Source organism: Streptomyces sp. NPDC026246 (genome assembly GCF_055567995.1).
In genome coordinates this window covers 1-226,049 of sequence record NZ_JBVHPJ010000008.1, presented here as the reverse complement: position 1 = coordinate 226,049, position 226,049 = coordinate 1, and the positions used below count along the sequence as shown (strand labels likewise).

Annotated in this window: 212 protein-coding genes, 2 tRNA genes and 1 pseudogene (1 of these 215 running past the window's edge); 125 read left to right on the top strand and 90 right to left on the bottom strand. The window is 72.7% G+C overall.

The window, feature by feature from the left end; genetic code table 11:
* Positions 1-627, bottom strand: partial view of a GntR family transcriptional regulator gene (locus tag ACZ4M5_RS21610; protein WP_467739119.1) — the 5' portion only. It extends 75 nt beyond the left edge of the window; only the first 627 of its 702 coding nucleotides appear in the window; the start codon lies at positions 625-627; its stop codon lies beyond the left edge, outside the window.
* 115 nt (positions 628-742) lie between these two features.
* Positions 743-2,098 (bottom strand): aminotransferase class III-fold pyridoxal phosphate-dependent enzyme, encoded by a 1,356-nt coding sequence (locus ACZ4M5_RS21605; protein WP_467739117.1) that lies wholly within the window; start codon positions 2,096-2,098, stop codon positions 743-745.
* A 187-nt stretch (positions 2,099-2,285) separates the two neighbouring features.
* On the opposite strand from ACZ4M5_RS21605, the gene ACZ4M5_RS21600 reads away from it, so the two are divergent.
* The 3 genes from ACZ4M5_RS21600 (at position 2,286) to ACZ4M5_RS21590 (ending at position 5,444) form a co-directional block, all read left to right on the top strand.
* Entirely contained in the window at positions 2,286-2,903 is a 618-nt protein-coding gene (locus tag ACZ4M5_RS21600; RefSeq protein WP_467739115.1) for a DJ-1/PfpI family protein, read from the top strand.
* A complete protein-coding gene (locus ACZ4M5_RS21595; RefSeq protein WP_467739113.1) occupies positions 2,900-3,373 on the top strand; it encodes a MarR family winged helix-turn-helix transcriptional regulator in 474 nt (157 codons plus the stop codon). Before ACZ4M5_RS21600 ends, ACZ4M5_RS21595 begins: the two co-directional genes overlap by 4 nt.
* A 79-nt stretch (positions 3,374-3,452) precedes the next feature.
* Positions 3,453-5,444 (top strand): serine/threonine-protein kinase, encoded by a 1,992-nt coding sequence (locus ACZ4M5_RS21590; RefSeq protein ID WP_467739111.1) that lies wholly within the window; start codon positions 3,453-3,455, stop codon positions 5,442-5,444.
* Between the two features lie 167 nt (positions 5,445-5,611).
* On the opposite strand, the gene ACZ4M5_RS21585 is transcribed toward ACZ4M5_RS21590, so the two are convergent.
* Positions 5,612-6,373, bottom strand: a complete 762-nt coding sequence (locus ACZ4M5_RS21585; protein ID WP_467739109.1) for an SLATT domain-containing protein — start codon at positions 6,371-6,373, stop codon at positions 5,612-5,614.
* A 275-nt stretch (positions 6,374-6,648) separates the two neighbouring features.
* Here ACZ4M5_RS21585 and ACZ4M5_RS21580 point away from each other — a divergent pair, with 275 nt between their 5' ends.
* The 3 genes from ACZ4M5_RS21580 (at position 6,649) to ACZ4M5_RS21570 (ending at position 8,336) form a co-directional block, all read left to right on the top strand.
* Positions 6,649-6,990, top strand: a complete 342-nt coding sequence (locus tag ACZ4M5_RS21580) for a YbaB/EbfC family nucleoid-associated protein (RefSeq protein WP_467739107.1) — start codon at positions 6,649-6,651, stop codon at positions 6,988-6,990.
* 94 nt (positions 6,991-7,084) lie between these two features.
* Positions 7,085-7,684, top strand: a complete 600-nt coding sequence (recR, locus tag ACZ4M5_RS21575; RefSeq protein WP_003991835.1) for a recombination mediator RecR — start codon at positions 7,085-7,087, stop codon at positions 7,682-7,684.
* Positions 7,677-8,336: a DUF5063 domain-containing protein gene (locus tag ACZ4M5_RS21570; RefSeq protein ID WP_369196641.1), complete on the top strand. Its 660-nt coding sequence runs from the start codon at positions 7,677-7,679 to the stop codon at positions 8,334-8,336. The genes recR and ACZ4M5_RS21570 overlap by 8 nt, the downstream gene beginning before the upstream one ends.
* 54 nt (positions 8,337-8,390) lie before the next feature.
* On the opposite strand, the gene ACZ4M5_RS21565 is transcribed toward ACZ4M5_RS21570, so the two are convergent.
* Positions 8,391-9,227, bottom strand: a complete 837-nt coding sequence (locus ACZ4M5_RS21565; RefSeq protein ID WP_467739105.1) for a PhzF family phenazine biosynthesis protein — start codon at positions 9,225-9,227, stop codon at positions 8,391-8,393.
* 259 nt (positions 9,228-9,486) lie between these two features.
* On the opposite strand from ACZ4M5_RS21565, the gene ACZ4M5_RS21560 reads away from it, so the two are divergent.
* The 4 genes from ACZ4M5_RS21560 to ACZ4M5_RS21545 all read left to right on the top strand — a co-directional run bounded on the left by ACZ4M5_RS21560 (position 9,487) and on the right by ACZ4M5_RS21545 (position 14,105).
* Positions 9,487-10,764, top strand: coding sequence for an aspartate kinase (locus ACZ4M5_RS21560; RefSeq protein WP_398108955.1), 1,278 nt, complete (start codon positions 9,487-9,489; stop codon positions 10,762-10,764).
* Positions 10,764-11,849: an aspartate-semialdehyde dehydrogenase gene (locus tag ACZ4M5_RS21555; protein WP_467739102.1), complete on the top strand. Its 1,086-nt coding sequence runs from the start codon at positions 10,764-10,766 to the stop codon at positions 11,847-11,849. Before ACZ4M5_RS21560 ends, ACZ4M5_RS21555 begins: the two co-directional genes overlap by 1 nt.
* Positions 11,850-12,372: 523 nt before the next feature.
* Complete coding sequence (locus tag ACZ4M5_RS21550) at positions 12,373-12,948, top strand: SigE family RNA polymerase sigma factor (RefSeq protein ID WP_467739462.1); 576 nt, start codon at positions 12,373-12,375, stop codon at positions 12,946-12,948.
* Positions 12,949-13,064: 116 nt separating this feature from the next.
* Positions 13,065-14,105, top strand: a complete 1,041-nt coding sequence (locus ACZ4M5_RS21545; RefSeq protein WP_467739100.1) for a hypothetical protein — start codon at positions 13,065-13,067, stop codon at positions 14,103-14,105.
* Positions 14,106-14,190: 85 nt separating this feature from the next.
* Here the strand turns inward: ACZ4M5_RS21545 and ACZ4M5_RS21540 are convergent, their stop codons facing one another.
* Complete coding sequence (locus ACZ4M5_RS21540; protein ID WP_467739098.1) at positions 14,191-14,991, bottom strand: SURF1 family protein; 801 nt, start codon at positions 14,989-14,991, stop codon at positions 14,191-14,193.
* 181 nt (positions 14,992-15,172) lie between these two features.
* Between ACZ4M5_RS21540 and ACZ4M5_RS21535 the strand changes: the two genes are divergently transcribed.
* Positions 15,173-17,038: a S9 family peptidase gene (locus ACZ4M5_RS21535; RefSeq protein ID WP_467739096.1), complete on the top strand. Its 1,866-nt coding sequence runs from the start codon at positions 15,173-15,175 to the stop codon at positions 17,036-17,038.
* Positions 17,039-17,150: 112 nt separating this feature from the next.
* Here ACZ4M5_RS21535 and ACZ4M5_RS21530 read toward each other — a convergent pair whose 3' ends face one another.
* A complete protein-coding gene (locus ACZ4M5_RS21530; RefSeq protein WP_467739460.1) occupies positions 17,151-19,055 on the bottom strand; it encodes a potassium channel family protein in 1,905 nt (634 codons plus the stop codon).
* A gap of 182 nt (positions 19,056-19,237) precedes the next feature.
* Between ACZ4M5_RS21530 and ACZ4M5_RS21525 the strand changes: the two genes are divergently transcribed.
* From ACZ4M5_RS21525 to ACZ4M5_RS21515, 3 genes are all read left to right on the top strand, one after another.
* A complete protein-coding gene (locus ACZ4M5_RS21525; RefSeq protein ID WP_467739094.1) occupies positions 19,238-20,266 on the top strand; it encodes a permease in 1,029 nt (342 codons plus the stop codon).
* On the top strand, positions 20,263-20,970 hold the full coding sequence (locus ACZ4M5_RS21520) for a TIGR03943 family putative permease subunit (protein WP_467739092.1): 708 nt from the start codon (positions 20,263-20,265) through the stop codon (positions 20,968-20,970). The genes ACZ4M5_RS21525 and ACZ4M5_RS21520 overlap by 4 nt, the downstream gene beginning before the upstream one ends.
* A 63-nt stretch (positions 20,971-21,033) precedes the next feature.
* Entirely contained in the window at positions 21,034-21,393 is a 360-nt protein-coding gene (locus ACZ4M5_RS21515; protein ID WP_467739090.1) for a hypothetical protein, read from the top strand.
* Between the two features lie 104 nt (positions 21,394-21,497).
* On the opposite strand, the gene ACZ4M5_RS21510 is transcribed toward ACZ4M5_RS21515, so the two are convergent.
* Both ACZ4M5_RS21510 and ACZ4M5_RS21505 read right to left on the bottom strand, forming a co-directional pair.
* Positions 21,498-22,256 carry a cyclase family protein gene (locus ACZ4M5_RS21510; protein WP_467739088.1) on the bottom strand — a complete coding sequence of 253 codons (759 nt, stop codon included), beginning with the start codon at positions 22,254-22,256 and terminating at the stop codon, positions 21,498-21,500.
* Positions 22,253-23,221, bottom strand: a complete 969-nt coding sequence (locus ACZ4M5_RS21505; protein WP_467739086.1) for a DMT family transporter — start codon at positions 23,219-23,221, stop codon at positions 22,253-22,255. Before ACZ4M5_RS21505 ends, ACZ4M5_RS21510 begins: the two co-directional genes overlap by 4 nt.
* 107 nt (positions 23,222-23,328) lie before the next feature.
* Between ACZ4M5_RS21505 and ACZ4M5_RS21500 the strand changes: the two genes are divergently transcribed.
* Positions 23,329-24,246: a LysR family transcriptional regulator gene (locus ACZ4M5_RS21500; protein ID WP_467739084.1), complete on the top strand. Its 918-nt coding sequence runs from the start codon at positions 23,329-23,331 to the stop codon at positions 24,244-24,246.
* 46 nt (positions 24,247-24,292) lie between these two features.
* Here ACZ4M5_RS21500 and ACZ4M5_RS21495 read toward each other — a convergent pair whose 3' ends face one another.
* The gene (locus ACZ4M5_RS21495) at positions 24,293-25,237 is read right to left on the bottom strand and encodes a ScbA/BarX family gamma-butyrolactone biosynthesis protein (RefSeq protein WP_467739082.1); all 945 of its coding nucleotides are present in this window, start codon (positions 25,235-25,237) and stop codon (positions 24,293-24,295) included.
* Positions 25,238-25,378: 141 nt separating this feature from the next.
* Between ACZ4M5_RS21495 and ACZ4M5_RS21490 the strand changes: the two genes are divergently transcribed.
* The 21 genes and pseudogenes from ACZ4M5_RS21490 to ACZ4M5_RS21390 all read left to right on the top strand — a co-directional run bounded on the left by ACZ4M5_RS21490 (position 25,379) and on the right by ACZ4M5_RS21390 (position 48,021).
* A complete protein-coding gene (locus tag ACZ4M5_RS21490) occupies positions 25,379-26,041 on the top strand; it encodes a ScbR family autoregulator-binding transcription factor (protein WP_467739080.1) in 663 nt (220 codons plus the stop codon).
* Entirely contained in the window at positions 26,038-26,991 is a 954-nt protein-coding gene (locus tag ACZ4M5_RS21485; RefSeq protein WP_467739078.1) for an NAD-dependent epimerase/dehydratase family protein, read from the top strand. The genes ACZ4M5_RS21490 and ACZ4M5_RS21485 overlap by 4 nt, the downstream gene beginning before the upstream one ends.
* 748 nt (positions 26,992-27,739) lie before the next feature.
* A complete protein-coding gene (locus ACZ4M5_RS21480; protein ID WP_467739076.1) occupies positions 27,740-28,387 on the top strand; it encodes a TetR family transcriptional regulator in 648 nt (215 codons plus the stop codon).
* A 48-nt stretch (positions 28,388-28,435) separates the two neighbouring features.
* Positions 28,436-29,197, top strand: a complete 762-nt coding sequence (locus ACZ4M5_RS21475) for an SDR family NAD(P)-dependent oxidoreductase (protein WP_467739074.1) — start codon at positions 28,436-28,438, stop codon at positions 29,195-29,197.
* A gap of 47 nt (positions 29,198-29,244) precedes the next feature.
* Positions 29,245-30,039 (top strand): nitrilase-related carbon-nitrogen hydrolase, encoded by a 795-nt coding sequence (locus ACZ4M5_RS21470; RefSeq protein WP_467739072.1) that lies wholly within the window; start codon positions 29,245-29,247, stop codon positions 30,037-30,039.
* Between the two features lie 299 nt (positions 30,040-30,338).
* The gene (locus ACZ4M5_RS21465; protein ID WP_467739070.1) at positions 30,339-31,055 is read left to right on the top strand and encodes a hypothetical protein; all 717 of its coding nucleotides are present in this window, start codon (positions 30,339-30,341) and stop codon (positions 31,053-31,055) included.
* Entirely contained in the window at positions 31,052-31,273 is a 222-nt protein-coding gene (locus ACZ4M5_RS21460; protein ID WP_467739068.1) for a hypothetical protein, read from the top strand. Before ACZ4M5_RS21465 ends, ACZ4M5_RS21460 begins: the two co-directional genes overlap by 4 nt.
* A 138-nt stretch (positions 31,274-31,411) precedes the next feature.
* Positions 31,412-33,085 carry a GH3 family acyl-acid amido synthetase gene (locus ACZ4M5_RS21455; RefSeq protein ID WP_467739066.1) on the top strand — a complete coding sequence of 558 codons (1,674 nt, stop codon included), beginning with the start codon at positions 31,412-31,414 and terminating at the stop codon, positions 33,083-33,085.
* A 51-nt stretch (positions 33,086-33,136) separates the two neighbouring features.
* A complete protein-coding gene (locus tag ACZ4M5_RS21450) occupies positions 33,137-34,018 on the top strand; it encodes an alpha/beta fold hydrolase (RefSeq protein ID WP_467739064.1) in 882 nt (293 codons plus the stop codon).
* A complete protein-coding gene (locus tag ACZ4M5_RS21445; RefSeq protein ID WP_467739062.1) occupies positions 34,008-35,141 on the top strand; it encodes an enolase C-terminal domain-like protein in 1,134 nt (377 codons plus the stop codon). The genes ACZ4M5_RS21450 and ACZ4M5_RS21445 overlap by 11 nt, the downstream gene beginning before the upstream one ends.
* Positions 35,142-35,222: 81 nt before the next feature.
* A complete protein-coding gene (locus ACZ4M5_RS21440) occupies positions 35,223-36,110 on the top strand; it encodes an FAH family protein (RefSeq protein ID WP_467739060.1) in 888 nt (295 codons plus the stop codon).
* Positions 36,107-37,336 (top strand): hypothetical protein, encoded by a 1,230-nt coding sequence (locus ACZ4M5_RS21435; protein ID WP_467739058.1) that lies wholly within the window; start codon positions 36,107-36,109, stop codon positions 37,334-37,336. The genes ACZ4M5_RS21440 and ACZ4M5_RS21435 overlap by 4 nt, the downstream gene beginning before the upstream one ends.
* A gap of 165 nt (positions 37,337-37,501) precedes the next feature.
* Positions 37,502-38,668: pseudogene (locus ACZ4M5_RS21430) on the top strand (IS701 family transposase); the annotation flags it as partial.
* A 761-nt stretch (positions 38,669-39,429) separates the two neighbouring features.
* Complete coding sequence (locus ACZ4M5_RS21425) at positions 39,430-40,737, top strand: MFS transporter (protein ID WP_467739056.1); 1,308 nt, start codon at positions 39,430-39,432, stop codon at positions 40,735-40,737.
* A gap of 5 nt (positions 40,738-40,742) precedes the next feature.
* On the top strand, positions 40,743-41,501 hold the full coding sequence (locus tag ACZ4M5_RS21420; protein ID WP_467739054.1) for an SDR family NAD(P)-dependent oxidoreductase: 759 nt from the start codon (positions 40,743-40,745) through the stop codon (positions 41,499-41,501).
* Positions 41,502-41,559: 58 nt separating this feature from the next.
* A complete protein-coding gene (locus tag ACZ4M5_RS21415) occupies positions 41,560-41,862 on the top strand; it encodes a YciI family protein (protein ID WP_467739052.1) in 303 nt (100 codons plus the stop codon).
* Positions 41,863-41,922: 60 nt separating this feature from the next.
* Positions 41,923-43,290, top strand: a complete 1,368-nt coding sequence (locus ACZ4M5_RS21410; RefSeq protein WP_467739050.1) for an aminotransferase-like domain-containing protein — start codon at positions 41,923-41,925, stop codon at positions 43,288-43,290.
* Positions 43,287-44,564: an ATP-grasp domain-containing protein gene (locus ACZ4M5_RS21405; RefSeq protein WP_467739048.1), complete on the top strand. Its 1,278-nt coding sequence runs from the start codon at positions 43,287-43,289 to the stop codon at positions 44,562-44,564. Before ACZ4M5_RS21410 ends, ACZ4M5_RS21405 begins: the two co-directional genes overlap by 4 nt.
* A gap of 63 nt (positions 44,565-44,627) precedes the next feature.
* Positions 44,628-45,737, top strand: coding sequence for an LLM class flavin-dependent oxidoreductase (locus ACZ4M5_RS21400; RefSeq protein WP_467739046.1), 1,110 nt, complete (start codon positions 44,628-44,630; stop codon positions 45,735-45,737).
* A gap of 174 nt (positions 45,738-45,911) precedes the next feature.
* Positions 45,912-46,394, top strand: coding sequence for a flavin reductase family protein (locus ACZ4M5_RS21395; protein WP_467739044.1), 483 nt, complete (start codon positions 45,912-45,914; stop codon positions 46,392-46,394).
* Positions 46,395-47,064: 670 nt separating this feature from the next.
* Positions 47,065-48,021: a ScbA/BarX family gamma-butyrolactone biosynthesis protein gene (locus tag ACZ4M5_RS21390; RefSeq protein ID WP_467739042.1), complete on the top strand. Its 957-nt coding sequence runs from the start codon at positions 47,065-47,067 to the stop codon at positions 48,019-48,021.
* An 89-nt stretch (positions 48,022-48,110) separates the two neighbouring features.
* Here ACZ4M5_RS21390 and ACZ4M5_RS21385 read toward each other — a convergent pair.
* From ACZ4M5_RS21385 to ACZ4M5_RS21375, 3 genes are all read right to left on the bottom strand, one after another.
* Positions 48,111-48,184, bottom strand: a tRNA-Pro gene (locus ACZ4M5_RS21385).
* 47 nt (positions 48,185-48,231) lie between these two features.
* Entirely contained in the window at positions 48,232-49,005 is a 774-nt protein-coding gene (locus ACZ4M5_RS21380; RefSeq protein ID WP_467739040.1) for a Pr6Pr family membrane protein, read from the bottom strand.
* A gap of 97 nt (positions 49,006-49,102) precedes the next feature.
* A complete protein-coding gene (locus ACZ4M5_RS21375; RefSeq protein ID WP_467739038.1) occupies positions 49,103-50,041 on the bottom strand; it encodes a metallophosphoesterase in 939 nt (312 codons plus the stop codon).
* Positions 50,042-50,196: 155 nt separating this feature from the next.
* Between ACZ4M5_RS21375 and ACZ4M5_RS21370 the strand changes: the two genes are divergently transcribed.
* Positions 50,197-50,661, top strand: coding sequence for a GatB/YqeY domain-containing protein (locus tag ACZ4M5_RS21370; RefSeq protein WP_467739036.1), 465 nt, complete (start codon positions 50,197-50,199; stop codon positions 50,659-50,661).
* Between the two features lie 137 nt (positions 50,662-50,798).
* Here ACZ4M5_RS21370 and ACZ4M5_RS21365 read toward each other — a convergent pair whose 3' ends face one another.
* Positions 50,799-53,117 (bottom strand): transglycosylase domain-containing protein, encoded by a 2,319-nt coding sequence (locus ACZ4M5_RS21365; protein WP_467739034.1) that lies wholly within the window; start codon positions 53,115-53,117, stop codon positions 50,799-50,801.
* A 406-nt stretch (positions 53,118-53,523) separates the two neighbouring features.
* On the opposite strand from ACZ4M5_RS21365, the gene wblA reads away from it, so the two are divergent.
* Entirely contained in the window at positions 53,524-53,862 is a 339-nt protein-coding gene (gene wblA / locus ACZ4M5_RS21360) for a transcriptional regulator WblA (protein WP_333932195.1), read from the top strand.
* A 306-nt stretch (positions 53,863-54,168) separates the two neighbouring features.
* Here the strand turns inward: wblA and bagB are convergent, their stop codons facing one another.
* A complete protein-coding gene (gene bagB / locus ACZ4M5_RS21355) occupies positions 54,169-55,620 on the bottom strand; it encodes an ATPase BagB (protein WP_467739032.1) in 1,452 nt (483 codons plus the stop codon).
* 64 nt (positions 55,621-55,684) lie between these two features.
* On the bottom strand, positions 55,685-56,662 hold the full coding sequence (gene bagA, locus ACZ4M5_RS21350; RefSeq protein WP_467739030.1) for an ATPase BagA: 978 nt from the start codon (positions 56,660-56,662) through the stop codon (positions 55,685-55,687).
* 117 nt (positions 56,663-56,779) lie between these two features.
* On the opposite strand from bagA, the gene ACZ4M5_RS21345 reads away from it, so the two are divergent.
* From ACZ4M5_RS21345 to ACZ4M5_RS21330, 4 genes are all read left to right on the top strand, one after another.
* Entirely contained in the window at positions 56,780-56,938 is a 159-nt protein-coding gene (locus ACZ4M5_RS21345; RefSeq protein WP_003991873.1) for a DUF4177 domain-containing protein, read from the top strand.
* A complete protein-coding gene (locus tag ACZ4M5_RS21340; RefSeq protein ID WP_467739028.1) occupies positions 56,938-57,399 on the top strand; it encodes a RidA family protein in 462 nt (153 codons plus the stop codon). Before ACZ4M5_RS21345 ends, ACZ4M5_RS21340 begins: the two co-directional genes overlap by 1 nt.
* Before the next feature lie 81 nt (positions 57,400-57,480).
* The gene (locus tag ACZ4M5_RS21335) at positions 57,481-58,359 is read left to right on the top strand and encodes an NUDIX hydrolase (RefSeq protein WP_467739026.1); all 879 of its coding nucleotides are present in this window, start codon (positions 57,481-57,483) and stop codon (positions 58,357-58,359) included.
* Positions 58,356-59,198 (top strand): MBL fold metallo-hydrolase, encoded by an 843-nt coding sequence (locus ACZ4M5_RS21330; protein ID WP_467739024.1) that lies wholly within the window; start codon positions 58,356-58,358, stop codon positions 59,196-59,198. Before ACZ4M5_RS21335 ends, ACZ4M5_RS21330 begins: the two co-directional genes overlap by 4 nt.
* A gap of 110 nt (positions 59,199-59,308) precedes the next feature.
* On the opposite strand, the gene ACZ4M5_RS21325 is transcribed toward ACZ4M5_RS21330, so the two are convergent.
* Complete coding sequence (locus ACZ4M5_RS21325; protein WP_369198385.1) at positions 59,309-59,983, bottom strand: Crp/Fnr family transcriptional regulator; 675 nt, start codon at positions 59,981-59,983, stop codon at positions 59,309-59,311.
* Positions 59,984-60,318: 335 nt separating this feature from the next.
* Between ACZ4M5_RS21325 and nth the strand changes: the two genes are divergently transcribed.
* The 3 genes from nth to ACZ4M5_RS21310 all read left to right on the top strand — a co-directional run bounded on the left by nth (position 60,319) and on the right by ACZ4M5_RS21310 (position 63,515).
* A complete protein-coding gene (nth, locus tag ACZ4M5_RS21320) occupies positions 60,319-61,428 on the top strand; it encodes an endonuclease III (RefSeq protein WP_467739021.1) in 1,110 nt (369 codons plus the stop codon).
* Between the two features lie 178 nt (positions 61,429-61,606).
* Positions 61,607-62,302, top strand: coding sequence for an NUDIX hydrolase (locus ACZ4M5_RS21315; protein ID WP_467739019.1), 696 nt, complete (start codon positions 61,607-61,609; stop codon positions 62,300-62,302).
* 13 nt (positions 62,303-62,315) lie between these two features.
* Positions 62,316-63,515 carry a MarP family serine protease gene (locus tag ACZ4M5_RS21310; protein ID WP_467739017.1) on the top strand — a complete coding sequence of 400 codons (1,200 nt, stop codon included), beginning with the start codon at positions 62,316-62,318 and terminating at the stop codon, positions 63,513-63,515.
* 47 nt (positions 63,516-63,562) lie between these two features.
* On the opposite strand, the gene ACZ4M5_RS21305 is transcribed toward ACZ4M5_RS21310, so the two are convergent.
* The 6 genes from ACZ4M5_RS21305 to ACZ4M5_RS21280 form a co-directional block, all read right to left on the bottom strand.
* Entirely contained in the window at positions 63,563-63,745 is a 183-nt protein-coding gene (locus ACZ4M5_RS21305) for a hypothetical protein (protein WP_333932212.1), read from the bottom strand.
* 129 nt (positions 63,746-63,874) lie between these two features.
* Positions 63,875-64,813: an alpha/beta fold hydrolase gene (locus ACZ4M5_RS21300; protein ID WP_467739014.1), complete on the bottom strand. Its 939-nt coding sequence runs from the start codon at positions 64,811-64,813 to the stop codon at positions 63,875-63,877.
* Complete coding sequence (locus ACZ4M5_RS21295; RefSeq protein ID WP_467739012.1) at positions 64,810-65,298, bottom strand: phage holin family protein; 489 nt, start codon at positions 65,296-65,298, stop codon at positions 64,810-64,812. Before ACZ4M5_RS21295 ends, ACZ4M5_RS21300 begins: the two co-directional genes overlap by 4 nt.
* A 120-nt stretch (positions 65,299-65,418) precedes the next feature.
* Positions 65,419-66,855 (bottom strand): Na+/H+ antiporter NhaA, encoded by a 1,437-nt coding sequence (nhaA, locus tag ACZ4M5_RS21290; RefSeq protein ID WP_467739010.1) that lies wholly within the window; start codon positions 66,853-66,855, stop codon positions 65,419-65,421.
* A 200-nt stretch (positions 66,856-67,055) separates the two neighbouring features.
* Positions 67,056-69,011 carry an acetate--CoA ligase gene (gene acs / locus ACZ4M5_RS21285; protein WP_467739008.1) on the bottom strand — a complete coding sequence of 652 codons (1,956 nt, stop codon included), beginning with the start codon at positions 69,009-69,011 and terminating at the stop codon, positions 67,056-67,058.
* Between the two features lie 395 nt (positions 69,012-69,406).
* Positions 69,407-71,803: a bifunctional SulP family inorganic anion transporter/carbonic anhydrase gene (locus ACZ4M5_RS21280; protein WP_467739006.1), complete on the bottom strand. Its 2,397-nt coding sequence runs from the start codon at positions 71,801-71,803 to the stop codon at positions 69,407-69,409.
* 292 nt (positions 71,804-72,095) lie between these two features.
* Between ACZ4M5_RS21280 and ACZ4M5_RS21275 the strand changes: the two genes are divergently transcribed.
* Positions 72,096-73,361 carry a polysaccharide deacetylase family protein gene (locus ACZ4M5_RS21275; protein WP_467739004.1) on the top strand — a complete coding sequence of 422 codons (1,266 nt, stop codon included), beginning with the start codon at positions 72,096-72,098 and terminating at the stop codon, positions 73,359-73,361.
* Between the two features lie 90 nt (positions 73,362-73,451).
* Positions 73,452-74,273, top strand: a complete 822-nt coding sequence (locus ACZ4M5_RS21270) for a Fic family protein (RefSeq protein WP_467739002.1) — start codon at positions 73,452-73,454, stop codon at positions 74,271-74,273.
* 369 nt (positions 74,274-74,642) lie between these two features.
* On the opposite strand, the gene ACZ4M5_RS21265 is transcribed toward ACZ4M5_RS21270, so the two are convergent.
* Positions 74,643-75,476, bottom strand: coding sequence for an HAD family hydrolase (locus tag ACZ4M5_RS21265; protein ID WP_467739000.1), 834 nt, complete (start codon positions 75,474-75,476; stop codon positions 74,643-74,645).
* A gap of 572 nt (positions 75,477-76,048) precedes the next feature.
* Here ACZ4M5_RS21265 and ssd point away from each other — a divergent pair.
* The 7 genes from ssd to ACZ4M5_RS21230 all read left to right on the top strand — a co-directional run bounded on the left by ssd (position 76,049) and on the right by ACZ4M5_RS21230 (position 81,249).
* Complete coding sequence (gene ssd / locus ACZ4M5_RS21260) at positions 76,049-77,158, top strand: septum site-determining protein Ssd (protein ID WP_467738998.1); 1,110 nt, start codon at positions 76,049-76,051, stop codon at positions 77,156-77,158.
* Positions 77,155-78,456, top strand: a complete 1,302-nt coding sequence (locus ACZ4M5_RS21255) for a TadA family conjugal transfer-associated ATPase (RefSeq protein ID WP_467738996.1) — start codon at positions 77,155-77,157, stop codon at positions 78,454-78,456. The genes ssd and ACZ4M5_RS21255 overlap by 4 nt, the downstream gene beginning before the upstream one ends.
* Before the next feature lie 25 nt (positions 78,457-78,481).
* A complete protein-coding gene (locus tag ACZ4M5_RS21250) occupies positions 78,482-79,354 on the top strand; it encodes a type II secretion system F family protein (protein ID WP_467739458.1) in 873 nt (290 codons plus the stop codon).
* The gene (locus ACZ4M5_RS21245; RefSeq protein WP_467738994.1) at positions 79,351-80,142 is read left to right on the top strand and encodes a type II secretion system F family protein; all 792 of its coding nucleotides are present in this window, start codon (positions 79,351-79,353) and stop codon (positions 80,140-80,142) included. Before ACZ4M5_RS21250 ends, ACZ4M5_RS21245 begins: the two co-directional genes overlap by 4 nt.
* Positions 80,143-80,229: 87 nt before the next feature.
* On the top strand, positions 80,230-80,439 hold the full coding sequence (locus ACZ4M5_RS21240; RefSeq protein ID WP_467739456.1) for a DUF4244 domain-containing protein: 210 nt from the start codon (positions 80,230-80,232) through the stop codon (positions 80,437-80,439).
* The gene (locus ACZ4M5_RS21235) at positions 80,426-80,785 is read left to right on the top strand and encodes a TadE family type IV pilus minor pilin (protein ID WP_467738992.1); all 360 of its coding nucleotides are present in this window, start codon (positions 80,426-80,428) and stop codon (positions 80,783-80,785) included. Before ACZ4M5_RS21240 ends, ACZ4M5_RS21235 begins: the two co-directional genes overlap by 14 nt.
* A 53-nt stretch (positions 80,786-80,838) precedes the next feature.
* Positions 80,839-81,249, top strand: coding sequence for an Rv3654c family TadE-like protein (locus ACZ4M5_RS21230; protein WP_467738990.1), 411 nt, complete (start codon positions 80,839-80,841; stop codon positions 81,247-81,249).
* A 96-nt stretch (positions 81,250-81,345) separates the two neighbouring features.
* On the opposite strand, the gene ACZ4M5_RS21225 is transcribed toward ACZ4M5_RS21230, so the two are convergent.
* Positions 81,346-83,880 (bottom strand): DEAD/DEAH box helicase, encoded by a 2,535-nt coding sequence (locus ACZ4M5_RS21225; protein WP_467738988.1) that lies wholly within the window; start codon positions 83,878-83,880, stop codon positions 81,346-81,348.
* 79 nt (positions 83,881-83,959) lie between these two features.
* On the opposite strand from ACZ4M5_RS21225, the gene bldG reads away from it, so the two are divergent.
* The 11 genes from bldG (at position 83,960) to ACZ4M5_RS21170 (ending at position 100,710) form a co-directional block, all read left to right on the top strand.
* A complete protein-coding gene (gene bldG / locus ACZ4M5_RS21220) occupies positions 83,960-84,301 on the top strand; it encodes an anti-sigma factor antagonist BldG (protein WP_003991900.1) in 342 nt (113 codons plus the stop codon).
* A gap of 122 nt (positions 84,302-84,423) precedes the next feature.
* Positions 84,424-84,846, top strand: a complete 423-nt coding sequence (locus tag ACZ4M5_RS21215) for an ATP-binding protein (protein WP_467738986.1) — start codon at positions 84,424-84,426, stop codon at positions 84,844-84,846.
* Between the two features lie 305 nt (positions 84,847-85,151).
* Complete coding sequence (locus tag ACZ4M5_RS21210; RefSeq protein WP_467738984.1) at positions 85,152-87,566, top strand: sodium-translocating pyrophosphatase; 2,415 nt, start codon at positions 85,152-85,154, stop codon at positions 87,564-87,566.
* A 192-nt stretch (positions 87,567-87,758) separates the two neighbouring features.
* Positions 87,759-88,349, top strand: coding sequence for a small secreted protein (locus tag ACZ4M5_RS21205; RefSeq protein ID WP_369198407.1), 591 nt, complete (start codon positions 87,759-87,761; stop codon positions 88,347-88,349).
* 345 nt (positions 88,350-88,694) lie between these two features.
* Positions 88,695-90,224, top strand: a complete 1,530-nt coding sequence (locus ACZ4M5_RS21200) for a DUF7059 domain-containing protein (protein ID WP_467738982.1) — start codon at positions 88,695-88,697, stop codon at positions 90,222-90,224.
* Between the two features lie 268 nt (positions 90,225-90,492).
* Positions 90,493-90,690 (top strand): hypothetical protein, encoded by a 198-nt coding sequence (locus ACZ4M5_RS21195; protein WP_467738980.1) that lies wholly within the window; start codon positions 90,493-90,495, stop codon positions 90,688-90,690.
* A gap of 247 nt (positions 90,691-90,937) precedes the next feature.
* The gene (topA, locus tag ACZ4M5_RS21190) at positions 90,938-93,796 is read left to right on the top strand and encodes a type I DNA topoisomerase (protein ID WP_467738978.1); all 2,859 of its coding nucleotides are present in this window, start codon (positions 90,938-90,940) and stop codon (positions 93,794-93,796) included.
* A gap of 176 nt (positions 93,797-93,972) precedes the next feature.
* Positions 93,973-97,194, top strand: coding sequence for a dTMP kinase (gene tmk / locus ACZ4M5_RS21185; RefSeq protein ID WP_467738976.1), 3,222 nt, complete (start codon positions 93,973-93,975; stop codon positions 97,192-97,194).
* Positions 97,195-97,525: 331 nt separating this feature from the next.
* Positions 97,526-98,731, top strand: coding sequence for a DNA polymerase III subunit delta' (locus ACZ4M5_RS21180; RefSeq protein WP_467738974.1), 1,206 nt, complete (start codon positions 97,526-97,528; stop codon positions 98,729-98,731).
* A 169-nt stretch (positions 98,732-98,900) separates the two neighbouring features.
* Positions 98,901-100,529 carry an alpha/beta hydrolase gene (locus tag ACZ4M5_RS21175; RefSeq protein WP_467738972.1) on the top strand — a complete coding sequence of 543 codons (1,629 nt, stop codon included), beginning with the start codon at positions 98,901-98,903 and terminating at the stop codon, positions 100,527-100,529.
* A gap of 107 nt (positions 100,530-100,636) precedes the next feature.
* Positions 100,637-100,710 (top strand) — tRNA-Thr (locus tag ACZ4M5_RS21170).
* A gap of 47 nt (positions 100,711-100,757) precedes the next feature.
* Here the strand turns inward: ACZ4M5_RS21170 and ACZ4M5_RS21165 are convergent.
* From ACZ4M5_RS21165 to ACZ4M5_RS21095, 15 genes are all read right to left on the bottom strand, one after another.
* Positions 100,758-102,155 (bottom strand): tyrosine-type recombinase/integrase, encoded by a 1,398-nt coding sequence (locus tag ACZ4M5_RS21165; protein ID WP_467738970.1) that lies wholly within the window; start codon positions 102,153-102,155, stop codon positions 100,758-100,760.
* Between the two features lie 63 nt (positions 102,156-102,218).
* A complete protein-coding gene (locus tag ACZ4M5_RS21160) occupies positions 102,219-102,422 on the bottom strand; it encodes a helix-turn-helix domain-containing protein (RefSeq protein WP_466980285.1) in 204 nt (67 codons plus the stop codon).
* Positions 102,423-102,883: 461 nt separating this feature from the next.
* A complete protein-coding gene (locus ACZ4M5_RS21155) occupies positions 102,884-104,359 on the bottom strand; it encodes an ATP-binding protein (RefSeq protein WP_467739454.1) in 1,476 nt (491 codons plus the stop codon).
* 2 nt (positions 104,360-104,361) lie between these two features.
* Entirely contained in the window at positions 104,362-105,210 is an 849-nt protein-coding gene (locus ACZ4M5_RS21150) for a bifunctional DNA primase/polymerase (RefSeq protein WP_467738968.1), read from the bottom strand.
* An 89-nt stretch (positions 105,211-105,299) separates the two neighbouring features.
* Positions 105,300-105,590 carry a hypothetical protein gene (locus tag ACZ4M5_RS21145; RefSeq protein WP_467738966.1) on the bottom strand — a complete coding sequence of 97 codons (291 nt, stop codon included), beginning with the start codon at positions 105,588-105,590 and terminating at the stop codon, positions 105,300-105,302.
* 17 nt (positions 105,591-105,607) lie between these two features.
* Positions 105,608-106,066: a hypothetical protein gene (locus ACZ4M5_RS21140; protein WP_467738964.1), complete on the bottom strand. Its 459-nt coding sequence runs from the start codon at positions 106,064-106,066 to the stop codon at positions 105,608-105,610.
* A gap of 174 nt (positions 106,067-106,240) precedes the next feature.
* Positions 106,241-108,385 (bottom strand): P-loop NTPase family protein, encoded by a 2,145-nt coding sequence (locus ACZ4M5_RS21135; RefSeq protein WP_467738962.1) that lies wholly within the window; start codon positions 108,383-108,385, stop codon positions 106,241-106,243.
* On the bottom strand, positions 108,385-108,936 hold the full coding sequence (locus tag ACZ4M5_RS21130) for a hypothetical protein (RefSeq protein ID WP_467738960.1): 552 nt from the start codon (positions 108,934-108,936) through the stop codon (positions 108,385-108,387). Before ACZ4M5_RS21130 ends, ACZ4M5_RS21135 begins: the two co-directional genes overlap by 1 nt.
* Positions 108,933-109,208: a hypothetical protein gene (locus tag ACZ4M5_RS21125; protein ID WP_467738958.1), complete on the bottom strand. Its 276-nt coding sequence runs from the start codon at positions 109,206-109,208 to the stop codon at positions 108,933-108,935. The genes ACZ4M5_RS21130 and ACZ4M5_RS21125 overlap by 4 nt, the downstream gene beginning before the upstream one ends.
* 12 nt (positions 109,209-109,220) lie before the next feature.
* Positions 109,221-109,724, bottom strand: coding sequence for a hypothetical protein (locus ACZ4M5_RS21120; protein WP_467738956.1), 504 nt, complete (start codon positions 109,722-109,724; stop codon positions 109,221-109,223).
* A gap of 28 nt (positions 109,725-109,752) precedes the next feature.
* Complete coding sequence (locus ACZ4M5_RS21115) at positions 109,753-110,094, bottom strand: RRQRL motif-containing zinc-binding protein (protein WP_467738954.1); 342 nt, start codon at positions 110,092-110,094, stop codon at positions 109,753-109,755.
* Entirely contained in the window at positions 110,094-111,101 is a 1,008-nt protein-coding gene (locus ACZ4M5_RS21110; protein ID WP_467738952.1) for a DUF2637 domain-containing protein, read from the bottom strand. Before ACZ4M5_RS21110 ends, ACZ4M5_RS21115 begins: the two co-directional genes overlap by 1 nt.
* Entirely contained in the window at positions 111,098-111,625 is a 528-nt protein-coding gene (locus tag ACZ4M5_RS21105; RefSeq protein WP_467738950.1) for a hypothetical protein, read from the bottom strand. The genes ACZ4M5_RS21110 and ACZ4M5_RS21105 overlap by 4 nt, the downstream gene beginning before the upstream one ends.
* Positions 111,622-111,951: a hypothetical protein gene (locus tag ACZ4M5_RS21100; RefSeq protein WP_467738948.1), complete on the bottom strand. Its 330-nt coding sequence runs from the start codon at positions 111,949-111,951 to the stop codon at positions 111,622-111,624. Before ACZ4M5_RS21100 ends, ACZ4M5_RS21105 begins: the two co-directional genes overlap by 4 nt.
* Positions 111,948-112,214: a DUF6284 family protein gene (locus tag ACZ4M5_RS21095; RefSeq protein ID WP_467738946.1), complete on the bottom strand. Its 267-nt coding sequence runs from the start codon at positions 112,212-112,214 to the stop codon at positions 111,948-111,950. The genes ACZ4M5_RS21100 and ACZ4M5_RS21095 overlap by 4 nt, the downstream gene beginning before the upstream one ends.
* A gap of 711 nt (positions 112,215-112,925) precedes the next feature.
* Here ACZ4M5_RS21095 and ACZ4M5_RS21090 point away from each other — a divergent pair.
* Entirely contained in the window at positions 112,926-113,693 is a 768-nt protein-coding gene (locus ACZ4M5_RS21090; RefSeq protein WP_467738944.1) for an XRE family transcriptional regulator, read from the top strand.
* 3 nt (positions 113,694-113,696) lie between these two features.
* Positions 113,697-114,170 (top strand): NUDIX domain-containing protein, encoded by a 474-nt coding sequence (locus ACZ4M5_RS21085; protein WP_467738942.1) that lies wholly within the window; start codon positions 113,697-113,699, stop codon positions 114,168-114,170.
* On the opposite strand, the gene ACZ4M5_RS21080 is transcribed toward ACZ4M5_RS21085, so the two are convergent.
* The 4 genes from ACZ4M5_RS21080 to ACZ4M5_RS21065 form a co-directional block, all read right to left on the bottom strand.
* Entirely contained in the window at positions 114,158-114,724 is a 567-nt protein-coding gene (locus tag ACZ4M5_RS21080) for an HD domain-containing protein (RefSeq protein WP_467738940.1), read from the bottom strand. The genes ACZ4M5_RS21085 and ACZ4M5_RS21080 overlap by 13 nt on opposite strands.
* A 1-nt stretch (position 114,725) precedes the next feature.
* Positions 114,726-115,187, bottom strand: a complete 462-nt coding sequence (locus tag ACZ4M5_RS21075; protein ID WP_467738938.1) for a GntR family transcriptional regulator — start codon at positions 115,185-115,187, stop codon at positions 114,726-114,728.
* 170 nt (positions 115,188-115,357) lie between these two features.
* Positions 115,358-116,122 carry a hypothetical protein gene (locus ACZ4M5_RS21070; protein ID WP_467738936.1) on the bottom strand — a complete coding sequence of 255 codons (765 nt, stop codon included), beginning with the start codon at positions 116,120-116,122 and terminating at the stop codon, positions 115,358-115,360.
* 194 nt (positions 116,123-116,316) lie between these two features.
* Positions 116,317-117,153 (bottom strand): DUF4231 domain-containing protein, encoded by an 837-nt coding sequence (locus ACZ4M5_RS21065; protein WP_467738934.1) that lies wholly within the window; start codon positions 117,151-117,153, stop codon positions 116,317-116,319.
* Positions 117,154-117,639: 486 nt separating this feature from the next.
* Between ACZ4M5_RS21065 and ACZ4M5_RS21060 the strand changes: the two genes are divergently transcribed.
* The 3 genes from ACZ4M5_RS21060 to ACZ4M5_RS21050 all read left to right on the top strand — a co-directional run bounded on the left by ACZ4M5_RS21060 (position 117,640) and on the right by ACZ4M5_RS21050 (position 121,946).
* Positions 117,640-118,047 (top strand): YciI family protein, encoded by a 408-nt coding sequence (locus tag ACZ4M5_RS21060; protein ID WP_467739452.1) that lies wholly within the window; start codon positions 117,640-117,642, stop codon positions 118,045-118,047.
* 8 nt (positions 118,048-118,055) lie between these two features.
* The gene (locus ACZ4M5_RS21055; protein WP_467739450.1) at positions 118,056-119,201 is read left to right on the top strand and encodes an RNA polymerase sigma factor; all 1,146 of its coding nucleotides are present in this window, start codon (positions 118,056-118,058) and stop codon (positions 119,199-119,201) included.
* A gap of 387 nt (positions 119,202-119,588) precedes the next feature.
* Positions 119,589-121,946: a BTAD domain-containing putative transcriptional regulator gene (locus tag ACZ4M5_RS21050; RefSeq protein ID WP_467739448.1), complete on the top strand. Its 2,358-nt coding sequence runs from the start codon at positions 119,589-119,591 to the stop codon at positions 121,944-121,946.
* Positions 121,947-122,031: 85 nt separating this feature from the next.
* Here the strand turns inward: ACZ4M5_RS21050 and ACZ4M5_RS21045 are convergent, their stop codons facing one another.
* Entirely contained in the window at positions 122,032-123,720 is a 1,689-nt protein-coding gene (locus ACZ4M5_RS21045) for a bifunctional 3'-5' exonuclease/DNA polymerase (RefSeq protein ID WP_467738932.1), read from the bottom strand.
* A gap of 55 nt (positions 123,721-123,775) precedes the next feature.
* Entirely contained in the window at positions 123,776-124,516 is a 741-nt protein-coding gene (locus ACZ4M5_RS21040; RefSeq protein ID WP_467738930.1) for a Clp protease N-terminal domain-containing protein, read from the bottom strand.
* 74 nt (positions 124,517-124,590) lie between these two features.
* Between ACZ4M5_RS21040 and ACZ4M5_RS21035 the strand changes: the two genes are divergently transcribed.
* Complete coding sequence (locus ACZ4M5_RS21035; RefSeq protein WP_467738928.1) at positions 124,591-125,691, top strand: DUF2786 domain-containing protein; 1,101 nt, start codon at positions 124,591-124,593, stop codon at positions 125,689-125,691.
* Between the two features lie 176 nt (positions 125,692-125,867).
* Here ACZ4M5_RS21035 and ACZ4M5_RS21030 read toward each other — a convergent pair whose 3' ends face one another.
* The 4 genes from ACZ4M5_RS21030 to rpmB form a co-directional block, all read right to left on the bottom strand.
* Positions 125,868-126,410 (bottom strand): DUF4232 domain-containing protein, encoded by a 543-nt coding sequence (locus tag ACZ4M5_RS21030; RefSeq protein WP_467738926.1) that lies wholly within the window; start codon positions 126,408-126,410, stop codon positions 125,868-125,870.
* Between the two features lie 233 nt (positions 126,411-126,643).
* A complete protein-coding gene (locus ACZ4M5_RS21025) occupies positions 126,644-127,171 on the bottom strand; it encodes a hypothetical protein (protein ID WP_467738924.1) in 528 nt (175 codons plus the stop codon).
* A 130-nt stretch (positions 127,172-127,301) separates the two neighbouring features.
* Positions 127,302-127,607 (bottom strand): 30S ribosomal protein S14, encoded by a 306-nt coding sequence (gene rpsN / locus ACZ4M5_RS21020; protein WP_467738922.1) that lies wholly within the window; start codon positions 127,605-127,607, stop codon positions 127,302-127,304.
* The gene (gene rpmB, locus ACZ4M5_RS21015) at positions 127,607-127,843 is read right to left on the bottom strand and encodes a 50S ribosomal protein L28 (RefSeq protein ID WP_467739446.1); all 237 of its coding nucleotides are present in this window, start codon (positions 127,841-127,843) and stop codon (positions 127,607-127,609) included. The genes rpsN and rpmB overlap by 1 nt, the downstream gene beginning before the upstream one ends.
* Positions 127,844-127,906: 63 nt before the next feature.
* Between rpmB and rpmG the strand changes: the two genes are divergently transcribed.
* The 5 genes from rpmG to ACZ4M5_RS20990 all read left to right on the top strand — a co-directional run bounded on the left by rpmG (position 127,907) and on the right by ACZ4M5_RS20990 (position 130,620).
* Positions 127,907-128,071 carry a 50S ribosomal protein L33 gene (gene rpmG, locus ACZ4M5_RS21010; protein ID WP_003991959.1) on the top strand — a complete coding sequence of 55 codons (165 nt, stop codon included), beginning with the start codon at positions 127,907-127,909 and terminating at the stop codon, positions 128,069-128,071.
* A gap of 2 nt (positions 128,072-128,073) precedes the next feature.
* Positions 128,074-128,322: a type B 50S ribosomal protein L31 gene (locus ACZ4M5_RS21005; RefSeq protein WP_369198432.1), complete on the top strand. Its 249-nt coding sequence runs from the start codon at positions 128,074-128,076 to the stop codon at positions 128,320-128,322.
* A 4-nt stretch (positions 128,323-128,326) separates the two neighbouring features.
* Positions 128,327-129,529 carry a CobW family GTP-binding protein gene (locus ACZ4M5_RS21000; RefSeq protein WP_467738919.1) on the top strand — a complete coding sequence of 401 codons (1,203 nt, stop codon included), beginning with the start codon at positions 128,327-128,329 and terminating at the stop codon, positions 129,527-129,529.
* Between the two features lie 6 nt (positions 129,530-129,535).
* Entirely contained in the window at positions 129,536-129,769 is a 234-nt protein-coding gene (rpsR, locus tag ACZ4M5_RS20995; RefSeq protein WP_467738917.1) for a 30S ribosomal protein S18, read from the top strand.
* 632 nt (positions 129,770-130,401) lie between these two features.
* Positions 130,402-130,620, top strand: a complete 219-nt coding sequence (locus ACZ4M5_RS20990; protein ID WP_467739444.1) for a DUF397 domain-containing protein — start codon at positions 130,402-130,404, stop codon at positions 130,618-130,620.
* Between the two features lie 98 nt (positions 130,621-130,718).
* Here ACZ4M5_RS20990 and ACZ4M5_RS20985 read toward each other — a convergent pair whose 3' ends face one another.
* Entirely contained in the window at positions 130,719-131,234 is a 516-nt protein-coding gene (locus ACZ4M5_RS20985) for an ATP-binding protein (RefSeq protein ID WP_467738915.1), read from the bottom strand.
* Positions 131,235-131,577: 343 nt separating this feature from the next.
* Here ACZ4M5_RS20985 and ACZ4M5_RS20980 point away from each other — a divergent pair, with 343 nt between their 5' ends.
* The 6 genes from ACZ4M5_RS20980 (at position 131,578) to ACZ4M5_RS20955 (ending at position 137,040) form a co-directional block, all read left to right on the top strand.
* Positions 131,578-132,402, top strand: coding sequence for a helix-turn-helix domain-containing protein (locus ACZ4M5_RS20980; RefSeq protein WP_467739442.1), 825 nt, complete (start codon positions 131,578-131,580; stop codon positions 132,400-132,402).
* A gap of 70 nt (positions 132,403-132,472) precedes the next feature.
* The gene (locus ACZ4M5_RS20975; RefSeq protein ID WP_467738913.1) at positions 132,473-133,936 is read left to right on the top strand and encodes an aldehyde dehydrogenase family protein; all 1,464 of its coding nucleotides are present in this window, start codon (positions 132,473-132,475) and stop codon (positions 133,934-133,936) included.
* Between the two features lie 107 nt (positions 133,937-134,043).
* A complete protein-coding gene (locus ACZ4M5_RS20970) occupies positions 134,044-134,592 on the top strand; it encodes a DinB family protein (protein ID WP_467738911.1) in 549 nt (182 codons plus the stop codon).
* 24 nt (positions 134,593-134,616) lie between these two features.
* Positions 134,617-135,258 (top strand): PadR family transcriptional regulator, encoded by a 642-nt coding sequence (locus ACZ4M5_RS20965; RefSeq protein WP_467738909.1) that lies wholly within the window; start codon positions 134,617-134,619, stop codon positions 135,256-135,258.
* A gap of 73 nt (positions 135,259-135,331) precedes the next feature.
* Positions 135,332-136,282 (top strand): ATP-binding cassette domain-containing protein, encoded by a 951-nt coding sequence (locus ACZ4M5_RS20960; protein ID WP_467738907.1) that lies wholly within the window; start codon positions 135,332-135,334, stop codon positions 136,280-136,282.
* Positions 136,279-137,040 carry an ABC transporter permease gene (locus ACZ4M5_RS20955; RefSeq protein ID WP_467738905.1) on the top strand — a complete coding sequence of 254 codons (762 nt, stop codon included), beginning with the start codon at positions 136,279-136,281 and terminating at the stop codon, positions 137,038-137,040. Before ACZ4M5_RS20960 ends, ACZ4M5_RS20955 begins: the two co-directional genes overlap by 4 nt.
* A 34-nt stretch (positions 137,041-137,074) precedes the next feature.
* Here the strand turns inward: ACZ4M5_RS20955 and ACZ4M5_RS20950 are convergent, their stop codons facing one another.
* Together ACZ4M5_RS20950 and ACZ4M5_RS20945 are read right to left on the bottom strand one after the other, a co-directional pair.
* Complete coding sequence (locus ACZ4M5_RS20950) at positions 137,075-138,481, bottom strand: glutamate decarboxylase (protein ID WP_467738903.1); 1,407 nt, start codon at positions 138,479-138,481, stop codon at positions 137,075-137,077.
* Positions 138,482-138,530: 49 nt separating this feature from the next.
* Positions 138,531-139,817 (bottom strand): ion channel protein, encoded by a 1,287-nt coding sequence (locus tag ACZ4M5_RS20945; RefSeq protein WP_467738901.1) that lies wholly within the window; start codon positions 139,815-139,817, stop codon positions 138,531-138,533.
* A 102-nt stretch (positions 139,818-139,919) separates the two neighbouring features.
* On the opposite strand from ACZ4M5_RS20945, the gene ACZ4M5_RS20940 reads away from it, so the two are divergent.
* Positions 139,920-140,690: a MerR family transcriptional regulator gene (locus tag ACZ4M5_RS20940; protein WP_467738899.1), complete on the top strand. Its 771-nt coding sequence runs from the start codon at positions 139,920-139,922 to the stop codon at positions 140,688-140,690.
* Positions 140,691-140,709: 19 nt separating this feature from the next.
* Here ACZ4M5_RS20940 and ACZ4M5_RS20935 read toward each other — a convergent pair whose 3' ends face one another.
* Positions 140,710-141,075, bottom strand: coding sequence for a YbjQ family protein (locus ACZ4M5_RS20935; protein ID WP_467738897.1), 366 nt, complete (start codon positions 141,073-141,075; stop codon positions 140,710-140,712).
* Positions 141,076-141,209: 134 nt separating this feature from the next.
* On the opposite strand from ACZ4M5_RS20935, the gene ACZ4M5_RS20930 reads away from it, so the two are divergent.
* On the top strand, positions 141,210-142,217 hold the full coding sequence (locus ACZ4M5_RS20930) for a DedA family protein (protein WP_467738895.1): 1,008 nt from the start codon (positions 141,210-141,212) through the stop codon (positions 142,215-142,217).
* A 62-nt stretch (positions 142,218-142,279) separates the two neighbouring features.
* Here the strand turns inward: ACZ4M5_RS20930 and ACZ4M5_RS20925 are convergent, their stop codons facing one another.
* Both ACZ4M5_RS20925 and ACZ4M5_RS20920 read right to left on the bottom strand, forming a co-directional pair.
* Positions 142,280-143,977, bottom strand: coding sequence for a threonine/serine exporter family protein (locus ACZ4M5_RS20925; RefSeq protein WP_467738893.1), 1,698 nt, complete (start codon positions 143,975-143,977; stop codon positions 142,280-142,282).
* 117 nt (positions 143,978-144,094) lie between these two features.
* The gene (locus ACZ4M5_RS20920; protein ID WP_369198837.1) at positions 144,095-144,586 is read right to left on the bottom strand and encodes an inorganic diphosphatase; all 492 of its coding nucleotides are present in this window, start codon (positions 144,584-144,586) and stop codon (positions 144,095-144,097) included.
* Between the two features lie 79 nt (positions 144,587-144,665).
* Between ACZ4M5_RS20920 and dacB the strand changes: the two genes are divergently transcribed.
* The 7 genes from dacB to ACZ4M5_RS20885 all read left to right on the top strand — a co-directional run bounded on the left by dacB (position 144,666) and on the right by ACZ4M5_RS20885 (position 152,567).
* Positions 144,666-146,243, top strand: a complete 1,578-nt coding sequence (gene dacB / locus ACZ4M5_RS20915; protein ID WP_467738891.1) for a D-alanyl-D-alanine carboxypeptidase/D-alanyl-D-alanine endopeptidase — start codon at positions 144,666-144,668, stop codon at positions 146,241-146,243.
* Between the two features lie 97 nt (positions 146,244-146,340).
* Entirely contained in the window at positions 146,341-147,465 is a 1,125-nt protein-coding gene (locus tag ACZ4M5_RS20910; RefSeq protein WP_467738889.1) for a zinc-dependent metalloprotease, read from the top strand.
* 196 nt (positions 147,466-147,661) lie between these two features.
* Positions 147,662-148,699 (top strand): tRNA lysidine(34) synthetase TilS, encoded by a 1,038-nt coding sequence (gene tilS / locus ACZ4M5_RS20905; RefSeq protein ID WP_467738887.1) that lies wholly within the window; start codon positions 147,662-147,664, stop codon positions 148,697-148,699.
* Positions 148,700-148,760: 61 nt separating this feature from the next.
* The gene (gene hpt / locus ACZ4M5_RS20900) at positions 148,761-149,321 is read left to right on the top strand and encodes a hypoxanthine phosphoribosyltransferase (protein ID WP_333932331.1); all 561 of its coding nucleotides are present in this window, start codon (positions 148,761-148,763) and stop codon (positions 149,319-149,321) included.
* A gap of 186 nt (positions 149,322-149,507) precedes the next feature.
* The gene (gene ftsH / locus ACZ4M5_RS20895) at positions 149,508-151,547 is read left to right on the top strand and encodes an ATP-dependent zinc metalloprotease FtsH (RefSeq protein ID WP_398108794.1); all 2,040 of its coding nucleotides are present in this window, start codon (positions 149,508-149,510) and stop codon (positions 151,545-151,547) included.
* A 108-nt stretch (positions 151,548-151,655) separates the two neighbouring features.
* Positions 151,656-152,261, top strand: a complete 606-nt coding sequence (folE, locus tag ACZ4M5_RS20890; RefSeq protein ID WP_383507666.1) for a GTP cyclohydrolase I FolE — start codon at positions 151,656-151,658, stop codon at positions 152,259-152,261.
* Between the two features lie 108 nt (positions 152,262-152,369).
* Positions 152,370-152,567 (top strand): hypothetical protein, encoded by a 198-nt coding sequence (locus tag ACZ4M5_RS20885; protein WP_467738884.1) that lies wholly within the window; start codon positions 152,370-152,372, stop codon positions 152,565-152,567.
* 20 nt (positions 152,568-152,587) lie between these two features.
* On the opposite strand, the gene ACZ4M5_RS20880 is transcribed toward ACZ4M5_RS20885, so the two are convergent.
* The 6 genes from ACZ4M5_RS20880 to ACZ4M5_RS20855 form a co-directional block, all read right to left on the bottom strand.
* Complete coding sequence (locus ACZ4M5_RS20880; protein WP_467738882.1) at positions 152,588-153,076, bottom strand: DUF3180 domain-containing protein; 489 nt, start codon at positions 153,074-153,076, stop codon at positions 152,588-152,590.
* A gap of 58 nt (positions 153,077-153,134) precedes the next feature.
* Positions 153,135-153,746 (bottom strand): 2-amino-4-hydroxy-6-hydroxymethyldihydropteridine diphosphokinase, encoded by a 612-nt coding sequence (gene folK / locus ACZ4M5_RS20875; RefSeq protein WP_467738880.1) that lies wholly within the window; start codon positions 153,744-153,746, stop codon positions 153,135-153,137.
* On the bottom strand, positions 153,743-154,102 hold the full coding sequence (gene folB, locus ACZ4M5_RS20870) for a dihydroneopterin aldolase (RefSeq protein WP_467738878.1): 360 nt from the start codon (positions 154,100-154,102) through the stop codon (positions 153,743-153,745). Before folB ends, folK begins: the two co-directional genes overlap by 4 nt.
* A 274-nt stretch (positions 154,103-154,376) precedes the next feature.
* Entirely contained in the window at positions 154,377-154,880 is a 504-nt protein-coding gene (locus tag ACZ4M5_RS20865; protein WP_467738876.1) for a nuclear transport factor 2 family protein, read from the bottom strand.
* Positions 154,877-155,758: a dihydropteroate synthase gene (gene folP / locus ACZ4M5_RS20860; protein ID WP_467738875.1), complete on the bottom strand. Its 882-nt coding sequence runs from the start codon at positions 155,756-155,758 to the stop codon at positions 154,877-154,879. Before folP ends, ACZ4M5_RS20865 begins: the two co-directional genes overlap by 4 nt.
* A 97-nt stretch (positions 155,759-155,855) precedes the next feature.
* Positions 155,856-157,691 (bottom strand): phosphatidylglycerol lysyltransferase domain-containing protein, encoded by a 1,836-nt coding sequence (locus ACZ4M5_RS20855; RefSeq protein ID WP_467738873.1) that lies wholly within the window; start codon positions 157,689-157,691, stop codon positions 155,856-155,858.
* A gap of 232 nt (positions 157,692-157,923) precedes the next feature.
* On the opposite strand from ACZ4M5_RS20855, the gene ACZ4M5_RS20850 reads away from it, so the two are divergent.
* A complete protein-coding gene (locus ACZ4M5_RS20850; RefSeq protein ID WP_467738871.1) occupies positions 157,924-159,045 on the top strand; it encodes an alpha/beta hydrolase in 1,122 nt (373 codons plus the stop codon).
* Between the two features lie 162 nt (positions 159,046-159,207).
* Positions 159,208-160,425, top strand: coding sequence for a hypothetical protein (locus ACZ4M5_RS20845; protein WP_467738869.1), 1,218 nt, complete (start codon positions 159,208-159,210; stop codon positions 160,423-160,425).
* A gap of 104 nt (positions 160,426-160,529) precedes the next feature.
* Here the strand turns inward: ACZ4M5_RS20845 and ACZ4M5_RS20840 are convergent, their stop codons facing one another.
* Positions 160,530-161,813 (bottom strand): PH domain-containing protein, encoded by a 1,284-nt coding sequence (locus tag ACZ4M5_RS20840; RefSeq protein WP_467739439.1) that lies wholly within the window; start codon positions 161,811-161,813, stop codon positions 160,530-160,532.
* A gap of 245 nt (positions 161,814-162,058) precedes the next feature.
* Positions 162,059-162,673, bottom strand: a complete 615-nt coding sequence (locus tag ACZ4M5_RS20835) for a PH domain-containing protein (RefSeq protein WP_467738867.1) — start codon at positions 162,671-162,673, stop codon at positions 162,059-162,061.
* Positions 162,674-162,704: 31 nt separating this feature from the next.
* Here ACZ4M5_RS20835 and ACZ4M5_RS20830 point away from each other — a divergent pair, with 31 nt between their 5' ends.
* The gene (locus ACZ4M5_RS20830; RefSeq protein WP_467738865.1) at positions 162,705-163,856 is read left to right on the top strand and encodes an NADH-quinone oxidoreductase subunit D; all 1,152 of its coding nucleotides are present in this window, start codon (positions 162,705-162,707) and stop codon (positions 163,854-163,856) included.
* Positions 163,857-163,860: 4 nt separating this feature from the next.
* Here ACZ4M5_RS20830 and ACZ4M5_RS20825 read toward each other — a convergent pair whose 3' ends face one another.
* Positions 163,861-164,856: an SAM-dependent methyltransferase gene (locus ACZ4M5_RS20825; RefSeq protein ID WP_467738863.1), complete on the bottom strand. Its 996-nt coding sequence runs from the start codon at positions 164,854-164,856 to the stop codon at positions 163,861-163,863.
* A 118-nt stretch (positions 164,857-164,974) separates the two neighbouring features.
* Here ACZ4M5_RS20825 and ACZ4M5_RS20820 point away from each other — a divergent pair, with 118 nt between their 5' ends.
* Together ACZ4M5_RS20820 and ACZ4M5_RS20815 are read left to right on the top strand one after the other, a co-directional pair.
* Positions 164,975-166,165, top strand: coding sequence for a sensor histidine kinase (locus ACZ4M5_RS20820; protein ID WP_467738861.1), 1,191 nt, complete (start codon positions 164,975-164,977; stop codon positions 166,163-166,165).
* Between the two features lie 107 nt (positions 166,166-166,272).
* Positions 166,273-166,944 (top strand): response regulator transcription factor, encoded by a 672-nt coding sequence (locus tag ACZ4M5_RS20815; protein WP_369198854.1) that lies wholly within the window; start codon positions 166,273-166,275, stop codon positions 166,942-166,944.
* 31 nt (positions 166,945-166,975) lie between these two features.
* Here the strand turns inward: ACZ4M5_RS20815 and ACZ4M5_RS20810 are convergent, their stop codons facing one another.
* Positions 166,976-168,085 (bottom strand): DUF5937 family protein, encoded by a 1,110-nt coding sequence (locus ACZ4M5_RS20810; RefSeq protein ID WP_467738859.1) that lies wholly within the window; start codon positions 168,083-168,085, stop codon positions 166,976-166,978.
* A gap of 159 nt (positions 168,086-168,244) precedes the next feature.
* Between ACZ4M5_RS20810 and ACZ4M5_RS20805 the strand changes: the two genes are divergently transcribed.
* Positions 168,245-168,457 carry a hypothetical protein gene (locus ACZ4M5_RS20805; RefSeq protein ID WP_467738857.1) on the top strand — a complete coding sequence of 71 codons (213 nt, stop codon included), beginning with the start codon at positions 168,245-168,247 and terminating at the stop codon, positions 168,455-168,457.
* 5 nt (positions 168,458-168,462) lie between these two features.
* On the opposite strand, the gene ACZ4M5_RS20800 is transcribed toward ACZ4M5_RS20805, so the two are convergent.
* A complete protein-coding gene (locus ACZ4M5_RS20800) occupies positions 168,463-169,671 on the bottom strand; it encodes a threonine aldolase family protein (protein WP_467738855.1) in 1,209 nt (402 codons plus the stop codon).
* Positions 169,672-169,870: 199 nt separating this feature from the next.
* Between ACZ4M5_RS20800 and ACZ4M5_RS20795 the strand changes: the two genes are divergently transcribed.
* The 10 genes from ACZ4M5_RS20795 to ACZ4M5_RS20750 all read left to right on the top strand — a co-directional run bounded on the left by ACZ4M5_RS20795 (position 169,871) and on the right by ACZ4M5_RS20750 (position 178,713).
* Entirely contained in the window at positions 169,871-170,800 is a 930-nt protein-coding gene (locus tag ACZ4M5_RS20795) for a Rossmann-like and DUF2520 domain-containing protein (protein ID WP_467738853.1), read from the top strand.
* Entirely contained in the window at positions 170,797-171,798 is a 1,002-nt protein-coding gene (panC, locus tag ACZ4M5_RS20790) for a pantoate--beta-alanine ligase (RefSeq protein ID WP_467738851.1), read from the top strand. Before ACZ4M5_RS20795 ends, panC begins: the two co-directional genes overlap by 4 nt.
* Entirely contained in the window at positions 171,795-173,504 is a 1,710-nt protein-coding gene (locus ACZ4M5_RS20785; protein ID WP_467738849.1) for an L-aspartate oxidase, read from the top strand. The genes panC and ACZ4M5_RS20785 overlap by 4 nt, the downstream gene beginning before the upstream one ends.
* A 5-nt stretch (positions 173,505-173,509) precedes the next feature.
* A complete protein-coding gene (gene nadC, locus ACZ4M5_RS20780; protein ID WP_467738847.1) occupies positions 173,510-174,484 on the top strand; it encodes a carboxylating nicotinate-nucleotide diphosphorylase in 975 nt (324 codons plus the stop codon).
* 16 nt (positions 174,485-174,500) lie between these two features.
* A complete protein-coding gene (locus tag ACZ4M5_RS20775; RefSeq protein WP_369198862.1) occupies positions 174,501-175,298 on the top strand; it encodes a type III pantothenate kinase in 798 nt (265 codons plus the stop codon).
* A gap of 779 nt (positions 175,299-176,077) precedes the next feature.
* Positions 176,078-176,749, top strand: coding sequence for a hypothetical protein (locus tag ACZ4M5_RS20770; protein WP_467738844.1), 672 nt, complete (start codon positions 176,078-176,080; stop codon positions 176,747-176,749).
* 16 nt (positions 176,750-176,765) lie between these two features.
* Complete coding sequence (locus ACZ4M5_RS20765) at positions 176,766-176,954, top strand: hypothetical protein (protein WP_467738842.1); 189 nt, start codon at positions 176,766-176,768, stop codon at positions 176,952-176,954.
* A 170-nt stretch (positions 176,955-177,124) separates the two neighbouring features.
* Positions 177,125-177,562, top strand: coding sequence for a BlaI/MecI/CopY family transcriptional regulator (locus ACZ4M5_RS20760; protein ID WP_467739437.1), 438 nt, complete (start codon positions 177,125-177,127; stop codon positions 177,560-177,562).
* 9 nt (positions 177,563-177,571) lie between these two features.
* The gene (locus ACZ4M5_RS20755) at positions 177,572-178,105 is read left to right on the top strand and encodes an amino-acid N-acetyltransferase (RefSeq protein ID WP_451876287.1); all 534 of its coding nucleotides are present in this window, start codon (positions 177,572-177,574) and stop codon (positions 178,103-178,105) included.
* Between the two features lie 272 nt (positions 178,106-178,377).
* Positions 178,378-178,713, top strand: coding sequence for a histone-like nucleoid-structuring protein Lsr2 (locus ACZ4M5_RS20750; protein ID WP_467738840.1), 336 nt, complete (start codon positions 178,378-178,380; stop codon positions 178,711-178,713).
* A gap of 9 nt (positions 178,714-178,722) precedes the next feature.
* Here ACZ4M5_RS20750 and ACZ4M5_RS20745 read toward each other — a convergent pair whose 3' ends face one another.
* Positions 178,723-179,421 carry an SCO3374 family protein gene (locus tag ACZ4M5_RS20745; protein ID WP_467738838.1) on the bottom strand — a complete coding sequence of 233 codons (699 nt, stop codon included), beginning with the start codon at positions 179,419-179,421 and terminating at the stop codon, positions 178,723-178,725.
* A gap of 441 nt (positions 179,422-179,862) precedes the next feature.
* Here ACZ4M5_RS20745 and ACZ4M5_RS20740 point away from each other — a divergent pair, with 441 nt between their 5' ends.
* Positions 179,863-182,388, top strand: a complete 2,526-nt coding sequence (locus ACZ4M5_RS20740) for an ATP-dependent Clp protease ATP-binding subunit (RefSeq protein WP_467738836.1) — start codon at positions 179,863-179,865, stop codon at positions 182,386-182,388.
* A gap of 66 nt (positions 182,389-182,454) precedes the next feature.
* Here the strand turns inward: ACZ4M5_RS20740 and ACZ4M5_RS20735 are convergent, their stop codons facing one another.
* On the bottom strand, positions 182,455-183,096 hold the full coding sequence (locus ACZ4M5_RS20735) for an HAD family acid phosphatase (RefSeq protein WP_467738834.1): 642 nt from the start codon (positions 183,094-183,096) through the stop codon (positions 182,455-182,457).
* Positions 183,097-183,536: 440 nt separating this feature from the next.
* Between ACZ4M5_RS20735 and ACZ4M5_RS20730 the strand changes: the two genes are divergently transcribed.
* The gene (locus ACZ4M5_RS20730; RefSeq protein ID WP_467738832.1) at positions 183,537-184,223 is read left to right on the top strand and encodes a M23 family metallopeptidase; all 687 of its coding nucleotides are present in this window, start codon (positions 183,537-183,539) and stop codon (positions 184,221-184,223) included.
* 22 nt (positions 184,224-184,245) lie between these two features.
* On the opposite strand, the gene ACZ4M5_RS20725 is transcribed toward ACZ4M5_RS20730, so the two are convergent.
* Positions 184,246-184,842 carry a TetR/AcrR family transcriptional regulator gene (locus ACZ4M5_RS20725; RefSeq protein WP_467738830.1) on the bottom strand — a complete coding sequence of 199 codons (597 nt, stop codon included), beginning with the start codon at positions 184,840-184,842 and terminating at the stop codon, positions 184,246-184,248.
* Between the two features lie 122 nt (positions 184,843-184,964).
* Here ACZ4M5_RS20725 and ACZ4M5_RS20720 point away from each other — a divergent pair, with 122 nt between their 5' ends.
* From ACZ4M5_RS20720 to ACZ4M5_RS20710, 3 genes are all read left to right on the top strand, one after another.
* Positions 184,965-186,563, top strand: coding sequence for an MDR family MFS transporter (locus tag ACZ4M5_RS20720; protein WP_467738828.1), 1,599 nt, complete (start codon positions 184,965-184,967; stop codon positions 186,561-186,563).
* Between the two features lie 209 nt (positions 186,564-186,772).
* Complete coding sequence (locus ACZ4M5_RS20715) at positions 186,773-187,219, top strand: helix-turn-helix transcriptional regulator (RefSeq protein ID WP_467738826.1); 447 nt, start codon at positions 186,773-186,775, stop codon at positions 187,217-187,219.
* 62 nt (positions 187,220-187,281) lie between these two features.
* On the top strand, positions 187,282-187,728 hold the full coding sequence (locus tag ACZ4M5_RS20710; protein WP_467739435.1) for a VOC family protein: 447 nt from the start codon (positions 187,282-187,284) through the stop codon (positions 187,726-187,728).
* A gap of 25 nt (positions 187,729-187,753) precedes the next feature.
* Here ACZ4M5_RS20710 and cseC read toward each other — a convergent pair whose 3' ends face one another.
* From cseC to ACZ4M5_RS20685, 5 genes are all read right to left on the bottom strand, one after another.
* Entirely contained in the window at positions 187,754-189,103 is a 1,350-nt protein-coding gene (cseC, locus tag ACZ4M5_RS20705; RefSeq protein ID WP_467738824.1) for a two-component system sensor histidine kinase CseC, read from the bottom strand.
* A 7-nt stretch (positions 189,104-189,110) separates the two neighbouring features.
* Complete coding sequence (gene cseB / locus ACZ4M5_RS20700) at positions 189,111-189,812, bottom strand: two-component system response regulator CseB (protein ID WP_467738822.1); 702 nt, start codon at positions 189,810-189,812, stop codon at positions 189,111-189,113.
* Between the two features lie 117 nt (positions 189,813-189,929).
* Entirely contained in the window at positions 189,930-190,583 is a 654-nt protein-coding gene (locus tag ACZ4M5_RS20695) for a hypothetical protein (RefSeq protein ID WP_467738821.1), read from the bottom strand.
* Positions 190,571-191,110: a SigE family RNA polymerase sigma factor gene (locus tag ACZ4M5_RS20690; RefSeq protein WP_311689083.1), complete on the bottom strand. Its 540-nt coding sequence runs from the start codon at positions 191,108-191,110 to the stop codon at positions 190,571-190,573. The genes ACZ4M5_RS20695 and ACZ4M5_RS20690 overlap by 13 nt, the downstream gene beginning before the upstream one ends.
* Positions 191,111-191,403: 293 nt before the next feature.
* Positions 191,404-192,348, bottom strand: a complete 945-nt coding sequence (locus ACZ4M5_RS20685) for an HhH-GPD family protein (protein WP_467738819.1) — start codon at positions 192,346-192,348, stop codon at positions 191,404-191,406.
* Positions 192,349-192,972: 624 nt separating this feature from the next.
* Between ACZ4M5_RS20685 and ACZ4M5_RS20680 the strand changes: the two genes are divergently transcribed.
* Positions 192,973-193,818 carry a hypothetical protein gene (locus ACZ4M5_RS20680; RefSeq protein WP_467738817.1) on the top strand — a complete coding sequence of 282 codons (846 nt, stop codon included), beginning with the start codon at positions 192,973-192,975 and terminating at the stop codon, positions 193,816-193,818.
* A 79-nt stretch (positions 193,819-193,897) separates the two neighbouring features.
* Here the strand turns inward: ACZ4M5_RS20680 and ACZ4M5_RS20675 are convergent, their stop codons facing one another.
* The 4 genes from ACZ4M5_RS20675 to ACZ4M5_RS20660 form a co-directional block, all read right to left on the bottom strand.
* A complete protein-coding gene (locus ACZ4M5_RS20675; protein WP_467738815.1) occupies positions 193,898-194,665 on the bottom strand; it encodes an ABC transporter permease in 768 nt (255 codons plus the stop codon).
* Positions 194,662-195,579: an ABC transporter ATP-binding protein gene (locus tag ACZ4M5_RS20670; RefSeq protein WP_467738813.1), complete on the bottom strand. Its 918-nt coding sequence runs from the start codon at positions 195,577-195,579 to the stop codon at positions 194,662-194,664. The genes ACZ4M5_RS20675 and ACZ4M5_RS20670 overlap by 4 nt, the downstream gene beginning before the upstream one ends.
* A gap of 76 nt (positions 195,580-195,655) precedes the next feature.
* Positions 195,656-195,970 carry a transcriptional regulator gene (locus tag ACZ4M5_RS20665; RefSeq protein ID WP_467738811.1) on the bottom strand — a complete coding sequence of 105 codons (315 nt, stop codon included), beginning with the start codon at positions 195,968-195,970 and terminating at the stop codon, positions 195,656-195,658.
* Positions 195,970-196,425, bottom strand: a complete 456-nt coding sequence (locus tag ACZ4M5_RS20660) for a hypothetical protein (protein WP_467738809.1) — start codon at positions 196,423-196,425, stop codon at positions 195,970-195,972. Before ACZ4M5_RS20660 ends, ACZ4M5_RS20665 begins: the two co-directional genes overlap by 1 nt.
* Positions 196,426-196,761: 336 nt before the next feature.
* On the opposite strand from ACZ4M5_RS20660, the gene ACZ4M5_RS20655 reads away from it, so the two are divergent.
* Positions 196,762-197,565 carry an AfsR/SARP family transcriptional regulator gene (locus ACZ4M5_RS20655; protein WP_467738807.1) on the top strand — a complete coding sequence of 268 codons (804 nt, stop codon included), beginning with the start codon at positions 196,762-196,764 and terminating at the stop codon, positions 197,563-197,565.
* Here ACZ4M5_RS20655 and ACZ4M5_RS20650 read toward each other — a convergent pair.
* The 9 genes from ACZ4M5_RS20650 to radA all read right to left on the bottom strand — a co-directional run bounded on the left by ACZ4M5_RS20650 (position 197,515) and on the right by radA (position 210,254).
* Positions 197,515-198,519: an LLM class flavin-dependent oxidoreductase gene (locus tag ACZ4M5_RS20650; RefSeq protein ID WP_467738805.1), complete on the bottom strand. Its 1,005-nt coding sequence runs from the start codon at positions 198,517-198,519 to the stop codon at positions 197,515-197,517. The genes ACZ4M5_RS20655 and ACZ4M5_RS20650 overlap by 51 nt on opposite strands.
* Positions 198,519-198,686 (bottom strand): hypothetical protein, encoded by a 168-nt coding sequence (locus tag ACZ4M5_RS20645; protein ID WP_398108747.1) that lies wholly within the window; start codon positions 198,684-198,686, stop codon positions 198,519-198,521. The genes ACZ4M5_RS20650 and ACZ4M5_RS20645 overlap by 1 nt, the downstream gene beginning before the upstream one ends.
* Positions 198,683-201,526 carry a DUF4135 domain-containing protein gene (locus ACZ4M5_RS20640; RefSeq protein WP_467738803.1) on the bottom strand — a complete coding sequence of 948 codons (2,844 nt, stop codon included), beginning with the start codon at positions 201,524-201,526 and terminating at the stop codon, positions 198,683-198,685. The genes ACZ4M5_RS20645 and ACZ4M5_RS20640 overlap by 4 nt, the downstream gene beginning before the upstream one ends.
* Positions 201,523-203,778 (bottom strand): peptidase domain-containing ABC transporter, encoded by a 2,256-nt coding sequence (locus ACZ4M5_RS20635; RefSeq protein WP_467738801.1) that lies wholly within the window; start codon positions 203,776-203,778, stop codon positions 201,523-201,525. Before ACZ4M5_RS20635 ends, ACZ4M5_RS20640 begins: the two co-directional genes overlap by 4 nt.
* A 2-nt stretch (positions 203,779-203,780) precedes the next feature.
* Positions 203,781-206,843, bottom strand: a complete 3,063-nt coding sequence (locus ACZ4M5_RS20630; protein WP_467738799.1) for a type 2 lanthipeptide synthetase LanM family protein — start codon at positions 206,841-206,843, stop codon at positions 203,781-203,783.
* A gap of 124 nt (positions 206,844-206,967) precedes the next feature.
* A complete protein-coding gene (locus ACZ4M5_RS20625) occupies positions 206,968-207,132 on the bottom strand; it encodes a class II lanthipeptide, LchA2/BrtA2 family (protein WP_467738797.1) in 165 nt (54 codons plus the stop codon).
* 35 nt (positions 207,133-207,167) lie between these two features.
* Positions 207,168-207,332: a plantaricin C family lantibiotic gene (locus ACZ4M5_RS20620; RefSeq protein ID WP_369198764.1), complete on the bottom strand. Its 165-nt coding sequence runs from the start codon at positions 207,330-207,332 to the stop codon at positions 207,168-207,170.
* Between the two features lie 306 nt (positions 207,333-207,638).
* Positions 207,639-208,763 carry a DNA integrity scanning diadenylate cyclase DisA gene (disA, locus tag ACZ4M5_RS20615; RefSeq protein ID WP_333937246.1) on the bottom strand — a complete coding sequence of 375 codons (1,125 nt, stop codon included), beginning with the start codon at positions 208,761-208,763 and terminating at the stop codon, positions 207,639-207,641.
* An 81-nt stretch (positions 208,764-208,844) separates the two neighbouring features.
* Entirely contained in the window at positions 208,845-210,254 is a 1,410-nt protein-coding gene (radA, locus tag ACZ4M5_RS20610) for a DNA repair protein RadA (RefSeq protein WP_467738794.1), read from the bottom strand.
* 196 nt (positions 210,255-210,450) lie between these two features.
* On the opposite strand from radA, the gene ACZ4M5_RS20605 reads away from it, so the two are divergent.
* On the top strand, positions 210,451-212,175 hold the full coding sequence (locus ACZ4M5_RS20605; RefSeq protein ID WP_467738792.1) for a BACON domain-containing protein: 1,725 nt from the start codon (positions 210,451-210,453) through the stop codon (positions 212,173-212,175).
* 42 nt (positions 212,176-212,217) lie between these two features.
* On the opposite strand, the gene ACZ4M5_RS20600 is transcribed toward ACZ4M5_RS20605, so the two are convergent.
* Entirely contained in the window at positions 212,218-213,045 is an 828-nt protein-coding gene (locus ACZ4M5_RS20600) for a DUF3109 family protein (protein WP_467738790.1), read from the bottom strand.
* 71 nt (positions 213,046-213,116) lie between these two features.
* Between ACZ4M5_RS20600 and ACZ4M5_RS20595 the strand changes: the two genes are divergently transcribed.
* From ACZ4M5_RS20595 to ilvD, 4 genes are all read left to right on the top strand, one after another.
* Positions 213,117-214,049 (top strand): Ppx/GppA family phosphatase, encoded by a 933-nt coding sequence (locus ACZ4M5_RS20595; RefSeq protein WP_467738788.1) that lies wholly within the window; start codon positions 213,117-213,119, stop codon positions 214,047-214,049.
* Between the two features lie 118 nt (positions 214,050-214,167).
* Positions 214,168-214,992, top strand: coding sequence for a sugar phosphate isomerase/epimerase family protein (locus ACZ4M5_RS20590; RefSeq protein ID WP_467738786.1), 825 nt, complete (start codon positions 214,168-214,170; stop codon positions 214,990-214,992).
* On the top strand, positions 214,989-215,618 hold the full coding sequence (locus ACZ4M5_RS20585; RefSeq protein ID WP_467738784.1) for a TetR/AcrR family transcriptional regulator: 630 nt from the start codon (positions 214,989-214,991) through the stop codon (positions 215,616-215,618). Before ACZ4M5_RS20590 ends, ACZ4M5_RS20585 begins: the two co-directional genes overlap by 4 nt.
* Before the next feature lie 141 nt (positions 215,619-215,759).
* Complete coding sequence (gene ilvD / locus ACZ4M5_RS20580) at positions 215,760-217,613, top strand: dihydroxy-acid dehydratase (protein WP_467738782.1); 1,854 nt, start codon at positions 215,760-215,762, stop codon at positions 217,611-217,613.
* 61 nt (positions 217,614-217,674) lie between these two features.
* Here the strand turns inward: ilvD and ACZ4M5_RS20575 are convergent, their stop codons facing one another.
* Complete coding sequence (locus ACZ4M5_RS20575) at positions 217,675-219,786, bottom strand: protein kinase domain-containing protein (RefSeq protein ID WP_467738780.1); 2,112 nt, start codon at positions 219,784-219,786, stop codon at positions 217,675-217,677.
* 181 nt (positions 219,787-219,967) lie between these two features.
* Between ACZ4M5_RS20575 and ACZ4M5_RS20570 the strand changes: the two genes are divergently transcribed.
* From ACZ4M5_RS20570 to proC, 6 genes are all read left to right on the top strand, one after another.
* Positions 219,968-220,309, top strand: a complete 342-nt coding sequence (locus ACZ4M5_RS20570; protein ID WP_467738778.1) for an SH3 domain-containing protein — start codon at positions 219,968-219,970, stop codon at positions 220,307-220,309.
* 82 nt (positions 220,310-220,391) lie between these two features.
* The gene (locus tag ACZ4M5_RS20565) at positions 220,392-220,886 is read left to right on the top strand and encodes an EamA/RhaT family transporter (protein WP_467738776.1); all 495 of its coding nucleotides are present in this window, start codon (positions 220,392-220,394) and stop codon (positions 220,884-220,886) included.
* A 110-nt stretch (positions 220,887-220,996) separates the two neighbouring features.
* On the top strand, positions 220,997-221,824 hold the full coding sequence (locus tag ACZ4M5_RS20560) for a class I SAM-dependent methyltransferase (RefSeq protein ID WP_467738774.1): 828 nt from the start codon (positions 220,997-220,999) through the stop codon (positions 221,822-221,824).
* Between the two features lie 64 nt (positions 221,825-221,888).
* Positions 221,889-222,713: an ABC transporter ATP-binding protein gene (locus tag ACZ4M5_RS20555; RefSeq protein WP_467738772.1), complete on the top strand. Its 825-nt coding sequence runs from the start codon at positions 221,889-221,891 to the stop codon at positions 222,711-222,713.
* Complete coding sequence (locus ACZ4M5_RS20550) at positions 222,710-223,504, top strand: ABC transporter permease (RefSeq protein WP_467738770.1); 795 nt, start codon at positions 222,710-222,712, stop codon at positions 223,502-223,504. Before ACZ4M5_RS20555 ends, ACZ4M5_RS20550 begins: the two co-directional genes overlap by 4 nt.
* Positions 223,505-223,611: 107 nt before the next feature.
* The gene (proC, locus tag ACZ4M5_RS20545) at positions 223,612-224,424 is read left to right on the top strand and encodes a pyrroline-5-carboxylate reductase (RefSeq protein WP_398108731.1); all 813 of its coding nucleotides are present in this window, start codon (positions 223,612-223,614) and stop codon (positions 224,422-224,424) included.
* A 44-nt stretch (positions 224,425-224,468) separates the two neighbouring features.
* Here proC and trpS read toward each other — a convergent pair whose 3' ends face one another.
* Complete coding sequence (gene trpS / locus ACZ4M5_RS20540; RefSeq protein ID WP_467738768.1) at positions 224,469-225,503, bottom strand: tryptophan--tRNA ligase; 1,035 nt, start codon at positions 225,501-225,503, stop codon at positions 224,469-224,471.
* Positions 225,504-226,049 lie beyond the last annotated feature (546 nt).

The following is a 226,049-nucleotide window of genomic DNA, read 5'->3' as shown; positions in this document are numbered from 1 at the left end:
GTGGTCGCCCGCGATCAGCGCGTCGACCAGCTCGGTGTGCCCCGCCCACAGGGCGCCGCGCAGGTCGGTGAGCCGGCGCAGGTGCTGCACCGCGCACACCCAGGTCTGCACGCGCAGCCGGTTCAGGAAGTCGGCCAGGTAGGGGTTGCCGAAGCAGGCGCCCAGCTCCCGCCAGAAGCGCAGGTCGTACCCGATCAGCACGGTGAGGTCCCCGGCGGCGGCGGCCCGCTGCGCCTCCTCGCCGCGCCTGCGGACCCCGGCGACGACGGAGGCGGCCCGCGGGTCGTCGGGCCGCACGGCGTTGGGGCGCCCCTCGGACAGCGCCAGGAACATCCCCTCGATCACCAGGCCGCGGGCCTCGATCATGCCGCGGAAGTCCTCGGCCGAGTACTCGTGGACCCGGAAGCCACGGTGCTGGTCGGCGTCGAGCAGCCCCTGCGCGGAGAGGTCGACGAGCGCCTCGCGGACCGGTGTCGCGGACACCCCGTACTGCTCGGCGATCTCCTTGACCGTGAACTCCTGCCCCGGCTGGAGCCGTCCGGCCAGCACCTCGTCGCGGAGAGCTTCGGCGATCTGCTGGCGCAGGGTGCTGCGCATCACGGCGCCGTTGCCGGTGCTGCCGGGCATGGTCAGGGCGTCTCCTCGTCGCGGGGGTGGCGTGCTCGTCCTTGACTACGAGCACGCCACCTTACGCGTTCGAACGACGTCCGAGGTTGTCGCCCACTGACGGGTTCGTGTCCGTCTACGCGGTGTATTCGTCCGCGACCGACAGCGCCGCGTCCAGCGCCGCGAGCCCTTCCTTCAGCTCCGCCTCGCCGATGTTGCAGGGCGGCACGACGTGCGTCCGGTTCATGTTCACGAACGGCCACAGCCCGTTGCCCTTCGCGGCGGCGGCGAAGGCGGCCATGGGCGCGTTCGCCTCCCCGGCCGCGTTGTACGGCACCAGCGGCTCGCGCGTCTCGCGGTCGCGCACCAGTTCCAGCGCCCAGAACATGCCGACGCCGCGCACCTCGCCGACGCTGGGGTGCCGCTCGGCGAGCGCCCGCAGCTCCGGCTCGACGACGGCCGCGCCGAGCCGGGCCGCGTGCTCCACGACGCCCTCCCGCGCCATCACGTCGATGGTCGCGACGGCGGCGGCGCACGCCAGGGGGTGCCCGGAGTACGTCAGACCGCCCGGGTAGGGGCGCTTGCCGAAGGTCTCCGCGACGGCACCGGAGATGGCCACACCGCCCAGCGGCACGTAACCGCTGTTCACGCCCTTGGCGAAGGTCAGCAGGTCGGGCGTGACGTCGAACAGGTCCGCCGCGAACCACTCACCGGTGCGCCCGAAACCGGCCATGACCTCGTCCAGCACGAAGACGATGCCGTACGTGTCGCACAGCTCGCGCACCCCGGCGAGGTAGCCGGGCGGCGGGACCATGATCCCGGCGGTGCCGGGGATGGTCTCCAGGATGATCGCGGCGATCGTCGAGGGGCCCTCGAAGCGGATCGTCGTCTCCAGGTGCTCCAGCGCCCGGGCACACTCCTGCTCCTCGGTCTCGGCGTAGAAGCGGGAGCGGTAGAGGTAGGGCGCCCAGAAGTGCACGACGCCGGCCGTGCCGCTGTCGGAGGCCCAGCGGCGCGGGTCACCGGTGAGGTTCACGGCCTGCTGGGTGCCGCCGTGGTACGAGCGGTACGCCGAGAGCACCTTGGGGCGGCCCGTGTGCAGCCGGGCCATCCGGATCGCGTGCTCGACGGCGTCGGCGCCGCCGTTGGTGAAGAAGATCTTGTCCAGGTCGCCCGGGGTCCGCTCGGCGATCAGCCGGGCCGCCTCCGAGCGCGCCTCCACCGCGAAGGCGGGCGCGAACGTCGTCATCCGCGCCGCCTGCTCCTGGATCGCGGCGACGACCGCGGGGTGCTGGTAGCCGATGTTGGTGTAGACGAGCCCGCTGGAGAAGTCCAGGTAGCGGCGGCCTTCGTAGTCCCAGAAGTACGACCCCTCGGCACCGGCGACGGCGAGCGGGTCGATCAGTTCCTGCGCGGACCAGGAGTGGAAGACGTGGTCACGGTCGGCGGCCTTGACGGCGGCACCGGCCTCGGGGTTCGGCTGAGGGGTCATGCGGGCGAGCGTAGGCGCCGGGGAGCGGGCGGTGACATCGGCGGCCTGTCTGCCGTCGGCGGCATTTGGCGACAGGTTGTCCAGGCGGACCCGGCCCAGCATTGACAGCGTACTGTCCTGATGGCAGCCTGCTGTCAAAGGGTAGCTGCCGCAGGGCCGCTCCCGAGGCAGGGTCCGAGGAGGAGCCATGCACGCCACCGCAGCGCACAAGCCCGTCCATCTCGCCGTCTACGACACCCTGGCCGACTGGGAGACGGGCCACGCCACGGCGCAGCTCGCCCGGGCGGGCCGGGAGATCCGCACGGTCGGTCCGGCCACCGCCCCCGTCCGCAGCACCGGCGGGCTGCGCATCCAGCCCGACCTGGCCCTCTCCGGCCTGCGGCCCGAGGACAGCGCGTTGCTGATCCTGCCGGGCGCCGACCTCTGGGACACGGGCGACGACCTGGCCCCCTTCGCGCGCACGGCCCGGTCCTTCCTCGACGCGGGCGTGCCCGTCGCCGCGATCTGCGGGGCCACCGCCGGCCTCGCCCGCGAGGGCCTGCTCGACGACCGCGCCCACACCAGCGCGGTCTCCTTCTACCTGGCCGCGACCGGTTACGCGGGCGCCGGGCGCTACGTCGAGGCGGACGCCGTCACCGACCGCGGCCTGGTCACCGCCGGACCGACCGAGCCGGTCGCGTTCGCCCGGGAGATCCTCGGGCTGCTCGGGGTCCACGAGGGCGAGGTCCTGGACGCCTGGTACCGGCTCTTCCACGACTCCGACGCCGCGGCCTACGCGGTGCTGGAGAAGGCCGGGGCGCTGTGAGCGGTGGGCGGCAGGACCTGCTCAGCCGCAGTGCCCTCGGGGTGTTCCGGCTGAACGGCCAGTTCCTCGGCGTGGCGGAGGAGCTGGCCCGGCCCGCCGGGCTCACCGCCGCCTGGTGGCAGGTGCTCGGCGCGGTCCTCGGCGAGCCGCTGCCGGTCTCCGGCATCGCCCGCGCCATGGGCATCACCCGGCAGAGCGTGCAGCGCGTCGCCGACCTGCTGGTGGAGCGGGGGCTCGCCGAGTACCGGCCCAACCCGGCGCACCGCCGCGCCAAGCTCCTCGCACCGACCGAAGAGGGCCGGGCCGCGGTGGCCCGGATCCACCCCGGGCACGCGGCCTTCGCCGACCGGCTGGCCGAGGCGTTCGGGGAGGCGGAGCTGGCCCGGGCGGTGACCCTGCTGGAGCGGCTGTCGACGGTGCTCGACCAGGTGGGGCCGCCCCTGGCCGCCGCGCCTGTTACGGAACCGTAGAGATCGCCCGGGCCACCCCGGCCCGGCCCGGCACTATTCTCGATCCGTTGCTCGCGTGTGGGGGGAAGGCGGCTGAGCGATGGAGAAGCTGGGGGGCGGGGATCCGCAGCGGATCGGCGCGTACCGGTTGCTGGCGCGGCTCGGTGCGGGCGGCATGGGGCACGTCTACCTGGCCCGCTCGGAGCGGGGCCGGACCGTCGCCGTGAAGCTCGTGCGCGAGGAACTGGCCGCGCAGGAGGAGTTCCGGGAGCGGTTCCGCCAGGAGGTCCGGTCCGCGCGGCGGGTCGGCGGGTACTGGACCGCGCCGGTGCTGGACGCGGACACCGAGGCCGCCGTGCCGTGGGTCGCCACCGGGTACGTCGCCGGGCCGAGCCTGCAGCAGGTCGTCGGCCACGACCACGGGGCCCTGCCCGAGCGGTCGGTCCGCATCCTCGCGGCCGGGCTCGCCCACGCGCTGAAGGACATCCACGCGGCCGGCATCGTCCACCGCGACCTCAAGCCGTCCAACGTGCTGGTCACCATCGACGGCCCGCGCGTCATCGACTTCGGCATCGCCCGCGCCCTGGAGACCGTCACGGACGGCGGGCTCACCCGCACCGGCGCGCTCGTCGGGTCGCCCGGTTTCATGGCGCCCGAGCAGGTGCGGGGCGACCGCATCACCCCGGCGTGCGACGTCTTCTGCCTCGGCTCGGTCCTCGCCTACGCCGCGACCGGCGCCCTGCCCTTCGGCACCGCCAACAGCGGCGTGCACGCGCTGATGTTCCGTATCGCCCAGGAGGAGCCGGACCTGGAGGGCGTCCCGGAGGGCATCGCCGACCTGGTCCGCGACTGCCTGCGCAAGGACCCCGCCGCCCGGCCCACCCTGGACCAGGTCCTGGAGCGCACCGGCGCCGACGACACCGTCGCGGACGGCCGCGCCCTGGACCCCTGGCTGCCGAGCGCACTGGTGGCCCAACTGGGCCGCCACGCTGTGCGGTTGCTGGACGCGGAGAACCCGGAGGCGGACCCGGCGGCCGGCGGAGCCGCCGCTGCCCCTCCGCAGGCGGGGCAGGGCGATCCGGTTCCGGGGGAACCTCCGGGCCGGGGCGGGCCTTCGGGGTCCGGTGCGCGGCAAGGGGCCGGTCACGAGGGGCAGTCCGGTCCCGGCGGGCATCCCGCCGCCGACGGTCGGCCCGGGCCCGGCCCGTCCCCCGAGCACGCCGCCGTGGCCGACGAGTCGTCCCGGCCCGCCCTGCCCCCGGCCCCCGCACTGCCCCCCGGGGCCGCCGTGCCGCCCCCACCGGGCCGGCCCGGTGACGGGCCGGCGGTGAACCATCTGCCGACCATGGTCGCCGGGCCGGGCACGACCACGCCGCCACACCCCGCGTACGGCTACCCGCAGCAGCACCCCCAGCCCCGCCCCCCGGCGCACCCCGGCTACGGCGGACCCGGCTCCACCCCGCCGTACGGGCCGCCGCCCCACGGCCTCGCCCCGCCGTACGGGCCGCCGCAGCCGGCGCAGCGCAGGGACGGCCGGTCCACCGCGCTGCTCGTGGTGATCGCTCTGGTCGTCGCGCTGGCCGCGGGCGGGTCGGTGTACGCCCTGATGCAGGGCGGCGACCACGACACGTCCGGCGGCGACCCGTCCCCCACCCGGAGCACCGGCGCACCCCCGACCACCCCGGGCCCCGGGCCGACGACCACCCGGCCGGACGTCTCGCCCTCCCCGCAGGACGGCACGATCCCCACCGGGTACCTCGGCACCTGGACCACGACCATCGACAACGCCGACGGGCAGCACAGCCGTTCGCTCACCATCCAGCAGGGCGAGCCGGGCGACACGGTGCTCTCCCTCGTGGCCGACGGCCCCACCCGGGGCGGCGGGTCCTACCACTGCGTGTTCGAGGGCGAACTGGTCACGGCTCCGGGATCGGGCGGCTCGCTGAGCATCGGCCCGTCCACCGTGACCGTCGGACAGCCGCGCAGCGCCTGCACCCCGGGCGCCGCCACCGAGGTGACCCTCCTGCCGAACGGCACGCTGGAGCGCCTCAACACGAGCAGCGGCGAACGCCTGACCTACACGAAGCGGTAGCCGAACACCCGCCCGCGCCACCGGGGTCGAACGTCCGGCGCACTCGCTCGCGGCCGGCTTCCCCAGCTACCTGACCTACCTGTCCCGGGGCAGCGGACAGGACATCGTGCGCACGGGAGGGCGGCGGCCACCGACCGTCGGGACGGCGACGGGCCAGGCCCCGGGCCTCACCTCGGCTCGGGCGGACGCTGCCGGGGCATGTTCGGCCGGGCGCCGCCCGCCGGCGGAACCGCGAAGCGGCCGTTCACGCTCCCCGCCTCCACCGGGCGGCCCGGCCCCGGGAACACCACCGTCTGCAGACCGGCCGCCGTGCCGCCCCCGGTGCGGAACTCGCCCATCCAGTCCGCCGTCTCCACCCGCACCAACTCGGTCACGTCCTCGGAGAACCTGCGCAGCACCCCCAGGCACCGCTCCGCGGCCTCACCGGCCGTGCCCTCCGCCGGACCCAGCACCTCCCGCACGCTCTCCGCGGCCCAGTCGAACTGCAGTGCCTGGAGCCGGCGCTGCACGGCCTGCGCGGTGGCCACGTCCCGCATCCAGCCCGACGTCACCCCGAAGTACCGGTCGACGGCCACGCACGCCACTGCCAGCAGCAGGGCCAGGCACCCCCAGGACGCGATCCCGCCCGCCACGCCCGTCAGGTCCAGCAGGGGCAGCGCCAGCCCGGTGACCGCTCCGGCCAGCGCCCCGCAGCGCAGCACCCGCGCGCAGCGCCGCTTCCAGATCCGGTCCGCCAGATACCAGGCCGCCGTCCGCAGTGCCCCCCGCTCCACCCACCGGTACAGCTCGTCCAGCCGGACCGCCGGCTCGCCCCAGTCCCCGAGCGGGAAGGCCCGCCCGGTCAGGTCGCCCGGCCGCAACCGGGCCGCCGCCCCCTCGCCCCGCCCGTCCTGAGGTGGCACCTCGGGCTGCATCTCCGGCTGACCCACCCGGCACTCCTCACCGACCCACGAATGACCACGTACGGTTCACTCACCGATCACGCTGCGCGACGGACGGCCGCGGCGTCCTGCCGCGCCCGACCCTTCCTACCCCCCAACGGGTGGCGAAGATGAAGCTTTCGCCGGTTTTCCGCCCGGAAGTATTCCTTGATCGGTTATGGGGCGCGAGAGGGACTCACTCGAAAGAGTGCTGGGGCGGTGGCAGGCCCGACCACGTAGGCTCGTGCCGAGCGGGAAAACCCGTACCGAGCAAGGAGCTGATCGTGATCCCCGGTGGTGGCCAGCCCAACATGCAGCAGCTGCTCCAGCAGGCCCAGAAGATGCAGCAGGACCTGGCGAAGGCGCAGGAGGAACTGGCGCAGACGGAGGTCGACGGGCAGGCCGGCGGCGGCCTGGTGACCGCGACCGTCACCGGCGCCGGCGAGCTGCGCGCGCTGAAGATCGACCCGAAGGCGGTGGACCCGGAGGACACCGAGACCCTCGCCGATCTGGTCGTGGCGGCCGTCCAGGCGGCCAACGAGAACGCGCAGGCGCTCCAGCAGCAGAAGCTCGGCCCCCTCGCGCAGGGCCTCGGCGGCGGCGGGATCCCCGGTCTGCCGTTCTGACCCGGCGCACCGCCTTCCTCCGGGAGGCGGCTGACAACTACGGTACGTACGGGTGGGTGCGTACCGACCCCGAAGACCCAGGAAGGGCAGTCCGTTGTACGAAGGCGTGGTCCAGGACCTGATCGACGAGCTGGGGCGGCTGCCCGGCGTCGGTCCGAAGAGCGCCCAGCGGATCGCCTTCCACATCCTCCAGGCGGAACCGACGGACGTGCGGCGCCTCGCGCAGGCGCTGATGGAGGTCAAGGCGAAGGTCCGCTTCTGCGCGACCTGCGGCAACGTCGCGCAGGAGGAACTGTGCAACATCTGCCGCGACACCCGCCGCGACCCGGCCGTCATCTGCGTGGTCGAGGAGCCCAAGGACGTCGTGGCGATCGAGCGCACCCGTGAGTTCCGGGGCCGCTACCACGTGCTGGGCGGCGCGATCAGCCCGATCGACGGGGTGGGCCCGGACGACCTGCGCATCAGGGAGCTCCTGGCCCGGCTCGCCGACGGCACGGTCACCGAGCTGATCCTCGCCACGGACCCGAATCTGGAGGGCGAGGCGACGGCGACGTACCTCGCCCGCATGATCAAGCCCATGGGCCTGAAGGTCACCCGCCTGGCCAGCGGCCTCCCGGTGGGTGGGGACCTGGAATACGCGGACGAGGTCACGCTCGGACGCGCCTTCGAGGGGAGACGACTCCTAGATGTCTGACGCCACGCTGCACGCGACCGAACAGAACCCGGACGACTTCGCGGTCCAGATCGCGGACCAGATCGAGAGCTTCCTGGTCGCCGTCACGGAGGTCGCCAAGGGCGACGAGCCGGAGTCGGCCGTGCCCTTCCTCCTCCTGGAGGTCTCCCAGCTCCTGCTCGCCGGGGGCCGGCTCGGCGCGCACGAGGACATCGTGCCCGACGAGCGCTACGAGCCCGACTCGGGCCCCGAGGCGGACGTCGACGAACTGCGCGAGAACCTGGCGCGGATGCTCGACCCCATCGACATCTACTCCGAGGTCTTCGACCCCTACGAGCCCCGCAAGGCGCCCGTCCCGGCCCGGATCTCCGACGACCTGGCCGACGTCATGGCCGACCTGCGCCACGGCATGTCCCACTACCGCGCGGGCCGCACCAGCGAGGCCCTGTGGTGGTGGCAGTTCTCCTACTTCTCCAACTGGGGCTCCACCGCGTCGGCCACCCTGCGCGCCCTGCAGTCGGTCCTCGCCCACATCCGCCTCGACCAGCCCCTCGCCGAACTCGACGGACTGGACACGGACCAGGGCATGGGCGACGACACGCTGGAGTTCGAGGCGGGCCGCGTGATGGTGGAGGAGATCGCCCGCCCCCTGGGCCTGCGGCAGACCAAGTGACGTACCGTCAGGCCCGGTCGGCCGGACCCGGAACGCCGGTCGGCTGACGCCCCGTCAGATCCGGACGGCCCTGCCCGTCACGCCGATTCCCTCTCGCGGGCCGGCCGGCACGGACACGGTGAGGGTGCTCGGCCGCCCCATGTCCTCGCCCTGGCGGATCGTCAGGGTCGCCGGGGGAGTGACGAGTCCGAGCTCGCGCAGGTAGCCGCCGAACGCGGCCGCCGCCGCGCCCGTGGCCGGGTCCTCCACGACACCCCCGGGCGGGAACGGGTTGCGGGCGTGGAAGACCGTGGGCGACTCCCGGTGGACCAGGTCGACCGTCGTCCAGTCCCTGCGGGCCATCAGGCCGGCGAGGGCGGCCATGTCGTAGTCCAGGCGGGCCAGCCGCTCCCGGCTCGCGGCGGCGAGCACGGGGTGCCAGGCCCCGGCGTAGGCGACGCGGGGCGGCAGCAGCGGGTCCAGATCCTCCGCCGACCAGCCCAGGAGCGACAGCAGCGCGTCGAGGTCGGCCTCTTCGAGCGGGACCGTGCGCGGGGCCACGCTGACCAGGGTGGCGACGAGGCCGCCGTCGGCCGCCCGGTCGGTGGTCACCGGGACCGGCCCGGCCGGCGTGCGCAGCAGCAGGCGACCGGTGCCGTGCCGCTCCGCGTGCGCCACGGCCGTGGCGATCGTCGCGTGCCCGCAGAAGGGGACCTCGGCGAGCGGGCTGAAGTAGCGCACGGCCAGGGAGCCGTCGCGGTCCTCCGTGACGAACGCGGTCTCCGAATAGCCGACCTCGGCGGCCGCCGCCAGCATCGCCGCGTCGTCGGCCCCCGCGGCGTCCAGCACCACCCCCGCGGGGTTTCCGCCCTCGGGATCCCCGCTGAACGCCACGTAACGCAGTATCTCCATGCCCGCACGGTAGCGTCCGCTTCCCGGCCGCAGGGCGGCACCGGGCGGCCCGGAAGCGGGCCGGAGCCCTTGACCAGGGGTTGTGACGCCGGGCACTTTCCGCGTGGCCCGTGCCCAGATGGGCATGAGCCACTCTGGACGGGCGCCGGGGTCTCACCATGCGATATCGCGGAGGGGATTTTCGGACGCTCGTTAGACTGAGCCGACCGCGGTACGAATGCGTATGAGCGGACAGAGACGGATTGAGCGAGGAGCGCACGTGGGCCTTGTCGTGCAGAAGTACGGAGGCTCCTCCGTAGCCGATGCCGAGGGCATCAAGCGCGTCGCCAAGCGGATCGTGGAAGCGAAGCAGAGTGGCAACCAGGTGGTTGCCGTCGTTTCCGCGATGGGCGACACGACGGACGAGCTGATCGATCTCGCCGAGCAGGTTTCCCCGATGCCTGCCGGGCGCGAGCTCGACATGCTGCTGACCGCCGGAGAGCGGATCTCCATGGCCCTGCTGGCGATGGCGATCAAGAAACTGGGCCACGAGGCGCAGTCGTTCACCGGCAGCCAGGCGGGTGTCATCACCGACTCGGTCCACAACAAGGCCCGGATCATCGACGTCACGCCGGGCCGGATCAAGACCTCGGTGGACGAGGGCAACATCGCGATCGTCGCCGGTTTCCAGGGCGTCAGCCAGGACACCAAGGACATCACCACCCTCGGCCGCGGCGGCTCCGACACCACGGCGGTGGCCCTCGCGGCCGCGCTCGACGCCGACGTCTGCGAGATCTACACCGACGTGGACGGCGTGTTCACCGCCGACCCGCGCGTGGTGAAGAAGGCGAAGAAGATCGACTGGATCTCCTTCGAGGACATGCTCGAACTGGCGGCGTCCGGGTCCAAGGTGCTCCTCCACCGTTGCGTGGAGTACGCCCGCCGGTACAACATCCCGATCCACGTCCGGTCCAGCTTCAGCGGACTGCAGGGCACGTGGGTCAGCAGCGAGCCGATCGATCAAGGGGACAAGCAGGTGGAGCAGGCTCTCATCTCCGGTGTCGCGCACGACACCTCCGAGGCCAAGGTCACGGTCGTCGGCGTGCCGGACAAGCCGGGCGAGGCGGCCTCGATCTTCCGTACGATCGCCGACGCCGAGATCAACATCGACATGGTCGTGCAGAACGTGTCCGCCGCCTCCACGGGCCTGACGGACATCTCCTTCACGCTGCCGAAGACCGAGGGCCGCAAGGCCATCGACGCGCTCGAGAAGAACAGGGCCGGCATCGGCTTCGACTCGCTGCGCTACGACGACCAGATCGGCAAGATCTCCCTCGTCGGCGCCGGCATGAAGACCAACCCGGGCGTCACGGCCGACTTCTTCACGGCCCTGTCCCGGGCGGGCGTGAACATCGAGCTGATCTCGACCTCCGAGATCCGCATCTCGGTCGTCACCCGCGCCGACGACGTACCCGAGGCCGTCCGTGCCGTGCACACGGCCTTCGGTCTCGACTCCGACAGCGACGAGGCCGTCGTCTACGGAGGCACCGGCCGCTGATGACCGGCCTTGGAGGGGCCGGCCGGACCGGCCGGTCCGGCCGGCCCACGCTCGCCGTGGTGGGAGCGACCGGCGCCGTCGGCACGGTCATGCTCCGGATCCTGTCCCAGCGCGCAGACGTCTGGGGCGAGATCCGGCTCGTCGCCTCCCCGCGCTCGGCCGGCCGCAAGCTGGCCGTGCGGGGCGAGGAGACCGAGGTCGTGGCGCTCACCGAGGAGGCCTTCGACGGGGTCGACGTCGCGCTGTTCGACGTCCCCGACGAGGTCGCCGAGCAGTGGGCGCCCGTCGCCGTCGCCAAGGGCGCGGTGGTGGTCGACAACTCCGGCGTGTTCCGGATGGACCCGGACGTGCCGCTCGTCGTGCCCGAGGTCAACCCGCACGCCGTGCGCATGCGCCGGCGCGGCATCATCGCCAACCCCAGCTGCACGACGCTCTCCATGATCGTGGCGCTGGGCGCGCTGCACGCCGAGTTCGGCCTGCGCGAGCTGGTCGCCTCCTCGTACCAGGCCGTCAGCGGCGCCGGACGCGAGGGCGTGGCGACCCTGCGCCGCCAGCTGTCCCTGGTCGCCGGCACCGAGCTGGGCACCCACCCCGGCGACGTGCGGCGGGCCCTCGGCGACCGCACCGGGCCGTTCCCGGAACCCGTCGCGCTGAACGTCGTGCCGTGGACCGGTACGGCGTGCGAGGACGGCTGGTCCTCGGAGGAGCTGAAGGTGCGGGGCGAGACCCGCAAGATCCTCGGGCTGCCCGGGCTGCCGGTCGCCGTCACCTGTGTGCGCGTCCCCGTGATCACCACGCACTCGCTGACCGTGCACGCCCGCTTCGAGGGCGAGGTCACCGTCGACAAGGCGCGCGAGATCCTCGCCACGGCGCCCGGGGTCGTGCTGTTCGACAACCCGGCCGCGGGGGAGTTCCCGACCCCCGCCGACGTCGTGGGCACCGACCCCACCTGGGTCGGGCGGGTGCGCCGGGCCCTGGACGATCCGACCGCGCTGGAACTCTTCGTGTGCGGGGACAACCTGCGCAAGGGATCGGCGCTCAACACCGCCCAGATCGCCGAGCTGGTGGCCCGGGAGCTGTCCTGAGAGCGGCCGCCACGCTCCCGTGACCGCCCGCCGGCACGGAAAACTCCGGGCCGGTGTCGGTGCCGGTTTGTAGGATCGGTGCACCCCGCATGTGATCCGGTCGATGATCCGGACCACTTGTGGCCTGGGGCTTTCGCGACGGAGGATTTAGCTCCCCGCTCTCCGCAACCACGCGGAGGGCGGGGAGCGTCTTTGCCGTCGCCCTTCGGGCCGTGGGAGCGCTTGTCAGGCGTGGGGACGCCTGGAACCGGACGTGGGGACGCCCGGTCACATCTGGACATAGGGGAAGAGCGGGACGCATGAGGGCATGTGAGGCACCATCGGTTGTGCTGCCTGACGCGGGTAGACCGTCGGCGGCGGCGGTCGGCGCGAAAGTGACGCCCGGCACGTACAACCCTCAGCGGGGTGAGCGTGTCCAACAAGCGTGGCAGAGGTACTCGACTTCAGCGCGGCACGCGGCACGGTCCTCAGACCGCCCCGTCCGGCGGCTCTCCGACCCCGCATGCCCGGCACGCCCGGTGGCATGCCGGTGATCGCGCCCGTGCCCGCAGCGCGGCCGGCCCGCATCCCCAGTCAGCGTGACGGCGCCGAGGACTCGGTCGCGGCCGGGACGACCGTCGATCACCTCACCGAGACCTACCGCGCGCACTACCGCTCGCTGCTGGGTCTCGCCGCCCTCCTCCTCGACGACACGGCCTCCTGCGAGGACGTCGTCCAGGAGGCGTTCATCCGTGTCCACTCCGCCCGCAAGCGGGTCCGCGACCCCGAGAAGACCCTGGCGTACCTGCGCCAGACCGTCGTGAACCTCTCGCGGTCGGCGCTGCGCCGCCGCATCCTGGGCCTGAAGCTGCTGTCCAAGCCCATGCCGGACATGGCCAGTGCCGAGGAAGGCGCCTACGACCAGCTGGAGCGCGACTCCCTCATCGCGGCGATGAAGGGCCTGCAGCGCCGCCAGCGCGAGGTGCTGGTGCTGCGCTACTTCGCGGACATGACCGAGGCGCAGGTCGCCGAGACGCTCGGCATATCGCTGGGCTCCGTCAAGGCGTACGGCTCGCGCGGCATCGCGGCGCTCCGGGTCGCCATGGAGGCGCCGGCATGAGCGACGGCGACGGTGCGCCCCGCGACGGGCGCGACCGGCACGAGCCCTTCGAGTGGCACGAGCCGACAAGGCTGCACGGGCAAGATCCGAAGCAATCGCACGCTGGGAACGGAACTGTGAACCACGGCCCCGACGACCAGAGCCCGGACCGGCTCGACTCGGACGAGCTGGACCTGCGCAGGATGCTGCGGCAGGCGGTGCACGAGGTGGAGCCGCGCGACGGCACCCTGGACTACCTGCGCAAGGCGGTGCCGCAGCGGCGCGCCCGCAAGCGCCAGGCCCTCGTGGGCATGGCGGCGGCCGCGCTGTTCGTGGGCACCGCCGTCCCCGCACTGGTGCACGTCTCCAACGCCACCGGCTCCGACGCCAACCCCTCCGCCATCGGCCACGCCTCCGAGACGCCCGGCGGCTCGGGCGGGAGCAAGGACCCGGACGGCGGTGAGAACTCCTCGGGCAAGCCCTCCGACAAGGTCGAGGGGAAGGAGAAGGACGGCAAGAAGGACAAGGACAAGGGCAAGGGCTCCGGCGCCTCCAAGGGCGGCTCCACCGCCGGCACCGGCCCCTCCTCCACGACCAGCGCCGGCGTCGCCGCCTGCACCGCCGCCCAGCTCGGCCCGGCCTCCGGCAGCAGCGGCGCCCCCGACTCCACCGGAGCGGTCTCCGGCTCCTTCCGCGTCGTGAACGTCTCCGGTGCGGCCTGCACGGTCACCGGCCCAGGCTCGGTGTACGCCGCGGCGCAGGGCGGGGCGGACCCCGCGAAGGTCGGCTCGCTCCGGCACGCCGCGGGCGACGCGGCGTCCGGTCTGCTGCCCGACCCGTCGCTGGAGGCGGCCGGGCTGGTGCTCCAGCCGGGCACCGGCTACGACGTGAGGTTCGCCTGGGTCCCCTCGGAGACCTGCGGCACCCCCGGCGGCGGCACCGGCGGCCCCGACCCGAGCCCCGACCCCACCGCGTCGGAGGACCCGGCGGCCACGGCGGGCACCTCCACCGGCGGCGACACGGGCACCGGCACGCAGCTCCTCCGGGAGGACGGCACGGCCGACGGCAGCGTGGCGGTGACGTACACCCCGGGCACCGGCTCGGGCGCGGGCTCGGTGACGGTGCCGAACGCGTGTGCGGGGACCGTGTACTGGACGGGAGTACTGGCGGGGGCGTGATCCCCGCCGGGGCGTGCGCGGCCCGGCGGGGCCCTGCCGGGGCGGTGCGCGGGGTGTGCCGGGGCTACCTGGTGGCGTCGCGGGGCTACTTGGCGGCGGGGGCGGTCTCCACGGTGACCGGCTCCTCGTCCGGCACCAGGCCCAGCTCCAGGTCGCGCGCGAGCTCGGTCTCGCGGCGCAGCAGCCGGAACCACATGAAGATCACGAACCCGACGAAGGCGAACCACTCGGCGGTGTACCCGAGGTTCTGGAACGCCTTCAGGTCGAGCCCGGAGTCCGGCGGCGCGGCGGCGGGCACCGCCTTCATCCCCGCGTCGCCGTCGGCCAGCGTCACCCACGCGTCGTACACGTCGTAGGGGACGAGGTTCACCAGCGACGCCGCGCTGATCGCCGCGGTCTGCCCCGCGGGCAGCCCGCCCCGCGCGCTGACCCCGTTGTCACCCGGGGTCTCCGACGCCTGGAGCACGCCGGTGACCGTGACCTCGCCGCGCGGCGGGGCGGGCGCCTTCGCCGCGTCGGCGGGGCCGGGCAGCCAGCCGCGCACCACCGGAAGCGCCTCGCCCGAGTCGGTGCGCAGCAGCGTCAGCACGTAGAAGCCCTGCCGGTCGTCGAGCTTGCGGTCCGGGACCAGCAGCTGCTTGCCGTAGCGGCCGGTCGCGGTGACCGGCTTGCCGGACGTCGCCTTGGTCACCGGCAGCATCTCGCCGAGCGGCCGCGGCGCCTCGCGTCCCGCCCGGGAGACCTGCTCGCTCGCGGTGCGGTGGTCCTGCACACGGTCCTCGAACCGGCCCAGCTGCCAGGACCCCATGAAGATGCAGAAGGGGATGGACAACAGCACGAAGACGTTGATCCCCCACCATCGGGGCGTCAGCAGAAACCGGTACACACCCCCACGGTACGGGGCCGGGAGGCGTCCCCGGCCCGCGGGGTGGGCAACGGGGGTCCCGCCACGGCCGTCTCCCGGTCGCCGCCGTGGCCGGCCGGCCACCGAGGAGGACCGCCGCGGGTTTTCCACAGGCTGGGGACCTCGTCGGCGAACAGCCGGCCTGTGCGTGCACTATGGGGCCATGACTGAGAGCAACGGGTCCGAAGCGCGGGATCAGCGGGACCAGCAGCGAGGGGCGGCGTCGGGGCAGCAGGAGCCGATGCCGGACTGGGAGAAGCGCTTCCGGGCACCCCGGGTGTCCCTGCCCGACTGGGCGCTGGACGCGCCGGACCGCTCCCTGTTCGTGTCCAACGCGACGGGGACCTACGAGCTGTACGCCTGGGACCGGGCCACGGGTGAGCAGCGCCAGGTGACCGACCGGCCCAACGGCACGACGGACGGCGTGCTGACGCCCGACGGCGCCTGGATCTGGTGGTTCGACGACAAGGACGGCGACGAGTTCGGCGTCTGGCGCCGCCAGCCCTTCGAGGGCGGCGCGGACGAACCGGCCGCCGACGGCCTGGACGCCTCCTACCCGGCGGGCCTCGCCCTCGGCCGCGATGGCCGGACGGCGATCGTGGGCCGCTCGACCGACGAGGACGGGACGACGATCCACCTCGTGCGCACCGGCGAGAGCCCCGTGGAGATCTACCGCCACCGCGAGTCGGCCGGCGTCGGCGACCTCTCCCACGACGGCTCCCTGATCGCCGTCGAGCACACCGAGCACGGCGACGCGATGCACTCCGCGCTGCGCGTGCTGCGCCCCGACGGCACGCCGGTCGCCGAGCTCGACGACACCGAGGGCGGCACCCGCGAGCTGGGCCTGGAGGTCCTCGGCTTCGCGCCCGTCGACGGTGACACGCGTCTGCTGATCGGCCACCAGCGCCGCGGCCGCTGGGAACCCCTCGTGTGGGACGTGGCCACCGGCGAGCAGACGGACCTGGCGCTGGACCTGCCGGGTGACGTCGGCGCCGAGTGGTATCCGGACGGCAGCGGCCTGCTCGTCGTGCACAGCTTCGAGGCGCGCAGCGAGCTGTTCCGCTACGACCTGGCGGGCCGCTCCCTGAACGCGATCCCGACCCCGCCCGGCACGGTGTCCGGGGCGACGGCCCGCCCCGACGGCAGCGTCGAGTTCCTGTGGTCCTCGGCCGCCGAGCCGCCGGCGGTGCGCTCCACGGCCGGCGGTGTGGTGCTCGACCCGCCCGGCATGAAGTCGCCCGGCTCGGTGCCGGTGCGGGACGTGTGGGTGGAGGGTCCCGGCGGCCGCATCCACGCCCTGGTGCAGAAGCCCGAGGGCGTCACCGGCCCGCTTCCCACGGTCTTCGACATCCACGGCGGCCCCACCTGGCACGACAGCGACTCCTTCGCCGCGGGCCCGGCCGCCTGGGTCGACCACGGCTACGCGGTGGTCCGGGTCAACTACCGCGGCTCCACGGGCTACGGCCGGGCCTGGACGGACGCCCTGAAGCACCGCGTGGGGCTCATCGAGCTGGAGGACATCGCCGCGGTACGCGACTGGGCCGTCGGATCCGGCCTCGCCGACCCCGACCAGCTGATCCTCACCGGCGGCTCCTGGGGCGGCTACCTCACGCTCCTCGGCCTCGGCGTGCAGCCCGATGTGTGGGCCCTGGGCATCGCGGCGGTCCCCGTCGCCGACTACGTCACGGCGTACCACGACGAGATGGAGGCGCTGAAGGCGATGGACCGCACCCTCCTCGGCGGCACCCCGGAGGAGGTCCCCGACCGCTTCGAGGCCTCCTCACCCCTCACGTACGTCGACAAGGTCACGGCCCCGGTGTACATCTCGGCCGGCGTGAACGACCCGCGCTGCCCGATCCGCCAGATCGAGAACTACGTCGCGCGCCTGGAGGCGCGGGGCGCGGTCCACGAGGTCTACCGCTACGACGCCGGCCACGGCTCGCTGGTCGTGGACGAGCGGATCAAGCAGGTGCGGCTGGAGCTGGAGTTCGCGGAGCGGCATCTCAAGGAGGTTCCGGGCGCCCGGTAGCACGGGAGCGGGAGTCGGGGGTGGTTCGGCGGCTGCGGGTGGGTGCCGGCCGGTCGCGCAGTTCCCCCGCGGCCCTCGGGCGTCGCGGCCTTCGGGCGTCGCGGCCCCGGCGTCACGCTCCCGCCCGCTCCCGCCGTCTGCGTCCCAGCAGCTCCGCGAGGCCCCGCCGGGTCGCCGCCAGCACCACCCGGTCCCCGGGGCCCAGCACATACGAAGGAGGCAGGTCCCACACCAGCCCCGACGTCGCCGCGCCGTCCTCCTCGGCGCCCTCCCGGTCACCCCACCGGCCCCCGGAGGGCGCCGTGTTGAGGGCCAGCACCCGCCAGGCCCCCGGCCGGAACGTCTCCCCGACCGTGCGGCCCTCCAGCTGCGGGTGCCCGCCCACCTCGATCTCCGCGAAGAGCAGCACCCGCCGCTCCACCGGGATCGCCCCGAGGATCTGCCGCCCCATCATCGCCCCGGCGAAGGCGGGCGCGGCCAGGTGGGACACGCTGCGGCTGCGGGTCAGGGCGGACGGGTGCGCGGCCCGCAGCGTCCGGTAGACGGCGGTGGCGAAGTCGTCGTCGTACAGCCGCAGGACGACCCGCAGGTCGGGCCGCAGGGACCGGGCGTACAGCGACGCCTCCAGGTTCGTGGTGTCCGCGCTGGTCAGCGCCAGCAGGGCGTGGGCCCGGTGGATCTTCGCCGCCTCCAGCACGCCCTCCTGCGTGACGTCGCCGAGCACCACCGGCACCCGCAGGCGCCGGGCGGTGGCCATGCCGCGTGCCTCCGGGTCGGACTCCACGCACACCACGGGGATGTGCAGCTCCCGCAGCCGCGTCAGCACGCGGGTCCCGATCTTCCCGAGGCCGAGCAGCACCACGTGACCGCCCAGCCCCCGCGGCGGCTTGCGCAGGGCCGACGCGCTGCGGAAGGTGCCCAGGGCCTCCAGGACCGCGGCCAGCAGCACCGGCAGCAGCAGTAACCCCACCAGCCCGGACAGCAGTTGCAGGACCTGCTGCCCCGTCGGCTGGTGGAACGCGGGGTCGTTGATGCCGAACAGGTCGAGCAGGGTGACGTAGGTGGCGTACAGCGGGTGTTCACCGGTCACCAGCGTCAGCGCGACCGCGAGGGCCAGCACGCACCCGATCAGCCCGGCCAGCGACCACCGCAGCCGCCGCGAGAACAGCGAACCCAGCGGTGGTACGCCGCCCCGCCCGTTGGCCAGGGCGGGGCCGGAGTACGACACCTGCTCCAGGACGACGGTCCCGCGCCCCGTCGCCGCCGCCACCGCGGCCTCGTCGGGCAGCAACTGCGGTCCCTGCTCCCCGCTGCCCTCCGAACCGTCGGCCCCGGCCGGGTCGTTGCTCGTCGCGGACAGCAGGGCCAGCGTGCACAGACCCGGGTCGGCCACCTCGCCCGGCCGGGGCGGCTGCCGTTCCACGGCGCGCAGGACGAGCCCTTCGGTCTGCACGACCTTGCTCGTGCCGGCCAGGGCGGTGGCGGCCAGCGCGGGCGCGGCCGTGTCGGCGTCCGACAGCACGGTCGTCGACGTGTCGAAGCCCGGTCCGCCGCCCGTGCCCGAGCCGGAGGCCAACGCGGCCGTCTGGTCGAGCAGTTCCTCGATGTGCTGCCCCAGCCGGCGGTTGTACAGCCGCAGGACCAGCCGCAGCCGGGGGTTGAGGCGGCGGGCGGTGAGCGCGGCGCGGATGTTGGTCTCGTCGTCGTCGTACACGAGCGCCAGGGCCGCCGCCCGCTCCGCCCCGGCCTCACCGAGCACCGCCTCGGTGACCTCCGCGGCCTCCACGACCTGCTCGTTCCCGGCCGGTTCGCCCCCGGGCCCGCCCGCGCCCGCCCGGTTGACGGCGGCGCTGACGCGGTCGAGCAGGGCGGCCGAGGCGGCCCGGGCCCGTCCGACCACCGGCTGCCGCACCCGGCGCCCGGAGGGCGGCACGACGAGGGTGACCTGTTCGCCGTACACACCCCGCAGTTCGGCGGCGAGGCGGTGTGCGAGACCGTCGTCGCCGCACACGATCATGTGCGTGGCCGGATCGCCTGGCTGACCTTGGTTCGGAACGCTCCCCACGGGGAGAAGACTGCCCCACCCGGGCGGCCGGTTCCACAAGGGGCCGCCGGTGCGTGAACGCACGGCCCCGCCGGCACGTACGCACGGGGAGGAAACGGGGAACGCCCCCGCGCACCACCGGAGGTACCGGGCCCGTGACCACCACGAAGAGCGCCTCCCGCGACGGCGGCGAGCGCGCGGCCACCGCACCGGACGGGGGCACCCCGCCGGCGACCCGGCGGCTCGACTCCCCGCTGCTGCTGACCCTGCTGCTGATCACCGCGGTGATGTTCCAGGACCCGGTGCGCGGGGCGCTGGCCGCGCCGGTGATGCAGAGCTGGATGACGGTGTTCGTCGCGGTCCTGGTCCAGGCACTGCCGTTCCTGGTGCTGGGGGTGCTGCTGTCCGCGGCGATCGCGGTGTTCGTGCCGCCGTCCTTCTTCGCCCGCGCCCTGCCCCGGCACCCGGTGCTGGCAGTGCCGGTGGCGGGCGCGGCCGGTGCCGTGCTTCCGGGCTGCGAGTGCGCGTCCGTGCCGGTGGCCGGCGCGCTCGTCCGCCGGGGGGTCACACCGGCGGCGGCGCTGGCGTTCCTCCTGTCGGCGCCCGCCATCAACCCGATCGTGCTGACGGCGACGGCCGTGGCGTTCCCCTCGAACCCGGAGATGGTCCTGGCCCGTTTCGTGGCGAGCCTGCTCGTGGCCTGCGCCATGGGCTGGCTCTGGCACCGGCTCGGCCGCGCGGACTGGCTGCGGCCCCCGGCCCGGGCCTCCTACGAGGGGCAGGGCAAGGGGGCGGCCTTCTGGGGTTCGGTCCGCCACGACGTGGTGCACGCGGGCGGGTTCCTCGTCGTCGGCGCGATGGCCGCGGCGACGCTGAAGGCGGTGGTCCCGGCGCACTGGCTGGGCGCGGCGGCCGGCCACCCGGTGCTGTCGGTCCTGGTCCTCGCGGCGCTGGCCGTGCTGCTGTCCATCTGCTCCGAGGCGGACGCGTTCGTCGCCGCCTCCCTCACCCAGTTCTCCCTGACGGCCCGGCTGACGTTCCTGGTCGTCGGCCCGATGATCGACCTGAAGCTCTTCGCGATGCAGGCGGGCACCTTCGGCCGCGCCTTCGCGCTGCGCTTCGCCCCCGCGACCTTCGCCCTGGCCGTGCTCGTGTCGGCCCTGACCGGAACGGTCCTGCTGTGAACCGCCTCGCCCAGTCGGCCCTGCTGTTCCTGCTCGGCGCGACGCTTCTGCACGCCGGCACGACCGACCTCTACCTCCGCTACGTCAAGGAGGGGCTGCGCCCCCTGGTACTGCTGGCGGGCGCGGTCCTGATCGCCACGGCGGCGGCGACCCTCTGGTACGACCGCCGCCGCGCCCCGGCGGACGACCACGGGCACCGCGAACCCCGCGTCTCCTGGCTGCTCGTCCTGCCGGTCTTCGCCCTGATCCTGGTCGCACCGCCGGCCCTCGGCTCCTACAGCGCGACCCACACCGGCACGGCCCTGACCGAGCCCCTCGGCTTCCCGCCCCTGCCCGCCGGCGACCCCCTGCGCCTCGCCGTGGCGGACTACGCCGGCCGGGCCGTCTACGACGACGGCCGCTCCCTGCGCGACCGCGAGGTGCGGATCACCGGTTTCGTCGCCCTCGACCGCGCGGGCACCCCGTACCTGGTCCGCATGGGCCTCAACTGCTGCGCGGCGGACGCCCAGCCGGTCAAGATCGCCCTGACCGGCGACATCCCCCCGGTGCTGCGCCCGGACACCTGGCTGGAGATCACCGGCCACTACACCCCGCGCCGCACGAAGGACCCGGTCAACGGTGGCCCGATCCCGTACGTCGACGTCACGGGCTCCCGCCCCGTCCCCGCCCCGAAGGACCCCTACGACGAGACGTCGAACGGCTGAACTCCGGTGTGGCAGGCGCCGATCGGGGTACTCGGATCTGCCGCTGATCAGCGAGGGGGGCTGATGACCACACTCGAGACCCGGCGAGCGGGGAGCGGAGTCACCGCGTCGGCGAGGCGCGAACGGGCGAAGGCCGACGACCGGGCGAACCTGGTCCTGGCGACCCTGGGCGCGGCGCTGACCGCCCTGCTCGCGGCGATCACCACGGGCGTCCTGACGCCGGCCCAGTACGCCGTAGTGCCTCAACTCCTGCTGTGGACCGGCTGCGCGGCCTGCGCCCCGTCGCTGTTCCTGCTGAACCTGGCCGCCGGCCCCGGCCCGACCGTCACGGCGAAACACCGCCGCACCCGGCACGCGATGCTCTGGGGCGCGGCGTTCCTCGCGCTCACGACGGCGGGCACGCTGACCGGGACGCTGACCTGACCGGGACGCTGACCTGACCTGACCTGACCTGACCTGACCTGACCTGACCTGACCTGACCTGACCGGACGCTGACCTGACCGCCGGATGGCCTGACCGCCGGCCGTCACACCGCCGGATGGATGGCGAACACCCGGGCCGGGAAGCCGGAACCGCCGTGCGGCCGGGGCCAGGAGGCGACGAGCAGCGAGCCCGCCTCGGGGACCCGGTCCAGCTGGGTGAGCAGCTCCAGCTGCCAGCGGTCGCGGGCGAGCACGTACTCCTCCAGGCCGTAGTCCCCCGCGGAGGCGGCGAGCCCCGGGTCGGTGTCGGCCTGCTCGTGACCGATGGCGGTCACACCCGCGTCCTCGAACAGGTACCGCAGGACCTCCCGCGACCAGCCCGGGGTGTGGCGGACACCGGCGTCGTCCCGGTTGTCCATCGCCACCGGGTCCGGCCAGCGCTTGCTCCAGCCGGTGCGCAGGGCGACGAACGAGCCGGCGGGGACGGGCCCGTTGCGGCGTTCCCAGGACGCCACGTCGTCCGGGGTGGGGGTGGCGTCGGGGTCGGCGGCGACCCGGTCCGTGATGTCGAGCACGACCAGCGGCAGGACCATCTCCCGCACCGGGATGCGGTCCAGGGTGCGGGCCCCGGCCACGAAGTGCGAGGGCGGGTCCACATGGGTGCCCCACTGGCCGGCGAGGGTGTAGCGGTGGACGGTGAAGCCGTCGCCGCGTGCCACGTCGAAGAGGGTCTCGCGCCGCTCGTCGCCGAAGCCGGGGAAGTGCGGCTGGCCCGGGCGGAAGGCGTGGGTGAGGTCGGTGAACACGGTGCCCTCGGTCAGTTCCCGGTGCAGGGCCCACAGCCGGGGCTCCGCGCCGCTCACCGTGTCCTGCCCAGCGTGTCCTGCCGTTCCGCGGTGGCGTGGGCGGAGCGCGGGGCGGTTCCCGGGCTGTCGCCTCCGGCTTTGCCGGCGCCGGCCCGGGTCATGGCGACGCCGGCCAGGACCACGGCCATGCCGAGCACCACGCGGACGCCGACCTGCTCGCCCAGGACGACGACGCCGAGGAGGACGGAGACCACCGGCAGCAGGTAGCCGACCACGGCCGCGTTGGTGGCGCCCTCGTCGTTGATGATGCGGTACGTGAGGTGGAACGTGACGGCGGTGCAGAGCACGCTGAGGGCCACGGCGGCCACCAGCACCACCGGCGAGAGGTCCACCGGCTCCAGGCCGCCCACCGGCAGGGCCACGGCGGTCAGTCCGCTCGCCGCCAGCAGCTGGGCGGACGACAGGGAGAGGGTCGGCGTGCCCCGGCGGACCAGGGTGCGGCCCATGTAGGTGAACGCCACGGCATAGCTGGCGGCCGCGCCGAGGATGGCCAGGGCGCCCCAGCCGACGGCCCCCGAGGTGTGCCAGGGGGCGAAGATGACGATCGTGCCGGCGAAGCCGAGCAGGAGCCCGCCGAGCCGGACCGGCCGGATGCCGCGCTCCGAGCCCAGGAGGAGACCGAGCACCACCGACCACAGCGGGGTCGTCGCGTTCAGGACCCCGGCGAGTCCCGAGCCCACCGTCTGCTGGCCCAGGCTGAACAGCGCGAAGGGCAGGGCGTTGCAGAAGAAGGCCGCGACGACCAGGTGACGCCAGACGGCGGCCCCTCGCGGCAGCCTCCGTCCCGTTGCCCGGGCCGCGCCGAGGAGCACGAGCGCGCCGAGGAGACAACGGACGAACGTGACCTGGAGCGGGGAGAGCCCGCGCAGCGCCAGTTCGATCCACAGGAAGGTCGAGCCCCACAGCAGGGCGAGCACGGCCACCCGCACCCCGCCCCGCAGGCCCCTTGTCCCACCGTCCACCTCGGCCCTCCTTCGCCGGGCCCCGACGGGCCCGCACTCTCGACGGTGCCTCACGGATGGATTGAGCACAAGCAAATGGTTCTGCACATTCTGTTAAGCTGGACTACATGCTCGATGTGAGGCGACTGCAGGTCCTGCGCGCGGTGGTCACCAGCGGCACCGTCACCGCCGCGGCGGCCCACCTGGGCTACACCCCGTCCGCCGTCAGCCAGCAGGTCGCGGCACTGGAGAAACAGGCCGGCACGGCACTGCTGGAGCGGGTCGGCCGGGGTGTGCGGCCCACGCCCGCCGGTCTGCTGCTCACCGAGCACGCGGCGCTGATCGGCTCGGCGGTCGCTCAGGCCGAGTCCGCCCTGGCCGACCTGCGGGCCGGCCGCACCGGACGCCTCGCGGTGCGCTACTTCGCCACCGCGGGATCCACGCTGGTCGCCCCGGCCCTGGCCCGGCTGCGGGCCGATCACCCCGGTGTCCGGGTCGACCTGCGGCTCACCGACCCGGAGGACCCGTTCCAGGACGTGGCGCGTGGCCGGGCCGACCTGGCCGTCGTCGTCCAGGCCCCGGGCCGCTCGGGCGAGGGGTTCGAGCTCGTACGCCTCCTCGACGACCCGTACGCGGCGGTGCTTCCCGCCGGTCATCCGCTCGCCGGCGAGGACGTCGTCGACCTGCACGAACTGGCCGGTGAGCACTGGGTGGGCAGCGAGCCGCCCGGGCCGTGCCTGGAGCCGGTGACCGAGGCCTGCGCGGCGGCCGGCTTCAGCCCCGACTTCGTCATCCAGAGCGAGGACTACGCCACCGCGCAGGGCTTCGTCGCGGCCGGTCTCGGTGTCGGCCTGATGCCGCGCCTGGGGCTGCGCACCCTGCATCCCGGTGTCGTCGTCCGCCCGGTCCGCAACCCCGAGCCGGTCCGGGTGATCTCGGCCGCCGTCCGGAGCACCGCGCTCGAACAACCCGCCCTGCGCGGGCTGCTGGACGCGCTGCGGGATGCGGCCACCACCGCCGATCCGCCCCTGCACGGCCGGGACTGAGCGCGCGTGCGGCGGGAGCGGGCGGCGGCGGCGGGCCGGGCCCGTCTCACGCGGCGCGGTCGGCGGTGACGGCCGGTACCGCGGCGAGGCTCACCACGCTGGAGAAGATCTCCCGGTCGTGCTGCCAGGCGCCGACGCGCACCAGCCCCTGGTCCGGCAGCCGCTCGGTCTCCAGCCGGCACGGGGCGTCCATCTCCGCGTACTTGACGAAGTCGGAGTCCATGCCGGTGACGACGGCGGAGCGCGGGTGGGCCGTGGCCAGGGCCGCCTGCCGGGCGGCTTCGAGCAGCAGCATCCCCGGGGCGTGGTCCACGACATGGTCGAAGAAGAAGGGGTGAGTGGTGTCGACGCGCAGCTGCCAGCGGTCGGGCAGGTCCGTCGCGGCCAGCACCACGTCCTCGAACCGGTCGCGGCCGAACGCCGTGAGGCCGGCCGGGGGCGGCAGCGGAACGGCCCGCGCGGTGGCCGCGGCGGCATCGGCGTAGGCACCGCGCAGCCGGTTGTAGACGGTGCGGTCCTGGATGGTGAACCGGGAGCGCGCGGTGGCCAGCCGGCGGCCGTCGCGCGTCACTTCGGCGCGCAGCGAGATGCCGGCCGCCCGTTCCCGGCGGTAGGTCACCTCGTCGCAGGTGATGTGCAGTTCGAGCTCCGCCGGATCGCCGTCGGCGTACGCGGCGGAAGGGTCGAGCGTCCAGTCGAAGTCCTTCCACAGCAACTGGTGCCCGAACGGCACCTGGTAGGCGCCGTGGGACAGCAGCGGCAGCGTCTGGCGGACCGTCTCGCAGAGCAGGAGCGGATCGTGCAGACCCAGGCGGTTGCCGTAGAACGGGTGCGCGGCGGGCCAGACGGCGGTGACCGTGAAGGAGTCGGACGCGGTCCGCCGCCAGGTGCGCAGCAGCACTTCACTCTCGTTCGTCTTGTGGGTGAAAGACGGAGATATCACGTTAAAACGGCTGTCTTCGAGGCAGTGCTGGGCGATGTCGATGGACACGAGGTCCCCCCTGGATGCGGTGGCTCTGCGAATGGGCACGCGCAACTGAAGCGGCGTCGTTGGTCGTGACAGGCCGACGCCGACGTGAATAAAATAGAGGTCGTTCTTTTTGTTTGTCTACGGGTACTAGGGAGACTGCCGATGGCACGGCAACGGCAGGAACGCGCGGAACGCACTCGCGCCACACTCATCCGCGCGGCGGCCGAGGTCTTCGACCAGGCCGGATACCGCGGTGCGGGGCTGAACACGATCCTGCAGCGGGCCGGCATGACCACCGGCGCCATGTACTTCCACTTCAAGTCGAAGGAGGAACTGGCGCGCGCGGTCATCGTCGAGCAGGCCGCCGGGCTGCGCTGGCCCACCGGAACGCAGGGTCTGCAGCAGCTGATCGACGTCTGCGGGTACCTGGCCGTGCAGATGCGCTCCGACGTGCTGTTCCGGGCCGGTGTCCGCCTCGCCGTCGAGCAGAGCGAGGTGAACCTCCTCGACTACTCGATCTACGACTGGTGGGCCGAGCGGTTCGGGATCTACCTGGCCGAGGCCCGCGAACTCGGCCAGCTGCACCCGCAGGTCGACGTGGCCGCCTTCGCTCAGGTCCTGGTCGCCTCCTACACCGGCACGCAGATCATGTCCCGCCTGGCCAACAACCGGGACGACCTGCCCGGCCGCATAAACGAGATGCTGCGCTGCCTGCTCCCGGCCATCGCACCGCCGGACGTCGTCGCCGCGCTGCGGTTCCCCGCCGACGGCGGCCGCCTGCCGGAGACGGCCGCCGCCGACGCCGCGGACGGTGCCGCTTCATGAGACCGGTCCGGGTGCTGCTGACGGGCTCGACCGGCTTCGTCGGCCGGGCCGTGCTCGACCGGCTGAGGAAGGAGCGGGCCCTGGGCCGGGACCTCGAGGTGCGGGCCCTCGCCCGGGCCGTGCCGGAGGGGCCGCGGGAGCCGGGCGTGGAGTGGCTGCGCGCGGACCTGTCCGACCCGGCCTCGGTGGCCGGGGCGGCGAGCGGCGCGGACGTCCTCGTCCACCTGGCCTGCCGGGTGGACGGCAGCGCCGAGCAGTGCGAGCGGACGAACGTCGGCGGCACCCGCGCGATCGTCCGGGAGGCCCGTCGCGCCGGCGTGGAGCGCATCGTCCAGCTCTCCACGGCGGCGGTGTACGGCCCCGGGCCGCACAGCGGCATCCCCGTGGACGGGGTCGCGCCCGCACCCGTCTCGGCGGCCAGCAGGACCCGGCTGGCGGCCGAGGGGATCGCGCTGGAGGCGGGCGCCGTCGTCCTGCGTCCCGGGCTCGTCCTCGGCGCGGGGGACCGCTGGGTCGTGCCCGCGCTCGGCGAACTGCTGCGGCGGGTTCCGGCCCGCTGGGACGGCGGGCGCGCGCAGCTGTCCCTCGTGGCCGTCGAGGACCTGGCCCGGCTCGTCGCGGCCCTGGCCACCGGACCGGAGCCGGCCGGCCCGGGTGTCTTCCACGCGTCCCACCCGGTGCCGGTGCGCAACGGCGAGCTCATGACGCGGCTCGCGGAGCTGGACGTGCTGCCCGCGGCCGGGCCCGACTGGTCCTGGGAGCGGTGCCTGGAACGGCTGCGGCAGTCGCCGGGCCGCATCAGCGAGCGGCAGTTCGCCCTGCTTGCCCGGGACCACTGGTACGCCGGCGAGGAGATCTGGCGACTGACCGGCTGCGCCCCGGGCCCCGGGCCGCTCTACCGCCTGGCGGCGGCGGCCCCCTGGTACCGACGACAAGCGCCGGCGGCCTGAGGCAGCCGCCGGTCCCGGGCGTGGCCCGGCGGGGCTTTCGGTGACGCGGGGGCTCGACGCCCGGCAACCGGCGGCATCCGAGGCCGAATCGGCTGCGGCGCGGCAGCCGGTGGCGGTTTCGCTGGGGCGTGGCAGCCGGTGGCAGGCGGCGTGGTGTCCCGGTGGCGGGGGCGCTCGGCGCGGCGCCCCGGGTATCGGCGGGGGAGTTCGTGCGTCCTGGGTGGCGGCGCTCGTCCCGACGCCCCGTGACCGGCGGCCCCGGCGGTGAATCGGCTGCGGCGCGGCAGCCGGTGGCGGCTTTGCCGGGGTGCGGCAGTCGATGGCAGGCGTCGTGGTGTCCCGGTGGCGGGAGCCCTCGGCGCGGCGCTCGTCCCGACGACGTCCAGCAACCGGCGGCACCTGACGCCGAATTGGCTGCGGCGCGGCAGCCGGTGGCGGCTTCGCTGGGGCGCGGCAGCCGGCCGTCGTTGTCGGCGTGGTGCGGTGTCGTGAGCGGGGCCGGTGTGCCTCGGTGAGTGTGAAGGGCCGGCAAGGAAGTCGGGGAGTTCGCAGGCGACTTGGCCAAGCCGTTTCGGGTTCGTGCGCGGTGGGAGCCCTCCGCGGCGCCCGGCGGTACGTTCGCAGGACCGGGCCCGTGGGGCTTCCGTCGCCCCGCCGTGCGGGCGGGCCGGAGCCCTCGCCGGGCCCTCCCCGGGCACGTGGAGCGCGCACCCGCCGTCCGGGCGGCCCGTGGGATTCAGTCCCCGCGATGGATACCGAGGTCAAGCCCATGGTGAAGCAGGTGAGAGCGGAACGCACCCGTCAGGCGCTGATCGCGGCGGCGGCCGAGGAGTTCGACCGGCAGGGATACGCCGGTACCTCGCTGTCCGCCGTGCACCGGGCCTGCGGCGTGACGATGGGGGCACTCACCTTCCACTTCCACGCCAAGGCCGACCTGGCGACCGCCGTCTGCCGCGAGGCCGAGGACCTCACCCGGCGGGCCCTGGCGTGCCTCAAGCCCACCGAAGCGCTGCCACCGGTCGCGGAGTTCACCTTCGTCGTCGCCCGGCTGCTGGAGGAGGAGGTCACCGTGCGCGCGGCGGCCCGGCTCGCCCGGGAACAGGCCGTCACGCCGTGCTGGCAGACCGCCTGGCGCGACGCCCTCCGTGAACTGGTGGCTCCGACGCGGCGGATGGCCGCGAGCGGCGGCGATGCGCTCGCCGACCGGCTGGAGCTGCTGGCGGTCTACCTCACGGCGGGGGCCGAGGCGGCGCTGCGGGCGGGCCGCCCCGGCCGGGACGTGCAGACCGAACTGGTCCGCCTGTGGGCCCTGGTGCTCGTGCCCGGACCGCTCCCCGGCATGGACCGGCGCCCGGCCGGCGTCACGACCCGCCCCGAGCCCTCCCGGTCCCCGTAGGGGCCGCCCACGCACTGCCGTTCATCCCCTCACGAAAGAGCTCACTCCATGACTCGACGCTGCGCGCTCGTCACTGGTGCCTCCCGGGGCATCGGAGCCGCCATCGCCTCCGAACTCGCCACCGCCGGACACCGCGTGGCGGTGCACTGCCGGGCCGACACGGCCGCCGCCGAGGCCGTGCTCGACTCCCTGCCCGGGACCGGCCACGTCCTCGTCACCGGCGACGTCGGCGCCCCCGGCGCGGCCCGGGAGGTCATCGGCTCCGCGGTCGAGCAACTGGGCACGGTCGACGTGCTCGTCAACAACGCCGGGCTGTACGCCGAACAACCCGTGGCGACGACGTCCTACGAGGACTGGCAGGCCGCCTGGCGGCGCCTGGTCGACGTCAACCTGCTCGGCCCGGCCGACCTGATCTGGTGCCTGGTCGACCACCTGCGCCACCGGATCCAGGGGCCCCAGGGCGCCTGCGTGGTCAACGTCGGCTCCCGCGGCGCCTACCGCGGGGAGCCCGACGCCCCCGCCTACGGCGCGACCAAGGCCGCCCTGCACGCCCTGACCCAGTCGCTCGCCCAGTCCCTCGGCCCGCTGGGCATCGCGGTGTCCGCCGTGGCCCCGGGCGTCGTCCGCACCGATCTGACCGAGCCCATGCTCGCCGGTGACGCCGAGGAGGCGATCCGCCGGCAGAGCCCGCTCGGCAGGATCGCCGTCCCGTCCGACGTCGCGGCCGCGGTGGCCTGGCTGAGCAGCGCCCCCGCCGAGTGGTGCAGCGGCGCCGTCCTCGACGTCAACGGCGCTTCCCACCTGCGCTGACCACCCGGCCCACCCGACCACGCACCCCCTGAGGAAACGGAGACACCGTGCGCGCCGCACTCCTGCAGATCGCCGTACGACCCGGGGAGCCGGCCGAGGAGCGGCGGCTCCGGGCGGCCGCCCTCGTGCGCGAACAGCGCACCGCCGACCTGGTGATGCTGCCCGAGCTCTGGACGGTCGGCGCCTTCGCCTTCGAGGCGTTCGCCGCGCACGCCGAGCCACTGGACGGCCCGACGGCCCGGGCGATGGGCGCCGCGGCCGCCGACGCGGAGGTCTGGCTGCACGCCGGCTCGATCGTCGAACGCGACCCGACGGGCGGCCTGTTCAACACCTCCCTGGTCTTCGCACCCGACGGCCGGCTGCACCGCACCTACCGCAAGATCCACCGCTTCGGCTTCGACCGGGGCGAGGCCGCCCTGCTGGGCCGGGGTGAGGAGACCGTCACGACCCCGCTCGGCGCGGGCCCGACGGCTGGTCTCGCCACCTGCTACGACCTGCGCTTCCCCGAGCAGTTCCGGCTGCTGGTGGACGCGGGCGCCGAACTGCTCCTCGTCCCCGCCGGGTGGCCCGCCGCCCGCCGGGCCCACTGGTCGCTGCTGGCGCGGGCCCGGGCCGTGGAGTCCCAGGCGTACGTCCTGGCCTGCGGCACGGCGGGGGCGCACGCCGGGGTGGCGCAGGCCGGCCACAGCGTCGTCGTCGATCCCTGGGGCGAGGTCGTGGCCGAGGCGGGCGCGGGGGAGGAGGCGCTCGTCGCCGAGCTCGATCTCGCGCTCGTGGCCAGGACGCGCGCCGAGTTCCCGGCTCTCGGCGATCGAGTGCTCGGTGTGCCGACGCCCCGCTGACCGGCGCCCGGCGCCCGGTGCCGTCCACCCCGCACACCGCGGGGAGGGCGGCATCTGCCGTCTGTGCAAGTGGAGTTGGTGTTTCTCCGGCAACCTCTTGCGGCTGATGCGGCAGACGTGTAACACTCTTTCGCGAAGGAGTGTGTCCGCTTCCGGCCCCCTTCGCATCGTCACCGCGTCGCCCTCGGGCGGCGCTTTTTTGTTGCCCGCGCGAGCTTTCGCCGCGGTGCCCGTCCCCGCGCACGGTGCCCCTTCCCGCACCCTGCCCGACCCTCTCCCCGGTGAGGCGACCAGTGACCATGGCAGACCCGACCACCTCCGACTCCCCTTCCGGGGCGTGCACGTCACGTCGATGCCGCCGTACGGCCGGCTCCGGCGCGCTGCGACGCAGGCCCGCCCTGCCCGGCGCCCGGCTCTGCGGCTCCTGTGCACGCGCCCTGCGCGCCGACCTGGCCGCCCTGCCGGAGCTCCACCAGGACAGCGAGGAGCACCTGATCCTGCCCGCCCGGCAGGCCGGACTGCCCCGGGTGACCGGCCACCGGCCGCAGGCGCCGCCCGTGAGCGAGGAGGCGCTGCAGGCCCGGCACGACACCGTCGTGCGCCTGGCCTTCTGGGCCCGGCTGGTCCTGGAGGAGGCCGCGCCCGCCCCGGCTCCGCCGGACCGGACGGCGCCCGCCCCGGCTCCGCCGGACCGGACCGTGGCCGCGCTGGCCGCCTTCCTCGGCCGGCACGCCGACGTCCTGGCCGCCCTTCCCGCGGCCGGCACGGCGGCCGACGAGATCGCGCACGCGGCCACGGCCCTGCGCCGGATCGTCGCGCCGCCCCGGCCCGCCCTGGTGCCGCTCGGCCGGTGCGTCGAGCCGGGCTGCGAGGCCGAGGTGTCGCTGCCCGGGCGCGGCGGTGACGGTCTGGTCCTGCGCGGACCGATGTGCGGGGCCGGCCACGTACTGACCCCGCGCCAGTGGCTCCTGCTGAGCCGCCGACAGCACACCTCCCCCGACAAGGAGACGGCATGACCGGCGACCGGACCACCCGCGGCGCACGTGTCCCCACCTCGCTCGCGGCGCTCGCCCTCGGCGTCCGTGAGGGCACCATCCGCCAGTGGGCGCGCCGCGGCAGGATCACCCGCTACGGCACCCGACGCCAGGCGCTGTACGACCTGAACGAGCTGGCCGCACTGGCGGCCGGGGAGGACGCGCCCGCCACCGGCGTCACCAAGGCCCGCGCCGCCTGACCGGGCGGCGCCACCCCCGGCAGCACCCGCACCTCATCCCACCCCACCCCATCCCACCGTCCGGCGCATGCGCCGCGCGGCGCCGACGCATGCCCGGACACGGGCCGCCGGCCCCCTTCTTCGAGGAGTGAAGCAGCAGTGGAGACCTCGCACACGACACCGTGGCAGCAGAACTGGCAGGCGCGGCGCGACCCCTTCGCCGAGGAGTGCTTCGCAGCACGCGACAGCCTGCTCGCCGACCTGAAGGACCCGGCCGCCGCACAGGCCCGCGTCCTGGACGACCTCATCGACATCGGCGTGAGCGCGCTGCACTGGAAGGAGCGCGGCTACGACGTGGTCGCCGCCGACCCGTCCCGCTTCCGGTCGGTCCTGCCGGTCATGCGCTACGACGACTTCGCCGAGCAGATCGACCGGGAGACCCGGACCAAGGGCGGCATCCTCTCGTGCAGCCCGGTCCTGCGCTGGCTCAAGACCAGCGGCACCACCGGCGACCCCAAGCGGGTCCCCTACACGCTGCACTGGCTGCTGACGTACCGCATCCCCGCCATGAAGGCCATGTGGGGCACCTACCTCCAGCACCACCCCGAGATCCTCGCCCATCCCTGGGCCACCCTGGACACGCAGACCGTCCGCGAGGACGTCTACGACTTCGTGCACGGGGTCGAGCACCAGGCGATCAGCAACCGGCACCCGCAGATCAACAGCCGCGACTGGAACCCGCCGTGGTACGACTCGCCCTGGTTCGGCCCCGGCACGCCCGCCGGCCACGCCGAACGGATGTACCACCGCGTCCGGCACCTCGTCGGCAAGGACCTGCACTACATCTCGGCGATCAACCCCAGCACCCTCGTGTCGCTGCGCGACCTCATCGCCGAGCACGGCGACCGGCTGGTGCGCGATCTGCGCGACGGCACCCTGGACGGCCGGCCCTGCGCCGAGCCCGACGAGGACGCGGCCCGTCACCTGGAACGGGTCCTGGCCGAGGACGAGTTCAGCCTGGTCGACATCTGGCCGTCGCTGACGCTGTACAGCTGCTGGCTGTCGGCGTCGGCCGAGCTGTACCGGCCGCGTCTGGACGCCGTGCTGCCCGGCGTGGCCAAGCTGCCGTTCATGAGCTGCGGGACGGAGGGCGTCACCACCATCCCCGTGGACGACACCCTGGACAGCCAGCCGCTCGCCGTCGGCCAGGCGTACTTCGAGTTCGTCCCCGCCGACGTACCGCTCGGCACCCTGCTCGACGCCGGTGAGGAGATCGAGACGCTGCTCCACGACGAGGTGGAGGCGGGGCGCGACTACCACCTGATCATGTCGCAGGGCAACGGCCTGTACCGCCTGTGGACCGGCGACATCTACCGGGTCGACCGCGTCGTGGACGGCACGCCCTGGATCCACTTCACCCACCGGGACGGCGTCTTCCACTCCTTCACCGGCGAGAAGATCACCGAAAGCCAGGTCACCCAGGCCATCCGGCAGGGCCTCGCGCACAGCGGCCTGGACACCGGGCTGTACATGTGCGGTCCGCGCTGGGACGAACTGCCCTCCTACACCGTCGTGGTGGAGGTGCCGGCCCCGAGTGCCGCGCTGGACGGCGCGCTGTCCGCGGCGATCGACCGCGAACTGTCCGTCATCAACATCGAGTACGCGTCCAAGCGGGACAGCGGCCGCCTCGCCGGGCTGAACGTGCGGACCGTGGCGCAGGGCGCCATCGCCGGGTACGTCGAGTCGCGGCGCCAGCAGGGCAACGCCACCCAGTACAAGTACAAGCCCTTCCAGAAGGACACGGACTTCGCCGACGCGATCCTCGCCGGCTGACACCGCGGGGCACGGCCCCACCGACCACCCCTCACCTCAGGAGAACCCGTCATGATCGAGACCCTCAGGCCCCCGCAGAACACCCGCCGGGAGATCGTCGACCTGCCGTGCGGCGACACCCGCCTCGCCCTGCACGTGTGGCGGCCGGAACGGATCAAGGGAGCCGTCTTCTACTTCCACGGACTGCAGAGCCACGCCGGGTGGCTGTGGGAGGTGGGGCCCCGGTTCGCCGACAACGACATCGCCTTCTTCGTCCTCGACCGGCGCGGCAGCGGCATCAGCCCCGGCCCGCGCAACGAGATACCGGACGCGGACACCCTCCTCGGCGACTACGCGCAGGCCGTCGCCCACGTACGGGAGATGATCGGCGAGAGCGTGCCGCTGTCCCTGTTCGGGCACTGCCTCGGCGGCTCCTTCCTGGCCGCCCTGCTGTGCCACGAGGAGTTCACCACCTCCTACGACGCGGCCGTCTTCTGCTCCTCCTGGCTCGGCCGCATGCACGCCACCCTCGACGCGGACGCCCGCGCGGCCGTCGCCGAGGACACGAGCGAGGAACCCTGGGACGCGGGCCTGCAGTCCGCCGACTTCACCGACGAGGTGAAGTACCAGCACTTCATCGACCACGACGACCTGGCCGTACGGCAGTTGACGCGCCGCTCGCGGGCCGTCCTGCTCGACCTGGAGCGGCGCTACCTGAGCCGGGGCCGCGCGCACCCGAACGTCCCCGCGGCGACCTTCGTCTCCGGCATGACCGACCCGATCGTCGACCTCGACGCCGCCCACCGCGTCTTCCAGGACCTCGTGTCCGGGCGCGGCGCGATCGTCAAGTTCCCCACCGACCGGCACTACCTCTTCTACACCGACGTCAGCGGCGACCTGGTCGACTGGACCTCGACGTACACCCTGCTCCGGGGCGTGAACCGTGGCGCCTGAGGGCGGCCGGGCCCGGCTGTACCACGTACGGCTGCCGATGCGGACGCCGTTCGACCACCCCGCCGCCCGGCGCCGCAGCTCCGACAGCCTGGTGCTGAGACTGTCGGCGGACGGCACGGACGGCATCGGTGAGTGCGCGCCCCGGTCGTACGTCACCGGCGAGACCACCGCGAGCGTGCGCACCGCGCTGGGCCAGGTGGACCTCGGGGCCCTGTCCCGGCTGCTGACGGGCCGGCCGCCCGAGGAGACGCTGGGTGCGCTGCACCGGGACGGGTTCGCGCGGACCTTCGGTGTCGACGGCGGGAACAACCTGCTGTGCCTGCTGGAGACGGCCGTCCTCGACTGGCTGGGCCGCCGCACCGGCACCGGCGCCCGCGCGCTGCTGCCCGGGACGTCACCCGGGCCCGCGACCCTGCCCGTGTCGCAGGTGCTCGATCTCAGCCTGGACGCCGAGGAGTTCCTCGCCGGCCGCGGTCCCTTCCACTTCGTGAAGATCAAGGCGTCGGACGACATCGAGCGCGACGCCCGCACGGTCCGCACGATCCGCGACAAGCTCGGCGACGGCGTACCGGTCATGGTCGACGCCAACATGAGCTGGAGCCCCGGCGACTGCGTCGGCCACGCCCGCCGGCTGGGCGAGGCCGGCGCCGACTGGGTCGAGGAACCGCTGCCCCGCAAGTCCTGGCAGGCGTTGCGCAGGCTGCGCCGCGAGGGAGGGGTGCGCATCATGCTGGACGAGTCGGTGTGCACGGCCCGCGACGCCAGGGTGGCGATCGAGTCCGGGGCCTGCGACGCGTTCAACATCCGTGTGTCGAAGAACGGGGGACCGCTGCCCGCCGCCCGGCTCGTCGCCCAAGCCCGGCAGCACGGTCTCGGCTTCCAGTTCGGCGTCCAGGTGGCCGAGGTGGGCCCGCTGATCAACGCGGGCCGGGCCCTGGCCTTCGGCCACCCGGACGCCCTCACCGTCGAGGCCGGCCAGTCCGACCGGTTCTTCCCGGAGATGATCGTGGTCCCGCCCCCGGCCGTCGACCGGCACACCAACACCCTGTCGCCCGCGGGCGGCACCGGCTGGGGCATGGACCTCGCCCCGTACGCGGAACGCTGGGCCGTCGCCGACCTCTGAGACCGGCCACCTCCCGCACCCCTGCGCTGCTCCTCTGCGCCACGCCACGCCCCTCACCCGTGCCCGAAAGGCTGGACACCCATGACCGTACTGTTCGAATGCACCTATCAGGGCCGCCGCCTCGTCGGCCTCGGCCTGCCCCGGGCCGGTGAGCCCCTGCGCCTCGCCGCACTGCCGGCCGGGGAGCCGGCGCGGGCCCTGGCCGAGGGCCGCGACCTCACGGCCCTGCTCGCCGGCGCGCCGGAGGTGACCGTCCCCGCGGAGGCGCTCGACCAGGTGTCCTTCCGGCCGCCGCTGCTGCCGGAGCACCCCGGGGACGCCATGGTCGGCGGGTTCATGCAGACCCACAACGTCAAGGTGGACGCGGACACCCCGTCCCAGCCGAACTGGTTCCTCAAGGGCCTCGGCGACGTGCTGAGGACCTCCGGGGAGGACCTGCGGGCCCCCGCCGGTGCGGTGGCGCTCACCGAGGAGGCCGAGATCGTCCTCGTCTACGTCACGGCCGCGGACGGCACGCCCCGGTACGTCGGCCACACCTTCGGCAACGACCTCACCGACATCGGCCGCTTCCGGCGCCACCGGGGCCATCTCTCCTACGCCAAGCTGTGCGACGCCGCCGTCGCGCCGTGGCTGTTCCTCGGCGAACCGCCGCGCCACGTCACCGGCCGCGTGACCGTGGAGCGGGACGGCGAGACCCGCTACCGGGGCGAGTTCACCACCGGAACGAAGGCCCTGCACTACGGGCTCGACGCCATCATGTCCGAACTGTTCGCCCACGACGCCCTGCTGGCCCCGGGCCGGGTGCACTACGTCTACATCGGCGCCGACCGCAGCAGCTTCCACGGCGGCTACCGCATGACCGACGGGGACCGGGTCACGCTGGACTTCACCAGCCACGGCGTCACCCTGTCCAACACCGTGCGATGTGCCTCGCCGGCGCTCGCGGCCGCCGGGCGCGAGGCATCGTGAGGCGGGACGGCCGGGCCCCCGGGGCCGGTGACCGCGTCCGCGGACTCAGCGACACGGAGGCCCGGTTCGCCTACGCCCACGCCCTCACGGGAGGGGGCCGGATCACGACCTCCTTCACGGTGGACGGCCGGTTCTCGCAGGGAAGGGTCGAGCGGGCCGTGCGGCAGTGGACGGTCCGCCTGCCGCTGCTCTCGCTGCGGATCGCCGGCACCGGGGACGGGCTGTGCTTCCACGGCCCGGTGCCCGGTGCCGAGGGTGGGGAGCGGCTGTGGGACCTGCGCGTCGGTCACGGACCGTCCGGGGACACATGGTTCGCCCTCACCCTGCATCCGGCGATCGGTGACGCCTACTCCACCGGGAGGCTGGTGAGGCTGCTGCTGGACGCCCTGCTCGGCGCCCCGCACACCGGCTCCGCCGGCCCCGCCCGAGAGGCCCTGCCGCCCGACACGGACGAGCTGACCTACGAGGCCGGCGTCGGCTGTGCGTGCGGCGGCTGCGGGTCCGCCGGGCCCCGCCGGGTCCGCGGCACCGCACCGGCGCGGCAGGGGGGCGGGCCGGTGCCCGGCGGCCGTGCGGACGGTGCCGTGACGCTCACGCTGACCGCCCGGGAGAGCCGCCGGCTGCGGGACTGGTGCGCCCGGCACCGGGTGACGGCCGGGGGGTACCTCACGAGCGTGCTGGCCGAGGCGCTCGCCCGGGAGACCGGCGGCGGCGAGGTCGCCGTGGCCACGGCGATGTCGCTGCGGCGGCGGTACGCCGAGCGGACGCTCATCACCGAGCCGGGGTGCGTCCAGACCATGGTCGGGGCCCGGTTGCGGGTGGGCACCGGTGGCGAACCCCTGGGGCGGGCCCGTGCGCACGCGACCGCCCTGTGCTCGGCCCGGCGTGCCTGGCGTCCCGTGCGGTGCGGGCACGCCGTGGTCCGCCGGGCGGTCGAGCGGGCGGCGGAGGCCGCCGTGCCGGAACTGCATGTCACCGACGCCGGATGCGTCGACACCGCGCTCGGCGCGCACGCCGCGCGGGTCACCGCCCTGTGCACGACGGCCGGCCACGGCGGCGTGGGGCCGGGCGGCTCGCTGTATCTGTCCACGTTCAAGGGCGGGTTGACGCTGGCCCTGTCCTCGCGCGGGCTCGGTGAGCACTGGGCCGCGCTGGCCGAGCGGGAGCTGCGCGCGGCGTTGCCGCCGCTGTCGGTGCTCTCCGCCGCCGCGGGCGACCGGGTGTGACCTCGCAGGTGGGGGCGGTGGCCCCAGCCGGACTCCACTAAGTCGCAAGCGTGGCCGGACTTCTGCTTTGAAAACAAAGAGATCACTCTTTATTGTTTTGGAGCGGGCCTCGCACCGGCGGGTCCGAGCGCAGCGACCCGTCAGACCAGAGGAGGGGAACGCGTCATGGTGAGAGCGTTGTCCACGCCCGCGTCACGTCCCCGGGCCGGTTCCGTCGCACGGCACGCCGCCTTCGACGGCTTCACCGCGGAGCTCTTCGGCCGGCTGCCGCGCGTCGACCAGCGCAGATGGGCCCAGGCCTACACCCGGGGCCTGCTGGTCACACCGGGCCGCAAGACGGTACGGCGGCTCGCGGCCTGCGTCTCCGACTCCGCCACCGCCGCCCAGGCGCTGCACCAGTTCGTCAACGCCAGCCCCTGGGACTGGGAACCGGTCCGCGCCCGCCTCACCGACTGGGCCGTCCGCCGGTCCACGCCCCACGCCCTCGTCCTCGGCGCCGCGGTGCTGCCCAAGCGGGGCGACCGCTCCTGCGGGGTGCACCGGCGCTTCGTCCCCGGCGAGGGCCGCACCGTCAACTGCCAGGTCGGCATCGGCGCGTTCCTCGCCGTGGAGAGCGGCACCGTCCCCGTCGACTGGCGGCTGCTGCTGCCCGGGCCCTGGTCCCAGGACCCCGAACTGCGCGGCCGGGCCCGCGTCCCCGGCTCCGCGACCGGTGACGAGGACTCGGCCTGCGCCCAGGCGCTGGCCCTCGTCGACGCCTTCACCCGGCGCCGGCGCGAGAGGGGCCCGGAGCCGGCGGCCGGCGCGGACGCCCTTCCGGTCGTGGCCGACCTGTCCGGGTTCGCGGACGCCGCCGCCCTGGCCGCCGGACTCGCGGCCCGCGGACGGCGGTTCGTGCTCGCCGTACCGGACGGACTGGTCGTCGTGCCGGAGCGGGCCGTCGCCGCCGACCGGGGGGCGGCCGGTGTGCGGGTGCGGGACGTGCCCGCCTCCCACCGGTCCCGGCCGTCCCTTCCCCGGCCGGCCGCCGTGGCGACGGGGAGGGTGCGCCTCCCCGGCCTCCCCGTCGCCCTCCGGCTGGTCGGCGAGCGGCTGCCGGACGGCACCGGTGAACGGGTCTGGCTCACCGACCTCGTGGACCGGCCACCCCGTGAGGTGGTGGCACTGGGCCGGCTGGCGACGGACGCCGCCCGCACGGTGGACCGCATGGCCGAGGACTTCGGACTGCGTGCCTTCGAGGGGCGTTCGTACCCCGGCTGGCACCACCACATGACCCTGGTCTGCGCGGCGTACGCCTACGGCACCCTCGGCTCCACGCCGCCGCCCACCCCCGCCGTCCCGTCGCGGTCCGCCCGCGGCCCCCGTGCCGGCCGCCCGCCCCGCGGCGCCCGCACGCCGTCCGCACCGGCCCGGACCGCACCCCCGGCCCCCGCCCCGTCCTCGACGCGGCACGGTCCGGCGGCCCCGGCGCCATCGCCGGTTCCGGCCGGGGTGCCGGAGCGCGATGCGCGGGACGGGTTGTCGGGTGCGCACCCGTCGGTGGTGCGGGCGCGAACGTCCGGGTCTCCGACGGACGTCGGCGCTGCGGCGCCCGAGCGCGATCCGTGGGACGGGTTGTCGGGTGCGCACCCGTCGGTGGTGCGGGCGCGAACGCCCGGGTCTCCGACGGACGTCGGCGCCGGGGTGCCCGAGCGCGATGCGCGGGACGGGTCGGCGGGAGCGCGCATGCGGGCGGTACGGGCGCGAACGCCCGGGTCTCCGACGGACGACGGCACGGACCGCCCCCGGACTCCCACCTCCGCAGCACGCACCCCGCAGGGCGTGCCCTCGCCGGACCGCGCCCGAATCCTCACCTCCGCCGCACGCACCCCGCAGGGCGTGCCCCGGCCGGACCGCGCCCGAATCCTCACCTCCGCCGCACGCACCCCGCAGGGCGTGCCCCCGCCGGACCGCGCCCGGATTCCCACCTCGGCCGCACGCGCCTCGCAGGGCGTGCCCCCGCCGGTCGGGCCCCGTGCCCCGGCCACCCCGCCCCGCCTTCGGCAGGACCCCACCCGGTGCTCGCCGACCCCGACACGAACGGACTGCTCCTGATGGCCCTTCCCCGAGCGTTCTGGCTGCTGTGGTGCGGGCAGACCGTCAGCCGGCTCGGCACCCTCGCCCCCGCCTTCCTCGTCCTCTACCTGGAGCAGGACGGCCTCGTCGCCCCCGGGACGACCCCGCTGGTCGTCGGCCTCTTCGGCGCGGGGGTCGTGCTGTCCGGACTGGTGGGCGGCGCCGTCGCCGACCTGATCGGGCCACGCCGGACCATCGTGGCGGCCCAGCCCGTCACCGCCGCGATGGCCCTGCTGTTCGCCGTCGCCGACCACGTGGTCGCGCTGTGCGTCCTGTCCCTGATCACCGGCTTCCTGTCGTCCGTCGACCGGCCCGCCGGGGCCGGTCTGATCTCGGCGATCGTGCCGCAGGAGCAGTTCTCGAAGGCGTACAGCCTCTTCCTCGTCGGCTTCAACATCGGCATGTCGCTCAGCCCGGTCGTGTCCGGCTTCCTGCTGGCGGTCAGCCCCGGCGCGCTGTTCGTCGTCTGGGCCGCCTCCAGCCTGATCTACGCGGCCCTGGTGTTCGCCGTGCCCGCCGACGCGCCCCCCGCCGCCGACCGGCCCGCCGGTGCGGGTGCCGCCCTCAGATCCGCCGCGCGCGGCATCACCGAGCCCTTCCGCACCCCGGTGCTCCTGGGCTTCCTCCTGCTGACGTTCCTGCTGGCCTGCATCTACCTCCAGGTCAACTCCGCCCTGCCCCTGGGCATGCGGGACGACGGCCTGACCCCCGGCGACATCGGCTTCGTCCTGGCCGTCAACGCGGTGCTGTCCGTCATGCTGCTGCCGCTCGTACCCCGGCTCGTGGGACGGCTGCGCGCCCACGTGCCCCTGATGCTGGCCGGCGCCCTCATGGCCGTCGGCTTCGGCGCCAACGCGTTCGCCGGGGGCGTCGTCTCCTTCACGATCACCACGGTCGTCTGGACGCTCGGCGAGGTGCTGTGGGCACCGATGTCCGCGACGTTCATCGCCGACCGGGCGCCCGCCGGGCGCAGCGGCACCTACCAGGGGTCCTACTTCTTCGCCTGGAACGCCGCCTTCGTCGTCGGCAGCCCCGCCGGACTGGCCCTCGCCCGGGTCCACGGCTACGCGTCGCTGTGGATCACCGTCCTCGGCCTCGGCATCGTCGTGACGCTCGGCTTCGCCCTGCTGCCGCGCCTGGCCGGGTTCGCCACCGAGCCGCGCACCGACGCCGAACCCGAGACCACCGCGGGGACCACCGCACCCGAATCCATCGCCCTCGAAACCCCCGCTCCCGAACCCACCACCCCCGAACCCACCGAAGCGCTGACCCGAGAGAACAGGTGACCCCCGTGTCCGCACCGCACACCCCCCGCACCGCCCTGCTGATCGGCGCCGCCGGCGGCATCCTCGAGGAAGTCGCCCGCGAGCTGGCCGAACAGGGGCACACCCTGGTCCTGTTCGACCGCGACGCCGAGGCCCTGGACCGCCTCGCCGCGCAGCTCACCGCGATCACCAAGGTCGAGGCCGTCGTCGGGGACATCACCGACATCCCGGCGGCCGAACGGCAACTGACCGACATCGTCGACCGGTTCGCCCCGTCGATCCTCGTCAACGGCGTCGGTGGCGACACCCGCGTCATCGGTTACGCCGACCTCACCCCCGACCACTTCGACCAGTCGTTCCTGGAGAACGTGGTCAGCAGCTGGATCGCGGTCAAGGTCTGCGCCCCGCGCATGGCCGCCGACGGCTACGGCCGCATCGTCAACTTCGCCTCCGCCGGCGGCCGTACGTACAGCCACTTCAACAACGCCGCGTACGTCGCCGCCAAGGCCGCCGTCATCGGCATGACCAAGCAGATGGCCTACGAACTGGCCGCCACCGGCGTCGTCCTCAACGTCGTCGCCCACGGCCCCATCGCCACCGCCCGGGTCGCCGGCGCCTGGGAGCGGCGTGACCCCGCGCAGAAGGAGGCCGTGCTCGCCCGGCTGCCGATGGGCCGCATGGGCACCGTCTCCGAAGCGGTCGGCAGCGTCCTCCACCTGTGCTCCGAGAGCGCCGGCTACTCGACCGGCTCGGTCATCGACATCAACGGCGGCCTCTACATGTGAGGCGCCCCGCCCCCCGTCCCCGATCCGGGAACCGCCCGGACACCCCCAGGAGGCATCCATGGCGACCTTCGTCGTCGAGTTCGAGTACAACGTCGACCGCGAGGGCCGGGAGCACCTGCACTCCGCCCACACCGCGTACCTGCGCGACCTCACCGACCGCGGCGCGCTGCTGCTCGCCGGTCCGCTCAAGGACGTCAACGGCGGCCTGCTCGTCTACGAGGCCGACGACGCCGAGCACCTGCAGCAGATCCTGGACGCCGAGCCCTACGTCAAGGGCGGCATCGTCTGCCGCGTCCGCATCCGCCAGTGGGCCCCCGGCAAGGGCGCCCTGCTCGCCGCGCCGCAGCCCTCGGCCGCCTGACCCCACCGCGACCCGCCCGGCCGCCCTCCCGTTCCCCAGCCCCGGAAGGAAGCAACTGACGTGCTCGTGACGCCAGTTCAGCCAGACACCGCCCTTCGCCGCGAAGCGCTGCACGCCGGCATCGTCGATCCGGACATGGACTCGATGCGCCTGCTCAGCGAGACGGCGATGAAGTTCCCCGACGCCCTGTCGTTCTCCTCGGGCGCCCCCCACGACGGCACCCACGACCTGACCAAGCTCTCCTACTACGTCGACCGGTACCTGACCCACCTGCGCGACCAGGGCGTCCCCGAACAGCGCATCACCCGGCTGCACTTCCAGTACGGCCCGGTCAACGGCTTCATCCAGGACGAGGTCGTGCGGATGCTCGCCAAGGACGAGGGCATCGAGGTGCCGCCCGAGGCCGTGATGATCACACACGGCTTCCAGGAGGCGGCCCTCATCGCCCTGCGCGGCCTGTTCCGCTCGCCCGACGACGTCCTGCTGTGCGTGTCCCCGGCGTACGTCGGGATCCGGGGCGCCGCACGCATGCTGGACATCCCGGTCAAGGGCATCACCGAGGGCCCCAGCGGTCTGGAGCCCGAGGCCGTGGCCGCCGCGGTCCGCGCCGTCCGCGCCGAGGGCCGCCGCCCCACCGCCCTGTACCTGGTCCCCGACTTCTCCAACCCCTCGGGCACCGTCGTCCCGCTCGAAGCGCGCCGGCGACTGCTGGAACTGGCCGCCGAGGAGGGCTTCACCATCCTCGAGGACAACCCCTACGGCCTGTTCGCGAGCGACGAGGAGCGGCTGCCGACGCTGAAGGCGCTCGACACCCGCGGCGACGTCGTCCACCTCGGCTCGTTCGCCAAGTCCGCGTTCCCCGGAGCCCGCCTCGGCTTCCTGGTCGGGGACCGCACGGTCGTCGGCGAGGACGGCGTGCGGCGCACCCTCGCCCAGGAACTGTCCAAGGCCAAGGCCATGTTCACCGTCGGCTCCTCCTCGCTCTCCCAGGCCGCGATCGGCGGCATCCTGGTCGACGCCGGCCACGACCTGCGCTCCGCCACCCGCGAACTGGCCGCCGTCTACAAGGAGCGGCTCGCCGCCACCCTCGACGCCCTCGCCGAGCACTTCCCGCCGGAGCGCTACGCCGAGCACCAGGTGCGCTGGAACCGGCCGCGCGGCGGCTTCTTCCTGGTCGTCGAGGTGCCCTTCGAGGCCGACCTGGCCGCCATGGAACGGTCCGCCCGCGACCACGGCGTCAGCTGGGCGCCGATGAGCATGTTCCACCTCGACGGCGGCGGCGAGCGCGCCCTGCGCCTCGGCTTCAGCAACCTCACGCCCGGCGCGATCCGCGAGGGCGTCGCCCGCCTGGCCGGGTTCATCACGGCCGAGTCCGGCTCCGCCGGCACGGCTCCCACATCCCCGATCGTGCCGGAGGCCCACTCATGACCAGCACATCCACCACCGGACCGGGCGGGCGCCGCGTCGCCGTCGTCGTCGACGGCTACTCCGCCGGCAACTTCTACCCCGTCGCCTTCGCCGCGTACGACACGGACGTCGTCCACGTGCAGAGCACGCCGGAACTGATCCCGGCGATGGCACCGCCCGACCTCACCGCGTACCGCGAGAACATCGTGTCCTCGGACGAGACCGCCCTCGTCGAGGCGCTGCGCGCGCTGGACCCGGTGTGCGTGATCGCCGGCCAGGAGTCGTCCGTGCCCCTCGCCGACCGGCTGAGCGAGGCGATCGGTGTCCCGTCCAACGGCTCGGCGCTGTCCCCGGCCCGCCGTGACAAGTACGAGATGACCGAGACGCTGCGGCGGGCCGGCGTGCGCTGCGCCCGGCAGATCAAGACCGCCGACCCGGACGCCGCCGTGGCCTGGGCCGAGGAGCACGGCAGCTACCCGGTGGTCGTCAAGCCGCTGAGCTCGGCCGCCTCCGACGGCGTGGTCGTCTGCGACGGCCCCGACGCGGTGCGCGCCGCCGCCCGCGCCGTCCTCGACGCCCCCAACATGTTCGGCCTGGCCAACACCGAGATCCTGGTGCAGTCCTACCTCAAGGGCACCGAGTACATCGTCGACACCGTCAGCTGCGGCGGCGAGCGCTACGCCTGCGGCGTCTGGGAGTACGAGAAGACGCTGCTGCCGTCCGGCAAGAACATCTACAACCGCGATCTGCTCGCCGACCCGGACACCACCCCGCTGGTCGCCGACCTGATCGGATACGTCGACCAGGTGCTCGCCGCCCTCGGCATCGCCTGGGGACCGGCCCACGCCGAGGTCATCGTCACCGACGAGGGTCCCGTCCTGGTCGAGATCGGCACCCGCCTCAACGGCAACATCAACGCGCCCTTCCACGACGTGTGCCTGGGCCACAACCAGGCGGCGCTCACCGCGCAGGCGTACACCCGGCCCGACGAGTTCCGCGCCCGCCACGGCGGCCGGACCTACGCCCGGCTGCAGCCGGCCGTCGTGTACAACACCCCGACCGCGCTCGACGGCGTGGTGGAGGCCGTCGACGAGACGGCCGTGGCGGAGATCCGCTCCCTGGAGAGCGTGTTCTTCACGGCGGTCAAGTTCCCGCCCGGCTCCCGCATTCGGCCCACCGTCGACCTGCTGACCAGCTCGATGCGCGTGTACCTCACGGCACCGGACGAGGCCGCGCTCACGGCCGACTACGAGAAGGTCCGCTCCCTCAAGGACGCGGTCTACACGCTCGCCTGACCGGACGTCGTCCGGCTCCCCGATCTCCTCTTCCCTCATCACGACCCTTCCCGGAGGCTCACTGTGCACAGCCGTATCGGTCTCTTCCTGTCCCCCGTCCACGAGACCGGCCAGGACCCGCACCTGGCGATCCGCCGGAACATCGACCTCGTCGAGTACGTCGACGACCTCAACTTCGACGAGGCGTGGTTCGGTGAGCACCACACCCTGGGGTGGGGCCTGGTCGGCGCCCCCGAGACGCTGATAGCCGCGGCCTCGCAGCGCACCCGCCAGATCAAGCTGGCCCACGGTGTCGTGCCGCTCTCCGGCCACCACCCCTTCCACGTGGCCAGCCGGGCCGTCCACCTCGACCACCTCACCCGCGGCCGGTACATCCTGGGCGTCGGGCCGGGCGTGCCCTTCGACGCCAAGATGTTCGGCCTGGAGCAGCCGGTGCAGCGCCGCCGCCTGGAGGAGGCCCTGCCGACCGTCCTGGAACTGGTCAACGGCGAGGAGCGCATCACCCAGCAGACCGACTGGTTCGACCTGCGCGACGCCAAGCTCCAGCTGCCGCGCTTCAGCCCGCAGGGCATCGAGGTCGCCGTCGCCACGTCCGGCACGTCGCAGTCCAGCCCCCGGCTGATCGGGCAGTACGGGCTGAGCATGACCTCGTTCGCCCTGCCCTTCGCCCTGCTGACGCCGGGCGCTCCCGCGCACATCAACCTGGCCCACCAGTGGAAGTACGCCGAGGAGGCGGCGGCCGAGCACGGGCAGACGCTGGACCGCGACAAGTGGCGCATCGCCCTGCCGGTGCACGTCGCCGAGACCCGCGAGGAGGCCTACGCGGACGTGCGCGACGGCTACGACCGCTGGCTGTTCGAGTACTTCGGCAAGGCCGCCGGCCGTGAGGTGCTCAGCCCCGACGTGCCCCGGGAGCGGGCGCTGGAGGCCCGGGTCGAGGCGGGCGGCGCGCTCGTCGGCTCCGTCGACGACGTGGTCGCCGGCATCGAGCGGCTGCACGAGATCACCGGCGGTTTCGGCACGCTGCTCGTCTACGTCGCCGACTGGACGTCGTGGGAGAAGACCAACCGCAGCATGGAACTGCTGGCCCGCTACGTCGCCCCGCGCATCACGGGCTCGGCGGCCCGGCCGCAGGAGGCGGTCGACTTCGCGATCGCCGGCCGCCGCAAGTAGCCCGCGGAACCACCGCCGACCGGGCCCCCGCCACACCACCGCGTTACCGCACCACCGCACCACCGCACCACCGCTCCGCCGCACGGGGCCCGGTCGACGGGCGGGGGCGCCGACGGCCGCCCCGGCCCACCCCGTGCCACGCCACGCCTGCACGCACGCCATCGGAGAGAACTCATGCTGGAGCAACGCTCGTTCCGCGACATACTCGGCCGGTTCACCACAGGAGTGGTCCTGGTCACCGCAGACACCGCCGAGGGCCCGAAGGGCATGGCGGTCAACTCCTTCACCTCCGTCTCCCTGACGCCTCCGCTGGTCGCCCTGTGCGCCGCGGACACCTCGTCGACCTGGCCGGCCATCCGCGAGCACGGCACGTTCGCCGTGACGATCCTCGGGGACGGTCACGCGGACCTGTGCCGGCTGTTCAGCACCAAGGGCGCGGACCGGTTCGCCGCCGGCCGCTGGACGTCGACCTGGGCCGGACACCCCATTCCGGCCGACGGCCTGGGCTGGCTCGACTGCCGCATCAGCACGCTGCACCGGGCGGGCGACCACGAGCTGGTGATCGCCGAGGCCCTGGAAGGCGACCTCACGGAGCAGGCCGGACCCGGACCCCTGGTCTTCCACGCCGGCCGCTTCACGGCGCTGGCAGCGGCCTGACGCGCGGCCGGGGTGGTCACCCCGGCCCGGCGTCACCCCAGGCGCTGCCGTCGCCGGCATCGGCGGCCGGCACCGGCCCGAGGCCACCGGCGTCCTCGGCCCACCCGCCCGCCCCCGACCGACCCCTGGGCCTGCTCGACCCGGCGCGGCCCACCCGGCTCGGCCTGCTCGGCCTGGTACGGCCCACCCGCCCTGCTCAGTTGCTCGGGTCCGCTCAGCTCGGCCCGCCCGCCCCGCTCGGTCCGGGATCCGCTCGGTCTGGCTCGGCTGCTCGCTCCGCTCCGCTCGGCTCGGCCCGCCCGTCCTGCTCGGCTCCTCGGTCCGGTCGACCTGCTCGGTCGGCTCAGCACACCCGCCCTGCTCGGCCCGGCTCGGCCCACCCGCCCTGCTCGGCCCGCGGGACCAGCCGGGCTCGTCGTGAGCCGGTCCCGGCCGGAACACGGCGGGTCCCTGCCGGACACGGCCAGCCGCGGCCGGTCCCTGCCGGACGGACACGGCCGGTCTCTGCCGGACACGGTCGCGCGCCGATCGGCTACGCCGGACCCGGACGGACACGGCCCGGCACCCGCACCCCGGCCCGACCCGGCCGCCCCGGCAGGACCGGCCCGGCCAAGCCCCCGGCCAGGTCCGGTACGCGCCCGTGCCGACGCCCACGAGAAAGGCAACCCGCGTGTCCCTCACCGACCCCACACCCACCCTGCCCCTGCCGCCGGATACCAGGGGTGAGGCCGAGCTCCGCTTCGTCCGGACCGCACCACGCCATCTCGTCGACCGCACCACCGTCGCCGAGGTGCTGATCACGGACTGGCGCCGGCTCGGCCCGGACACCTTCCGCCTGGGCGCGCAGTGGCCGCGCGGCCACCACTTCTACGCGCCCGTCGCCGGTGTCTGGTACGACCCGCTGCTCGCGGTGGAGTCGCTGCGCCAGGCGTCCGTCCTGGTCGGCCAGACGTACTACGGGGTCCCGGCGGACCACCACTTCGCCATCGCCGACCTGGAGATCGAGATCGTCCCGGCCGCCATGCTGCTGGGCCCCCGGCCCGCGGAGGTGCGCATGGAGGCCGGCGCCTCGGAGGTCCGGCGCCGCGACGGCACCCTCACCGCCCTCACCCTGGAGGCCGACCTGCTGCGCGGCGGCGACTTCGCCGGGGCGGGACGCCTCACCCTGCGCGTCGACGCCCCGCGCGAGCCCGCCGCAGCGGAGGGCGGCGGGTATCCGCCCCTGCCGCCCCCCGTCCCCCCGGCGATCGTGGGCCGCCTCGACGAACGCGACGTCGTGCTCGGCGTCCCCGGCTCCGCGGCCGCCCGCCGCAGCTTGTCCTGGGACCTGCGCATCGACCCCGGCCACCCGGTGCTCTTCGACCACCCCGCGCACGACGTACCCGGCATGGTCCTGCTGGAGGCCACCCGCCAGGCCGTCCAGGCGGCCTGCGCCCCCTACCGCGTCCTGCCCACGGAACTGCGCAGTGCCTTCCACGCACCCCTGTCACTCAGCGTCCCGTGCCACGTCACCGCGACGAGACTCCCGCCCCAGGACGCCACGGAGGACGCCGTACTCCGCGTCACGGCCCACCAGTCCGGCCACCTGGCCTTCGACAGCCTGGTCGTGGCGACCCTGTGCGACTGAGCCCGTGGCCGGCGGCCGACCGCCCGGAACACACAAAAGGTGAGGCACCCAGGAACGGATCCTGAGTGCCTCACCTGATGTTTCAACTGTCGGGGTGGCGGGATTTGAACCCACGACCTCTTCGTCCCGAACGAAGCGCGCTGCCAAGCTGCGCTACACCCCGATGTCGCTGCTGTCGCGGCGACGTCGTTTACTTTAGCCCACCGGTGGCTAGAGACGAAATCCGGTTTTGCCGCGGTGGCGCATGGGGTTCGGGCGGGCGTGGTCCAGCCCCACCAGCAGGACTGCCAGCGCGTAGAAGGACAGGCCCAGGAGCAGGGCGTTGCCGAAGACCTTCTTGTAGCCGTCCTGGGCGACGTCCAGGAAGGGGTAGAGGTACTGGTCGGTGCTGCCCGGCAGGAGCAGTTCTCCCCGGACCAGGCAGAAGGCCAGGTAGGCCAGGGGGTACAGCAGCCACGTGCTGGCCTGGCGCAGGTGCAGGCGGCCCGGGGCCGTGAGCAGGAGCCAGTCCAGTATTGCCAGGACGGGGGTCACCGTGTGCAGCACGGCCTGGGAGACCGCCCGCCGGCCGGTCGGCTCGGCCGCCGCCTCGCCGGTGAGGGCGAAGGGGCTCGCGTCGTTCGCCAGGAGCAGGTGGTGCACCGCCGCCGCGATCACCACGTAGAGGAGCGTCGCCCCCAGGAGGCCGCCCGGCAGCGGGCGGCTCGCTGTCCAGGCACGCCGGGCCGACAGGATCATGACCAGTGCCAGCAGGATGTTGCTCTGGACGGCGAAGAGCCCGAGAGCACGGGACGCGTCGCCGAGGAGCAGCTCCAGCGTCACGGCCCCGGCCGCCGCGGCGGCGACCAGGAGGCGGAACGCCGCGGCCGCGGGGCGGCGGACCGGGGTGACGACAGCCGTGGCGGGCACGGGCGTCGGCTTCAGCGCGGGCTTGCCCGGAATCGCGGGGAGGTCCGGTATGTCCCTGGGTATCGGGGCTGTCATGCCCTCACGCTGACAGAACCGGACAAAGGGGGCTATGTGGGCGGCGCTGAGTGGGTGACCGAGCATGGCCCAGGGGGGCCATGCTCCGCCCGGCCGGCTACCGCCTGCCCTGGTCCCGTCCGACCAGCGTCAGCAGCGTCGCCTCCGGCGGGCACGCGAACCGTACGGGGGTGTAGCGGTTCGTCCCGCAGCCGGCCGAGACGTGCAGGTACGACGTGTGCCCGTCGGCCGTGTGCGTGGACAGGCCCTTCACCCGGTCCGTGTCCAGGTCGCAGTTGGTGACCAGGGCGCCGTAGAAGGGGATGCACAGCTGTCCGCCGTGGGTGTGGCCGGCGAGGATCAGCGGGTACGCGTCGGCCGTGAAGGCGTCCAGGCTGCGCAGGTAGGGGGCGTGCACCACGCCCATCGAGAAGTCGGCCGAGTCGGACGGGCCGCCGGCCACGCGCGCGTAGCGGTCCCGCTTGATGTGCGGGTCGTCCAGACCCGTCAGCTCCACCGTCGCGCCCTCGAGCTTGAGCTCGCCGCGCGTGTTCGTGAGGTTGAGCCAGCCCGCCGCGTCGAAACCGTCCCGCAGGTCCTCCCACGGGTTGTGCACCACACCCACGGCGGGTGCGTTGCCGTTCAGGCCGTGGCGGCCCTGGGCCTTCTCCATCAGATAGCGGGCCGGGTTGCGCAGCTTGGGGCCGTAGTAGTCGTTGGAGCCGAAGACGTACGCGCCGGGGAACTCCATCAGCGGGCCGAGCGCGTCCAGGACCTCGGGGACACCCTCGGGGTCGGACAGGTTGTCGCCCGTGTTGATCACGAAGTCCGGGCGCAGACCGGCCAGGGAGCGCAGCCAGCGCTGCTTCTTGCGCTGTCCGCCGACCATGTGGATGTCGGAGACCTGGAGCACACGCAGGGGGCGCATCCCCGGGGGCAGGACCGGGACGGTGACCCGGCGGAGGCGGAAGGAGCGGGCCTCGAAGCCCGCGGCGTACAACAGACCGGCGGCGCCAGCCGCCGCGATTCCCAGGGGGACTCCGTATCGCGCGCGCATGCGCCCATCGTGTCAGACCGTGAGGGCGGGCCGGGTACGGCGGTGGGTGAAATGGCCTGCCGGTACGGGCCTTTGCCGTGCCGGCGCGGGCCGGGGCCGCGGTACGGCCGCTAAATCGAGGGCGCCCTTCGTCGCACACCTGCGACAATCGCCGCATGACCACGCTCAAGTCGAAGCTGCAGGAAGACCTCAACGCCGCGATCAAGGAGCGCGACGAGCTCCGCTCCTCGACGCTCCGGCTGACGCTCGCCGCGATCACCAAGGAGGAGGTCGCGGGCAAGGAGAAGCGCGAGCTCTCCGACGACGAGGTCCAGAAGGTGATCACCCGTGAGGCGAAGAAGCGGCGCGAGGCCGCCGAGGCCTTCGCGCAGGGCGGTCGTCCCGAGCAGGCCGAGCGGGAGAAGGCGGAGGGCGAGGTCCTCGCCGGTTACCTGCCCCAGCAGCTGTCCGACGACGAGCTCCAGCGGATCGTGGCGCAGGCCGTCGAGGAGGCCAAGGCGGCCGGTGCGGAGGGGCCGCGGGCCATGGGCGCCGTCATGAAGATCGTGAACCCGAAGGTGGCCGGTCAGGCCGAGGGCGGCCGCGTCGCCGCCGTGGTGAAGAAGCTCCTGGCCGGCTGAACCGACGCCGAGGCCGGCGCCTGCGCTGCGGCCGACGCCGACGCCTGTGCTGAGGCCGTACGCGACGCGGCCCCCTGTCCACCACCGGGTGGAGAGGGGGCCGCGCTCATGTCACCGCCCGGCGGACGCCGCCCGCGTCAGCGGAAACCGCCTCCGTTGCCGTTGCCCCCGCCGTTGCCTTGGCCGCGGAAGAGGCCCTCCGGGATGGAGAACGAAGGCGTCGGGAAGGGGTTGTCGCCGCCGCCGCCTCCGCCGTTGTTGTTGCCCCCGAACAGACCGCCGATGAGGCCGTCGTTCCCGCCGTTGCCGTCACCGTTTCCACCGTCGTCACGGCCACCGCCGTCGTCCCCGCGGTCCCGGTCCCGGTCGCGGTCGATGCCGCCGGGGATGTGGACGTCGTTGAAGTTCTCGACGGGCTTGCCCGCCAGCGCGCCGGACATCATGTCGCGCCAGATCGGACCGGGCACCTCGCCGCCGAAGACCTTGCCGTAGGACCGGCCGCCGATGGTGATGCCGGTCATCTTGCGCTCGTGCGCCGGGTCGCCGACCCACACCGCGCCGGCCATGTTCGGCGTGTAGCCCACGAACCAGGCCGCGTACCGCTCGTCCGTCGTACCGGTCTTGCCCGCGCTGGGACGGCCGCCGAGGCCCGCCTTCGAGCCGGTGCCGTCCTCGACCACGCCCTTGAGCAGCGCGTTGATCGTGTCGGCGGTCTTCTCGGACATCGCACGGGAGCAGGTCGACTTCGGCACCGGGAGCGACTTCGTCTTGTCGCCGACCCGCCGGCTGACCGCCTCGATGGCGATCGGCGTGCAGTGCATGCCGCGCGAGGCGAAGGTCGCGTACCCGTTCGCCATGGTCAGCGGGGACATCTCCTGGGTGCCGAGGGCGATGGACGGCACCTGCGGCATCTCGTCGCCGTCGGCGCGCTGGACGCCCATCTTCTTCGCCATCGTCGTCACCGGGCAGATGCCGATGTCGCTGATCATCTGCACGTAGTAGGTGTTGACCGACTTGGCGGTCGCCTCGCGCATGTCGTACGGGCCGACCTCCGACTCGTTCTCGTTCTCCAGCCTGGCCGGGTTGCCCGGGTCGTTCATCCACTGCTTGCCGTCGCAGGCCGAGACGGGGCTCGGGTACGGCATCCGGTACGGCGAGGAGTACACCTTGTTCGCCGGCATCCCGTCCTCGAGCGCCGCCGCCGCCACGATCGGCTTGAACGTCGAACCGGGCTGGTAGCCCATGCCGCCGCCCATGGCGTCGTCGACGGACAGGTTGAGGGTCGTCTCGCCGTCCTTGATGTTCACGCCGTACGGACGCGACTGGCCCATGGCGAGGATCTTGCCGGTGCCCGGCTGGACCACCGTGGCGGCCGTGGCCACCTCGTCGCTCTGGTAGACGTGGTCCCGGATGGAGTCCTGCGCCGCGTCCTGGGCCTGCGGGTCCAGGGTGGTGCGGATGACGAGGCCGCCCTGGTTCCAGACCTTCGCGCGCTGCTTCCTCGTCTTGCCGAAGACCGGGTCGGTCAGGAAGACCTCGCGCACGTAGTCGCAGAAGAAGCCGGCGCCCTTCACGGCCGTGATGCAGCCGTTCTTGGGCTTGCTGACCTTCAGCCCTAGCGGTGCCTCCATGGCCTTGGCGGCCTGGGCGCGGGAGATGTCGCCCACCTCGGCCATGCGCTGCAGCACGATGTTGCGCCGCTTGGTGGCCTCCGCCTCGTCGTTGACCGGGTCGTACCGGCTGGGCGACTGGACGATGCCGGCCAGCAGGGCCGACTCCTTCAGTTTCAGGTCCTTGGCGGGCTTGGAGAAGTAGCGCCGGGACGCGGCCTCGATGCCGTAGGCCTGCTGGCCGAAGAACGTGATGTTCAGGTAGTTCTCGAGGATCTTCTTCTTGCCCAGCTCCTCCTCGACCTGGATCGCGTACTTGAGCTCGCGGATCTTGCGGCCGATGGTCTGCTGGGTGGCCTCGGCGACCTTGGTGGGGTCGTTCCCGGCCTCCTCGATGAAGACGTTCTTCACGTACTGCTGCGTCAGGGTGGAGGCGCCCTCGGAGACGCCGCCTGCCTGCGCGTTCTTGTTGAGGGCGCGCAGGACGCCCTTGAGGTCGACGGCGCCGTGCTGGTAGAAGCGCGAGTCCTCGATCGCGACGATCGCCTTCTGCATGGACGGCGAGACGTCCTTGAGGGGGACCACCGTGCGGTCGCGCGAGTAGACCGTGGCGATCGGGCCGCCCTCGGCGTCGAGGATGGTGGTGCGCTGGCTCAGCGGCGGGGTCTTCATGTTGGCCGGGAGCTCGTCGAAGCTCTCGACGGATCCTTTCGCCGCCAGCCCCAGTGCGCCGACCGCGGGCAGCGCGAGACCGGCGAGCACCGCCCCCGCCAGGACACTGACACCGAGGAACTTGGCGGCCTGCTGCGTGGGAGACAGACCACCGCCCGAGCGCTTGTTTGGCATGAGGGCAGCCTACGTTCTCATTCGCCGGACAGGCGTATATGCCTTGGCCTAAGCTGCTCTCAACTGTCACAGCAGCGAGGTCACGTATCAATACGTCCGGCGACCCCGAATCGTTCCGGATGTTCCCGACTTTCTGGTGGGGGCGTGTCCGAATCCGCCTTGTGTGTCATACGGCGTCCGTTGTGACGCAACTGAACTGTCCCGCTTTGACGGGAAAGTTGCATATGTCGCCAGCTCACTCCCCCGGGTGATCTGCCGCTTACCCATAGTCCGTTCGGGCCATTCAAGATTGGGCCCGAAGGGGGTGTTGCGCTGTGCCCACCTTCCGTAACGTCCTCAACTGGCGGCGGTGAATATGCCGCTGCCGCCGTGGGGGAGCCTCGATTCGGGAGAGGACGGCGCCGGTATGGGCTGGGTAACCGACTGGAGTGCGCAGGCGGCCTGCCGCACTACCGATCCGGATGAACTGTTCGTTCAGGGAGCAGCGCAGAACAGGGCCAAGGCGGTGTGCACCGGATGCCCGGTGCGCACGGAGTGCCTGGCCGACGCGCTCGACAACCGCGTCGAGTTCGGCGTGTGGGGAGGCATGACGGAGCGGGAGCGCCGCGCACTGCTGCGCAGGCGACCCACCGTGACCTCCTGGCGCCGGCTGCTGGAGACGGCGCGTACGGAGTACGAGCGGGGGTGCGGTGTCCTCCCCCTCGACGACGACGAGGTCTACGAGAACTACGCGGCGGTGAGCTGAGCGGCTCCCGCCGGGAGCCGCCGGAGGTCGAGGGCCCTTCACGGGGCCCGCACCACCGGTCGCGGACGGCTCCCGCCATCCGGTCACGGTGTGGCGCCACCCGGCGGCACGGGGCCCGGTGCCCTTCACGCCACCGGCCTCACGCGGTCACTTCCGGCCGCACGCAGTCGCTTCGGGCCTCACGCGGTCACTTCCGGCCTGACACGGTCGCTTCCGGCCGTACGCAGTCGCTTCGGGCTGCCGCGTGGCCGGTCCCGGCAGTCGTCCCGGGCGCCGGCGATGCCGGTGGTGCCGGCGGTGACGGCCTCAGGCAGTCGCCTCGGGCGGGTCCTCCGACTCCGTTCCGGTCGTCGCGGCCGGGTCGGGCAGTTCCCGCTCGCCTGCCGCGAGCCGGTCGCCGATCTCACGCAGTCCCGTGAGGTCGTGCACGTCACCCGGCAGCGCCGCCACCTCCGTCACGGCCACCTCGGGGTGGAGCGCGGCGAAGCGGTCACGCGTGCGCTGCTCGCGGGAGAGCAGCTGCATCCGGTCCGCGTGCAGCCTCAGCAGGCCCGCGGTGAGCCGGTCGACGGCCTGCTCGTCCTGCGCGGCGTCCCCGACGGTCTCGCTGTCGTCGCCACCCTCGGTGTTCTCGGTGTCCTCGGCGGGGGAGCCGGACTCGGGAGCCGGGGCGACGTCACGTTCTGGGGTTCCGGGCGTGGGAGAGTCTGAACTGTCCTGTGCGTCGGGGGAGTTACGAACTAGTGCTTTCCCGCCCCCCTGATCCACAATGCGGGCCTCTTCAAGATTTTCCGCGGCGGCGAGCGCCCGCTCGGCCGACAGCCCGCCGGCGCCGCTGCCGTGGACCCGGTTGAGCACCAGACCGGCGAGCGGCATGTCCTCCGCGGCCAGCCGCTCCACGAAGTAGGCGGCCTCGCGCAACGCGTCCCGCTCCGGGGCCGCCACCACGAGGAACGCCGTCCCGGGCGCCTGCAGCAGCTTGTACGTCGCGTCCGCGCGGGTGCGGAAACCGCCGAACGTCGTGTCCATCGCCGAGACGAACGTCTGGACGTCCTTCAGGAGCTGACCGCCGAGCAGCTTGCCCAGGGTGCCCGTCATCATGGACATCCCGACGTTCAGGAACTTCATGCCGGCCCGGCCGCCCAGCTTCGCCGGGGCCGTCAGCAGCCGGATCAGCCGCCCGTCCAGGAACGACCCGAGCCGCTTGGGCGCGTCCAGGAAGTCCAGCGCCGAGCGCGAGGGCGGGGTGTCGACGACGATCAGGTCCCACTCGTCCCGGGCGCGCAACTGCCCGAGCTTCTCCATCGCCATGTACTCCTGCGTGCCCGCGAAGCCCGCCGAGAGCGACTGGTAGAAGGGGTTGTTCAGGATCGCGGCCGCCCGCTCGCGGTCCGCGTGCGCCTCGACGATCTCGTCGAAGGTGCGCTTCATGTCCAGCATCATCGCGTGCAGCTCGCCGCCCGCCGAGTCGTCGATGCCCTTGACCCGGCGCGGGGTGTTGTCCAGCGAGTCGATGCCCATGGACTGGGCCAGTCGGCGGGCCGGGTCGATGGTCAGGACGACGACCTTGCGGCCCCGCTCCGCCGCGCGCAGTCCCAGCGCCGCCGCGGTCGTGGTCTTGCCGACCCCGCCCGAGCCGCAGCAGACCACGATCCGGGTCTGCGGGTCCTGAAGCAGCGGATCGACGTCCAGCGGGCGGGCGGGGGCGAGGCGGTGACGGGCCTGGTCGTGCGTGTGGGCCGGGTCCGGACGACTCATTACATCCCCTGCTTCCCGCTCGTGACCGACCTCGACCGCGCGCCCCTCGACCATGCGCCCCCGCTCATGACACGCCCTGCTCGCGCAGCTCGCGCGCCAGGGCGTACAGCCCCGCCAGGTCCATGCCCTCGGCGAACAGCGGCAGTTCGTGCAGCGGCAGGCCCAGCTCGGTGAGGACCGCGCGCTGCTCCTGCTCCAGCGTGTACCGCTCGGCGTACTCCCCGGCCTGGGCGAGCAGCGGGTCCACCAGCCGCTCCGCGTGCCCCCCGCGCCGCGCCCCGCCCAGCCCCGCCGACGACAGCGACCGCGCGACGGTGGAACGCGCCACGGCCCCCACGAGTTCCAGGTCGGCCGCGTCCAGCACCTCCGGGCGGACCATGTTGACGATGACCCGGCCCACCGGCAGCCGGGCCGAACGCAGCTCGGCGATGCCGTCCGCGGTCTCCTGGACGGGCATCTCCTCCAGCAACGTCACCAGGTGCACCGCCGTCTCCGGCGACTTCAGCACTCGCATCACCGCCTGCGCCTGATTGTGTATCGGGCCGATCTTGGCGAGTCCGGCGACCTCGTCGTTGACGTTCAGGAAGCGGGTGATGCGGCCGGTCGGCGGCGCGTCCATGACCACGTAGTCGTACGTGAAGCGGCCGCTGCGCTCCTTGCGGCGCACGGCCTCGCACGCCTTGCCGGTCAGCAGGACGTCCCGCAGGCCGGGCGCGATCGTGGTGGCGAAGTCGATCGCGCCGAGCTTCTTCAGGGCCCGTCCCGCGCTGCCCAGCTTGTAGAACATCTGGAGGTAGTCCAGCAACGCCTGTTCGGGGTCGATGGCGAGGGCGTACACCTCCCCGCCCCCGGGAGCGACGGCGATCTTCCGCTCCTGATAAGGCAGCGCTTCCGTTTCGAAGAGCTGCGCGATGCCCTGGCGGCCCTCGACCTCGACGAGAAGCGTCCGCTTCCCCTCCGTGGCGAGGGCCAGCGCTAGGGCAGCGGCCACCGTGGTCTTGCCGGTACCGCCCTTGCCGCTGACGACCTGGAGCCTGCTCACGTATTCGAGCCTAACCAGTCCGCGCCCGCGCTACGCGGCAGGCTGTGGACAACGGGTGGCGGGGTCGCCCCGGGACCGCGGCCCTGGCCCGTCCGGACACGGGCTAAAGTCGGCCGCATGACCAAGTGGGAATACGCAACCGTGCCGCTGCTCGTCCACGCCACGAAGCAGATCCTGGACACCTGGGGCGAGGACGGCTGGGAGCTCGTCCAGGTCGTGCCCGGGCCGAACAACCCCGAGCAGCTCGTGGCCTACCTGAAGCGGGAGAAGCAGTAGTGGGCGCCGTCGAGGCGAAGCTCGCCGAGCTGGGCCTGGCCCTGCCCGACGTGGTCCCGCCGCTCGCCGCGTACCAGCCCGCCGTGCAGTCCGGCCCGTACGTCTACACCGCGGGCCAGCTGCCCATGGTGGACGGCAAGCTCCCGGTCACCGGCAAGGTCGGCGCCGAGGTCACCGCGGAGGAGGCCAAGGAGCTGGCACGCACGTGTGCGCTGAACGCCCTGGCCGCCGTCAAGTCCGTCGCCGGTGACCTGGACCGCATCGCGCGCGTGGTGAAGGTCGTCGGGTTCGTGGCCTCCGCGTCCGACTTCACGGGCCAGCCCGCGGTGCTCAACGGCGCGAGCGAGCTGCTCGGCGAGGTCCTCGGCGACAAGGGCGTGCACGCGCGCAGCGCCGTCGGCGTGGCCGTGCTGCCCCTGGACGCCCCGGTCGAGGTCGAGATCCAGGTGGAGCTCGCGTAGCACCCCGCACCCCTGCGAGCTGCACGATCCGTACCCGGGGGCCACTCGAACATCCGGCCGTCACGGGATAGCCTCGCGCCCATGGCGAACGGTCAGTGGTACCCCGCGGAGTGGCCGGACCGCATCCGCGCCCTCGCGGCGGGGACCCTCACTCCGGTGACCCCGAAACGCGCGGCCACCGTCATGCTCCTGAAGGACACGGGCAGCGGCCCCGCCGTCCACATGCTGCGCCGACGCGCCTCCATGGCTTTCGCCGGGGGCGCGTACGCGTACCCGGGCGGCGGTGTGGACCCGCGCGACGACGACCACCAGGTCCGCTGGGCGGGTCCCACGCGCGCGTGGTGGGCCCGGCGGCTCGGCGTCGGCGAGGCGGAGGCCCAGGCGATCGTCTGCGCGGCCGTCCGGGAGACGTACGAGGAGGCGGGCGTGCTGCTCGCCGGCCCGGCGCCCGACTCGGTCGTCGGCGACACCACCGGCGCCGGCTGGGAGGCCGACCGGGCCGCCCTGGTCGCCCGGGAGCTGTCGTTCGCGGAGTTCCTCGACCGCCGCGGCCTCGTCCTGCGCTCCGATCTGCTCGGCGCGTGGACGCGCTGGATCACCCCCGAGTTCGAGTCCCGGCGCTACGACACCTGGTTCTTCGTCGCCGCGCTCCCCGAGGGGCAGCGCACGCGCAACGCCTCCACGGAGGCCGACCGCACGGTGTGGATCACCCCGGGCGACGCGGCGGCCCGTTACGACGAGGGCGAGTTGCTGATGATGCCGCCGACGATTGCGACCCTGCGCCAGCTGACGGCGTACGGCACGGCCGCCGAGGCCCTCGCGGCCGCACCGGAGCGCGACCTGACGCCGGTGCTGGCCACCGCGCGCCTGGTGGACGGGGAGATCGTGCTCTCCTGGCCGGGACACGACGAGTTCACCAAGCACGTCCCGACGTCCCCGACGGGTGGAGCCAGCGCATGACGGACGCCGCAGCCCTGCCCGGTCAGCCCCGCGGCGGGGTCCTCTCCGGGCCCGCCACCGCGCGGGCCGTCAACGTCCTGGCGCCCAACGCGTCGGCGATGACCCTGGACGGCACCAACACCTGGATCCTGTCGGAGCCCGACTCGGACCTCGCCGTCGTGGTCGACCCGGGACCGCTGGACGACGGGCACCTGCGCCGGGTCGTCGCCACGGCCGGGCAGGCGGGCAAGCGCGTCGCCCTCACGCTGCTGACGCACGGCCACCCGGACCACGCGGAGGGCGCGGCCCGCTTCGCCGAACTGACCGGCACCCGCGTGCGTGCCCTCGACCCGGCCCTGCGGCTCGGCGACGAGGGACTGACCGCCGGGGACGTGATCACCACCGGCGGTCTCGAGCTGCGGGTCGTGCCGACCCCCGGACACACCGCCGACTCCCTGTCCTTCCACATCCCCGCCGACGGGGCGGTCCTGACCGGCGACACCGTCCTCGGCCGCGGCACGACCGTCGTGGCCCACCCCGACGGCCGCCTCGGCGACTACCTGGACTCCCTGCGCCGCCTGAGGTCCCTCACCGTCGACGACGGCGTCCACACGGTGCTGCCGGGCCACGGCCCGGTCCTGGAGGACGCCCAGGGTGCCGTCGAGTACTACCTCGCCCACCGCGCCAAGCGCCTCGCCCAGGTGGAGACGGCCGTGGAGGACGGCCACCGCACCCCGTCCGAGGTGGTCGCCCACGTCTACGCGGACGTGGACCGCTCCCTGTGGCCGGCGGCGGAACTGTCCGTCCGCGCCCAGCTGGACTACCTGGAGGAACACGGCCTCATCCAGCGCCTCGGCTAGGGGGCCGGGCAGCCTTCACGCGCAGGACGCCTGCACCACCCCGGGACACGGCGTCGGGCCCCGTCCCTGCAGGACGGGGCCCGATGACGTACGGCTCGGCGGGTCAGCGCTCAGCGTGAGCGCTTGGCGAGGCGTTCGACGTCCAGGAGGATCACCGCGCGGGCCTCCAGACGCAGCCAGCCGCGCTGCGCGAAGTCCGCCAGGGCCTTGTTGACCGTCTCGCGGGACGCGCCGACCAGCTGGGCCAGCTCCTCCTGCGTGAGGTCGTGCACGACGTGGATGCCCTCCTCGGACTGCACGCCGAACCGGCGGGACAGGTCCAGCAGGGCGCGGGCGACGCGGCCCGGGACGTCCGAGAAGACGAGGTCGGACATCGCGTCGTTGGTCTTGCGCAGACGCCGCGCGACGGCGCGCAGCAGTGCCGTGGCCACCTCGGGGCGGGCGTTCAGCCAGGGCTGGAGGTCGGGGTGGCCGAGGCCGAGCAGCTTCACCTCGGTCAGCGCGGTGGCGGTCGCCGTGCGGGGGCCCGGGTCGAACAGCGACAGCTCGCCGATCAGCTCGCCGGGGCCGACCACGGCCAGCATGTTCTCCCGGCCGTCGGGCGACGTGCGGTGCAGCTTGACCTTGCCCTCCGTGACCACGTACAGGCGATCACCGGGGTCGCCCTCGTGGAACAGCGAGTCCCCGCGGGCGAGGGTCACCTCACTCATGGAGGCGCGGAGCTCCGCGGCCTGCTCGTCATCGAGCGCCGCGAAGAGCGGATTGCGCCGCAGAACGTCGTCCACGAGTTCTCTCCCTTTCGACCTGCTCAGGGGATCTTGCTCCCCTGCGTACCAGGGGACCGTGGTGCCCATTTTGCCGGACGGTCCAAACAGTGTGATCTGTCACAAGGATGCCGCACACGTGTCCCGGGGTACGCGGCAGGGGTCCAATTGGGCGCCGATCTTCGGGGGCCGGGGCGGGCGAGGGTGCCACGCCTTAGGCTGGCCGGGTGTCCAAATCGCCGGTGAGAGCACAGGCCGAGGGGGCTGCGCGGGTGGTGGTACGTCGCGATTCCGCTGTGGGCGAACAGAGCCCCGATGGCGGTAGGAAAACGGCGAAAGCGACAGAGGAGGCGGCGGTGAGGAAGACAGCAGCCTCGGGGGAGACGACGCCCGCTGCGAAGGGAGCGGCGCCCGCGAAGAGGGCGACGCGAGCGGCGGAGAAGGAGCAGGCGCCGGTGGCGGAGAAGACCTCGGCCGCCAAGAAGGCCACGGCCGGGAAGGCCACCGCCAAGAAGACCGCCGTGAAGAAGGCCACCGCCAAGAAGGCGCCCGCCAAGAAGGCCGGTGCCGTCGGGAAGACCGCCGCCGTGAAGAAGGCGCCGGCCGCGAAGAAGGTCGCCGTCGCGCCCAAGAAGGCCACCGCCCGTCTCAAGGACACCCCTCCCGCGAGAACGGTCGTCCACCCGCCGGGCGACGAGTCGCGCACGGCCCTGGTCCGCCGCGCCCGCCGTATCAACCGCGAGCTGGCCGAGGTCTACCCGTACGCCCACCCCGAGCTGGACTTCGACAACCCCTTCCAACTCGTCGTCGCCACCGTGCTGTCGGCGCAGACCACGGACCTGCGCGTCAACCAGACCACCCCCGCGCTGTTCGCCAGGTACCCCACCCCGGAGGACCTGGCCGCCGCCAACCCCGAGGAGGTCGAGGAGATCCTGCGCCCGACCGGCTTCTTCCGGGCCAAGACCAAGTCGGTCATAGGGCTGTCGAAGGCCCTGGTGGAGGAGTTCGGCGGGGAGGTGCCCGGCCGGCTGGAGGACCTGGTCAAGCTGCCCGGGGTCGGCCGCAAGACGGCGTTCGTCGTGCTCGGCAACGCCTTCGGGCGGCCCGGCATCACCGTCGACACGCACTTCCAGCGGCTGGTGCGCCGCTGGCGGTGGACCGCCGAGACCGACCCGGACAAGATCGAGGCAGCCGTCGGCGCGCTGTTCCCCAAGAGCGACTGGACGGACCTGTCCCACCACGTCATCTGGCACGGCCGCCGTATCTGCCACGCCCGCAAGCCCGCCTGCGGCGCCTGCCCGATCGCCCCGCTGTGCCCGGCCTACGGCGAGGGCGAGACGGACCCGGAGAAGGCGAAGAAGCTCCTCAAGTACGAGAAGGGCGGCTTCCCCGGCCAGCGGCTGCGGCCCCCGCAGTCCTACCTCGACGCGGGCGGCACACCGGCGCCGCCGCTGGGGGCCGGATGATCCGCCCGCACCACCCGCACCGCCGTACCGCCGGCCCGGGCAGCCCAGGGGCGTGCCCGGTCGCCTCGCGCGCCGCTGTCCACCCCCGCACGAGCTCCCCGATCGGTGGAACAAGGCCGTCCGCGGAACGATCCGCCGGCCACCGGGCGTTGGAAGCGGCAGGACGACGGGGGTGGCGATGACGCGCGCGAGTGAGACGCAGGGCGGGCCGGTGACGGTGAGCACGGAGGACCTGCCCGGCTGGCTGGACCCCGTGGTGCACGCGGTCGAGACGGTCCGGCCGCAGCAGTTGAGCCGCTTCCTGCCGCCCGAGGACGGCGCGGGACGCCAGTCCGCCGTACTCGTCCTGTTCGGGGAGGGCGAGCGCGGACCCGAGCTGCTGCTGATGGAGCGGGCCAGCTCCCTGCGCTCGCACGCCGGCCAGCCCTCCTTCCCGGGTGGCGCGCTGGACCCCGAGGACGGCGACCCGGCCGGTGACGGCCCGCTGCGCGCCGCTCTGCGCGAAGCCGAGGAGGAGACCGGCCTCGACCCGTCCGGCGTGCAGTTGTTCGGCGTCCTGCCCCGGCTGTACATCCCGGTCAGCGGCTTCGTCGTCACGCCCGTACTGGGCTGGTGGAGGGTGCCGAGCCCGGTCGGGGTGGTCGACCCGGCCGAGACCGCCCGGGTCTTCACCGTCCCCGTGGCCGATCTCACGGATCCGGCGAACCGGGCCACCGCTGTCCACCCCAGCGGTCACCGAGGTCCGGCATTCATGGTCGAATCGGCCCTCGTCTGGGGCTTCACAGCCGGCATCATCGACCGGCTGATGCACTTCGCGGGCTGGGAGCGGCCCTGGGACCGGGAGAAGCAGGTCCCGCTCGACTGGCGCGCATGACAGGGTGGCCTCCGTGAACGTGCTGGACATCTTGTTGCTGGTCGCCGCCGTGTGGTTCGCGGTCGTGGGGTACCGCCAGGGGTTCGTCGTCGGCATCCTGTCGGTGATCGGCTTCCTGGGCGGCGGCCTCGTCGCGGTCTACGTGCTGCCCGTCATCTGGGACGCGCTGACGGACAAGGCGGAGGTGAGCACGACCGCCGCCGTCGTCGCGGTCGTCGTGGTCATCGTCTGCGCCTCCGTCGGACAGGCCCTGACCACCCACCTCGGCAACAAGCTGCGCCGGCACATCACCTGGTCCCCGGCCCGGGCGCTGGACGCCACGGGCGGCGCCCTGGTCAACGTCGTGGCGATGCTCCTGGTCGCCTGGCTGATCGGCTCGGCCCTCGCGGGCACCACCCTGCCCACGCTCGGCAAGGAGGTCCGCAGCTCCAAGGTGCTGCTGGGCGTCTCGCAGGCGCTGCCCGACCAGGCGGCCACCTGGTTCGCGGACTTCTCCTCCGTCCTCGCACAGAACGGCTTCCCGCAGGTCTTCAGCCCGTTCTCCAACGAGCCGATCACCGACGTCCGGCCGCCCGACCCGGCGCTGGCGCACAGCCCGGTCGCCACCCGCGCCCAGCGCTCCATCGTCAAGGTGATGGGCACGGCCCCCGGCTGCGGGAAGGTCCTGGAAGGCACCGGCTTCGTCTTCGCCGACCGCCGGGTCATGACCAACGCGCACGTAGTCGGCGGCGTCGACGAGCCGACCGTGCAGATAGGCGGCGAGGGCAGGAAGTACGACGCCGAGGTCGTGCTCTACGACTGGCGGCGCGACATCGCCGTCCTGGACGTGCCGGACCTCGAGGCGCCCGTGCTGCGGTTCACCGACAAGGACGCGACCAGCGGCGACAGCGCCATCGTCGCGGGCTTCCCGGAGAACGGGGCGTACGACGTGCGGGCCGCGCGCGTGCGCGGACGCATCACGGCCAACGGCCCGGACATCTACCACCGCGGCACGGTCCGCCGCGACGTCTACTCCCTGTACGCGACCGTCCGCCAGGGCAACTCCGGCGGCCCGCTGCTCACCCCCGACGGCAAGGTCTACGGCGTCGTCTTCGCCAAGAGCCTCGACGACGCCGAGACGGGGTACGCGCTCACCGTGGACGAGATCCGCGAGGACATCACCAAGGGGCGCACCGCCGACCAGCAGGTGGACAGCGACAGCTGCGCGCTCTAGGCACCCTGGGGAGGAACCGCCGGGTTGTCACTCACACGAGTGACAACTCAGTCGCGTGGGTGACGCAGGCGTACGGAGACCCACCGGGCCCGCCGGCGGAGGATGCGCGGGATTCCCACCCGGGGATCGGCGGTCACCATCTGCGGTGCGCCGCTTCGCCGGTAGGGGTTCGTACCGCTCGCCGAGCGGCGACTGCGGGTTGCGTCACTGTAGTCGTGCGTCCAGCCCATACCCGGACGTGTGCCCCCGCCCCATGGTCCATAACCGCTTCGGCGGCGGCCAATTGGCCTATGCGCCGGGCAAGTGGCCGTTCGTCGGGCACGCGTTCAGACCGGGGCGTACCGGGCGCCACCCGGCGGTCACCGGTCGGGTTCGGGATCCCGCAGCCAGTTGACGAGTTCCGCCGAGAACGCGACCGGGTCCTCCTCGTGCGGGAAGTGACCGAGGCCGTCGAACAGGCGCCAGCGGTACGGGGCTTCGACGTACTCCCCGGAACCGGCCGCGCTGCGCGTGCGCATCACGGGGTCGAGCGAGCCGTGCAGATGCAGCGTCGGCACCCGCACGGGCCGCTTCATCCGGCGGTTGTACTGGATGCCGTCGGGCCGGGCCAGGGAGCGCACCATCCAGCGGTACGGCTCGACCGCGCAGTGCGCCGCGGAGGGGATGCACATGGCGCGGCGGTAGTTCTCCAGCGCCTCGTCCTCGGGCGGGCGCGGCCCGGACCAGTCGCGGATCAGGTCCCCGACGAGCGCCCCGTCGTCGGCGGTGAGCTGCCGCTCGGGGATCCAGGGGCGCTGGAACCCCCAGATGTGTGAACCGGCACGGGTCTGCTTGACGTCGCGCAGCATGGCGGCGCGCCAGCGCCGCGGATGCGGCATCGACGCGACCGCCAGCCGCCGCACCAGCTTGGGGCGCATCGCGGCGGCCGTCCAGGCGAGGTATCCGCCCAGGTCGTGGCCGACCAGCGCGGCGTCGGGCTCGCCGAGGGAGCGGATGACGCCGGTGACGTCGAGCGCGAGGTTGGCGGGGTCGTAACCGCGCGGCGTGCGGTCACTGCCCCCGACGCCCCGCAGGTCCATGGCCACGGCCCGGAACCCCGCGTCGGCGAGCGCCACCAGCTGGTGCCGCCAGGTCCACCAGAACTGCGGGAACCCGTGCAGCAGCAGCACCAGCGGCCCGTCGCCCAGCTCGGCGATGTGGAAGCGGGCGCCGTTGGCGGCGACGTCGCGGTGGCTCCAGGGGCCGTCCAGGAGGACGGCCGAGGCCGAGGGAGCCGGGGGCGGGGCGGGGTCCGTCATGACGACGAGCGTGCCACAGCCTCGATGGCCTCGGGGACCCGGTCCTTCGGGAGCTCGGGGCGCGGGTGCGGCTTGGCGTTCTGCAGGACGACCGCGCTCTCCTTCATCGACGCGGCGACCTTCTGCGGGCCCTTGCTCTTCTTGGCCTTCTTCGCGAAGACCACGCCGATCAGCGCCAGCCCGCCCGCCACCAGCACGTTCGCGGCGAAGGACAGCAGGAAGCAGACGGCGAGGTTCCAGTCCGACCAGGTCCGGATGCCGTACGCCAGCGCGAAGTTCAGCATCGGCAGGGAGAACACCAGGACGGCGCCGGCAAGCGAGAAGGCGCCGCCACTGGTCGCACCGCGCTTGACGTCCTGCTTGAGCTGCGCCTTCGCCAGCGCGATCTCGTCGTGCACCAGCGCCGACATTTCCGCCGTCGCCGTGGCGAACAGCTGGCCGATGCTGCGTTCGGCGCCGACCGGGCTGCCGTCGGGTGCGCTCATCGCGGTCTCCCTCTTTCGCGTACGGTCCGATTTCCGCTACTCCTGCCGGACCCGCACACGGTCGTCCTGTGCGTCCGGCCCGACTGCGTACGGTTCCGTCTTTTGTACCGTCTCGTCAGATCATGCCGGACGGTGGTGGTCCTCGCCTGCCCCGCCCGGCACTTCGGCAAGCTCGTGGCGCGCGGCCGCCTTCTCCCGGGCGATCCGGCGGTGCTCTGCGGCCTTGCGCTCGTAGATGTCGGCGAGCCGCAGGTGGTAGGCCGGGTCGTCCTCCTCGTAGACGTCCGGGATGCCGTCGGCGTCCTCGTCCCGGTTCTCGTTCTCGCACAGGCTGCGGTACTTGGCGTTCCGTATCTTCAGCAGCACGGTGGCGAGTGTCGCGGCGACGAGCGACCCGATCAGGACCGCCGCCTTGATCTCGCCGGTCATCGCCTCGTCGCCCTCGAAGGCGAGTTCGCCGATGAGCAGGGAGACGGTGAAGCCGATGCCGGCGAGGCTCGACACGGCGAACACGTCCGCCCAGGCGAGTTCGTCACTGAGCGAGGCCCGGGTGAAACGGGCCGTCAGCCAGGTTCCGCCGAAGATGCCGAGGGCCTTGCCGACCACCAGGCCCAGGACGACCCCGAGCGTCTCCGGCTGGGTGAACACGTCCGCGAGGGCCCCGCCCGAGATGGAGACGCCCGCGCTGAACAACGCGAACAGCGGCACGGCCAGCCCCGCCGACAGGGGCCGCACGAGGTGTTCGATGTGCTCGCCGGGGGAGACGTCCTCGCCCTCGCGGCGGTGGCAGCGCAGCATCAATCCCATGGCGACACCGGCGATGGTGGCGTGGACGCCGCTGTTGTACATCAGCGCCCAGATCACCAGCGCGAGCGGCACGTACACGTACCAGCCGCGCACCCCGGTGCGCAGCAGCAGCCAGAACACGACCAGTCCGGCGACGGCACCGCCGAGCGCCGCGAAGTTCAGGCTGTCGGTGAAGAAGACCGCGATGATCAGGATGGCGAAGAGGTCGTCGACCACGGCCAGGGTGAGCAGGAAGGCCCGCAGGGCGCTGGGCAGCGACGTGCCGATGACCGCCAGCACGGCGAGGGCGAAGGCGATGTCCGTGGCGGTCGGCACCGCCCAGCCCGCCAGCGAGCCGCCGCCGCCGAGGCTGGTGAGCGTGTACACGAGCGCCGGTACGGCCATGCCGCACAGCGCGGCGACGACCGGGAGGGCGGCCGCCTTGGGATCGCGCAGATCGCCCGCGACGAGTTCGCGTTTGAGTTCGATGCCGGCGACGAAGAAGAAGACCGCGAGCAGCCCGTCGGCGGCCCAGTGCGCGACCGAGAGATCGAGTCCGAGGGCGGCGGGGCCGAAGTGGAAGTCGGAAACGCTTTCGTAGCTGCCGTGCAGGCCCGGGATGTTCGCCCAGAGCAGCGCGGCGACGGCGGCGACGAGCAGGAGCACGCCGCCCACGGTCTCGGTGCGCAGCGCGTCCGCCACATAGGTCCGCTCGGGCAGCGACAGCCGGCTGAGGACCTTGCGGGTGGTGGTGGGACGGGGCGCAGTCACGGGGAGGACCTCCGGGAGACGGGCAGGGCGGAACACATGCCGACCAGACTTCCCGGCGCACCATGGAGCACTTGTGTTTCTTAGCTTAGCTAAGGGAGTGGTCGCCCGCATCCCTTGATCTGCGGTGGAGGTGCGCGGAGGGCACCCGGCGTACCGCTCACCGGGTGCCCTCCGCGGCCCGTGCCATGCCTGCGCGCAGGTCAGTCCTCGCTGGGCGCGGCCGGCAGCTTGGCCTGGATGAGGTCCATGACCGTGGAGTCCGTCAGCGTGGTCACGTCACCCAGCTGGCGGTTCTCGGCGACGTCCCGCAGCAGCCGGCGCATGATCTTGCCGGAGCGTGTCTTGGGCAGCTCGGCGACGGGCAGGATCCGCTTGGGCTTGGCGATCGGCCCGAGGGTGTTGCCGACGTGCGTGCGCAGCTCGCCGACCAGGTCCTCGGTCTCGGCGGCCGTACCGCGCAGGATCACGAACGCGACGATCGCCTGCCCGGTCGTCTCGTCCGCCGCGCCGACCACGGCCGCCTCGGCGACCGAGGGGTGCGACACCAGCGCGGACTCGACCTCGGTGGTGGAGATGTTGTGCCCGGAGACGAGCATGACGTCGTCGACCCGGCCCAGCAGCCAGATGTCGCCGTCGTCGTCCCTCTTGGCGCCGTCACCGGCGAAGTACTTGCCCTCGAAGCGCGACCAGTAGGTGTCGAGGAACCGCTGGTCGTCGCCCCAGATGGTGCGCAGCATCGACGGCCAGGGCTCGGTGAGCACCAGGTAGCCGCCCCCGCCGTTCGGCACCTCGTTGGCCTCGTCGTCGACGACCGTCGCGGAGATGCCGGGCAGCGGCGTCTGCGCCGAGCCGGGCTTGGTGGCGGTCACGCCCGGCAGCGGGGTGATCATCATCGAGCCGGTCTCGGTCTGCCACCAGGTGTCGACGACCGGGGTGCGGTCGCCGCCGATGTTCTTGCGGTACCAGACCCACGCCTCGGGGTTGATCGGCTCGCCCACCGAGCCCAGCACGCGCAGGCTGGACAGGTCGAACTTGGCGGGGATGTCGTCGCCCCACTTCATGAACGTGCGGATCGCGGTCGGCGCCGTGTAGAGGATCGTCACGCCGTACTTCTGCACGATCTCCCAGAAGCGGCCCTGGTGCGGGGTGTCGGGCGTGCCCTCGTACATGACCTGCGTCGCGCCGTTGGCCAGCGGGCCGTAGACGATGTACGAGTGGCCGGTGACCCAGCCGACGTCGGCGGTGCACCAGTAGACGTCGGTCTCCGGCTTGAGGTCGAAGACAGCGTGGTGGGTGTAGGCGGTCTGGGTGAGGTAGCCGCCGGTGGTGTGCAGGATGCCCTTCGGCTTCCCCGTGGTGCCCGAGGTGTAGAGGATGAACAGCGGGTGCTCGGCGCTGAACGCCTGCGGGGCGTGCTCGGCGCTCTGCCGCTCCACGAGCTCGTGCCACCACACGTCGCGGCCCTCGGTGAACGCGACCTCCTGGCCCGTGCGGCGCACGACCAGGACGTGCTCGACGTTGCCCGCCTTCTCGACGGCCTCGTCCACGGCCGGCTTCAGCGCGGACGGCTTGCCGCGGCGGTAACCGCCGTCGGAGGTGATGACCACGCGCGCGTCGGCGTCCTGGATGCGGGTGGCGAGGGCGTCGGAGGAGAAGCCGCCGAACACGACCGAGTGCGCGGCGCCGATGCGGGCGCAGGCCAGCATCGCGATCGCCGTCTCGGGGATCATCGGCATGTAGACCGCGACCCGGTCCCCGGCCTGAACTCCGAGCTCCAGCAGCGCGTTGGCCGCCTTGGAGACCTCGTCCTTGAGCTCGGCGTAGGTGATGGCGCGGCTGTCGCCGGGCTCGCCCTCGAAGTGGATGGCGACGCGGTCGCCGTACCCGGCCTCGACGTGCCGGTCGACGCAGTTGTAGGCGACGTTGAGCTCGCCGTCCTTGAACCACTTGGCGAACGGCGGGTTCGACCAGTCGAGGATCTCGGTGAACTCCTTGGCCCAGGTCAGCCGGCGGGCCTGCTCGGCCCAGAAGCCGAGCCTGTCAGCCTTGGCCTGTTCGTACGCCTCCGCGGTGACGTTGGCGTTCGCGGCCAGGTCGGCGGGGGGCGAGAAGCGTCGCTCCTCCTTCAAGAGGTTGGCCAGGCTTTCGTTGCTCACGGCATCTGCCTTTCCCAGGGTGTCCGTTGTGTCCCAAGCCACAGCTCATCAGACCCGGGGGTGCGCTGACAAGGGCCGACCGCCGATTGGTTTAGACCTGTCGACGGTGCTGGTGGCGGTGCTGCCGGGGACCGGGGTCATCCGTACCCACGGACGCCGACCAGGGAAAGTTCACGCGGGGCGCGGGGCGCGGGGCGCGGGGTGCGGCGGGGTACGAGGGGCAGGGTCCGGGATGCGTAGTGCCGCGTGCCGGGCGGCAGGCGACGAGCGGCGGCAGGAGAGGGGACGGCAGGGGCGCGTGGGTGAGGGTGCCGGGGCGGCGGGCCAGGGGCCAGGGCGTGCGGCCGCGCCCGCCACGCGGCTGCACGCCCTGCCCGCTCATCGTGCCGACCGGCTCACGCCGTCACGTCCGCCTCCCGTACGCGGTCGAGGACGCGGTCGAAGACGCCACCGGCCTCCGTCTCGGTGAGCAGATACGCCTCCGCCTCGCCCACGTGGAAGTACATGCCCTGCAGCTCCAGCGCCCCCTTGTCCAGGGCACGGGCCACCGACTCGTGGGCGCGCAGGTGCTCCAGCTGCTGGACGACGTTGGTCAGGCACAGTTGCTCGACCGCGTCCTCGGGCATCCGGCCGGCCAGTCTGCTCCAGGGCCGGCTCCCGTCACCCATCCGCTCCAGGCTCGGCATGCCGTGCCGCAGCCACCGCTGCAGCGGGGTCCGCTCACCGCCGGGCTCGGCGTCGAGCAGGGCCTGCATGGCACCGCACCCCGAGTGTCCGCACACGGTGAGGGAGCGCACGCCCAGTACGTCCACGGCGTACTCGATCGCCGCGGCCACCGAGTCGTCACCGCTCTCCTCGCCCGGGCGGGGGACGAGGTTGCCCACGTTGCGCACCACGAACAGATCCCCCGGGCCACTGGAGGTGATCATCGACGTGACCAACCGGGAGTCGGCGCAGGTCAGGAAGAGCTGCGAAGGCCGCTGCCCCTCACGTGCCAGCCGGGCCAGCTCGCTGCGCACCAGGGGTGCGGTGTTGCGCTGGAACGCGCTGATGCCGCGCGCCAGTTCGTGCCCACTGCCCCCACCGGTGCTCGCCGTGCCCGACGGCTCCGGCTGTGAATCGTCCGTCCTCCCCGCCGTGTCCCGCTCCTGCTCCGGGCCGGCGGGCCGGGGGCGGTCGCACTGGTGATTGCGCCAGGGCGTCCAGGGCCGGCAGCGGCAGCCGGTGAAGTCCTGGGGCTCGGAGATGCGGATGCCGGGATGGCGTCCGGTGATCTCCACGCCGCCGCCCTGCGAGGTGTGCGTCTTCTGCCAGTCCTGCAGCGTCTCGTACGCGGCGTGGTCCATGAACGACCCGTCGAGCTCGACGACGGCGTCGGCACCGTGCGGCACGAGGTGCAGGGCCCGGCTGAGCCGCGGCACGGCGAGGAACGTCAACTGCCCTCTGACGTGGACGTGATGGACTCCTTCCCTCTCCTCGTGCGTGATGCGGGTGCGGGTGAGGCGGTGCAGGGCGACGCCGACGGCCATGGCGACCCCCAGCGCCACGCCCTGGAGGACGCCGAGCAGCACCACGCCCAGGGTCGTCACGGCGTAGACCCACACCTCTCGGTGGCGGGTCACCGTGCGGATGTGGTTCAGGGACACCATCTGGATGCCGACGGCCATCACCAGGGCGGCGAGCGAGGCGAGGGGGATGAACTCGAGGATCGGGACCATCAGCAGTGCGGCGAACACCACGAGAACGCCGTGCAGCATCGTGGAGTTCCGGCTCACCGCCCCCGCGTGCACGTTCGCCGTGCTGCGCACCGCGACACCGGCGATGGGCAGTCCGCCGAGCGAGCCGGAGACGATGTTGGCGGCTCCCTGCCCGAGCAGTTCACGGTCGAGGTCGGAGCGTCCGACCCGGGCGGGCAGGCCCGGGCGGCCGGCCACCAGCTTGTCCACGGCGACCGCGCCGAGCAGCGACTGCACGCTGCACACCAGGGTCGTCGTGAGCACGGCGGCGGCGAGGCCCAGTACGGGGCCCTCGGGGAGCCCGGCCAGCGCGTGGTTGCTCCAGGACGGCAGGTCGACCTTGGGCAGGCGCAGGCCCGTGAGCACGGCGACCGCGGTGGCCCCTGCGACGGCCACGAGCGCGGCCGGGACCTTGCGCAGCACCCGGCCGGCCCGGCCGGGCAGTCTCGGCCAGAGCAGCAGCAGGGTCAGGGTGAGCACGCTCACCGACACCGACGCCGGGCGCATGTCCGCCAACTGTGCGGGCAGCGCACGCAGGTTGTCCGGCACGGAGCTCTGCGGAGTGCCGCCGAGCACGATGTGCAGCTGGGCGACGGCGATGGTGACGCCGATGCCGGCGAGCATGCCGTGCACGATGGCGGGGCTGACGGCGAGGGCGCCCCGGGCCACGCGCAGGCAGCCCAGACCGAGTTGGGCGAGCCCCGCGAGGACGGTGATGGCGCAGGTCGTCCGCCAGCCGTAGCGCTGGATGAGGTCGGCGGTGACGACGGTGAGGCCGGCGGCCGGTCCGCTCACCTGGAGCGCGGAGCCGCCGAGCCGGCCGGCGACGAGCCCGCCCACGGCGGCGGCGACGAGGCCGGCCTGCAGGGGGGCGCCGGTGGCGAGGGCGATGCCCAGGGACAGGGGCAGGGCGATCAGGAAGACCGCGATCGAGGCCGACACGTCGGCTCCCGCGATCCGGTAGCGGCGGGGGCCGGTGGGCGGCGGGCTGTGGGGTGGATGGGTGCACTCGGTCCGGTTCGGGTCGGCGGCGCGGGTGGGGACGCAGGCTGACATGGATTCCCGTCTCCTCCGGGGCTGCGCGGTCGCATGACTGGGGTCCCCGCTCCGGCGGGGTCGGTCGCGGCCGTGGGTCACGGCGTGAATCGGCGGGATGAATCAACGCTCGGTAAACGGATCGTAATGCAGAGTAAAGGAGGGGCATAGACTTTCCGGGCAAATGGGTGAATGCATCATCCGGAAGAGTGGCGTGGATATTTGATCGGCTTGTCGTACTAATTCCTTCCCCGGGTCGTGCGAATTTGGCGGCGCTGTCGGCACCCGAGAGAAGGAAGAAGGTGGGCGGAACATGGCCGCCACCCACAGGATCGCCGTGTGCTCCGTGATCGCCGCGGTCTGCGCCGCATCGCTCGCCGGTTGCGGGACCGGCACCCCCCGGCAAAGCAACCCCGAACCGTCCAAGGCGAAGCCCGCCCAGGCCCCGAAGAGCATGGTCCGCCTGATCGGGGACGGCTCCACCGCCTACACCGGCGCCCAGCCGCACCTGCCCACCCCCGAGCGGCTGCGCCCGGGCCAGAAGCCGCCGCAGTTCGTCGTCTTCTCGTGGGACGGCGCCGGCGAGGACAGCCAGAAGCTGTTCTCGCACTTCCGCAAGGTCGCCAAGGAGAACAAGGCGACCATGACGTACTTCCTGAGCGGCGTGTACATGCTGCCCGAGGAGAAGCGCGACCGGTACCGGCCGCCCCAGCACTCCCCGGGCCGCTCCGACATCGGCTTCAACGACCGCAGCGGCATCGCCGCCACCGCCAAGCAGCTGCGCCTGGCGTGGCTGGAGGGCAACGAGATCGGGACCCACTTCAACGGCCACTTCTGCGGCAGCGGCGGGGGCGTCGGCGAGTGGTCGGTGGAGGACTGGAAGGACGAGATCTCCCAGGCCAAGCAGTTCGTGAAGACCTGGAAGACCAGCACCGGCATGAAGGACGCGGCCCCGCTGCCCTTCGACTACGACAAGGAGCTGATCGGCGCCCGCACGCCCTGCCTCGAGGGCCAGCACAACTTCATGCGGGCCGCCCGCGACCTGGGCTTCCGCTACGACACCAGCGGCGTCAACGACCAGGTCTGGCCCAAGCGGAAGCAGGGCCTGTGGGACCTGTCCATGCAGCTCGTGCCGTTCCCCGGCCACTCCTTCGAGCAGCTCACCATGGACTACAACTTCATGGTCAACCAGTCGGGCACCAAGACCCAGGGCAACCCCGCCATGCACGACTTCTGGGGCGACCAGATGCGCGACGGGCTCCTCGCGGGCTTCCAGAGGGCGTACGACGGCAACCGCGCGCCCTTGATCATCGGCAACCACTTCGAGTCCTGGAACGGCGGCACCTACATGCGCGCCGTCGAGGAGGTCATCGAGACCGTGTGCACCAAGGAGGAGGTGCGCTGCGTGTCGTTCCGCCAGCTCGCGGACTGGCTGGACGCGCAGGACCCCAAGACGCTGGAGAAGCTGCGCACCCTGAAGGTGGGGGAGGCGCCCAAGGGCGGCTGGGAGGCCTTCCTGTCGGGCCGCCCGGCTCCGGCGCCGAAGGGCGTACCGGGCGCCCCGGCGGCCAGGGACTAGTCCTCCCGGTGGCCTTCCTCCGCTCCACGCGCGCGTGAAGAAGGCCACTCCGCCGCAGGGCGGGGCCGCGGGATGCGTAGGGTCGTACTCATGAGTACAGCAGGTGCGACCGATCCGCTCGCGGCCCTGGGCGCGTTGCCCGGCGTGGCCGATTCCGTGGAGTCCGTGCGCAAGGCCGTGGACCGGGTCTACGGGCACCGGATCATGCGGCGGCGCAGCAACGAGATCACCTCCGAGGCGGCCCTGCGCGGTGCCCGCGGTTCGGCCGCGCTGTCGGGTGCGGACTGGGCCCTGGAGGAGGTGCGCCGCCGTACGGACTTCAGCGGGGACGCCGAGGCGCGCACCGTGGGCGCCGCCCTGCGGCTCACCGCGGAGGCGGGCCAGCTGCTGTCGATCTGGCGGCAGTCACCGCTGCGGGTCCTCGCCCGGCTGCACCTCGTGGCGGACGCCGCACAGGCCGACCACGTGGGCCGCCCCCGCCAGGAGGGCGAGCCGGTCGACGAACCCCTCGTCGGCCTGCCCCTGCCCGGCGCCGCCGAGACGCACGGCCGGCTGGAGGGACTCGCCGAACTGATCGTCGCGGGCGGCTCCGCGCCCGCCCTGGTCACGGCGGCCGTGGTGCACGGCGAGCTGCTGGCGCTGCGCCCCTTCACCTCGCACAACGGCCTGGTCGCGCGCACCGCCGAGCGGATCGTCCTGGTCGGCAGCGGCCTGGACCCGAAGTCCGTCTGCCCGGCCGAGGTCGGTCACGGCGAACTGGGCCGCGCCGCCTACCTGAAGGCGCTCGACGGCTACGCCTCCGGCACTCCGGAGGGAATGGCCGCGTGGATCGCCCACTGCGGCAGGGCGGTCGAGCTGGGCGCCCGGGAGTCGACGGCGGTGTGCGAGGCACTGCAGCGCGGAGCCGCGTGACGCCGCGGCGCATCCCGGAGCGTTCGGAACCTCCGGAACGTCCGGAACACGAAAATGCGGCGGTACGAGAACTCGTACCGCCGCTGGCATGACCATCGGGTTACCAAGCGTCCTCGATATGTGCCCATCAGGCCGGGGACTTTGCCCGTCACCTGGTGCGGCTGGCCCGTAATCGACGGGTCGACGTCGCGTGGGTGCCCGGTGTTCATGCGCGGTCCGTGGGGCCAAATGCGTGTTAAAGGTGATCCTTTCGGATGTCCTTGGTCTCGCGGGCCGTTGAATCCTTTGTACTCCTGACCCGGTGGTAGCGGAAGTCCGGGCCGCAGTTCTTTACTTTTAGGTTCAAACAGGGCGTCCGTGCGGGGTGGATCAGGCGACCGATGCGCGGCGCCTGCTGGCGTACCAGACGAGTCCCGCGGTCGCCGCCGCCGCGCCTATCGCGGCGATCGCGACGAGCGCCGGACGCGGCGGCACCGAGAAGGCGGGCATGCGCTGCTTGAGCCGCACCGGACGGTGGAAGTCCAGGATCGGCCAGCCCCGCGCGAGGGCCTCGCGGCGCAGCGCCCGGTCCGGGTTCACGGCATAGGGATGGCCGACGGACTCCAGCATCGGTACGTCCGTGGCCGAGTCGCTGTAGGCGTAGCAGCGGCTGAGGTCGTACCCCTCGGAGGCGGCCAGCTCCCGGACGGCCTCCGCCTTCGTGGGGCCGTACGCGTAGTACTCCACCTCGCCGGTGAAGCAGCCGTCCTCACCGACGACCATGCGGGTGGCCACCACCCGGTCGGCGCCGAGGAGTTCACCGATCGGCTCGACCACCTCCGCGCCCGACGTGGACACGATCACCACGTCGCGGCCGGCGGTGTGGTGCCCCTCGATGAGGGAGGCGGCCTCGTCGTAGATGATCGGGTCGATCAGGTCGTGCAGCGTCTCGGCGACGATCTCCTTGACCTGCTGGACGTTCCAGCCGCGGCACAGCGCGGACAGGTAGGCGCGCATGCGCTCCATCTGTTCGTGGTCGGCGCCGCCGGCCAGGAAGACGAACTGGGAGTACGCGGTCCGCAAGACGGCCCTGCGGTTGATCAGACCGCCTTGGTAGAACGACTTGCTGAAGGTGAGCGTGCTCGACTTCGCAATGACCGTCTTGTCCAGGTCAAAGAAGGCCGCTGTGCGGGGCAAGGAGTGGTTTTCCACGCCCTTGAGCATAGGGGCAGCCCATTCGGCGTAAGGTGTGGCGCGTGGGTTTGCCTGAGAGGGCTCTCGGGTACACCATGGAAGTCACGGATCGTTCGCGACCGTGCTAACCCGGCCCGACTCCTCCCCCCCCGAGTCGGCCGTGGGGACGACCCCCGCTCTCCCCCCCGGCGGGGGTCGTCGCATGTCCGGGTGGGTTTTTCCTTCCTTCGCACGGCCTTGACGCCGTCTCGCAGCGGCTGCGGCCGCTCCTCCGGCGCGCCCCGGAACCGTCACTGACTGTAGTCGTCGGACTCCTCTGTGGAGGTCGCACAGAGGGCCTGACGGCCTCACCGGTTTGGGTGACGACGATATTCACAACCCCCGGGCCGTCCACAGTTTTCCACCAAGATCCACACGTTTTCCGGGATCGCTGCACCGTGATTCCAGCGCACCCCGCTCGCGGCGACTTCCTTGGCCGCCCGGCGATTGCGGGGAGGCGTTTGGCCGGTTTCCGTCGGCCGTTCCGAGGGAGCCGCGTTGCCGGTTCTCCCGGCGTTTTGGCAATCGCGGGGCCGCAGGGGCTCTGTGAGCAGTGAAGGGGGATGGAGACCGTGGCCGGAACCGTCACACACGATCCGCCGCCCGCCGCAGGGCGGCAGGGTGGACCGCTGATCGTCACCGAGGACACCGACCTTCTCGACGACCTGCTGCGCCTGTGCGCCGCGGCGGGCGCCACACCCGAGGTGCACCACGGGGTGCCCGAGCGCAGAGGCCGGTGGGAGGCCGCACCGCTCGTCCTCGTGGGCGACGACGCGGCGCGGCGGGTGCGCGGCGCCGCCCGCAGGAAGGGTGTCGTCCTCGTCGGACGGGACCAGGACGACTCGGGGGTGTGGCGGCGGGCCGTCGAGATCGGCGCCGAGCACGTCCTGATGCTGCCCGACGGCGAGCAGTGGCTGGTCGACCGGATCGCCGACGTCGCCGAGGGCGTCGGCCGGCCGGCCCTCACCGTCGGAGTCATCGGCGGCCGCGGCGGGGCCGGCGCGTCCACGCTCGCCTGCGCCCTCGCCGTCACCTCCGCGCGAGAGGGACTGCGCACCCTGCTGGTGGACGCCGATCCGCTGGGCGGCGGACTCGATGTCCTGCTCGGCGGGGAGACGGCCGAGGGTCTGCGCTGGCCGGCGTTCGCGTCCTCACGAGGGCGCGTCGGCGGGGGCGCCCTGGAGGAGTCGCTGCCCGAGCTGCACTCGCTGCGGGTGCTCAGCTGGGACCGGGGCGACCGGATCGCTGTCCCGCCCCAGGCGGTGCGCGCGGTTCTGGCGGCGGCACGCCGGCGGGGCGGCACGGTAGTGGTCGACCTGCCGCGCCGGATCGACGACGGTGTCGCCGAGGTGCTCACCCAGCTCGACGTGGGCGTGCTGGTGGTGCCCTCCGAACTGCGGGCCGTGGCCGCTGCCGGCCGGGTGGCGTCCGCGGTCGGCATGGTCCTGCGGGATCTGCGGGTGGCGGTCCGCGGCCCGCACGCGCCGGGGCTCGACGACCGGGAGGTGGCCCGGCTGCTGGGGCTGCCGTTGGCCGGCGAGGTGCCGGTCGAGCCGGGGTTGCTGCGGCCGGACGGAGGTGCGGCACCCCCGGGTGCGGCCCCACGCGGACCGCTCGCCCGGTTCTGCCGGGAGTTCTGGGAGCGGGCGCTGGTCGAGGCGGGTGCGGCATGAGCACGCTGGCCGGACTCGAGGGCGCGGACCTGCTCGACGGCGTACGGCGGTGGCTGGCCGACAGCGGGGCGGAGCCGACCCCCGCACGCGTGGCGCAGGCCCTGCGGGAGCAGGGCCGGGTGCTCGGGGACGCCGAGGTTCTGGGGGCCGCGGCACGGCTGCGGTCCGAACTGGTCGGCAGCGGGCCGCTGGAGCCGCTGCTCGCCGACCCGTCGGTGACCGACGTGCTGGTGTCGGGTCCGGACCGGGTCTGGGTGGACCGGGGCGGCGGGCTGGAGTTGACGCCGGTACGGTTCGCGGACGCCGCGGCCGTGCGGAGGCTGGCGCAGCGCCTGGCCGCTGTGGCGGGACGCCGGCTGGACGACGCCCGCCCCTGGGCCGACGCCCGGCTGCCCGACGGCACCCGGCTGCACGCCGTGCTGCCACCGGTGGCCGTGGACTGCGCCTGCCTGTCGCTCCGGGTGGTCCGGCCGCGGGCCTTCACCCTCGGGGAACTGGTCGCGGCGGGCACGGTGCCGCCCGGCGGGGACCGGGTCCTGCGCGCACTGCTCGACGCCCGGCTTTCCTTCCTGGTCAGCGGCGGCACCGGCAGCGGGAAGACGACGCTGCTGAGCGCCCTGCTCGGCCTGGTCGGGCCGGACGAACGGATCGTCCTCGCCGAGGACTCGGCGGAACTGCGGCCGGACCATCCCCACGTGGTGCGGCTGGAGACCCGTCCCGCCAACCAGGAGGGCGCGGGCCTCGTCACCCTCGAGGACCTGGTCCGCCAGGCGCTGAGGATGCGACCCGACCGGCTGGTGGTGGGTGAGGTGCGCGGGCCCGAAGTGGTGCACCTGCTGGCCGCGTTGAACACGGGACACGAGGGCGGCTGCGGAACGGTGCACGCGAACGCCGCCGCCGACGTCCCCGCCCGGCTGGAGGCCCTCGGCACGGCCGCCGGGCTGGACCGGGCCGCCCTGCACAGCCAGGTGGCGGCCGCCCTCTCGGTCGTCCTGCACCTCGCACGCGACCGCGCCGGGCGGCGGCGCATCGCCGAGGTGCACGTGCTGGAGCGCGAACCGTCGGGGCTGGTGCGGACCGTGCCGGCGCTGCGGTGGGGAGAGAAGGCGTTCGTGCGCGAGGGCGGGTGGGAGCGGCTGCGGGGACTGCTGCGCGGTGAGGGTGCCGGGGGCGGGCCGGCCGGCGGCTGGGCGGTGGGCTCGGGAGGCCGGGCCGAGACGAGCCGCGGTCTGACGAGTGGACACGGGGCTCCGGAGAACCGGCCGGTGACGGAGCCGGAAAGGAGCCGAGGGCGGTGAACGGGGTGACGGCATGGTGCTCGGGATGACGGGGACGGCGGCGATGTCCATGGGAGCCGCGGTGGCCTGCGGGGGAGCGGCCGCGGGGCTGCTGGTCCGACGGGACTCGGCGGCACGCCGGGCCCGGCTGCTGTTCGCGGGAGGGGGAGCTGTCGGTGCCGATCCGTCCGGGTGGCGGACGAGAGCTGGTTTGCCGAGGTGGGTGCGGGCCCGGTGGCGGACCGAGTGGTGGGCGCCGGCGGCCGGAGTGCTGATCGCGGTACTGGGGGCTTCGGTACTGCCGGTCGTGCTCGGAGCGGCCGGGGTGCCGTTGCTGCGGAAGGCCCGGCTGGCCGGGCGAGTGCGCCGGGACCGGGAACGACGTGCCGGCGAGGTCATCGCCCTGTGCTCGGCGCTCGCGGGCGAGGTGCGGGCCGGGCGCCAGCCGGGTGAGGCACTGCTGCGCGGCGCCCGGGACTGCGGCGGACTCGCCGAGGCCCAGGCCACGGTACTGGCAGCGGCACGGTTCGGGGGTGACGTGCCGGAGGCCCTCGCGACGGCGGCGCGGCAACCGGGGGCCGAGGGCCTGCGCGGACTCGCCGCCTGCTGGCGCGTGGCGGTGGACCAGGGCGCGGGCCTCGCGGCCGGCCTCGACCGGCTGGCAGCTGCCCTTCGGGCCGAGCGGGACCAACGGTCGGATCTGAGCGCCCAGTTGGCCGGTGCCCGGGCGACGGCGGTGATGCTGGCGGGGCTTCCCGCCCTGGGGCTGCTCATCGGCACCGCCCTCGGCGCGGATCCCCTTCACGTCCTGCTCCACACTCCGGCCGGCCTGGGCTGTCTGACCGTCGGCGGGGTTCTGGAGGGCCTCGGGCTGTGGTGGGTGTCGCGGATCGTGCGGGGCGCGGAGGCGATGGCATGAGCGCGGAAGTTGTCCACAGGCTGGGGGTGGTCATGGGGATGGTGCTCGCCCTCGGTTGGTGGGGCCGATGGCTGGTCGAGACGCGGCGCCACCGGGCGATGCGGCGGCGGCTGGCACGGCTGCGGCCCCGGGAGGAGGTCACGCGTTCCCCGCGTCTCGATCTGCGCGAGACGGCGCGCACATGGTCGGCTCCCCTGGGCGTGGCGTGTGCCGGATGGGCGCTGGTCGGAGGTCCGGCCGGAGTGGCTGTGGGACTCGCCGGTGCGGTGGGCGTGTGGCGGTGGCGGCTGCACCAGGAGACGAAGGGCAAAACCGCCCGGCACGCACCCGGACCGGCCGAAACGGAGCGTCAACTGCCCTTGGCGGCCGACCTGCTGGCCGCCTGCATCGCGGCGGGTGCCGGCCCGGTCGTCGCGGCCCAGGCCGTCGGGCAGGCGCTGGGCGGGCCCGTGGGCGATGCCCTGGCCAGAGGCGCGGCGGAGGTGCGGCTGGGTGGGGAACCGGGCGCGGCCTGGCGGAGTCTGGCGGTCTTGCCCGGTGCCGCGGGGCTGGCCCGGCTGCTCGAACGGGCCGGTGTGTCGGGCCTGCCCGCCGCAGCACCGGTAGCCCGGCTCGCCGCCGAGGCCCGGGCCGACTGGGGCCGGGCCGCCACGGCCAGGGCCCGCCGGGCGGGCGTGATGGTCAGCGCTCCGGTCGGCCTGTGCTTCCTGCCCGCGTTCATCGCGGTCGGCGTGCTGCCCGTGGTGATCGGCCTGGCGGGCGGAGTGCTCGCAGGAGGTGGTGACTGACGCGGACACCGGCTGGAGCACCTGAGCGACGTGAGTGAAGCAGACGACGAGCAGTGGAAGTTCGGACTCTTTCCTACGGGGGTTGAGATGTATCAGGCGGTACGGGCGCGGCTGCGTGCCCTGGTGTGGGGAATGCGGGCGACGCGCAGGGACGCGGGGATGGTCACCTCCGAGTACGCGATGGGCATCGTGGCCGCCGTGGCGTTCGCGGTGGTGCTCTACAAGGTCGTCACGAGCGGCGCGGTCAGCGCGGAGCTGCAAGGGATCGTGAAGGGCGCCCTCAATGCGCGGATGTGAGCGGGGCGACGACCGCGGGTTCGCCACGGCGGAGTCGGCGGTGGTGCTGCCCGTGCTGGTCATGTTCGCGATGGCACTGGTGTGGGGCCTGCTGGTGGTGGCCGCGCAGATCCAGTGCGTGGACGCCGCACGGACCGGCGCCCGGGCGGCGGCCCGCCAGGACCCGCCCGAACGGGTCGTGCGTCTGGCCCGGGAGGCGGCGCCGCCCGGCGCGGAGGTCACCGTCAGCCGTGGGCCGGAGCAGGTCCGGGTCGTCGTGGTGGCCGAGCCGCCGGTCCTGCGCGGTCTGTCCGTCTCGGTGCGCGAGGAGGCGGTGGCCTCGGTGGAGGAGGCGGTGGGCACATGAGACACCGGGGTCGCCGCCTCGTGTGCGGGGCATGGCGTGGGCCGGGAGGCGGTGTGCGAGAGGGGTTTGTGCCGGACCGGGGGTCCGCCACCGTCTGGAGCGTCGGAGCCATTGCCGTCCTGTGTGTCGTCTTCGGCGTGGTCCTCGCGCTGGGACAGGCGGTGGTGATCCGGCACCGCGCGGCGGGCGGCGCCGACCTCGCCGCCCTCGCGGCGGCGGACCACTGGGCGGAGGGCGGCACGCTGGCCTGCGCCCGGGCCGGCCGGGTGGCCCGGGCACAAGGTGTGCGGCTGGTGCGGTGCGAGGTCGTCGGAGAGATCGCGGACGTCACGGCGGCGTCGGGACGGGGACCGTTCACGGCGCGGGTCAGGGCCCGGGCCGGCCCGCCGACGGCGACGGACGGGGCGGTGCCGACGGAGGGAACGGGGCGGAAGGAGGCCCGCGGAGATTCCCCAGTCGGGTAGGTGGCCGGATCTCACGGGCGGCGCCGATCGTCGCGGGCACCGGCCGCACCACCCCCGGCCGGGGGCCTGGCCGGGCCCCCGGCCGCGCCGCCCCGGTTAGCCGTCCGCCGCCTGCCCCTCCGCCCCTCCGGCGGGCACCGTGCCCCGCTCCTGCTGCCCCGGCTCCCCGTCGGCCTCCTTGTCCTCCGGCGCCCCCTCCAGCAGCACCGTGAGGAGGCGTACCGCGCCCCTCTTGTGCAGTGGGTCGTTGCCGTTGCCGCACTTGGGGGACTGGATGCAGGACGGGCAGCCGGCCTCGCACTCGCAGGAGGCGATGGCCTGGCGGGTGGCGGTCAGCCAGGTACGGGCCGTGTGGAAGGCCCGCTCCGCGAAGCCCGCGCCGCCCGGGTGGCCGTCGTAGACGAAGACGGTCGGCAGGAGCGTGTCGGGGTGGAGGGGGATCGACACGCCGCCGATGTCCCAGCGGTCACAGGTCGCGAACAGGGGCAGCAGGCCGATCGAGGCGTGCTCGGCGGCGTGCAGGGAGCCGCCGAGGATCTCCGGACTGATCCGGGCGCGGTCGAGCTGGTCCTCGGTGACCGTCCACCACACGGCGCGGGTGCGCAGCGTACGCGGAGGGAGGTCGAGCTTGGTCTCGCCCAGGACCTCACCGGTGATGAGCCGGCGGCGCAGGAAGGAGACGACCTGGTTGGTGACCTCGACGGAGCCATAGCACAGGCGGCCGTCACCCCAGGGGATCTCGACGTCCGTCTCCAGCACGGAGATGGCGGTCGTGTCGCGGGCGACCGTGGAGTAGGGCGGGGAGGCCTCCTCGACGAGGGCGACGGAGTCCTCCAGGTCGAGGGAGCGCACCAGGTACGAGCGGCCCTGGTGGAGGTGGACCGCTCCCTCGTGCACGGTCGAGTGGGCCGCGCCCGCGTCGACCGTGCCGAGCAGCCGGCCCGTCGCCGCCTCCACGACCTGGACCGGCCGTCCGCCCTCACCGCGGATGTCGGTCAGGTCGGCGGCACGCTCGCGGCGGGTCCAGTGCCAGGCCCTGGTGCGGCGGCGCAGCAGTTTCGCGGCCTCCAGCTGCGGCAGCAGGCCCTCGCTGGCGGGGCCGAAGAGGTCGAGGTCCTCGTCCGTAAGTGGCAGCTCCGCGGCGGCCGCGCAGAGGTGGGGAGCGAGGACGTAGGGGTTGTCCGGGTCGAGGACGGTCGACTCGACCGGCTGGTCGAACAGGGCCTCCGGGTGGTGGACGAGGAAGGTGTCCAGCGGGTCGTCCCGGGCCACCAGGACGGCCAGTGCGCCCTGACCCGCCCGTCCGGCCCGGCCGGCCTGCTGCCACAGGGAGGCCCGGGTGCCCGGGTAGCCGGCGATCACGACGGCGTCGAGGCCGGAGATGTCGATGCCGAGTTCGAGGGCGTTCGTCGCGGCGAGGCCAAGGAGTTCACCCGAATGGATGGCTCGTTCCAGTGCGCGGCGTTCCTCCGGGAGATAACCACCCCGGTAGGCCGCGACACGCCCGGCCAGCGAGCGGTCGACCTCGGCCAGTCGCTCCTGCGCGATGACGGAGATCAGCTCCGCGCCACGCCGGGAGCGGACGAAGGCCACCGAGCGGACGCCCTGGACGGTGAGGTCGGTCAGCAGGTCGGCGGCCTCGGCCGTGGCCGTCCGGCGAACGGGGGCGCCCTTTTCGCCGTGCAGCTCGGTCAGCGGCGGCTCCCAGAGGGCGAACACCAGTTCACCGCGCGGTGAGGCGTCGTCCGCCACCTCGACGACCGGCACGCCGGTCAGACGCCGCGCGGCGACCGCGGGCTCGGCGGCGGTGGCGGAGGCCAGCAGGAACACCGGCGACGCGCCGTACCGGGCGCACAGCCGGCGCAGCCGCCGCAGCACCTGGGCGACGTGGGAGCCGAAGACGCCCCGGTAGGTGTGGCACTCGTCGATCACGACGTACTTCAGCGACTTCAGGAAGGAGGACCAGCGGGGGTGGGAGGGCAGGATGCCCCGGTGCAGCATGTCGGGGTTGGTCAGCACGTAGTTGGCGTACTGGCGGATCCACTCGCGTTCCTCGAACGGAGTATCGCCGTCGTAGACGGCCGCCCGGACGGCGGTGCCGAGCGGTTGTGAAAGTTCCTTCACCGAGCGCCACTGGTCCGCCGCGAGGGCCTTGGTGGGAGCCAGGTAGAGGGTGGTCGCGCCCCGGCCGTTCGGGGCCTCGGATCCGTCCAGGAGGGTGGACAGCACCGGCACGAGGTAGGCGAGGGACTTGCCCGAGGCGGTGCCGGTGGCGACCACGACCGACTCGCCGTCCAGGGCGTGCTCGGCAGCCCGGGCCTGGTGGGCCCAGGGGTGTTCGATACCGGCCGCCTGCACGGCCGCCACGATCTCGGCGCGGATCCGGTCCGGCCAGACGGCATGCCGACCCGCGCGCGGGGGCAAGTGCTCCGTATGAGTAATGCGCGAAGCCCTGCTCGGACCGGACGCGAGCCGGTCCAGGACCGCGCCCGGCGCGGGCCGGGAGGCGGGGTCCGGCGGGGTTCGATCGGATCGGTGATTCTTGGCCATCGGCACCGAGTGTGTCACTGGCGTGACGGACAATGGAGCCAAGGCGTCGTGCACGCCTGCCGGTAAGTGATTGAATGCCATCGCGGCTGGCGAAGCGTCCAAGGGCTGAAGCCGAGATGCCCCGAGGGCGACCGCTCGATAGCAAGGTGCTGGAGGATCCGTGGACCTGTCCCTGTCGACCGAGACCATGGGCGATCGCACGATCGTCAGGGTCGGTGGCGAAATCGACGTATATACCGCGCCCAAGCTGCGCGAGCAGTTGGTCGAGCTGGTGAACGACGGCAGTTTCCACCTTGTCGTCGACATGGAGGGCGTGGACTTCCTCGACTCCACCGGACTCGGCGTTCTGGTCGGCGGCCTGAAGCGCGTGCGTGCCCATGAGGGCTCCCTGCGCCTGGTCTGCAACCAGGAGCGCATTCTGAAGATTTTCCGTATCACCGGCCTCACCAAGGTGTTCCCGATTCACACCTCGGTCGAGGAAGCGGTTGCGGCCACCGACTGACACCGGTCCCGGGCCCCGTGCCCGGGCCGGCCGACGTTCGGCGGAAGTGAAGACCGAGGGGGCCCGGGCTTTCGGCGGCCCGGAGCCCCTCGACAGCACGCCCGAAGTTGCGAGGGGGATGCATGGCCACCGTTGAGCTCCGCTTCAGCGCGCTGCCCGAGCACGTCAGGACCGCCCGGCTGGTGGCGGCAGCGGTGGCGCGCAGGGCCGGAGTGGAGGAGGCCGTCCTCGACGAGGTCAGGCTTGCCGTCGGCGAGGCGTGCACCCGGGCCGTCGGCCTGCACCAGCTGGGCGGGATCTCGGCACCGGTGAAGGTGCTGCTGATCGAGGAGGAGAAGCAGTTCTCCATCGAGGTCGGCGACGAGGCCCCGCACGCGACACCCGGCGACCGCGCGTCCGGCGCCGACGGCGAGGCCGACGAGGACGAGATGGGCCTCGCGGTCATCAGCGGACTCGTCGACGACGTCGAGGTCAGCGCGGGAGAGCACGGCGGATCCATCAAGATGACCTGGCCGACGACGCCGCCGCCGACGATCCTGGTCTGACACCGCCACCGCGCACGACGGCCACCGCGCAAGCGGCGACCGCGCACACCGCTCGTCACGAAGGGCCCCACCCGTGGGGCCCTTCGTCATGTGCGGGTGTCAGTGATCGCCTTTACAGTGGTTCCTGTGCCGTTCGACGCGTGAATTGATTCACGATCATTCGCGCGCCCGAAAGTGCTACGTGAATGCTTTCAGGGCATTACCCTGCACGGCGAATTCCCTTTATCGCGCACTGTTTTGATCAGGTTCCGGTACCTACAATCCCGTCCACATCTTGAGCTCAGCCCAAGCGTCAAGGAGGACGAATGGCGGGGCTTTCCTTCACACCACAGTCGGGCCGATCCACCGATCTCGCAGCCGCCGTACTGACCGACGGCAACCGTGTGCTCGTCGTGATCATCGCGGTCGTCGCCCTGGCGGCCCTGGTGCTCGCGGGGGTCCTGGTGCGCCAGGTGCTCGCGGCAGGCGAGGGCACCGACAGCATGAAGCAGATCGCGGCAGCGGTCCAGGAAGGCGCGAACGCCTATCTGGCCCGGCAGCTGCGCACCCTCGGCGTATTCGCCGTGGTCGTGTTCTTCCTGCTCATGCTGCTTCCCGCGGACGACTGGAGTCAGCGTGCCGGACGTTCGGTTTTCTTTCTGATCGGAGCGGCGTTCTCGGCGGCCACCGGTTATATCGGTATGTGGCTCGCCGTCCGCAGCAATGTGCGCGTCGCCGCCGCGGCGCGCGAGGCGACACCGGCCGAGGGCGAGCCGGAAAAGGATCTGACCACCGTCTCGCACAAAGCGATGAAGATCGCTTTCCGTACGGGTGGTGTGGTCGGCATGTTCACGGTGGGCCTGGGCCTGCTCGGCGCTTCCTGCGTGGTGCTGGTGTACGCCGCCGACGCGCCGAAGGTGCTGGAGGGCTTCGGCCTCGGGGCCGCGCTGATCGCGATGTTCATGCGGGTCGGCGGTGGCATCTTCACCAAGGCCGCCGACGTCGGCGCCGACCTGGTCGGCAAGGTCGAGCAGGGCATTCCGGAGGACGATCCGCGCAATGCCGCGACCATCGCCGACAACGTGGGCGACAACGTCGGCGACTGCGCGGGCATGGCGGCCGACCTCTTCGAGTCGTACGCCGTCACCCTGGTGGCCGCGCTGATCCTGGGTTCGGCGGCCTTCGGCGACGCCGGTCTCGGCTTCCCGCTGCTGGTGCCGGCGATCGGTGTCCTCACGGCGATGATCGGCATCTTCGCGGTGGCGCCCCGGCGGGCCGACCGCAGCGGCATGAGCGCCATCAACCGCGGCTTCTTCATCTCCGCGGCGATCTCGCTCGTGCTGGTGGCGGTGGCCGTGTTCGTCTACCTGCCGGGGAAGTACTCGGAACTGGACGGTGTCGGCGATGCCGCCATCCGCGCCAAGGACGGCGACCCGCGGATCCTCGCCCTGGTCGCGGTGGCCATCGGCATCGTGCTGGCCGCCCTGATCCAGCAGCTGACCGGCTACTTCACGGAGACCACCCGCCGGCCCGTCCGGGACATCGGCAAGACCTCGCTGACCGGCCCGGCCACGGTGGTCCTCGCCGGTATCTCCGTCGGTCTGGAATCGGCCGTCTACACCGCCCTGTTGATCGGACTCGGGGTGTACGGGGCGTTCCTGCTCGGCGGCACGTCGATCATGCTGGCGCTGTTCGCGGTGGCGCTGGCCGGCACCGGCCTGCTCACCACGGTCGGGGTGATCGTCGCGATGGACACCTTCGGGCCGGTCTCCGACAACGCGCAGGGCATCGCGGAGATGTCCGGCGACGTCGAGGGCGCGGGCGCGCAGGTGCTCACGAACCTGGACGCGGTCGGCAACACCACCAAGGCGATCACCAAGGGCATCGCGATCGCCACGGCAGTGCTCGCGGCGGCGGCGCTGTTCGGGTCGTACCGCGACGCGATCTTCTCCGGGGCGCGGGACGTGGGCGAGAAGCTCAGCGGCGAGGGTGCGCCGATGAGTCTGATGATGGACATCTCCCAGCCCAACAACCTCGTGGGCCTCGTCGCGGGCGCGGCCGTCGTCTTCCTCTTCTCGGGGCTGGCGATCAACGCCGTGTCGCGGTCGGCGGGTTCCGTCGTCTTCGAGGTGCGGCGCCAGTTCCGCGAGAAGCCCGGGATCATGGACTACAGCGAGAAGCCGGAGTACGGCAAGGTCGTCGACATCTGCACCAGGGACGCCCTGCGCGAACTCGCCACTCCCGGTCTGCTGGCCGTCCTGGCGCCCATCTTCATCGGGTTCACGCTGGGCGTCGGCCCGCTCGGCGCGTTCCTGGCGGGCGCGATCGGCGCGGGCACGCTGATGGCGGTGTTCCTCGCCAACTCCGGTGGTGCGTGGGACAACGCCAAGAAGCTCGTCGAGGACGGCCATCATGGCGGCAAGGGCAGCGAGGCCCACGCGGCGACGGTGATCGGCGACACCGTCGGCGACCCGTTCAAGGACACCGCCGGTCCCGCGATCAACCCGCTGCTGAAGGTCATGAACCTGGTGGCTCTGCTCATCGCGCCCGCGGTGATCAAGTTCTCCTACGGTCCGGACAAGAGCATCGGGGTGCGCATCCTCGTCGCGGCCCTGGCGTTCGTCGTCATCGCCGGGGCGGTGTACGTGTCCAAGCGGCGCGGGATCGCCATGGGCGACGGCGACAACGCCGAGCCGAAGCCCCCGAAGCCGAAGTCGGCGGATCCGGCGGTGGTTTCGTAGGGGGTTTCCCGGATATCCGGCTCAAGGTGCGGGCGGGCGGCGTGCGTTGACGCGCCGCCCGCCCGCACTGTGCGGTGCACGACCACGCGTGAGCCTTCTCTCGCTTGGTGCAAAAGGTTACAAAACGGTCTTATTAGGCGCTCGACGTGCGGTTGCCGTGCATGCGGCGTGTATGTTCCGGGGCCGAGAGCCATGGAAGGGACCAAACCGGTGAACAAGAAGCTCGCGGCCGCACTGTCCGGCGGTGCGGTACTGGTACTGGCGCTGTCCGGCTGCGGCGGCGACGACGGCAACGACAAGCTCGACTCCTGGGCCAAGCAGGTCTGCGACGCCGTCCAGCCGCAGGCCAAGAAGATCGAGTCGGCGAACGCCGCGATCCAGAAGGAGACCTCGGACAACAGCGCGCCCGAGGAGGTCCAGAAGACCGACGCCCAGGCCTTCCAGGACATGTCCGACGCCTACAAGGCGATCGGCAGCGCCGTGAACAAGGCCGGGGCGCCGGACGTCGAGAACGGCGAGAAGAAGCAGCAGGACGCGGTCAAGGAGCTCAACTCGATCTCCGCGTCGTACGCCTCGCTGAAGAAGCAGGTGGACGACCTCGACACCAAGGACCAGGGCAAGTTCGCCGACGGCCTGAAGGACATCGCCGGCGAGCTGGACAAGCTGAGCCAGAGCGGCAACGACGCCCTGAAGAACCTGGAGGAGGGCGAGGTCGGCCAGGCGATGGCCCGTCAGTCCAGCTGCAAGGCGGCCACGGCGTCGGCGGGCGCCACGCAGAGCTGACCCGGCGCCGGGCGGGGCAGCGGACCACGCCGGTGCCCCTGCCCCTGCCCCTCGCGTCTGCGCGAGGCCGGTCCCGTTGGGGCGGGCCACCCCGCACGGCAGCATCCTTGCCGGGGCGGATCACGTCCTCCCCGGCTTGGACGCCGTGCCCGGGGCGGATCACGTCCCTCTTGCTCGGACCCGTGCCCGTGCCGGGGCGGGCCCGTAGCGAACCCCTGCCCGTGCCGGACAGTGCTCCCCGGCCGCCCTGGGGAGTGCGTGGCACGCGCGCGTGCCGCCCCCCGGCCCTCGGGAGTGCGCGGCACGCGCGCGTGCGATCTCGTTCCCGGCGGCCACAATGGGGGCGTGAGTAACGCCAGCCAGTCATCCCTGCCCCCGCTGCCCGCCGCCGACCGTCCCGAAGTCGCCGCCCGGCTCCGGGACGCCCTGCTCGCGGCCTCCTTCACCGCCGACGGACTGCTCGACCTGCTCGGAGCCCCCGCATACGCGGCGCTGGCCCGCAGCGAGACCGTGCCCGCGCTGCGGGCGACCCGCGGGGACACGCCCCTGGAACTGCTCGTCCGGTTGTTCCTGCTGCAGCAGCCCGTGCCGCACGCGCGCGTGGCGGAGGTGCTGCCCGTGGACGCCTGCCTGGAGAGCGGCTGGCTGGCACGCGCGGGCGAGGGCGAGCTGACCGCCACGGTGGACGTACGGCCCTACGGCGGTCCCGGCGGCGAGGACTGGTTCATCGTGTCGGACCTGGGCTGCGCGGTCGGCGGCGCCGGCGGCATCGGACGCCGTGACGAAGGGGTCGTCCTCGGCGTCGGCGGCGCCTCCACGACCCTCGCCGGCATCACCGTCCGCACGCCCGTGGACTCCGCGCTCGACCTCGGCACCGGCTCCGGCATCCAGGCGCTGCACGTCGCGCAGCACGCCACGCGCGTGACGGCCACCGACCTGAACCCGCGCGCCCTGCACATCACCGCGCTCACGCTGGCGCTGTCCGGCGCCCCGGCCGCCGATCTGCGCGAGGGCTCGCTCTTCACCCCCGTCCGGGACGGCGAGACGTACGACCTGATCGTCTCGAACCCGCCGTTCGTGATCTCGCCCGCCGCCCGGCTCACCTATCGCGACGGCGGGATGGGCGGGGACGATCTGTGCCGCACGCTCGTTCAGGAGGCGGGGGAGCGGCTGACCGAGGGCGGGTTCGCGCAGTTCCTCGCCAACTGGCAGCACGTGGAAGGGGAGGACTGGCAGGACAGGCTCAGGTCGTGGCTGCCGCGCGGCTGTGACGCGTGGATCGTGCAGCGCGAGGTGCAGGACGTCCATCAGTACGCCGAGCTGTGGCTGCGGGACGCCGGTGACCACCAGGGCGACCCGGCGGAGTACCAGGCGCGGTACGACGCGTGGCTCGACGAGTTCGAGGCGCGCAAGGTGAAGGCCGTCGGCTTCGGCTGGATCACCCTGCGCAGGACGGACGCCGCCGTGCCCTCGGTGACGGTCGAGGAGTGGCCGCATCCGGTCGAGCAGCCGCTGGGCGACACCATCCGTCACCACTTCGACCGGCTCGACTTCCTGCGCGGCCACGACGACGCCGGGCTCCTGGCCGCGCACTTCCGTCTCGCCGCCGAGGTGGTGCAGGAGCAGGTCGGGCTGCCTGGCGCGGAGGACCCCGAGCACGTCGTGCTGCGCCAGAACCGCGGCATGCGCCGGGCCACCCGGGTGGACACCGTGGGGGCGGGCTTCGCGGGGGTGTGCGACGGCTCGATGGGCGCCGGCGTCATCCTGGACGCGATCGCCCAGCTGCTCGGAGAGGACCCGGTGCTGCTGCGCGACCGCACCCCGGCCCAGATCCGGCTGCTGGTCGAGCAGGGCTTCCTGGAACCGGCCCGCTGACCCCGTCCCCGGCGGCCGTCCGGCCCGGGCCCGACGGGTCCGCCGCCGGCCCGGGCAGGCGCTCGACAGCGAACGCGCCGACGAACTCGCCAACAAATTCGAGTCGAATTGCACACCTCCCCCGGGACGGGCGGCGAGGGCCGTGCGTCCTCGGCCGCGCCCACCCGCCGCCCCGGCGTTCACCTCGGGTTCGTCTCCCCGCCGCCCACGCGTGACAGCCTCCCGGGGCTGGGCACGGGTGGGTGGGAGAAAAGGGGCGCGGCGAGCCATGGAGAGCGAACCGGCGATCTTCGCGGGAGCGGTGTTCTCCCTGTTCGGGGGCGGACTGCTGGCGTGGACGGTGGCCTGCGTGCGGCAGGAGCGGCCCGTCGCCGAGGGTGTGAGGCCGGTCGCATCGGCGGCCGTGGCGGGCGTGGTCGCGGTGCTCGCGCTGGCCGCCGGAACCTGGTGCCTCACACGCCTCTGAGAGGCGGTCGGGCCGGATGCCCGCCCTTGATCGGGGAGCTCGCGCTCCGCTCGAGGCCGGGCCCGGGCCCCGCACTCCGGGCGGCAGGAATGGTGGTAGTCGGGTTACCGTTCGAGTGGCCGTTGCGGGCTTTTCCCGTTTGACACGGGGGCGGGATGTACCGTCACACTCCGCAGCGTCAGCACGTACCCAGCCCCGGTACACGACTCCGGGGAGGCCCCAGCGTCGACCGGAGAGAAGAGCGAAGTTGTCCCCGACCAGCGAGACCGCGAAGGGCGGCCGCCGACTCGTCATCGTCGAGTCGCCTGCCAAGGCGAAGACGATCAAGGGCTATCTCGGCCCCGGCTACATCGTCGAGGCGAGCGTCGGGCACATCCGTGACCTTCCCAACGGCGCCGCCGAGGTGCCCGAGAAGTACACCGGCGAGGTCCGCCGCCTCGGTGTGGACGTCGAACACGACTTCGCGCCGATCTATGTGGTCAACGCCGACAAGAAGGCGCAGGTCAAGAAGCTCAAGGACCTGCTGAAGGAATCCGACGAGCTCTTCCTCGCCACCGATGAGGACCGCGAGGGCGAGGCCATCGCCTGGCACCTCCAGGAAGTGCTCAAGCCCAAGGTCCCGGTCAAGCGGATGGTCTTCCACGAGATCACCAAGGCCGCGATCCAGGCCGCCGTGGCCAACCCGCGCCAGCTCAACCAGCGGCTCGTCGACGCCCAGGAGACCCGCCGCATCCTCGACCGCCTCTACGGCTACGAGGTCTCGCCGGTCCTGTGGAAGAAGGTCATGCCGCGGCTGTCCGCGGGCCGTGTCCAGTCCGTCGCCACCCGCCTCGTGGTGGAGCGGGAACGCGAGCGCATCGCCTTTCGTTCGGCTGAGTACTGGGACCTGACGGGCACCTTCGCGACCGGCCGCGCCGGAGACCCGTCGGACCCGTCGTCGCTGGTCGCGCGCCTGCAGACCGTCGACGGCAGGCGGGTCGCGCAGGGCCGCGACTTCGACTCCCTGGGACAACTGAAGAGCGCGAACACCCTCCACCTCGACGAGGCGAACGCCCGCGCCCTGGCCGCCGCCCTGGAGCAGACGCGGTTCGCCGTCCGCTCCGTGGAGTCCAAGCCCTACCGCCGCTCGCCGTACGCCCCGTTCCGTACGACGACGCTGCAGCAGGAGGCGAGCCGCAAGCTCGGCTTCGGCGCGAAGGCCACCATGCAGGTCGCGCAGAAGCTGTACGAGAACGGCTACATCACCTACATGCGTACGGACTCCACGACCCTGAGCGACACGGCGGTCGCCGCCGCCCGCGCCCAGGTCACGCAGCTGTACGGCGCCGACTACCTGCCGCCGCAGCCGAGGACGTACGCCGGGAAGGTCAAGAACGCGCAGGAGGCCCACGAGGCGATCCGCCCCTCGGGCGACCGCTTCCGCACCCCCGCCGAGACCGGACTGACCGGTGACCAGTTCAAGCTCTACGAGCTGATCTGGAAGCGGACCGTCGCCTCCCAGATGAAGGACGCCACCGGCAACAGCGTCACGGTCAAGATCGGCGGCACCGCCTCCGACGGGCGGGACGTCGAGTTCAGCGCGTCCGGCAAGACGATCACCTTCCACGGCTTCCTGAAGGCCTACGTCGAGGGCGCCGACGACCCGAACGCCGAGCTGGACGACCGCGAGCGCCGGCTGCCGCAGGTCTCCGAGGGCGACGCCCTGACCGCCGAGGAGATCACGGTCGACGGGCACGCCACCAAGCCCCCGGCCCGCTACACCGAGGCGTCCCTGGTCAAGGAGCTGGAGGAGCGCGAGATCGGCCGCCCGTCGACCTACGCGTCGATCATCGGCACCATCCTCGACCGCGGCTACGTGTTCAAGAAGGGCACGGCGCTGGTGCCGTCCTTCCTGTCCTTCGCCGTGGTCAACCTCCTGGAGAAGCACTTCGGGCGGCTCGTCGACTACGACTTCACCGCCAAGATGGAGGACGACCTCGACCGCATCGCCCGCGGTGAGGCGCAGTCCGTGCCGTGGCTGAAGCGGTTCTACTTCGGCGAGGGCACGGTCGCGGGTGCCGCCGCCGACGCCGGCAACGGCGACGGGGACCACCTCGGCGGTCTGAAGGAACTGGTCACGGACCTGGGCGCGATCGACGCGCGCGAGGTGTCCTCGTTCCCGGTGGGCAACGACATCGTCCTGCGGGTCGGCCGCTACGGGCCGTACATCGAGCGCGGCGAGAAGGACACCGAGCAGCACCAGCGCGCCGACATCCCCGAGGACCTGGCGCCCGACGAGCTGACGGTCGAGCTGGCCGAGGAACTGCTCGCCAAGCCGAGCGGTGACTACGAGCTGGGCACCGACCCCGCCACCGGCCACACGATCGTCGCCAAGGACGGCCGCTACGGCCCGTACGTGACGGAGATCCTGCCCGAGGGCACCCCGAAGACGGGCAAGAACGCGGTCAAGCCGCGCACGGCGTCCCTGTTCAAGACGATGTCCCTGGACACGGTGACCCTCGACGACGCCCTGCGGCTGATGTCGCTGCCGCGGGTCGTCGGCACCGACGCCGAGGGCCAGGAGATCACCGCGCAGAACGGCCGCTACGGGCCGTACCTGAAGAAGGGGACGGACTCGCGGTCGCTGCAGGCCGAGGAGCAGCTCTTCACCATCACGCTGGAGGAGGCGCTGGCGATCTACGCCCAGCCCAAGCAGCGTGGCCGGGCCGCGGCCAAGCCGCCGCTGAAGGAGCTGGGCACGGACCCGGTGAGCGAGAAGCCGGTCGTGGTCAAGGACGGCCGCTTCGGCCCGTACGTCACCGACGGGGAGACCAACGCGACCCTGCGCTCCGGCGACAGCGTCGAGACGATCACCCCGGAGCGCGGCTACGAGCTGCTCGCCGAGAAGCGCGCCAAGGGACCGGCGAAGAAGACCGCGAAGAAGGCGGTCAAGAAGGCCCCGGCGAAGAAGGCCACGACCAAGAAGACCGCGGCGAAGAAGACCACGACCGCGAAGAAGACGACGGCGAAGAAGACGACGTCGGCGAAGACGACCGCCGCCAAGACGGCCGCCGCCACGAAGACGGCCGCCAAGACGGCGTCCGCCTCGAACCCGGCGGACGACTGAGGCCGTCGGGCCTGTCGTGAAGAGAATGTGAGAACCCTCCGGGGATCCGGGCGCCAAGGCCCGAATCTTCGCCCCGGGTTCGGAATGCGAACGCCCCGGCAACACTTCGGTGTCGGGGCGTGCGCATGCCAGACCGGGCGGGCCGTGGTGTCGGTGGCTCCCGATAGGCTGAACGCATGACGCGAGCCGACGAACCGACGGCCCCTCAGCCGGCCCCCGACGACGCACTGGTCACGGACTCCCGTGAGCGCGCCGTCCGCGCCCTGCTGCGACGTCCGCAGCTGAGGCGGTTGTGGAGCGCCCAGCTCGTGGGCGGCGTGGGAGACACGCTCGCCCTCCTCGTCCTGGTCCTCCTCATGGTCCAGGCGGCGGTCGCCGAGGGCCCGTTCGGCGGCGGATACCGAGGTGTGGCGTTCGCAGTGGCGATCGTCTTCGGGGTGCGCATCCTCGCGACGCTGCTGTTCGGAGCCGTTCTGCTCGGGCCGCTCACGGCGCTCACCTCGCAGGACGGCCCGCTCGACCGCCGCTGGACCATGGTCGGCGCGGACGGCGTGCGCGCCGCGCTGCTCATCGTCGCGCCCCTGTGGATCGACTGGACGCCCGGCAACGCGCCGGCCCTGCTGCTCGCCACCGTGTTCGTCGCGGGTGTCGCCGAGCGGTTCTGGACGGTGTGCCGGGAGAGCGCCGCCCCCGCCCTGCTGCCCGCCCCGCCCCCCGAGGGCGCCACGGTCCGGCCGCTGCCCGACCACATGGACGCCCTGCGCCGCCTGTCGCTGCGCACCGGCTTCGTGGCGATCCCCCTCGCCGCCCTCGTCCTCGTCGTCGCGTCCCTGTTCAACAACGCGCTGGGCGCCGGCATCGACTGGTTCGGCCAGCACCAGGCGGCCCTCGCCTCCTACGTGGCGGCCGGGCTGTTCGCCGCGTCGCTGTCGGTGCTGACCTTCCTGGAACTGCCCGGCACGCGCACCCCGCGCGCGCGGTCGCCGCTGGAGGGACTGCGCCGCCCGAGGACCGGCACCGGCGCCGACAAGGGCCGCACCGGCGCGACGCCGCTGCTCGTCGTGACCTGCGCGGCCGTCGCCGCCGCCGTCTCGGCCGCCGTCGCCGTGGCCGTGCTGCACGCCAGGGACCTGGGCGGCGGCCCCGTGCTGTACGGGCTGTTCGTGGGCGTGCTCACCGGCGGTGTCGTCGTCGGCATCCGCACCGCCCCGGCCCTGCTGCCCGCGCTGTCGCGGCGCCGGCTGCTGGCGCTGACCGTCGCCTTCACCGGTGTAGCACTGCTGGCCGCCGGGCTCGTCCCGGACGTCACCACCGTGCTGCTCATCCTGGCGCTGGCCGGGACCGGGGCGGGCATGTCCGCAAACATCGGGCACACGCTGCTCGACCAGGAGACCGAGGAGTACCGCCGCCCCCGGACGACGGAGCACCTGCACGCGGTCGTCCGGGTGAGCGTGGCGCTCGGCGCCCTCGTCGCCCCGCTCGTGGCGGCGGGGATCGGGCCGCACCGCCTGGAGAGCGGCAAGTTCGTCTTCGCGCACGGTGGCGCGGCCTTCACACTGATGCTGGCCGGCGCCCTGCTGCTGCCCGTCGCCGCGCTGGTGCTGGCCAAGGTCGACGACCGTTCCGGTGTGCCGCTGCGGCAGGACCTGAAGGACGCCCTGCTCCGCGGCGACGACCCGGACCAGGCACCGGCCGCCGACGGCTTCTTCATCGCCCTGGAGGGCGGCGACGGGGCCGGCAAGTCCACCCAGGCCGAGGCCCTCGCCGAGTGGATCCGCGGCAAGGGCCACGAGGTCGTGCTCACCCGCGAGCCGGGGGCGACGCCCGTGGGCAAGCGGCTGCGGTCGATCCTGCTGGACGTGTCGAGCGCGGGCCTGTCCCACCGCGCGGAGGCCCTGCTGTACGCCGCCGACCGGGCCGAACACATCGACACGGTCGTACGGCCCGCCCTGGAGCGCGGCGCCGTCGTCATCTCCGACCGGTACATCGACTCCTCGGTGGCCTACCAGGGCGCGGGCCGCGACCTGTCGCCGACCGAGATCGCCCGTATCAACCGCTGGGCGACGAACGGACTCGTGCCGCATCTGACCGTGCTGCTGGACGTCGCGCCGGAGACCGCCCGCGAGCGGTTCACCGAGGCGCCCGACCGGCTGGAGTCGGAGCCCGCCGAGTTCCACGCGCGTGTGCGCGCCGGTTTCCTGACCCTGGCCGCCGCGGACGCCGGACGGTATCTGGTGGTGGACGCCGGGCAGGAGCCCGAGGCCGTCACGACCGTCATCCGCCACCGGCTCGACCAGGTGCTGCCGCTGTCCGAGGCCGAGATCAAGGCCCAGGAGGAGGCGCGGAGGAAGGCCGAGGAGGAGGCCCGCCGCAAGGCCGAGGAAGAGGCCGCCCGCAAGGCCGAGGAGGAGCGCCTGGAGCGCGAGCGCCAGGAGCAGCTGGCCAAGCTGCGCGCCGAGGAGGAGGAGCGCAAGCGCCGCGAGCTGGAGGAGGCGCAGCGCCGCGAGGCCGAACGGCAGGCCGAGGAGGCCCGGCGCCGGGCCGAGGAGGCGCGCAAGAAGGCCGAGGAGGAGCGGGCCCGCCTTCTCGCCGAGGAGAAGGCCCGGGCCGAGGAGGAGGCCCGGCGCAAGGCCGAGGAGGAGCGGCGCCGCAAGCAGGCCGAGGAGGAGGCACGGCTGCGTGCCGAGGCCGAGGCGCTCCGCCTGGAGAAGCAGCGCAAGGCCGAACAGGCACTGCTGCGGGCCGAGGAGGCCCGGCGCCTCGCGGAGGCGGCGGCAGCCGCCGCCGAAGCCGGCCCCAGGACCACCCCGCGCGGGGCCGCCGCGGCGGGTCAGGACGCGGCGACCGTGCCGACGCCCGTGGTGACGCCGGGCGGCGGGACGGACGACACGACCGTGCTGCGCCCCGTGCGGGACGAGAGCGCCGCCGACCGCGACGCGCGCCGGGCGCCCGGGGCGTCCGGTGCGTCGGGCGTGTCCGAGTCCGAGGTGACGACCGAGCTGCCGCTGCCGCCCGCTCCGCAGGACTCCGTGGAGGAGACGGCGGTGCTGCCTCCGGTCCGCCCGGGGGACGCGGAGGACACGGCCGTCCTGCCGCCCGTCCGGCCGGACGCCGAGGAGACGGCGGTGCTGCCGCCCGTGTCCGCTGACGGACCGGACGACCGGGTGCCGCCCGGGTACTTCCGCGACGAGGCCGCCCGGCCCGACGACCGCGAGGACCGCACGCGCGAGCTGCCCCAGGTCGACGCGGAGGGCGCGCCGCGCCGCCGCCGGTCCGACTGGGCCGAGGAGACACCGCTGGACGACCTCCCGTCGCTGGCGGACGAACTCCTCGGACCGCACGAGGACGAGCCGGACGAGGGCCGGGGCCGCCGGGGCCGGGGCGGCCGGGGCCGCTGAGGCCTCCGGCGGTTCGGGGCCGTCCTCCGGGCCGGTGAGGGCCGGGTTGGTGCCGGTGGCGTGGCCCGGGTGCGTGCCGGTGGCGCGGCCGGGTGCGTGCCGGTGGCGTGGCCGGACCGGTGCGGCTGATCGGTGTCCGGCGCGACCCGACGCGAGCCGACCCGGCCCGGCCCGGCGCGTCCGGGTCCGGTGTGCCGCCCGGTCCTTCTCGCACTTGGCGGGCGGCGGCACCTGCGACGCCCCGTCCACCGCTGTCAGTGGCCGCCCCCACAATGGATCTGGCAACGCGCGACGCGACATGACACGACATGACGGAAGGGCGGCGTGACCCATGACCGTGTGGGACGACCTCGTCGGGCAGGAGAGGGTGAGCGAGCAGCTGGCCGCCGCCGCCCGGGACGCCGACGCCCTGGTCACCGCGGCCTCCGCCGACGCCCCGCCGCCGGAGGCGTCGAAGATGACGCACGCCTGGCTGTTCACCGGCCCGCCCGGAGCCGGGCGTAACCAGGCGGCACGGGCCTTCGCGGCGGCCCTGCAGTGCGTCAGCCCCGACCGTGCGCTGGGCGGCTCCCCCGGCTGCGGATTCTGCGACGGCTGCCACACCGCGCTGATCGGCACGCACGCCGACGTCACCACCGTCGCCGCGGTCGGCACGCAGATCCTCGCCGACGACATGCGCGACACCGTCCGCAAGTCGTTCACCTCGCCGGCGAACGGACGCTGGCAGATCATCCTCGTCGAGGACGCCGAGCGGCTGAACGAGAAGTCGGCCAACGCCGTGCTCAAGGCCGTGGAGGAGCCCGCCCCCCGCACGGTCTGGCTGCTGTGCGCTCCTTCGATCGAGGACGTCCTGCCGACCATCCGCTCGCGCTGCCGCCACCTGAACCTGAGCACGCCGTCGGTGGACGCCGTCGCCGACATGCTGGTCCGCCGCGAGGGCATCGAACCGCCCGTGGCGGCCGCGGTGGCCCGCGCCACCCAGGGGCACGTCGACCGGGCCCGCCGCCTGGCCACCGACCCGGCCGCCCGGGAGCGGCGCGCCACCGTGCTGCGCCTGCCGCTGCGCGTCGAGGACGTCGGCGGTGCGCTGAAGGCCGCGCAGGAGCTGGTCGACGCGGCCGCCGAGGACGCCAAGCAGCTCGCGGAGGAGACCGATGCCAAGGAGACCGAGGAGCTGAAGGCCGCTCTCGGCGCGGCGCAGGGCGGCCGCATGCCGCGTGGCACGGCGGGCGTGATGAAGGACCTGGAGGACAAGCAGAAGCGCCGCAGGACGCGTACCCAGCGCGACAGCCTCGACCTCGCGCTGACCGACCTCACCTCCTTCTACCGTGACGTGCTGGCGCTCCAGCTCGGCTCGCGCGTGGCCATCGCCAACGCCGACGCCGAGGAGGCCCTGGAGCGGCTCGCCCGCGACAGCACCGCCGAGTCCACGCTCCGGCGGATCGAGGCCATCGGGGCCTGCCGGGACGCCCTCGACCGCAACGTGGCGCCCCTGCTCGCGGTCGAGGCGATGACCATGGCACTCAGAGCGGGCTGAAGGTGCTACGCCGGAGGACCCCGGGGCCACCGGGGGCCAGGGGGGCCATGGAGGGCCACCGGGGGGGACAGGCCACCGGGGGCTCCCGCCGGGTTGACGACGTCACTCGTCCGAGGCGACGCCCCGCACGCAGGGCATTCGCGGCGTCGCGCAGAGTTACTCTCGCTGGATGTACACAAGGCGCCCCCCACGCACCGCCACCGCCGCCCGCTCCGGTGGCGGCCACCGCAGGATCCGGAGCCGGGCCAGGACGGCGGCGGGCCTGCTCGCCACGGCCGCGCTGCTGGTCTCCGCCTGCTCCTCCGGCAGCTCGACGTCCACCGCGTCGGCGGCGGGGGGCACCGCGGCCCTGGCCGCCCTGCCGGAGGCCATCCCGGCGGCGCTCGCGTCGTACTACCGGCAGAAGCCGGCCTGGCGCGGCTGCGGCGTCCCCGGCTTCGAGTGCGCCACGGTCAAGGCGCCCCTCGACTACGCCGCGCCGTCCGGGGGCGACGTGAAGCTCGCCGTCGCCCGCAAGAAGGCCACGGGGCCGGGCAAACGGCTGGGCTCCCTGCTCGTCAACCCCGGCGGGCCGGGCGGCTCGGCGATCGGCTACGTGCAGCAGTACGCGGGCATCGGCTACCCGGCCGAGGTGCGGGCCCGCTACGACATGGTCGCGGTCGACCCGCGCGGCGTGGCCCGCAGCGAACCCGTCACCTGCCTGGACGGGCCGGGCATGGACAGGTACACGCAGACGGACTCCACGCCCGACGACGTCAAGGAGACGGACGGGCTGGTCGCGGCCTACCGGACGTTCGCCGAGGGCTGCGGGGCGGACGCGCCCCGGCTGCTGCGCCATGTGTCCACCGTCGAGGCGGCCCGGGACATGGACATCGTCCGGGCGGCACTCGGCGACCAGAAGCTCAACTTCGTCGGGGCCTCCTACGGCACCTTCCTCGGAGCGACGTACGCCGGGCTCTTCCCGAAGCGGGCGGGGCGGCTGGTGCTGGACGGCGCGATGGACCCGTCGCTGCCGGCGCGGCGGCTGAACCTGGAGCAGACGGCGGGCTTCGACACGGCGTTCCGCTCCTTCGCCCGGGACTGCGTCCGGCGGTCGGACTGCCCGCTGGGCGGCGCGGGCACCAAGCCCGAGCAGGTCGGGAAGAAGCTCAAGGCCTTCTTCACCGAACTGGACCGGCGGCCCGCCCCCACCGGCGACGCCGACGGACGCCGGCTCACCGAATCGCTCGCCACCACCGGCGTGATCGCGGCGATGTACGACGAGGGGGCCTGGGAGCAACTGCGCGAGGTGCTGACCTCGGCGATGAAGGAGAACGACGGCTCGGGGCTCCTCGCCCTCTCCGACAGCTACTACGAGCGGGACGCCGACGGCGCCTACAGCAACCTGATGTTCGCCAACGCCGCGGTGAACTGCCTCGACCTGCCGGCCGCCTTCGACACCCCCGACCAGGTGCGCAGGGCGCTGCCCGGGTTCGAGAAGGCGTCGCCCGTGTTCGGCGAGGGCCTGGCGTGGGCCTCCCTGAACTGCGCGTACTGGCCGGTCGGCGCCACGGGGGAGCCACACCGCATCGAGGCCAAGGGTGCGGCCCCCATCCTGGTGGTCGGCACCACCCGCGACCCCGCGACGCCCTACCGCTGGGCGCGGTCCCTGGCCGGCCAGCTCTCCTCGGCCCGCCTGCTCACCTACGAGGGCGACGGCCACACGGCCTACGGGCGCGGCAGCTCCTGCATCGACCGGACGATCAACGCCTACCTGCTGCGCGGCACCCCGCCGCCGGACGGAAAGCGCTGCTCATAGCCCTGCTGCCGGCCCCGGAAGCCCGGCCTCCGGGGCTGGTGCGGAGCACCCTCGGAAACTGTGTAGACTTACCGTCGTTGCTGATCGCACCATAGTGCGGACAGCGCGCCGCCTTAGCTCAGATGGCCAGAGCAACGCACTCGTAATGCGTAGGTCTCGGGTTCGAATCCCGAAGGCGGCTCTCTTCGAAACCCAGCCCAGACAATGTCTGAGCTGGGTTTTCTCGTTTCAGCGGATGCGGCGGCGGCGCTGTGCGCGTGCTGCGCGGGTGTCGGCGGTCTCAGTTCTGGTCTCAGTGGGGCCCGGAATCGGCGTCGTCGGCGCAGGTACGAAGAACTCGCCCATGCGGCGCATGGCGTCCTTGGACAGGTGGGAGCGTCCCTTCACGTACCGCCGGGTCTGGCTGATCTGGGTGTGCCGGAGGATCTCCATGATCGTGGGCATGTCCACACCCAACTCGTTCAGGATGGTGCCGGCCGTGTGGCGGCTGCCGTCGTACAGGCGGCGGTCGTCGATACCCGCTTCCCCGAGCAGCTCTTTGAACTCCTCGTAGTCGCCCCGCGGGTCAAGGGGGCGTCCGTCCGGCCGCGAGAACACGACGTCGTGCTCCTGCCACAGTTCGCCTGCGGCGGCCCGCATCTCCTCTTGCCGGGCCTTGTGGTCGTGCAGGAACGGGATGAAGACGGGCGGGATCGGGACGGCGTTCCGGCTCTTCTTGGTCTTGGGGCGGGTGAAGACGAGGCCGCCCTCCTTTCGCTGCGGGCAGGTGCTCGCGTGCCTCGTGCATTTCTTGGGGCACGGCTCTGGGCAGCCGCGCTTGTACCCCTTGTGCGTGGCGCATCCCGCAGGGCACGGCTCGAAGCGGTGGAGGCGAGCCCCGCAGGCGTGCGGGTCGTCGCAGCCGTGCCGCCATGTGAGGCGCTGTAGCTGCCACTCGGGGCGGAACAGCTCCGCCTCCAGGTCGACGTACGACCAGCGAAGGCCGAGCGTCTCGCCCTGACGGAACCCCATGCCGACGCCGACGATCCACCGCATGAACGTGGGTCGCTTCGAGGCGGCTTCCAGAAAGGCCTTCGCTTCCTCCTTGGTGAAGGGGTTCGCTTCGGTCTCGTCGATGCTCGGCGGGTCCACGAGCGTGGCCACGTTCTCTCCGACGATGCGCCGGCGGTGGGCAATCTTCAGGGCGCGCGACAGGATGCGGTGCACCTTCACCACGTGGGAGGGTGCGCGCCCCGCGTCGAGCAGCGCCCGGTACATCCGCTCCAGGTGCTCGGGCTGCAACTTGTCGATGCGGTGCTGGCCGACGCCGGGGATGATGTCGTTCCGGGTCTTCGACCAGTAGTCATCGAGTGAGCGCGGCTTGAGCTTCAGGCTCGCGATGTCGGTGAGGTAGGTCTCCATCCACTGCGCGACGGTGGGCTTTCGCCCCGCGGTGGTCGCGCGGCCCTGGTCGCGCAGCCGCTCCAGCTCCCGGACCTTGCGGCGTACTTCCGCCTCGGTCTTGGCACGGCGGTGTCGGCGGTCGGGGCTGCCGTCGTTCTTCACGCCCATCGTGACGCGTCCGTGCCACCAGCCGTCCGCGCCGAAGTAAATCGTCGATTCCATGTTGGACTTGCGGGGGCTCATGTGCTCCTCCATGCGGGAGGCGCCCCGAGCGGAGTGCTCGGGGCGCCTCAGGGTGTGCTCGGGTCAGTTGGGCAGAGGGGCGAGGTTCGCCACGTACGCTTCGAGGTCCGTTCGCCGAATCCGGCGCGTGCGGCCCAACTTGATGTACTTCAGGGCGCCTTCGGCCATCAGCTCGTAGACGGTGGATCGGCCGATGGCGAGCGCTTCGGCAGCTTCCTCGGGCTTGTACAGGAGTCGGTCGACGGGGGCGGCGATCGCCGTGCTCATCCGGGGTGCCTCCTAGGCGGGGGGGTCTTGGGCGCTCTCGGGTCTCGTGTCTGTCCGAAGTGCGGATTTCTGCGTCATTGCGTCATCAGCGTCATCCGCGCTGCTGACCTGCGGCTTTGCGTGACGCAGCGGGTTGGGGGTGCGTCACCGGGGCGTCATGGGCCGCGTCATCGGGTGACGCAGATGACGCAGGATGACGCAGACACAGCCGTCTGCGTCATGCCTCTATGCGCAGGTCAGGGGCCGTTTCTCGGTCTGCATGACGCAGATGACGCAGCATTCCTCCCCTTGGGACAAGAGAGAGGGGGGTGTCTGTTGTGGTGCGGTGCCGCTTCAAGCGTGAAGAGCGAGCCGCTGCGCGGCGCGTCCGCAGGGCGGCTGTCGCCGCCGAACAGCAAGAAGAGCACGCCTGGCCGGTGGTGCTCTTCTTGCTTGTCCAGGGACCGTACGCGGGCGCGGGGTCAGAACATCCGCTTCTCCTCGTGGGGCGGCGGCGCCTGCAGGTGGGTCATTTCGAGGTAGCGGCCCTCGCTGGTGCGGCCCGACTCGATCAGCACGCCGCGGGCGGCAAGCGTGGGCTGGAGGCGCTTGAGACGGTCGGAGAGGACCTTGCCCGTGGTCGGCCACCCCTTGGGCAGCGGACGCATGTCGTCACCGCTGTAGAGGCGGCTGAGGCAGTGCAGCCACTCGGTAGATGTCATCCGCTGCTCGCCGCCCGGCTCGATGGTCTCGGCGTGCTTGAGGACGGTCTGCGCGAGGAGGTCGCCCTCGATGACGTCGTCGTTGAGGTCGTCGAGGCTGCGCCGGTAGGCGGCGAGGGCTCCCAGGCCGGTCGCGGCGTCGAGCTGCGCGCACAGGTGGGCGAAGTCCGCCATCCGCAGATCGGTCGGGGTCTCTGCCTGGGCCGCGCGGACCTTGACTGTGAGGTCGAGCAGGGATCCGAGGATGACCGGCAGAGCTTCGGCGTACTCCGCCCACAGCTCCGCTTCGGTGCGTCGCACGCGCGGGCGTTCCAGGCGCAGGGGCAGGAGGCGTTCGGCGAGGTCGGGGCGGATGACTCCGACATCGATGCCGGTCAGGAGCATGGGGCGGCGGTAGCGGGCGCGGACCACGTCGCCGTCGGTGTACAGGGCGCGTTTGACGTTCTCGGCGCCGGTGACGATGCAGCACATCGCGTCCGACAGGTCCGGGGTCATGTGGGAGAGGTTGTCCAGGGCGGTGACCCATCCGGCGGCCACGGCCGCGATCAGGTTCTCCTCGTCCTTGGGGGCGCGGCGCAGGTCGCCGCTCATGCCCTCGATGATCCGTACGAGCATGCGGCCGCCCGTGGACTTGCCGGCGCCCTGTGGTCCGGTGAGGAACGGGGCGGGGACGGGTACGGACGGCCCGAGACAGCCGATCAGCCAGGCGATGGCCAGGCACTCGGTCTCCGCGTTGGCGAAGTTGCACAGCCTGAGCAGGAGATCGATTCCCTTTCCGTCGGTGTCCTTGACCGGCAGGGGCAGCTCGCCGGTGAGCTGGGTGCGCCGCCAGCACACTTCCCGCGGGTCGGGGACGGCGATCTCCCACCCGGTGGGGTGGATGCGAACCGATTGCCCGTCCGTGCGGCCCAGGTCCAGCCACGTCGCCCCGTCGAACCCGGGCGCCACGCGGATGTGGACGGGCTGCACGTCCTCGGTCAGCGCCAGGGCCTCGATCAAGTCCAGTGCCTCCTTGAGGGCGGTTCCGTTGAACACGCCGTGTCCGTCGCGGTAGAGACCGACCATGAGTTCCTGGCGGTGGCTGCCCGTCGTGCCCTGGGAGCGGATCGGGCGGGCCACGGGGTGGCCGTTGCGCTGCGCGTACACGGTGCCGTCGGCGGTGCGGAAGTACCGGAAGTGCGCTTGCGCGTAGTCGGTGATGACTTCGCGGGCCGGGGTCTTGTCGTCCTCGGACATGCTCACAGTCCCAACCTGGTGCGGGCGTTGGTCCACGCGTCCGTGCAGTGGCGGGCCGATTCGCCCTTGGCCTGAGCGGCGGTGAACAGGCGCGTGACGTGGGCGTCGGTGAGGCAGCCGCATCGGCCATGCGTGGACAGCACGGCCAGGAACGTCCGGTACACGGTCGCGTGGACCGAGCTGCGGGCCTGTGTGATGCGCTGCTCCGCCATGGCGATGCCGCGATCCAGATAGGCCGGCGTGCGGTGACGGCACTCCCCGAACCCGGCCTCTGCCGGCACGGCGATGGTGTGCGGTCCGGGCCGGGCCGCACAGGTCTTCTTCACGGCCAGCGCGCGGACGGCGTCGGGCAGGGTGGTCATGGTGCCGGTGCCGGGTCCGAGGTAGCGGGCGTAGGCCATGGTCGACTTGATGTCGACGCCAGGCCGGACGGCGTTGTGCGACGACATGGAGCCTCGGTAGATCCAGTGCTCACCGCGAGTCGTCTCCACGGCCCGTGTGGCGGGCAGGGTCTCGCGCGCCCATGCGACGGCCGCCGCGTCGTCGAGGTCGACCACGGTCAGTCCGGCGGCGCCGGGATGGTAGGCGACGCAGGCGGCCCGCCGCCATGCGGCCATCCAGGCCGGAGAGGTGAGGACGGCCGGGTCGGCGGTGGCAGCGGCCCACGCATGGCAGACGCCAGGGCATCGGCACGGCCCGGCGGCCTTCATGTTCGGCCGGCCGCCGCACGCGTTGTTCGCGCACCGGTGGCAGTTTGAGAAGGGGGCTTTGCCCGGACGCAGGGGGAGAACGGGAAGTCCGGCGGCGGCCAGGTTGAGCGCCACTCGCCGGATGGGGGTCTGTTGGGTCATGCTGGGAGACCTCCAACAGGTCTGTTCACGGCTGGTTGGGCAAGGGCGGCCCCGGTTCTTGGCGGAATGGGGGGCCGCCCTTGGCGTAGCTAGAAGGGCGGTTCGTCGCTGTAGCCGCCGGGAGCCCACGGGGCGCGGCCGGTGTCGCGGCGGCGCAGCCACCGGGGGCGGTGCGGCAGGGGCAGCAGGACCATGCGCCACTCGGTCCAGCACGGGCACGGCTCCCAGTCGGTACCGGCGTACTCGCCGGTTTCGTAGTCGCCGTAGTCGTGCTCAATACCGCCCACGCCGTCGCAGTCGCGGCAGTCGGGGCGCGGGGTGTCGGTCAGGATGAGCGCATTGTGCGGCCAGGTCGCGCGTTGAATGCGCAGTCGCTTCATGGGTGTTGATCTCCTTGTCAGCCGTAGAACTTGTTGCGCTTGATAACGGCCTTGCGGATGTTGACCGTGCTGCCGTTCTTGCCGTTGGCGACGCGTCCCGGCAGGCGCCAGGCGAGGACGGCGAGGGCGATCCACATCGCGGCTCCGGAGCCGAACCCGGCGGCAGCGTTGACGACTTCGCCCACGCCGTATCCGGCTCCGGCGGCGAGGGCGCCACCTCCGAGACCGGCGCACAGGAAGCGCTGGGCGACGGGGTCGAGCAGGGGCAGCGGGGTCAGATCGCGCGGCTCCGGGACGGTCATCGCCGGCGGGGCGAGGTGCTTCGGCATGGGCACCATGCGGCCGTAGGCGTCCGGGACCCAGACGACCGGGCCGCGTTCGCCGTTCAGCTCCACCGGCGCCTGCGCGGGGGCCTGGAAGGGCTGTATGGAGGTGTCCGGGATGGGCTCCCGGTAGGGCTCAAGGGGATGTGTCACGACCGGTTCTCCGATCACGGATCGTGACTGTCAGAGGGCAGCCTCTGACAGTCAGAACGGGTGTCAGGCGTGATGTCAGGCCGGGAATCCCTGACTTCTCTATAGGCCGGGCCGCGCCCTGACAGTCAGAGTCAGAGCGCGGCCCTGACAGTCAGGGCGTCACGGTGGGTAGTGCTAGGCGGCGACGGCGATCGGGCGGACGATGGTGTACTCGCCCTGTCCGTCGCGGGCCAGGACGCCCTGTGCGGTGAGCTTCTTCAGCTCACCCTGGAGCCAGGGGCGGGAGCGGCCGGCGGCCACCGTGGCCGGGATCAGGTCGCCCGGCTCGAAGGTGAGCCGGTCCTGTGCGGCCCATTGGTCAATCTGGCCGTACAGGATCGAGCGGGCCTCTTCGGTGGACGGGCGCTCGGACTGCTCGAAGGTGAGGTCCGTATCCGGGTCGGCGTCGGGTACCTCGTCCTCCAGGCGGAGGCGGGCGTACTCGGCGTCCGGCTCGGGGTCTGCCGGGATCTGGGACATCACGTCGTCGTAGGCGTCCTGCAGTTCCATGGCGGCGGCCTCCTCTACGGCCGGGTCGACGGCGTCCATGTCGTCGTCCTCCCTCTCGTCCCGCTCCGGTGCCGGGTTGGGGACCGCGTGCAGCAGGGCGGGCGCCGTCGCCGTGTCGGGGGCGTTGGTGCGGTTGGTGCCGTGGTGGGTGCGGCGTTCGTAGGCGAGACCAGCGGCCCGCGCGGACACGTCGTCCAGCGGGTCACGGAACGCGGCGGCTGCCAGCACCATTTCCCGGATCTGCTCCTTGACCGTCTTGGTCAGGGAGCCGCGCACTTCGGTGGTCCACCGCTTGGCGGGGATACCCATGCCGGTGGAGTAGGCGTAGCCGGGCCGGTCCGCGCCCCAGTCCGGAATGGCTCCGGACTCGGTGACGCGGTCGGGCAGGCAGAACCCGGCGTCGGAGGCTTCGTCGACGCCGAAGCACGCGGCGGCCTGGAGGTTGGCGCGCACGTCGGTGGAGACGTTCTTCCACGAGGCGCGCTGGAGGCTGATGACCAGCCAGATGCCGACCGACCGTGCAGCGCGGGCAATCTTGTCGAGGACATCGAAGTCGGCCACGTCGGCGGCCTCCTCGATCCAGACCACCATGGCGTTGAGCTTGGACTGCGGGGTCCACTGGTCGAGCCCCTCGTTGGCCAGCTCCGTACCGCGTGCGGCGATCACGTCCGGCAGACAGCGCAGCAGGGCTTTCGCCTCACGCTGCCCGCCGCGGTTCTTGTCGACGAACCAGTCCAGACCCTCGGCCATGTGCCCGACGGTCTGTTCGCCCTTGGACAGGTCGATCAGCCAGACCGACAGCTTGCGCCGGGTCATCAGGTGGGCGAGCACCGTGCGGGCGAACTCCGACTTGCCGGAGCCGGTGACGCCCATAACCAGCAGGTGCTGAAGGATCTCGGCAAGGAACGGGTTGACCGACCACACCTCGCCGTCCGCGTACAGGCCGACCGGGATCGGCTCCGTGGGCAGCAGACCCAGTTCGGCCGGCGGACGGAAGGGGACGCCGTCCTTGAGCAGGTCGGCCACGCGGGCGGAGAAGGTGCCCCGGGCGGCGTTGTCCGGGTTGCGGTCGACGGTGACCGCGGACGGCGGGACGTGCAGGGCCGCCGCGAGTTTCGGAGCGGCCGTCTGAACGTCCTCCATAGTCTTGCCGGGCGGAACCGTGACGTCGGCGGTGACCATGCCCTTGCCGTTGCCGCGAGCGTTCTTGACTTGCACCTTTTCCAGGCCGATGGCTTCGGCGAGCTTGCCCAGGCCGGTGGACTCGGTCTCCTCTGTCTCGTCGTGGGCGTTGCGCATGATCTGGCGCACGTTCCACGACGCGGCGAACAGCCCACCCCCGAGCAACCACAGGTCCGTCATCGGGTGGCCGAACGGCCCGGCGGACACCGAGCACGTCAGCCAGCCCATGCCCCCGGCCACGCTCGCGGTGGCCTGCACGCGGCGGTAGCGGCGGAACTTGTTGGTGCCACCGGCCACAGCCCAGGTCACGGCGGACAGCAGGACTCCACCGGCGCCCATGCCGGCGGACGCCAGACCGGCGGACAGAGCACTGTCGCCCCACATCTCGTTGACGCCCCACCCGGCGGCGGGCGGGAGGACGGCGGCGCCGATCCACGGCGGCAGGTACGGCGCGGCCTTGGCCGCGAGGTGGTTGCCGATCGTGGACAGGACGCCGCCCCGGCCGGTGGGCATGGTGGCCAGTGCGTAGCCGTTCTGGCCGTCCCAACCGCGTACGGCGGGGGTGTTGTCGTGATCGCGACGTGCCATCAGTCCTCCCCGATCGTGAACGTCGGGCGGGCCTGCTTGCCGTTGCGCTTCTGCTTGGCCTCCTGCTCCGGCTTGACGAAGTGCCGGTCAAAGGCGTGCGCCATCTTCAGCGCACCGACTCCGAGCGCCTTGGCGGCCTCAGCGGACACCTTCAGGTGGGCGGAGACCAGGCGGGCCTTGATGCGGGACTGGGCGCCGAAGGTGTACCACTTGCCCTTGTACTGGGAGAGCACTCCGTTCAGCTCCTCGGCGCGCATGCCGAGGATCAGGTACAGCTCGCGGCCCAGGTGGTTGATGGCCTTGGCCATGGCGATGATGTCCTTGTCCGAGCGGATCTCGATCCGCTCGATCATGTGGATCAGTCGGTCGCCCTGGTGTCGGTCAGCCGCACCGCCCCCGCCGCCGTCGCCGTTGAACTCGGCGTTCCCACCGGAGTTGTTGCCGTTCGAGGGGCCGAAGTTGACGTTGTAGGTGCGTTCCTTGTGGGTGTGCCGGGTCGGCCCGCCGGAGGGGGCGCCGTTGGGCGGGGCGCCGTTGGTGGGTGTGCTCATGTGTCGTCCTCCTCGAAGACGAGCGACTTACCGAGCAGCCGTGACGTGGTGATGTGGTCGACGTTCCATCCGTCGTCGACCGCGTTGGCGGCCTGCTCGATGAGCCGGTGGGATGCCGCGAACCGTGCGGTGACGGCCGTGGCGTACAGGTCGGTGGGCCGCCACCGGGACTGACCCGAGACGGCGTGAACGAGGGCGCTTATCTGGCGGACCGCTCGTGAGCCGAGGCCCCACGAGCGGTCCAGCAGGGCGGCGCGGCGCGCGCCGAACACAGCCCGCTCCCTTCAGCCCTTACGGCGGATGACCAGCCACGCCGTCTGGACGGCGAGCGTGATCAGCAGCCAAAGGGGAAGCAGTGGACCGGCTGTGGGGCCGAACCCGGCGGCCAGGGCAAGCCACGTCGACGCGGACGTGCCACCTGCGGCGAGACCGATACGCCACAGCAGCACGGAGCGGCCGGCGGCGGGGCGGCGCAGCAGCGCGAACGCCAGCCAGGCGAGCGGTGCGACGGCGAGCGGGGCGAGCAGCAGGCTCGACCACCACGCCCACCAGTGCAGCAGCGCAGTCAACGGCAGCGCGACCACGGCGAGGGTGAACGGCGCGATGGTGCGGCGGTGCTTCCACAGCAGACGGCCCGTGAAGCCGAACGCCTCCCGGGTCAGCGACGGACGCTCCGGCACGACGATCACGAACGGCTGCGCGCCCCGGCGCCCGCGCTGACGGGGGATCTGGACGGTGTGGACACCCGCGGCCCTCTTCACGGTGCGGGTACGAGTACGGCTGGACACAGCGAAACTCCCAGAAAGACGAAGGGATTCAGGCGGCGCGCTGTACGTCGGCCGGGTAGGCGCAGGGCACGCACATCCCGAGCGAGACGGGGATCACGTAGCCCGCGTCGACGTGGCACTGCGGGCACATGCGGCGGGCGGCGTTGGCCTTAGCCAGGCCCGCCCACTTCGCGGGCGTCATCGGCCTGACCGGCTTGGCCTGCTCGATGTGGTAGAGGTAGGCGACCAGCGGCGGACGGCGACGGCGCGGGCGCTCGATCTGCCCTGCCACGTCCTGACCCCCGGGCCGGAGCCCCTGCGCGCGGAGCTGCCGGCGTGTGGCCAACCCGTCCGGGGCGAACTTCCAGGGGTAGACCGGGACGGAGGCCATCAGCGGCCCGCGATGGCCAACTCGGCTCCGCCGGTTCCGGGGTCGCGGTGCTCGGCGTAGCGCTGGGAGACCCAGCCGACCGACCAGCCGCACAGCTCCGCCGCCTGGCGCACCGACAGGCCCGACTCGAAGGCAGCCGCCACGATCCGGCGCGCCTCGACCTCCGGCAGCTTGTCCTCAGCCGGGCCGCGCTCCAGCAGCGCGGCGCGTTCACGGGCCACACGCTCCTCGCGTTCACGGCGTTCACGGTCCGCCTGCTCGGCACGCTCGCGTTGCTCGGCCTCGGCCCGCTCCCGGGCCTGCTGTTCAAGCCTCAGCCGCTCTTGTTCACGCTGTTCACGCTCGCGTTCACGGCGTTCACGAGCCTCTCGCTCGGCAGCCTCGGCCCGCTCTCGGGCCTCACGCTCCTCGCGCCGCTGCCGCTCCTCCCGCTCGGCCGTCTCGCGGGCGACGCGGGCTTCGTGCTCGCGCTGTTCACGGGCCAACTGCGCGGCGTGCTCGCGCTCCTCACGGGCTGCGGCACGGGCCTGCTCGGCGCGCTCACGGGCCGCCTGCTCCCGCCGCTCCCGCTCGGCTTGATGCTGAGCTTCCAGGGCCGCCACGGCGGCGGCGATCGCCCGCCGGTAGGCAAGGCTGGTCTCCGCCGTGACGATCAGCAGCAACGGCGCCACCGAGTGGACGGCCACGCCGACCAGGTCTTTCTTCAGCGCGGAGTCGGCCGTGTTGAGCGCCAGGGTCATCAAGCCGGTCATCCACCGCAGCGTGATGGGCCAGCCTCCGCCGTTGCCGCCCAGACGGGCCAGCACGTCATCGAGCTTCACCACGATGACCACTGCGGCATCCACGACCAGCGGCAGGATCGGCGCCGTCCAGTCCCAGTCCTCGGTCGTGTGCTTGGCCATCAGCGGCGTGACGGTGAGGATCGAGTACAGCATCGCTCCGCACACGATCAGCCACGTGCCGCCCGACAGGGCGCGCTCCGCTGAACGCGTCTGAACACTGTTCATGCCGCCTCCCCGACCGGCTTCGGGGCGGGCACGTACGCGCGGCGGAAGCCATTGGATGTGGCGTTGTAGATGAACGCCTCACACCGCCACTTGCACTCGGCGGCCGGGCGTTCACCGGAGGGCACCCACCCGTCCGGGGAGGCGCCGTGGGTGGCCGTGTCGGCATAGGCGTCCTCGCGGGAGGCGTAGACGGTGTGCGGCTCGCCGTAGTGCAGCAGAACCGTCAACGTCCGCCCCTCCAGCGAGCCCGCCAGCTCCTGGCGCAGCTGGCGGATCTCGATGTCCTTCAGCAGAAGCTCCTGCTGAGCGACCGACAGCTCACCCACCGCACCGGCCAGGATCTCGTCCGCCTCGGCCGCGGCAGCCTCCGCCCGCTCCGCGCGATCAGTGACGGCGAAGAGCTCCCGGACATGCCGGCCCCAGGAGGCATCCGCCTGCGCCTGCACTTCCCGAGCACGGGCGCGCGCCTGCTCGGCCTCCCGCTCCAGCCGACGCAGACGGCCGGTGGTCAGGATGCGGATCATGCCGCGCCCCCTAGCGGCTCCGGAAGGCACACGTCGCCGTAGCCGGTCAACTCCAGCGCGGCGCCCGCGAAGGCGACGGACGCCTTCAGCACGCGCGTGCGGCCGTCGCCCTGCTCGCGGTAGACCACCGCGTCCGGGGAGATGCCCAGCTCCTCCCGCCAGACCTCGAAGTCCGGCAGTCCGCGGTGGAAGCTCAGCTCCAGCCGGTCCGGGAAGACGGGGGACACGTGCACGTCCGGCGCGGGAAGGCGGCTGAAGTCCACGGCCAGCAGACGCAGCGCCCGCAGCGCCACGGCCAGGCCGCCCAACGTCAGGTTCTCGCTCACGCTCCCACCTCCGTCACCGGGCGGGCCTGGTTCGTGAGCTCGCGCCGCGCGGCCAGCACCTTCCGCCGGGCCCGGCGCAGCCGCCGCGCGTCCAGCTCAGTCACCGGCCGGTCCATGAGGGTGATCCGAACGTCCAGCTCCTCGACCTCCGCTCGGATGAGGGGCATCTCGGCGTCGATGGCTTCCAGCTCCGCGTCCGTCGGTTCGCGGTCCTGCTCGCTCGCGTCGATGACGGACAGCAGGTGAAGGGAGAGAATCTTCATGGGTCGTGTTCCTCTCGAAGGGTGGAACGGCCCGAACGCGGCTCCCGGGTGGCACCCCGGGGGCCGCTTGCCGTTGAAGCCGGGAACGTCTCGGCTCCCCACGCCCCGCCCGTACGGACTCCGCGCGGCGCGGAGGCCCGGACGGGCGAGGGAGGCAACCGGCCGCAGCGCTAGCCGCTGCGATGGCAGGTAGAGAGCGGACCGGTTCGGCCGCGAGCGAGCGTTCCGCTCACGGACCCGGTTTGCGTACTGGCGCCCGCCGGCCGGTCCGACACGGCGGCGCCCAAAGTCTTCGTCGGTGCACTGGAATGCCTCTCAGGCGAGATCAACAGGGATGAATCACTGCAAGGGGGACCACGTCCCCACCCTCCGGCCGTTGCTCGCGGTCGCCGGGCCACCTCGCCAGTACGGGCCGAAACCCTGTTCTGCCTGGCCTTCAGCGGGATTGCAGCGTCCCCGCCTTCTGCGCAGGCGGCATGGAGCCGCCTTTCGACCGAGGTGTTGCGTTCGGCCAATGCAGTACCTGTTTTACAGGTGCCGCATGAGGGTCCGTCAAGTGCCGCGACGGAACCTCGTGCTTTCGCGCCCGGAACTTCTTGGCGCACCATCAGAATCGCCGCAGGTCAGGGGCGTTCGTAACCGCACCCTTGGAAACCTCGGGGAGCGCTGGCTACGCTCAAGAAGTCCCTACAAGTCCCTCAGGGGGTGTAGATGTCCAACGAGCGCTTGCGGTCGGCTCTGTTAGCGCGTGGCATGACTGTCCAGGACCTGGCCGATGAGATCGGCGTCATCCCGAAGACAGTCGAGCGCTGGATCACGCAAGGGAAGGTGCCGTACCGGCGTCACCAGTACGCGACAGCGGCAGCGCTCAGGGTCGACGTGACGACGATCTGGGAAGACGGCCGGACCATCGAGAGCGCGGCGGACCTGTCCAAAGCCGAGATATCGACCGTCTACCCGCACCGCCATACGGTGCCACCAGGGCTCTGGCGAGAGCTCTACGGCCGCGCTGAGCGGAACTTGGACGTGCTCGTCTACTCCGGGTTGTTCCTCTCCGAGGACCCGCTGTTCCATGACCTCGTGAAGGCGAAGGTAGAAGCCGGAGCCCAGGTGCGCATCCTGCTCGGCGACCCCGAGTGCGCTGCCGTACGACAGCGCGGCATCGACGAGGGGCACCAGATCATGGACGGCAAGATACGCAATGCCCTGCTCCACTACCGCGCACTCATGCGGACCCATCCGGACATCGGCTTTCGGCTGCACGACTCGACGCTCTACAACTCGATCTACCGGGCCGACGACGAGATGCTGGTGAACCCTCACGTCTACGGCATCGGCGCCTTCATGGCGCCCGTCCTCCACCTGCGCCGTCTGCCGGGCGGCGGCATGTTCGACACGTACGCGAATAGCATCGAACACACCTGGGAGAATGCCCGCCCGGTCACCGAGCAGGACATAGCGAGCATCACGGGAGCCTGAGCCATGGGACGTATCGACTACCTGCACGACCCCGATGCCCCGCCGGCCAACTCGGTTGTGCCGTCCGTCGTCGCGTTCGTGCAGAACGACGCGGGACAGGTGCTGATGATTCAGCGTTCCGACAACGGGCGCTGGGCACTGCCCGGTGGTGGTCACGACGTGGGGGAGTCGATCAGCGAGACCGTTGTGCGCGAAGTCTGGGAAGAGACCGGGATCAAGGCGGAGGTCGTCAGCGTGTCCGGGCTCTACACGGACCCCGGACACGTGATGCAGTACGACGACGGCGAGGTGCGCCAGCAGTTCAGCATCTGCTTCCGCGCGCGGCCGGTTGGCGGTGAGCTCCGTACGAGCAACGAGACGACTCAGGTCCGCTGGGTCGACCCCGCAGACCTGATGACGCTGGACGTGCACCCCACGATGCGGCTCCGGATCGAGCACGCCATGGATCAGGCGCGAACAGCGCCCTACATCGGCTGACGCTTGGCCGCGGCGACGCGTTCGAGCACGCGGGACGTGCAGGCCAGGATCTCCGGCTCAGCCCGGCGGATGAACTGCCCGATCAGGCTGTCGGGCCCGTACCGTCCGGCGATCTCGTTGATCCGGTCGATCGGGTTCGTGGAAGTACCGTCCGGCGTGGTGTTCATGTCGCAGTAGCAGAGCGCGTCGTTCAGGTGCGCGCTCTCGCGGGGGAACTCGCCCTCCAGCTCCTCGCGCATGCCGCGCGCTTCGGCCTCCATCCAGGCGCAGGAGTGGTGAGCGACGAGGTTGATGACCCGTTCGTCCGCGCCGGCCACGTCCCTGAGGTAGCGAGCCCCGTCCAGCGGGTGAAAGCCTGTCTTGGCGAGGTCCGGCGCGTAGCCGATGTCGTGCAGGACCGCGGCGGCCTCCAGCAGATCGGCGTCCTCGTCGAGTACGAGCGCGATCGTGCGGGCCCTCTCAGCGACTCCAAGGCAGTGCTTCCACCGCCGCGGCAGCGGTTCGGCGAGCAGTGACTCAGCCAGGGGATAGGCCCATTCCGTCAACTTCGGCAAGCTACGAACGCTCCTCTCGCGTCGGCATGGCGCGGACTGTTCGCACCCTGCCCTGTCCTCCCCCCGCCAGCACGCCGGCGGCCTCCAGCTTCTCCAGTGCTTTGGTGATCGTGGGACGGGAGACCCCGAAGCGTTCTGCTAGCACGGAGGCGCTGGGGAATGGTTGCCCAACTTCGAGTCCGTCAGCCCTGATGATGTCAGCTATCCGCTGATCGAGCGGGCGCCGGTCGACCTGCTGGCTCGCACGCACGACGCGCCACCGCCCGCCCGGGACCGGTTCGGCCATACCCTCCTGCTTCAGCACGGCGAACGCGCGGAGCGCGACCCCACGCGAGACGTCGTGGCGGCTCATGATCTCGGCCAGCGAAGGGAGCTCCGTCATCTCCGGGTCCGTGTTAATCCACCCCTTCAGGGTGTCGGCGATTTTCAGGAAGGTCCCCCGAGGGTTGGCCCGCTGCGACACTCGCTCTCCCTCTTTGCTCGCCCGTCGTCGCCCCAAGACTCCCACGACTGCTGCCGAGATGAAGCGCTCGGCGAGCGCCCTAGCTTCACCCGGAACGCCCCGGTGCCCTGCTCTACCCGGTGACAGCTGCTGGTACCAGCAGCCGCCCTTTTGACGCCATCGCGTATCGCCTACAGGGCAGGAATACGGTCAAGTCGGTGAATTCGCGCTTTCCGGTATAGGTAGAAGGGATCCGTCTCAGGGATATCGGCATACCAGCGATAGGTAAATCCGATGAAACCAACAGAGATGGTACTTCCGAATGCTGTCAATTTATTTCGCTCACGATTTACGCGGCCATCCATGGGGCCGATCCACAGGCCGAAAGGTTCACTCTTCGCTCCTGAGATTCGGCGCTGAGCGCGATACACGATCGGGTTCTTAAATGCGCAAACCTGAAAATTGAGCAATAGGTCGGCACCGTTCAGGAACTCTGCAAACCCCTGCGGAACGGGGAAACCGTCATCGGCGATTCGGCACCCGGCATGCTTGACGATGTATCGAGCTAGATTCAGAACTTCCTCCTCCCAGTCGGGTCCATAAATTCGCTCCATGTCAATGTATCGAGATCGCCATAGAGATCCCTTAGCCGACCAAACGTAGTCGCTGAATGCTTCATATGCGAAGTCGAACTTCTGGCTGCGTGCGTTATTGCAATCTGCGCAAAGATTGGGTGCGAATTTAACTCTATCGCCCTTGCGTAGAGATCGAAGGCTGGCGAAGCTTTCACCATCTCCCCAGACGAGCGGCTCGGTCTCGTTGGTTGCAAGCCTCTTAAGATCGCTGAGTTTGAACTTGTGCTCTCGGGTGCTGGCTTTTGCCCCGCACCACCAACACAAGCCGGAGGGCGGGACGCGGCATGCGTTCAGATCGGATTCTGAAGCAAAATCTTCCATCTGGCCTAGGCTCCCTTCGCGCTTCCATTGATTCTAGACCTTCAGCCGGGGAAGCGAACCTCTTTTTCGGGAGGCGGCAAATGTCGAGGTCGACGGGATAGCATCGGGGGTTCGAGTAGGTGACATGTCGATTTGCGTGGGTCGGCCGAGTGTGAAGCCAGAGAGCGCCAGATGATTTTGGCTGAGGGCTTATTTCACTGTTCGGCAGTCTCAGTTGGTTGATCCAGTTGCTGCTGTCGCTTGCGCTGATCACTCTTAAGTGTCTCGACCCGTTGGGTGAACTCTATGAGGGCCCTTTCTGCGTCTTGATTATTGGCGTAACGTCCAACGCCGAGAGTTACGCTGTCGTACTCCTCTTCGATCGAATCGGCAGTCTGCTGGAGATAGAAACTTCGCTCCCGGAATTTGAAGTATCCAGTGAAGCCGGCGGAGATGCCCACTGCGAAGCTCGTACCCACTGTGATCCATTTATACGGGGCCGGTGTCTCAGCGAGTCCCGCTGTAGTTGATGCGGCAAGGGATCCGATGATGATGACGCTCTGAAGCAGATTGTGGATCCGCCTGTAATACGTCCCCTCCGAGCGATATTGTTCTACGACTGCGGGAACGGATTCCCGATACACGTGGCGTTTCGTGTCGGGCGGAATGCTTAGCGAGGCTGCTGAAAGACGCTTCCTCTCTATTTCCAGTTCAAGATCAAGTCGCAGGTTTCCGGCATAGCTAGGCTTCCAACTCTCCTTTCGGTCCCAGAGTGTGTCCGTACTTCGCGACGCGATGATGGCGGTGAGGACAAGTAGAGCCGCAAGGATGGGAATGCAAGCGATGTTCACGCGGGAGAGGTCCACCCTGCGCCATGCGGCAACATTCCCAACTAGCAGTAGCACGAAGAGTGTTGGAGCGGATGAAAAGACCGATACGAGCGTGAATCGCCTCAAGCGGGCGGATCGTATCTGCTGGCGTAAGTCCGTTATTCTGCGATCCTGCTCCAGCAGTTTCTCAATCGCGTTCTGAGCTGCCCTAGTATCAGCCACCGTTGCCCCTCCCCGCTGACCTGATGGCGTGCTGGGGCTGATCTTAGATGCCTTGCTGGGGCGACTGGATTGGAATGTGTCCGTTCCTCCCGCCTGCGGATGCCCCTGCTACTGGGCCGGGTGGTGAGTCTGGGAGGGTCTCGTTTCTGGTCTCAGATGCTGCTCGATCCGGGGTCGTCCGCTGCCGTCCCCTGGTGACAGGGCGGTGCCGTGACCAGGGGTGAGGCTTGCTCGGCGAACGTCCATGGACGCCCCCGGACCAAGATCGGACAACTCGTAATGCGTAGGTCTCGGGTTCGAATCCCGAAGGCGGCTCCATCAAACCCCAGGTCAGAAGTAGTGCGACCTGGGGTTTTGTCATGGGCCGGGGTGTTCTCGTGATCGTGTCGGAAAAAGTTCTGCGGGTGATGTCGAGAACCCCGCGGCGGCTCCGTCCCCGGGGTGAGCGCGACCACAATGGGTCGCATCCGCATCGAGGAGAGCACCATGGCCAAGTACCTGCTGCTGAAGCACTACCGCGGCGCCCCGGCGGCGGTGAACGACGTGCCGATGGACCAGTGGACGCCGGAGGAGATCTCCGCGCACATGCAGTACATGCAGGACTTCGCGGACCGGCTGGAGAAGACCGGGGAGTTCGTCGACGGTCAGGCGCTCGCCCCCGAGGGGGCGTGGGTCCGCTACGACGGGGAGGGGCGCCCGCCGGTCACCGACGGCCCGTTCGCGGAGACCAAGGACCTCATCGCGGGCTGGATGGTGATCGACGTCGACACCTACGCGCGGGCCGTCGAACTGGCCGGAGAACTGTCGGCGGCCCCCGGCAAGGACGGGAAGCCGATCCACGAGTGGCTGGAGGTGCGTCCGTTCTACGGTGTCCAGCCCACCATCACGGAGTGACCACACCGATGGACGAGGTCCTGCTGCGCAGCCTCACCCCGGGCGTGCTCGCCGTCCTCGTCCGCCGCGGAGCCGACTTCGCGGCGGCCGAGGACGCCGTCCAGGAAGCGCTGATCGAGGCGGTCCGCGTCTGGCCGGACGACCCTCCGCGGGACGCGAAGGGCTGGCTGGTCACCGTGGCCTGGCGCAAGTTCCTCGACGCGACCCGGGCGGACGCCGCCCGGCGCCGGCGGGAGGACCTCGTCGACGAGGAACCGCCGGCCGGGCCAACGCCCGCGGTGGACGACACGCTCCAGCTGTACTTCCTGTGCGCTCACCCGTCGCTGACCCCGTCGTCCGCGGTCGCCCTCACCCTGCGCGCCGTCGGCGGTCTGACCACCCGCCAGATCGCCCGGGCCTACCTCGTGCCCGAGGCCACCATGGCGCAGCGCATCAGCCGGGCCAAGCGCACGGTCTCGAGAGTGCGGTTCGACCGGCCCGGCGACGTCGCCACCGTGCTGCGCGTGCTGTACCTGGTCTTCAACGAGGGCTACTCCGGGGACGTCGACCTCGCGGCCGAGGCCATCCGGCTCACCCGGCAGCTGGCGGCCCGGTCCGACCACCCGGAGGTGCGGGGGCTGCTCGCCCTCATGCTGCTCCACCACGCCCGGCGCGCCGCCCGGACCGCGCCCGACGGCGGCCTCGTGCCGCTCGCCGAGCAGGACCGCGGACTCTGGGACACCCGGCTCATCGCCGAGGGCGTCCGGATCCTGCAGGCGGCACTCGCCCGCGACCGGCTGGGGGAGTACCAGGCGCAGGCCGCCATCGCCGCCCTGCACGCCGACGCGCAGACGGCCGAGGAGACCGACTGGGTGCAGATCGTCGAGTGGTACGACGAGCTCGTACGGCTGAACGACAGTCCGGTCGTCCGGCTCAACCGGGCGGTCGCCGTGGGGGAGGCCGACGGGCCGCGGGCCGGTCTGGCGGCGCTCGCCGACCTCGACAGCGGGCTGCCTCGCCACAGCGCGGTGGCCGCCTACCTGCACGAACGGGACGGCGACCGGGCGACGGCGGCCCGTCTGTACGTGGAGGCGGCGCGGAAGGCACCGAACCTCGCCGAGCGGGACCACCTGACCCGCCGGGCGGCCCGGCTCAACACCGACCTGAGCCCGTGAGGCCCTGACCTGACCTGACCTGACCTGCCCGGGCCGGGCCGGGCCGGGCCGGAAAGAGGGTGGGCCCCGGCCGATCACCTCCGCCGGCCAGGGCCCGGATCCGGCCGCGGCGGCGGCACTCCCCCGAGTTGCGCGTCCATACGCGCGCGCCCCCGGACCGGATCCGATGAGGTGATCACATCAAACCTTGCCAACCGATCGCTAACATGTGGCCAACGGTTCGCTGGTGCGCCGTTCGTCGATTGGCCGGAAGTCACCGAACCAAGATCGAGAACGGCCCGGACAGGGGGCCGTTCCGGCGTGACCACACCGACGGACGTGGCGGAAAGCCGCCGTCCGGGAACGGGATCGCGTCAGGGGTACGGGCACGGGGGAGGCAAAGCGGTGATGCGGTTCGGGCTGCTCGGGCCACCGGCGTTGTTCGACGGCACGGGTGGAGGTGTCTCGGAGGCGGCCTGTAGCGGTGGCCCGGAAACGGCCCGTGGCGGTGGCGCGGATGCGGCCCGTGGCGGTGAGCCGGGGAGCGCCCGGGAAGGTGGTCCGGGAGAGGCCCTGGTCGTCCGGAGTCCCAAGTCCCGTGCGCTGTTGGCCGCGTTGCTCCTGGACGCCGGCCGGGTCGTCTCCGTCGACGCGCTCAAGGACGCGCTCTGGGGCGGGGCCCCGCCCGTCTCCGCCCACGCCTCGCTGCACAACCACGTGGCCCGGCTGCGGCGGCTGCTCGACGATCCGGAGCGGCTGCGGACGGTGCCGTCCGGTTACGTGCTGCGGGTGGACGAGGGCGAGTTGGACGTCGACGTGTTCGACACCCATGTCGCGGCCGCCCGGGCCGCGCACCTGTGCCACGAGCGGGTGCGCGTGGTGCGGGAGGTCGAGGCCGCACTCGCGCTGTGGCGTGGCGCGCCGCTCGCCGGGCTGCCGCCCGAGGTCGGCGGATACGCCCTGACGCACCGGCTGCGTGAGGCACGGCTGCTGCTCCTGGAGTGGCGCTACGACGCCGAACTGGCGCTGGGCGGCCCGCGCCTCGACGAACTGGTCCCGGAACTCGCGGTGCTGGCGGACGAGTATCCGCTGCGCGAGGTCTACCACCGGCAGTTGATGCTCGCCCTGCACCGCACCGGCCGCCGCGCCGAGGCCCTGGCCGTCCACACGGAACTGCGCACCCGCCTGGTCGACCGGCTCGGCATCGAGCCCGGGCCGGGGGTGCGGGCGGCGCACGTGGAGGTGCTGCGGGGAACCGCCGACACGAGCGGCCGTGCTGCCGGGCTGCCCCACCCGCCCGCTCCGGTCACCGGCGGTGCTGCCTTGCCGCCGCACCTGCCTGCCCCTGTCACCGGCGGTGCTGCCTTGCCGCCGCACCTGCCTGCCCCTGTCACCGACCGTGCTGCCTTGCCGCAGTACCCGCCCGCTCCGATCACCGGCGGTGCTGCCCTACCGCCCTACCCGCCCGCCCCCGTCACCGGCCGTACTGCCACCCCTCCGTCCGCGCCCACCGGCACCAGCGACCGCCCCGCCGTCCCCCCGCCCGCGCCCGTCCCCCTCGCGGACTCGGCCGGCGCGCCGCAACCATCACCCACCGACACCAGCAACCCCCCTGCCATGCCCCAGCCCCCGGCCACCCCCCTCACCAACCCGGCCGGCGCACCCCCACCGTCACCCACCGACACCAGCAACCTCCCCGCCGCCCCCGCACCCCCCGCTCCCGCCCCGCCCGCACCCCCCGCTCCCGCCCCGCCCCGCCCCTCACCCCGGCCCGCCCAACTGCCCCCCGCCCCGCGCCCCTTCACCGGGCGTCTCTCCGTACGCGACGCCCTCCGCCGCACTCTCGCCGGCACCGGGCCCTGTCCCACCGTGGTGGTCAGCGGGATGGCCGGGGTCGGCAAGAGCGCACTCGCGCTGGGGGTGGCGCATGCCCTGGCGAAACGTTTCCCCGATGGGCAGCTCCATCTCGACCTGCACGGTGCCACCCCGGGCAGAACGCCGCTGACCCCCGGCCAGGCCCTCACCGTGCTGCTGCGTGACCTCGGCGTCGAGCCCTGTCGCGTCCCCGAGTGCCCGGACGCCGCGTCCGCCCTGCTGCGGTCCCTGCTCGCCCCCACCCGCACGCTCCTGGTGCTGGACGGCGCCGCGAGTGCCGCGCAGGTACGGCCCCTGCTGCCGGGCGGTGCCGGGTGCGCCGTGCTCGTCACGAGCCGGTCGCCGCTGACCGCCCTCGACGGAGCGGCCCGTTTCCCGCTGGCGCCCCTGTCGGAGGAGGAGAGCGTCGAACTGCTGCGTGTCGCCTCGGGGCGCGAGGACCTGAGCACATCGCGGGCGGCCCGGCTCCTCGTCGCGCGCACCGGCCGCCTCCCCCTGGCCCTGCGCATCGTCGCCGCCCGGCTCGCCGCACGCCCGGCCCTGACCCCGGAGAGCCTGGCGGGCCAACTGGCCGACGGGAGGGAGCGTTTGCGGCTCCTGGAGTACGACGACCTGAGCGTCCGGCGCTCCCTGGCGGTGACCTACGACGCGCTCACCGCCTCCGAGCACACGGCCGACCGGGACGCGGCCCTCGTCCTGCGCCGCATCGGCGCGCTCGGCCTGCCCGCCTACGGCGCCGGGCACCTCGCCCCTCTCACCGGCCTCGACGCGCGCCGCACCGAGGCCGCGCTGGACCGCCTGCACGACGTGGCGCTCCTGGAGGAGACGGCGTACGGCCGCTTCACGCCGCACGACCTGGTGCGGGACTTCGCCCGGGAGCCGGGCGGGTGAGGAAGGGCGGAGCGGAACACCGCGGCGGGTCGCCGGTCTCGCCCGTCCCCTCGTCCCGCCGTCGCCGCAGCGCGACGCCCGCCCCTCATTTGGCGTCCGCGTAGCACTCGACCACGGCCGTCGTGAACGGGAACCGCACCGGTGTCTCGCCGAAGGTCAGCCGTCCGGCGAGGGCCGCCGCCTCGCGGATCGCCTCGACGACCGCGCCGGTCTCCTCCTCGGGGCAGTGCACGATCACCTCGTCGTGCTGGAAGAAGACCAGCTCGGCGGCCAGGGGCGCGCAGGTCCGGCGCAGCGCGGCGAGCAGCAGCAGCGCCCAGTCGGCCGCGCTGCCCTGAACGACGAAGTTGCGGGCGAAGCGGCCGCGGGCGCGGGCGTCGGTGGAGGCGTAGCCGGGCAGCCACTGCGCGGACCCGGGCTGTTCCTCGTCGGCTGCCGGGATGCCCGCCTCCTCCGTGCCGTCGTCCCCGCCCCGGGCCGCGGGCGGGCAGGTGCGGCCGAGCCAGGTCCGTACGAGGCGGCCCTCCTCCCCGGCCCGGGCGGCGTCGTCGACGTAGGCCACAGCGCGGGGGAAGCGGCGGCGCAGGGCGGCGAGGTTCTTCAGGCCGTCCCCGGAGGTCTGCCCGTACACCGCGCCGAGCACGGCGATCTTGGCCTGGTCGCGGTCGCCGGAGAAGGCCCGGTCGGAGACGGACTGGTACAGGTCGCTCTCCCGCCCGGCCACCTCCATCAGGCCGGGGTCGCGCGAGATGGCGGCGAGGACGCGCGGTTCCATCTGGTCGGCGTCGGCGACGACGAGCCGCCAGCCGGGGTCGGCCACCACGGCCCGGCGGATGACCTTGGGGATCTGCAGGCCGCCCCCGCCGTTGGTGACCCAGCGCCCGGTCACGGTGCCGCCCGCGAGGAACTCGGGCCGGAACCGGCCGTCGCGCACCCAGTCCTGGAGCCAGGACCAGCCGTGGGCGACCCAGATGCGGTACAGCTTCTTGTACTCGATGAGCGGCTTCACGGCCGGGTGGTCGACCGACTGGAGCTCCCAGCGGCGGGTCGAGGTGATCTTGATGCCGGCCTGCGCGAAGGCCCTGACGACGTCGGCCGGCAGGTCGGGGCGGACGCGGCGGCCGAACGCGGCGGACACCTCGTCGGCCAGTTCGGCCAGGCGGCGCGGTTCACCGCCGCCCGCGTACCGCTCGCCCAGCAGGTCGTGCAGCACGGCCCGGTGCACCTCGGCGCTCCAGGGCAGACCCGCGCGGTTCATCTCGGCGGCCACCAGCATGCCCGCCGACTCGGCGGCCGTCAGGAGCCGCATCCGGTCGGGGTGCCGGGCGTTTCCATGCCTGCGCTGCTGCTCGGCGTAGACCGCGAGGAGGTCCGCCAGGGGGAGGTGGACGCCCTGGGGTTCGAACAGGGAGGACTGGGCGCCCGGGGCGGCGGATCGCTGCGGCGGATCGGGCGGCACGGGCAGGTCGCGCAGCCGGGCCAGGGCGGCCGCGGCCGAACGGGGCTCCCCGTACCGCCCCTCGTGGCCGAGGAGGAGCGTCTCGGCGGCCTCGATGTCGTAGCACCGCTCGACTCGCACCCCCGTGGCGAGCAGGCGCGGGTAGACCTCGGCGGTGGATTGCCACACCCACCGCGTGACGCCGGGACGGCTCCGCACGGCTTCGGCGGGGTCCGCCTCCCGCCGCACCGGCCCGGCGGGCAGCCCGTCCGGACCGAGGGGGGCGACCTCGACGCCGCCGTCCTCGGCCGGGGCGAGCGCCCACCGGTCGGTCATGCAGCGAGTCTGCCAGGGGGGTCTGACAACGCCCCCCGGCCACCGCCGGAGCAGGTCAGGACTCGTCCAGCACGTTCTCCTGCGCCCGCGCGATCTTCTCCAGCACCTTGGCGACGTACTGCTCCGTCCGCTCCTTGCCGATGCCCAGGCCGCTGAGGACGCCCTGGCCGTTCTCGTGCTCCAGGAGGGCGAGCAGGATGTGCTCGGTGCCGATGTAGTTGTGCCCGAGGCGCAGGGCCTCGCGGAAGGTGAGCTCCAGGACCTTCTTGGCGGCCGGGCCGTACGGCACGAGCTCCGGGACGTCGTCGGCGGCGGGCGGGAGCGCCGCCGTGGCCGCCGCGCGGACCTCGTCGAGGGAGACGCCCTGGTCGACGACGGCCTTCGCGGCGAGGGCGTCGGGCTCGGCCAGCAGGCCGAGGACGAGGTGCTCGGGCAGGCCCTCGGTGTTGCGGGCGGCCTTGGAGGCGTTGTGCGCCGCCATCACCGCGCTGCGGGCGCGGGGCGTGTACCGGTTGAAGCCCTGGCTGGGGTCGAGGTCGGCCGACTCCTTGGGCACGAAGCGCTTCTGCGCGGCCTGCCGGGTGACGCCCATGCTCCTGCCGATGTCGGTCCAGGAGGCACCGGAGCGCCGGGCCTGGTCGACGAAGTGGCCGATCAGGTGGTCGGCCACGTCGCCCAGGTGGTCCGCGGCGATCACAGCGTCCTGCAACTGGTCCAGCGGTTCGTGGTGGACCTTCTTGATGGCGGCGATGAGGTCGTCGAGGCGGACTGACGACGTGGGATCGGGGTTCGTCATGCGTCAACCGTAGGTTGCACCCCCGTAGGTGTCAACCGATGGTTGACAGTCGGTCGCGTGGCACCATCGGCCGGGTGAGCACGCCCAGCACCGTCGACCGCGCCTTCGCCTCCGCCCTCTACGAGACCGGCGAGACGGCCCTGGACACCGGCGCGTCCCTGCTGGCCGCCGACCGCGCGGCCGACGCCGAACTCGCCCGGCGCGGGCAGGAGTTCGTGGCGGCCGCCTGGCGCCGGGGCTGGCAGCCCGCCGACGTCGTACGTGTCGTCCGGCGCGAGCTGGACGAGGTGCACGTACGGCTCGCGGCGGAGCTGATCCGGGCCCAGCGGGGTGCCGACCGGCCGCGCGGACGGCGCTGGAGCGCCCAGCTCGCCGCACTGCCGGCCGACCCGCCGCCCCGCACCGACCGCTTCTCGTACGCCACGGCCGTCCTGGAGCTGTACCGGCTGCTGCTGCGCCTGCCCCCGCTGGAGGTGCTGGACGAGCAGCCCGGGGGCGCGCACACCGAGTCCCGCATGCTGACCCGCATCCGTGCCCTGCTCGCCAAGGCGGAGGCCACCGGCTTCCCGGAGGAGGCGGAGGCGCTCAGCGCCAAGGCGCAGGAGCTGACGGCCCGGTACAGCGTCGACGAGGCGCTGCTCGCGGCGCGGGCGCCGTCGCCCGAGACGCCCGGGGCGTGCCGGATCGGGGTGGAGCCGCCCTACGAGGAGACCAAGGCGGTGCTGCTGGACGCCGTCGCCACGGCCAACCACTGCCGGGCGGTGTGGAACGAGGCACTGGGCTTCTCCACGGTCGTCGGGTTCGAGACCGACTTGGAGGTGGTCGAGCTCCTGTACACCTCCCTGCTGGTGCAGGCCACGACCGCGATGACCACGGCGGAGGTGGCCCAGCGCGCAGCTGGGCGCAAGCGCACCAAGACATTCCGCCAGTCCTTCCTTGCGGCCTACGCCCACCGCGTCGGCGTCCGCCTCGCCGCGGCGGCCGAGACGCAGGTGACCGACGACCTGCTGCCGGTCCTGGCCTCCCGCGAGGTCGCCGTCACCGGACGGCTGGACCGGATGTTCCCGGAGACGACCACGACCCGGCTGCGCTCGGTACGCGACGCGGCGGGCTGGACGGAGGGCGCCCGGGCGGCGGACCGGGCCCAGGTCCGCCACCGGCCACGACTGGACTGACCTGCGGGCGGGCCTCCGGGGCGGCCGGGGCGCCCACGGTCCGCCACCGGCCACGACTGGACTGACGCGCGGGCGGCCTCCGGGGCGGCCGGGGCGCCCACGTCCGCCACCTCTCGCGGCCACTTGCCCCGCCTCGGCCACCGGGCGATCCTGCCGTCCGCTCGGTGCGGCCGTGCTCAGTCCCCCGAGGTCTCGAACCCGCTCACCGTGGCGTCCGCGAGGTCGCCGTCCTCCGGGTGGGCCACCGGGCCGTAGGACCACTTCAGTTCGTGCGCGTCCTTCGGCGCGCCGGGCAGCGTGAAGGACGCCGCGTGCACGATCAGGCTCTTCGCGGGGTCGGCCTCGCCGCGGACGTAGGTGATCGTGAAGGACGTCGTGGCGTCCTTGCCGAGGGTGAGCGGCTGGGCCTGGGCGCCCTCCTCGGGGAGCACGTTCGTCGTGCTGTCCTCGGCCAGGAGGTCCACGGCGGGGAAGCCCTTCAGGGTGCACGGTTCGCCCTGGTTGGTGAGGGTGACCGTGACGTTGCCGGTGTCGCCGGCCGCCGGGGCGGCGCCCGCCCCGACCTCGACGTCCATGGCGCGCAGCGCGCAGGCCGCCGGGCCGTTGGACGGGTCCGTGTTCTTCGTGTCGTCGGCGCTGTCGCCGCCGCCGCTGCCGCAGGCGGTCAGCAGGAGGGTCGCGGAGAGGGCGGCGGCCAGGGTGACGGGCAGGGTGCGCATGAGGTCCTCTGGGCGTGATGAGCGGAAGGGGCTTCGGCTCCCCGGAACAGAAAGGGCTTCGGCTCCCCGGAAAGAAGGGGCTTCGCCTCCCTGGAACGGAAGGGGCTTCGGCTCCCTGGATCATCACGCACCGGGATGCCGCGCGGGCACGCACCCCCGCCGAATCCCCCGAACGCCGGACGGGCCGCGGCGCCCGGAGGCGTACCGCGGCCCGTCGTCGCGCCGCCGGGCGGCTACTGCGCGTCGAGGCTCGCCGTCGGCAGACCCGTGGGCAGCTTGCCGCCCTCGGCCTTGGTGTAGGTCTCGGTGCCCACGCCGTTCTCCCAGGTGACCTTCATGCTGGTCCCGGTGACCGAGTCGACCGTGCCGGTGCTCCGGCCCTTGGAGCCGTCCGCGCACTTCAGGCGGATCGTCCTCGTCCCGGACTCCTCGCCCGCGGTGCCGCTGCACACACCCCCGCCGGTGGCGAACAGCGCGGCCTGCTTGCCGGTGATCACCAGGGCCACGGCTTTGCCGTCGGTCGTCGCGAGCCAGCTGCCGGCCAGTTCGCCGCCGGCCTCGTCGCCGGAGCCGGAGTCCGACCCGGACGACCCGGACCCGGAGTCGCCGCCCGTGCCCGCCGACGCCGAGGCGGACGGGCTCGACGCCGGGTCGTCCCCGGAGCCGCCGTCGCCGCTGCACGCGCTCAGCGCGAGCGCCCCCACCAGCCCCGCGACCGCCGCCGCGACGCGCACGGCGCCGGAGCGACGCGAGAAGATCACCGAAGTCACTGCAAGCCCCCAAGCTGTAGCCGATCGGCGGGCCGGTCCCGGAGAACCGGTCGGCCGGACCCATGGCCGGAACGATCGCAGCAAGCTACCAGGGCCCGTCAAGGGGCCCCGGGGACGCCCGTCACCAGGACGACTTGCGCACACCGGGCAGAAACCCCGCGTGCGCCTGCTCCCGCAGACCGACCCGGGACAGCCCGAACGCCCGGAAGTACCCGCGAGGCCGCCCGTCCACCTGGTCGCGGTTGCGCAGGCGCGTGGCGCTCGCGTCCCGCGGCTGCCTGTGCAACTCGGCCTGTGCGGCGGTCCGTTCGGCCTCGGTGGACGAGGGCCGCCGGACGATCTCCTTCAGCTCGGCGCGCCGGGCGGCGTGCCGCGCGACGACCTCCTTGCGCCGCTCGTTCTTCGCGATCTTGCTCTTCTTCGCCATCAGACCCGCACTCCCCGGGCCCGGATCCGGGCGACGGCCGCCTCGACGCCGATCGTGTCGACGGTCCTGATCCCCCTGGCGCTCAGCCGGAGCCGCACGTACCGGCTCTCGCTCGGCAGCCAGTAGCGCTTGGACTGGACGTTCGGGTCGAACCGGCGGGACGTGCGCCGGTGCGAGTGCGAGATGCGGTGGCCGAACCCGGGGCGGGCCCCGGTCAGCATGCAGTGCGCGGACATGGTGGTGACGTACCTCTCATCCCAGGCGATGTAAATGGAATTCATTTTCAGTAGCATAGCGGCATGGCTCGCAACGAACTCCGGCCGGTCATCAAGCTCCGGTCCACCGCCGGGACCGGTTTCACCTACGTGACCCGCAAGAACCGCCGCAACGACCCGGACCGACTGACCCTGCGCAAGTTCGACCCGGTCGCCGGCCGCCACGTCGACTTCCGAGAGGAGCGCTGACCATGCGCGAGGGCATCCACCCGGCGTACGGGCCGGTCGTCTTCCGCGACCGCGCCGCCGACTACGCCTTCCTCACCCGCTCCACCATGACGAGCGAGAAGACGATCGAGTGGGAGGACGGCAACACCTACCCCGTCGTCGACGTCGAGATCTCCGACGTCAGCCACCCCTTCTACACGGGCACCGCCCGGGTGCTGGACACCGCGGGCCGCGTCGAGCGCTTCGAGCGCCGGTACGGGAAGAAGGGCTGACGCCGTGTCCGAGCTCCCCGAGCCCGAGCTTCCCGTCGTGATCGTCGGCGGGCTGCACGCCGGCGCCCGCAGGTCGGCCGTCGCGCGGCTGCTCGCCGACGTGCCCGGCGCCGTGGTCCTTCACCACGACCTGTCGACGGCGGCCTCCGGCACGGTCGTACGGACCGTCCGGGACGCCGCCGGGCTCCTCGACACAGGCGAGACCCCGCTCGCCGACGACTGCGCGTGCTGCGCCCTGCGCGAGGACCTGGTGCCCGAGCTGGAACGGCTGCGGGACGCCGGAGCCACTCGGCTCGCGATCGTCGAACTGTGGGACTCCGTCGAGCCCAAGGCCATGGCCGAGGTCGTCGCGGCCGGGGGGCTCACCGTCACCGGTGTGATCACCGCCGTCGACCCGGCCCTGGTCCTGCCGTACCTGGCCGACGGCGACGACCTGGCCGACGGCGGCCTGGCCGCGGCCGCCACCGACCGGCGCACGGTCGCCGACACGTTCGCGCGTCAGCTGGAGTACGCCCCCGTCCTCGCGGTCGCCGACTCTCCCGAGGCCGACGACGAGGATCGCGAACTGCTCGCCCAACTGCACCCCACCGCCCGGCAGGTGCCCCTCGCGCCGCCGGACCCGGTCTCGCCGGCCCGCCCCGGCCGGCCGGACGCCGCCGCCTCCACGGACACGGCCCTGGCCCGGGCCGCCCTGGCCGGTTTCGACGTCGAGGCGGCCGCCGCCGCCCAGCACCCCGCCTGCGCCCTGCTGCCCGTCGAGGCCGACGCCCACGGCGTGACCACCCTGGTGTGGAGCAGTCGCCGCCCCTTCCACCCCGAGCGGCTCTACGCCGCGCTGGAGGACCTGACCTGCGCGGCCGCCCGCAGCCGGGGGCGGTTCTGGCTCGCCGACAAGCCGGACACGCTGTTCCACTGGGACGCGGCGGGCGGGGCCCTGTGCGTGGAGAGCGCCGGGCCGTGGCTGGCCTCGCTGCCGGACGCGGCCTGGGAGACGGTGCCGCCGGTACGCCGGGCCGCCGCCGCGCTGGACTGGCACCCCGAGCACGGCGACCGCGGCCAGCACCTGGTCTTCACCTCGCCCGGCCTCGACCGGGAGGGCCTGGTGCGGCTGCTGGAGTCCTGCCGGCTCACCGACGCCGAATACGCGGCCGGGCGCGCGGCCTGGCAGCGCCTGCCGCACGCCTTCGACACCCTCCTGGAGGTCTGAACCGCCATGCCCCGCAAGCCCGACCGCACGCCCGCCCGGAACCGGCCCAACCCCCTGGACCGGACAGGCGTCACGTACGTCGACTACAAGGACACCGATCTGCTGCGGACGTTCCTCTCCGACCGCGGCAAGATCCGCAGCCGCCGGGTCACCCGCGTCTCGGCGCAGCAGCAGCGGCAGATCGCCGTGGCGGTCAAGAACGCGCGGGAGATGGCGCTGCTGCCCTACGCCGCTCGCTGAACACATCACGGATCCGGGTGAGGTTCCCCACGCTTGACGCGTGGGGGACCTCTTGCTCGTGCCGGGCTCCGCGCGGCGGCCTGCCCGGCGGGCCGCCCGAAGGGGCCGGGCGGCTGGTCGCCCGGCCCGGGCGGGCCGTCCGGCGGACAGCGGGGAAAGCGCTTCGAGCGGCCGGCCCGGTACTGTGCGCCGGGTGGAAAGCGGACGCCGGGCCGAGCCGGGCCGGGCACGGGCGGATGACGGCCGGATGGTCCGTGCGGCGCATTCGTGCCTGCTCACGCGGGTGCCCGGCCCTTCCGGATGCGGTCGCAGGGCGCGGCTCACCCGCCGCACAGCCGTCCGGTGGCACGGCGAGCGGATGCTCCGCATCCCTTGGATAGCGCCCGGCCCGCCGTATTCGGCCCCGGACCGGGGGAACGCGACCCGCGTCAGCGGCGTCAGACAAGCAAGAGCTTTCGGTAAAGCGGTCGTCAAAGCTGTAACCGCGGGACCACCCCGCGTGCACGTGCATCTGCCTCTGCATCTGCACATGAACAGAGCTATGATCCGGGTCAGTTGACCGCTGCATCAATGGCCACACCAGCCAGTGCACCACCGGGGAGCGACCTGTGGACCACGACGCGTACAACGGGATGGCGGCCACCAGGCTGAGCGGTGTGGCCTGGCAGAAGAGCCGGCACAGCAACTCGCAGGGATCCTGTGTGGAGTTCGCCCGGCTGCCGGGCGGTGATGTGGCGGTGCGCAACTCCCGCTTCCCCGACGGTCCCGCGCTGGTCTACACCCGTGCCGAGATCGAGGCGATGCTGCTCGGTGTGAAGGACGGGGAGTTCGACCATCTGGTCGGCGGATGACAGCGATGTCGGCCCCGGTGAGCCGCCCGGGGCGCCGGTCGGGCCGCCGGTCGCTGTGACGCGCGTAGAACCGCGACGCGAGGAGGCGCCGCGGTTTCTCAGCCGCCGGCCGGACCGGAGCCGGTGTGCGGGAGCCGGAACAGCGCCCACACCACCTTGCCGCTGAGGGCGCCCGCGAGCGGGTGCCAGCCCCAGCTGTCGCTGAAGGAGTCGACGAGGAACAGTCCGCGTCCCGACTCGGCCGAGCAGTCGTCGGTCTCCCGGGCGACCGGACTGTCGTGACTGGGGTCGCGCACCGCGCACACCAGCCGCTCGGTCCACCGCATCAGGTGCAGCCGCACCGGGGGTTCGCGGCGGGCGGCGCACAGGGTGCTCGCGGGCAGCCCGTGCCGCAGGGCGTTGGTGACGAGTTCCGAGACCACCAGGCAGACGTCGTCGAAGCGGTCGCCCAGGTCCCACTGGTCGAGGGTTCTGCGGGTGAACCGGCGTGCCTCGCCCACCGCTTCGAAGCGGGCCGGCAGTGCGCAGGAGGCGGCGTGGGACACGGCCGCGGGGTCCAGCGGCGGAAGGCCCTGCCGTAACGGCTCGAGCATGGTCGATCCATTCGTCCCCATGCGAGGCACTCCCGGGTGTTCGCGGTCGGTGCGATGCAGCGGTGGTGCGGGACCATGGTTTCGGATGCGTACAGCAGATGCAAGGGCAGATGCACGTGCAGGTGACCGGAATGCGACGTCCCGTACCGCTTCTTGGTCAATTTTTCCGTCAACTTGACGTCGCACTATGGCCGTTCACCTACCTCTTCCTTCCGGCCGCGCGCGTGCGCCGACTGTCTCGATTCCGTTTCCGTAACCGGACGAGTACTGCTCGAAGTGTTTTAGTGGCAGACTTCGGCCCCTGGAACCGTTGGGGAGGCTGGCGAACGTGAGCGCGGGAGAGCCGGGATCGGTGGTGCGGCGCATGCTGCTCGGATCACAACTCAGGCGACTGCGTGAGGCGCGGGGCATCACGCGCGAGGCGGCGGGCTACTCGATCCGCGCCTCCGAGTCGAAGATCAGCCGGATGGAGCTGGGCCGGGTGAGCTTCAAGACCAGGGACGTCGAGGACCTGCTGACGCTGTACGGCATCACGGACGAGCAGGAGCGCTCCTCGCTGCTGTCGCTCGCCAAGGAGGCCAACGTCGCGGGCTGGTGGCACAGTTACTCCGACGTGCTGCCGAGCTGGTTCCCGACCTACGTCGGCCTGGAGGGCGCCGCCTCGCTGATCCGGGCGTACGAGGTGCAGTTCGTGCACGGCCTGCTGCAGACCGAGGCCTACGCGCACGCGGTGGTCCGGCGGGGCATGCAGGGAGCGAGCGAGGCCGACGTCGAGCGGCGCGTGGCGCTGCGTCTGGAGCGGCAGAAGCACCTGGTGGCCGAGCGGGCGCCCGACTTCCACATCATCCTGGACGAGGCCGCGCTGCGCCGCCCCTACGGCGACCGCGAGGTGATGCGCGGCCAGCTCCAGCACCTCATCGACATCTCGGAGCGGCCCAACGTGCGCCTGCAGGTGGTGCCGTTCAGCCTCGGCGGGCACTCCGGGGAGAGTGGCGCGTTCACGATCCTCAGCTTCCCCGAGTCGGACCTGTCGGACGTGGTGTACCTGGAGCAGCTCACCAGCGCGCTGTACCTGGACAAGGCCGAGGACGTCGCCCATTACGAGCGGGCGCTCAAGGAGCTCCAGCGCGACAGCCCCGGCCCTGCCGAGAGCCGGGACCTTCTGCGGGGTCTCCTCCAACTCTCCTGAAACATCAGTACGATGACGCGTGATCAGATCGCGGGGAAGCGATCGAAGGTCTCAGGGATCGAGGGATCACATGTCGTCGTCCTGCTTCACCGAGCTCGCACAGCAGTACATCGACGGTGAGTGGCGCCCGGGCACCGGCTCCTGGGACATCATCGACTTCAACCCCTACGACGACGAGAAGCTGGCGTCGATCACCATCGCCACGGCTGACGAGGTCGACGAGGCGTACCGGGCCGCCGCCCGCGCCCAGCAGCAGTGGGCGGCGACCAACCCCTACGCCCGCCGCGCGGTCTTCGAGAAGGCGCTGCGGCTCGTCGAGGAGCGCGAGGCCGAGATATCCGAGGCCATCATCGCCGAGCTCGGCGGCACGCGTCTGAAGGCCGCCTTCGAGCTGCACCTTGCCAAGGAGTTCCTGCGCGAGGCGGTCCATCTGGCCCTCGTCCCCGCCGGGCGCATCATCCCCTCGCCCGTGGACGGCAAGGAGAACCGCGTCTACCGGGTGCCGGTCGGCGTGGTGGGGGTGATCAGCCCGTTCAACTTCCCCTTCCTGCTGTCGATCAAGTCCGTCGCCCCGGCCCTGGCCCTCGGCAACGCCGTGGTCCTCAAGCCGCACCAGAACACGCCGATCGTCGGCGGCTCCCTGGTCGCCAAGCTCTTCGAGGACGCGGGACTGCCCGGTGGCCTGCTCAACGTCGTCATCACCGACATCGCCGAGATCGGGGACGCCTTCATCGAGCACCCGGTCCCGAAGGTCATCTCCTTCACCGGCTCCGACCAGGTCGGCCGGCACGTCGCCACCGTGTGCGCGCGCCAGTTCAAGCGGTCCGTGCTCGAACTGGGCGGCAACAGCGCGCTGGTGGTCCTGGACGACGCCGACCTGGACTACGCCGTCGACGCCGCGGTCTTCAGCCGGTACGTCCACCAGGGCCAGGTCTGCATGGCCGCCAACCGCGTCCTGGTCGACCGCTCGGTGGCCGAGGAGTTCACCGAGAAGTTCGTCGCCAAGGTCAAGGGCCTCAAGACGGGCGATCCGCGCGACCCGGAGACCGTGATCGGCCCGGTCATCAACTCCTCGCAGGCCGAGGCGCTCGCGGGCGTGGTCGAGCAGGCGCTGGCCGAGGGCGCCACCGCCCTGGTGCGCGGCGGACGGACCGACAACCTCGTCGAGCCGTCCGTGCTGACCGACGTGCCCGCCGGCTCCGCCCTGCTGCGGCAGGAGGTCTTCGGGCCGGTCGTCTTCCTGGTGCCGTTCGACGGCGAGGAGGAGGCCGTGCGCCTGGTCAACGACAGCCCGTACGGCCTGAGCGGCGCCGTGCACACCGGGAACGTCGAGCGGGGCGTGCGGTTCGCCCAGCGGATCGACACCGGCATGTTCCACGTGAACGACGGCACGGTGCACGACGAGCCGATCGTCCCCTTCGGTGGCGAGAAGGCCTCGGGCCTCGGCCGTCTCAACGGCGAGACGATGCTGGACGCCTTCACGACCACCAAGTGGATCTCGGTGCAGCACGGGCGCAGCGGCTTCCCGTTCTGATCCGCCGCCGCTCCCGCGGGCCTTGCGGACAGCACCTGACCGCAAGGGTGCGTAGCGTCGTCGGTGTGCGGGGGAGAGGCCCCCGGTCACGGCGGAAGGCGGCGGTCATGGTCACTCACGTTCCCGCGGAGGCACCCGGCGACGAGCGCGGAGCGCTGCTGTCCTTCATCGCCGAGCAGCGGGGCGGCATCCGCCGGGCGCTGCTGGGCCTGACGCAGGAGCAGGCGACGTCCCGTCCCAGTGCGAGCGAGCTGTCCCTGGCCGGACTGCTGAAGCACGTGGCGGAGGTGGAGCAGGGCTGGATCGCCCGTGCCAAGGGGGAGCCGCCCGCCGTCCACCGGGACGAGTCGAACTGGGACGAGTGCTTCCGGCTGATCGGCGACGAGAGCGTGGAGTCGCAGCTCGCGTACTACGAGAAGGTGGCCGCCGGCACCGAGGCGTTCATCCGCGAGGTGCCGTCCCTCGACGACACGTTCCTGCTGCCGGCGACGTCCTGGAACCCCAAGGACGAACGGCTGTCCATGCGCTGGCTCTGCCTGCACCTGATCCGCGAGACGGCCCGGCACGCCGGTCACGCGGACATCATCCGCGAGTCGCTGGACGGCGCGACGGCCTTCGAGCTGGTGGCGAAGGAGCAGGGCAGCGCCTGGGGCTGACCTCGCCCGTCCTACGCTGGCCCCATGTCAGCGATCCGTCTCCTCGTGCTCGGCGCGGTCCGCATGCACGGGCGGGCCCACGGCTACCAGGTGCGCAACGACCTGGAGTACTGGGGCGCCCACGAGTGGTCCAGCGCCAAGCCCGGCTCGATCTACCACGCGCTGAAGCAGATGGCCAAGCAGGGCCTGCTGCACGCGCACGAGGTCGCCCCGTCCACGGCCGGCGGCCCGCCGCGCACCGAGTACGAGCTCACCGGGCAGGGCACCGAGGAGTACTTCCGGCTGCTGCGTGAGTCGCTGGTCACCTACGACCAGCGCGGGGACGTGAAGACGGCGGCCGTCGGCTTCGTGGTGGACCTGCCCCGGGCCGAGGCGGTGGCCCTGCTGAAGGAACGGACGCTGCACATCGAGCAGTGGCGGGCCGCCGTCCTGGAGCACTACGCGCCGGAGGAGGGGCCGCAGCAGCTCGGCCACATCGGGGAGATCATGAACATGTGGGTCCACACGGCCGACTCCGAGGCCGAGTGGACCCGCGGGCTGATCGAGCGCATCGAGAACGGCGCCTACACCTTCGCCGACGAGGGCGACCCGTTCGTGGGCGTCCTGGCCGAGGACGAGGAGAACCCGTACGCGACGGGGGAGCGCCATCCCGGGGATTCCCACTAATCAAGTTTGACGAATGACGATCGCGGGGATATCTTCGAGCACGTAGTCAAGTTTGACTAGCAGAGGAGGCTCAGTGGCCGACGCGGCGATCACCGTCGAAGGCGTGCACAAGAGGTACGGCGAGAAGAAGGCGCTGGACGGGCTCGGCCTCACGGTCGCGCGCGGCACGGTGCACGGGGTGCTCGGACCGAACGGCGCGGGCAAGACCACCCTGGTCCGGGTCCTGTCCACGCTGCTGCGGCCGGACGCGGGCCGGATCGTGGTGGCTGGCCACGACGTGGTCCGCGAGGCGTACGCCGTGCGGCTGCGCATCGGCCTGCTCGGGCAGAACGCCGCGCTCGACGAGGAGCTCGGCGGCCGGCAGAACCTGGAGCTGTTCGGCCGGCTGCACCACCTGGGCGCGAAGGGGGCCCGCGCGCGGGCCGGCGAACTCCTGGAGCGCTTCGGCCTGGCCGGCACCGGCCGCAAGCCGGTGGGCCAGTACAGCGGGGGCATGCGACGCCGGCTCGACCTGGCCGCCTCCCTGATCACCGACCCGGAGGTGCTGTTCCTGGACGAGCCGACCACCGGCCTCGACCCGCGCGGGCGGGCCGAGGTGTGGGAGTCCGTCCGCGCCCTGGTCGGCGGCGGGACGACGGTGCTGCTCACCACCCAGTACCTGGAGGAGGCCGATCAGCTCGCCGACCGGATCAGCGTCGTCGACAGCGGGCGCGTCATCGCCGAGGGCACGGCCGACGAACTGAAGGCCGAGACCGGTGGCGACCGCATCGACGTGGTGCTGCGGGACGCGGGACAGCTGGGCGCGGCCGTCGCCCTGCTGCCCCTCGCCGACGTGGCCGTCGACCCCGACCGCCGTCTGCTGAGCGCCCCGGTCACCGACCGCATGGAGGCCCTGGCCGGTGTCGTACGGGCCCTTCGGGAGGCCGGGATCGAGGCGGAGGACGTCGCCCTGCGCCGCCCGACGCTGGACGAGGTGTTCCTGCACCTGACCGGGGACGGCCACCGAGTGAAGGAGGCCGCGTGACCGCGCACGCCCTGACCGACTCCTGGACCATGACCCGCCGTGAGCTCGCCCGCTGGCAGCGGCAGCCCGTCCAGCTGGCCGTCAACCTGGTCTTCCCGGTGATGCTCCTGCTCATGTTCGGCTACCTGGTGGGTGGCGGGCGCGGCGTGGGCGGCGAGTACCGCGACTACCTGATCCCGGGCATGCTCGCGCTCACCATGGCCTTCGGCCTGGAGGGCACGATGCTCGCCGTCACACAGGACCTGAACAAGGGGGTGATCGACCGGTTCCGGTCGATGCCGATGGCCGACGGGGCCGTGCTGGTCGGCCGCTCGGCCGCCGACATGCTCCAGTCGGCGCTGGCCCTGCTGGTGCTGATCGGCGTGGGCGTGGCCCTCGGCTGGCGGCCCGGCGGCGGTCCGGCGGCCCTCCTCGCCGCCCTGGGCCTGCTGCTGCTGTTCCGCTTCGCGATGCTGTGGATCGGCATCCACCTCGCCCTGGTGGCCGGCAGGCCGGAGATGGTGCAGGCCGTGCAGATCCTGGTCTGGCCGGTCGGCTTCCTGTCCAACGCCCTGGCCGCGCCCGGCTCCATGCCCGGCTGGCTGGGCACGGTGGTCGAGTGGAACCCGATGTCCCACACGGCCACGGCCGTACGGGACCTCTTCGGCGCCCCCGGCGCGGAGTCCGGGCACGTCTGGGCGGCGGTCGCCTGGCCCCTGGCCCTGCTGGCGGTGTTCTTCCCGCTGGCGGTGCGCAGGTTCGCGCGGCTGAGCCGGTGAACACCGGCGTCCGGGGCGGCCCGGACAATAGGCCCTAGTGGTGGAAGCTGGTCGCCGCGCCCCTGTCCCGGGTCAGCGGGTGCGGCTGCCGGCGCAGGTCGGGCAGCAGCCGTTCCAGGTCCTGCGCGAGCAGGTCGGCGAGGTCGGCGGAGAAGCCGTTGCGGCACACCACCCGCAGCACGGACAGGTCCTGACGGTTCTCCGGGAAGGTGTAGGCGGGCACCAGCCAGCCGTGCTCGCGCAACCGCCGTGACACGTCGAACACGTCGTACGCCGTCACGTCCGGCGCGGTCGTGAAGGCGAACACGGGCAGCTGGTCGCCGCGGGTCAGCAGCCGGAAGTCGCCGAGCGCCTCGATCCGCGCGGCCAGCCCCGTCGCCACGTCCCGCGCGGCCTGCTGCACGGCCCGGTAGCCGTCCCGGCCCAGCCGCAGGAACGTGTAGTACTGCGCCACGACCTGGGCGCCGGGCCGCGAGAAGTTCAGCGCGAACGTCGGCATGTCACCGCCCAGGTAGTTCACCCGGAACACCAGCTCCTCCGGCAGCGCCTCGGCGTCCCGCCACAGCGCCCAGCCGACGCCCGGGTAGACCAGGCCGTACTTGTGCCCCGAGGTGTTGATCGACGTCACCCGCGGCAGCCGGAAGTCCCACACCAGGTCCTCGTCGAGGAAGGGCGCGACCATCGCGCCGGACGCCCCGTCGACGTGCACCGGGACGTCGAGCCCGGTGCGCTCCTGCAGCGCGTCCAGCGCGGCGCACAGGTCGGCGACCGGCTCGTAGGACCCGTCGAAGGTGGAGCCGAGGATGCCCACGACCCCGATGGTGTTCTCGTCGCACAGCTCGACCGCCGCCTGCGGGTCCAGGTGGTAGCGCTCGCCCTCCATGGGGACCAGCCGCGCCTCCACCTCCCAGAAGTTGCAGAACTTCTCCCAGCAGACCTGCACGTTCACGCCCATCACCAGATTGGGCCGGGCTCCCGGGTACCGGTCCGCGTTGCGCTGCGCCCAGCGCCGCTTCAGGGCCATGCCGGCGAGCATGCAGGCCTCGCTCGACCCGGTCGTGGAGCAGCCCACGGCCGCGGCCGGGTCGGGCGCGTTCCACAGGTCGGCGAGCATCGCCACGCAGCGCCGCTCCAGCTCGGCCGTGCGCGGGTACTCGTCCTTGTCGATCATGTTCTTGTCCCGGCACTCCGCCATCAGCAGCCCGGCCTCCGGCTCCATCCAGGTGGTGACGAAGGTGGCGAGGTTCAGCCGCGCGTTGCCGTCGAGCATCAGCTCGTCGCGCACCAGCTGATGGGCGGTCATCGGGGCCATCGGCTGGTCGGCGAGCCGGTGGGTGGGCGGGGCCTCGGCCATGTCGCCGACCGGGTTGGCGGGACCGTAGAACGGGTTGACGGACATGCGCTGCTCGCCGGAGCGGCGGGGACCTTCGTGGAGCGGCACGGGTGCCTCCAAGGGGTGGGTTGCGACGGGGGTGGGTGTGTCGGGGGCTTCAGCGGACCGGGGAGCCGTCCTCGCGCAGCTGCATCTGCGGCCGGCCCGTGACCAGCAGCCAGGCCGGCAGGGAGGCGACGCACAGGAGGGTGAGGATCGACGGGGAGGTGACCAGCACCGCGGCGACGAAGAGGCTGACCCAGCCCTGCCGGGTGATCGCCAGCAGCACGCCGAGCACCGCGGCGGACACCCCGACCGAGGGGTGCACCCCGTCGACGAGGGCGTGGGCGCCCAGGCCGAGGGCGGTGCCGACGAACACGGCCGGGAAGATGCGCCCGCCGCGGAAGCCGCAGGAGGCGGCGACGAGCAGCGCGGCCAGCTTCACGACCGTCAGCACGGCGTACTCCCCGGCACCGCGGGCGTCAGGGTCCCGCGCCAGCACGGCGATCTCGTCGAGCCCCTTGAACAGCGTCAGGTGGCCGCCCAGCGCCGCCAGAAGGCCCAGCACGGCCCCGCCCGCCGGGAGCATCAGCATCGGGTGCCGCAGCCGGCGGAAGGCGGCGTGGACGTAGGGGAACGCGTACACCGCGCCCATGGTGAGCAGCGCGCCGAGCGAGGCGACCACGACGGCCGCCGCCAGATCGGCCCAGCCGGGGCGCCCGAGGGGCGGCAGGCCGAGGTCGAAGCTCGGGCGGTCGATGAGGGAGACGGTCAGGGAGCCGGCCGCGGCGGCGGTCAGCGGCGCGAACAGGTTGTCCCAGAGCAGGCCGCGCGTCTTCTGCCCGGCCAGCACCTCGGAGATCACCAGGGCGGCCGCCACGGGCGTGCCGAACAGCGCGCCGATGGTCGCCGCCTCGGCCAGCGCCGGCCAGATCCGGCCCGGCGCCCGCGGCACGGCCCGGCCGCCCAGCCACACCGCCAGGCCGACGTTGACGGCGATGATCGGGTTCTCCGGCCCGAGGCTGGGCCCGCCGGCCAGCATCAGCGCGGTCGCCAGCACCAGTCCGGGCAGCACCACGGGCGGCAGGACCGGGGCGTCCAGCCCGACGGTGGCCGGGTCGGGGCCGGCGTGCCCGGGCACCCGCCACACCACGAGCCCGACGGCGATCCCGGTGGCGACGAGCATCACGAACATCCAGGCCACCGAGTACCGGCCGATGCCCAGTGCGTCCGGCAGGGGCCCCCAGAGCACGTGCTCCAGCTGCTCGGCGGCGACCTCCACGCCCACCAGCACCAGGCTGGACAGGACGCCGACGGCCACGGCGGGCACGATCGAGGGCAGCAGGGTGCGAGCGGGGGTCGCCGGGGTGACGGAGGGCGCCTGCGGCTCGGAGTCCTGGACCACGGGCACACGATAAACGGATCAACCCGGACAAACGGGAAACACGCTTGCACCTCACGTGGCGTGAGGCCCGACCGTGGAGCACGGAAGACGAAGGGAGCGGAAGTGAGCTACTCCGTGGGACAGGTCGCGGGCTTCGCCGGCGTCACGGTGCGCACGCTGCACCACTACGACGACATCGGCCTGCTCGTCCCGAGCGAACGCAGCCACGCGGGTCACCGGCGCTACGGCGACGCCGACCTCGACCGGCTGCAGCAGATCCTGTTCTACCGGGAACTCGGCTTCCCGCTCGACGAGGTCGCCGCCCTGCTCGACGATCAGGCCACCGGAAAAGCAGACCCGCGCGCACACCTGCGCCGGCAGCACGACCTGCTGACCGCCCGGATCGAGAAGCTGCGCAAGATGGCGGCGGCCGTGGAGCACGCCATGGAGGCACGCACGATGGGAATCAACCTCACGCCCGAGGAGAAGTTCGAGGTCTTCGGGGACCAGGACCCCGAGCAGTACGACGAGGAGGTGCGCCGGCGCTGGGGCGGCACGACGGAGTACGCCGAGTCGCAGCGCCGCGCCGCCCGCTACACCAAGGACGACTGGACGCGCATCCAGGCCGACGCCGCCGACTGGGGCGAACGCTACGCCGCCCTGGTCGCGGCCGGCGGGCCCCCCACCGGTGAGGCGGCCATGGCCCTCGCGGAGGAGCACCGGCAGCACATCTGCACCTGGTTCTACGAGTGCTCCTACGAGCTGCACCGCTGCCTGGGCGAGATGTACGTCGCCGACGAGCGCTTCACCGCGTTCTACGACGCGATCCGCCCCGGCCTCGCCGCGCACCTCAAGGAGGCCATCGCCGCGAACGCGGACCGGCACACCTCGTGATCCCCGGCCCGGGGGTGACTCACTCCCGGGTCAGGACCACCGCGGTGCCGTAGGCGCACACCTCCGTGCCGACGTCCGCCGCCTCGGTCACGTCGAAGCGGAACGCGAGCACGCCGTTGGCCCCACGCGCGCGTGCCTGCTCCACGAGCCGTTCCATGGCCTGGTTGCGGGTCTGCACGAGCGTCTTGGTCAGGCCGCGCAGCTCGCCCCCGACCATCGACTTCAGCCCGGCGCCGATCTGGCTGCCGATGTGCCGGGAGCGCACGGTGAGGCCGAACACCTCCCCGAGCACCTCCTGCACGCGGTAGCCGGGTACGTCGTTCGTGGTGACGACGAGGACGTCGGGCTCAGGGCCCTGTCCACCGCCGTATTCGTCGATGCCCATGTCCACAGCTTTGCCCGGGACGGGCCACAGTGCATCCTGATAACCCCCATGGAACCTGGGTCGTGACGGCTGCGTTGATACGTTGAGGCAGTCAGCCCCAGCCCGTACCCCACAGCAGCAGGAGCCACATCCCCGTGACCACGCTTGCGCTCGGCCCCGAGTGGCTCAGCCCGGAGCATCTGATCTCCACGTTCAGCCTGCCCGGCATCCTGCTCATCGTCTTCGCGGAGTCCGGCCTCTTCGCGTTCCTGCCGGGCGACTCCCTGCTGTTCACGGCGGGGCTCTTCGTCGCCGAGGGCACGTACATCAGCCAGCCGCTGTGGCTGGTCTGCACCCTGATCGTGCTCGCCGCCGTCCTCGGCGACCAAGTGGGCTACATGATCGGCAAGTTCCTCGGGCCGAAGCTGTTCAGCCGGCCCAACTCCAAGCTGTTCAAGCAGGAGAACCTGGACAAGGCCCACGAGTTCATGGAGAAGTTCGGGCCCAAGGCGATCGTCCTGGCCCGCTTCGTGCCCATCGTGCGCACGTTCGCGCCCATCGTCGCCGGCGCCGGCCGCATGAAGTACCGCACCTTCCTGACGTACAACGTCATCGGCGGCATCGCCTGGGGCACCGGCGTGACCCTCGCGGGCTACTGGCTGGGCCAGATCGGGTTCATCAAGAAGAACGTCGAGGCGATCCTCGTCCTGATCGTCCTGCTCTCCCTCGTGCCGATCGTCATCGAGTACCTGCGCGAGCGGTCGAAGAAGAAGCGCGCCACGGCACAGGCCCCCGAGGAGCGGCACCAGCAGCCCCCGGCCATGGACGACGCGACGACCCAGCTGCGCCGCATCACCCCCGACGACCGCCCGCCCCACCGCCACCCGCAGCAGCAGCCCCCGCACGGCGACCGGAACGGCCATCAGGACCAGCAGTACCACGGCCAGTACCCGCAGGCCCCGAACCCGGGCTACGGCACCCAGCAGCCCTACGGCACGCAGCAGCCGTACGGCACGCAGCAGCCCTACGGCCGGCCGCAGGCCCCCCAGCAGCCCTACGGCACGCAGCAGCCCTACGGCACGCAGCAGCCCTACGGCACGCAGCAGCCCTACGGCAGCCGGCCGGGCGGCGGGCAGCAGGACCCCTACGGCAACGGCTACTGAGCGACCGCGGGACTCCGGCGACCGCCGGAGTCCCGCAGCCGGGAGCCGGTGGGCGACAGGCCCTAGAACCCCCTGGTGCGCTTCGCCGCGCGCCGCTTCTCCGCCGAGCCGATCCGCAGGAACATCCGCGAGATCTCGGACCCCAGATTGACGCCGATGGCGATCGCCATGGCCAGTGCCACCGCCTTCGACAGCGACACCAGCCCCGCGTCCACCTCGTTCTGCGCGATCGCCAGCAGCCCGAAGTACGTGGCGGAACCGGGCAGCAGCGGCCCGATCGCGGCGGTCGTGTACGGCAGGGCCGACGCGAACCGGTAGCGGGACAGCAACTGCCCGAACAGTCCCACCAGCCCCGCGGCCGCTGCCGTGGACGCCACCGGTGAGATGTCCCCGACGTAGTGCATCGCGCCGTACACGACCCAGGCGACGCCCCCGTTCAGCGTCACCCAGACGACGGTGGAGCGCTCCTGCTGGAGCAGCACCGCGAACGCCAGCGACAGCAGCATCGACGCGGCGATCATCATGACCGGGTCGTCGGAGGCGCCGAGCGCCTGGTCGGGGTTGAGCCGTGCCCCCAGCTGCACGCCGAAGTACAGCACCATCAGCACCCCGGCGACGATGCCCACGAAGAAGTACAGGACCTCCAGCAGACGGGCGGAGGCCGTGATGTAGAAGCCGGTCAGGCCGTCCTGCACGCCGGCCACCAGGGCCCGCCCGGGCAGCAGCGCGAACAGCCCACCGGTGATCACCGCCGAGGCCTTCACGTCGACATGACCGAGCGTCAGCGCGACCCCGATCGCGGCCGGCGGCATCGCCGCCACCGTGAACTGGTAGAACTCCGGCAGCCCGCGCCCCGCGCACAGCCACGCCAGCCGGTCGCCCAGCATCGCGCCCAGCGCCGCCGCGACGAACACCACCACGTCACCGCCCACGAGGACGGAGGCCGCGCCCGCCAGCAGACCGCTCGCCCCCGTCAGGGCCCAGCCGGGATACGGGTGCCGGTTGCGGCGGATCTCCGCGAGCCGCCGGTAGGCCTCCTCCAGGGAGACCGCCGTCTCGTCGTCGCTGAGGTCGTCCACCAGCTGGTACACGGCCGCCAGCCGGGTGTAGTCGGTGCCCCGGCGGCGCACGGTCCGCGACGCCGTGACCGGGTCGTCGACCAGGGACGGCTGGTAGGAGATCGCCAGCAGCGTGAACGTCACGTTGGGCTCGCAGCGGTCCAGCCCGTAGGACCGGCAGACGGCGAACATCGCCGCCTCCACGTCCTCGGCGCCCTCACCGCCCGCCAGCAGCAACTCGCCGATGCGCAGCGTCAGGTCGAGCACGCGCGGCACCGCCGGCCCGCTCTCGTCGCCGCCGCGGTGCGCGGTCTCCGGCGCGGGCCGCTCCGCCACCGGCATGCGCAGCATCGTGCGCATCCGGTCCTGCCACGGCACGTCCTTGGTCAGGCTGACCTGGGGGATGCCGTTGGGCGGTGTGAAGGCCGTGGGCGCGTGCTTGGAGCTGTAGGTGCTCGGCGGGGTGAACGCCGAGCCCTCGTGCTCCGCCGGGTGCGCCGGCTGCACGTCCAGCCCGTCCGGCACGGAGAACTCGGAGGTGGTCTCGGACTCCGGGGCGGTCGCTCTGGGAACGGCCAGCCCGTCGGGGACCGCGAACTCCGACGTCGTCGACATGTCCCCGTCGACGACCGTCTGGGCAGGAGGCTGGAAGGCACTCCTCGCCTCGTCCGACGTCGGCTTGCGGTCCTCCGCGTCCGTCACTGCCTGGCGCTCCCTGTACGACACGTCAGCCTCAGTACCCCCTGGCCTCAGTATGCGCACATACAGGCCGACGGGCCGCACGCGCAGGCGTGCGGCCCGTGGGCATCAGCGGGAGGTTCAGTGACCGCCCGACTCCTTGAAGCGCTTGTAGGACCGCTCGATCTCCGCCTCGGCGTCCGTACGGCCCACCCAGTTGGCGCCCTCGACCGACTTGCCCGGCTCCAGGTCCTTGTAGACCTCGAAGAAGTGCTGGATCTCCAGGCGGTCGAACTCCGACACGTGGTGGATGTCCCGCAGGTGCTCCACACGCGGGTCGTGCGCCGGGACGCACAGCAGCTTGTCGTCGCCGCCGGCCTCGTCGGTCATGCGGAACATGCCGATCGCGCGGCACTGGATGAGGCAGCCGGGGAACGTCGGCTCGTCCAGGATGACCAGCGCGTCCAGCGGGTCGCCGTCCTCGCCGAGCGTGTTCTCGACGAAGCCGTAGTCGGCCGGGTAGCTGGTCGAGGTGAAGAGGCGGCGGTCCAGGCGGATACGACCGGTCTCGTGGTCCACCTCGTACTTGTTCCGCGAACCCTTCGGAATCTCGATCGTGACGTCGAACTCCACCGGTGGCTCCTCCATGATCAACACATAGTTCTGGTGATTAAGTGTCCCTCACGCAGGTGTGTGATCGCGAAAGGGGCTGGTGGTCGTGCCAGAGCTGAGGCCTTGGCGAGCCGCGGGACCGCACGTGGTGCGGATCGCAGCTGCCGTACGACCCCGCCTGGCCCGGGTTGCGGCGACCGTGCGACCACGGCTCGCCCGGCTCCGGGGAGCCGGAGAACCGCAGGTCGTGCGGTCGAAGACCTGGGGCTACACCGCGGGGGCCGCGACCGCCGGGCTCGCCCTGGCGGCCGGGGTGGTGACCGCCGCCGGTCCCTGGGACTCCTCGGGCCAGCGTACGGCGGAGCGGCACCGGGCCGTGGCCCTGGACCGCCCGGGTGGCGCAGATCACGGCAGCGCCGCCGGCGCACCCGGCCGCCCCCGCCCCGCGCCGAGCGCCGGACCGGTGCTGACCGGTCTCGGCGGCGTGAGCACCGTACGCTCCGGCCCGGACGGCAAGGCCCTCGCCGACGCCCTCACGCCCCTGCTCGCGGACCCGGCGCTCGGCCCCCGGCCCGCCGCGGCCGTCGTCGACGTCACCACCGGCAGGCGCCTGTTCGGGAAGAACCCGGACACCGCGTCCACCCCCGCCTCCACGACGAAGATCGCCACGGCCGTCGCCGCGCTGTCCGCCATGGGCCCCGACCACCGGCTCACCACCCGGGCCGCGCTGGAACCCGACACGAAAGAGGTAGTCCTCGTCGGCGGCGGCGACCCCACCCTCACGGCCCGCGACAAGGCCCACGGCCAGGCCAGCCTGCGCGACCTCGCCCAGGGCACCGCCGCGGCCCTCGCCGACCGCGGCATCCGCGAGGTCACCCTCTCCTACGACACGACCCTCTACGCCGGAAGCGACCGCCACCCGATCGGCAAGAACGACAACCTCGCCCGGGTCACCCCGCTGATGGCCGACGAAGGCCGCACCGACGACTCGACGAGCGGCCCGATCGAGCGGGTGCCGGACCCGGCCGCCGACGCGGCCCGCCGGTTCGGCGACTTCCTGAAGTCCTACGGCGTCAAGACCACCGCCCCCGGCCTCTCCAAGGCCACCACCCGCGCCAAATCCCTCGCCAAGGTCTCCTCGCCGCCGCTGTCGGCCCTCGTCGAGCGCATGCTCACCCACAGCGACAACGACCTCGCCGAGGCCCTGGCCCGCCAGACCGCGATCGCCACGGGCCACCCGGCCGACTTCGCCGGCGCCGACCAGGCGATCAGCGCCCGGCTGCGCGCACTCGGCCTGCCGGTGAAGGGCGCGGCCTTCAAGGACGGCAGCGGCCTCGACCGCGCCGACCGCCTCACGCCCGGCCTGCTCACCGCGCTGCTCGCCAAGGCGGCCGACCCGTCCCACCCCGAGCTCCGCCCGGCCCTCACAGGCCTGCCCGTCGCCGGTTTCACCGGCACCCTGACCTCCCGCTACGCGGACGGGGCGTCCGGCGTGGTCCGCGCCAAGACGGGCACCCTGAGCGGCGTCAACGCCCTCGCCGGCACCCTGGTCGACGAGGAGGGCCGCCTGCTGGCCTTCGCCTTCATGACCACGGGCACCGAGGGCATCGACCCGGCGGTGACCCAGAAGGCCCTCGACCGGGTGGCCAGCGCCCTGGCGGACTGCGGCTGCGGCTGACGGAACGGGCCCCGGGCCCGCGGGTGACGCGGCCCCCGGGCAGCAGCCGCCCTTCGCCGCCCTGCCCCACCGGGCGGCGCTCACGTACGGTTGACGCATGACGAGCATCGGTGGTGCTTCAACCGGCATGGTCGACTGGAATCTCGCGGTGGCGACCGCGACCCGGCTCGTACGGCCGGGCCCCGAGGTGAGCCGCGACGAGGCGAGGGCCGTCGTCGCGGAACTGCGCCGGCACGCCAAGGCCTCGGAGGAACACGTCCGGGGCTTCACCCGGCTCGGTACCGAGGAGGGGCACGACACCCCCGTCCTCGTCGTCGACCGGCCGGGCTGGGTGCGCGCGAACGTCGCCGGGTTCCGGGAGATCCTCAGGCCCCTGCTGGACAAGATGCAGGAGCGGCGCGGCAGCAGCGCGGGCAGCGCGGTCATGGGCGCCGTCGGCGGCAAGGTCACCGGCGTCGAACTCGGCATGCTGCTGTCCTTCCTGGCCTCCCGCGTCCTCGGCCAGTACGAGACCTTCGCCCCCGCGACCCGCGAACTCCCCGGCAGCAGCGGCGGCGGCCGGCTCCTGCTCGTCGCCCCGAACATCGTCCACGTCGAGCGCGAACTCGACGTCGACCCGCACGACTTCCGGCTCTGGGTGTGCCTGCACGAGGAGACGCACCGCACGCAGTTCACCGCCGTGCCCTGGCTGCGCGACCACCTCGAGGGCGAGGTCCAGGCGTTCCTCGCGGAGACCGACGTCGACCCCATGACCGTCCTCGAACGGGTCCGCGAGGCCGCGCAGAGCCTCGCCGGGGGCCGCCCCGAGGCCGAGGAGGACGACGGCGGCCGCTCCCTCGTGGAGATCGTGCAGACCCCCGCCCAGCGCGAGATCCTCGGCCGCCTCACGGCCGTGATGTCCCTGCTGGAGGGGCACGCGGACTTCGTGATGGACGGCGTCGGCCCGTCCGTGGTCCCCTCCGTCGGCGAGATCCGGGAGAAGTTCCAGCAGCGCCGCGCCAAGGGCGCCTCCCGCCTCGACCTCGCCCTGCGCAAGCTGCTCGGCCTGGACGCCAAGCTCCGCCAGTACCGCGACGGCGAACGGTTCGTGCGGGCCGTCGTGGACGAGGTCGGCATGGACGGCTTCAACCGCGTGTGGACCTCGCCCAACACCCTCCCCACCAAGGCGGAGATCGCCAAACCGGCGGACTGGGTCACGCGGGTGCACCGCAAGGCCGAGTAGTGAAGCGGGCGTCCAGGTCGTGAAGGAGAGCCCGCCGACGGCAGGCGAACGCCCCACCAATCACCCGTCCGAGGGACCGTGAGCCAGGGGTAGGCGTGCAATGCTCGGGGAACGGCCCGCTTCTGTCACCATCTACACACTCTGCGTGACCGACACGCGGGCTCACCCCCCGAAAACTTCATGAAGGGAACCGGACATGGGTCCCCATCCTGCGGTCGCGGCGATACGCCTGGCGGTCCGCCGCGTCCTCCACGACCTCCTCACCGAAGTGCACCGCGCCCCCGCCGCGGTCCCGCACGCCCTCCCGCACGACCGGCCGCCCCGGCCGCTCGTGCTCGTGGCGTGCTCCGGCGGCGCCGACTCCATGGCCCTCGCCTCCGCCGTCGCCTTCGAGTCCCCCAAGCTCGGCATCAGGGCCGGCGGCATCACCGTCGACCACGGCCTGCAGACCGGCTCCGACGTGCGCGCCGCGGAAGTCGTCCAGCGCATGCGCGAACTCGGCCTCGACCCCGTCGACTCCGTCGCCGTCAGCGTCGGCCGCGCCGGCGGGCCCGAAGCCGCCGCCCGCGACGCCCGCTACGCCGCCCTCGACACCGCGGCCGAACGCCACGGCGCAACCGCCGTCCTGCTCGGACACACCCGCGACGACCAGGCCGAGACCGTCCTGCTCGGCCTCGCCCGGGGATCCGGCACCCGCTCCCTGTCCGGAATGGCCGCGGTCTCGGGGGCCGGCGGCCGTTACCGGCGCCCCTTCCTGGAGCTCGACCGGCAGACCGCCCGCAAGGCGTGCATGGTCCAGTCCCTGCCCGTATGGGACGACCCCCACAACGCCGACCCGGCCTACACCCGCTCCCGGCTGCGCCACGAAGGTCTGCCCGCCCTGGAGAAGGCCCTCGGCAAGGGCGTCGTCGAGGCACTCGCCCGTACGGCCCAGCTGTCCCGTGACGACGCCGACGCCCTGGACTCCTGGGCCTCCCAGGTCGAGTCCACCGTGCGCGACGCCACGGGGCAGCTGGAATGCGCCAAGCTCTACGCCCTGCCGCCCGCCGTGCGCCGCCGCGTCCTGCGCCGGGCCGCCGTCGCGGCCGGGGCACCGGCCGGATCGCTGTTCGCCCGCCACATCGAGGAAGTCGACCGGCTGATCACCGGCTGGCGGGGTCAGGGAGCCATCAACCTCCCCGGCAAGGTCGTGGCCCGGCGGCAGGGTGGCAGACTGGTGATTCGGCAAGGCTGAAGCACCGCCCTCCGCACCCGCGGAGGAGAGGACCGCTCAGCCGGTGGGACGACCGAAAGTGATGCGGGTGGACGCGAAAGACATGGGTGCCGACCTCGAGAAGGTGCTCATCACCAAGGAACAGATCGACGCCAAGCTGGCCGAGCTGGCCGAGAAGATCGACGCGGAGTACGCGGGCAAGGACCTGCTGATCGTCGGCGTCCTCAAGGGCGCGGTGATGGTCATGGCCGACCTCGCGCGGGCGCTGTCCACCCCCGTCACCATGGACTGGATGGCCGTATCCTCGTACGGGGCGGGCACCCAGTCCTCCGGTGTGGTGCGGATCCTCAAGGACCTCGACACCGACATCAAGGGCAAGCACGTCCTGATCGTCGAGGACATCATCGACTCCGGCCTGACCCTGTCGTGGCTGCTCTCCAACCTCGGCTCGCGCGAGCCCGCCTCCCTCAAGGTGTGCACGCTGCTGCGCAAGCCCGAGGCCGCGAAGGTCGCCATCGACGTGGAATGGGTCGGCTTCGACATCCCCAACGAGTTCGTCGTGGGCTACGGCCTCGACTACGCCGAGAAGTACCGCAACCTCCCGTTCGTCGGTACGCTCGCGCCCCACGTGTACGGCGGCTGAACACCCGGCCGGGGTGCCGTGACGGTGATCGGGAACCCCGGCGGGCTTCCCGCCGTTGGAGCAGGCGTGGACGGATCGCCAGCCGCACCGCGCAGCTTCAGGTGACAATGCTGGGGTACCGTCCGAAGAACAGTCTTTATCAAACTCACTATGGCAGGAGGGACGGGGCGGCACCGCTCCGTATGGATGGACGTGAAGCGATACTTCCGTGGGCCGGTCATGTGGATCGTGCTGGCCGTCCTCGCCGTGGTCGTGTTGATGCAGGTCGTCGGCTCGTCCGGCGGCTACAAGACGGTGGACACCGGCGAGGTCGTCCAGGCGATCAACCAGAACAAGGTGGAGTCGGCCAAGCTGACCACCGGTGACGAGCAGATCATCAAGGTCTCGCTCAAGGACGGCGTGAAGGTCGACGGCAGCTCGAAGATCCAGGCGAGCTACATCGGCGACCAGGGCGTGGGCATCGCCAACACGCTGCAGAACAAGTACCAGGACAAGCAGATCCCGGACGGCTACACGGTCTCGCCGTCCAAGCAGAACCCGATCGTCGGGATCCTGCTCTCGCTCCTGCCCTTCGTGCTCATCGTGGTCGTCTTCCTGTTCCTGATGAACCAGATGCAGGGCGGCGGCTCCCGGGTCATGAACTTCGGGAAGTCCAAGGCGAAGCTCATCACCAAGGACACCCCGAAGACGACCTTCTCCGACGTCGCCGGGTCCGACGAGGCCGTCGAGGAGCTCCACGAGATCAAGGAGTTCCTCCAGGAGCCGGCCAAGTTCCAGGCCGTCGGCGCCAAGATCCCCAAGGGCGTCCTGCTCTACGGGCCTCCCGGCACCGGCAAGACCCTGCTCGCGCGTGCCGTCGCGGGCGAGGCCGGCGTCCCGTTCTACTCGATCTCCGGTTCCGACTTCGTCGAGATGTTCGTCGGTGTCGGTGCCTCCCGTGTGCGCGACCTGTTCGAGCAGGCCAAGGCGAACGCCCCGGCGATCGTCTTCGTCGACGAGATCGACGCGGTCGGCCGCCACCGCGGCGCCGGCCTCGGCGGCGGTCACGACGAGCGCGAGCAGACCCTGAACCAGCTCCTCGTCGAGATGGACGGCTTCGACGTCAAGGGCGGCGTGATCCTCATCGCCGCGACGAACCGGCCCGACATCCTCGACCCGGCGCTGCTGCGCCCCGGCCGCTTCGACCGGCAGATCGCCGTCGACCGCCCGGACATGCAGGGCCGTCTGGAGATCCTCAAGGTCCACCAGAAGGGCAAGCCGGTCGCGCCGGACGTCGACCTGTCGGCCGTCGCCCGCCGCACGCCCGGCATGACCGGTGCCGATCTGGCCAACGTGCTGAACGAGGCCGCCCTGCTGACGGCCCGCAGCGACCAGAAGCTGATCGACAACCACATGCTCGACGAGGCGATCGACCGCGTGGTCGCGGGCCCGCAGAAGCGGACCCGGATCATGTCGGACAAGGAGAAGAAGATCACCGCGTACCACGAGGGCGGACACGCCCTGGTCGCGGCGGCCTCCCCGAACTCCGACCCGGTCCACAAGATCACGATCCTGTCCCGCGGCCGGGCCCTCGGCTACACGATGGTGCTGCCGGACGAGGACAAGTACTCGACCACGCGCAACGAGATGCTCGACCAGCTCGCCTACATGCTGGGCGGCCGCGCGGCCGAGGAGCTCGTCTTCCACGACCCGACCACGGGTGCCGCGAACGACATCGAGAAGGCCACCGGTCTGGCCCGCGCGATGGTCACGCAGTACGGCATGACCGAGCGCCTGGGTGCGATCAAGTTCGGTGGCGACAACACCGAGCCGTTCCTGGGCCGTGAGATGTCCCACCAGCGCGACTACTCGGAAGAGGTCGCCGCGCTCGTGGACGAAGAGGTCAAGAAGCTCATCGAGACGGCGCACAACGAGGCCTGGGAGATCCTGGTCGAGAACCGCGACGTCCTGGACAACCTCGTCCTGCAGCTGCTGGAGAAGGAGACGCTGGGCAAGGAGGAGATCGCCGAGATCTTCGCCCCCATCGTCAAGCGTCCGCCCCGGCCCGCCTGGACCGGCTCCTCCCGCCGCACGCCGTCGACCCGTCCGCCGGTCCTCTCCCCCAAGGAGCTGGCCCTGACGAACGGCGCGAACGGCGCGACGCCGGCGATCAGCACCGCCAAGAGCACCACGGCGGAGCCCGCCCCGGCGCCCGAGCGGACCCCGGAGGACCGCCCCGAGAGCTGACCGCAGCCCTCCCGGCGCCCACCGGCCCCGGAATGAAAGCCGCGCCCCCCAGGTTTTAGCCTGGGGGGCGCGGCTTTCCGCCATTGGGACACAGGAACGAGGCACGAGATGACCGACCCCGTGACGCTGGACGGCGACGGCCGGATCGGCGAGTTCGACGAGAAGCGCGCCGAGAACGCCGTACGGGAACTGCTGATCGCGGTCGGCGAGGACCCGGACCGCGAGGGCCTGAGGGAGACGCCGGCGCGGGTGGCGCGGGCGTACCGCGAGCTGCTGGCCGGCCTTCGGCAGGAGCCCGAGGACGTGCTGACGACGACGTTCGACCTGGGCCACGACGAGATGGTGCTGGTCAAGGACATCGAGATCGTCAGCCTCTGTGAGCACCATCTGCTGCCGTTCCACGGCGTGGCCCACGTCGGCTACATCCCGGCGGAAACGGGCAAGATCACGGGCCTGTCGAAGCTGGCACGTCTGGTCGAGGTGTTCGCCCGGCGCCCGCAGGTGCAGGAACGGCTCACCACGCAGATCGCCGACTCACTGATGAAGATCCTGGAGGCACGGGGCGCCATCGTCGTGATCGAGGCGGAGCACATGTGCATGTCGGTGCGCGGTATCCGCAAGCCGGGCGCCAAGACCACGACGTCTGCGGTCCGCGGACAGCTGCGGGACTCCACCACCCGCGCTGAGGCGATGAGCCTGATACTGGCGCGCTGACCCGCTTGTCAGTGATGCCCGATACGGTCCTGGTCAGCGTGAGCGATCGTTGACCAGGGGGGATCGGGGTGCCCGCCCCGCCCCGGCAGGCCCGCCGCACAGCTGGTGGTGGCCGACAGCTGGGCCTCCCGGGGAACGTTCGAGCCCGAGCACCACCCGCTGCAGCTGCGCGAGACCACGTGGATCGAGGTGCACGAGGTACGTCGGCGGGTGACGGCGAACAAGCCGTACACCCTCTACGACTACCGCCTGCATCCCTACCCGGGGTTCCTGGTCAACGGGCATCTCGTCCGTCAGGCGTGGTGAGCCCCGGGCCCGTCAGACCGTCACACCGTCGGGGCCGGGCCGGTGTTTTCCGTGTCCTCGTCGTCCGGGAGTTTGCAGACGCGCTCCAGGAAGATCGCGGCCGCTATGACGCCGATGCCCGCGAGGACCGAGAAGCCGGCGTAGATGGCCTGGTCGCGGCGGGCCGGGATGTCCAGGGACTCCAGGAGGAAGACGCCCGTGCCGCCGTACATGCCGGCGACCAGGGCGGCGACCAGGGCGCTGGCGTGGCCGAAGACGACCGCCCGGGCGGCCATCATGGGGTCGACGCCCTTGGCGTCGGGCCGCCGCTCGCGCTGGGCCTTCAGCCGGGCGCGCAGCGACAGCGCCGTGGCCAGCAGGACCACGGCGATCAGGGCCAGGACGATGGGGGCGGCCAGGGGGACGCTGGGGAGCGTGCCGATCGAGTTCCACAGGCGGGCGCCCGCCCAGGACAGGACTCCGGCCACGACGAACACGCCGGCCAGCAACCTGATGCGCAGCTCTTTCACGGTGTCCCTTCGCATTCCCCCGGTTCGGCCCGGTTCCCGGCCGTCTTGACCTTAACGGCTACTCGGGCAGCCGTAGTTCCAGGTCCGCGCGCGGTGTCACGCCCTCCCGGGTGACGGCGTCCAGCAGTCCGGCGACGGACCCGTGGCCGGGGAGTTGCGCGTCGGGGTCGAGGTCGTGCCAGGGGGCCAGCACGAAGGCGCGTTCGTGGGCCCGGGGGTGGGGGAGGGTGAGCCGCGGGTCGTCGGAGACGACATCGGCGTAGGAGACGATGTCGACGTCGAGGGTGCGCGGGCCCCAGCGCTCGTCGCGGACGCGGTGGAAGGCCTCCTCGACGGCCTGCGCGCGCTCCAGCAGCGAGGAGGGCGGCAGGGTGGTCTTCAGGACCACGACGGCGTTGAAGTAGGCGGGCTGGCTGCCGGGGTCCACGCCCCAGGGCTCGGTCTCGTAGACGGGGGAGACGCCCTTGACGCGGACGCCGGGGGTGTCCTCCAGGGCGTCGACGGCCCCCTGGAGGGTCTCCAGGCGGTTGCCGAGGTTGGAGCCGAGGGCGACGACGGCCCGTTTGGGGTTGGACAGGGTGGTGTCGGCGGCGTCGACGCGGTCGACGACGGAGGCGGGTACCGGCTGGACGGTCGGGTCGCTGGGACCCTTGATGAAGGGCGCGGTCATGCTCGGCTCCGGGTGATGGTGACGGTCACGTCGTCGAAGGGGACCGTGATCGGGGCGTCCGGCTTGTGGACGCAGACCTCGACCTGCTGGACCGCCTCGTGCCGCAGGCAGACCTGGGCGATGCGCTCGGCGAGCGTCTCGATGAGGTCGACGGGCTCGCCCTGGACGACGGCCACGACCTCCTCCGCCACGATGCCGTAGTGCACGGTCCTGGTCAGGTCGTCGTCGGCCGCGGCCGGCCGGGTGTCCAGGCCGAGGACGAGGTCCACGACGAAGGTCTGGCCCTCCCTGCGTTCCTCGGGGAACACACCGTGGTGCCCGCGGGCCCTCAGGCCGCGCAGCGCGACACGATCCACGCGAATCACTCCTGCAGTCGTCGGTGCCGGCCGGTCGGTGCCGTGTGCGGGCGGCACACCGGCCTCGGTCGAATCTACCTGCGCGCCCGGGCGGGTCCGGGCCGCAGGGGGTGCGGGTCCGGGCCGGTGCCGCGGGGGGCACCGGGTGTTCCGCCTGGGCGGACGGGTGGTGCACGGGCCGGTGACCCGCCGGAGGCCGCGGGCGGTGATTCCCGCCACGTCCTGGCACGTAGCCGCTCTGGCACGGCACGTACCCGCTCTGGCACGTACCCGCTCAGGCGGGGGTGTCGTCCTCTTCCTCGTCGTCGTTCTCGGCGAGGACGGGGGAAGCGTGGTGCGCCCAGAGCTTCCACCCCTGGGGCGTGCGCCGGTACACGTTGGTGGCGACCACGAGCTGTCCCACGAGCGGGCCCAGCTCCTCGTCGCCCTCGGGGGCGGGGCCGCCGCTGAGGATGTTCTCGGTGCAGGTGACCAGGGCGGTGTCGCCCGTCACCGAGACGTGCACGTCGGTGAGGAAGAACTGGATGTAGTCGGTGTTCGCCATGATCAGGGCGTAGGAGCGCAGGACCTCGCCGCGGCCGGTGAGCACGGGCCAGCCGGGGTGCACGCAGGAGACCACGCCGGTGTCGGCGGGGTCGTGGTAGCTCTCGTCGACGCCCAGGTCGGCAGGGGTGAGCCAGAGCGAGGCGAGTTCCTCGAAGTCGCCGCGCTCCAGTGCCTCGTAGAAGGCCGTGTTGGCGGCCTCGACCTGCTCGACGTCGGTGTGCGGGGCGCTCACCGGTCGCCTGCCGCGCCGGTGCGGGCTCCCTCGATGGCGCGGGCGACCCGTACGGCGTCCGCGGTGGCGCGTACCTCGTGCACGCGCACGGCCCACGCTCCGGCCTGCGCGGCGAGGGCGGAGACGGCGGCGGTGGCGGCGTCGCGTTCGCGGGCGGGCGGGGGCGCCGCGTCGGGGCCGGCCAGGACGCGGCCGAGGAAGCGTTTGCGGCTGGCGGCGACGAGGACGGGGTGGCCGAGGCCGAGGATCCGGTCGAGGCGGGCCAGGAGGGCGAGGTCGTGCTCGGCGTCCTTGGAGAAGCCGAGGCCCGGGTCGACGATGACGCGGTCGGCTCCGATGCCGCCGGCCAGGACGGCCTCCACGCGCGCGTGCAGTTCGTCGACGACCTCGGTGACGACGTCGGCGTAGGTGCCGCGGACGTTTCCCCCCTCCAGGAAGCCGCGCCAGTGCATGACGACGAAGGGGGCGCCGGCGTCGGCGACGGCCGGGATCATCCGCAGGTCGGCCAGGCCGCCGCTGACGTCGTTGACGAGGGCGGCGCCGGCGGCGAGGGCGCGGGCGGCGACGGAGGCGCGCATGGTGTCGACGGAGACGGTGACGCCTTCGGAGGCCAGTCCGCGGACCACGGGGACCACCCGGCGCAGTTCCTCGTCCTCGTCCACGCGGGTGGCGCCGGGGCGGGTGGACTCGCCGCCGACGTCGACCAGGTCGGCGCCTTCGGCGACCAGTTCCAGGCCGTGTTTGACGGCGGCCGTGGTGTCGAAGAAGCGGCCGCCGTCGGAGAAGGAGTCGGGCGTGACGTTCACGACTCCCATGACCGCGCAGCGGTCCCGATCCGGTAGGCCCGCCACGCGCCCGCGTCCGCTCTGGTTGCTCATATGTTCAGCGTAGGCCCAGGCGGGGGCGGCCCGGTGCCGCGGCCCGGGCGGGGCCGGGGCCGGCCGCTTTCCGGCGGGTCCGGGGCGGGTCGCCGTCTCAGGCCGCCCGGACGTGGTGTTCCGTCCTCGTGCCGTGGGCACAGGGGCGGCGGACCGCCGGGCGCCGGCGGCGCAGGAAGCGCGGCAGGGGCAGGGCGAGGCTGACGAAGCCCTCGGCCTGCAGGGCGGCGAGGCCGATGCGGGGCAGGTCGGCGGAGGCCCGGTAGACGACGAAGCGGGGTTCCCAGCGCGGCTGGAACTTGGCGTTGAACTTGTACAGGGACTCGATCTGGAACCAGCGGGAGAGGAAGACGAGCAGGCCCCGCCAGGCGCGCAGGACCGGCCCGGCGCCGATCTTCTCGCCGCGGGCGAGGGCGGAGCGGAACATGGCGAAGTTGAGCGAGACCCGCTCGATGCCGAGGCGGGGTGCGGCCTGGAGGGCGGCCACGATGAGCAGTTCGTTCATGCCGGGGTCGGCCGTGCGGTCGCGGCGCATGAGGTCCAGGGAAGCGCCGTCGGTGCCCCAGGGCACGAAGTGCAGGACCGCCTTCAGGTCGCCGTGGGGGCCCGGCCGGTCGTCGGCCTTGTGGGCGGTGGCGATCAGGCAGTCGCCGTCGGCGGGGTCGCCCACCCGGCCGAGGGCCATGGAGAAGCCCCGCTCGGTGTCGGTGCCGCGCCAGTCGTCGGCGGCGCGGCGGATGCGGTCCAGCTCGGCCTCGCCGAGGTCACGGACACGTCGTACCCGGGTTTCGTAACCGGCGCGCTCGATGCGTTTGACCATCTGCCGCACGTTGCGCATCGCGCGGCCGGCCAGGGAGAAATCCGTGACGTCCACCACCGCCTCGTCGCCGAGTTCGAGGGCGTCGAGCCCGGTCTCGCGGGTCCACACCTCACCGCCCGTCTCGGAGCAGCCCATGACGGCGGGTGTCCAGGAATGGGCCCTGGCCTCGTCCATGAAGCGTTCGATGGCGCCGGGCCAGGCCTCGACGTCCCCGATGGGGTCGCCGCTGGCGAGCATCACGCCGGAGACCACGCGGTAGGTGACGGCCGCCTTGCCGCTGGGGGAGAACACCACGGCCTTGTCGCGGCGGAGCGCGAAGTGGCCGAGGGAGTCGCGGCGGCCGTGGCGTTCCAGCAGGGCGCGCAGGCGTGCCTCGTCCTGCTCGGTGAGCTGCGCGGCCGGGTGCTCGGGGCGGAAGGCCAGGTAGATGGTGGTGACGGCGGTGAGCAGGCCGAGCGCGCCGAGGGAGAAGGCGACGGTCCAGGAGGTGTCGCCCCGGTAGTCGACGGGTCCCTCGAAGCCGAAGAGGCCGTAGATGACGTGGGTGATGCGGTCGGCCAGGCTCGGGTCGCCGAGCATGCGCCCGGGGTGGACGCTGACGACGAGCAGGCCCAGCAGCAGCGAACCGGCGCCCATCAGGACGAAGTTGGCCAGGGCGCGCCAGCGGCTGCGGGGGTCGGGCAGGGCGTCGAACTGGTCGCGGTGGCGCAGCAGCGGCGCCAGCAGGGCGAGGGAGAGGAGGACGCCGACGACGGAGTGCCGGTAGGCGAACTGGGCGACCGCGCCGGCCGGGAGGAGCACCACGGCCGCTCGCCAGGCCCGGCGCTTGCCGCGCTTGAGCCCGTGGGCGAGCAGCAGCAGCAGGACGCCGGTGCTGAGGGACAGGGCGGCCGCGAACGGGCCGAGCGCGCCGGGCAGGACCTCGGCGAGGGCGTGCATCCGGCTGTGCCGGAAGCGGGGGAAGACGCCCGCGGCGATGTCCAGCAGGCCCACGAGGGCACAGGCTCTGCCGACGAGGACGGGGACGGCCTCGGGGCGTGGGCCGCGCAGCGCCCGGCCGATCCGGCCGGTGCGCGCGGGGGCGGCCCCGCGACCCGGAACCCCACCCGACATTTCGTCATCTGTCCTGACAGACATCGCATCCCGTAGTTCTGCGAGAGACCTTGGATCCGGGCCCGATTCGGGCATCCGGCGACATTGCGCCCTCTAGGACGGTGTCTCGGGGAGAGAGGTTCACTCCCCACGTCAAAGCCGTTCCCAAGGCCGAGGAAAGCCCGGGACAACCTCTTGCGAAGGTCTGCTCGCGGGCGGTGCCGGGCGGAGAGCGCGAGCAGGTGACCGACTCATGGGTCTGACGAGTGACGAGGTGCTGGGGGCCGCGGTCGCGGCGGCGGTGCTGCTGTTCGCCGGGACGGTGGTGCTGTGGCCGCGGCTGGCCCGGCGCGGCTGGGGCGCGGTGACCGGGCGGGCCGGACTGCTGCTGGCCACGCAGCTGGTGCTGTTCGCGGCGGTGGGGCTGGCCGCCAACCGGGCGTTCGGCTTCTACGCGAGCTGGGCGGATCTGTTCGGCCAGGAGAAGGAGCAGGGCGTGGTCGTCGACCACACGCCGGGGCGGGACCCGTTGCGGGTGGTCGGCGCGCAGCGCGTCCCGGGAGCGGCGGGGGGCCCGGCCGCCGCGGGCCGGATCCAGCGGGTGGAGATCGTGGGCCGGACGACCCGCATCGCCTCGCCCGCGTACGTCTATCTGCCCCCGGAGTACTTCCAGCCGCGCTACCGCACCCGTGTGTTCCCCGCCGCCGTGGTGCTCACCGGCTATCCGGGCACCGCGTCGGCGCTGGTGGACAAGCTCCACTATCCGCGCACGGCGCTGGAGTCGGCCCGGGCGGGCCGGATGCCGCCGATGATCCTGGTGATGCTGCGGCCGACGGTGGCGCCGCCCCGGGACACCGAATGCGTGGACGTGCCCGGCGGGCCGCGGGCGGAGTCGTTCTTCGCCGTCGATCTGCCCGGCGCGCTGCGCGGGCACTACCGGGTCGCCGGAAAGCCGGGCGGACTGGGCATCGTCGGCAACTCCACCGGCGGATACTGCGCGTTGAAGATCGCCCTGCACCATCCCGACGTATACGGGGCCGGGGCCGGTCTCTCGGCGTACTACAAGGCGCCGGTGGACGCCACGACGGGTGATCTCTACCAGGGCGACGAGGCGCTGCGCCGTCGCGCCGATCTGGGGTGGTACCTCGCCCACGCGCCCGCTCCCGACACCTCCCTGCTGGTCACCACCAGTAGGAACGGCGAGTCCAACTACCGGGACACCCTGCGCTTCATAGAGCGCGTGAAGGGCACCGGACGGACCCGGATCTCCTCGATCGTCCTGGAAAGCGGCGGCCACAACTTCAACACCTGGCGGCGTGAGATCCCCGCGACGCTGGAGTGGCTGGGAGAGCGTCTGGACGACCCCCGGAAATGATCTTCGTAAAGGTGTGAACAGCCGATTCCGCTTCTTTCCGAGTTCTGATGACGCGTGAGTCTCTCGGTATGGCTTTGTTTTTGCGGGGTGACTCACCACGATTCGCCTACGCGCGGTAAGTTTCTGGCCATGCCACGTGGACGTCATCGCCATTCCCCGCCCTTGCACAGGCTGTTGCCCCCGTCGGCGATCGCAGGCGTCTCCCTCGTCTGCGCCCTGGGGCCCTGGGTGTTCACGGAGCCGCTGGTGCTCCGCGCTCTGGCCGCCGCGGCCGCGGTGACGGCGGTCGTCGGGGCTGTCGTGCTGCGCCGCTGGGACACCCAGGCGGGCAGGCGCGTCGCCGACCTCGTACGCGCGCGTGCGAGCGACGAGTGGCGCTTCGAGGAGCGGGTCGCCGAACTGGAGGCCGATCTCGAGGAATCGCGCGAGCTGCGCGGGAAGCTGGAGCAGCGGCTGCGCGCCAAGCGCAGCGAACTGGCCGGCCTGCGCAACGAGCACGCGGCCCTGCTGCGCCGGTACGCCACCGCCGAGAGCGAGCGCGCGAGCGTCCTGGAGGAGCGCCGGGTGCTGGAGATCGAGGCGACGGCGCCGGTACGGGCCGCGCTGCCCGCGGGCGCGGCGCAGACCCCCGCCGCAGCGGACGAGGCACCGGGCGACGCACTCACCGCCGAGGAGCAGGCCGCGCCGCCCGCGGCGTTCTCGCCGGAGGGTTCCCGGCTGTTCCTGCGGGCCGCGGCCGCGCTCGCCCGGTTCGACGGCGAGCAGGCCCCCGACCCGGACGGCGGCGGGGACGGCGACGGCGGGCCGAAGGGCCGCGACGCGCGGTCCACGCCGGACGGCGGCCCGGACGCGCCGGAGGACGCGCCGGAGGGCGGGCCGCTGGAGCAGCAGGAGCGGGAGCAGCCGGCCGCCCAGGACGGGCCGCAGGAGAAGGCCGAGGCGGCCGACGGGCACGAGCAGGCGACCGCCGCCGGCACCGCGCGGGGCGAGGACGCGTTCCTGCCCGAGCGCGCCGGACGGCGAAGCGGCAGCGCCGCGCTGCCCGAGCGGGCCGGGCGGACGCCCTCCGGGCACTACACCGTTCCGACCGCCGTGGCCGTGGCGCCGCAGCAGCCGGCGCGCCGCCCGGTCGGCGACGGCGGGTTCGACTTCTTCGGGACGAAGCAGGGCACCTCGCCGGCGGCCCTGGAGGCGGTCCAGAACGAGGACCTGGCCGACGTCGTCGGCCAGGAGGCGCTCGCCCTGCACAAGGCGGAGACCGAGGCCCGGTTCAAGCCCGCCGACGAGGAGTCCCGCGGCATCGGCCAGGTCATCGACCTGACGGCGCACGACGAGACGGAGCAGATCGACCTGAAGGGGCTGCGCAGCGCGGTCTCCTGACCCGGCGCCCCCGACGTGCGCGAAGGCCCCCGGCTGCGGCCGGGGGCCTTTCGTCTTCTCGTGCCGAACCGGCCGCTGCGGCTGCCCGTCGGCCCCGCGCGGGCTCAGGCCGGGTCGGTCATCCAGCGGTCCGGGCGGGCGTCGCGGCGTCCCGTGCGCGAGCGTTCGGCCTGCGCGGCCAGGAGCGCGCGCGCCTCGGCCGCGTCGCGCAGCCGGGCCGTCACCGTCTTGCCGGCGCCCGTGTCCACGTGCACGTCCGCCACGCCCCTGGCCCGCTCCCACGGACCCTGCGCCAGCCGTACGCTCTGCACCTTGGCGTGCGGGACCAGCGCGAGGGTGCGCTTCAGCAGGCCGGACCGGGCCGCGAACACCGCGTCCGTGACGGCGAGTCCGTAGCCGCGCCACCACACCGGCACGCACCAGCGGGCGCGGCGCGGGGCGGGTGACAGGGCCGGCGCCTGCGGCACGGTCACACCGGGCAGCACGCGCGCGATGACGTCCTCGGCGATCTCGCGCGGGGCGACCGGCAGCAGCACGGAGTTGGAGGAGCCCGCCACGTCCAGTTCCACGCGCACCCACGCGCGCCGCCGCCACAGCAGCGGTTCGACGATCCGCACGGTCTGCACGCGGCCCGGCGGCACCGTCTCGTGGGCCCGGTCCAGCAGGCCGTGGTCGATGCGCAGGCCGTCCGGGGACTCGCCCACCGTCCAGTCGTACTCGGTGACGAACCGCCCCACGCTGCTCGCGCCGGCCGCGCCCAGCAGCGGCAGGGCGACCGCGAGGACCGTCCACAGGCTGTGGGTGACCAGCCACAGCACCGACGGGACCACGAGCGCGGCGGCCAGGGACCACCAGGTCGCGCCGGTCAGCAGCAGGGACACGGCCAGCACGCCGGGCGGCACCCGCAGCATCCGCCGGGACGGCGCCTCACCGACCTCGTGGGCCGTCTCGGGGGCGAACCCGGCGGCCCGGGCCAGCAGTTCGGCGCGCAGCGCGCGGGCCTCGTCGTCGCCCAGGAAGGCCAGTTCGTCCTTCTTGTCGGTGCCTATGACGTCGAGTTTCAGCTTGGCGACACCCGCGACCCGGGCGAGCAGGGGCTGCGTGACGTCGACGGCCTGGATCCGCTCCAGCCGGATGTGCGCGGTGCGGCGGAAGACGAGGCCGGTGCGGATGCGCAACTCGGTCTCGGTCACCGCGAAGTGGGTGAACCACCAGGAGCAGAACCCGTAGAGGGCGGCGGCCGGGACGAGGACGGCGAGGCCGATGAGCAGGGTGGCGGTCGTCAGCCGGGACAGGTTGCGCTGCGCGCCGTCGGGATCGTGCACGGCCCAGCCGACGAGCACGGCGACCGGCGCCCAGGCGCGGCGCAGAGGGGTGACGGGATGCAGCCGCCGCTCGGCGGAGCCGTCGGCGACGGTCCCGCCCCGGGGCGGCCCGCCGGCGGCGGGGTCGTCGCCCGTGCGCCCGAGGTGCCCTGGTTCGCCGGTGGCCGGGTGGTGGTCGGGCGCGGGGGCGGTCCCCGGGGGTCGGTCGTCCGCCCGGTCGTCGGCCGCGGGGGTGTTGTCCGCCGGGTCATTGTCCGCCGGGTCGTTCCCGAGCGGGTCCGTGCCGGTCCCGGCGGCCCCCGGCGGCTTCACAGGCCCGCCGATCGGGCCTCGCCCAGCTCGGTGAGCCGGTCGCGCAGGCGTTCCGCCTCGGCCGGGTCCAGGCCGGGGATGGTCGCGTCGGTCGCCGCGGCGGCCGTGTGCAGCTGCACGCTGGCCAGCCCGAAGTGCCGCTCGACGGGCCCGGAGGTGACCTCCACCAGCTGCATGCGCCCGTACGGCACGACCGTCTCCTCGCGCCACAGCACACCGCGGCTGATCAGCAGGTCGTCGGCGCGCTCGGCGTAGCGCCAGGAACGCCAGTTGCGCTCGATCATCACCCAGCCCCACACGGCGAGGGCCAGCGGCGGCAGCGCGAGGGCGGCCCACGCGGGCCCGGCCAGCAGCCCCGGCACCAGCCCCGCGGCCAGCGTGACCAGCCCGAGCCAGACGACCAGCAGCAGCCGCCGCATCCTGAGCAGTCCGGGCGGCAGGGCGATCCACTCCGGCTCGGGAGCGACCGCCGTCCCATGCGGTCCCGCCGTCGCACTCGGGCTCGCCGTCCCGCCCGGTCCCGCCGTCGCACCCGGGCTCGCCGGCCCGGCCGCCCCGGTGGAGTCCTCCGCCCCCGTCGCGCCCGCCTCGTGCGCACTCCCCGTCTCCATGAGGCCAGCGTACGTACGAGAGACTGTGTCCATGACTCCTACGACGGAGACCACGGTCGGAATCGGCGGCGCCGCGGAGAGCACCGACATGGTGCTCAACATCGGACCGCAGCACCCCTCCACGCACGGCGTGCTGCGGCTGAAGCTCGTCCTGGACGGCGAGCGCATCATGCACGCGGAGCCGGTCATCGGCTACATGCACCGGGGCGCGGAGAAGCTGTTCGAGGCGCGTGACTACCGTCAGATCATCATGCTCGCCAACCGCCACGACTGGCTGTCGGCGTTCTCCAACGAGCTGGGCGTCGTGCTCGCCGTGGAGCGGATGCTCGGCATGGAGGTCCCCGAGCGGGCCGTGTGGCTGCGCACGCTGCTCGCGGAGCTGAACCGGGTGCTCAACCACCTGATGTTCCTCGGCTCGTATCCCCTGGAACTGGGCGGGATCACGCCCATCTTCTACGCGTTCCGCGAGCGCGAGGAGCTCCAGCACGTGATGGAGGAGGTCTCGGGCGGGCGCATCCACTACATGTTCAACCGCGTCGGCGGCCTCAAGGAGGACCTGCCGGCCGGCTGGACCGCACGCGCGCGTACCGCCGTCGCCGACGTCCGCTCCCGCATGGATCGCTTCGACGACCTGGTGCTGGGCAACGAGATCTTCCGCGGCCGCACCCGCGGCGTCGGCGTGCTGTCCGCGCGGGCCGTGCACGCCTACGGCGTCAGCGGGCCGATCGGCCGCGCCTCGGGCGTCGACTTCGACCTGCGCCGCGACGAGCCGTACCTCGCCTACGGCGAGCTCCAGGACACTCTGAAGGTGGTCACCCGGCAGGAGGGCGACTGCCTCGCCCGCTTCGAGTGCCTCCTGGAGCAGACGCACAACGCGCTGGACCTCGCCGACGCCTGCCTCGACCGGCTCGCCGAGCTGCCGCCCGGGCCGGTCAACCAGCGGCTGCCGAAGGTCCTCAAGGCCCCCGAGGGCCACACCTACGCCTGGACCGAGAACCCCCTCGGCATCAACGGCTACTACCTGGTCAGCAAGGGCGAGAAGACCCCGTACCGGCTGAAGCTGCGCTCGGCGTCGTACAACAACATCCAGGCGCTGACGGAACTGCTGCCGGGGACGCTCGTGGCCGACATGGTGGCGATCCTGGGGTCGATGTTCTTCGTCGTGGGAGACATCGACAAGTAGGGGCTCACCCGGTGAACGGGTCGGCGATGCCCACCGGCTGCACCAGCCAGCCGAAGTCGCCCAGTCCGCCCGGCGCGGTCAGCTCGGCGGCCTCACCGGCGCTCGCGAGGGCGCGTACGTATCCCGCGGGGTCGGTCGAGGCGAGCGCGAGCGGAGGGCGTGCGCCGCTCACGCCGAGGGCGTGCAGCGCCTCGCGCTGGGGGAGCAGCCGTCCGCCGGGCAGCGCGCAGGCGTCCAGGGCGACGTGCGCCGTGAGGTCGCAGGAGCCGTCCGGGACGGGCGTGGTCTCGCGTCCGTCCCGGAAGCCGGTCAGCGTCCCGTACGGCGGCCGGGCGTCCGCGGTGTGCGCGTAGTCCACGGCGACGGCGAGCCCCCGCCGGAGCGTCCCGGCCGCCGACGCCCACGCCTCGTCCCGGGGCAGTCCGATCTCGGCGCGCAGCCCTGGCTCGCCGGGCAGCGGCCACCAGCGCTCCAGCCAGCGGGACCCGGCCCCGGAGACCGGGTCCCCGAGCCGCTCCGCGCCGTCCCGCCGGACCAGCACCAGCCGGGCCGTGCCCGTGCCGTCCACCTCCGCGACCTCGACGGGGACGTTGTCCAGCCATTCGTTGGCGAAGAGCAGCCCGGTGACCTCCCCGGGCGGCTCGGCCAGCCACTCGATCCGGTGATCGAGTCCCGAGGGCCGCCCGGCGACCTCGACGGCGCACACGCGCGTGCGCTCCGCCACCTCGGCGGGCAGCGCGGCCAGGACGCCGGCGGCCAGTTCGCCCCGTCCGGCGGCCATGTCGACGAAGTCCAGCACCCCGGGCCGGCCCAGCGCCTCGTCGACCCGGCACAACAGCCGCGCCACGGCCCCGGCGAACAGCGCCGAGGCGTGCACCGAGGTGCGGAAGTGCGCGGCCGGGCCCGCACCAGCCCGCCGGTAGAAGCCCCCCGGCGCGTACAGGGCTTCGTGCGCTGCCGCGCGCCACCCGCGCCACTCGTTGCCGGTTCCCGTCGTCACCGGGCCAGGCTATGCGCACACAACGCACGCAACTCCACCTTGCGGAGTACGCGCGCCCGGTCCGGATCGGCCCTCCGGTTGACCCCTGCACCTATCCCGCTTCCCTACGCTGGGTTACGTGCAGCGCCTCTATGACTTCCTCCGCAGACACCCGACGTGGGTCGACGGCTCCTGGGCCGTGGTCCTCCTCGGGATCTCCCTGGTCGGAGGGGCGACGGGCGTCTTCGGACCCCCCGCCGCCGCCGTTCCGCTCACGGTGCTGCTCTGCCTGGTGATCGCCCTGCGCCGCCGCATGCCGGAGAAGATGCTGCTGCTCGCCGCCGCGGTCGGGGTGGCGCAGCTGATCACCGACGTGGAGATGAGCCCCGCCGACTTCGCCATGCTGGTGATCGTCTACACGGTGGCGGCGGAGGGCGCGCGCTGGGCCTCGCGCTTCGCGCTGGGCGCCGGACTGTGCGCCGCTCCGGTGGCCCACCTGCGCTGGCCGAACGAGCAGAACGGCGTCGCGGCCAACATCGCCGCGGCCGTCTTCATGACGGTGCCGTTCGCGCTGGCCTGGGTGCTCGGCGACTCCATCCGCACCCGTCGCGCCTACTTCGCGCAGCTGGAGGAGCGGGCCGCCCGGCTGGAGAAGGAGCGCGAGGCGCAGTCCAAGGTCGCGGTCGCCGCGGAACGGGCCCGCATCGCGCGTGAGTTGCACGACGTCGTCGCGCACAACGTCTCGGTGATGGTGGTCCAGGCCGACGGCGCCGCCTACGTCCTCGACGCCGCCCCCGACCAGGCGAAGAAGGCCCTGGAGACCATCTCCTCCACCGGCCGCCAGGCCCTTGCCGAGATGCGCCGCCTGCTCGGAGTGCTGCGCACCGGGGAGCACCAGGAGGCCGGCGAGTACGTGCCGCAGCCGGACGTGCAGCAGATCGAGGACCTCGTCGAGCAGTGCCGCGGGTCGGGCCTGCCGGTCGACTTCAAGGTCGAGGGCACGCCCCGGCCGCTGCCCAGCGGCGTCGAGCTCACCGCCTACCGCATCGTGCAGGAGGCGCTCACCAACACCCGCAAGCACGGCGGTCCCAACGCGGGCGCCAGCGTGCGCCTGGTGTACTTCGACGACGGTCTCGGCCTGCTCGTCGAGGACGACGGCAAGGGCGCCCCGCACGAGCTGTACGAGGAGGGCGGGTTCGACGGTCAGGGCCACGGCCTGATCGGCATGCGCGAGCGGGTCGGCATGGTCGGCGGCACCCTGGACGCGGGCCCGCGCCCCGGCGGAGGATTCCGCATCAGTGCCCTGCTCCCGCTCAAAGCCGCGCACTGACGCCGCCGCACGCCCTTCGCTGACACCTGTCACGCCCCGGGAAACGCCCCGGAATGCCCCACATCCCACCCCTCATGAACCGTTCTGACGACATGGAAGAGGCCCCGATGACGATCCGCGTGATGCTCGTCGACGACCAGGTGCTGCTGCGCACCGGATTCCGGATGGTGCTCGCCGCCCAGCCGGACATGGAAGTCGTCGCGGAGGCGGGCGACGGCGTCGAGGCCCTGCAGGCGCTGCGCGCCACCCAGGTCGACGTGGTGCTGATGGACGTGCGCATGCCGAAGCTGGACGGTGTGGAGACCACGCGCCGGATCTGCGCGGACACCGACCCGCCGAAGGTCCTCATCCTGACCACCTTCGACCTCGACGAGTACGCCTTCTCCGGGCTGAAGGCGGGCGCCTCCGGCTTCATGCTCAAGGACGTGCCCCCGGGCGAGCTGCTCACCGCTATCCGGTCCGTGCACAGCGGTGACGCGGTCGTCGCCCCCTCCACCACCCGGCGGCTGCTGGACCGCTTCGCGCCGATGCTGCCGAGCACCGCGCAGCAGCCCCGGCACAAGGAGCTGGAGCGGCTCACCGACCGGGAGCGTGAGGTGATGGTGCTGGTCGCGCAGGGCCTGTCCAACGGCGAGATCGCGGCCCGCCTGGTGCTCTCCGAGGCGACCGTGAAGACGCACGTCGGCCGCATCCTGACCAAGCTGGGCCTCAGGGACCGCGTGCAGGTCGTCGTGCTGGCCTACGAGACGGGACTGGTCCGGGCGGGCGGGCACGGCTGAGCCGCCCGCGGGCAGCCGGCCGGAGCGCCCGCTACCTGAGGATCCCCTCCAGGAACTCGCTGCCGAGCCGGGCCACCACCGTGACGTCCAGCTGGTGCAGCACGTAACGCCCGCGGCGGCGCGTGGTCAGCAGGCCCGCCTTCTTCAGCAGGGCCAGGTGCCGGGATATCTCCGGGGCGGTCATGCCCAGCACCTGCGCCAGCTCGCCCGTGGTGTAGGCGCTGCGGGCCAGGAAGCGGCAGATGCGCATGCGCACGGGGTGGGACAGGGCGGTCATGCGCAGCGCCAGCTGCTCGAGGCTGGGCGGGGCGGCCAGCTCGGGGGAGCCGACCGGGTAGTGCAGCACCGGCTGCCAGCCGTGGCGGTGCAGGACCATCAGGTGCGGCCAGCCCAGGCTGGTCGGCACGAGCAGCAGCCCGCCCTCGCCGGTGGTCGTGACGTCGTCCCCGCCCAGCTTGTCGACGGTGAGGCGGGTGCCCGCCGGGTCGAGCGTGATCGCCCGGGAGACCGCGGCCATCATGCCGGGCAGGCCCTTGTGCCGCAGCAGGTCCGTCTTGTGCCGGGCGTCGGCGGCGAGCTGGTGGCGCAGCCGGCCCCACGCCTCCGCGAAGAACGCCTCGTCGCAGTCCCGCAGGAACTGCCGCAGCCAGGCCCGGATCGCGGGCGGGTCGCCCAGCAGCCGCTCGGTGAAACGCAGTTGCTGGGGTCCGCGTGCGGCCGCCAGCTCCAGCGCCCGGCGGCGCACCCCCGGGTCGGACAGCGGGGTGGGCCCGCACGTGCCGTAGCCGACGGCGCAGGTGAACTCCAGCGCCGCGTCGACGAACTGCTCGTCCGACAGCTTGTCGAGCTGGTCCAGCTCCTCGGCGAGGGTGCCGCCCGGCAGCGTCCCGCTCTCCGGCAGACCCGCCCACGGCATGAACAGGTCCGAGAACGTCGACCGCCACAGGAAGTCGGCCTCGCACATCCGGTCCGCCAGATGCGGGTCGAGCCGCGCGCTCACGCCCGTCACCCAGCCCTGCAGGCCGGGGTGGTGCGCGGGCTCGGACAGCGCGTGCAGCGCCATGCCCAGCTCGGCCAGGGGTGAGGGGACGACGGCGACCCTCTCCGGCCGCAGCCCGGCGATGTCGATGTGCACGCTCATGACCTCATGGTGCACCCCGCCACCGACAACGCTCCCGACGATTGACGGCCGCCGTCAATCGACGCGACGGCGCCCCGGGCGGGGGCGCACGGTGGAGGCACCGGGGCAGCCGCGGAGCCTTCGGACCTCCATCACCCCGTCCCGCAGAGGCGATCCGTCATGAGCATCACGCAGCAGTACCTCCTCGACACCTACCGCGCCCGCTCCCTGGGCGACGCGGCCCCGCCCGCACCGGGCACGCACGACTGGCAGGTCGTGCGGGAGTGGCGCGACGAACGGCAGTTCCGGGCGGTCCTGGCCGGACGCCCGGTCCGCCACCGCCTCCGGGGCGCCCTGGCACGGTGGCGCAGGCGCCCCGCCCGGCCCGCCTGAGCCGCTCAGCGAGGCTGCGGCCGCTCCGGCAGCCGCGCCGCGAAGGCGGCCACCGCCGCCCGCACGTCCTCGGCGGTCCACTCCAGACCGGCGGCCCGCACGTGCACCTCGGTGTACGACAGTCCCGGGCCGCCCCGGGTCCAGCCGGCGCCGAACAGCACCACGCCCGTCTCCTCGGCCGTCCGCACCGCCGCCTCGCCCGCGACGTCCGCCTCGTAGGGCAGCCACACCTGGAAGTCGTGGGTGTGCGGCACCTCCGGGTGCACCCGCGCCCAGGGCAGCCCGGCGGCGGCGAAGCCCTCGCGCAGGGCGGCGGCCACCACGCGCGCGTGGGCGACGTACTCCGGCAGCCGGGGCAGCTCGCGCTCCAGGCCGGCGAGCACCGACAGGACGGTCGGGAACTGCTGGAAGACCTGCCCTCCGTAGCGGTGCCGCCAGACCTTGGCCTCCTCCACCAGCGCCCTCGGCCCGGCCAGGGCGGCGCCGCCGAACGCCTCCAGCGACTTGTAGAACGACACGTAGACGCTGTCGGCCAGGCCCGCGATCTCCGCCAGGGGCCGGCCGAAGTGCACGGTGGACTCCCACAGCCGGGCCCCGTCGAAGTGCACCACCGCGTCCCGCTCCCGGGCGGCCTCGACGACTTCGGTGAGCTCCTCCCAGGAGGGCAGCACGAAACCGGCGTCCCGCAGCGGCAGTTCCAGCATCAGGGCGCCGAAGGGCTCCTCGAAGTCGCGCACCTCGGCGGCGGTCGGCAGCCGCGGCTCACTCGTCACACGCACCGGGCGCAGCCCGCCGACCTCGCGCAGCGCGTCGCGCTCGTGCACCTCGGGATGGCTGAGCCCGTGCACGGCGACCGTCCGGTCGCCGGTGCGCCCCGCCCAGCAGCGCAGGGCCACCTGCTGCGCCATCGTGCCCGTCGGGAAGAACGCGGCGGCCTCCGTGCCGAGCAGCCCGGCGACCTTCCGCTCCAGGGCCTCGACGACGCCGTCGCCGTAGACGTCGGACGACTCGTCCAGGTCGTGGATTTGCCCCGCGTCCTCCAGCAGCGCCAGGCGCTCGCGGAGCGTGCGGTGGAAGCCGAAGCGGGCGAACACCCGCCGTGCGCCGCGGTGGGCGGCCAGCCGCCGCTCCCGCAGCCCCGGCCCCTGCGCGTCCCGGTCCCGCTCGTGCTCCTGCTCCGCCGCCCGTCCGTCGTGCTCCGCCGTGTCAGTCATGCTCCGGATCCTCCCTCGCGCGCGTGCGGCCGGGCACCCGCATTTCCCGCGACCGTCCGCCGCGTCCGCGGGCGAGGCCCGGGGCCCGGCCGGTGTGCACAGCCTGTGGACGGCCGGACGCCCCGCCGACCGATAGCGTTAACATGACGAGAAATCGTCCGGTACCCGGAGCGGACTGGAACGGGAAGGCCGCCGTCGAGTGAACACACCCCCACAGCCAGACCCCAAGGACCGCCCCGCGCGGCTCACCGTCGGCGTCATCGGCGCCGGGCGCGTCGGCCCCGCTCTGGCGGCGTCCCTCCAGCTCGCCGGGCACCGGCCGGTCGCCGTCTCCGCGGTCTCCGAGCGCTCCCGGCGCCGCGCCGCCGAGCTGCTGCCCGACGTGCCGGTGCTGCCGCCCGCCGAGGTCCTGGAGCGCTCCGACCTCGTGCTGCTGACGGTCCCCGACGACGCCCTGCCCGGCCTGGTCTCCGGCCTCGCCGACACCGGGTCCGTCCGGCCGGGCCAGCTGCTCGTCCACACCTCCGGGCGGTACGGGGCGCGCGTCCTCGACCCGGCCCTGCGCGCCGGGGCCCTGCCGCTCGCCCTGCACCCCGCGATGACCTTCACCGGCACGCCCGTGGACGTCCAGCGCCTGGCCGGCTGCTCCTTCGGCGTCACCGCCCCCGAGGAGCTGCGCCTGGCCGCCGAGGCCCTGGTCATCGAGATGGGCGGCGAGCCGGAGTGGATCGCCGAGGAGAACCGCCCGCTCTACCACGCGGCCCTCGCCCTGGGCGCCAACCACCTGGTCACCCTGGTCGCCCAGTCCATGGAACTGCTGCGCACCGCCGGGGTCTCCGCCCCCGACCGGATGCTCGGACCGCTGCTCGGCGCGGCCCTGGACAACGCCCTGCGCTCCGGTGACGCCGCCCTGACCGGCCCCGTCGCGCGCGGGGACGCGGGCACGGTCGCCGCGCACGTCACCGAGCTGCGCCGGCACGCCCCGCAGACCGTCGCCGGCTACCTGGCGATGGCCCGCGCCACCGCCGACCGTGCCCTCGCGCACGGCATGCTGAAGCCGGAACTCGCCGAGGACCTCCTGGGGGTACTCGCCCAGCGGACCGACGGCACCGAAGGGGACGCCCGATGACCACCACCCTGCTGCGCACCGCCGGTGAACTGCACGCACGCGTGCGTGAGGGCCGCCGCGCCGTGGTGATGACCATGGGCGCGCTGCACGAGGGCCACGCCACGCTCGTGCGCACCGCGCGCGAGATGGCCGGTCCGGACGGCGAGGTCGTCGTCACCGTGTTCGTCAACCCGCTGCAGTTCGGCGCGGGCGAGGACCTCGACCGCTACCCGCGCACCCTGGACGCCGACCTCGCGCTGGCCGGGCGGTCCGGCGCGGACGTCGTGTTCGCCCCGGCCGTCGAGGAGGTCTACCCGGGCGGCGAGCCCCAGGTCCGCATCAGCGCGGGACCGATGGGCGAGCGCCTGGAGGGCTCCTCCCGGCCGGGCCACTTCGACGGCATGCTCACCGTCGTCGCCAAGCTGCTGCACCTCACCCGCCCGGACATCGCCCTGTACGGCCAGAAGGACGCCCAGCAGCTCGCCCTGATCCGCCGCATGGTGCGGGACCTGAACTTCGGCGTGGAGATCGCCGGCGTCCCCACCGTCCGCGAGGAGGACGGACTGGCCCTCTCCAGCCGCAACCGCTACCTGTCGGCCCCCGAGCGGCGCACGGCCCTGGCCCTGTCCCGGGCCCTGTTCGCGGGCCGGGACCGGCACGCCGCGCAGGAGGCGCTGCGTGCCCGGGCCCGGGAGGTGCCCGCCACCCGCGCGCGGGCCGAGGCGCTCAGCGCCCTCGGCGAGTCCCGCGCGGCGGCCGACACCCACGCCGTCGCCACGGCCGCCCCGGGCCGACCCGCGGCCGTCCGCGCGGCCGCCCGCCAGGTGCTGGACGAGGCCGCCCGCCTCGACCCGCCCCTGAAGCTGGACTACCTCGCCCTGGTCGACCCGTCCGACTTCACCGAGATCGGCGAGGACTTCACCGGTGAGGCGGTCCTCGCCGTCGCCGCCCGGGTCGGCACCACCCGGCTGATCGACAACATCCCGCTCACCTTCGGAACCCTCGGAGCCGCCTCGTGACCACCACAGGCATACGACTGCACGCCCCCGCCCCCGGGTGGTCCCTCACCGCGGACGTGGTCGTCGTCGGTTCCGGGGTCGCCGGCCTGACCGCCGCCCTGCGTTGCGAGGCCGCGGGGCTGCGCACCGTGGTGGTCACCAAGGCCCGGCTCGACGACGGCTCCACCCGCTGGGCCCAGGGCGGCATCGCCGCGGCGCTCGGCGAGGGCGACACCCCCGAGCAGCACCTGGAGGACACCCTGGTCGCCGGGGCGGGCCTGTGCGACGAGGAGGCGGTCCGCATCCTCGTCACCGAGGGGCCCGACGCCGTGCGCCGCCTCATCGGGACCGGCGCCCGGTTCGACGCGTCCCCCGCGGGCGAACTGGAACTGACCCGCGAGGGCGGGCACCACCGCCGCCGCATCGCCCACGCGGGCGGTGACGCCACCGGCGCCGAGATCTCCCGCGCCCTGGTCGAGGCGGTCCGCGAGCGCGGCATGCGCACCGTGGAGAACGCGCTCGTCCTGGACCTCCTCACCGACGCCGAGGGGCGCACGGCGGGTGTGACCCTGCACGTCATGGGGGAGGGCCAGCACGACGGGGTCGGCGCCGTCCACGCCCCCGCGGTGGTCCTGGCCACCGGCGGCATGGGCCAGGTCTTCTCCGCCACCACCAACCCGTCGGTCTCCACCGGCGACGGCGTGGCCCTGGCCCTGCGCGCGGGCGCCGAGGTCAGCGACCTGGAGTTCGTCCAGTTCCACCCCACGGTCCTCTTCCTCGGCCCGGACGCCGAGGGCCAGCAGCCGCTGGTGTCCGAGGCCGTGCGCGGCGAGGGCGCCCACCTGGTCGACGCCGACGGCGTGCGCTTCATGCTGGGGCAGCACGAACTGGCCGAGCTCGCCCCCCGCGACATCGTCGCCAAGGGCATCACGCGCCGCATGCAGGAGCGCGGCGCCGAGCACATGTACCTCGACGCCCGGCACTTCGGCGCCGAGATGTGGGAGCGCCGCTTCCCGACGATCCTCGCCGCCTGCCGCGCCCACGGCATCGACCCGGTCACCGAGCCCGTCCCGGTCGCCCCGGCCGCCCACTACGCCTCCGGCGGCGTACGCACCGACTCCCACGGCCGTACGACCGTGCCCGGCCTGTACGCGTGCGGCGAGGTCGCCTGCACCGGCGTGCACGGCGCCAACCGCCTCGCCTCCAACAGCCTCCTGGAGGGCCTGGTCTACGCCGAGCGCATCGCCGCCGACATCGCCGCGACCGGCCGGCACGCGCGCGTGCCGCGCCCCCTGCCGCACCCCGAGATCCCCGAGCACCCCCTGCAGAGCCCCGAGGCCCGCCTCACGATCCAGCGGATCATGACGAACGGCGCGGGCGTCCTGCGCTCCGCCGACTCGCTGACCCGCGCCGCCGACCAGCTGGAGCGGCTGCACGCGGACGCCCGGGAGGCCCTCACCGAGCACGGCAAGACGGCCGAGCCCGGCACCGACACCTGGGAGGCCACGAACCTGCTGTGCGTGGCCCGCGTCCTGGTCGCCGCCGCCCGGCAGCGCGAGGAGACCCGGGGCTGCCACTGGCGCGAGGACCGCCCCGAGCGCGACGACACGGCCTGGCGCCGCCACATCGTCGTACGCCTCAACCCCGACCGCACGCTGGCCGTGCACACCACGGACACCACACACTTCCCTACGACTTGCCCGCCCCAGGCCCCCCAGGAGCAGTGACCGACGTGAGCACCCACGACCTTCCCCTCGCCCCGTCCGGAGGCTGCGGCGACGGCTGCGCCTGCGGCGCGGACGACGAGGCGTACCTGGAGTGCGGGCTGGACCCCGCGCTCGCCCAGCTCCTGGCCGACGCCGGCCTCGACCCCGTCGAGGTCGAGGACATCGCCAACGTGGCCCTCCAGGAGGACCTGGCGCACGGCGTGGACGTGACCACGGTCGCGACCATCCCCGAGGACGCGGTGGCCACCGCCGACTTCACCGCCCGCGAGGCGGGCGTCGTGGCCGGACTGCGCGTCGCCGAGGCGGTCGTCTCGGTCGTCTGCGAGGAGGAGCTGGAGATCGAGCGGCACGCGGAGGACGGCGACCGCGTGGAGGCGGGCCAGAAGCTGCTCTCGGTCACCACCCGCACCCGCGACCTGCTCACGGCCGAGCGCAGCGCGCTGAACATCCTGTGCCGCCTGTCGGGCGTCGCCACCGCCACGCGCGCGTGGGCGGACGCCCTGGACGGCACGAAGGCCAAGGTCCGTGACACCCGCAAGACGACCCCGGGCCTGCGCAGTCTGGAGAAGTACGCGGTCCGCTGCGGCGGCGGCGTCAACCACCGCATGTCGCTGTCGGACGCGGCCCTGGTCAAGGACAACCACGTGGTCGCCGCGGGCGGCGTCGCCGAGGCCTTCCGGGCGGTGCGCGAACGCTTCCCCGAGGTGCCCATCGAGGTCGAGGTCGACACCCTGCACCAGCTCCGCGAGGTGCTGGACGCCGGCGCCGACCTGATCCTGCTGGACAACTTCACGCCCGCCGAGTGCGAGGAGGCCGTCGCGATCGTCCAGGGCCGCGCCGCCCTGGAGGCCTCCGGCCGCCTCACCCTCGGCAACGCCCGGGCGTACGCGGACACCGGCGTCGACTACCTCGCCGTCGGAGCCCTCACCCACTCCTCGCCGATCCTGGACATCGGCCTGGACCTGCGGCCGGCGGAGTAGGGGAGCGGGTAGGGCCATGCTGCTGACGATCGACGTAGGAAACACCCACACCGTCCTCGGCCTGTTCGACGGCGACGAGATCGTCGAACACTGGCGCATCTCCACGGACGCGCGCCGCACCGCCGACGAACTCGCGGTCCTCCTCCAGGGCCTGATGGGCATGCACCCGCTGCTGGGCGACGAACTGGGCGACGGCATCGACGGCATCGCCATCTGCGCGACCGTCCCCTCGGTCCTGCACGAACTGCGCGAGGTGACCCGCCGCTACTACGGCGACGTGCCGGCGGTGCTGGTCGAACCCGGCGTGAAGACCGGCGTCCCGATCCTCATGGACAACCCCAAGGAGGTCGGCGCGGACCGCATCATCAACGCGGTCGCGGCGGTCGAGCTCTACGGCGGCCCCGCGATCGTCGTCGACTTCGGCACGGCGACGACGTTCGACGCGGTCAGCGCGCGCGGCGAGTACGTCGGCGGCGTCATCGCCCCCGGCATCGAGATCTCCGTCGAGGCCCTCGGCGTCCGCGGCGCCCAGCTCCGCAAGATCGAGGTGGCCCGGCCGCGCAGCGTCATCGGCAAGAACACGGTCGAGGCGATGCAGTCGGGCATCGTCTACGGGTTCGCCGGCCAGGTGGACGGCGTCGTCAACCGCGTGGCCCGCGAGCTGGCGGAGGACCCCGACGACGTCACCGTCATCGCGACGGGCGGCCTGGCCCCGATGGTCCTGGGCGAGTCCTCGGTCATCGACGAGCACGAGCCGTGGCTGACCCTCATCGGCCTGCGCCTGGTGTACGAGCGGAACGTGTCCCGTATGTGACGGCCGGGCGCCGCGGCGAGGCAACGGCCCCCGGGCACGAACGCCGCCCCGCGGCTCCGGCCCGGGGAGCCGCAGCAAGGTCGCCATCCTGCGCCTTCCACGCCCCGGGGCCCGGCTCGCAGCCCGCTCAGGCCACCCTGGGGGCCGAACTGCTCCGTCGCGCCATGGGCTGCGGCTCGCAGCTCGGTCCGCCGAGGCTGCGCTCGGGCGCGGCGAGTCTTGCCGCTCACGGGGCGCGTCCCGGGCCCCGGCACGCAGCTCGGTCAGGCCGCCCTGCGGGGCGGGAGCGCTCCGTCGCGCCCTGACGCTCGTCCGGTGCCTCTTGGGGCCCGGTTCGCAGCCGGGTCAGGCGACGCTGAGGGGCGGGAGCGCTGCGGCGCCTCCCGGGCCTGGTTCGTAGCTGGGCAGGCGGCCACCATGCGGCGGCTGAGCGCTCCAGTGCCTCCTGCCGCCCCTCCGGCGCCTCCTGGGGCCCGGTGCGCAGCCGGGTCAGGCGACGCTGAGGGGCGGAGTGCTCCCATGCCTCCTGCCGCTCGCCCTCGCCGCCTGGATGGCCCTCCGTGTCGCCGCCCGGCCGGGCACGACGGCGGGTTCCCGACCCCGTCGCGGCGCCCGGGGGAGAGGCGACATGACGGAGACCCGGCGCCACCCCACAGCGCCGGGACGGCCCCCGCCACTGCCGAGCCGGCGCGGTACCCGTGTCCGTCCAGCCGGGTGGTTGCCCCCGCCACACCCGCCCGCTATGCGTGATTTGTCTGATTAGCGCGTATCGTCGCCGCATGCCCACGCCCTACGGATCCCGCGGCGGCATGGCGTTCGGCCCGGAGGAGCTGCGTGTGCTCCGCCGCGCTCTCGCCCTCGCCCTCCATCCCGCCCCCGCCACGCCCGACGACGTCCGCGACTGTCTCCGCCTCGCGGAGTCGCTGGACGAGGCCCAGCGGGAGGGAGCCAGGCTGCGCGCCTTCCTCGTGGCCGACCTGGGCCGCTACCGCGCAGCCCTCCCCGGCACCGCGGCCGGCTACCTCACCCTGCTGGACGAGGCGCTGGCCGCCGGTCACCGCCCCGGCCCCGACGACCTGGCCGCGCTGCGCGCCCTGCGCGGCAACCCCGCGGCGGCGGCCCTCCTGGACCGGTGCGCGACCACCCCGGCCGCCCGCACCGCCCCGGCCGCGGCGCTGACGGCCACCGTCCCGGCCTCACGCACGCGCGGGCGCACCCGCACCGCCGGCGCCGCCCGCCTCCTGGCCCTCCCCGGCGGCGTCGGCCGGCAGCCGGAGAAGAAGCCCGCGCGCAAGCCGGACCCCGCCAAGCCCGCTCCCACACCCTCCCCGGCCCCCGGCCCCGGCACCCCGAAGCCCCCCCGTCCGATCCCCACCCCGGGCGAGGTCTTCCCGCGCCGCAAGCCCACCCCGCCACCCCCGCCGAACCCCCAGCAGCTCGCCGCCGGCTGACGGCTACCCTGGAGCCATGGACTACGTCTCCGCGCTCCTGCCCCCGGTCGTCATGGCCGCGTTCTTCATCGGCGTGATCCGGGTGATCGTGAAGACCCAGGGCGGCGCCAACAAGGCCAAGGAGGACGCGGCCGTGGACGCCGCCCTCGCACGTGTGGAGGGCGCCCGCCCGGCGGCCGCGACGCCTCCCAAGGCCGAGGCCTGACCGCACCCCTCCCCCTCACGGCGTACGACTCCACGAGCCCGCTCGGCCGAGTCGTACGCCCTTTTTGTTCGCGTTCGCCGCTGAAGCGCACGTCCGCCACGCCATTACCGAGTTCTCCCACTATTGTGCTGAGGGTGCCTCGCCCATTGGGAGAACTCGAAGACGCGGTCATGTCGCGGGTGTGGAAGTGGAACCGCCCGGTGACCGTTCGAGAAGTCCTGGAAGATCTCCAGAAGGAGCGGTCCATCGCCTACACCACGGTGATGACCGTTTTGGACAATCTCCATCAGAAGGGCTGGGTGCGCCGCGAGGCGGAAGGCCGTGCCTATCGATATGAGGCCGTCTCCACCCGGGCCGCCTACGCCGCCGCCCTCATGAACGACGCCTGGTCGCAGAGCGACAACCCGGCGGCCGCTCTCGTCGCGTTCTTCGGGATGATGAGCCAGGAACAGCGCCAGGCGCTCACCGATGCCGTACGCATCGTGCAGGGCCCGGAAACCCGGGAACCCGCCGCGCCGCCGGAATCCCCCGCACCGGCACAAGCCGCACAACCGGCGGAAGACCTCCCGCAGAACCCCGCCTCCCCTTCGGACCCCGGTGGGCGATAGCGTCCCGGCATGTCCGCGAAGAGCCCCGAACCCACCGCAAAAGCCATCACCGTCCGGCGGGCCCGCACGAGCGATGTCCCGGCGGTGCGCCGCCTCCTCGACGCCTACGTCCGCGGCGGCATCCTGCTCGACAAAGCGACGGTGACGCTTTACGAGGACATCCAGGAGTTCTGGGTCGCCGAACGGGACGACAACGCCGAGGTCGTCGGCTGCGGCGCACTGCACGTGATGTGGGAAGACCTCGCCGAAGTGCGCACTCTCGCGGTCAAGCCCGGCCTGAAGGGCTCGGGCGTCGGGCACCGGGTGCTGGAGAAGTTGCTCCAGACCGCGCGACGCCTCGGTGTTCGACGCGTTTTCTGCCTGACCTTCGAAGTCGACTTCTTCGCCAAGCACGGCTTCGTGGAGATCGGCGAGACGCCCGTGGACACCGATGTCTACGCGGAGCTGCTGCGTTCCTATGACGAGGGTGTCGCGGAGTTCCTCGGTCTCGAACGAGTGAAACCGAACACCTTGGGCAACAGCCGGATGCTTCTGCATCTGTGATCGCCGGGATCGACTGCACACCGCGCGAAGGCGGTCCCGCCCGGTTCGTCAAGACATATTCCACGGAGCCGCCCTGCCCCGGTCGCCTATGTCCGAAACGCGCACGTTTCCGGACGGAGTCGGGGCCGTCGGTCTCTGCCGGGGGTTTGTGTTTTTCCGGCAAAAGCGGTTTGCTTTCCGACGTACTGCAGTACTGCATATAACAGGGGACGGCGATACGGCGGATGCCGGCACTCCCCCGGCCCTTGAAGATATCGATGAAAGGAAATCCGGTGGCACAGAAGGTTCAGGTCCTTCTTGTCGACGACCTCGACGGCGGCGAGGCGGACGAGACCGTGACGTTCGCGCTGGACGGCAAGACGTACGAGATCGATCTCACCACCGCCAATGCGGACAAGCTCCGTGACCTTCTCGAGCCTTACGTGAAGGGCGGTCGTCGTACCGGAGGCCGTGCCTCGGGCGGGCGCGGCAAGCCGCGCGCGGCCTCGAGCGGCAGCCAGGACACCGCGGCCATCCGCGCGTGGGCGAAGGAGAACGGTTACGAGGTCAACGACCGCGGCCGGGTCCCCGCGACCATCCGCGAGGCATACGAGAAGGCCAACGGCTGAACAGCGTCACTACCGGCCCTGCGTGGGCAAGGCCGGTGGCTGGGCGCCCGCGCGCCGCAGCCGGATCCGGTGGCAGCACGTGGCCACCGTGTCCACCAGCCGCACGAGATCGGGGGCACCCCCACCGCCCCCCAGCGCCGACAGCGTCGGCAGCGAGGCCTCGACCTCGCATCCCGGCTCGGGGGGCCGCAGCCACACGGCGGCCCCCTGGGAACCGACCCGTCCTCCGGGCCCGGGACGCCCCGTGACCGTCCCGGGGTCCCCCGACCCGTGGCACGCCTCCGTGCCCGGCTCGCTCGGCCACGGCGCCTCCATGAGGCCCCCCGTGCCGACCGCCGACAGATCCAGCGGCAGCGTCCCCCAGTCCAGCCACTCCAGCAGCCCCGGCAGCTCCTCCGCGCTGCCCGGCGCCACCAGCAGGTGGGCGCGGGGACCCCGGACGGCCACGGGGGAGCCGGGCGCCAGATGCCGCAGGGCGGCCCGGGCCGCCTCGGCCGGCACGTCCAGGACGTCGAAGCGCACGCCCACCACCAGCCGCAGCGGATCACCGGGCGCCGTCGGCCAGCCCAGCCCGTCCTCGTACCACCGCCGGACCCGGTCGCCCGGCTGCGGGCCCGCCCCGCCGGGGGCGGCCGGATCGAGCGGCCGGCGGGGGAGCGGGACGAGCCGGGACGCGGAGGGGGCGACGGCGTGCGGGGTGCCGGACATGCCGAGTGCAACAGCCGCGAGGCCCTCCGGGTTACGCTGGGTCGCGCCGTGCGCGCACAGAGTGCCCGAACGGGGGCGGGCGGGGGGCTCGGGGAGGCGCAAGGTTGTTCGCCCGTAGCGGAGGGGAAGGGTGCGCTCGGCATGGACTCGAGGTCCGCGCGGGTAAGACATGCCTAGTGGGAGGGGGCGACACGCAGGAAAGGACGTCTCACGTTCGCCATCGGCGTACTGGCGAGTGGGGTATCTGCCTGGCCTGCGGGAACATCGTCTCGCACCATCGGGTTGGAGGAGATGTCGGCGTTCGGGGTCAGGAGGCAGTGTTGGTTCTCGGTCCGGTGTCGGCAGTTGGAATGAGCGGTCCCCGCTTGCGGGACTAAGCTGCGGAAGGACAGGGAGGGGAAGTTCCCCCCACTGCCTGACCGCTCTGAGGAGCGATTAACGATGTTCGAGAGGTTCACCGACCGCGCGCGGCGGGTTGTCGTCCTGGCTCAGGAAGAAGCCCGGATGCTCAACCACAACTACATCGGCACTGAGCACATCCTCCTGGGCCTGATCCACGAGGGTGAAGGTGTCGCCGCCAAGGCCCTTGAGAGCCTCGGGATTTCGCTCGAGGCGGTCCGCCAGCAGGTGGAGGAGATCATCGGCCAGGGCCAGCAGGCCCCGTCCGGCCACATCCCCTTCACCCCCCGTGCCAAGAAGGTCCTGGAGCTGTCGCTCCGCGAGGCCCTTCAGCTGGGCCACAACTACATCGGCACGGAGCACATCCTGCTCGGCCTGATCCGCGAGGGCGAGGGCGTGGCCGCCCAGGTCCTCGTGAAGCTGGGCGCAGACCTGAACCGCGTGCGGCAGCAGGTCATCCAGCTGCTCTCCGGTTACCAGGGCAAGGAGACCGCCACCGCCGGCGGTCCTGCCGAGGGCACCCCCTCCACGTCCCTGGTCCTCGACCAGTTCGGCCGGAACCTCACCCAGGCCGCTCGTGAGTCCAAGCTCGACCCGGTCATCGGGCGCGAGAAGGAGATCGAGCGGGTCATGCAGGTGCTGTCCCGCCGTACGAAGAACAACCCGGTGCTGATCGGTGAGCCCGGCGTCGGCAAGACCGCCGTCGTCGAGGGCCTCGCCCAGGCCATCGTCAAGGGCGAGGTGCCCGAGACCCTCAAGGACAAGCACCTCTACACCCTGGACCTCGGCGCCCTGGTCGCCGGCTCCCGCTACCGCGGTGACTTCGAGGAGCGCCTGAAGAAGGTCCTCAAGGAGATCCGCACCCGCGGCGACATCATCCTGTTCATCGACGAGCTGCACACGCTGGTCGGTGCGGGTGCCGCCGAGGGCGCCATCGACGCCGCCTCGATCCTGAAGCCGATGCTGGCGCGCGGTGAGCTGCAGACCATCGGTGCGACGACGCTGGACGAGTACCGCAAGCACCTGGAGAAGGACGCGGCCCTGGAGCGCCGCTTCCAGCCCATCCAGGTCGCGGAGCCGTCCCTGCCGCACACGATCGAGATCCTCAAGGGTCTGCGCGACCGGTACGAGGCCCACCACCGCGTCTCCATCACGGACGAGGCGCTGGTCCAGGCCGCCACGCTGGCCGACCGGTACATCTCGGACCGCTTCCTGCCGGACAAGGCGATCGACCTGATCGACGAGGCCGGTTCCCGGATGCGCATCCGCCGGATGACCGCGCCGCCGGACCTGCGCGAGTTCGACGAGAAGATCGCCGGCGTCCGCCGCGACAAGGAGTCCGCGATCGACTCGCAGGACTTCGAGAAGGCCGCCTCCCTGCGCGACAAGGAGAAGCAGCTCCTCGCCGCCAAGGCCAAGCGGGAGAAGGAGTGGAAGGCCGGCGACATGGACGTCGTGGCCGAGGTCGACGGCGAGCTGATCGCCGAGGTCCTCGCGACCGCCACCGGCATCCCGGTCTTCAAGCTCACCGAGGAGGAGTCCTCCCGCCTGCTGCGCATGGAGGAGGAGCTCCACAAGCGGGTCATCGGCCAGAACGACGCCGTCAAGGCGCTGTCGAAGGCGATCCGCCGTACGCGTGCCGGTCTGAAGGACCCCAAGCGCCCCGGTGGCTCGTTCATCTTCGCCGGCCCGTCCGGTGTCGGTAAGACCGAGCTGTCCAAGGCGCTCGCCGAGTTCCTCTTCGGCGACGAGGACGCGCTGATCTCCCTCGACATGTCGGAGTTCAGCGAGAAGCACACGGTCTCCCGCCTCTTCGGTTCGCCCCCCGGCTACGTGGGCTACGAGGAGGGCGGCCAGCTGACGGAGAAGGTGCGCCGCAAGCCGTTCTCGGTCGTCCTCTTCGACGAGGTCGAGAAGGCCCACCCGGACATCTTCAACTCGCTGCTGCAGATCCTGGAGGACGGTCGCCTGACCGACTCCCAGGGCCGGGTCGTGGACTTCAAGAACACGGTCATCATCATGACGACCAACCTCGGCACCCGGGACATCTCCAAGGGCTTCAACCTGGGCTTCGCGGCCTCGGGCGACACGAAGACCAACTACGAGCGCATGAAGAACAAGGTCCAGGACGAGCTCAAGCAGCACTTCCGGCCCGAGTTCCTCAACCGCGTCGACGACGTGGTCGTCTTCCCGCAGCTCAGCCAGGACGACATCCTCAAGATCGTCGACCTGATGATCAACAAGGTGGACGAGCGCCTGAAGGACCGGGACATGGGCATCGAGCTCTCCCAGTCCGCCAAGGAGCTGCTGTCCAAGAAGGGCTACGACCCCGTGCTGGGTGCGCGTCCGCTGCGCCGCACCATCCAGCGCGAGATCGAGGACTCGCTGTCGGAGAAGATCCTCTTCGGCGAGCTGCGCCCCGGTCACATCGTGGTCGTGGACACGGAGGGCGAGGGCGAGACCAAGACCTTCACCTTCCGCGGCGAGGAGAAGTCGGCCCTGCCGGACGTCCCGCCGATCGAGCAGGCGGCCGGTGGCACCGGTCCGAACCTGAGCAAGGACGCGTAAGCGTCACGGTCTGACGAGAAGGGGCCGGTGCCGAGAGGCACCGGCCCCTTCCGCATGTCCGGGCCCCTACGACAGCTGCCCGCCGTAGTCCGGCAGCTTGAACGCCTTCTCGGCGTGGCCGCCGGACAGGTCGGTGGCGCTGTTGCCGATGTTCGCGATGATCGTGTAGCCCTTCTTCTCGATCGAGACGCGCTGGGCCGTCTTGTAGTCCGCGACGTTCCTGAACAGGTCGATGAAGTTGCGCACATACAGGCCGGAGACGCGGTAGCCGGCCTGCTTGAGGTTGTAGTCGGTGAAGGCGTAGACGATGTCCGGGCGGGCGGTGACGAAGAACAGGGCGACTCCGCGCTCCTGGGCGTATCTGGCGGCCTCCAGGACCGGCTTGTTGGCCGGCTGCGGGTAGCTGAAGCCGAAGTCGGTCTCCAGCGTCGTGTTGTCGATGTCGAAGACGATGGCCTGCTTCTCGCCGGGCTTCGTCGCCGCGATCCGCTGCTTCAGATAGGGCAGCGCCTGGTCCATCACGGCCTGGCAGTCCTGCTGCCAGGTGCCGTAGTCGACGTCCGCCGCGGTGGCCGCGGTGGCGGTCACGGCGGCGGTGGAGGCCCGGTCGGCGGTCGTGGCGTCGGCCGGTGCGGCCATCGCCACCAGGGCGGCCGCCGAGACGGCGGTCACTGATGCGCGGCGCAACCAGGGGCGTCGGATCTGCATGTCGTGGGGGTCCTCTCACGTCCGTGACGCTGCCAACATGTCGTGTGCATGCTTGTGCGCGAGGGTGGCGCGAGGGGAACCGTAGGGTTACCGGACGGTAGGTGCCTAGAGGCGTGCGCCACATTTCCCGAATGGCCGAAGTGGGCCGCCGGTGACATGCCGCACAGGCGATATGTCCGTTACTAACCGGAATAGTGGCGAACAGGCCGCAAGGGAGGGGATTCGCCCCGGGGGGAGGGTGGCGAAGAGCTGGTCAATGCCCGTATTTGTCCTGAATGGGCACTGTGTCAAGAGACGTGGAACACGGTGCCAAAGTACTAATGTGGGCCGTAGATCATGCTTTTGGGAGTTTGTCGGACTTCGGGTTACCAAGGGATGGCCACACGGCGAGCGACAGTGCGCCGGGTGGTTTTCTCCGTCCCCTTCCATACGAGGTTTCGATGTCCCAGCGCGTCACGTCCCGTTCTTCCCGTACGTCCCAGCTCCGCACCCGTGCGACCGTGCTGGCCGCCGGCCTCGGTGTCTCGGTCGCACTGGGGGCCGGGGTCGCGTCCGCCGCCGACACCACGGCCGCGTCCGGCGCGGCCACCGCCGTCCAGGCGCAGGCCGCCGCCCAGGCCAAGGCCGCCAAGGCCGAGGCCGTGAAGGCCGAGAAGGCCGCCGCCGTGAAGGCGGCCGCCAAGAAGGCCGCCGCGAAGAAGGCCGCGCCCTCCTGGGTCGACCCGGTGAAGAAGTACAAGCTCTCCGCGAGCTTCGCCCAGAACGGCGGCATGTGGGCGCACAAGCACAGCGGTCAGGACTTCGCGGTGCCGAGCGGCACGCAGGTCTTCGCCACCCACGGCGGAACCGTGGTCAAGGCCGGCGGCAACGGCGCCGGTGACGGCCCCGCCTACGGCAACGCCATCGTCATCAAGCACGGCAACGGCACGTACTCCCAGTACGCCCACCTGTCGAAGGTCAAGGTGCACATCGGCCAGATCGTCAAGACCGGCCAGGAGATCGCGCGGTCCGGCAACACCGGTAACTCCAGCGGTCCGCACCTGCACTTCGAGATCCGCACGACCCCGAACTACGGCTCGGCGGTCGACCCGGTCAAGTTCCTGCGCGCCAAGGGCGTCACGGTCTGACCGACCTCCTGACCCCCAGGCCCTAGGAGCCCGTCGCTCCGCGGTGGGCCTGGGTCACCAGGTCCGTGGCGACCTCGAGGACGGCTCTGCTCTTCTCCTCGGGGTCGTTTCCCATGTCCTGGAGCAGGAACATCCCGGCGTGCAGCGTGAAGATCGCGCTGGCGCAGCGGACCTGGTCGACCAGGTCCGCGTCCGGGTCGACGATGATGTCGCGCAGGCTGCGGATGCGCTCCTTGAAGGAGTCGCCGATGCGCAGCTCGCGCACCGTGGCCTGGTTCTCGTGCATGAAGCGGAACAGCGGGGCCGCCTGGGCCAGCGTGTCGGCGTAGCGGCGGACGATCTCCTGCTTGGTCTCCAGGGTGTGCGGCTGACTGCGGCCCCAGTCGATCAGGTCCTCGATGGGCTGCGTGAGGTCCTCGAAGATGCTGACGAGGATCTCTTCCTTCGTCTTGAAGTGGTAGTACAGGGCCGCCTTGGTGACGTCCAGGTGCTCGGCGATCTCGCGCAGGGACGTCTTCTCGTAGCCCTGCTCCGCGAAGAGTTCGAGGGCCACGTCCTGGATGCGCCGGCGGGTGTCCCCGCGGCGCCGCTGCCTGGTGCCGTCCATGGTGCCGCCCATCCTCCTACGCCGCCCGCTTTCCAGAAAACTTACTTGACGACCGGCTAGTGCGCCGCTAGCTTCCCAGTGTAGTCACTAGCCGGTCGGCAAGTAAGTAGCAGTTGCTGGGGGAGTGGGAAGCGATGGCGGACACAACGGACACATCGGCGGCGATCACCGCCGACAGCGGGGGGAAGCAACCGAAGAGCGTGCGGGTCGTCCTGCTCGCCCTCATGATCGCGATGATGCTCGCGATGCTCGACAACATGATCATCGGTACGGCGATGCCGACGATCGTGGGCGAGCTGGGCGGGCTGGAGCACCTCTCCTGGGTCGTCACCTCCTACACGCTCGCCACCGCGGCCTCCACCCCGCTGTGGGGCAAGCTCGGCGACATGTACGGGCGCAAGGGCACGTTCCTGTCGTCCATCGTCCTCTTCCTGATCGGCTCCGCCCTCAGCGGCATGGCCCAGGACATGGGCCAGCTGATCGGCTTCCGCGCCGTCCAGGGCCTGGGCGCCGGCGGTCTGATGGTCGGTGTCATGGCGATCATCGGTGACCTGATCCCGCCCCGGGAGCGCGGCAAGTACCAGGGCATGATGGCCGGCGTCATGGCGCTGGCGATGATCGGCGGCCCCCTGGTCGGCGGCACGATCACCGACAACTGGGGCTGGCGCTGGGCGTTCTACATCAACCTGCCGCTCGGCGTGGTCGCCCTGGTCGCCGTGAGCGCGGTGCTGCACCTGCCGAGGAAGCGGGCGCAGGCCCGGATCGACTACCTGGGCGCCGCGCTGCTGACCATCGGCATCACCGCGATCGTGCTCGTCACCACCTGGGGCGGCACGGAGTACGCCTGGGACTCGGCGCGGATCATGGAGCTCATCGGCATCGGGGTCGCCGCGCTGGTCGGGTTCGTCTTCTGGCAGACCAAGGCGGCCGAGCCGGTGGTGCCGCTGCACATCTTCCGCAGCCGCAACTTCACGCTGATGTCGCTCATCGGCTTCATCACCGGCTTCGTCATGTTCGGTGCGACGCTGTTCCTGCCCTTCTACCAGCAGGCCGTGCAGGGTGCCACCGCGACGAACTCCGGTCTGCTGCTGCTGCCGATGCTCGGCGCGATGCTGGTGACCTCGATGGTCGCCGGGCGGGTGACCACGAACACCGGCAAGTACAAGGTGTTCCCGGTGCTCGGCAGCGCGCTGATGATCGTCGGGCTCTACCTGCTGTCCACGATGGACACCGGCACGTCCCGGCTGACCTCCGGCGTCTTCATGGCCGTGGTCGGCCTCGGCATGGGCTGCCTGATGCAGATCACCATGCTGGTGGCGCAGAACAGCGTGGAGATGAAGGACATGGGGGTCGCGTCCTCGTCCACGACGCTGTTCCGCACGCTGGGTTCCTCCTTCGGCGTCGCGATCATGGGCGCGCTGTTCAACCACCGCGTCCAGGACGTCATGGCCGAGCGGGCCGGGGCGCTGGGCGCCGAGGCGACCGAGCAGTCGGCGCAGCTGGACCAGGCGAGCATGGCGAGGCTGCCGGAGGCGGCGCGCGAGGCGTACCAGCACGCGGTGTCCTCCGGCACGCACTCCGCGTTCCTGCTCGGGGCCGTGATCGCGGTGCTCGCGCTGGCGGCGGCGGTGTTCGTCAAGGAGGTGCCGCTGAAGGGCGCCGGGCCGAAGGGCCCGGAGGACGGAAAGCCGGACGCCCCGGCGGCCCAGGCACCGCTGGCGGAGGCGCTCTGACCGAGGCCGGCTGACCGATCCCCGACGAAGGCCCCGGGTGGGTGTGCTCCCCGGGGCCTTCGCCGTGCCCGGCCCCGCCCGGTCGGGGCGGGACCCGGGCCCCCAGGGATACGTCCGCCCGGGGCTGAGCGACGTACCGGAGGGCGAGGCGGCCCGGCCCGTCGCGGTGCCAGGGGCCGTTGTCGGACCCCCGTGCCACCATCGGTCGCATGGACAGGACGCGGCAGGTGCGGCTCGCCAAGGACGCCATGGACCGGGACTGGGCCGACCCCGGCCTCGACCTGGACACCGTCGCCGCCCACGCCGGGTACTCGCGGTACCACTTCCTCCGCGCCTTCAAGGAGGCCTACGGCGAGACCCCCGGCCAGTACCTCACCCACCGCCGTATCGAACGGGCCGAGGACCTGCTGCGCACGGCCAACCTGTCCGTCACGGAGATCTGCCACCTGGTCGGCTTCAGCAGCGTCGGCACCTTCTCGGCGCGCTTCAAGGCCTGGACCGGGCTGAGCCCGAGTGAGTACCGCGCCCAGCACGTCGGCCGCGGAGCCGCCCTCATCCCCGGCTGCTACGCGATGCTCTGGGCGGGCGGATTCCGCTCCGGCCCCGGCGCCGGGCCCGTCCCCCGCGAGGAGAGCAATTCCGGAGAAGCGGGCTGACGGCCCCGCTGCCTACCGTGGCAGGGCAAGCAGCGACCGCCGCGGAGCAGCAGGAGCACGCCATGATCAAGGGTCTCGCCATCTCGACCGTCTGGGTCCTCGACCAGGACCGGGCCAAGGAGTTCTACACGGAGAAGCTCGGTCTGGAGGTCCGTACGGACATGACCATGGGTGAGGGCGGCATGCGCTGGCTCACGGTCGGCTCGCCGAACCAGCCCGACGTCGAACTCACCCTGATGGTGCCGAGCGGACCCGCGATGGACCCCGAGTCCGCCGAGATGCTCAGGAAGCTGGTGACCAAGGGAGTGCTCGGCGCGGGCGTGCTGACCACGGACGACATCCACGGCGACTACCGGAAGCTCAAGGACCGGGGCGTGGAGTTCCTCCAGGAGCCGCAGGAGCGTCCCTACGGCACGGAGGCGCTGTTCCGTGACGACTCGGGGAACTGGTTCTCCTTCACCCAGCCCCGCGAGGGCGGCCTGGACCTGGACCAGGACTGGTCCTGCTGAACCGCGGACCGGACCGGTACGGGTCCTACGAGGCCGGCAGCACCGGGTAGCTGCCGGTGTTCGTCGGCGCGTGCTCCGGCAGCCACAGCACCGCCACCGCCCCCTCGGCCCGCACGCCCTGCGGCGCGCCCGGGGTGCGGACGTTGCGGAAGGTCAGCCGGGCGCCCAGCACCCGGGCCTGCCCGGCCGCGATGGTCAGGCCGAGACCGTGGCCGTGCCCGGCCCGGTCCGCGCTGCCGGTGCGGAAGCGGCTCGGCCCCTCGGCGAGCAGGTCCTCCGGGAAGCCCGGCCCGTGGTCGCGCACCCGGATGACGCGGCCCTCGACGGTGACCTCGACGGGCGGCCTGCCGTGCCGTGCCGCGTTGGCCAGCAGGTTGAACAGCACGCGCTCCAGCCGCCGGGGGTCGGTGGTGACCTCCGACTCGTGCACGATCCGTACCTCGATGCCCGGGTCCTTGGCCGCCACCCGCCGGGCGACGAACTCGCCCAGCATCAGGTCCTGCAGCTCCGCCCGCTCCGAGGCGCCGTCCAGCCGGGCCACCTCCAGCACGTCCTCGACGAGGGTGCGCATGGCCTTGGCCCGGTCCAGCACCAGCTCGGTCGGGCGTCCGGGCGGCAGCAGTTCGGCGGCGGTCAGCAGCCCGGTCACCGGGGTGCGCAGCTCGTGCGCGATGTCCGCGGTGACCCGGCGCTCGGCCTCGATGCGCTGGCGCAGGGCGTCCGCCATGGCGTCCACGGCGCTGGCCAGGTCGTCGGTCTCGTCCCGCACGACCCCGCCCATGGCGTCCCGCACCCGGACGTCCGTCTCGCCGCCCGCGAGCTGGTTCGCCGCGACGGCCGCCTTGCGCAGCCGCCGGGACAGATGCCCGCCGATCAGCACGCCGAGGGCGCTGCCGCCGAGGACGACCGCGATGGACCCGATGATCAGGGCCTGGTCCAGGTCCTGGAGGATGTCGGAGCTGCGGTCGGTGAAGCCCGAGTGCAGCGACATCACCTGCCCGTTCTTCAGCGGCACGGCGGCCCATATGTCGGGCACGTCACCGGGCCGGTCGGCCACGTAGGTCGCCCGCTGACCCGCTTCGACCCGCTCGCGCAGCTCCGGAGGCAGAGCCGGGTCGTTGATCTTCGTGTTGGGGAAGTTCATCCGCCCCGACAGCTCGAAGTTGCGCTGGGCGATCATGATGCGCTCGTCGGCGAGGTCGCGGGCGTTGTCCAGCATCGACACCCGGGCGGCGTTGTGCACCACGAGGCTCAGCGCGACGGCGACCAGCGCCCCGACCAGCGCGATGGCCGCGCTCAGCTTCCATCTCAGGCCCGTGCGGATCCCCGCGCGCTCCAGCCCCGCGGCGAGCAGCCGCCGGAAGTGCCCCCTCATACCCCGCTCAGGCCTTCAGCTTGTAACCAAAACCGCGGACCGTCTCGATCCGGTCCTGCCCGATCTTCTGCCGCAACCGCTGCACGTGGACGTCGACCACGCGGGTGTCCCCGCCCCAGCCGTAGTCCCACACCCGCTCCAGCAGCTTGTCGCGGGAGAGCACGGTGCCGGGCGCCGAGGAGAACTCCAGCAGCAGCCGCATCTCGGTCGGTGTCAGCGCCACCGGCCGCCCGGCCCGGCGCACCTCCATGCCCTCGGTGTCCACCTCCAGGTCCCCGAAGGTCAGCGCCCCGCCGCCGGCCGGGCCGGCCGGCTCCGCGGACCGGTCGCCGCCGGCGTGCCCGAAGCGGCGCAGCACCGCGCGGATCCGGGCGACCAGCACGGCCCCGTCGAACGGCTTGGTCACGTAGTCGTCGGCACCCGCCTCCAGGCCCAGGACGACGTCGATGGAGTCGGCGCGGGCCGACAGCATGATGACGGGCACGGTCGACTCGTCCCGGATGCGGCGGCACAGGCTGACCCCGTCGAGTCCGGGCACCATGACGTCCAGCAGGGCGATGTCGGGGCGGTCCGCCCGGAACGCCTCCAGGCCCGACAGGCCGTCGGGCATGGCGGTGACCGCGAAGCCGTCCCGTTCCAGGGCGAGCTGCGTGGCCTCGCGGATGACGTCGTCGTCCTCGACGAACAGGACGTGGGTCTGCTCTGCCATCCCGGTGCTCTCAGTCCTTCGTGGTCCGTGGGGTGCTTGTCTTCACTGGGACGCACGGGCCGTGCGCCGCGTTCACCGGCCCGGCCGTCACCGACCGGATCCGCCGGCCGCCCCGCGTCAGCTCGCGGGTACCGGTGTCGCGCTGTCGCCGGCGACCTTCCCGTAGTCGTTGTGCGTGCGGTACTTCTCGGCGAACCGGCCGGACGCCCAGCGGTAGGTGATCACGTGCTCGCCGGACGGGCTCGACACCGGGTCGCCCCGCTCGTAGACCTGCTTGGTCACCACCAGGTCGCCGCGGTCTATCTCCGCGTAGACGGGCGGCTCCTCGGCCTTGAACACGTTCTTGTACGAGCTGCCCTGCTCGCGGTACACGTAGCTGCCCACACCCACCGCGTCACCGCAGCTCAGGACGTTGACCACGATGTCGTCGGCCGACCCGCCGGTGAGGTTGCCGTAGGAGACGTCGACCGGGTACTCGTCGGCGACGCACGGCTTGAGGTCGCGCTTCACCTCGGGGGCGACCTCCGGGTCGGCCTTGACGAGCGCGACCGCGTTCACGTTCTCGGGCGTCTTGGACGGTGCGGCGGACGGTGTGGCGGCGGCGCCCGCGACCGAGTCGGCGTGCGCCGGGCCCTCGTCACGGGCGCCGGTGCCGCCCGCACCGCACCCGGACACCAGAAGGGCGAGGGCGGTGGGCACGGCCAGTGCCGTGCCCACCGCCTGAACGCCACTGCGGGTCCGTGCGGACCCCCCGCCGGTCAGGCCGCGCACCGCTCCCGCTCCTCACGCTCCAGCGCGCGTGCGTCCAGATCGCGGGACTCCAGCTCCTCGCGGAGCCGGGCGAGCGCCCGGTGCAGCGTGCTCTTGACCGTTCCGGCCGACATGCCGAGGGCGGCGGCCGTCTCCTCCGTGGACATCTGCTCCCAGTGTCGCAGCACCACGACACTGCGCTGCTTCGGGGCGAGCACCCGCAGGATGTCCATCAGCAGGGCGCGGTCCGCGTGCTGCTCGGTGGAGTCGTCGACCGAGGCGTCCGGGAGCTGCTCCGTCGGGACCTCCTCCAGCTTCCGCGCCCGCCACCACTCGGTCCGGGTGTTGATCATCACCCGGCGCAGGTAGGCGTCCGCCAGCCGCTTGTCCTCGATCGTCTCCCAGCGCCCGTACGTCCGCACCAGCGCCGTCTGGAGCAGGTCCTGCGCGTCGGTGGGGTCCGGGACCAGGCGGCGGGCGCTGCGCAGCAGCGCGTCCTGCCGGGTGCGTACGTACTCCTCGAACTCGAGCACCTCGCCCTGCGCCATGGTGAACCGCCTCCCGTTTCCCCGTCCGGGCCGGCTCCCCGCCGCCCGTGCACTGCCTGTGGTCCTCAGTCGTCCCGGGTTGGCCGGGAACGTGTTCGAAGGTACGGAGGCCGTGTCACGGCGCTGTCCGGGGCAGCCTGCGGCCAGCACTCGGCTGTCCGTCGGTTGTGTAACGGAAGTCGGAACAGGGTAAAGACGCGGGGGGCTTGAGGATCGTTTGGGGTGATTTGCCCACCCGGGCGCTGTGACGTTCGCGGTGACGGGAAGCCCGCCTCCGTGATCCGCCCGTGGTCTCAGGTCAGCGGCAGCCGGTACAACCCGCCGGGCATCGGCTCCACCAGACCGTCGGCGACGAGCCCGTCCAGGGCGCGGGCCCGCTGCACCGGCTCGTGCCACACCCGGTCCAGGGCCGTCTGCGGCACGGGCCCGTGTGCCTCGCGCAGCACGGCGAGCAGTCGCCCGCGCACCTGCCGGTCGGTGCCCGCGTACGTCTGGCCCCGGCGCGGCGGCCCGTCGTGCGCCGGCTTGCCCGCCAGCCGCCACGCGCAGCTCGCGGCGATGGGGCAGCGGTGGCAGGACTCGTTCTTCGCCGTGCACACCAGCGCGCCCAGCTCCATGGAGGCGGCCGCCCAGCGCGCGGCGGTCGGCTCGTCCTCCGGCAGCAGGGCGCGGGCCAGCTTGCGCTCGGCGGCGGTGGTGGCGTTCGGCGGGTACTGCGTCCCGGTGACCGCGCGCGCGAAGACCCGGCGCACGTTGGTGTCCAGCACCGGGTGGCGCTGCCCGTAGGCGAAGGAGGCGACCGCGGCGGCCGTGTACTCGCCGATGCCGGGCAGGGCCAGCAGCTGCGCGTGATCGGCCGGTACGTCCCCGCCGTGCCGTTCCGTTATGGCGACCGCGGCGCCGTGCAGCCGCAGTGCGCGACGCGGGTAGCCGAGCCGGCCCCAGGCGCGGACGGCCTCACCGGGGGCCTCCTTGGCCAGGTCGGCGGGGCGCGGCCAGCGGGCCAGCCACTGCTCGTAGACGGGCAGCACACGGTTCACCGGCGTCTGCTGGAGCATGAACTCACTGACCATCACGCCCCACGCCCCGGCCTCGGGGCGCCGCCACGGCAGGTCGCGGGCGTTCTCGTCGAACCAGTCGATCACGGGGGAGTGCAGGTCGGCACCGAGGGGTGTGCCGGGGGTGGCCGGGCCGGCGGGGGAGGGGACGGGGTGCGAGGGCTTCGTGGGAGCAGTCATGGCCTTCCGATGGTGCCACGCGGGGCCGCCGATCCTGGCACACCACCACCCGCAGGGCGACACCGAAACCGGTGATCGCCACCGGTCCGGCCCCGCCACGCCGCGTGGGCGTCCCGCCGGGCACCGGTGGCGCCGCGCCCGGCTCTGAAGGCCGGAGTCCCGCGCGGCGCCGGCGCCGCGCCGTTCGACTCGGTGTCGCTCCACCCGGCGCGCCGGGTACGTCGTGCGCTCGGGGCGCCGCGGGCGGATCGCCCTCCGGCGCGAGCCCGGTCCGCCCCCCTTCGACATCAACTCGCGTCGCGCGCAACGCAGTCGGGGGGCGGGGGTGAACCGGGGACCACGGACACCTGCGCACGGCAGCGGACTTGGGCGCCCGACACGCCCGGGCACCCTTGCCATGGCCAGAGGTGCAAGGAACGCACTAGCGAAGCGGGCGTCCCCGAGGTCGATGATCACACACTGTGAACAGTGAGCCGATCTCGTCACCGTGCGCGATCACCGGGTCCCGTATCCGGCGAACGACGGGGGTGGCAACGGCAGTTCCGGAATGATGATCCGGAAAAGTTGAGGTCCGAGCGGCGGGTGAAACGGGTGAACGCGCCGAACTCTCGTAAGGTTTGCGCCGTGGGATCTCTGCGCAATCCGGTCGGTCCGCTTCCCTCCTCCATCTACTGGCGTAGGAGGGTCGTACTCGTGTCCGTGGTCGCCGTGTTGGCGCTGCTGATCGCCTGGATCGTGTCCATGGGCGGTGGGGGCGGCGACGGTGACGGCAACGGCGCCGACGGCAAGAATCCCGCGCCCTCCATCACGCCCGGCCCGTCCGGCTCCGGCCCGGCGATCAGCCAAGCACCCGGCGGCCGCGACGAGTCGGGGGACCCGGGCTCGGGCGGCTCGTCCGCCGGGTCCGGCGGCGGTTCCGGCGGGGGCTCGGGCGACGGTTCCGGTGCGGGGGCCGGCGGCGGCTCGGGCTCCGGCGGGTCCACGGGCGCGGGCGGCGCAGGCGGCTCCGGCGGCGGCACCGGGACGGGCGTCGGCGCGGGCGACACCCTGCCGGCCGGGTCCACCCTGCCCAACTGCACGCCGAGCGCGGTGAAGTTCAGCCTCCGCAGCCGCCACAACACCTACGACCCCGAGCAGACGCCCACGTTCCTGCTGACCGCGCGGAACGTCTCGGACAACGACTGCAAGATCGATCTCGGGCCGGAGAGCGCGGTGTTCACGATCTCCGCGGCCGACAGCGACGACGACTACTGGTCCTCGAAGGACTGCCCCAAGGCCGCGGGGCACCAGTTGTTCCGGGTCCCCTCGGACAGCGGCATCACCTACACCGTGAAGTGGAACCGCAAGCCGAGCGCCGCCGAGTGCGCCACCCCGCCGGCCGGCTCGGCCAAGCCGGGCACGTACCTCGTCGAGGCGAAGGCGCCGGGCTTCGCAAAGGTGCAGACGTCCTTCGTCCTGTCGGCCGACTAGGCGTCGCCACCGCGGCGGAAAACCCGCCCCGACCCGCCCCGGGGGACGGGCGGGTGCGGGGCGGGCGGGAGGGGTGGCTTCAGGCGTCGCGGCGTCGGGTGGTCAGGTAACCGGCGATCACGGCGGCCGCGGCCCAGGCGGCGAGCACGCCCAGGCCGGTCCAGGCGTTCAGGACGGTGTCGTCCGGCGGGTCCCGGTAGAGGATGAGCCCGCCGGCCACGTCGGGCAGGAACTGTGCCACGGTCCGGACCCCCGGAACGCTGTTCAGGATCGTCGAGATCATGAAGAACAGCGGCACCAGGATGCCCATGGTCAGCGCCGAACTGCGCAGGACGCTGGCGAGACCCATGGCGAAGACGCAGAGCAGCGTGGTGTACAGCACCGCTCCCAGCAGACAGCGCGGCACCCCGTCGTCCAGGAGGGAGACGTTCCGCGCGTCGCCCATCACCAGCTGGGTGGTGAGGAAGCCGGCCGTCGCGACGAGGGCGGAGACCACCAGGGCGGTCGCCGCGCCGGTGAGGATCTTCGCGCCGTAGAAGACGCCGCGCCGGGGCACCGCGGCGAGGGACGTGCGGATCGTCCCCGACGCGTACTCCTGCGTCACGATGAGCACGCCGAAGACCACGAGCGCGATCAGTCCGAGGCGCAGGCCGCTGAAGCCGGCCGCCACCGGGTCGAAGGTCTTGAGGGCCTCGGAGTCGCGTGCGGATGCGCGCAGGTAGTAGCCGGTGAGGAGGGCGACCGCCACCGTCGCCAGGAAGTACGAGGCGAGGCTCCACACCGTCGCCCGGACCGTGCGGATCTTCACCCACTCGAAGGCCATCGCACTGCTGATCGGTGTCGTCACCGGCTCGCCCCCTGTCCTGCCCGGTACTCGACGGCGCCACCGGTGAGCTGCATGAACGCCTGCTCCAGTGAGGCCACTTGCGGGCTGATCTCGTACACGGTCACGCGCTCCTCGGCCACCAGGGCGCCGAGTTTCTCCTGGGTCGTCCCGGTCGCCTCGATCGAGCCGTCGGCGCCGGTGGTGGCGGAGATCCCCGCGGCGTCCAGCACGTCGAGCAGGCGCTCCGGCTGCGGTGTGCGGATCCGGATGCCGGAGCGGGAGTGGCGGGCGACGAACTCGGTCGTGGAGGTGTCGGCCAGGAGCCGTCCGCGGCCGATCACGATCAGGTGATCGGCGGTCAGCGCCATCTCGCTCATCAGGTGGCTGGAGACGAGGACCGTACGGCCGTCGGCGGCCAGCTTCTTCATCAGCTCACGGATCCACAGGACCCCCTCGGGGTCCAGGCCGTTGACCGGCTCGTCGAGCAGCAGCACGTCCGGGTCGCCGAGCAGCGCGGCGGCGATGCCGAGCCGTTGCGCCATGCCGAGCGAGAACCCTTTGGCCCGCTTGCCGGCCACCGCGGACAGACCGACGGTGTCGAGGACCTCGTCGACGCGCCGGTCGGGGATCCGGTTGCTGCGGGCGAGTGCCAACAGATGGCCGCGGGCGGTGCGACCGCCGTGCAGGGCCTTGGCGTCGAGCAGCGCGCCGACGGTGCACAGCGGGCGCGGCAGGTCCTCGTACCGTCTGCCGTCGATCAGCGCCTGTCCGGCGGTGGGGCGGTCCAGGCCGATCATCGCGCGCATGGTCGTCGACTTGCCGGCGCCGTTGGGCCCGAGGAATCCGGTCACCCGGCCGGGCTCGACGCGGAAGGAGAGTCCGTCGACGGCGAGGGTGTCTCCGTAGCGTTTGGTCAGGTCCCTTACTTCGATCATGGCTGTCCCCCTGCTGCTGTCGTGGTCCACGCGGCGACCGTGCGGGCCTCGCGGCCCGGGCCGGCGGTGGGTCGGTCTACTCGTCGGTCACGGGTTCCGCCGCCGTGCGGGCCACCGCGGCGATGCGTTCCAGGGCGGCTGCGTGCCGGCGGAACGCCTCCCGCCCCCGCCCGGTCAGCCGCAGATGGGTGCGGCGGGGACGCCCCTGGTTCTTGCGCACCTCGACGTACTCCTCGGCCGCCAGCGCGGAGACCTGCTTGGACAACGCCGAGTCACTGGTGCCGATCGCATCGCGCAGGAAGCCGAACTCCACCCAGGAAGCGGGCGCCAGCAGCGCGACGATCGACAGCCGTGCGGGCACGTGCAGGAACTCGTCGAAGTCCGGGTCCATCAGCCTCGCCGGCCTTCCTTGCGTACGAGTGCCTCGAACAGGGAACGCGTCCACTGCGCACCCGGCACGCTGGCGAGAGCGAGCACCACACCGGCCACGGTGTGCGGGGCCGGTGCGCCGACGGCGCCGGCGGCGGCCGAGAGGCCCACGAAGGTTCCGATGAGGATTGCTGTCACGGCCAATGCGAACAACTGCTCTACGGCGCTCGGCCGCCTGCGCACCGCCGAACTCCGCCGGTGGAGCACCCACTGCGCGGCGGCCAGCAGGGCGAGCGGCACGATCATCGCCCCGTTCCACGGCGTGGGCAGGTCGAACGACAGGCAGACCAGGAAGATCATCGACGCCGCGATCAGCACCACCGGTCTGGAGAAGCCCTGACGGGCATATGCGTCCCGGGTCTGGTCCTGGCGGCGGCGGATGTCGTCGAGTGCGGCCTGCGCGTCGTCGGAGGTCATGCGTGCCCCTCGCTCGTGCTTACTTTCCTGTCAGGAAAGTACCACCTACTTTCCTGACAGGAAAGTAGCGTGATGTGAGGTGGGTCACAGCAACCTTGTTCGGGCTTGCACGTGCGATCTCTCTGATCGAGGGTTGGGGCGTTCCGGTTGACCTACGGGGCACACGTCCTGTCAGAAGGGGCACCCACACCCTGAGTGCCTCGTCCGCTGAACACAATTCACATACGGGGGACTCTTCATGCGCATGTTCGTGCGTTGTACCGCTGCGCCCAGACGGAGAATCGGCGGCCCTGCGAAAGGCCGACACCCCCTCGCCTCGTGACGGGGGGCGGGGAGATGCTCTTCAGGATTCTCGGTCCGCTCCGCGTCCGGGGGGACTTCGAGCAGTGCTCGCCCGTCCGGCGCGCGATCCTCACCGCCCTGCTGCTGCGGGCGGGCCAGCCGATGGGTATCGCGCAGCTGGCCGAACTGCTGTGGGACGAGCCGCCGGTGTCGGCGGTGGCGAACATCCGCAGCCACATCACCGGCCTGCGCCGCGACCTGGAGCGTGCGGCGACCGGGCTCAGCGGCAGGATCCGCACCCACCGCGGCAACCAGAGCGGCTACATGCTCGACGCCGCACCCGAGGAGGTCGACCTGCCGACCTTCCTCACGTACTCACGGCAGGGCCGCAAGCTGCTCGCGCAGGGCGAGGCGGACCGTGCCATCGAGACGCTGGAGGAGGCCGTGACGCTCTGGCGCGGTCCGTTCGGCCAGGACCTGCCGCCCACCCGGTGGTTCGACGCCCACACCGCCGGCCTCAACAAGGCCCGACTGGACACCTACCAGGACCTGTTCACGGCCCGCATCCTCGCCGGCCGCACCGAGATGCTGTCGTACCAGATCGAGAGCCTCATCGCCGAGGCCGCCTACCAGCAGCGCCTGTGGGAGCTCCTGGCCGCGGTGCACTGCATCGAGGGCAACGCGGCCGACGCGCTGGCGGTCATCAAACGCTGCCAGAAGGTGTTCGTCGAGGATCTGGGCCTCAACCTCCCGCCGGACGTCGAGGCCATGCGGGCCGCCGCACTCGGCTGGGACCGCCAGCACGCGTTACGGCTGATCGCCGCCCGCACCCGGATGCTCAGCGTCAGCCCCGGCTGAGGCAGGGCCCGGCAACACCTCCAGGATCCGCAGGAGATCCCGGGCGGCCGCCTGCGGACCGTGTACCAGGCCGACTCCGGTGGCGTTGAGGACCACCTCGTCGACACCGGCGGCCCGGTACGCGTCGAGCCGCTCGTGGATCTCCCGCGCGCTGCCGTACAGGAACACGCCGCCGTCGATCAGCCGCGCCCCGTCCTCCGGCTCGCCGCGCACCTCGATGCCCGCCCGGCGCAACGTCGCCTGGTAGTGCGGGAGCTGGGCGTGCGAGCCGCAGGCCGCGGCCGCCAGGTCGACGGCCCTGCGGTCCGGTCCCGACAGGGCGACGGGAACGATGGCCGTGACCTTCAGCGGCTCGGGCAGGGTGCGCCGGGCCGCCCGCGCGGCCGGGATCAGGGTCTCGCCCAGGTACCGCGCCGACCCCATCCAGGTGATGGCGGTGTCGGCGACCTCGCCGGCCAGGGCGGCCATGCGTTCCCGCAGGACGCCGAGGCCCACGGACACCGGCGGCGCCGGTGTCCGCAAGAGGCTCGCCGACACCGCGTGGTACTCGCCGGCCAGATCGACGTGCGTCCCGGCGAGGAGGCCGCGCACGATCGACACGTACTCCCGCGAGGCCCGCAGGGGGCTCGCGTACGGCTTGCCCAGCAGGCTCTCCTGGAGCGACGCCGCGCCCGGCCCGAAGCCGGCGACCACCGGGTGCCCGGTGGTCAGGGCGACCGAACGGGCCTCCACAGCGGCGTGGAAGGGGGAGCGGAAGGGCATCAGCGAGACCCCGAAACCCATCGGGACCCGGATGCCGATGCCCGAGAGCCAGCTCGCCAGGTGGTGGGACTCGAGGACCAGGCCCTGTCCCTGCCACAGGCGTTCAGCCGCCGTCCAGCGCACCAGGTTGGCGAACGGCACCACCTGTTCGGGCCGGTTGGGCCCGAACGGCAGGAGGATCGAGTAACGCACTAGTTGCCCCGTTCGCGGCCGGACCGGACGTACAGCAGACCGGAGGCGATCGCCCCCGCCGCGACCGCGAACACGGCACCTCCGTAGTTGTCCTGGGTGATGGCGACGGCGGCGATGACGACACCGATGACCAGCGCGAAGCCCGCGCCCGTCTTGTTCTTCCTCATGACGGTTCTCCTGTCGCTGTCCCCGGGGGGACCTTGTGGGGGGTGGTGGTGCGGGTGGCCGGGCCCGTCAGCGCGACCGGGACGGCGGGGCCGTCCGCGCCCGAAGCGGCGGCGTGCAGCATCAGTTCGGTGTCGCCCACGCCGGCCCAGCCGAACATGTAGCCGAGCAGGGAGGTTCTGCCCACGGCGGAGGTGTGGAATCCCCTCGTCCGGGCCGCCGTCATGACCCGTTCCTGATGGTCGAACGCCCGGTCGAGGAGCGAGTCGTCGCCGAGCAGCCGGGCCGTGGCGATCAGGCACTGGACCACACCGCTGCTCCCGTGACACACCGACAGATCCAGCGGCCCGTCCTCGGGCAGCCGGGTCGCCCGGTCCGTCAGGCGGGCCAGCAGGCCGTCCGAGAGCAGCTCCCGCCGTCCGGCCGAGACCAGGATCTCGGCGGACGTCAGCAGCAGTCCTGCGGCGCCGTTGCACCAGCCCGGTACCGGTGGCTCGTCCCCGTCGGCCAGCCGTGCGGCCAGCCAGTCCGCCGACCGCCGGGCCAGGGCGCCGTCGCCCGTCACCCGGCCGACGCGGGAGGCGGTCCAGCGCAGACCGAGGTCGCCGTGCGCCACGTCGTACCAGTGGAAGCCCGCGAGCGGGCGTTCGGCGTGGGCGAGGACGAGGTCGCGCAGCCGCCCCAGCCGGTCCGCGCCGACGAGCGGGGCCTCGCCCGACTCCAGCCGCGACAGCAGCAGCATGAGCGGACCGGCGGGCCCGTTGGCCAGGTCGGTGTCCAGGCCGCCCGCCCGGGCCCGCGCCCCGATACCGTCGAGGACCCGTTCGAGCCAGCGCCGGTCCACCGCGTCGGGCCGGGTCAGCAGGAGCGAGACCGCCCCCGTGAAGACGCCCTCCGGAACCTGGAGCAGCAGGTCGCCGTACCGTGCGAGCAGCGCGTCGAGCCCCCGGTCGGCGGCACGGTGGACCTCGCGCAGCCCCGGCTCGTGGCGGGCGGCGTTCGCCAGGAAGGCGACGATGCCGCCGTTGTCGTGGAAGGACACGAAGTTGCCCGGGGTGACGGTGGGGGCGTTCCGGTCCGGCCCGATCCCGCACACCCAGCCGGTCTGCGGACCGTCCGGACCCTCGTACGACACTCCCACCGAGGCGATGACCTCGGCGATCCGCGACCACCGCGGCGACGGGCCGCCCGCGGCCGGGACACCGGCGAACACACTCTGCCCGCACAGGCTCCCCGGCGCCTGCCCGCCGGCCAGTTCGCCGAAGCACTCCTCCAGCAGGAACCGGTGGAACGCGTCGCCGCGCCGCGCGTTGAGGGCGAGCCCGCTGCGCGCGAAGTCCAGCGCGGAGTGCTGGTAGACACCCGGGAACCGGCTTGTGGGTGTGGCCAGTTCCGTGGAACCGCCGGGGGCGACGAAGTACGGCACGTTCCCGGTGTGCAGGTCGGCCTGCTCCCGCTCCCCGACGTACGCCGCGGCCTCGGGCGTGAGGTAGTCGGGGTACGTGCCCAGCAGCCGGAAGATCCGCGCCGCCTCCTCGGGCCGCCCCAGGTAGTCCGGGTGGGTCGCCGCGTCCAGGAACCGGCTGTAGACCATGGTCGACCGGATCAGGACCCGCACCGGCATGTCCGGGTAGCCGTCGAGGACCTTCGCCAGCCGTTCGTCGCGCACGGCCGCCAGCGCGTCCGTGCAGCCCGCCAGGATGTCGGCGAAGTGGTCCAGCGGGGACAGCGCGTCGGCGCCGAGGCGCGGAACGTTGTTCTTGTGCCGGTAGGTGACGTTCTCCCACTGCACGCGGATGCCGTCGGTGCCGGAGTCCCGGATCACCGGCCGGCGCATCTTCGACGCCTGCTCGCCCTCGACGCCGACGCCCGCCATGTTCAGGTCGATCGGCGAGTCGGGGCTGGACATCGGCACGAGCATCGTCGAGGCCACGGAGAGCTTCAACTGGTTGATCAGCACGTGCGGCAGCGAGTCGTCGGCCACGCCGGCGTTGGGCCGGACCATGGTCTCCGTGTCGATCACGCACGGGTGCTCACCGGCCGCCAGGAGGTTCTCCTCGTGCAGGTCGGACGCGCCGATCGAGCCGAACAGCGTGCACAGGGCGCCGAACCGGTAGAAGTAGCGGGCCGGCTGCCCGGGGTCGTGCATCGGGCCGGGCTCGACGAACCGCTGCCAGCCGTGCGAGCCGATGGTGAGCGACTCCGGTACACAGCCGCGCAGGGAGTGCTCGAGGTGGTGGTCCGCCACCGCGTACAGGTCGCGCACGAAGTCGTCGGAGACCAGCGGGCGCGGCTTGAACATGATCCGGGCGCCGTCCGCCAGGCGCACGCCCACGACCTGCCGGTTGTCGTTGTGCAGGTCCGCGCCGGTGGCGAACAGCCCGGCCATGGTGGCCTCGCGGGACGGCAGCAGGCCCGCGGCGGCCAGCGCGGCACGGTCCTCGGCGAAGGCGGTGAACAGGTCGGCGTAGGCCTCGAGCGAGTTGCCGAGCACGGTCTCCAGCCGGGCCCGGAGCACCGGGTGGGCGTCGAGGAGCCGGCGGCCGACGGCCGGGTCCGACAGGTGGTCCCGGAACCGGCGCAGGGCCCGGTCGCCCTCGGTGGTCAGGGGGAGGCCGCACTGCTCACGGAAGGTGTGGAACGCACCGATCAGCATGCGGAAGGCGTGCCCCTCGACGCTGGTGGCGAGGTCCTCCCACACCTGGTCCAGGAGCGGTTCGACGTGCTCCGGCGCGGCCGCCGCGGCGACGAGGCCGCGCAGCCGCCCGAGGACCCGGGTGCGGGGGATCAACTCCGTGTAGAAGGGGAGGAACGCGGGGATCGCGACGTCCGGTGCGGTCATGCTCGCTCGCCTCCGACGAGTGCGTCCACGGGTTCTTCTGCGGTCTGTTCCGCGGGCTGCTTCGCGGGCTGTTCCGTGGCCTGTTCCGCGGTCTGCTTCGCGGGCTGTTCCGCCACCTGTTCCGGCGTCGCCTCCGCGTACAGGTCCGCGTAGACCGCGTGCGCGGCCAGCAGTTCCTCGTGCGTGCCCTGTTCGACGATCCGGCCGCCGTCGAACACGTAGATGCGGTCCGCCGACCTGATGGTGGCCAGCCGGTGAGCGATGATCACCTGCGTGGCGCCGATGTCCCGGATGATCTCCGTGACCCGCCGCTCGTTCACGGTGTCGAGGGAGGCCGTCGCCTCGTCCATCACGAGGATCCGGGGCCGTTGCAGCAGGGCCCGCACGATCGCCAGGCGCTGGCGCTGCCCGCCGGAGAAGTTGGCCCCCATCTCCGACACCAGGGTCTTCAGCCCCATGGGCAGCTCCTCCAGGAAGTCGAGGATGCCGACGCTGTCGCAGTAGTCGCGGACCTGCTCCAGCGAGATGTCCTGGCCGAGCGTCAGGTTCTCGAGGATGGTGCGGTTGTGCAGGTGCACCTCCTGCGGGATGTACCCGATGGCCCGCCGCAGCGCGTCGCGGTCGTACTCGGCCATGGGCCGGCCGCCGAACCGGACGCCGCCCGTGGTGGGTTCGTAGAGACCGCAGATGATCCGGCCGAGTGTGCTCTTGCCCGAGCCCGACGGGCCGACCAGGGCCACGCGGGCGCCCGGGGGGATGTCCAGCGAGACGTCGTGCAGGACCGGATCGCTGTGCTTGGTGTACCGGAAGCCGACCCCTTCGACCTGGATCGACGTCGAGTCCAGCTCGGTGCGGCTGCCCCCGGCCGGCTCGGACGGGGCGTCGGTGATGTCGTGCAGCCGCGCCAGGTACCGCGACGCCTCGTTGAACTCGGTGTACGTCTGGAACACCGAGGTCGCCAGCGCGAAGTAGGTCGCGGACACCGCCTGCACGGCGATCGCGGCACCCAGCGAGATCTGGCCGCGGTTGACGAAGTACAGACTGGCCAGCAGCAGCACCACCGGACCGAACATCTGCGTGGTCGTCGTCAGCCCGGAGATACGGCCCTGCTGCAGCCGCATGCGGGCCTTCATCGCGTCGAGCGACTGGTTGTAGGTGGTGCTCCAGCTGTCGACGAACTGGTCGGCGTAGCCGCCCATCTTGATGGTGGGGATCGACACGATCGCGTCCAGCTGCGTGGACTGGCTCTTCGACAGGTGCGCGATCTCGGCGTCCACGGCCTCCAGCACCCGCACCCGGGTGACGGCCAGATAGGCGGCGTTCAGCAGGAACAGCCCGGACGCGACGAGTCCCAGCCGCCACTCGGTGACGAAGAGGTACACGCTGACGCAGACCAGCGTCCCGACGTCGAGGATGCCCTGGGCGACGCGCGAGGACAGCAGGTCGCGGATCGAGTTCACGCTGTTGAGGCGGAACAGCAGCTCACCGGGTTGCCGCGTGGTGAAGAACCGGTACGGCAGGGACAGCAGCTTGCGGAAGGTGTGGGTCATCAGGTGCCGGCCGAGCAGCGCGACCAGCGAGGACAGCACCGTGACCCGCACCAGGTGCAGCGCGAACCAGCCGACGGCCACCGCCAGCACCATCCCGATGACCTGGGACAGGTCGGCCAGCCCCGACCAGCGGGCGGTGCGGTCCACGGCCCACTCGGTGAGCATCGGGATGCCGAGCACCGCCCCGTAGCCGCTGAGCGACAGCAGCGCGACCAGGGCGATCCGCTGCCGGGACCCCTCGGCGAACAGCGGCATGCCGCGCCACTCGGACAGGGGTCTGCCCCGGGTGCGTTCGAAGTCGGGCCCCGGTTCCGCGGCGAGTGCGATGTGGCTGAAGCTCGCCTCCAGCTCGTCGCGCTTGATCCGGCGACGGCCCACGGCCGGGTCCATGACGACGGCCGTCTCGCCGTCGAACTTCTCCAGGACGACGAAGTGGTAGTCCTCCCAGTAGAGGATCACAGGGGAGGTGAACTTCTCCAGCGCGGTGACGTCCTTGATCCGATACGCCTTGACGTTCATGCCCCGGGAGGCGAGGAACCGGCCGAGCTGCTGTGCGGACAGACCGTCGCGGCCGGCGTCCATCGCCTCACGCGCGCTGGAGAGTTCCTCGGCACGGCCGTGGTAGCGCAGCAGCGCGACGCAGGAGCACAGGCCGCACTCGGTCTGCGTGACCTGGGTGACGGTGGGTACGTGGCGTGCCATGCTCATCGTCCCCCGGTGGTGAGGGTGACGGGGCAGACGCGGACGTCCGGGTCGAGCCGGTTGACCAGGTGCAGCACGATCCCGGAGGTCCCGACCATCAGGCTGTTGGTGTGGGCGTAGCGGCTGCGGGAGTCGTTCGTCTTGCGCAGGAACACGTCCGGTTGCAGCCATCTCCGCTCGATCGCGTCGAGTTCGGCGCGCAGCCCGGCGTCACCCGTGTCCCGGGCCAGCGCGGCCAGGGCGCCGTGGTTGCCCAGGTCCCCGTGGCACCAGGTGAGGTTGCGGCCGAAGCCGTGGCGCAGGGTGCCGGCCACGGCCCGGTCCCGCAGGGCCGCGCCCGCCTCGTCACCGCAGACGCCGTGGTAGGCGGTCAGGGCGAGGGCGATGCCGGTGGCACCGTGGCACCAGCCGGTGGAGAAGGACCTGGGGCCGGTGGTGCTGGAGAACCAGTTGCCCTCGTCCGCGTCGTAGAAGTCCTGCAGCCGCGCGGCCAGTTGCTCCAGGACCGGTTCGACCTGCCGGCGCCGGTCGGGGGACAGCTGCGGCAGGGCCCGGCACAGGGCGTGCAGGACTCCGCTGACGCCGTGGGCGAAGCCCGACTGGGACAGCACGCCCCGGGCTGCGGGACCGTCGGTGCGCAGCCCGTCCACGAGCAGGGAGGCCAGCAGGTCGGTGGCCGAGTCGGTGTGCGGCCCGCCGACCGCCGTCACGCAGGACAGCACACCGGCGAGTCCCCCGATGACGTCCAACGGCAGCTCACCGGGCGGCTGTTCGCGGATCTGCTCCAGGAGCAGCGGTACGGCGCCGCCGGCGGCTCGTATCCAGTCGTCCTGGCCGAGTGCCCGGCCCGCCGCGGACAGCCCGAACAGGATGCCGGCCAGCCCCGTGTAACCGCCGTAGCCGGCCTGCCGCACGCTGCGGGTCTCGTAGCGGTGACCGGCCAGGATGTCGGCGGTCGTGGAGAAGATCTGCCCGGCCAGGTCCCGGTAGGCGGCGACGTCCAGCACCCGTCCGGCCGCCGCGAGGGCGAGGGCCGGCCCGGTCCGGCCGGTGTACAGGTCGTAGCCGAGGACCCCGGGAGGCCAGGGCCGGTCCGTCTGCGCGGACGCCAGCGGGCCGATCCAGGTGCGCGGGAGATGGGCGAAGCGGTCGGGGCGGGAGGTGGCCACCAACCGGTCGCACAGGTCGACGGCGAGTCCGGCGAGCGCGGCGGGTCCGGCGAGCGCGGTGGGTCCGGCCGTTTCGTCCTCGGGCCGGCCGGACGGGCCGGTGGACGGCGCCTCGGCGACCGTGCTCCCGGACGGTGTCAGGTGGTTGTCGGGGAAGCGCGAGGCGAAGGCGGAGTGCAGCAGCCGCAGTTGCTCCCCGAGTTCGAACTCGGTCAGCCGTGAGCTCTTCATCAGGGCCTGGTCCAGCGGTGACCGGGCGAAGTGGGCACCGACCTCGGCCCCCGCGCCGTCGGTCAGGGCGGTGCCGGTGGCGGCGACCGTGAAGTACGGGACGTCCCGCTCGGCCAGTTGCCGCAGTTCGGAGCGGACGATCTGGCGGTCGGAGGTCTTGCTGGCGATCGCGATGCGCTTCAGCAGCGCCAGGAACGGACCGGTCGAGTCCAGCGCGTGCGGGCCGGACACCATCCGCAGCGTCTGGGAGTACAGCACCGTCGGGTTGTGGACGTAGCGGACCCGGATCCCGGCGGCGGCCTTGCGCAGCAGGGACGTCCAGCCGTCCGGGTCCGCCATGACGGCCCGGAAGACCCTGCTGAAGCCGTCGGCCATGCGCCGGCCGAGCTCATGGGTCTCGTCCTCGGTGAGGGCCCCCACCACGGTGTGCCGCTCCTCGACCGGCGCCGACCGGAAGGCGAGCCGCACCCGGTCGGTGAAGGGCTCGTCGAACTGCATCGATTTGAAGGGGGAGGCCCCGCGCCCCTTGTCGCCGAGGAATCCCAGGTCGACGTGGCCGCCGTCCCCGCCCTTGCCCGCCATGACCAGCGGGAGGATGCCGATGCCGTAGACGGACTGCCCGATGACGGCGTACGCGTTGCCCGGCGCCTCGGGCGTGGGGCCGGTGTGGACCCGCTCCGGGTGCAGGATCGTCTCGAGGTCGATCGGGAGCGGGCCGCGCCGGGTGGGCAGGATGTTCTCGAAGTGCATGTCACGCGCGTTGAGCAGGTACAGCACGGCGGCGAGTTCCCCGCTGTCCTGCATGAACCGCGCGGACATGTCGGAGACGTCCTCGGCGTCGATGAACTCCACGTAGCCGTAGCCGTCGCGTTCCAGGACGTCCGCCCAGACGAGCCGGGTGCCCAGCCGGTCGTTGAGCTCCTGCGCGATGGTCGTGTACGCGGCCTCGCAGGAGACGTCCCGGGGCTTGTAGACCAGGCGCCTGCCGGATTCGAAGGTCAGCACGGACACGGACCGGCCGTGGTGATGGGTGTCGCCCTCCGACGCTCCGAACGACACCAGCGGGTCGGCCGCGTCGATGCCGAACGTCCCGGCCAGGGCGGCCCGGTCCCGCGTGAGGCGCCCGCACAGCTCACGGATGCCGTTGGCCTCGTTGCGCAGCACGACCCGGATGACGTCCCGCAGCACGGGGAACGACAGGCCGCTCACGTCCTCGAAGGACGTCCGGCACGCCTCGCGGACGAAGTACCGGTAACGCTCCTGGGGCGTGTCGCCGCGCAGCACGCCCTGTTCCCGGGCGTGGTTGACGGCCGCCACCAGGGGGCGGGTCAGGACGTGGCGCAGGCGCACCTCGGCCCGGTCGAGCAGTTGCAGGAGCAGGGCGTCGGGGGCGCCGGGGTTCACGGCGAGCAGGGCCGGCAGACCGGACTCCGCGACGGGCAGGGCGACGGACCTGACGACGTGCTGGAACGGATACCGCTCGGGGTCGTTCAGCCACTGCGTCACGGAAGGCCGGCCGCCGGCACCGGACGGGGAGGGCGCGTGGTCTCCGGGCCCGTCGCGGAGGACGGCGAGTACCTCGTCGTCGTATTGCGCCAGGGGTGCGATGGTTTCCTCGACTTCGGCGCTGTCGAACTCTGGATAGTAAGGGGCTGGAGTTGTCATGTTTCGCCGCTCCATCTGTGCGCGTCGTCGAGGAAGGCAACACGAGGGCGGAATGAGAATCGGGGGACCGACGCTCATTCCGCCTCGGCGTGCTAAGCGCTCACCGGCCGGGGTGAGGCGGAATTCAGCACTTGCTGGTGCACTTGGTCGTCGGGCAGAGCGCCGCCGACGCCAGCGTCACGGTGGCTATGCACCAGGGACCGGTACCGCCGTGGGTGTCCGCCTCGCCGAGCTCGATGAGCTCCGCCTCGTCGTAACCACCCAGGAGGTCGGTCTTCTTGTCCTGCATCGTGTCTCCTTCTGGAAGCTCTGATCAGCCGTGAATCAGTTGCAGTTGGGCTGGCATTCCTTGGTGAGGGTGCACCAGCCGCCGTTGTTGCCGAGGGCGTCGGACAGCGAGAAGGTGTTCGTGGTGCACGCGCCGTAGGCGACACCGTCGAAGTCCTGCTCCGCGATCTCCTCGAGCAGAGAGATGTCTCCCTGGTACATGAGGTCCTCCTTGATAGGGGTGTCGGCCCGGCGCCCTTTTCCGGCCGGCGAGCCGTGACTCACATCCTGGGTGTCCGGCATTCGCCGGCGATGGCGGAGTGATTCCTTCACGATGTCCGGACGGCATGCGGGACATGGCAGCTCGATTCCGGCCGGATGGACCGGCCGCGCGCCCGGCGCGCGCGGTCCGCACAACGCGCGCATACGCCGGGCACACACGAAACGGCTGAGGGCGGCACCCTTTCGGGGTGCCGCCCTCAGCCGTTCAGGAAGGATTCGCCAGGCGCGTGGAAGGGAGGGGCCGTCTCAGACGTACCGCTCCAGGATCGACGACTCCGCCAGCCGGGACAGGCCCTCGCGGACACTGCGGGCCCGGGCCTCGCCCACGCCGTCGACCGTCTGGAGGTCGTCGACGCTCGCCGCGAGCAACTTCTGCAGGCCGCCGAAATGCTCCACCAGGCGGTCGATGATCGCGCCGGGCAGGCGCGGCACCTTTGCCAGCAGGCGGAAGCCGCGCGGGGACACCGCCGAGTCCAGCGTCTCGGGTGAACCCGTGTACCCCAGCGCCCGTGCCACCGTGGGCAGTTCGAGCAGCTCGGCGTGGGTCAGCGCGTCCAGCTCGGACAGCGCCTCGTCGACCGTGCGGGACCGCTTGGCCGTGGGCTCGGGGACGTAGTCGCGCACGACCAGCTCACGCTCGGGCTCCACACCGGCGATCAGCTCGTCCAGCTGGAGCGCCAGCAGCCGGCCGTCCGTGCCCAGCTCCACCACGTACTCGGCGATCTCCGTGGCGATGCGGCGCACCATCTCCAGGCGCTGCGCCACCGCCGAGACGTCCCGGACGGTGACCAGGTCCTCGATCTCCAGCGCGGACAGCGTGCCCGCGACCTCGTCGAGGCGGAGCTTGTAGCGCTCCAGCGTGGCCAGGGCCTGGTTGGCGCGTGACAGGATCGCCGCGGAGTCCTCCAGGACGCGGCGCTGGCCGTCGACGTACAGGGCGATCAGCCGCATCGACTGGGACACCGAGACGACCGGGAATCCCACCTGCTTGCTGACCCGGTCCGCGGTGCGGTGCCGGGTGCCCGTCTCCTCGGTGGGGATGGTGGGGTCGGGGACCAGCTGCACGCCCGCGCGCAGGATCTTCGACAGGTCCGAGGACAGCACGATGCCGCCGTCGAGCTTGCACAGCTCGCGCAGGCGGGTCGCGGTGAACTCGACGTCCAGCACGAAGCCGCCGGAGCACAGTGCCTCGACGGTCTTGTCGGAGCCCAGCACGATGAGACCGCCGGTGTTGCCCCGGAGCACCCGCTCCAGGCCGTCACGCAGGGCGGTGCCTGGTGCCACGGCGCTCAGAGAGGCGCGCATGAGGCCATCTGTACCGGCACTCCCACCGGACTTTCCGGGAGCTGCTGCCCGGTCGTTGGCTGCCACTGCACTCCTCCGGTCGCAGGTTCTGGGGCGCCCCCGTGTCGCACGCTTGGTTCGCACGGACGGGCGAGACCAGGGCAAAGTCTACCGGCGACCCTCCTCGTCCCGTGGGGCCTCTCGGCGACGGGACCGGGGAAGGACCCGCAGGGCGTCCCCTATGTCCGCGACTTCCAGAACCTTCATGCCCGCCGGGACCTTGCCCGGATCGGCCGGGACCAGGGCGTGCGTGAAGCCCAGACGGTGGGCTTCTGCCAGCCTGCGCTGCACTCCTGTGACCCGCCGCACCTCTCCGGCCAGGCCCACCTCGCCGATCGCGACGAGATTCTTGGGGAGAGGTGTGTCACTTGCCGCGCTCGCCAGCGCGAGCGCCACCGCCAGGTCCGCTGCGGGCTCCGAGAGCTTCACCCCGCCGACCGTCGCGGAGTAGATGTCCCTTTTGCCCAAGGCGCTGATCCGTCCGCGCTGTTCCAGCACCGCGAGCATCATCGAGACGCGGGAGGTCTCCAGGCCGGAGGTGGTGCGGCGCGGGGAGGGGATCTGCGAGTCGACCGTGAGCGCCTGCACCTCGGCGACCAGGGGGCGGCGGCCCTCCAGGGTGACGGTCAGGCAGGTGCCCGGGACGGGTTCGGCCCGCCGCGTCAGGAAGAGTCCGCTCGGGTCGGCGAGGCCCGTGATGCCCTCGTCGTGCAGCTCGAAGCAGCCCACCTCGTCGGTGGTGCCGTAGCGGTTCTTGACGCCCCGCACCAGCCGCAGGCGCGCGTGCCGGTCGCCCTCGAAGTGCAGGACGACGTCCACCAGGTGTTCCAGCAGGCGGGGGCCGGCGATCGCGCCGTCCTTGGTGACGTGGCCCACCAGCAGCGTGGACATGCCGCGTTCCTTGGAGGCGCGGGTCAGGGCGCCGGCGACCTCGCGCACCTGGGCCATGCCGCCCGGTGCGCCGTCGATCTCCGGGGAGGCGACCGTCTGGACCGAGTCCAGGATCAGCAGCGAGGGCTTCACCGCGTCCAAGTGGCCCAGCACGGCCGCGAGATCCGTCTCCGCCGCCAGGTAGAGGTGGTCGTCGATCGCGCCGATGCGGTCGGCGCGCAGCCGGACCTGGCTGGCCGACTCCTCGCCCGTGACGTACAGCGTGCGGTGCTCGTCGCTCGCCGACTTCGCGGCCACGTCCAGCAGCAGCGTCGACTTGCCCACGCCGGGCTCGCCCGCGACCAGCACCACCGCGCCCGGTACCAGTCCGCCGCCGAGCACGCGGTCCAGCTCGGGCACGCCGGTGGTGCGGGCGGTGGCCCGGCGGCCGTCGACCTGGCCGATGGGCAGGGCGGAGGTGGTGACCCGCCCGGGCGTCGTCGTGCGGACCGCGGGCGTGCCGTACTCCTCGACCGTCCCCCAGGCCTGGCACTCGGGGCAGCGGCCGAGCCACTTCGCCGTCTGCCAGCCGCATTCGGTGCAGCGGTAGGACGGGCGGTCCTTGGTGGATTTCGTACGGGCAGCCATGGACGGAACCGTATCCGCCGCCACTGACATCGCGGGACCGGCCGGCCCCGCCCGCCTGCGCGCCAGGGCTCCGCCACCCCTCGCCGACGGCGGAACGAACCGTTCCTGTCCCCTATTGAGGGATCGTTTCACCCGTACGGATTAAATGTGCTCAAGCCACCGGAAGGTGCCACTCCCGGCCCCCTACGGTCGCCGAATGATGAGCAGTACTCCGGAGATCTCGACCCGCTCGGCCCGCAGCACCGGCGCCCACAGGGCGCACCGGGAAGCGCGTGACCGCGGAGCGGCGCGCACGCTGGCGCAGCGGCCGCCCGCGCGCTACGAGCCCTACCTGGACGGCCTGTTCACCTACTGCCTGTCCGTGCTGTGCGACCACGACGCCGCGACCGCCGCCCTGGGCGACGTCCTCGTCCTGGCCGAGCGCCGCGGCCGGCACGCGCCCGAGGCGCCCGCGGAGCGCCGGGCCTGGTTGTACGCGCTGGCCCGCTGGGCCTGTCTGCGCAAGCTGGCCGAGGCCAAGCAGAAACGTCAGAGCAGCCACGCGGCGGGCCGTTCGGGCCGGCAGCACGCCGAGCGCCCGGCCGCGCCCGCCCCCTCGGAGGAGGTGCAGGAGCACCGCCGCCGCGAACTGGCCCAGCTGGCCTGGCCGGAGGCCGCCGGCACCACCCCCGAGCAGCGCGAGGCGCTCGAACTGGCCGTGCGCCACCACCTCTCCGCCCACGAGGTCGCCGCCGTGCTCGGCCGGGACGTCGCGGCCACGCGCGATCTGCTCGCCTCGGCGGCCTGCGAGGTGGAACGCACGCGTGCGGCCCTCGCCGTGGTCGAGACGGGAACCTGCCCCAGCGTCGCCCATCTCGTCGGTGACGACCGGATGGTCCTCGGCACGACCCTGCGCAGCGAGCTCGTCCGGCACGTCGACGACTGCCCGCGCTGCCGCCGCACCGCCGAGCGCGCCATCCCCGGCCGCTGGCCCGGCACCAGCGTCACGCCCGCCGAGCTGCCCGTCCTCGCGGCGCCCCGCGCGGCCCTGCACGTCGCCATGGCCCACCCTCCGCGCACGCGGGGCGACGCACCCCGCTTCGACCGCCGCGGCTTCCCGATGGACCCCAAGGACCACGCCGCCCGGCGGGACCGCCTGCGCGCGCGTGCCGTCACCACGACCGTCGTCGCCACCGTCGTGGCCGCCCCGGTGCTCGCCCTGTGGGCCGCCTACCGCGGCACCCCGGTCGGGGAGGGGCAGGACGGCCGCTCCGCCTCCGCCAGCGAGGCCGACGACCCGTACGGCATGGACGGCGAGATCGCGGGCGGCGGCTACGAGAACGCCGGCAACGCGAGCACCCGCCCCGGCCCCCGCTTCGGCGAGGACGGCAAGGCCGACGTGTCCGTCGAGGTCGTCGGCGTTGCCGGGGCGGGCCGCGAGAGCGCCCTGGAGGTGACGGCCGACAACCGCGGCGACACCACGCTGATCACCCTGACGGCCACCGGCCCGGCCACCGTGAGCTGGTCCGCCTCCACCGGCGCCGACTGGCTCTACCTCAGCCGGACCTCGGGCACCCTCCGCCCCGGCCGGTCGGTGACGATCCAGGTCTACGTCGACCACCTGCGCGAACCCGCGGGCGCCTGGCAGGCACGGGTGGCGATCGCACCGGCCGGCGCGGTCGTGCACATCGAGGGGTACGGCACCGCGCCCACCCCGTCCGGCCCCGGCACCCACCCCGGCGGGCCGGGCGGTCAGCCCTCGACCCGGCCCGACCCGACCCCCACGACCTCCGCCCCGGACCCGGACCCGACGCCGACGACCCCGCCGCCGTCCCCCGACCCGGATCCCACCCCGACCCCGACGGACACGGCGCCCACCGAGCCGGCGGGCTCCACGCCCCCGCCGTCCGGCAGCGGCGACCCGAGCCCGGCGACGTCGTAGGACCGGGTGCGCAGGACCCGTCAGGGGGTGCGGAGGCTCCCGTCAGTCGACGGGTCCGGCCGGTGGCGCCGGGGGTGCCGGATCCGCCGGGTGGGGCGCCAGCAGCGGCAGCTGCGAGGCCAGCCGCTGCTCGCACAGCTCGACCAGCCGGTCGTAGCCGGCCTTGCCCATCAGCTCGATCAGCTCGGGCCGGTAGGAGACGTAGACCGGCTCGCCCGCGCCGTGCGCCGAGGTCGCCGAGGTGCACCACCAGTGCAGGTCGTGACCGCCCGGGCCCCAGCCGCGCCGGTCGTACTCGCCGATCGACACCTGCAGCACGCGCGTGTCGTCGGGCCGGTCGATCCACTCGTACGTCCGGCGCACCGGCAGCTGCCAGCACACGTCCGGCTTGGTCTCCAGCGGCTCGCGGCCCTCCTTGAGGGCGAGGATGTGCAGCGAGCAGCCCATCCCGCCGGGGAAGCCCGGCCGGTTCTGGAAGATGCAGGAGCCCTGGAAGGGCCGGGTCTGCCGGTCGCCGTCCTCGTCCTCGGACACCCAGCCGTTCCGCGTGCCCTCGGCGTGGTGCTGCCAGATGTCCGGCGTGAGCCTGGCCACATGCTCGGCGACGCGCTTCTCGTCGTCCTCGTCCGAGAAGTGGGCACCCAACGTGCAGCACCCGTCGTCCGCGCGGCCCGCCTGGATGCCCTGGCAGCCGCTGCCGAAGATGCAGTTCCAGCGAGAGGTCAGCCATGTCAGATCGCAGCGGAACACCTGCTCGTCGTCCGCCGGATCGGGAAACTCCACCCACGCGCGGGCGAAGTCGAGGCCCTGCTCGTCGGGAACCGCGACGCCAGGTGATTTGTCGCGCTTGGCCTTTTTCGTCTTTGGCACGTCTCCAGGGTACGGGCCGGGTGCCCGCACCGAGGACGGCGGACGGCCGGGCGGGCAGTAGCGTGCCCTACATGAGACTCGGTGTCCTCGACGTGGGTTCGAACACGGTGCATCTGCTGGTGGTGGACGCCCACCCCGGCGCGTGCCCGCTGCCCGCGCACTCGCACAAGGAGGAGCTGCGCCTCGCCCAGCTGCTCGAAGAGGACGGGGCCATCGGCCCCCAGGGCGTCGACCGGCTGGTCTCGGTCGTCCACGGGGCGCTGCAGGCCGCCGAGGACAAGGGCGTCGAGGAGATGCTCCCGTTCGCCACCTCCGCCGTGCGCGAGGCCCGCAACGCCGACGACGTCCTCGCGCGCGTGCGCAGCGAGACCGGCGTCGAGCTGCAGGTCCTCACCGGTGAGGAGGAGGCCCGGCTCACCTTCCTCGCCGCGCGCCGCTGGTTCGGCTGGTCGGCCGGGAAGCTGCTCGTCCTGGACATCGGCGGCGGCTCCCTGGAGATCGCCTACGGCATGGACGAGGAGCCCGACGCGGCCGCCTCCCTGCCCCTGGGCGCCGGGCGCCTCACGGCCGGCTGGCTGCCCGGCGACCCGCCCGGCCCCGACGACGTGCGGGCCCTGCGCCGCCATGTGCGCACCGAGATCGCCCGCACGGTCGGCGAGTTCAGCCGCCTCGGCGCCCCCGACCACGTGGTCGCCACCTCCAAGACCTTCAAGCAGCTGGCCCGTATCGCCGGCGCCGCCCGCTCCGCCGAAGGCCTCTACGTCCAGCGCGAGCTGAAGCGGGAGTCCCTGGAGGGCTGGGTGCCGCGGCTGGCCGGGATGACCGAGCGCGAGCGCGCGGAGCTGCCCGGGGTGTCCGAGGGCCGGGCCGGCCAGTTGCTGGCGGGGGCCCTGGTGGCGGAGGCCGCCCTCGACCTGTTCGGCGTGGAGCGCGTGGAGATATGCCCCTGGGCCCTCAGGGAGGGCGTGATCCTGCGCAAGCTGGACCACATGGAGAACGCGTAGCGGCCGCTCCGGGGCCGCAGCGCGGGGGAGGGGACGGGCCGCGTCTGCACGTGGCAATCACCACAACGGCCAGGAGACCCCCCACTTCCCGACCACCACACCCCGTAACCTGTGCTGCATGGCAGAGCCAGCCGTAAAGATCCCGGACGCGAAGGTCGCCCTCTCGACGGCCTCGGTCTACCCGGAGTCGACGGCCACGGCCTTCGAGATCGCCGCGCGTCTCGGCTACGACGGGGTCGAGGTCATGGTGTGGACCGACCCGGTCAGCCAGGACATCGAAGCCCTGCGCAGACTCAGCGACTACCACCGCATCCCGATCCTCGCCGTGCACGCCCCCTGCCTGCTCATCACGCAGCGCGTCTGGTCCACCGACCCCTGGACCAAGCTCCAGCGGGCCCGCTCGGCGGCCGAGAAGCTCGGCGCCGGCACGGTCGTGGTCCACCCCCCGTTCCGCTGGCAGCGCCAGTACGCGCGCGACTTCGTCACCGGCGTCTGGCGCATGGCCGAGGAGACGGACGTACGGTTCGCCGTCGAGAACATGTACCCCTGGCGCTACCGCGACCGGGAGATGCTCGCCTACGCCCCCGACTGGGACGTCACCAAGGACGACTACCGCCACTTCACGATCGATCTCAGCCACACCGCGACGGCCCGCTCCGACGCGCTGGCCATGGTCGACCGCATGGGCGACCGCCTCGGCCACGTCCACCTCGCCGACGGCCGCGGTTCCGCCAAGGACGAGCACCTCGTGCCCGGCCGCGGTACCCAGCCCTGCGCCGAGGTGCTGGAGCGGCTGGCCCTGACCGGGTTCGACGGCCATGTCGTCATCGAGGTCAACACCCGACGCGCCATGTCCGGCGCGGAGCGCGAGGCCGACCTCGCCGAGGCGCTGGCCTTCACCCGCCTCCACCTGGCCGCCGCGGCCAAGGTCCCGCGCCCGTGACCGACCGGCCCGCGTCCGGCGGCCCCGGCGCCCCCGCGCGCCGTCGCGGCCGTCCGCCGCGCACCGAGTCGGCCGGCACCCGTGAGCGCATCCTCACCGCCGCCCGCGACGAGTTCTCCGAGCGCGGCTACGAGAAGACGTCCGTGCGCGGCATCGCCAAGGCGGCCGGCGTCGACTCCGCGCTGGTGCACCACTACTTCGGCACCAAGGAGCAGGTGTTCGAGGCGGCGGTCACCCAGTCCTTCGGCCCGGCCCTGCAGGCCCCGGCGGCCATCGAGGAGGGCCCGCTCGACGGCGTGGGGGAGCGGCTGGCCCGCTTCTTCTTCGGCGTCTGGGAGAACCCGGCGACCCGCGCGCCCCTGCTGGCCATCGTCCGCTCCGCCCTCACCAACGACACCGCGGCCGCCGTCTTCCGCCGGATCGTCGCCACCCAGGTGCTGCGCCGCATCGCCGTACGGCTGGAGCTGCCGGACCCCGAGCTGCGCGCCGAGCTCGCCGCCGCCCAGCTCGTGGGCACCGCGATCCTGCGGTACGTCATCAGGATCGAGCCGCTGGCCTCGGCGGACCCGGAGCAGATCATCGAGCGGCTGGCCCCGGTCGTCCAAGGACATCTGACCGATCCGTGAGCCGCCCGGAGGGGGCGCACACGAGACGGGCGTCCCGCATTTCGGACACTCTGTCCCGCCCTCTGGATGACCGGCGTACGCTCGACAGCAGTCAGAAATCTCCGCAATCCTCTGACGCAATCTCTGAAGGAGCGAGCGACGATGCCCGAGCTGAGGTCCCGCACAGTCACCCACGGCCGCAACATGGCGGGCGCCCGCGCCCTGATGCGCGCCTCCGGTGTACCGGGCGGCGACATCGGCCGCAAGCCGATCATCGCGGTCGCCAACAGCTTCACCGAGTTCGTCCCCGGCCACACGCACCTGGCCCCGGTCGGCCGGATCGTCAGCGAGGCGGTCGTCGCCGCCGGCGGCATCCCGCGCGAGTTCAACACGATCGCCGTCGACGACGGCATCGCCATGGGCCACGGCGGCATGCTCTACTCCCTGCCCTCCCGCGACCTCATCGCGGACAGCGTGGAGTACATGGTCGAGGCCCACTGCGCCGACGCCCTGATCTGCATCTCCAACTGCGACAAGATCACCCCGGGCATGCTCAACGCGGCCCTGCGGCTGAACATCCCCACGGTGTTCGTCTCCGGCGGGCCCATGGAGTCCGGCCGCGCCACGCTCGTCGACGGCACGGTCCGCACGCTCGACCTGGTCGACGCGATCTCCGACGCCGTGAACGACAAGATCTCGGACGAGGACATCCTCCGCATCGAGGAGAACGCCTGCCCGACCTGCGGTTCCTGTTCCGGCATGTTCACCGCCAACTCGATGAACTGCCTGACCGAGGCCATCGGCCTGTCCCTGCCGGGCAACGGCTCCGTCCTCGCCACCCACACGGCCCGCAAGCAGCTGTACGTCAACGCGGCGAAGACGGTCATGGACATCACCCGCCGCTACTACGAGCAGGACGACGAGACGGTCCTGCCGCGCAGCGTGGCGTCCTTCGCGGCCTTCGAGAACGCCATGGCCCTCGACATCGCCATGGGCGGCTCCACCAACACGATCCTGCACCTGCTGGCGGCCGCCCAGGAGGCGGGCGTCCCCTTCGGCCTGGACGAGATCAACGCCGTCTCCCGCCGCGTGCCCTGCCTGGCCAAGGTCGCCCCGAACGTCGCCAAGGACCGCACGTACTACATGGAGGACGTGCACCGCGCCGGAGGCATCCCCGCCCTGCTCGGCGAGCTGCATCGCGCCGGGCTGCTCAACGAGGACGTGCACTCGGTGCACAGCCCCTCCCTCGCCGACTGGCTCAAGACCTGGGACGTGCGCGGCGGCTCCCCGTCCGCCGAGGCGGTCGAGATGTGGCACGCGGCGCCCGGCTGCGTCCGCTCCGCCGAGGCCTTCTCCCAGTCCGAGCGCTGGGAGGCCCTGGACGAGGACGCCGAGGGCGGCTGCATCCGCTCCGCCGAGCACGCCTACTCCAAGGACGGCGGCCTCGCGGTCCTCAAGGGCAACCTCGCCGTGGACGGCTGCGTCGTGAAGACGGCCGGCGTCGACGAGTCCATCTGGACCTTCGAGGGCCCGGCGGTGGTCTGCGAGTCGCAGGAGGAGGCCGTCCAGAAGATCCTCACCCAGCAGGTCAAGGACGGCGACGTCGTCGTCATCCGCTACGAGGGCCCCAAGGGCGGTCCCGGCATGCAGGAGATGCTCTACCCGACCTCGTACCTGAAGGGCCGCGGCCTCGGGAAGACCTGCGCGCTGGTCACGGACGGCCGGTTCTCCGGCGGCACCTCCGGCCTGTCCATCGGCCACGCCTCCCCCGAGGCGGCCGCGGGCGGCACCATCGCCCTGGTCGAGGACGGCGACCGCATCCGCATCGACATCCCGAACCGCTCGATCGAGCTCCTGGTCGACGACGCCGAACTGGCCCGCCGCGAGCAGGCCCTGAACGGCCGGTACGCCCCGAAGAACCGCGACCGCAAGGTCTCCGCCGCACTGCGCGCCTACGCGGCGATGGCGACCAGCGCCGACAAGGGCGCCGTGCGGGACGTGTCGAAGCTGGGCTGACCTTCGTCGAGCCGCCGAGGGCCGCCTCCCGTCACCGGGGGGCGGCCCTCGCCGTATCCGCTCACCAGGCCGCGGGATCACGCCCGTTCACCGCGAACACCGTGCCGTCCGGCGCGCTGCCGTACACCCGGTCGCCCACCACCACCGGCTCCGGCAGGGAGGCCGGCACCCGGTCGGAGCGCTCACCCAGCCGGACCGGCGTCTGCCCGGCGAGCCTGCCGCGCCGGGCGTCGACGGCGAGCAGCCGCCCGTCGGGCGCGCTCACATACACATGCCGTCCGTCCGCAGCGGGCCTGGAGGCCCGTACGACCCCCGTCTCCAGAGTCCACAGCTGCTCGCGTGCCTCGAGGTCCACGGCCGTCAACGCCCCGCCGGCCGCCATGAGATGGACGACGTCCCCCCGCACTCCGCCCTGGGCCTGGGCCAGGGGGACGCGCAGCGGCACCCGCACGGTGGTGCGGCTGCGAGGGTCGTAGCGCACGACGGACCGCGCCTCGCCGCGCACGGCGTCGACGGCCAGCGCCACCAGCGATCCGTCCGCCGTGCCGACGGCCTCCAGATTGCCGTCCAGCCCCGCCCGCCACCGCACCGCGCCGGTCCGCGGATCCACGGCCGTGACGCGCGTCCGGCTGCCGTCCCCGGACACGCCCACCGCGTACGCCAGCCGGTCACCGGGGAACGACACGAAGTACGGCACGTCCTGCCCCGGCACCCGGTGGCTCCACCGCACGCGGCCCGAGGCGGCCTCCACCCCGCTGACCGTGCCGTCGGACCCGGTGAGCAGCACCACGCCCCCCACGGCCCGCAGCCCGCCGTACGCCGGCAGCTCCCGCCGGGACACCTCACCCGAGGCCAGCTCGACGGACGTCAGCTCCCGCCCCTGACCGAGTCCGCCCAGCACGCTGCCGCCCGCGACGACCGGGGCCCCGGCCGGCGGCCCGCTCGCGGCGGCGCCCTTCAGCGCCCGCCGCCACAGCAGCCGCCCGTCCACGGCGTCGCGCGCGAACACCAGCCCTTCCTGCGCGCACACCACAGCGTTCGCCGCGTACGAGCACTGCGGGGCGCTCCGGCCGTCGAGCGGCTCCGCCTCCCACCCGGAGAACGCGGCGGCCGTGGTCCGCGGCGAGGCGACCTCCCGCGCCGGACCCGCGCCCCCGGGCAGACCCGTCACCGCCAGCACCCCGGCGGTGACCAGCGCGAGAGCCCCGGCCGCCACGGCCCCCCGCCGCAGCAGCCGCGCGGACTCCCCGCGCGCGGGCACGTCGGCGGCCGGCGTCTCGGGGGCGGGCTGCGCCGGTTCCTCCTCGGCGCGCTGCGCGGGTATGAAGGCCTGCGTGTCGTACGAGGCCGACACCGACCGCAGTTCCCGCATCAACTCGTCCGGTGACGGCCGGTCCTCGGGCTCCTTGGCCAGGCACCGCAGCACGAGCGGAGCCAACTCCTGCGGCACGCCGGTCAGTTCCGGCTCGTCGTGCACGACCTGGTAGGCGACGACGTACGGACTGTCCGAGTCGAACGGCCCGCGCCCGGTCGCCGCGTGGACCATCACCGACCCGAGCGCGAACACGTCGGCGGCGGGCCCGACCTCCCTCGGCCGCCGGAACTGCTCGGGCGCCATGAACGGCGGCGTCCCGATGAGTTTCCCCGTCTCGGTGCGCAACTCGCTGTCCTGCGGCCGGGAGATGCCGAAGTCGATGACCTTCGGCCCGTCCTCGGCGAGCAGCACGTTGCTCGGCTTCAGATCCCGGTGCACGACCCCGACCCGGTGGATGTCCCGCAGCGCCTCCGCGAGCCCGGCCATCAGCCGCCGCAACCGGGCAGGCGCCAGGGGCCCGTTCCGCTTCACCTCCTGGGCGAGCGTGGGGCCCGGAATGTACAGGGTCGCCATCCAGGGCCGCCCGGCCTCGGGGTCGGCGTCCACGACCGGTGCGGTGAAGGCTCCGCTGACCCGCCGGGCGGCCGCCACCTCCTGCCGGAAACGCCCCCGGAACTCGGGGTCCTTGGCGAACTCGGCGTGCACGACCTTCACGGCCAGCTTCATCCCGGAGGTGCTGCGCGCCAGGTGCACGACCCCCATCCCGCCGGAACCCAGGCAGGACTCGAGACGGTAGTGGCCGGCGTATTCGGGAAGTTCCGCTTCCGGGCCCGCTCCGGCGTTCCGCTGTGGCGCCATGGGACCACCCCCGTGCTGTTCGTCCGCGCGCGCGACGCACGGAGCCTAGTCGATGACCTGTACGGGACAGCGGCGGCTTGCCGACCCCCGACGGCCGGTCACGCACACGTGTTTGACGGCGTGATACCGGGGAATCAACGGGACCCCACGGCAGACGTGGGGTTCAACGGGGGAGGAACACATGTCAGTCGAGCCTGCCGAGATCGAGCGCGCCGCTCAGCCCGAGGACGCCGCGGGCGCCGCCGTCCCGGTCGTCACCACCCTGGCCGCGGCGGCCACGACGTACCCGATCGCACCGGGCACCAGCGTCAACGTCCGCAGCGGCCCCGGCACCGGCTACCCGGTCGTCAAGGTCCTGCCCGCCGGGTCCCGGGTCTCCATCAACTGCCAGTCGCCCGGCACCTGGATCACCGGCCCCTACGGCACCACCAACATCTGGGACAACATCGCGAGCGGCCAGTACATCTCGGACGCCTACGTCCAGACGGGCAGCGACGGCTACATCCGCCCCCGCTGCTCCTGACCGCCCGCCCCGGGCCGGTGTGGCCCGCCCCCACTGCGGGCCACACCGCCCCGGGCGCCCCACCGCGAGCCATAATCGACGGGTGAGCGCAGAGACAGGCACCCCGGCCCCCGGCAACGTCCCCCATCCGGAGCCGCTCCGGTTCTTCGGCACCAGCTGGGTCGACCACGACGACCGCTACACCGCCCGCCGCATCGCCGTGGCCGCCGGTTCGCTCGTCGCCGCCGCCGCGTCCTGCCTCGTCCTGCGCCTCGCCTACCAGGGCCTCCGGATCGCCGCGATCGGCGGCTTCGTCACGCTCCTGACGACCGCCATGTTCGCGATCTGCAGCGCGATGGCCTTCCGCCACACCTGGGAGGGCTTCACCCGGCGCCAGGACCCCGACCGCCAGGCGTCCCTGCGCGGCCTCCTCACCATCGGCTTCGTCGGCTCGCTCCTCGCCTACTTCCTCCGCTCCCTGACCGAGGCCCCCGGCGAGAAGCTCCACCGCGCCGAGTACGAGGAAGCCCGCCGCCGGCACGAGAAGCGCACCACCCGCCGCTCCGGCAACCCCGCGAAACAACGCCACCACCCCTGACGCGACCCACGCGCTGTCTCAAGGAAACTCACCGCCCTCAGACGGCCCCCCTCGCACCTCTCACCCAGATCTCACCGCGTCCCGGCCCCGCTCCCGACGACCATGGCGGCATGACCCGACCTCATGCCCACCACCCCACCGGAGCCGAAGCCACCCCCGACCGCCCCAGTCCCGTCCCGCCGCCGCACGCGACCCGCGCCCACTCCTTCAACGCCGCCGCGGCCCAGTACGCGGCCCACCGACCCGCCTACCCCCCGGCCCTCTTCGACGCGGTCGAAGCCCTCACCGGCCGCCCCCTCACCGGCGCCCGCGTCGCGGACGTCGGCGCCGGCACCGGGATCGCCACCGCCCTCCTGCACGCGAGGGGCGCGGACGTCGTCGCCGTGGAACCCGGCGCGGGCATGGCCGCCCAGTTCCGCCGCACCCACCCGGACCTCCCGCTCGTCCGCGGCACGGGCGACGCCCTCCCCCTCGCCGACGGCTGTCTGGACCTCCTCACGTACGCCCAGGCCTGGCACTGGACCGACCCCGCCCGCTCCGTCCCGGAAGCCCTCCGCGTCCTGCGCCCCGGCGGCGCCCTGGCGCTGTGGTGGAACACCGAGGCGCTGGACGTCCCCTGGATCGCCGAGGCCGCCGAACGCGTCGCCCGTCACTTCGCCGTCGACGTGCCCGCCGAGCAGCGCCACGCCGGAGCCCACGCACCCGACCCCACCGGCCGCCTCGACTTCACCCGCCGCACGGTCCGCTGGAGCCGCCGCGTCCCGGTCGACACCCACCTCGCCAACATCGCCAGCCACTCGATCTTCCTCGTGCACGACCAGGAACACACCGCCGCCTTCCTGGACCGGGAACGGCAGCACCTCCTCGCGGCCTTCCCCGGCGGCCACGTGGAAGAGGTCTACGAGGTGGTCCTCCACCTCGCCGAAGCCCCGTCCTGACAGAGCCGGACCGGACCCCGCCCCACGCTTGACGCCCACCACCCCCGGGAGCATTATTCATCGCATGATGAATAATGCTCCGGCGTCCCCGCGCCCGAGTCCGGAACCCGGCGGATCCACCCCCGCCACCCCCGCCGTCCACGCCGAGCACCTCACCGTCGTCCGCGGCACCCGCACCGTCCTGCGCGACCTCGCCTTCACCGTCCCGCGCGGCCGGATCACCGGCCTGCTCGGCCCCTCCGGCTGCGGCAAGTCGACCCTCATGCGCGCGATCGTCGGCACCCAGGCCAAGGTCACCGGCACCCTCGACGTCCTCGGCCGGCCCGCGGGCCACCCCACCCTGCGCACCCGCATCGGCTACGTCACCCAGGCCCCGTCCGTCTACGACGACCTGACCGTCCGCCAGAACCTCCAATACTTCGCCGCGATACTCGACCCGGGCCGCGCCCACGCCGACCGCCGCCACGACCACGTCACCCGCGCCATCGCCGACGTCGACCTCACCAGCCACACCGACGCCCTGGCCGGCAACCTCTCCGGCGGCCAGCGCAACCGCGTCTCCCTCGCCGTGGCCCTCCTCGGCACCCCCGAGATCCTGGTCCTCGACGAACCGACCGTCGGCCTCGACCCGGTCCTGCGCCGGGACCTGTGGACCCTCTTCCACGACCTGGCGGCCAACCGCGGCACCACCCTCCTGGTCTCCTCCCACGTCATGGACGAGGCCGAGCGCTGCCACCGCCTCCTCCTCATGCGCGAGGGCCGCCTCCTCGCCGACGACGACCCCGACGCACTCCGCGCCCGCACCGGCTCCGCCACCGTCGAAGAGGCCTTCCTGCACCTGGTCGACGAAGCGACGGCCGCGGACCGCACCAAGGAGACGACCCGATGACCAGCACGACCACACCCCCCGCCGCCCCCGCCCCCACCGCACCCCCACGCGCCCTCAGCGCGTCCCGCACCACCGCCACCGCGGCCCGGGTCCTGCGCCAGCTCACCCACGACCCGCGCACCATCGCGCTGCTGATCCTCATCCCCTGCGTGATGCTGCTCCTGCTGCGCTACGTCTTCGACGGCAGCCCCCGCACCTTCGACAACATCGGCGCCTCCCTCCTCGGCATCTTCCCGCTGATCACGATGTTCCTGGTGACGTCCATCGCCACCCTGCGCGAACGCACCTCCGGCACCCTCGAACGCCTCCTCGCCATGCCGCTGGGCAAGGGCGACCTCATCGCCGGCTACGCCCTCGCCTTCGGCACCCTCGCCATCGTCCAGTCCGCCCTGGCCACGGGTCTGGCCGTCTGGCTCCTCGGCCTCGACGTCACCGGCAGCCCCTGGCTCGTGCTCCTGGTGGCACTCCTCGACGCCCTCCTCGGCACGGCCCTCGGCCTGTTCGTCTCCGCCTTCGCGGCCTCGGAGTTCCAGGCGGTCCAGTTCATGCCGGCGGTGATCTTCCCGCAGCTCCTGCTGTGCGGCCTGTTCACCCCGCGCGACGCCATGCACCCCGTCCTGGAGGCCGTCTCCGACGTGCTGCCCATGTCGTACGCGGTGGACGGCATGAACGAGGTCCTGCGCCACACCGACATGACGGCCACGTTCGTCCGGGACGTGTCGATCGTCGCCGGCTGCGCCCTGCTCGTCCTCACCCTGGGAGCGGCCACCCTCCGCCGCCGCACCATGTGACCGCCCCCGGGTGCACGTCCCGCCCACCGGACACGCCCGCCGCCCCGCCACCCCGAGTGCGAGGATGAACCAGGACGACGCGCAACCCCCGGAGGGCACCGAAAGCCATGACCCAGAAAGTCGCAGTCCTCGGCACCGGCAAGATCGGCGAAGCCCTGCTCAGCGGAATGATCAGGGCCGGCTGGACCCCGGCCGACCTCCTGGTCACCGCCCGCCGCCGGGAACGGGCCGAGGAACTCCGCACCCGCTACGGCGTCACCCCGGTCACCAACGCCGAGGCCGCCAAGACCGCCGACACCCTGATCCTCACGGTCAAGCCGCAGGACATGGGCACCCTCCTCGACGAGCTCGCGCCGCACGTCCCCGCCGACCGCCTGGTCATCAGCGGCGCCGCCGGCATCCCCACGGCCTACTTCGAGGAGCGCCTCGCCCCCGGCACCCCGGTGGTCCGCGTCATGACGAACACCCCGGCCCTGGTCGACGAGGCGATGTCCGTCATCTCCGCCGGCACCCACGCCACCGCCGACCACCTCGCCCACACCGAGGAACTCTTCGGCGCCGTCGGCAAGACCCTCCGCGTGCCCGAGTCCCAGCAGGACGCCTGCACGGCCCTCTCAGGCTCAGGCCCGGCGTACTTCTTCTACCTGGTCGAAGCCATGACCGACGCCGGCATCCTGCTCGGTCTGCCCCGCGACAAGGCGCACGACCTGATCGTCCAGTCCGCCATCGGCGCGGCGACCATGCTCCGCGACAGCGGCGAACACCCGGTCAAGCTCCGCGAGAACGTCACGTCCCCCGCGGGCACGACGATCAACGCCATCCGCGAACTCGAGAACCACGGCGTCCGGGCCGCCCTCATCGCCGCCCTCGAAGCCGCCCGCGACCGCAGCCGCGCCCTGGCCTCCGGCAACAGCAACTGACCCCGCGGGGGCGGCCGCACACCGCCCCCACCGGCGCCCTCACCTCACACGGTGACGCCGGCCCGCGTACCCGCCCCCTCCACCACGGGCGCCAGCAGCCCGATCGCGCGGTACGCCGCGTCCACCGTCGGCCGGGCCATCCCCCGAGCGCGCTCGGCCCCCGCCCGCAGCACGGCCTCCACATGGCCCGGATCGGCACACAACTCCTTGTGCCTCTCCTGTACGGGCCGCAGCACCTCGACGACGGCCTCGGCGGCGTCCCGCTTCAGATCCCCGTAGGACGCGTACGCGTCACTCAGGCTCTCGGGGTCCGCCCCCGTGCACGCGGCGAGGATCTCCAGCAGATTGGCGAGCCCCGGCCGGGCCTCCCGGTCGTACACGACCTCCCGCCCGCTGTCGGTCACGGCCCGCATGACCTTCTTGCGGACCACGTCCGGCTCGTCGAGCAGATAGACGATCCCCGGCCCCACGTCGTCGCTCTTGCCCATCTTCGACGTGGGGTCCTGCAGGTTCATCACCCGCGCCGCCACCTCGGGCCGGGTGGCCCGCGGCACGACGAAGGTGTGCCCGTACCGTTGGTTGAACCGCACCGCCAGATCCCTGGCCAGCTCCACGTGCTGGCGCTGATCGTCCCCGACCGGCACCTCACCGGCCCCGTACGCCAGGATGTCCGCCGCCATCAGCACGGGATACGTCAGCAGCGACAGCCGCACGCTCCCACCCCGCCGCTGCTCGCGAGCCGCCTTCTCCTTGTACTGGATCATCCGCCGCATCTCACCGTCGGTGGCCACGCACTCCAGCACGTACGACAGCCGCGCGTGCTCGTCCACATGGCTCTGCACGAAGACGGTGCACAGCTCGGGATCCAGCCCCGACGCCAGCAACAGGCTCGCGGCCTGCCGAGTGAGCCGGCGCACCCGCGCGGGATCGTGGTCCACGGTCAGGGCGTGCAGATCGACCACGCAGAACAAGGCGTCCGCCTCGTGCTGGTCGACCGCGGCCCACCGCCGCATCGCTCCCAGGTAGTTCCCCAGCGTCAGATGCCCCGTCGGCTTGACCCCGCTGAAGACCCGCGTCATCGCTGTTCCTTCCGGTCCGGTGCCACCGCCCCGGCCCGGCCGCCCCTCGGTGCTACCGGAGGGAGAAACAGAAACGGCCGCCGAGGCGGCGGCCGTCGAGTGCGTACGTGAGCGCGGCCGCCGTCAGGCGGCCCACCAGGACTGGTGACACGTACGCGTGGTCATGCGCTCCACAGTACGCCCCAGGGGCCCGGCCCACCCGGCACTTGACACGCCCTACCCCCCTCCGTAGTGTTCTCCGAGTTGTCCGACGTGAGAGCCGACTCCGGTCGGTCCCCGGACAGCCACTCCGCAAGTACCCACCACTACGCGACGGGCAGATCTCTGTCCTCGTTTTCATTGGTGCGCGTATTCGCGGAATGAGGAATCCATGTTCGAAAGGACGCGGGCCCCCGATTAGGTCGGGAGCCGGGGAATCCGCTAAAGTCTCACTCGTCGGAACGGCCCAACGGCCGCGAGGACAAGCCCCCCTGACTGGGAATCAGGCCCGAAAGGATCTGATAGAGTCGGAACCGCCGGAAAGGAAACCGCGAGAGCGGAAACCTG

Bases quoted from the DNA above. Each gene is read 5' to 3' on its own strand.
- ACZ4M5_RS21605 (WP_467739117.1), bottom strand. From the start codon at position 2,098: ATGACCCCTCAGCCGAACCCCGAGGCCGGTGCCGCCGTCAAGGCCGCC.
- ACZ4M5_RS21600 (WP_467739115.1), top strand. From the start codon at position 2,286: ATGCACGCCACCGCAGCGCACAAGCCCGTCCATCTCGCCGTCTACGAC.
- ACZ4M5_RS21590 (WP_467739111.1), top strand. From the start codon at position 3,453: ATGGAGAAGCTGGGGGGCGGGGATCCGCAGCGGATCGGCGCGTACCGG.
- ACZ4M5_RS21570 (WP_369196641.1), top strand. From the start codon at position 7,677: ATGTCTGACGCCACGCTGCACGCGACCGAACAGAACCCGGACGACTTC.
- ACZ4M5_RS21565 (WP_467739105.1), bottom strand. From the start codon at position 9,227: ATGGAGATACTGCGTTACGTGGCGTTCAGCGGGGATCCCGAGGGCGGA.
- ACZ4M5_RS21555 (WP_467739102.1), top strand. From the start codon at position 10,764: ATGACCGGCCTTGGAGGGGCCGGCCGGACCGGCCGGTCCGGCCGGCCC.
- ACZ4M5_RS21550 (WP_467739462.1), top strand. From the start codon at position 12,373: ATGCCGGTGATCGCGCCCGTGCCCGCAGCGCGGCCGGCCCGCATCCCC.
- ACZ4M5_RS21535 (WP_467739096.1), top strand. From the start codon at position 15,173: ATGACTGAGAGCAACGGGTCCGAAGCGCGGGATCAGCGGGACCAGCAG.
- ACZ4M5_RS21530 (WP_467739460.1), bottom strand. From the start codon at position 19,055: ATGATCGTGTGCGGCGACGACGGTCTCGCACACCGCCTCGCCGCCGAA.
- ACZ4M5_RS21515 (WP_467739090.1), top strand. From the start codon at position 21,034: ATGACCACACTCGAGACCCGGCGAGCGGGGAGCGGAGTCACCGCGTCG.
- ACZ4M5_RS21500 (WP_467739084.1), top strand. From the start codon at position 23,329: ATGCTCGATGTGAGGCGACTGCAGGTCCTGCGCGCGGTGGTCACCAGC.
- ACZ4M5_RS21490 (WP_467739080.1), top strand. From the start codon at position 25,379: ATGGCACGGCAACGGCAGGAACGCGCGGAACGCACTCGCGCCACACTC.
- ACZ4M5_RS21485 (WP_467739078.1), top strand. From the start codon at position 26,038: ATGAGACCGGTCCGGGTGCTGCTGACGGGCTCGACCGGCTTCGTCGGC.
- ACZ4M5_RS21480 (WP_467739076.1), top strand. From the start codon at position 27,740: ATGGATACCGAGGTCAAGCCCATGGTGAAGCAGGTGAGAGCGGAACGC.
- ACZ4M5_RS21475 (WP_467739074.1), top strand. From the start codon at position 28,436: ATGACTCGACGCTGCGCGCTCGTCACTGGTGCCTCCCGGGGCATCGGA.
- ACZ4M5_RS21465 (WP_467739070.1), top strand. From the start codon at position 30,339: ATGGCAGACCCGACCACCTCCGACTCCCCTTCCGGGGCGTGCACGTCA.
- ACZ4M5_RS21460 (WP_467739068.1), top strand. From the start codon at position 31,052: ATGACCGGCGACCGGACCACCCGCGGCGCACGTGTCCCCACCTCGCTC.
- ACZ4M5_RS21450 (WP_467739064.1), top strand. From the start codon at position 33,137: ATGATCGAGACCCTCAGGCCCCCGCAGAACACCCGCCGGGAGATCGTC.
- ACZ4M5_RS21440 (WP_467739060.1), top strand. From the start codon at position 35,223: ATGACCGTACTGTTCGAATGCACCTATCAGGGCCGCCGCCTCGTCGGC.
- ACZ4M5_RS21425 (WP_467739056.1), top strand. From the start codon at position 39,430: ATGGCCCTTCCCCGAGCGTTCTGGCTGCTGTGGTGCGGGCAGACCGTC.
- ACZ4M5_RS21415 (WP_467739052.1), top strand. From the start codon at position 41,560: ATGGCGACCTTCGTCGTCGAGTTCGAGTACAACGTCGACCGCGAGGGC.
- ACZ4M5_RS21405 (WP_467739048.1), top strand. From the start codon at position 43,287: ATGACCAGCACATCCACCACCGGACCGGGCGGGCGCCGCGTCGCCGTC.
- ACZ4M5_RS21395 (WP_467739044.1), top strand. From the start codon at position 45,912: ATGCTGGAGCAACGCTCGTTCCGCGACATACTCGGCCGGTTCACCACA.
- ACZ4M5_RS21380 (WP_467739040.1), bottom strand. From the start codon at position 49,005: ATGACAGCCCCGATACCCAGGGACATACCGGACCTCCCCGCGATTCCG.
- ACZ4M5_RS21375 (WP_467739038.1), bottom strand. From the start codon at position 50,041: ATGCGCGCGCGATACGGAGTCCCCCTGGGAATCGCGGCGGCTGGCGCC.
- ACZ4M5_RS21370 (WP_467739036.1), top strand. From the start codon at position 50,197: ATGACCACGCTCAAGTCGAAGCTGCAGGAAGACCTCAACGCCGCGATC.
- ACZ4M5_RS21365 (WP_467739034.1), bottom strand. From the start codon at position 53,117: ATGCCAAACAAGCGCTCGGGCGGTGGTCTGTCTCCCACGCAGCAGGCC.
- wblA (WP_333932195.1), top strand. From the start codon at position 53,524: ATGGGCTGGGTAACCGACTGGAGTGCGCAGGCGGCCTGCCGCACTACC.
- bagB (WP_467739032.1), bottom strand. From the start codon at position 55,620: ATGAGTCGTCCGGACCCGGCCCACACGCACGACCAGGCCCGTCACCGC.
- ACZ4M5_RS21345 (WP_003991873.1), top strand. From the start codon at position 56,780: ATGACCAAGTGGGAATACGCAACCGTGCCGCTGCTCGTCCACGCCACG.
- ACZ4M5_RS21335 (WP_467739026.1), top strand. From the start codon at position 57,481: ATGGCGAACGGTCAGTGGTACCCCGCGGAGTGGCCGGACCGCATCCGC.
- ACZ4M5_RS21330 (WP_467739024.1), top strand. From the start codon at position 58,356: ATGACGGACGCCGCAGCCCTGCCCGGTCAGCCCCGCGGCGGGGTCCTC.
- ACZ4M5_RS21315 (WP_467739019.1), top strand. From the start codon at position 61,607: ATGACGCGCGCGAGTGAGACGCAGGGCGGGCCGGTGACGGTGAGCACG.
- ACZ4M5_RS21305 (WP_333932212.1), bottom strand. From the start codon at position 63,745: ATGGGCTGGACGCACGACTACAGTGACGCAACCCGCAGTCGCCGCTCG.
- ACZ4M5_RS21300 (WP_467739014.1), bottom strand. From the start codon at position 64,813: ATGACGGACCCCGCCCCGCCCCCGGCTCCCTCGGCCTCGGCCGTCCTC.
- ACZ4M5_RS21295 (WP_467739012.1), bottom strand. From the start codon at position 65,298: ATGAGCGCACCCGACGGCAGCCCGGTCGGCGCCGAACGCAGCATCGGC.
- ACZ4M5_RS21280 (WP_467739006.1), bottom strand. From the start codon at position 71,803: ATGTCAGCCTGCGTCCCCACCCGCGCCGCCGACCCGAACCGGACCGAG.
- ACZ4M5_RS21275 (WP_467739004.1), top strand. From the start codon at position 72,096: ATGGCCGCCACCCACAGGATCGCCGTGTGCTCCGTGATCGCCGCGGTC.
- ACZ4M5_RS21270 (WP_467739002.1), top strand. From the start codon at position 73,452: ATGAGTACAGCAGGTGCGACCGATCCGCTCGCGGCCCTGGGCGCGTTG.
- ACZ4M5_RS21265 (WP_467739000.1), bottom strand. From the start codon at position 75,476: ATGCTCAAGGGCGTGGAAAACCACTCCTTGCCCCGCACAGCGGCCTTC.
- ssd (WP_467738998.1), top strand. From the start codon at position 76,049: ATGGAGACCGTGGCCGGAACCGTCACACACGATCCGCCGCCCGCCGCA.
- ACZ4M5_RS21255 (WP_467738996.1), top strand. From the start codon at position 77,155: ATGAGCACGCTGGCCGGACTCGAGGGCGCGGACCTGCTCGACGGCGTA.
- ACZ4M5_RS21250 (WP_467739458.1), top strand. From the start codon at position 78,482: ATGACGGGGACGGCGGCGATGTCCATGGGAGCCGCGGTGGCCTGCGGG.
- ACZ4M5_RS21245 (WP_467738994.1), top strand. From the start codon at position 79,351: ATGAGCGCGGAAGTTGTCCACAGGCTGGGGGTGGTCATGGGGATGGTG.
- ACZ4M5_RS21240 (WP_467739456.1), top strand. From the start codon at position 80,230: ATGTATCAGGCGGTACGGGCGCGGCTGCGTGCCCTGGTGTGGGGAATG.
- ACZ4M5_RS21235 (WP_467738992.1), top strand. From the start codon at position 80,426: ATGCGCGGATGTGAGCGGGGCGACGACCGCGGGTTCGCCACGGCGGAG.
- ACZ4M5_RS21225 (WP_467738988.1), bottom strand. From the start codon at position 83,880: ATGGCATTCAATCACTTACCGGCAGGCGTGCACGACGCCTTGGCTCCA.
- ACZ4M5_RS21215 (WP_467738986.1), top strand. From the start codon at position 84,424: ATGGCCACCGTTGAGCTCCGCTTCAGCGCGCTGCCCGAGCACGTCAGG.
- ACZ4M5_RS21210 (WP_467738984.1), top strand. From the start codon at position 85,152: ATGGCGGGGCTTTCCTTCACACCACAGTCGGGCCGATCCACCGATCTC.
- ACZ4M5_RS21205 (WP_369198407.1), top strand. From the start codon at position 87,759: ATGGAAGGGACCAAACCGGTGAACAAGAAGCTCGCGGCCGCACTGTCC.
- ACZ4M5_RS21195 (WP_467738980.1), top strand. From the start codon at position 90,493: ATGGAGAGCGAACCGGCGATCTTCGCGGGAGCGGTGTTCTCCCTGTTC.
- tmk (WP_467738976.1), top strand. From the start codon at position 93,973: ATGACGCGAGCCGACGAACCGACGGCCCCTCAGCCGGCCCCCGACGAC.
- ACZ4M5_RS21180 (WP_467738974.1), top strand. From the start codon at position 97,526: ATGACCGTGTGGGACGACCTCGTCGGGCAGGAGAGGGTGAGCGAGCAG.
- ACZ4M5_RS21175 (WP_467738972.1), top strand. From the start codon at position 98,901: ATGTACACAAGGCGCCCCCCACGCACCGCCACCGCCGCCCGCTCCGGT.
- ACZ4M5_RS21165 (WP_467738970.1), bottom strand. From the start codon at position 102,155: ATGAGCCCCCGCAAGTCCAACATGGAATCGACGATTTACTTCGGCGCG.
- ACZ4M5_RS21160 (WP_466980285.1), bottom strand. From the start codon at position 102,422: ATGAGCACGGCGATCGCCGCCCCCGTCGACCGACTCCTGTACAAGCCC.
- ACZ4M5_RS21155 (WP_467739454.1), bottom strand. From the start codon at position 104,359: ATGTCCGAGGACGACAAGACCCCGGCCCGCGAAGTCATCACCGACTAC.
- ACZ4M5_RS21150 (WP_467738968.1), bottom strand. From the start codon at position 105,210: ATGACCCAACAGACCCCCATCCGGCGAGTGGCGCTCAACCTGGCCGCC.
- ACZ4M5_RS21145 (WP_467738966.1), bottom strand. From the start codon at position 105,590: ATGAAGCGACTGCGCATTCAACGCGCGACCTGGCCGCACAATGCGCTC.
- ACZ4M5_RS21135 (WP_467738962.1), bottom strand. From the start codon at position 108,385: ATGGCACGTCGCGATCACGACAACACCCCCGCCGTACGCGGTTGGGAC.
- ACZ4M5_RS21130 (WP_467738960.1), bottom strand. From the start codon at position 108,936: ATGAGCACACCCACCAACGGCGCCCCGCCCAACGGCGCCCCCTCCGGC.
- ACZ4M5_RS21115 (WP_467738954.1), bottom strand. From the start codon at position 110,094: ATGGCCTCCGTCCCGGTCTACCCCTGGAAGTTCGCCCCGGACGGGTTG.
- ACZ4M5_RS21110 (WP_467738952.1), bottom strand. From the start codon at position 111,101: ATGAACAGTGTTCAGACGCGTTCAGCGGAGCGCGCCCTGTCGGGCGGC.
- ACZ4M5_RS21105 (WP_467738950.1), bottom strand. From the start codon at position 111,625: ATGATCCGCATCCTGACCACCGGCCGTCTGCGTCGGCTGGAGCGGGAG.
- ACZ4M5_RS21095 (WP_467738946.1), bottom strand. From the start codon at position 112,214: ATGAAGATTCTCTCCCTTCACCTGCTGTCCGTCATCGACGCGAGCGAG.
- ACZ4M5_RS21090 (WP_467738944.1), top strand. From the start codon at position 112,926: ATGTCCAACGAGCGCTTGCGGTCGGCTCTGTTAGCGCGTGGCATGACT.
- ACZ4M5_RS21085 (WP_467738942.1), top strand. From the start codon at position 113,697: ATGGGACGTATCGACTACCTGCACGACCCCGATGCCCCGCCGGCCAAC.
- ACZ4M5_RS21070 (WP_467738936.1), bottom strand. From the start codon at position 116,122: ATGGAAGATTTTGCTTCAGAATCCGATCTGAACGCATGCCGCGTCCCG.
- ACZ4M5_RS21060 (WP_467739452.1), top strand. From the start codon at position 117,640: ATGGCCAAGTACCTGCTGCTGAAGCACTACCGCGGCGCCCCGGCGGCG.
- ACZ4M5_RS21055 (WP_467739450.1), top strand. From the start codon at position 118,056: ATGGACGAGGTCCTGCTGCGCAGCCTCACCCCGGGCGTGCTCGCCGTC.
- ACZ4M5_RS21050 (WP_467739448.1), top strand. From the start codon at position 119,589: ATGCGGTTCGGGCTGCTCGGGCCACCGGCGTTGTTCGACGGCACGGGT.
- ACZ4M5_RS21045 (WP_467738932.1), bottom strand. From the start codon at position 123,720: ATGACCGACCGGTGGGCGCTCGCCCCGGCCGAGGACGGCGGCGTCGAG.
- ACZ4M5_RS21040 (WP_467738930.1), bottom strand. From the start codon at position 124,516: ATGACGAACCCCGATCCCACGTCGTCAGTCCGCCTCGACGACCTCATC.
- ACZ4M5_RS21030 (WP_467738926.1), bottom strand. From the start codon at position 126,410: ATGCGCACCCTGCCCGTCACCCTGGCCGCCGCCCTCTCCGCGACCCTC.
- rpsN (WP_467738922.1), bottom strand. From the start codon at position 127,607: ATGGCGAAGAAGAGCAAGATCGCGAAGAACGAGCGGCGCAAGGAGGTC.
- rpmB (WP_467739446.1), bottom strand. From the start codon at position 127,843: ATGTCCGCGCACTGCATGCTGACCGGGGCCCGCCCCGGGTTCGGCCAC.
- rpmG (WP_003991959.1), top strand. From the start codon at position 127,907: ATGGCTCGCAACGAACTCCGGCCGGTCATCAAGCTCCGGTCCACCGCC.
- ACZ4M5_RS21005 (WP_369198432.1), top strand. From the start codon at position 128,074: ATGCGCGAGGGCATCCACCCGGCGTACGGGCCGGTCGTCTTCCGCGAC.
- rpsR (WP_467738917.1), top strand. From the start codon at position 129,536: ATGCCCCGCAAGCCCGACCGCACGCCCGCCCGGAACCGGCCCAACCCC.
- ACZ4M5_RS20990 (WP_467739444.1), top strand. From the start codon at position 130,402: ATGGCGGCCACCAGGCTGAGCGGTGTGGCCTGGCAGAAGAGCCGGCAC.
- ACZ4M5_RS20985 (WP_467738915.1), bottom strand. From the start codon at position 131,234: ATGGGGACGAATGGATCGACCATGCTCGAGCCGTTACGGCAGGGCCTT.
- ACZ4M5_RS20980 (WP_467739442.1), top strand. From the start codon at position 131,578: ATGCTGCTCGGATCACAACTCAGGCGACTGCGTGAGGCGCGGGGCATC.
- ACZ4M5_RS20975 (WP_467738913.1), top strand. From the start codon at position 132,473: ATGTCGTCGTCCTGCTTCACCGAGCTCGCACAGCAGTACATCGACGGT.
- ACZ4M5_RS20970 (WP_467738911.1), top strand. From the start codon at position 134,044: ATGGTCACTCACGTTCCCGCGGAGGCACCCGGCGACGAGCGCGGAGCG.
- ACZ4M5_RS20965 (WP_467738909.1), top strand. From the start codon at position 134,617: ATGTCAGCGATCCGTCTCCTCGTGCTCGGCGCGGTCCGCATGCACGGG.
- ACZ4M5_RS20935 (WP_467738897.1), bottom strand. From the start codon at position 141,075: ATGGGCATCGACGAATACGGCGGTGGACAGGGCCCTGAGCCCGACGTC.
- ACZ4M5_RS20910 (WP_467738889.1), top strand. From the start codon at position 146,341: ATGACGAGCATCGGTGGTGCTTCAACCGGCATGGTCGACTGGAATCTC.
- tilS (WP_467738887.1), top strand. From the start codon at position 147,662: ATGGGTCCCCATCCTGCGGTCGCGGCGATACGCCTGGCGGTCCGCCGC.
- hpt (WP_333932331.1), top strand. From the start codon at position 148,761: ATGCGGGTGGACGCGAAAGACATGGGTGCCGACCTCGAGAAGGTGCTC.
- ftsH (WP_398108794.1), top strand. From the start codon at position 149,508: ATGGACGTGAAGCGATACTTCCGTGGGCCGGTCATGTGGATCGTGCTG.
- folE (WP_383507666.1), top strand. From the start codon at position 151,656: ATGACCGACCCCGTGACGCTGGACGGCGACGGCCGGATCGGCGAGTTC.
- folK (WP_467738880.1), bottom strand. From the start codon at position 153,746: ATGACCGCGCCCTTCATCAAGGGTCCCAGCGACCCGACCGTCCAGCCG.
- folP (WP_467738875.1), bottom strand. From the start codon at position 155,758: ATGAGCAACCAGAGCGGACGCGGGCGCGTGGCGGGCCTACCGGATCGG.
- ACZ4M5_RS20855 (WP_467738873.1), bottom strand. From the start codon at position 157,691: ATGTCGGGTGGGGTTCCGGGTCGCGGGGCCGCCCCCGCGCGCACCGGC.
- ACZ4M5_RS20850 (WP_467738871.1), top strand. From the start codon at position 157,924: ATGGGTCTGACGAGTGACGAGGTGCTGGGGGCCGCGGTCGCGGCGGCG.
- ACZ4M5_RS20835 (WP_467738867.1), bottom strand. From the start codon at position 162,673: ATGGAGACGGGGAGTGCGCACGAGGCGGGCGCGACGGGGGCGGAGGAC.
- ACZ4M5_RS20830 (WP_467738865.1), top strand. From the start codon at position 162,705: ATGACTCCTACGACGGAGACCACGGTCGGAATCGGCGGCGCCGCGGAG.
- ACZ4M5_RS20815 (WP_369198854.1), top strand. From the start codon at position 166,273: ATGACGATCCGCGTGATGCTCGTCGACGACCAGGTGCTGCTGCGCACC.
- ACZ4M5_RS20810 (WP_467738859.1), bottom strand. From the start codon at position 168,085: ATGAGCGTGCACATCGACATCGCCGGGCTGCGGCCGGAGAGGGTCGCC.
- ACZ4M5_RS20805 (WP_467738857.1), top strand. From the start codon at position 168,245: ATGAGCATCACGCAGCAGTACCTCCTCGACACCTACCGCGCCCGCTCC.
- ACZ4M5_RS20800 (WP_467738855.1), bottom strand. From the start codon at position 169,671: ATGACTGACACGGCGGAGCACGACGGACGGGCGGCGGAGCAGGAGCAC.
- panC (WP_467738851.1), top strand. From the start codon at position 170,797: ATGACCACCACCCTGCTGCGCACCGCCGGTGAACTGCACGCACGCGTG.
- ACZ4M5_RS20775 (WP_369198862.1), top strand. From the start codon at position 174,501: ATGCTGCTGACGATCGACGTAGGAAACACCCACACCGTCCTCGGCCTG.
- ACZ4M5_RS20770 (WP_467738844.1), top strand. From the start codon at position 176,078: ATGCCCACGCCCTACGGATCCCGCGGCGGCATGGCGTTCGGCCCGGAG.
- ACZ4M5_RS20765 (WP_467738842.1), top strand. From the start codon at position 176,766: ATGGACTACGTCTCCGCGCTCCTGCCCCCGGTCGTCATGGCCGCGTTC.
- ACZ4M5_RS20760 (WP_467739437.1), top strand. From the start codon at position 177,125: ATGTCGCGGGTGTGGAAGTGGAACCGCCCGGTGACCGTTCGAGAAGTC.
- ACZ4M5_RS20755 (WP_451876287.1), top strand. From the start codon at position 177,572: ATGTCCGCGAAGAGCCCCGAACCCACCGCAAAAGCCATCACCGTCCGG.
- ACZ4M5_RS20745 (WP_467738838.1), bottom strand. From the start codon at position 179,421: ATGTCCGGCACCCCGCACGCCGTCGCCCCCTCCGCGTCCCGGCTCGTC.
- ACZ4M5_RS20740 (WP_467738836.1), top strand. From the start codon at position 179,863: ATGTTCGAGAGGTTCACCGACCGCGCGCGGCGGGTTGTCGTCCTGGCT.
- ACZ4M5_RS20735 (WP_467738834.1), bottom strand. From the start codon at position 183,096: ATGCAGATCCGACGCCCCTGGTTGCGCCGCGCATCAGTGACCGCCGTC.
- ACZ4M5_RS20730 (WP_467738832.1), top strand. From the start codon at position 183,537: ATGTCCCAGCGCGTCACGTCCCGTTCTTCCCGTACGTCCCAGCTCCGC.
- ACZ4M5_RS20725 (WP_467738830.1), bottom strand. From the start codon at position 184,842: ATGGGCGGCACCATGGACGGCACCAGGCAGCGGCGCCGCGGGGACACC.
- ACZ4M5_RS20720 (WP_467738828.1), top strand. From the start codon at position 184,965: ATGGCGGACACAACGGACACATCGGCGGCGATCACCGCCGACAGCGGG.
- ACZ4M5_RS20715 (WP_467738826.1), top strand. From the start codon at position 186,773: ATGGACAGGACGCGGCAGGTGCGGCTCGCCAAGGACGCCATGGACCGG.
- ACZ4M5_RS20710 (WP_467739435.1), top strand. From the start codon at position 187,282: ATGATCAAGGGTCTCGCCATCTCGACCGTCTGGGTCCTCGACCAGGAC.
- cseC (WP_467738824.1), bottom strand. From the start codon at position 189,103: ATGAGGGGGCACTTCCGGCGGCTGCTCGCCGCGGGGCTGGAGCGCGCG.
- cseB (WP_467738822.1), bottom strand. From the start codon at position 189,812: ATGGCAGAGCAGACCCACGTCCTGTTCGTCGAGGACGACGACGTCATC.
- ACZ4M5_RS20690 (WP_311689083.1), bottom strand. From the start codon at position 191,110: ATGGCGCAGGGCGAGGTGCTCGAGTTCGAGGAGTACGTACGCACCCGG.
- ACZ4M5_RS20685 (WP_467738819.1), bottom strand. From the start codon at position 192,348: ATGACTGCTCCCACGAAGCCCTCGCACCCCGTCCCCTCCCCCGCCGGC.
- ACZ4M5_RS20670 (WP_467738813.1), bottom strand. From the start codon at position 195,579: ATGATCGAAGTAAGGGACCTGACCAAACGCTACGGAGACACCCTCGCC.
- ACZ4M5_RS20665 (WP_467738811.1), bottom strand. From the start codon at position 195,970: ATGGACCCGGACTTCGACGAGTTCCTGCACGTGCCCGCACGGCTGTCG.
- ACZ4M5_RS20660 (WP_467738809.1), bottom strand. From the start codon at position 196,425: ATGACCTCCGACGACGCGCAGGCCGCACTCGACGACATCCGCCGCCGC.
- ACZ4M5_RS20655 (WP_467738807.1), top strand. From the start codon at position 196,762: ATGCTCTTCAGGATTCTCGGTCCGCTCCGCGTCCGGGGGGACTTCGAG.
- ACZ4M5_RS20645 (WP_398108747.1), bottom strand. From the start codon at position 198,686: ATGAGGAAGAACAAGACGGGCGCGGGCTTCGCGCTGGTCATCGGTGTC.
- ACZ4M5_RS20640 (WP_467738803.1), bottom strand. From the start codon at position 201,526: ATGACCGCACCGGACGTCGCGATCCCCGCGTTCCTCCCCTTCTACACG.
- ACZ4M5_RS20635 (WP_467738801.1), bottom strand. From the start codon at position 203,778: ATGGCACGCCACGTACCCACCGTCACCCAGGTCACGCAGACCGAGTGC.
- ACZ4M5_RS20630 (WP_467738799.1), bottom strand. From the start codon at position 206,843: ATGACAACTCCAGCCCCTTACTATCCAGAGTTCGACAGCGCCGAAGTC.
- ACZ4M5_RS20625 (WP_467738797.1), bottom strand. From the start codon at position 207,132: ATGCAGGACAAGAAGACCGACCTCCTGGGTGGTTACGACGAGGCGGAG.
- ACZ4M5_RS20620 (WP_369198764.1), bottom strand. From the start codon at position 207,332: ATGTACCAGGGAGACATCTCTCTGCTCGAGGAGATCGCGGAGCAGGAC.
- radA (WP_467738794.1), bottom strand. From the start codon at position 210,254: ATGGCTGCCCGTACGAAATCCACCAAGGACCGCCCGTCCTACCGCTGC.
- ACZ4M5_RS20605 (WP_467738792.1), top strand. From the start codon at position 210,451: ATGATGAGCAGTACTCCGGAGATCTCGACCCGCTCGGCCCGCAGCACC.
- ACZ4M5_RS20595 (WP_467738788.1), top strand. From the start codon at position 213,117: ATGAGACTCGGTGTCCTCGACGTGGGTTCGAACACGGTGCATCTGCTG.
- ACZ4M5_RS20590 (WP_467738786.1), top strand. From the start codon at position 214,168: ATGGCAGAGCCAGCCGTAAAGATCCCGGACGCGAAGGTCGCCCTCTCG.
- ilvD (WP_467738782.1), top strand. From the start codon at position 215,760: ATGCCCGAGCTGAGGTCCCGCACAGTCACCCACGGCCGCAACATGGCG.
- ACZ4M5_RS20575 (WP_467738780.1), bottom strand. From the start codon at position 219,786: ATGGCGCCACAGCGGAACGCCGGAGCGGGCCCGGAAGCGGAACTTCCC.
- ACZ4M5_RS20570 (WP_467738778.1), top strand. From the start codon at position 219,968: ATGTCAGTCGAGCCTGCCGAGATCGAGCGCGCCGCTCAGCCCGAGGAC.
- ACZ4M5_RS20560 (WP_467738774.1), top strand. From the start codon at position 220,997: ATGACCCGACCTCATGCCCACCACCCCACCGGAGCCGAAGCCACCCCC.
- ACZ4M5_RS20555 (WP_467738772.1), top strand. From the start codon at position 221,889: ATGATGAATAATGCTCCGGCGTCCCCGCGCCCGAGTCCGGAACCCGGC.
- ACZ4M5_RS20550 (WP_467738770.1), top strand. From the start codon at position 222,710: ATGACCAGCACGACCACACCCCCCGCCGCCCCCGCCCCCACCGCACCC.
- proC (WP_398108731.1), top strand. From the start codon at position 223,612: ATGACCCAGAAAGTCGCAGTCCTCGGCACCGGCAAGATCGGCGAAGCC.
- trpS (WP_467738768.1), bottom strand. From the start codon at position 225,503: ATGACGCGGGTCTTCAGCGGGGTCAAGCCGACGGGGCATCTGACGCTG.